The 185491-nt window shown below is 65.3% G+C and carries 179 protein-coding genes, 2 tRNA genes and 1 pseudogene (1 of these 182 running past the window's edge); 57 read left to right on the top strand and 125 right to left on the bottom strand.

The genetic code is table 11. From position 1 onward, the window contains the following. Nucleotides 1-441: 441 nt before the first annotated feature. The 12 genes from tyrS to argC form a co-directional block, all read right to left on the bottom strand. The gene (gene tyrS, locus IEW81_RS10075) at nt 442-1740 is read right to left on the bottom strand and encodes a tyrosine--tRNA ligase (protein ID WP_097059762.1); all 1299 of its coding nucleotides are present in this window, start codon (nt 1738-1740) and stop codon (nt 442-444) included. A gap of 161 nt (nt 1741-1901) precedes the next feature. Continuing rightward, a complete protein-coding gene (locus IEW81_RS10070) occupies nt 1902-2129 on the bottom strand; it encodes a DUF817 family protein (protein ID WP_097059761.1) in 228 nt (75 codons plus the stop codon). A gap of 27 nt (nt 2130-2156) precedes the next feature. Continuing rightward, nucleotides 2157-2300, bottom strand: a complete 144-nt coding sequence (locus IEW81_RS10065; protein WP_179691763.1) for a hypothetical protein — start codon at nt 2298-2300, stop codon at nt 2157-2159. A 44-nt stretch (nt 2301-2344) separates the two neighbouring features. Beyond that, the gene (locus tag IEW81_RS10060; RefSeq protein ID WP_097059760.1) at nt 2345-2929 is read right to left on the bottom strand and encodes a DNA-3-methyladenine glycosylase; all 585 of its coding nucleotides are present in this window, start codon (nt 2927-2929) and stop codon (nt 2345-2347) included. Beyond that, the gene (argH, locus tag IEW81_RS10055; RefSeq protein WP_097059759.1) at nt 2926-4362 is read right to left on the bottom strand and encodes an argininosuccinate lyase; all 1437 of its coding nucleotides are present in this window, start codon (nt 4360-4362) and stop codon (nt 2926-2928) included. The genes IEW81_RS10060 and argH overlap by 4 nt, the downstream gene beginning before the upstream one ends. A 5-nt stretch (nt 4363-4367) precedes the next feature. Further along, nucleotides 4368-5564 carry an argininosuccinate synthase gene (locus IEW81_RS10050; RefSeq protein WP_097059758.1) on the bottom strand — a complete coding sequence of 399 codons (1197 nt, stop codon included), beginning with the start codon at nt 5562-5564 and terminating at the stop codon, nt 4368-4370. Further along, complete coding sequence (locus IEW81_RS10045; protein ID WP_097059757.1) at nt 5561-6631, bottom strand: heparan-alpha-glucosaminide N-acetyltransferase domain-containing protein; 1071 nt, start codon at nt 6629-6631, stop codon at nt 5561-5563. Before IEW81_RS10045 ends, IEW81_RS10050 begins: the two co-directional genes overlap by 4 nt. Continuing rightward, nucleotides 6628-7554 (bottom strand): ornithine carbamoyltransferase, encoded by a 927-nt coding sequence (argF, locus tag IEW81_RS10040; RefSeq protein ID WP_097059756.1) that lies wholly within the window; start codon nt 7552-7554, stop codon nt 6628-6630. The genes IEW81_RS10045 and argF overlap by 4 nt, the downstream gene beginning before the upstream one ends. Continuing rightward, nucleotides 7551-8726 carry an acetylornithine transaminase gene (locus tag IEW81_RS10035; protein WP_097059755.1) on the bottom strand — a complete coding sequence of 392 codons (1176 nt, stop codon included), beginning with the start codon at nt 8724-8726 and terminating at the stop codon, nt 7551-7553. Before IEW81_RS10035 ends, argF begins: the two co-directional genes overlap by 4 nt. Then, on the bottom strand, nt 8723-9631 hold the full coding sequence (gene argB / locus IEW81_RS10030; protein ID WP_097059754.1) for an acetylglutamate kinase: 909 nt from the start codon (nt 9629-9631) through the stop codon (nt 8723-8725). The genes IEW81_RS10035 and argB overlap by 4 nt, the downstream gene beginning before the upstream one ends. Beyond that, nucleotides 9631-10779 carry a bifunctional glutamate N-acetyltransferase/amino-acid acetyltransferase ArgJ gene (argJ, locus tag IEW81_RS10025; protein WP_097059753.1) on the bottom strand — a complete coding sequence of 383 codons (1149 nt, stop codon included), beginning with the start codon at nt 10777-10779 and terminating at the stop codon, nt 9631-9633. The genes argB and argJ overlap by 1 nt, the downstream gene beginning before the upstream one ends. Continuing rightward, nucleotides 10776-11819 carry an N-acetyl-gamma-glutamyl-phosphate reductase gene (argC, locus tag IEW81_RS10020; protein WP_097059752.1) on the bottom strand — a complete coding sequence of 348 codons (1044 nt, stop codon included), beginning with the start codon at nt 11817-11819 and terminating at the stop codon, nt 10776-10778. Before argC ends, argJ begins: the two co-directional genes overlap by 4 nt. A gap of 33 nt (nt 11820-11852) precedes the next feature. On the opposite strand from argC, the gene IEW81_RS10015 reads away from it, so the two are divergent. After that, nucleotides 11853-12293, top strand: coding sequence for a hypothetical protein (locus IEW81_RS10015; RefSeq protein ID WP_097059751.1), 441 nt, complete (start codon nt 11853-11855; stop codon nt 12291-12293). 10 nt (nt 12294-12303) lie between these two features. On the opposite strand, the gene pheT is transcribed toward IEW81_RS10015, so the two are convergent. The 10 genes from pheT to infC form a co-directional block, all read right to left on the bottom strand. Then, the gene (gene pheT, locus IEW81_RS10010) at nt 12304-14796 is read right to left on the bottom strand and encodes a phenylalanine--tRNA ligase subunit beta (protein ID WP_097059750.1); all 2493 of its coding nucleotides are present in this window, start codon (nt 14794-14796) and stop codon (nt 12304-12306) included. Continuing rightward, nucleotides 14796-15836: a phenylalanine--tRNA ligase subunit alpha gene (gene pheS / locus IEW81_RS10005; RefSeq protein WP_097059749.1), complete on the bottom strand. Its 1041-nt coding sequence runs from the start codon at nt 15834-15836 to the stop codon at nt 14796-14798. Before pheS ends, pheT begins: the two co-directional genes overlap by 1 nt. A 20-nt stretch (nt 15837-15856) precedes the next feature. Continuing rightward, nucleotides 15857-16801, bottom strand: a complete 945-nt coding sequence (locus IEW81_RS10000) for an amino acid ABC transporter permease (RefSeq protein ID WP_097059748.1) — start codon at nt 16799-16801, stop codon at nt 15857-15859. Continuing rightward, a complete protein-coding gene (locus IEW81_RS09995; RefSeq protein WP_097059747.1) occupies nt 16798-17445 on the bottom strand; it encodes an amino acid ABC transporter permease in 648 nt (215 codons plus the stop codon). The genes IEW81_RS10000 and IEW81_RS09995 overlap by 4 nt, the downstream gene beginning before the upstream one ends. Before the next feature lie 114 nt (nt 17446-17559). Beyond that, nucleotides 17560-18435 carry a glutamate ABC transporter substrate-binding protein gene (locus IEW81_RS09990; RefSeq protein WP_097059746.1) on the bottom strand — a complete coding sequence of 292 codons (876 nt, stop codon included), beginning with the start codon at nt 18433-18435 and terminating at the stop codon, nt 17560-17562. A gap of 35 nt (nt 18436-18470) precedes the next feature. Further along, nucleotides 18471-19208: an amino acid ABC transporter ATP-binding protein gene (locus IEW81_RS09985; protein WP_097059745.1), complete on the bottom strand. Its 738-nt coding sequence runs from the start codon at nt 19206-19208 to the stop codon at nt 18471-18473. A gap of 90 nt (nt 19209-19298) precedes the next feature. Continuing rightward, nucleotides 19299-20102, bottom strand: coding sequence for a TrmH family RNA methyltransferase (locus IEW81_RS09980; RefSeq protein WP_097059744.1), 804 nt, complete (start codon nt 20100-20102; stop codon nt 19299-19301). Between the two features lie 132 nt (nt 20103-20234). Continuing rightward, a complete protein-coding gene (rplT, locus tag IEW81_RS09975; RefSeq protein ID WP_097059743.1) occupies nt 20235-20621 on the bottom strand; it encodes a 50S ribosomal protein L20 in 387 nt (128 codons plus the stop codon). A gap of 17 nt (nt 20622-20638) precedes the next feature. Next, nucleotides 20639-20833 (bottom strand): 50S ribosomal protein L35, encoded by a 195-nt coding sequence (gene rpmI / locus IEW81_RS09970; RefSeq protein WP_097059742.1) that lies wholly within the window; start codon nt 20831-20833, stop codon nt 20639-20641. Further along, nucleotides 20826-21503, bottom strand: coding sequence for a translation initiation factor IF-3 (infC, locus tag IEW81_RS09965; protein ID WP_097059741.1), 678 nt, complete (start codon nt 21501-21503; stop codon nt 20826-20828). The genes rpmI and infC overlap by 8 nt, the downstream gene beginning before the upstream one ends. Nucleotides 21504-21821: 318 nt before the next feature. Here infC and IEW81_RS09960 point away from each other — a divergent pair, with 318 nt between their 5' ends. After that, complete coding sequence (locus IEW81_RS09960; protein WP_097059740.1) at nt 21822-22172, top strand: DUF1844 domain-containing protein; 351 nt, start codon at nt 21822-21824, stop codon at nt 22170-22172. On the opposite strand, the gene IEW81_RS09955 is transcribed toward IEW81_RS09960, so the two are convergent. From IEW81_RS09955 to IEW81_RS14530, 7 genes are all read right to left on the bottom strand, one after another. Further along, complete coding sequence (locus IEW81_RS09955) at nt 22169-23260, bottom strand: D-alanine--D-alanine ligase family protein (RefSeq protein WP_097059739.1); 1092 nt, start codon at nt 23258-23260, stop codon at nt 22169-22171. The genes IEW81_RS09960 and IEW81_RS09955 overlap by 4 nt on opposite strands. After that, nucleotides 23261-24289 carry an NAD(P)H-dependent glycerol-3-phosphate dehydrogenase gene (locus IEW81_RS09950; protein ID WP_097059738.1) on the bottom strand — a complete coding sequence of 343 codons (1029 nt, stop codon included), beginning with the start codon at nt 24287-24289 and terminating at the stop codon, nt 23261-23263. Continuing rightward, a complete protein-coding gene (locus tag IEW81_RS09945) occupies nt 24276-25058 on the bottom strand; it encodes a lysophospholipid acyltransferase family protein (protein ID WP_229671343.1) in 783 nt (260 codons plus the stop codon). The genes IEW81_RS09950 and IEW81_RS09945 overlap by 14 nt, the downstream gene beginning before the upstream one ends. Nucleotides 25059-25113: 55 nt before the next feature. Further along, on the bottom strand, nt 25114-26481 hold the full coding sequence (murA, locus tag IEW81_RS09940; RefSeq protein ID WP_097059858.1) for a UDP-N-acetylglucosamine 1-carboxyvinyltransferase: 1368 nt from the start codon (nt 26479-26481) through the stop codon (nt 25114-25116). A gap of 51 nt (nt 26482-26532) precedes the next feature. Further along, nucleotides 26533-27129 carry a 3-isopropylmalate dehydratase small subunit gene (leuD, locus tag IEW81_RS09935; RefSeq protein WP_097059737.1) on the bottom strand — a complete coding sequence of 199 codons (597 nt, stop codon included), beginning with the start codon at nt 27127-27129 and terminating at the stop codon, nt 26533-26535. Then, complete coding sequence (gene leuC, locus IEW81_RS09930) at nt 27129-28598, bottom strand: 3-isopropylmalate dehydratase large subunit (RefSeq protein ID WP_097059736.1); 1470 nt, start codon at nt 28596-28598, stop codon at nt 27129-27131. The genes leuD and leuC overlap by 1 nt, the downstream gene beginning before the upstream one ends. A 163-nt stretch (nt 28599-28761) precedes the next feature. Further along, complete coding sequence (locus IEW81_RS14530) at nt 28762-28977, bottom strand: FHA domain-containing protein (RefSeq protein ID WP_229671342.1); 216 nt, start codon at nt 28975-28977, stop codon at nt 28762-28764. Nucleotides 28978-28998: 21 nt separating this feature from the next. Between IEW81_RS14530 and IEW81_RS14525 the strand changes: the two genes are divergently transcribed. After that, nucleotides 28999-29208: a hypothetical protein gene (locus IEW81_RS14525; protein ID WP_229671341.1), complete on the top strand. Its 210-nt coding sequence runs from the start codon at nt 28999-29001 to the stop codon at nt 29206-29208. On the opposite strand, the gene IEW81_RS09920 is transcribed toward IEW81_RS14525, so the two are convergent. The 23 genes from IEW81_RS09920 to IEW81_RS09810 form a co-directional block, all read right to left on the bottom strand. Next, a complete protein-coding gene (locus IEW81_RS09920; protein WP_179691761.1) occupies nt 29168-29497 on the bottom strand; it encodes a PP2C family protein-serine/threonine phosphatase in 330 nt (109 codons plus the stop codon). The genes IEW81_RS14525 and IEW81_RS09920 overlap by 41 nt on opposite strands. A 126-nt stretch (nt 29498-29623) precedes the next feature. After that, a complete protein-coding gene (locus IEW81_RS14520; protein WP_143544622.1) occupies nt 29624-30688 on the bottom strand; it encodes an aldehyde dehydrogenase family protein in 1065 nt (354 codons plus the stop codon). Between the two features lie 162 nt (nt 30689-30850). Next, nucleotides 30851-31915, bottom strand: coding sequence for a hypothetical protein (locus IEW81_RS09910; protein ID WP_097059734.1), 1065 nt, complete (start codon nt 31913-31915; stop codon nt 30851-30853). 5 nt (nt 31916-31920) lie between these two features. Further along, on the bottom strand, nt 31921-32709 hold the full coding sequence (locus IEW81_RS09905) for a hypothetical protein (RefSeq protein WP_097059733.1): 789 nt from the start codon (nt 32707-32709) through the stop codon (nt 31921-31923). Further along, entirely contained in the window at nt 32706-35003 is a 2298-nt protein-coding gene (locus IEW81_RS09900) for a phosphoribosyltransferase domain-containing protein (RefSeq protein WP_097059732.1), read from the bottom strand. The genes IEW81_RS09905 and IEW81_RS09900 overlap by 4 nt, the downstream gene beginning before the upstream one ends. Then, nucleotides 35000-36235: an HpcH/HpaI aldolase/citrate lyase family protein gene (locus tag IEW81_RS09895; RefSeq protein ID WP_179691760.1), complete on the bottom strand. Its 1236-nt coding sequence runs from the start codon at nt 36233-36235 to the stop codon at nt 35000-35002. The genes IEW81_RS09900 and IEW81_RS09895 overlap by 4 nt, the downstream gene beginning before the upstream one ends. Further along, nucleotides 36180-37271, bottom strand: a complete 1092-nt coding sequence (locus tag IEW81_RS09890) for a DUF475 domain-containing protein (protein WP_097059730.1) — start codon at nt 37269-37271, stop codon at nt 36180-36182. Before IEW81_RS09890 ends, IEW81_RS09895 begins: the two co-directional genes overlap by 56 nt. 6 nt (nt 37272-37277) lie before the next feature. After that, nucleotides 37278-37862, bottom strand: a complete 585-nt coding sequence (locus tag IEW81_RS09885) for a TerD family protein (protein ID WP_097059729.1) — start codon at nt 37860-37862, stop codon at nt 37278-37280. Between the two features lie 39 nt (nt 37863-37901). Further along, on the bottom strand, nt 37902-38480 hold the full coding sequence (locus tag IEW81_RS09880) for a TerD family protein (RefSeq protein ID WP_097059728.1): 579 nt from the start codon (nt 38478-38480) through the stop codon (nt 37902-37904). A 36-nt stretch (nt 38481-38516) separates the two neighbouring features. Next, nucleotides 38517-39095: a TerD family protein gene (locus IEW81_RS09875; RefSeq protein WP_097059727.1), complete on the bottom strand. Its 579-nt coding sequence runs from the start codon at nt 39093-39095 to the stop codon at nt 38517-38519. A gap of 29 nt (nt 39096-39124) precedes the next feature. Next, the gene (locus IEW81_RS09870) at nt 39125-40276 is read right to left on the bottom strand and encodes a TRAFAC clade GTPase domain-containing protein (protein WP_097059726.1); all 1152 of its coding nucleotides are present in this window, start codon (nt 40274-40276) and stop codon (nt 39125-39127) included. Continuing rightward, complete coding sequence (locus tag IEW81_RS09865; RefSeq protein ID WP_097059725.1) at nt 40273-41334, bottom strand: hypothetical protein; 1062 nt, start codon at nt 41332-41334, stop codon at nt 40273-40275. The genes IEW81_RS09870 and IEW81_RS09865 overlap by 4 nt, the downstream gene beginning before the upstream one ends. Further along, nucleotides 41334-44009 carry a GAP1-N2 domain-containing protein gene (locus IEW81_RS09860; protein ID WP_097059724.1) on the bottom strand — a complete coding sequence of 892 codons (2676 nt, stop codon included), beginning with the start codon at nt 44007-44009 and terminating at the stop codon, nt 41334-41336. The genes IEW81_RS09865 and IEW81_RS09860 overlap by 1 nt, the downstream gene beginning before the upstream one ends. Next, nucleotides 44002-46422, bottom strand: coding sequence for a SaeA-related protein (locus tag IEW81_RS09855; RefSeq protein ID WP_097059723.1), 2421 nt, complete (start codon nt 46420-46422; stop codon nt 44002-44004). The genes IEW81_RS09860 and IEW81_RS09855 overlap by 8 nt, the downstream gene beginning before the upstream one ends. Nucleotides 46423-46445: 23 nt before the next feature. Continuing rightward, nucleotides 46446-49070, bottom strand: a complete 2625-nt coding sequence (locus IEW81_RS09850; protein WP_097059722.1) for a 6TM ABC transporter family protein — start codon at nt 49068-49070, stop codon at nt 46446-46448. Between the two features lies 1 nt (nt 49071). Further along, nucleotides 49072-52647 carry a tubulin-like doman-containing protein gene (locus IEW81_RS09845; RefSeq protein ID WP_097059721.1) on the bottom strand — a complete coding sequence of 1192 codons (3576 nt, stop codon included), beginning with the start codon at nt 52645-52647 and terminating at the stop codon, nt 49072-49074. Nucleotides 52648-52696: 49 nt separating this feature from the next. Beyond that, nucleotides 52697-55435, bottom strand: a complete 2739-nt coding sequence (locus IEW81_RS09840; RefSeq protein ID WP_097059720.1) for a hypothetical protein — start codon at nt 55433-55435, stop codon at nt 52697-52699. Next, nucleotides 55432-55716, bottom strand: a complete 285-nt coding sequence (locus IEW81_RS09835) for a hypothetical protein (RefSeq protein ID WP_143544621.1) — start codon at nt 55714-55716, stop codon at nt 55432-55434. Before IEW81_RS09835 ends, IEW81_RS09840 begins: the two co-directional genes overlap by 4 nt. A 365-nt stretch (nt 55717-56081) precedes the next feature. Beyond that, nucleotides 56082-56489: a DUF4190 domain-containing protein gene (locus IEW81_RS09830; protein ID WP_143544620.1), complete on the bottom strand. Its 408-nt coding sequence runs from the start codon at nt 56487-56489 to the stop codon at nt 56082-56084. Nucleotides 56490-56579: 90 nt separating this feature from the next. After that, the gene (locus IEW81_RS09825) at nt 56580-56894 is read right to left on the bottom strand and encodes an FHA domain-containing protein (RefSeq protein ID WP_179691758.1); all 315 of its coding nucleotides are present in this window, start codon (nt 56892-56894) and stop codon (nt 56580-56582) included. After that, complete coding sequence (locus IEW81_RS09820; RefSeq protein WP_143544619.1) at nt 56891-57547, bottom strand: PP2C family protein-serine/threonine phosphatase; 657 nt, start codon at nt 57545-57547, stop codon at nt 56891-56893. Before IEW81_RS09820 ends, IEW81_RS09825 begins: the two co-directional genes overlap by 4 nt. Nucleotides 57548-57673: 126 nt before the next feature. Next, nucleotides 57674-58684, bottom strand: coding sequence for a TerC family protein (locus IEW81_RS09815; protein WP_097059716.1), 1011 nt, complete (start codon nt 58682-58684; stop codon nt 57674-57676). A 172-nt stretch (nt 58685-58856) separates the two neighbouring features. Further along, nucleotides 58857-59291, bottom strand: a complete 435-nt coding sequence (locus tag IEW81_RS09810; protein ID WP_097059857.1) for a pyridoxamine 5'-phosphate oxidase family protein — start codon at nt 59289-59291, stop codon at nt 58857-58859. Between the two features lie 151 nt (nt 59292-59442). Between IEW81_RS09810 and IEW81_RS09805 the strand changes: the two genes are divergently transcribed. Continuing rightward, a complete protein-coding gene (locus tag IEW81_RS09805; RefSeq protein WP_097059715.1) occupies nt 59443-60528 on the top strand; it encodes a Glu/Leu/Phe/Val dehydrogenase family protein in 1086 nt (361 codons plus the stop codon). Nucleotides 60529-61070: 542 nt separating this feature from the next. Here the strand turns inward: IEW81_RS09805 and IEW81_RS09800 are convergent. The 5 genes from IEW81_RS09800 to IEW81_RS09780 all read right to left on the bottom strand — a co-directional run bounded on the left by IEW81_RS09800 (nt 61071) and on the right by IEW81_RS09780 (nt 65294). Next, the gene (locus tag IEW81_RS09800; protein WP_097059714.1) at nt 61071-61325 is read right to left on the bottom strand and encodes a hypothetical protein; all 255 of its coding nucleotides are present in this window, start codon (nt 61323-61325) and stop codon (nt 61071-61073) included. Nucleotides 61326-61502: 177 nt separating this feature from the next. Beyond that, nucleotides 61503-61964, bottom strand: a complete 462-nt coding sequence (locus tag IEW81_RS09795) for a Fur family transcriptional regulator (protein WP_097059713.1) — start codon at nt 61962-61964, stop codon at nt 61503-61505. 703 nt (nt 61965-62667) lie between these two features. After that, the gene (locus IEW81_RS09790) at nt 62668-64050 is read right to left on the bottom strand and encodes an NAD-dependent succinate-semialdehyde dehydrogenase (RefSeq protein ID WP_097059711.1); all 1383 of its coding nucleotides are present in this window, start codon (nt 64048-64050) and stop codon (nt 62668-62670) included. A 196-nt stretch (nt 64051-64246) separates the two neighbouring features. Further along, a tRNA-Glu gene (locus IEW81_RS09785) sits at nt 64247-64322 on the bottom strand. 51 nt (nt 64323-64373) lie between these two features. After that, a complete protein-coding gene (locus tag IEW81_RS09780; RefSeq protein WP_097059856.1) occupies nt 64374-65294 on the bottom strand; it encodes a diacylglycerol/lipid kinase family protein in 921 nt (306 codons plus the stop codon). A 97-nt stretch (nt 65295-65391) separates the two neighbouring features. Here IEW81_RS09780 and IEW81_RS09775 point away from each other — a divergent pair, with 97 nt between their 5' ends. Further along, entirely contained in the window at nt 65392-66033 is a 642-nt protein-coding gene (locus tag IEW81_RS09775; protein WP_097059710.1) for an MBL fold metallo-hydrolase, read from the top strand. 123 nt (nt 66034-66156) lie between these two features. Here IEW81_RS09775 and IEW81_RS09770 read toward each other — a convergent pair whose 3' ends face one another. The 12 genes from IEW81_RS09770 to IEW81_RS09715 all read right to left on the bottom strand — a co-directional run bounded on the left by IEW81_RS09770 (nt 66157) and on the right by IEW81_RS09715 (nt 77553). Then, the gene (locus tag IEW81_RS09770; RefSeq protein ID WP_097059709.1) at nt 66157-66654 is read right to left on the bottom strand and encodes a GNAT family N-acetyltransferase; all 498 of its coding nucleotides are present in this window, start codon (nt 66652-66654) and stop codon (nt 66157-66159) included. Further along, entirely contained in the window at nt 66635-67570 is a 936-nt protein-coding gene (locus IEW81_RS09765) for a hypothetical protein (RefSeq protein WP_097059708.1), read from the bottom strand. The genes IEW81_RS09770 and IEW81_RS09765 overlap by 20 nt, the downstream gene beginning before the upstream one ends. Beyond that, nucleotides 67567-68193, bottom strand: coding sequence for a MerR family transcriptional regulator (locus tag IEW81_RS09760; RefSeq protein ID WP_097059707.1), 627 nt, complete (start codon nt 68191-68193; stop codon nt 67567-67569). Before IEW81_RS09760 ends, IEW81_RS09765 begins: the two co-directional genes overlap by 4 nt. A 362-nt stretch (nt 68194-68555) precedes the next feature. After that, a tRNA-Gln gene (locus IEW81_RS09755) sits at nt 68556-68630 on the bottom strand. Between the two features lie 34 nt (nt 68631-68664). Further along, nucleotides 68665-69354, bottom strand: coding sequence for a hypothetical protein (locus IEW81_RS09750; protein ID WP_097059706.1), 690 nt, complete (start codon nt 69352-69354; stop codon nt 68665-68667). Then, nucleotides 69351-70259, bottom strand: a complete 909-nt coding sequence (locus IEW81_RS09745) for a Brp/Blh family beta-carotene 15,15'-dioxygenase (RefSeq protein WP_097059705.1) — start codon at nt 70257-70259, stop codon at nt 69351-69353. The genes IEW81_RS09750 and IEW81_RS09745 overlap by 4 nt, the downstream gene beginning before the upstream one ends. After that, nucleotides 70256-71419, bottom strand: a complete 1164-nt coding sequence (locus IEW81_RS09740) for a lycopene cyclase family protein (RefSeq protein ID WP_097059704.1) — start codon at nt 71417-71419, stop codon at nt 70256-70258. The genes IEW81_RS09745 and IEW81_RS09740 overlap by 4 nt, the downstream gene beginning before the upstream one ends. Nucleotides 71420-71461: 42 nt before the next feature. Beyond that, a complete protein-coding gene (gene gltX, locus IEW81_RS09735; RefSeq protein WP_097059703.1) occupies nt 71462-72937 on the bottom strand; it encodes a glutamate--tRNA ligase in 1476 nt (491 codons plus the stop codon). An 81-nt stretch (nt 72938-73018) separates the two neighbouring features. Then, nucleotides 73019-73798 carry a fumarylacetoacetate hydrolase family protein gene (locus tag IEW81_RS09730; RefSeq protein ID WP_097059702.1) on the bottom strand — a complete coding sequence of 260 codons (780 nt, stop codon included), beginning with the start codon at nt 73796-73798 and terminating at the stop codon, nt 73019-73021. 3 nt (nt 73799-73801) lie between these two features. Next, nucleotides 73802-74914, bottom strand: coding sequence for a branched-chain amino acid aminotransferase (locus IEW81_RS09725; RefSeq protein WP_097059701.1), 1113 nt, complete (start codon nt 74912-74914; stop codon nt 73802-73804). A gap of 33 nt (nt 74915-74947) precedes the next feature. Next, a complete protein-coding gene (locus IEW81_RS09720; protein ID WP_097059700.1) occupies nt 74948-75991 on the bottom strand; it encodes a 3-isopropylmalate dehydrogenase in 1044 nt (347 codons plus the stop codon). Between the two features lie 50 nt (nt 75992-76041). Next, on the bottom strand, nt 76042-77553 hold the full coding sequence (locus IEW81_RS09715; RefSeq protein WP_229671340.1) for an MFS transporter: 1512 nt from the start codon (nt 77551-77553) through the stop codon (nt 76042-76044). Nucleotides 77554-77602: 49 nt separating this feature from the next. Here IEW81_RS09715 and IEW81_RS14650 point away from each other — a divergent pair, with 49 nt between their 5' ends. Beyond that, the gene (locus IEW81_RS14650) at nt 77603-78151 is read left to right on the top strand and encodes a TetR/AcrR family transcriptional regulator (protein WP_268236647.1); all 549 of its coding nucleotides are present in this window, start codon (nt 77603-77605) and stop codon (nt 78149-78151) included. Nucleotides 78152-78213: 62 nt separating this feature from the next. Next, nucleotides 78214-78468, top strand: a complete 255-nt coding sequence (locus IEW81_RS09705; protein WP_097059698.1) for a DUF6458 family protein — start codon at nt 78214-78216, stop codon at nt 78466-78468. Between the two features lie 34 nt (nt 78469-78502). On the opposite strand, the gene serA is transcribed toward IEW81_RS09705, so the two are convergent. Continuing rightward, nucleotides 78503-80095 (bottom strand): phosphoglycerate dehydrogenase, encoded by a 1593-nt coding sequence (gene serA / locus IEW81_RS09700; RefSeq protein WP_097059854.1) that lies wholly within the window; start codon nt 80093-80095, stop codon nt 78503-78505. A gap of 267 nt (nt 80096-80362) precedes the next feature. Here serA and IEW81_RS09695 point away from each other — a divergent pair, with 267 nt between their 5' ends. Then, the gene (locus IEW81_RS09695; RefSeq protein WP_229671339.1) at nt 80363-80761 is read left to right on the top strand and encodes a DoxX family protein; all 399 of its coding nucleotides are present in this window, start codon (nt 80363-80365) and stop codon (nt 80759-80761) included. A gap of 13 nt (nt 80762-80774) precedes the next feature. On the opposite strand, the gene IEW81_RS09690 is transcribed toward IEW81_RS09695, so the two are convergent. From IEW81_RS09690 to IEW81_RS09675, 4 genes are all read right to left on the bottom strand, one after another. Then, a complete protein-coding gene (locus IEW81_RS09690) occupies nt 80775-81110 on the bottom strand; it encodes a hypothetical protein (protein WP_143544617.1) in 336 nt (111 codons plus the stop codon). Continuing rightward, nucleotides 81107-81397 (bottom strand): hypothetical protein, encoded by a 291-nt coding sequence (locus IEW81_RS09685; protein ID WP_097059695.1) that lies wholly within the window; start codon nt 81395-81397, stop codon nt 81107-81109. Before IEW81_RS09685 ends, IEW81_RS09690 begins: the two co-directional genes overlap by 4 nt. Nucleotides 81398-81515: 118 nt before the next feature. Next, nucleotides 81516-81842 (bottom strand): mannitol-1-phosphate 5-dehydrogenase, encoded by a 327-nt coding sequence (locus IEW81_RS09680; RefSeq protein ID WP_097059694.1) that lies wholly within the window; start codon nt 81840-81842, stop codon nt 81516-81518. A 166-nt stretch (nt 81843-82008) separates the two neighbouring features. Continuing rightward, nucleotides 82009-82236 carry a hypothetical protein gene (locus IEW81_RS09675; RefSeq protein ID WP_097059693.1) on the bottom strand — a complete coding sequence of 76 codons (228 nt, stop codon included), beginning with the start codon at nt 82234-82236 and terminating at the stop codon, nt 82009-82011. A gap of 103 nt (nt 82237-82339) precedes the next feature. Between IEW81_RS09675 and IEW81_RS09670 the strand changes: the two genes are divergently transcribed. Both IEW81_RS09670 and IEW81_RS09665 read left to right on the top strand, forming a co-directional pair. Further along, a complete protein-coding gene (locus IEW81_RS09670; protein ID WP_097059692.1) occupies nt 82340-83116 on the top strand; it encodes an FAD binding domain-containing protein in 777 nt (258 codons plus the stop codon). Then, complete coding sequence (locus IEW81_RS09665; protein WP_097059691.1) at nt 83113-85737, top strand: molybdopterin-dependent oxidoreductase; 2625 nt, start codon at nt 83113-83115, stop codon at nt 85735-85737. The genes IEW81_RS09670 and IEW81_RS09665 overlap by 4 nt, the downstream gene beginning before the upstream one ends. Before the next feature lie 3 nt (nt 85738-85740). On the opposite strand, the gene IEW81_RS09660 is transcribed toward IEW81_RS09665, so the two are convergent. Together IEW81_RS09660 and IEW81_RS09655 are read right to left on the bottom strand one after the other, a co-directional pair. Next, nucleotides 85741-86670 (bottom strand): XdhC family protein, encoded by a 930-nt coding sequence (locus IEW81_RS09660; protein ID WP_097059690.1) that lies wholly within the window; start codon nt 86668-86670, stop codon nt 85741-85743. Between the two features lie 34 nt (nt 86671-86704). Then, nucleotides 86705-87529 carry an SDR family NAD(P)-dependent oxidoreductase gene (locus tag IEW81_RS09655; RefSeq protein WP_097059689.1) on the bottom strand — a complete coding sequence of 275 codons (825 nt, stop codon included), beginning with the start codon at nt 87527-87529 and terminating at the stop codon, nt 86705-86707. 103 nt (nt 87530-87632) lie between these two features. Here IEW81_RS09655 and IEW81_RS09650 point away from each other — a divergent pair, with 103 nt between their 5' ends. Beyond that, on the top strand, nt 87633-88931 hold the full coding sequence (locus tag IEW81_RS09650) for an amidohydrolase family protein (RefSeq protein ID WP_097059688.1): 1299 nt from the start codon (nt 87633-87635) through the stop codon (nt 88929-88931). Here IEW81_RS09650 and IEW81_RS09645 read toward each other — a convergent pair. After that, complete coding sequence (locus IEW81_RS09645; RefSeq protein WP_218839964.1) at nt 88928-89881, bottom strand: PDR/VanB family oxidoreductase; 954 nt, start codon at nt 89879-89881, stop codon at nt 88928-88930. The genes IEW81_RS09650 and IEW81_RS09645 overlap by 4 nt on opposite strands. 630 nt (nt 89882-90511) lie before the next feature. On the opposite strand from IEW81_RS09645, the gene IEW81_RS09640 reads away from it, so the two are divergent. The 10 genes from IEW81_RS09640 (at nt 90512) to mmuM (ending at nt 100805) form a co-directional block, all read left to right on the top strand. Continuing rightward, nucleotides 90512-91768: an amidohydrolase family protein gene (locus IEW81_RS09640; protein ID WP_229671338.1), complete on the top strand. Its 1257-nt coding sequence runs from the start codon at nt 90512-90514 to the stop codon at nt 91766-91768. Between the two features lie 13 nt (nt 91769-91781). Then, complete coding sequence (locus IEW81_RS09635; protein WP_097059851.1) at nt 91782-92564, top strand: ABC transporter ATP-binding protein; 783 nt, start codon at nt 91782-91784, stop codon at nt 92562-92564. Then, complete coding sequence (locus IEW81_RS09630; protein ID WP_229671337.1) at nt 92561-93385, top strand: ABC transporter permease; 825 nt, start codon at nt 92561-92563, stop codon at nt 93383-93385. The genes IEW81_RS09635 and IEW81_RS09630 overlap by 4 nt, the downstream gene beginning before the upstream one ends. A 99-nt stretch (nt 93386-93484) precedes the next feature. Continuing rightward, nucleotides 93485-94654 (top strand): nitrate ABC transporter substrate-binding protein, encoded by a 1170-nt coding sequence (locus IEW81_RS09625; protein WP_097059686.1) that lies wholly within the window; start codon nt 93485-93487, stop codon nt 94652-94654. 59 nt (nt 94655-94713) lie between these two features. Then, the gene (locus IEW81_RS09620) at nt 94714-95460 is read left to right on the top strand and encodes an SDR family NAD(P)-dependent oxidoreductase (RefSeq protein WP_097059685.1); all 747 of its coding nucleotides are present in this window, start codon (nt 94714-94716) and stop codon (nt 95458-95460) included. Between the two features lie 42 nt (nt 95461-95502). Next, nucleotides 95503-96819 carry an FAD-binding oxidoreductase gene (locus IEW81_RS09615; RefSeq protein WP_097059684.1) on the top strand — a complete coding sequence of 439 codons (1317 nt, stop codon included), beginning with the start codon at nt 95503-95505 and terminating at the stop codon, nt 96817-96819. Further along, nucleotides 96816-97586: a creatininase family protein gene (locus tag IEW81_RS09610; protein WP_097059683.1), complete on the top strand. Its 771-nt coding sequence runs from the start codon at nt 96816-96818 to the stop codon at nt 97584-97586. Before IEW81_RS09615 ends, IEW81_RS09610 begins: the two co-directional genes overlap by 4 nt. Beyond that, on the top strand, nt 97583-98128 hold the full coding sequence (locus IEW81_RS09605) for a pyridoxine/pyridoxamine 5'-phosphate oxidase (RefSeq protein WP_097059682.1): 546 nt from the start codon (nt 97583-97585) through the stop codon (nt 98126-98128). Before IEW81_RS09610 ends, IEW81_RS09605 begins: the two co-directional genes overlap by 4 nt. A gap of 122 nt (nt 98129-98250) precedes the next feature. After that, complete coding sequence (locus IEW81_RS09600; protein WP_097059681.1) at nt 98251-99882, top strand: ABC-F family ATP-binding cassette domain-containing protein; 1632 nt, start codon at nt 98251-98253, stop codon at nt 99880-99882. Nucleotides 99883-99899: 17 nt separating this feature from the next. Then, nucleotides 99900-100805, top strand: coding sequence for a homocysteine S-methyltransferase (gene mmuM / locus IEW81_RS09595; RefSeq protein ID WP_218839962.1), 906 nt, complete (start codon nt 99900-99902; stop codon nt 100803-100805). A 144-nt stretch (nt 100806-100949) separates the two neighbouring features. Here the strand turns inward: mmuM and IEW81_RS09590 are convergent. Continuing rightward, nucleotides 100950-101566 (bottom strand): annotated as a pseudogene (locus IEW81_RS09590) (alpha/beta fold hydrolase); the annotation flags it as partial. On the opposite strand from IEW81_RS09590, the gene IEW81_RS09585 reads away from it, so the two are divergent. From IEW81_RS09585 to IEW81_RS09570, 4 genes are all read left to right on the top strand, one after another. Further along, nucleotides 101547-101891 carry a hypothetical protein gene (locus tag IEW81_RS09585; protein WP_143544616.1) on the top strand — a complete coding sequence of 115 codons (345 nt, stop codon included), beginning with the start codon at nt 101547-101549 and terminating at the stop codon, nt 101889-101891. The pseudogene IEW81_RS09590 and the gene IEW81_RS09585 sit on opposite strands and share 20 nt — an antisense overlap. Before the next feature lie 26 nt (nt 101892-101917). Next, entirely contained in the window at nt 101918-103234 is a 1317-nt protein-coding gene (gene allB / locus IEW81_RS09580; protein WP_097059680.1) for an allantoinase AllB, read from the top strand. 40 nt (nt 103235-103274) lie between these two features. Continuing rightward, nucleotides 103275-104168 carry a factor-independent urate hydroxylase gene (gene pucL / locus IEW81_RS09575; RefSeq protein ID WP_097059679.1) on the top strand — a complete coding sequence of 298 codons (894 nt, stop codon included), beginning with the start codon at nt 103275-103277 and terminating at the stop codon, nt 104166-104168. A gap of 95 nt (nt 104169-104263) precedes the next feature. Further along, nucleotides 104264-104902, top strand: coding sequence for a DUF1294 domain-containing protein (locus IEW81_RS09570; RefSeq protein WP_097059678.1), 639 nt, complete (start codon nt 104264-104266; stop codon nt 104900-104902). A gap of 24 nt (nt 104903-104926) precedes the next feature. On the opposite strand, the gene uraH is transcribed toward IEW81_RS09570, so the two are convergent. Continuing rightward, entirely contained in the window at nt 104927-105250 is a 324-nt protein-coding gene (gene uraH / locus IEW81_RS09565) for a hydroxyisourate hydrolase (RefSeq protein ID WP_097059677.1), read from the bottom strand. Continuing rightward, on the bottom strand, nt 105247-105729 hold the full coding sequence (locus IEW81_RS09560) for a 2-oxo-4-hydroxy-4-carboxy-5-ureidoimidazoline decarboxylase (protein WP_179691756.1): 483 nt from the start codon (nt 105727-105729) through the stop codon (nt 105247-105249). Before IEW81_RS09560 ends, uraH begins: the two co-directional genes overlap by 4 nt. A gap of 19 nt (nt 105730-105748) precedes the next feature. On the opposite strand from IEW81_RS09560, the gene IEW81_RS09555 reads away from it, so the two are divergent. Beyond that, nucleotides 105749-106306 (top strand): nucleotidyltransferase family protein, encoded by a 558-nt coding sequence (locus tag IEW81_RS09555; RefSeq protein ID WP_097059675.1) that lies wholly within the window; start codon nt 105749-105751, stop codon nt 106304-106306. Here IEW81_RS09555 and IEW81_RS09550 read toward each other — a convergent pair. Both IEW81_RS09550 and IEW81_RS09545 read right to left on the bottom strand, forming a co-directional pair. Then, the gene (locus IEW81_RS09550) at nt 106303-107529 is read right to left on the bottom strand and encodes an allantoate amidohydrolase (RefSeq protein WP_097059674.1); all 1227 of its coding nucleotides are present in this window, start codon (nt 107527-107529) and stop codon (nt 106303-106305) included. The genes IEW81_RS09555 and IEW81_RS09550 overlap by 4 nt on opposite strands. 21 nt (nt 107530-107550) lie before the next feature. Beyond that, nucleotides 107551-108768, bottom strand: a complete 1218-nt coding sequence (locus IEW81_RS09545; RefSeq protein ID WP_097059849.1) for a pyridoxal-phosphate-dependent aminotransferase family protein — start codon at nt 108766-108768, stop codon at nt 107551-107553. A gap of 120 nt (nt 108769-108888) precedes the next feature. Here IEW81_RS09545 and IEW81_RS09540 point away from each other — a divergent pair, with 120 nt between their 5' ends. Then, nucleotides 108889-109578 carry a GNAT family N-acetyltransferase gene (locus IEW81_RS09540; protein WP_229671336.1) on the top strand — a complete coding sequence of 230 codons (690 nt, stop codon included), beginning with the start codon at nt 108889-108891 and terminating at the stop codon, nt 109576-109578. A gap of 20 nt (nt 109579-109598) precedes the next feature. On the opposite strand, the gene IEW81_RS09535 is transcribed toward IEW81_RS09540, so the two are convergent. Beyond that, nucleotides 109599-111173 (bottom strand): AtzH-like domain-containing protein, encoded by a 1575-nt coding sequence (locus tag IEW81_RS09535; protein WP_229671335.1) that lies wholly within the window; start codon nt 111171-111173, stop codon nt 109599-109601. After that, complete coding sequence (locus tag IEW81_RS09530; RefSeq protein WP_229671334.1) at nt 111166-112215, bottom strand: acetamidase/formamidase family protein; 1050 nt, start codon at nt 112213-112215, stop codon at nt 111166-111168. The genes IEW81_RS09535 and IEW81_RS09530 overlap by 8 nt, the downstream gene beginning before the upstream one ends. A gap of 92 nt (nt 112216-112307) precedes the next feature. Here IEW81_RS09530 and IEW81_RS09525 point away from each other — a divergent pair, with 92 nt between their 5' ends. Further along, complete coding sequence (locus IEW81_RS09525) at nt 112308-113006, top strand: YoaK family protein (RefSeq protein ID WP_229671333.1); 699 nt, start codon at nt 112308-112310, stop codon at nt 113004-113006. Nucleotides 113007-113215: 209 nt separating this feature from the next. Here the strand turns inward: IEW81_RS09525 and IEW81_RS09520 are convergent, their stop codons facing one another. The 4 genes from IEW81_RS09520 to IEW81_RS09505 are packed head-to-tail and all read right to left on the bottom strand — an operon-like array spanning nt 113216 to nt 115920. After that, complete coding sequence (locus IEW81_RS09520; protein WP_097059670.1) at nt 113216-113938, bottom strand: ABC transporter ATP-binding protein; 723 nt, start codon at nt 113936-113938, stop codon at nt 113216-113218. Beyond that, complete coding sequence (locus IEW81_RS09515; RefSeq protein WP_097059669.1) at nt 113935-114780, bottom strand: ABC transporter permease; 846 nt, start codon at nt 114778-114780, stop codon at nt 113935-113937. The genes IEW81_RS09520 and IEW81_RS09515 overlap by 4 nt, the downstream gene beginning before the upstream one ends. Next, on the bottom strand, nt 114722-115504 hold the full coding sequence (gene modA / locus IEW81_RS09510; protein WP_097059668.1) for a molybdate ABC transporter substrate-binding protein: 783 nt from the start codon (nt 115502-115504) through the stop codon (nt 114722-114724). The genes IEW81_RS09515 and modA overlap by 59 nt, the downstream gene beginning before the upstream one ends. Next, a complete protein-coding gene (locus IEW81_RS09505) occupies nt 115501-115920 on the bottom strand; it encodes a TOBE domain-containing protein (RefSeq protein WP_097059667.1) in 420 nt (139 codons plus the stop codon). The genes modA and IEW81_RS09505 overlap by 4 nt, the downstream gene beginning before the upstream one ends. Before the next feature lie 96 nt (nt 115921-116016). On the opposite strand from IEW81_RS09505, the gene IEW81_RS09500 reads away from it, so the two are divergent. From IEW81_RS09500 to IEW81_RS09485, 4 genes are read left to right on the top strand one after another with little or no spacing between them, the layout of a single operon-like run. After that, the gene (locus IEW81_RS09500) at nt 116017-117084 is read left to right on the top strand and encodes a ThiF family adenylyltransferase (protein WP_229671331.1); all 1068 of its coding nucleotides are present in this window, start codon (nt 116017-116019) and stop codon (nt 117082-117084) included. Continuing rightward, nucleotides 117084-118271, top strand: a complete 1188-nt coding sequence (locus tag IEW81_RS09495) for a molybdopterin molybdotransferase MoeA (RefSeq protein ID WP_097059665.1) — start codon at nt 117084-117086, stop codon at nt 118269-118271. The genes IEW81_RS09500 and IEW81_RS09495 overlap by 1 nt, the downstream gene beginning before the upstream one ends. Further along, complete coding sequence (gene moaCB, locus IEW81_RS09490) at nt 118268-119212, top strand: bifunctional molybdenum cofactor biosynthesis protein MoaC/MoaB (protein WP_097059664.1); 945 nt, start codon at nt 118268-118270, stop codon at nt 119210-119212. Before IEW81_RS09495 ends, moaCB begins: the two co-directional genes overlap by 4 nt. Beyond that, nucleotides 119205-119618 (top strand): molybdenum cofactor biosynthesis protein MoaE, encoded by a 414-nt coding sequence (locus tag IEW81_RS09485; protein WP_097059847.1) that lies wholly within the window; start codon nt 119205-119207, stop codon nt 119616-119618. The genes moaCB and IEW81_RS09485 overlap by 8 nt, the downstream gene beginning before the upstream one ends. Nucleotides 119619-119639: 21 nt before the next feature. Here IEW81_RS09485 and IEW81_RS09480 read toward each other — a convergent pair whose 3' ends face one another. Next, complete coding sequence (locus IEW81_RS09480; protein WP_097059663.1) at nt 119640-119876, bottom strand: MoaD/ThiS family protein; 237 nt, start codon at nt 119874-119876, stop codon at nt 119640-119642. Continuing rightward, nucleotides 119869-120948: a GTP 3',8-cyclase MoaA gene (gene moaA, locus IEW81_RS09475; protein WP_097059662.1), complete on the bottom strand. Its 1080-nt coding sequence runs from the start codon at nt 120946-120948 to the stop codon at nt 119869-119871. Before moaA ends, IEW81_RS09480 begins: the two co-directional genes overlap by 8 nt. 46 nt (nt 120949-120994) lie before the next feature. Here moaA and IEW81_RS09470 point away from each other — a divergent pair, with 46 nt between their 5' ends. Together IEW81_RS09470 and IEW81_RS09465 are read left to right on the top strand one after the other, a co-directional pair. Continuing rightward, a complete protein-coding gene (locus tag IEW81_RS09470; protein ID WP_097059661.1) occupies nt 120995-121588 on the top strand; it encodes a sulfite oxidase-like oxidoreductase in 594 nt (197 codons plus the stop codon). Between the two features lie 12 nt (nt 121589-121600). After that, a complete protein-coding gene (locus tag IEW81_RS09465) occupies nt 121601-122317 on the top strand; it encodes a ferredoxin reductase (protein WP_097059660.1) in 717 nt (238 codons plus the stop codon). A gap of 10 nt (nt 122318-122327) precedes the next feature. Here the strand turns inward: IEW81_RS09465 and IEW81_RS09460 are convergent, their stop codons facing one another. Then, on the bottom strand, nt 122328-123032 hold the full coding sequence (locus IEW81_RS09460; RefSeq protein WP_143544613.1) for a Pr6Pr family membrane protein: 705 nt from the start codon (nt 123030-123032) through the stop codon (nt 122328-122330). Between the two features lie 150 nt (nt 123033-123182). Between IEW81_RS09460 and IEW81_RS09455 the strand changes: the two genes are divergently transcribed. Genes IEW81_RS09455 through IEW81_RS09445 form a run of 3 tightly spaced genes read left to right on the top strand, consistent with a single transcriptional unit; the run spans nt 123183 to nt 126011 of the window. Next, nucleotides 123183-124247, top strand: coding sequence for a LolA family protein (locus IEW81_RS09455; RefSeq protein ID WP_097059658.1), 1065 nt, complete (start codon nt 123183-123185; stop codon nt 124245-124247). Further along, nucleotides 124244-125188, top strand: coding sequence for an ABC transporter ATP-binding protein (locus IEW81_RS09450; RefSeq protein ID WP_097059657.1), 945 nt, complete (start codon nt 124244-124246; stop codon nt 125186-125188). Before IEW81_RS09455 ends, IEW81_RS09450 begins: the two co-directional genes overlap by 4 nt. Further along, on the top strand, nt 125175-126011 hold the full coding sequence (locus tag IEW81_RS09445; RefSeq protein ID WP_097059656.1) for an ABC transporter permease: 837 nt from the start codon (nt 125175-125177) through the stop codon (nt 126009-126011). Before IEW81_RS09450 ends, IEW81_RS09445 begins: the two co-directional genes overlap by 14 nt. 3 nt (nt 126012-126014) lie before the next feature. Here the strand turns inward: IEW81_RS09445 and IEW81_RS09440 are convergent, their stop codons facing one another. Next, nucleotides 126015-126668 (bottom strand): Pr6Pr family membrane protein, encoded by a 654-nt coding sequence (locus IEW81_RS09440; protein WP_097059655.1) that lies wholly within the window; start codon nt 126666-126668, stop codon nt 126015-126017. Between the two features lie 99 nt (nt 126669-126767). On the opposite strand from IEW81_RS09440, the gene IEW81_RS09435 reads away from it, so the two are divergent. Next, on the top strand, nt 126768-128132 hold the full coding sequence (locus IEW81_RS09435) for an amidohydrolase family protein (protein ID WP_229671330.1): 1365 nt from the start codon (nt 126768-126770) through the stop codon (nt 128130-128132). Nucleotides 128133-128361: 229 nt separating this feature from the next. Here the strand turns inward: IEW81_RS09435 and ilvC are convergent, their stop codons facing one another. From ilvC to IEW81_RS09385, 10 genes are read right to left on the bottom strand one after another with little or no spacing between them, the layout of a single operon-like run. Then, complete coding sequence (gene ilvC / locus IEW81_RS09430) at nt 128362-129390, bottom strand: ketol-acid reductoisomerase (RefSeq protein ID WP_097059654.1); 1029 nt, start codon at nt 129388-129390, stop codon at nt 128362-128364. 32 nt (nt 129391-129422) lie between these two features. Beyond that, nucleotides 129423-129929 (bottom strand): acetolactate synthase small subunit, encoded by a 507-nt coding sequence (ilvN, locus tag IEW81_RS09425; RefSeq protein ID WP_097059653.1) that lies wholly within the window; start codon nt 129927-129929, stop codon nt 129423-129425. Between the two features lie 4 nt (nt 129930-129933). After that, nucleotides 129934-131733, bottom strand: a complete 1800-nt coding sequence (locus IEW81_RS09420; protein WP_097059652.1) for an acetolactate synthase large subunit — start codon at nt 131731-131733, stop codon at nt 129934-129936. A 40-nt stretch (nt 131734-131773) separates the two neighbouring features. Continuing rightward, complete coding sequence (gene ilvD, locus IEW81_RS09415) at nt 131774-133489, bottom strand: dihydroxy-acid dehydratase (RefSeq protein ID WP_097059651.1); 1716 nt, start codon at nt 133487-133489, stop codon at nt 131774-131776. A 1-nt stretch (nt 133490) separates the two neighbouring features. Further along, complete coding sequence (mnhG, locus tag IEW81_RS09410; RefSeq protein ID WP_097059650.1) at nt 133491-133922, bottom strand: monovalent cation/H(+) antiporter subunit G; 432 nt, start codon at nt 133920-133922, stop codon at nt 133491-133493. Next, a complete protein-coding gene (locus IEW81_RS09405; RefSeq protein WP_097059649.1) occupies nt 133919-134236 on the bottom strand; it encodes an MrpF/PhaF family protein in 318 nt (105 codons plus the stop codon). The genes mnhG and IEW81_RS09405 overlap by 4 nt, the downstream gene beginning before the upstream one ends. Further along, nucleotides 134233-134892: a Na+/H+ antiporter subunit E gene (locus IEW81_RS09400; protein WP_097059648.1), complete on the bottom strand. Its 660-nt coding sequence runs from the start codon at nt 134890-134892 to the stop codon at nt 134233-134235. The genes IEW81_RS09405 and IEW81_RS09400 overlap by 4 nt, the downstream gene beginning before the upstream one ends. After that, nucleotides 134885-136462, bottom strand: coding sequence for a Na+/H+ antiporter subunit D (locus tag IEW81_RS09395; RefSeq protein WP_097059647.1), 1578 nt, complete (start codon nt 136460-136462; stop codon nt 134885-134887). Before IEW81_RS09395 ends, IEW81_RS09400 begins: the two co-directional genes overlap by 8 nt. After that, entirely contained in the window at nt 136459-136968 is a 510-nt protein-coding gene (locus IEW81_RS09390; RefSeq protein ID WP_097059646.1) for a Na(+)/H(+) antiporter subunit C, read from the bottom strand. The genes IEW81_RS09395 and IEW81_RS09390 overlap by 4 nt, the downstream gene beginning before the upstream one ends. After that, nucleotides 136965-139877, bottom strand: coding sequence for a Na+/H+ antiporter subunit A (locus IEW81_RS09385; RefSeq protein ID WP_097059845.1), 2913 nt, complete (start codon nt 139875-139877; stop codon nt 136965-136967). The genes IEW81_RS09390 and IEW81_RS09385 overlap by 4 nt, the downstream gene beginning before the upstream one ends. 125 nt (nt 139878-140002) lie before the next feature. Between IEW81_RS09385 and pdxH the strand changes: the two genes are divergently transcribed. After that, entirely contained in the window at nt 140003-140644 is a 642-nt protein-coding gene (gene pdxH, locus IEW81_RS09380; RefSeq protein ID WP_097059645.1) for a pyridoxamine 5'-phosphate oxidase, read from the top strand. A gap of 149 nt (nt 140645-140793) precedes the next feature. Here pdxH and otsB read toward each other — a convergent pair whose 3' ends face one another. Continuing rightward, nucleotides 140794-141621 (bottom strand): trehalose-phosphatase, encoded by an 828-nt coding sequence (gene otsB, locus IEW81_RS09375; RefSeq protein WP_229671329.1) that lies wholly within the window; start codon nt 141619-141621, stop codon nt 140794-140796. After that, nucleotides 141609-143114, bottom strand: coding sequence for an alpha,alpha-trehalose-phosphate synthase (UDP-forming) (gene otsA / locus IEW81_RS09370; protein ID WP_097059644.1), 1506 nt, complete (start codon nt 143112-143114; stop codon nt 141609-141611). Before otsA ends, otsB begins: the two co-directional genes overlap by 13 nt. Before the next feature lie 57 nt (nt 143115-143171). Here otsA and IEW81_RS09365 point away from each other — a divergent pair, with 57 nt between their 5' ends. The 3 genes from IEW81_RS09365 to IEW81_RS09355 are packed head-to-tail and all read left to right on the top strand — an operon-like array spanning nt 143172 to nt 145360. Further along, a complete protein-coding gene (locus IEW81_RS09365) occupies nt 143172-144188 on the top strand; it encodes a magnesium and cobalt transport protein CorA (RefSeq protein WP_097059843.1) in 1017 nt (338 codons plus the stop codon). A 55-nt stretch (nt 144189-144243) separates the two neighbouring features. Beyond that, on the top strand, nt 144244-144618 hold the full coding sequence (locus IEW81_RS09360) for a hypothetical protein (protein WP_143544612.1): 375 nt from the start codon (nt 144244-144246) through the stop codon (nt 144616-144618). 40 nt (nt 144619-144658) lie between these two features. Beyond that, nucleotides 144659-145360 carry a hypothetical protein gene (locus IEW81_RS09355; RefSeq protein ID WP_097059642.1) on the top strand — a complete coding sequence of 234 codons (702 nt, stop codon included), beginning with the start codon at nt 144659-144661 and terminating at the stop codon, nt 145358-145360. On the opposite strand, the gene IEW81_RS09350 is transcribed toward IEW81_RS09355, so the two are convergent. Further along, the gene (locus IEW81_RS09350; protein ID WP_308421896.1) at nt 145315-146622 is read right to left on the bottom strand and encodes a glycosyltransferase; all 1308 of its coding nucleotides are present in this window, start codon (nt 146620-146622) and stop codon (nt 145315-145317) included. The genes IEW81_RS09355 and IEW81_RS09350 overlap by 46 nt on opposite strands. Continuing rightward, complete coding sequence (locus tag IEW81_RS09345; RefSeq protein ID WP_097059640.1) at nt 146601-148760, bottom strand: glycosyltransferase; 2160 nt, start codon at nt 148758-148760, stop codon at nt 146601-146603. The genes IEW81_RS09350 and IEW81_RS09345 overlap by 22 nt, the downstream gene beginning before the upstream one ends. Before the next feature lie 118 nt (nt 148761-148878). Between IEW81_RS09345 and IEW81_RS09340 the strand changes: the two genes are divergently transcribed. From IEW81_RS09340 to IEW81_RS09330, 3 genes are all read left to right on the top strand, one after another. Then, entirely contained in the window at nt 148879-150072 is a 1194-nt protein-coding gene (locus tag IEW81_RS09340) for a polysaccharide pyruvyl transferase family protein (protein ID WP_097059639.1), read from the top strand. Nucleotides 150073-150272: 200 nt separating this feature from the next. Then, on the top strand, nt 150273-151295 hold the full coding sequence (locus IEW81_RS09335) for a TerC family protein (protein WP_097059638.1): 1023 nt from the start codon (nt 150273-150275) through the stop codon (nt 151293-151295). Between the two features lie 2 nt (nt 151296-151297). Next, complete coding sequence (locus IEW81_RS09330; RefSeq protein WP_229671351.1) at nt 151298-152140, top strand: hypothetical protein; 843 nt, start codon at nt 151298-151300, stop codon at nt 152138-152140. A 455-nt stretch (nt 152141-152595) separates the two neighbouring features. Here the strand turns inward: IEW81_RS09330 and IEW81_RS09325 are convergent, their stop codons facing one another. From IEW81_RS09325 to IEW81_RS09310, 4 genes are read right to left on the bottom strand one after another with little or no spacing between them, the layout of a single operon-like run. Beyond that, entirely contained in the window at nt 152596-154299 is a 1704-nt protein-coding gene (locus IEW81_RS09325; RefSeq protein WP_097059636.1) for a YhgE/Pip family protein, read from the bottom strand. Then, on the bottom strand, nt 154296-157223 hold the full coding sequence (locus IEW81_RS09320; RefSeq protein ID WP_097059635.1) for an MMPL family transporter: 2928 nt from the start codon (nt 157221-157223) through the stop codon (nt 154296-154298). Before IEW81_RS09320 ends, IEW81_RS09325 begins: the two co-directional genes overlap by 4 nt. A gap of 43 nt (nt 157224-157266) precedes the next feature. Further along, on the bottom strand, nt 157267-157815 hold the full coding sequence (locus tag IEW81_RS09315; protein ID WP_097059842.1) for a TetR/AcrR family transcriptional regulator: 549 nt from the start codon (nt 157813-157815) through the stop codon (nt 157267-157269). 53 nt (nt 157816-157868) lie between these two features. Next, nucleotides 157869-158021 carry a hypothetical protein gene (locus IEW81_RS09310; protein ID WP_179691755.1) on the bottom strand — a complete coding sequence of 51 codons (153 nt, stop codon included), beginning with the start codon at nt 158019-158021 and terminating at the stop codon, nt 157869-157871. 56 nt (nt 158022-158077) lie between these two features. Here IEW81_RS09310 and IEW81_RS09305 point away from each other — a divergent pair, with 56 nt between their 5' ends. From IEW81_RS09305 to IEW81_RS09295, 3 genes are all read left to right on the top strand, one after another. Continuing rightward, nucleotides 158078-158269 carry a hypothetical protein gene (locus IEW81_RS09305; RefSeq protein ID WP_097059634.1) on the top strand — a complete coding sequence of 64 codons (192 nt, stop codon included), beginning with the start codon at nt 158078-158080 and terminating at the stop codon, nt 158267-158269. A gap of 2 nt (nt 158270-158271) precedes the next feature. Beyond that, nucleotides 158272-158850: a hypothetical protein gene (locus tag IEW81_RS09300; protein WP_097059633.1), complete on the top strand. Its 579-nt coding sequence runs from the start codon at nt 158272-158274 to the stop codon at nt 158848-158850. A gap of 168 nt (nt 158851-159018) precedes the next feature. Next, nucleotides 159019-159201, top strand: a complete 183-nt coding sequence (locus IEW81_RS09295; RefSeq protein WP_097059632.1) for a hypothetical protein — start codon at nt 159019-159021, stop codon at nt 159199-159201. Between the two features lie 11 nt (nt 159202-159212). Here the strand turns inward: IEW81_RS09295 and IEW81_RS09290 are convergent, their stop codons facing one another. Genes IEW81_RS09290 through IEW81_RS09270 form a run of 5 tightly spaced genes read right to left on the bottom strand, consistent with a single transcriptional unit; the run spans nt 159213 to nt 164244 of the window. Next, a complete protein-coding gene (locus IEW81_RS09290) occupies nt 159213-159938 on the bottom strand; it encodes a FadR/GntR family transcriptional regulator (protein ID WP_097059631.1) in 726 nt (241 codons plus the stop codon). Nucleotides 159939-159957: 19 nt separating this feature from the next. Next, a complete protein-coding gene (locus IEW81_RS09285) occupies nt 159958-160746 on the bottom strand; it encodes a 3-oxoacyl-ACP reductase (RefSeq protein WP_097059630.1) in 789 nt (262 codons plus the stop codon). A gap of 24 nt (nt 160747-160770) precedes the next feature. Continuing rightward, nucleotides 160771-162132: an aldehyde dehydrogenase family protein gene (locus tag IEW81_RS09280; protein WP_097059629.1), complete on the bottom strand. Its 1362-nt coding sequence runs from the start codon at nt 162130-162132 to the stop codon at nt 160771-160773. Further along, nucleotides 162129-162884 carry a gamma-glutamyl-gamma-aminobutyrate hydrolase family protein gene (locus tag IEW81_RS09275; RefSeq protein ID WP_229671328.1) on the bottom strand — a complete coding sequence of 252 codons (756 nt, stop codon included), beginning with the start codon at nt 162882-162884 and terminating at the stop codon, nt 162129-162131. Before IEW81_RS09275 ends, IEW81_RS09280 begins: the two co-directional genes overlap by 4 nt. Further along, nucleotides 162871-164244 carry a glutamine synthetase family protein gene (locus tag IEW81_RS09270; protein WP_097059627.1) on the bottom strand — a complete coding sequence of 458 codons (1374 nt, stop codon included), beginning with the start codon at nt 164242-164244 and terminating at the stop codon, nt 162871-162873. The genes IEW81_RS09275 and IEW81_RS09270 overlap by 14 nt, the downstream gene beginning before the upstream one ends. A gap of 202 nt (nt 164245-164446) precedes the next feature. On the opposite strand from IEW81_RS09270, the gene IEW81_RS09265 reads away from it, so the two are divergent. The 3 genes from IEW81_RS09265 to IEW81_RS09255 all read left to right on the top strand — a co-directional run bounded on the left by IEW81_RS09265 (nt 164447) and on the right by IEW81_RS09255 (nt 167441). Further along, on the top strand, nt 164447-165991 hold the full coding sequence (locus IEW81_RS09265) for an amino acid permease (RefSeq protein WP_097059626.1): 1545 nt from the start codon (nt 164447-164449) through the stop codon (nt 165989-165991). A gap of 126 nt (nt 165992-166117) precedes the next feature. Continuing rightward, complete coding sequence (locus tag IEW81_RS09260) at nt 166118-166555, top strand: DUF2269 family protein (RefSeq protein WP_097059625.1); 438 nt, start codon at nt 166118-166120, stop codon at nt 166553-166555. 229 nt (nt 166556-166784) lie between these two features. After that, a complete protein-coding gene (locus IEW81_RS09255) occupies nt 166785-167441 on the top strand; it encodes a M23 family metallopeptidase (protein WP_229671327.1) in 657 nt (218 codons plus the stop codon). Nucleotides 167442-167452: 11 nt separating this feature from the next. Here the strand turns inward: IEW81_RS09255 and IEW81_RS09250 are convergent, their stop codons facing one another. After that, on the bottom strand, nt 167453-168622 hold the full coding sequence (locus IEW81_RS09250) for an alanine racemase (protein WP_097059624.1): 1170 nt from the start codon (nt 168620-168622) through the stop codon (nt 167453-167455). A 62-nt stretch (nt 168623-168684) separates the two neighbouring features. Between IEW81_RS09250 and IEW81_RS09245 the strand changes: the two genes are divergently transcribed. Beyond that, nucleotides 168685-169734, top strand: coding sequence for an LLM class F420-dependent oxidoreductase (locus tag IEW81_RS09245; protein ID WP_097059623.1), 1050 nt, complete (start codon nt 168685-168687; stop codon nt 169732-169734). A gap of 21 nt (nt 169735-169755) precedes the next feature. On the opposite strand, the gene IEW81_RS09240 is transcribed toward IEW81_RS09245, so the two are convergent. Next, on the bottom strand, nt 169756-170370 hold the full coding sequence (locus tag IEW81_RS09240) for an alpha/beta hydrolase (protein WP_097059622.1): 615 nt from the start codon (nt 170368-170370) through the stop codon (nt 169756-169758). Beyond that, on the bottom strand, nt 170363-171331 hold the full coding sequence (locus IEW81_RS09235; RefSeq protein WP_097059621.1) for a ring-cleaving dioxygenase: 969 nt from the start codon (nt 171329-171331) through the stop codon (nt 170363-170365). Before IEW81_RS09235 ends, IEW81_RS09240 begins: the two co-directional genes overlap by 8 nt. A gap of 133 nt (nt 171332-171464) precedes the next feature. Here IEW81_RS09235 and IEW81_RS09230 point away from each other — a divergent pair, with 133 nt between their 5' ends. Together IEW81_RS09230 and IEW81_RS09225 are read left to right on the top strand one after the other, a co-directional pair. After that, complete coding sequence (locus tag IEW81_RS09230; RefSeq protein WP_097059620.1) at nt 171465-171728, top strand: hypothetical protein; 264 nt, start codon at nt 171465-171467, stop codon at nt 171726-171728. A 115-nt stretch (nt 171729-171843) separates the two neighbouring features. Next, nucleotides 171844-172992, top strand: a complete 1149-nt coding sequence (locus IEW81_RS09225) for a MalY/PatB family protein (protein ID WP_097059840.1) — start codon at nt 171844-171846, stop codon at nt 172990-172992. 150 nt (nt 172993-173142) lie between these two features. On the opposite strand, the gene IEW81_RS09220 is transcribed toward IEW81_RS09225, so the two are convergent. The 7 genes from IEW81_RS09220 to IEW81_RS09190 all read right to left on the bottom strand — a co-directional run bounded on the left by IEW81_RS09220 (nt 173143) and on the right by IEW81_RS09190 (nt 181587). Continuing rightward, nucleotides 173143-174216: an ABC transporter ATP-binding protein gene (locus IEW81_RS09220; RefSeq protein WP_097059619.1), complete on the bottom strand. Its 1074-nt coding sequence runs from the start codon at nt 174214-174216 to the stop codon at nt 173143-173145. Next, nucleotides 174213-175787 carry an ABC transporter permease gene (locus IEW81_RS09215; RefSeq protein WP_097059618.1) on the bottom strand — a complete coding sequence of 525 codons (1575 nt, stop codon included), beginning with the start codon at nt 175785-175787 and terminating at the stop codon, nt 174213-174215. Before IEW81_RS09215 ends, IEW81_RS09220 begins: the two co-directional genes overlap by 4 nt. A gap of 30 nt (nt 175788-175817) precedes the next feature. Next, nucleotides 175818-176861 carry an iron ABC transporter substrate-binding protein gene (locus tag IEW81_RS09210; RefSeq protein WP_097059617.1) on the bottom strand — a complete coding sequence of 348 codons (1044 nt, stop codon included), beginning with the start codon at nt 176859-176861 and terminating at the stop codon, nt 175818-175820. Between the two features lie 558 nt (nt 176862-177419). Next, complete coding sequence (locus IEW81_RS09205) at nt 177420-178187, bottom strand: SDR family oxidoreductase (protein WP_097059616.1); 768 nt, start codon at nt 178185-178187, stop codon at nt 177420-177422. A gap of 77 nt (nt 178188-178264) precedes the next feature. Continuing rightward, entirely contained in the window at nt 178265-179830 is a 1566-nt protein-coding gene (locus IEW81_RS09200; protein ID WP_097059615.1) for an FGGY-family carbohydrate kinase, read from the bottom strand. Between the two features lie 109 nt (nt 179831-179939). Beyond that, nucleotides 179940-180095, bottom strand: a complete 156-nt coding sequence (locus IEW81_RS09195) for a hypothetical protein (RefSeq protein WP_188732713.1) — start codon at nt 180093-180095, stop codon at nt 179940-179942. Nucleotides 180096-180285: 190 nt separating this feature from the next. Then, complete coding sequence (locus IEW81_RS09190) at nt 180286-181587, bottom strand: glycoside hydrolase family 26 protein (RefSeq protein ID WP_097059614.1); 1302 nt, start codon at nt 181585-181587, stop codon at nt 180286-180288. Between the two features lie 184 nt (nt 181588-181771). On the opposite strand from IEW81_RS09190, the gene opgC reads away from it, so the two are divergent. The 3 genes in view from opgC to IEW81_RS09175 are tightly spaced (at most 14 nt apart) and all read left to right on the top strand, a layout consistent with a single transcriptional unit that may run on beyond the window. Beyond that, complete coding sequence (opgC, locus tag IEW81_RS09185) at nt 181772-184288, top strand: OpgC domain-containing protein (protein ID WP_143544611.1); 2517 nt, start codon at nt 181772-181774, stop codon at nt 184286-184288. Beyond that, nucleotides 184198-185463, top strand: a complete 1266-nt coding sequence (locus IEW81_RS09180) for a PP2C family protein-serine/threonine phosphatase (RefSeq protein ID WP_097059612.1) — start codon at nt 184198-184200, stop codon at nt 185461-185463. The genes opgC and IEW81_RS09180 overlap by 91 nt, the downstream gene beginning before the upstream one ends. Before the next feature lie 14 nt (nt 185464-185477). Beyond that, nucleotides 185478-185491 carry the beginning of a glycosyltransferase family 2 protein gene (locus IEW81_RS09175; protein ID WP_229671326.1) on the top strand. It continues 1927 nt past the right edge of the window, so only the first 14 of its 1941 coding nucleotides appear in the window; its start codon is at nt 185478-185480; the stop codon falls past the right edge of the window.

The raw sequence follows: 185491 nt of genomic DNA, 5'->3' as shown, positions 1-185491 counted from the left end.
TTGTGCACGCTGTTGAGTTCTCAAGGATCGGACGCTCCTGACCTCCACCGAAACCGGCATCACTCAGGGCCACACAACCATCACAATCACCCCCGCAACCAGCGGAAAGCAACCTGTATAACTTACCATCCCGGCGGCGTTTGTCTAACCAATCGAAGCGAGCTAAAAGCGCGCACCAACCGGTCCGGACGAAACTGACGGAGTGGGTTTTCCATCCGAAGATCTGAAGACGAAACCCTGTGACAGGTGAATCGCTGTGTGACTTCGGAGTTTGTTCCTCTTGAGGCCGGGAAGCTGTGGGGAGTTGATCCGCACCGGGCTTTCCGCACCTTTGGGGTGACAAGAGATGACTTTACGTGCATGTTGGCCAACGGACGAAATTTGATCGCATCCCGGGCGTGTCGTGAATTCGCACCCGAGCCCAGCCCCCGCCCGCGACAGCTACCCGACGATGAAGATGCCGGCGAGAGTTTTCTTGCCGCGACGCAGCACTGCCACATTGCCCTGCAAGACTCCGCCTCCCACCACAGCCTGGTCATCGGCGACAGCAATGTTGTTGAGATACACCCCGCCCTGCGCGATCGCTCGTCTGGCTTCACTCGAACTGGAGACGAGTGCCGTGTCGACGAGGAGCTGCACGATCGTGGTGTCAGCAGTTGCGTCGACATGGGCGAGCTCGCGAAGAGCTGCGGCGAGGGTGGCCTCATCCAACGATCCAAACTCACCCTGGCCGAATAGAGCCGCAGATGCCGCGATGGCCGCCTCGGTCGCGTCCCTGCCGTGAACGAGCGTCGTCACGTCGAATGCCAGGACCTTTTGCGCCTCCCTCCGGAAGGGCGCCTCTGCAACCGCCGTCTCGAGCGCAGCGATCTGGTCGCGCGCGAGAAAGGTGAAGATCTTCAGCCGACGGACGACATCCGAATCATCGGTATTGAGCCAGAACTGGTAAAACGCGTAGGGACTGGTCATCGCGGGGTCGAGCCAGACGGCATTTCCCTCGCTCTTACCGAACTTGGTGCCGTCGGAGTTGGTGATCAGGGGTGTACCGATCGCGTGCACGCTCACACCCTCGGCCTTGTGGATGAGGTCGGTTCCGCTCGTGAGATTGCCCCACTGGTCGCTGCCTCCGGTTTGGAGCACGCAGTCGTAGCTGCGGTAGAGCTCGAGGAAATCCATCCCCTGCAGGATCTGGTAGCTGAATTCCGTGTAGCTGATTCCGGCGTCGGAATTCAAGCGCGCGCTCACCGCATCCTTCTTCAACATCGTGCCGACGCGAAAGTACCTGCCGACGTCACGCAGGAAGTCGATCGCGCTCAGCGGGGCCGTCCAGTCGAGATTGTTGACCAGTCGTGCCGCGTTGTCACCCTCGAAGCTCAGGAACTTCGACACCTGCCCCTGAAGGTAACCCACCCACTCGGTGACGGTCGCCTCATCGTTGAGGGTGCGTTCGGCAGTCGGCCGGGGATCCCCGATCAGACCGGTCGATCCTCCGACGAGCCCGAGCGGCTTATGGCCGGCCAACTGAAGGCGGCGCAGCAACAACAGTTGCACCAAATTTCCGAGATGAAGACTCGGCGCGGTCGGATCGAACCCGCAGTAATACGTGATCGGTGGCCCCGCCAGCAGTGTCTTCAGTTCATCGGCATTCGTGGAGACGTGCACGAGTTCACGCCACGTGATCTCCTCCCAGATGTCAGGGAAAGATGGGTCGTTCTGCTGGATCGTCTCGGCTGCTGGCACGCCATAACCGTAGCGGAGACTCGCCGGGCTAACCGGTGCGGGTCGAATCCGTCACTGGCTGCTCCGAGGACCGTGGCGGGTACACCCACGTGACCAGCACCACCGAGATGATCATGAGCAGGAACCACGGACCGCGTCTTGCCAGAGCCACCTGTCAGCCGTTAGACGCGCACCATCCACAGGTCGATCGCGGTGTAGATGGATCCGCCGCAGAATGGGACTCCCCCGATGTGCAGAACGCCGTCGCCCACCCGCAGCCACGATCCGATGCCGGTCTTGAAGCGTTCCATGCCCGTGCCCTCGATGTGGAACAGGATGATCACCCGAATCTCACGCCACCCCTCGAGTCTCGTGGCAACCATCGCCACCTCGATCGCCGCCCGGGCCATAACCGGGAAGTCGTTCAGGCTTCGGGCTCAGAAAAACGAGATTCCGTTGAGGGCCATGACGACGAGACCGCCCACGATCAACAGGAAACAGACGACGACAGTGATGGTGATGGCGCGGCGTGACATCCCGCGTCTCCACCAGCCGGGATCCTGGTCTCGGTGCAGCGTCATCGTGCCACCGTAGCGGAGGAATCACGGATAGCCGGTGTTGCCGGTCAGCGGTGCCGTGGCACGTGGGCCTTGTACGGCAAAACCGACGGTTCCCCGGGCATCCAGAATCGCCAGGGAAAGGATGCACGGCCACCGTCACCGGACACCCCGGTTCGTGGACCCTGCTCGAACGCCTGGGGTTCTTCGGCCAGCTCCAATCGGATGCGGGAAACGGCGAGGTCCGCTCCCCCATCGGTCAGGGTGATCCCGAGGGCGACGCACAACCGGCCCGGGCCGCGGGCGAGATCCCGGTCGGAGCGGCTGGTCGTGCGGCGGGACCTGGCGAGCTCGACTCCCTCGACGACCTCTCCGGCGCGCAGGAGCACTGCCGACGCGACTCCATCGGGCGAACACACGACATTTGCGCACACATGCATGCCGTAGGTGAAATAGGTGTATAGGTGACCGGGCGGCCCGAACATGACCATGGTGCGCGGGGTCGGTCCGCGAAACGCGTGGGACCCCGGATCATCCTCGCCGAGATAGGCCTCCACCTCGGTCAGTCGCACCGTCACCGCGCCGACCGTGATCGTTGCGCCGAGCAGTCGCGGAGCCACCTCGGTGGCGGGCAGCGAGAGTAGCTCGATCAGAGCAGTCGACCCGTCGCGAGGGCGCGAACCCGATTGGTCAGCTCGATGCGCTGCTCCGCGACCCGCTCCGGCGCAGTTCCGCCCACCCCGCTCCTGCTGGTCACTGAACCGCGGATGGTGAGCACGTCACGCACCTCGCCTGTCAGGTGAGCGGAGATGCTCGCATACTGCTCGTCCGTGGGCTCATGGAGTTCGAGGCCCTCCTGTTCACACAGCCTCACGAGGGCTCCGCTGATCTCGTGGGCCTCGCGGAAGGGAACGCGTTGTCGCACGAGCCAGTCTGCGACATCCGTCGCGAGGGAGAATCCCATGGGGGCAAGCTCAGCCATGCGATCGGTGTCGAAGCTGAGGGTTGCGACCATGCCGGTGAAGGCCGGTAACAGCACCTCGAGTGTCTCAACCGAGTCGAAAACCGGTTCTTTGTCTTCCTGCAGGTCCCGGTTGTAGGCGAGGGGCAGCCCTTTGAGGGTGGCCAGCAACCCGGTCAGGTTGCCGATCAGCCTGCCCGACTTTCCCCGGGCCAGTTCCGCAATGTCGGGGTTCTTCTTCTGCGGCATGATCGACGAGCCCGTCGAGTACGCATCGTGAAGCCGCACGAAACCGAATTCGCGGGTGTTCCAGATGATCAGCTCCTCGGCGAATCGCGACAGGTCGATTCCGACCTGGGCGGCGATCCACGCAAATTCGGCGACGACGTCGCGACTCGACGTCGCATCAATGGAGTTCTCGCCCGGGCGGCTCAGGCCGAGCTCCCGGGCGACCAGGGCAGGGTCGAGCCCCAGGCTGCTGCCGGCAAGCGCGCCGGCACCATATGGCGAGGTGGATGCCCGAACGCGCCAGTCACGCAGGCGCTCGAGGTCGCGCACGAGCGGCCACGCATGCGCGAGCAGCTGGTGCGCGAGCAGCACGGGCTGGGCGTGCTGGAGATGCGTGCGCCCGGGAAGGATCGCCTCGCCACTCTTCTCCGCCTGCGCGTTGATCGCATCGATCAGGTCGACTACGAGATCGCCGATGGCTGCCGCGTGGTCGAGCAGGTACATCCGCACGAGGGTGGCGATCTGGTCGTTGCGGCTGCGCCCCGCTCTCAATCGGCCGCCAAGCTCGGCGCCGACGACGCCGATGAGCGCCGACTCGAGGGCACCGTGAACATCTTCGTCATCGGGCTGGGGCTGCAGTTCACCGCTGTCGACGCGACGCAGCACCTCGACGAGCCCGGAGTGCATGGCCTGCTCCTGCTCGCTGTCGAGATACCCGGCCGCGGCGAGCGCTTTGGCGTGTGCGTGGGATCCGGCGATGTCATAGGCGGCAAGCTGCCAGTCGAAATGCGTCGAGCGACTCAGCCGGGCGAGCTCGGGCGACGGGCCGCTGGCAAACCGCGCACCCCACAGTGAACCCTCGCCTGTCTTACCCTCGGTGGAATTCGGCACAGGCATCCCGACTAGCCGCGAAGGTCGCGGCGCGCGCTGATCTTCGACGGCAGCGACCAGATCTCGATGAATCCCTTCGACAGCGACTGGTCGAAGGTATCGCCCGTGTCGTAGGTGGCGAGGCTGAAGTCGTACAGGCTCTGCTCGCTCTTTTGGCCGGTGACCGTCGCGCGGCCGCCCTGCAGCTTCAGGCGGATCTCGCCGCTCACGTACTTCTGCGTGTCGTCGATGAAGACGTCCAGCGAGCGCTTGAGGCCCGAGAACCACAGTCCGTCATAAACGAGGTTCGACCATTCAGCTTCGACACCGCGCTTGAAACGGCCGAGGTCGCGCTCCAGGGTGAGTGCCTCCAGTGCCTCGTGCGCTTCGATGAGGGCGATGGCCCCGGGCGCTTCGTAGACTTCGCGGCTCTTGATGCCCACGAGGCGGTCTTCGACGACGTCGATGCGACCGACACCGTGCTTGCCGGCGAGCGCGTTGAGCTCTTCGATAATGGCGAGAGCACTCAGCTGCACACCGTCGATGGCGACAGGGATGCCCGACGCGAACGTGATGATGACCTCGTCAGCGTCGCGAGGGATGGACGGGTCTTGGGTGTACTCGTACAGGTCTTCAATCGGGGCGTTCCACGGATCTTCGAGGAAGCCCGTCTCGACGGCTCGACCCCACACGTTCTTGTCGATCGAATAGGGGTTCGCCGCAGACTGGCGGATCGGGAGGTTGTGCTGCTCGGCGTAGATGATCGCCTTATCCCGAGTGAGAGCCAGGTCACGAACGGGGGCGATGCTCGTGAGCTCGGGCGCGAGAGCTGCCACCGCTGCCTCGAAGCGCACCTGGTCATTACCCTTGCCCGTGCATCCATGGGCGACGCTGTCAGCACCGAGCTTCTTGGCGGTGATCGCAAGGTGCTTCGCGATGACCGGCCGGCTGAGCGCCGAGACCAGCGGATAGCGCTTCTGGTACATCGCGTTGGCCTTGAGGGCCGGCATCAGGAAATCATCCGCGAACTCATCTTTCGCATCGACGACGATCGACTCCACTGCGCCGCAGTCGAGTGCACGCTGGCGAATGTCATCCATGTCTTCGCCACCCTGGCCCACGTCGACGGCGAGAGCCACGACCTCTTTGCCCGTGGCATCCTTCAACCACCCGATGCCTACCGAGGTATCGAGGCCACCGGAATAGGCGAGGACGACGCGTTCTGTCATGATTCTGGGTTCCTTTGCTGGGGGGTTGCTGGATCAAGCCTATCGGCGCGCGGTGGTCGGGTTGCGCTGCGGGATGCCACGGCCAGCAGCCACTCGAGCGGGCCTTTTCCGATGAAGATCTTCCAGAGTGAGGCCGCGGCGAGCGCCACGACGACGAAGATGATCCACAGCGAGTTGTCATCCTCACCGGGCACACTCGCGCCGATCATCGCGATGACGACGATGTGCACCGTGTATACCGTCAGGGCCATCGACCCGACGGCAGCGAGCGGAAACAGGGGCCGGTGGATGACCCGGCTCGCGTAGAGGCAGATCCCGAGTACTGCAAGCGCGAATCCGAGGGAGCCGACGACTTCGAAGGGGCTGCCGCTGTGGGGCTCCGTCGTGGCGATGGATGACGCGCCCAGCGTGGCGGCCGCGAACTCCCCCACGCTGTACCCGAGCGTGGCAAGCATCGCGCCGAGAATAAGCAGCCCTCCCTGAACAGAACGCGCTGCGAGATCGAGCCGACCGATACCGAGGCCGACGAGCACGAAAGCGATCCACAACAGCGCCGGATAGCTGCCATTGAGGAACAGGTCCGAGGCCAGGGCGATCCCCTCGTTAGGTGGATCACCGAGCAGCGGACCGACGGTGGCGAGAAACAGGGGCACGGCCACGGCGATGACGAGCGCGCTGCCGAATAGTGCCAGTGGTGGCATTCGCAGGAACGGGAGCGCCATCGCGAAGAGCATCGCGTACACCGGGAGGATCACGGCGACATTGGTGCCGAGCGCTATGAGCAGCCCCCCTATGACGAACACGAGGAACGCGCGAACGGCCAGGCGCAGCCTGACCCGGGAAAGGTCGACGCCCGACACCACCGTCGTGCGGCCCGACATGATCGCGATCGACACCCCGGCCAGCGTGGCGAACAGGATCGACGACCGACCACTGACCACGTCGGACCACGTGTCGGGCTCGAGCCAGTCGAACGGCATGATCACGCCGATGTGCGCACCGAACATCCCGAGCACGGCCAGCCCGCGCGCGACATCGATGCCGACAATCCGCGTGTCAGAGGTCAACCAGCGCGCTCCAGCAGCCAGACCATGAGCGCCTTCTGGGCGTGGAGGCGATTCTCGGCCTCATCCCAGATGACGCTCTGGGGGCCGTCGATGACCTCCGAGGTCACCTCGTACCCGCGGTCGGCGGGAAGGCAGTGCAGGAAGATCGCATCGCTCTTGGCCAGCGCCATGAGCTCGGCGTCGACCGTGAAGGAGCTGAGCGCGGCGACCCGTGCTGCCTTCTCGACCTCTTTCCCCATGGACACCCAGGTGTCTGTCACGACGACGTCTGCGCCGGCGACGGCCGCGAGCGGGTCGGTGTAAAGCGTCACCGATCCGCCGGTCTGCACGGCGATGGCGTCGGCATCCGCGACGATGCGGCTATCCGGCATGTAGTCGGCAGGGCACGCCACGCGTACATGCATTCCTGCCGTCGCTCCCGCGAGGAGGTAGGAGTGCACCATGTTGTCGGCTCCATCACCCAGGAAAGTGACGGTCAACCCTGTGAGCGCGCCCTTATGCTCCCTGATCGTCAGGAAGTCGGCGAGCAACTGGCACGGGTGGAATTCGTCGCTCAGGGCGTTGATGACGGGCACCGTAGTATTCGCCGCCATCTCGATCAGGCCGGACTGCCCGTAGGTGCGCCACACGATCGCGGCAACCTGGCGCTCGAGCACGCGCGCGGTGTCTGATGGGCTCTCTTTGCCGCCGAGCTGGCTATTCGCCGTGGAGATGATCAGGGGCACACCACCGAGATCGGCGATTCCCACAGCGAATGACACGCGCGTGCGCGTCGATGACTTGTCGAAGATGACGGCGACGGTCTGCGGGCCCGCGAGGGGCTTGAGAGCCCAGCGATCCGCCTTGATTTCTGCGGCCAGATCGAGGATCTCGGCCTGCTCGGCGGGGGTTAGGTCGTCATCACGCAGGAAGTGGCGGGTCACGATGTTCCTTTCGATGCGCTGGCGAGCAGCGCGCTGGCGAATTTCTCGATGAACTCCGCGACCTCGGCGTCACCGATGATCAGCGGTGGCGCGAGACGGATGCTCGAGTCATTGGGGGCGTTGATGATCAGGCCACGTGCCGCTGCCTCGGTGACGACGGCACTGGCGACAGGGGACGACAGCCCGACACCGATAAGTAGGCCCTTGCCACGCACCTCATCGACCAGTGGCAGCCCGGCGATGGCGGCGTTGAGCTCTTCCCCGCGCCTGGCGGCGTTCTCGACCAGTCCAGCTCGCTCGATCTCGCCCAGCACCGCGTTCGATGCCGCAGTGACGAGCGGGTTGCCCCCGAACGTGCTGCCGTGCTGGCCTGCGATCAGTAGATCGGATGCCTCACCGAAGGTCACGAGAGCACCGATCGGCACTCCACCGCCGATACCCTTCGCTGCCACTATGGCGTCAGGGACGATGCCGTCGTGCTGGAACCCGAACCACTCGCCGGTGCGTCCCGCACCCGTCTGGATCTCGTCGATGATCAGCAAAGCGCCGTGTGATGCGGTGATCTCCCTGGCTGCTGCGAGGTATCCGGCCGGCAGGTCGATGACTCCTGCCTCACCCTTGATCGGCTCGACGATGAGAGCCGCGACATCCGGACCCATGGCCTTCTCGAGCGCCTCGATCGTCGATTCGAGATGAGAGACATTGGGCAGCAGCGGCTCGAAGGCCTCACGCAGTGACGCTTTGCCCGTCAGCGAGAGCGCCCCCATGGTGCGACCGTGAAAACTATTCTGCAAACTCAGGATGCGCGGCCGCCCGGTGCGCCTCGCGAGCTTGATCGCGGCCTCGATGGCCTCGGCTCCTGAATTTGCGAAGTAGACCCGGCCGCGCTCACCGGCACCGGACAGCCGGCGCAGGCGTTCGGCGAGTTCGAGCTGCGGGGGCGTGGCGAAGTAGTTGGACACGTGGGCGAGTGTCGCGATCTGCCGGCTGACCGCCTCCACGAGCACGGGATGCGCGTGGCCGAGCGAGTTGACCGCGATGCCGGACAGGAAGTCGAGGTACTTCGTCCCCTCGGAATCCCAGACGTACGCACCCTCGCCGCGCACCAGCTCGGCACTGGGAAGTGCTGCGGATTTCATGATCCGCTCTGAATAGTCGTGCTGCCAGGTCATGCCGGTACCACCTCCGTGCCGATTCCGCTCTGGGTGAAGACCTCGAGCAGGATGGAATGCTTCTCACGACCATCGATGATGGCCGCCTTCGCTACTCCCCCGACGACCGCATCCCGGCAGGCCGACATCTTGGGGATCATGCCGGAGGTGAGGCTCGGTAGAAGAAGCTCCAGCTCGGTGGTCGTGATGACACTGACCAGGGAATCGCGGTTCGGCCAGTCGTTGTACAGGCCCGCCACATCGGTCAGGATCACGAGCTTGGCGGCGTTCAGTGCGATGGCCAGCGACGCTGCCGCCGAGTCGGCGTTGACGTTGAGGAGCCCATCCGGCCCCTGCGCCACGGTCGAGATGACCGGGATGAGTCCCTGGTCGAGAGCGGCGATCACACTCGCGGTGTCTACCTCGGTGACCTCACCGACGAGCCCGAGGTCGACGGTCTCACCATCGACGACTGCTCCCCGGGTCACACCGGTGAACAGCCCGTGGTCGTCACCGGAGATGCCGCGCGCCAGATCACCATGATCACTGATGCTGTGCTCGTTGACCAGGCGCACAAGTTCGCCGCCGACCTGCTCTGCGAGCACCTGCCTGATCACGCCGATGCTCTCCGCGGTCGTGACCCGGTAACCTCCGCGGAATTCACTCGGGATGCCACGGCGCGTGAGCTCGGCGGTGATCTGTGGCCCGCCACCGTGCACCACCACGGGCTTGACTCCGGCATAACGCAGGTAGACCATGTCTTCGGCAAACGCACGCTTGAGGTCATCGTCGATCATGGCGTTGCCGCCGAACTTGACGACGATGATCTCATCGTGAAATCGCTTCAGCCACGGGAGGGCTTCGATGAGCACGGCAGCTTTGGCAGCGGCCTGGTTCTGGGCCCGGTTGTCAGAGAGATGCGGCATCAGCTGGAGTACGCGCTGTTCTCATGCACGTAATCATGCGTGAGGTCGTTGGTCAGGATGGTCGCGGTAGCTGTTCCCGATTTGAGATCGACCAGCAGGTCCACCCTGCGGTTCGTGAGATCTACATCGGTGCGCGGCCGGTCGGGGGCGCCCTCGTGGCAGACCCGAACCCCGTTCATCGAGACGTCGACGTCGTACGGGTCAAACGCGGCATCCGTGGTTCCGATCGCGGCCAGCACCCTGCCCCAGTTGGGGTCGTTGCCGAAGATCGCAGCCTTGAAGAGGTTGTTGCGGGCGATGGAGCGACCCACCTCCACGGCGTCGTCTTCTGTCGCGGCGCCCGTCACTTCGATGCGGATGTCGTGGCTCGCGCCCTCGGCGTCGCCCTGCAGCTGTTCGGCCAGGTCGAGGCAGACCTCCGTCAGCACGGCGGTGAACGCATCGAGCGGGGGCTCCACTTCCGAGGCGCCCGACGCGAGAAGCGACACCTGGTCGTTAGTCGACATGCAGCCGTCGGAGTCGAGCCTGTCGAAGCTCACGCGGGTGGCGCTGCGCAGCGCGATGTCGAGCTCTGCCGACGAGAGCACGACATCGGTCGTGATGACCACGAGCATTGTCGCGAGCCCCGGCGCGAGCATGCCCGCACCCTTCGCCATGCCGCCAACGGTATAGCCGTTGCCCAGCCTGATCGACCGCTTCGGTTTCGAGTCCGTGGTCATGATGGCCCTGGATGCCTCGTCGCCGTGATCCCCCAGAGCCGCCGCCGCGACGGCGACTGCCGGCAGCAATTTGTCGAGCGGGAGTTGATCGCCGATGAGACCGGTGGAGCACACGAGCACGTCGCCCGAGCTCACGTCGAGCGCGGAGCCGACGGCTTCGGCTGTCGCGTGTGTCACCTGGAAGCCCTGCGCCCCGGTAAAGCAGTTGGCTCCACCCGAGTTCAGCACGATCGCCGACACCGTGCCGTCGGCGATCACCTGCTTCGACCAGATGATCGGATTCGCGAGTGCCCGGTTGCTCGTGAAAACGGCGGCCGCATTCATGAGCGGCCCCCGGTTGACAACCAGTGCGAGGTCGAGCCCGCCGCTCGACTTCAAGCCTGCCTCGACGCCCGAAGCCTCGAAGCCTTTCGCTGCTGTCACACTCACGGCGCTACCCCATCCACGGAAAGTCCTGTCGTCTCTGCAAAGCCCAGCGCGATGTTCGCCGACTGGATGGCGGCACCCGCGGTGCCCTTGACGAGATTGTCGATGGCCGAGATGACGACGACCCGACCGGCCGCCTCGTCGACGGCGAGGCCGATGAGTGCCGTGTTCGCGCCGAGAGTATCGGCCGTCCGCGGGAACTGGCCAGCGGGCAGAACGTGCACGAACGGCTCCGCGGCGTACGCCGTTTCCCAGGCTTCGCGAACCTGCGATTCGGTCGTTCCCGGCACGAGCTTCGCCGTGCTGGTCGCGAGGATGCCGCGACTCATGGGCACGAGCACGGGGGTGAACGAGATGCTGACGTCAACCCCTCCCGCCATCTGCAGATTCTGGCGAATCTCGGGGTTGTGACGGTGCACACCGCCCACCTGGTAGGCATTCGCCGAACCCATCAGCTCGCTGCCGAGAAGCTCGGTCTTGGGCACCCTGCCCGCCCCGGATGGTCCCACCGCCAGCACGGAGACGAGGTCGTCTCCGAAAATGACGCCGGAGTGGATGCCCGGGGCGAGGGCGAGCGTGATCGCCGTGACGTTGCATCCGGGAACCGCAATGCGGGTGGCACCCCTGAGAGCATCACGCTGCGTGCCGGTCTGAGTGAGCAGTTCCGGCAGTCCGTATGTCCAGGCGCCGAAGTACTCGCCGCCGTAGAACTCCGCCCAGTCGGCCTCGCTCTCGAGTCGGTGATCGGCCCCGCAATCGATGACGACGGTGCCCGCCGACAGTGCGGCGGTGACCTCCCCGGATTTGCCGTGCGGCAGGGCCAGGAAGACGACATCGTGGCCTGCGAGAGTCGCGGCATCCGTCGGCTGGAGCTGCAGGTGAGCGAGCGAACGAAGGTGAGGCTGCAGGGTGACCAGCGGCTGGCCGGCGTTCTGGAATGCGGTGACCGTGGTCACCTCGAACTCGGGGTGAGACGAGAGCAGCCGCAGAAGCTCACCACCCGCGTAGCCACTGGCACCAGCCACGGCGACGGAAAGAGACATGACACTACCTTAACGAGAGGAGGGACGAGGGGAGTGCTGCGGCGCCGTTCACGAGAGCCGACCCTGCTCGCGGGAGCAGGTGGCTGCGGAGGGGAACGTCGCCTATCGTCGCTCGTCGGGCTGGCGTCGCAGCCCGGGTGCACGACCCGCCGAGAGACGCAGCCTGAGGCGTGCGTCGGTGGCGGGAATCGTGATCACGCTCCGACAGTACTGCACTGTTGCTGGCTGGAGCGAATCGCTAGCCTTGCGGCGAAAGCCCAATCGAACCCCGGCGCCGGCGATGGCGACGGCAACATCACCCAGGACGTCATCGCGAAGGTCCTGTCGACTACGGCACCCATCGTGATCGGCTGGCTCGCCTCACAGTTCTTCGGCAAGAAGCAGGCCTTACCGGCAGAACCCGCTGCCGCACCAGCATCGCCCGGCGGAACAGGCGACCTGCTCGGCGACCTGCTCGGTGGCGGGAAAAGGTAGGCGATAAGCGCTACTCGCGCAGGACCGCTCCCATCATCGTCGTGGCGAGAGCAACCGCGGCGGTCTTCGCTTCGGTCGCCTCCGCTGCCGTCAGGGTGCGGTCGGTCGCCCGGAACCTGAGGGCGAACGTCAGTGACTTGCTGCCGTCGGGAATCCCCGCACCGCGGTAATCATCGACAAGCGCCACATTCTCGAGCAGTTCGCCGGCACCCTCGACCAGCACTGCCAGCAACTCGCCGGCACGCACCGCCTCGGGCACGACGAGGGTCAGGTCCTGCGTTGCGGCGGGATAGGACACGATCGGAGTCGGGGCGATCTGCTCGGCGCCGAGCTCGATGAGTGCGTCGAGGTCGAGTTCGAGCACGGCGACAACCCTCGGCAGGTCGAGTTCTGCCGCTAGTGATGGCAGCAGCTCTCCCGCGTAGCCGACCACACGGTCACCCGATCGCAGCTCGGCCGTTCGACCGGGGTGCATAGCCTGGTGGGTTCCCGTCACGACGGTGAGTGGTGAGGCGAGCACTGCTGCGAGATGCTGTGCGGTGCTGATCGCATCCGACAGCCCGCGCTGGATAGACGGTTGTCCAGGCTGCTTAGCGACGGCGTCACCGACAAAGAGGGCCGCGACATGCCAGGGCTGTGCGGGGATGCTGCCGCGCAGTTCGTCCAGTACCTCTGGCAATGGATACGCGTTACCTGCGGGAAGCGCGTCGCTGCCGTAGCTACGCCCCGACTCCGGCAGGAACACGGTGCCGACCTCGAAGATGGCGAGATCAGTGAGCCCACGCGACAGGTTGCGCCTCGCGACGGTCACCAGCCCGGGGAGCAGGGAAGTCCGGAGCCAGGCGGCTTCGGAGTCGATCGCGTTCGCGAGCTTCACGGCCGGAATCGTGCCCGCGATGGGCGAACCGAACAGGTCATTCGACGCCTGGTTGAGGAACGGGTACGCGAGCACCTCGGTAAGCCCGGCAGACGCGAGCGACGCAGACGCTGAGCGACGCAGTCGCTGCTCGCGCGTCAGTCCACGCCCGGGGGGCGCCACGGGGAGCACCGAGGGGATGCGGTCGTAGCCGACGATCCTGGCCACTTCCTCGGCGAGGGTGGCGCGGTCGGTGAGGTCGGGGCGCCAGGACGGCGGCGTCACAGAGAGACCGTCGGCTGCGGCATCCACGAGGCAGCCGATGTCGGTGAGGGCACCGGTGATCTCGTCGGCGCTGAACTGCGCACCGATGAGCCCGGCGATGTAGCCATCGGGCAGCGCGATCGGTGTGCGTGCGGTGGAGTCGTCGAACACGGAGCCGAGGGATTCAGCCGTTCCCGCCCCCAGTTCGACGAGCAACTCGACGACACGGGCGGCGGCGACTTCTGCCACCGCGGGATCGACTCCGCGCTCGAAGCGGCGAGATGCCTCGCTCGGAAGTTTGTGGCGTCGGGCCGTGCGCGCGATCGAGGTCGGATCGAAGTTCGCGGCCTCGACCAGCACGTTCGTCGAGGCCGGATCGATCTCGGTCGAGGCGCCCCCCATCACGCCAGCAAGGCCGATCGGGCCGGAACCGTCAGTGATCAGCAGGTCTTCGGTGCTGAGGTTTCGAGACCTGTCGTCGAGGGTCGTCAGGGTCTCCCCCGCGATCGCCCTGCGCACAACGATGCCGCCCGAGAGCTTGTCGAGGTCGTAGGCATGCGTGGGTTGGCCGAGCTCGAGCATCACGTAGTTCGTGATGTCGACGGTGAGCGAGATGCTCCGGATGCCGGCGAGCCCGAGCCTCGCGATCATCCAGGGCGGGGTGGGCCTTGACGCGTCGATGCCGCGCACGACGCGAGTCACGAAGACGGTGGCGCCTACCCTGCCGCGGATCGGCGCGACGTCGTCGACCGTGACCGCGAATCCGGTGCCAGCCACCGGCGTCGGCGCAAGGGCCGGGTCGCGGAACGTCGCGCCGGTGGAATGGGAGTATTCGCGGGCGATGCCGCGGATCGAGAACGCGTAGCCGCGGTCGGGCGTGACATTGATCTCGACGGCGAAGTCATCGAGACCCAGCAGCGGCACGGCTTCGGTGCCGACCACGGGGTCGAGACCGAGGCTCGAGAGCAACAGAATGCCGTCGTGCTCCTCGCCCATGCCGAGCTCGCGGGCCGACGCCATCATCCCGTCGGACACGTGGCCGTAGGTCTTTCGCGCGGCGATGGGGAACGGCCCCGGGAGCACCGCGCCAGGCAGCGAGACAACGACCTTGTCGCCCACGGAGAAGTTGTGCGCTCCGCAGACGATGCCGCGGGGTTCGGTGTCACCGACATCCACCTGGCACCAGTTGATGGTCTTGCCGTTCGACTGGGGCTCGGGAGTGAACTCGAGAACCTGGCCGACGACGATCGGCCCGGACAGTTCGAAGCCGTGGACGTCTTCTTCCTCGAAGCCGACCTTCACGAGGGCGGCATGGATCTGCTCGTGCGTGACATCCAGCGGGATGTCGACGAACTCGCGCAACCAACTGATGGGAACGCGCATCAGACCACCATCCCGAACTGCTGTGAGAAGCGGATATCGCCCTCGACCATGTCACGCATGTCATTCATGTCGTTGCGGAACTGCAGCGTGCGCTCGATACCCATGCCGAACGCGAAACCCTGATAGACGTCGGGATCGACACCAGCGGCGCGCAGCACATTGCTGTTCACCATGCCGCAACCACCCCACTCGACCCAGCGCGCACCGCCCTTGGCGTTCGGCTGCCACACGTCCATCTCGGCGCTCGGCTCGGTGAACGGGAAGTAGTTGGGGCGCAGGCGGATCTGCGCATCCTCGCCAAACATCGCGCGCGCCAGGTGCTCGAGGGTACCGCGAAGATTCGCCATCGTGAGCCCCTTATCAATCGCGATGCCCTCTATCTGGTGGAACACCGGCGTGTGTGTCGCATCGAGCTCGTCTTTGCGGAACACCTTGCCGGGCGAGACCACGTAGACCGGCAGCTCACGGGCCAGCAGCGAGCGGATCTGCACGGGACTCGTCTGCGTGCGCAACACGAGGTGGCTGTCGATCGGGTCGACGAAGAATGTGTCCTGTTCGCTGCGAGCCGGATGGTCTTCGTCCATATTCAGCGCATCGAAATTGAACCACTCATTCTCGAGCTCTGGCCCGTCGCCGATCTCCCACCCCATGGCGATGAAGACATCGCTCATGCGTTCCATGAGCAGGCTGAGCGGATGCCGCGCGCCGGCGTTCCAGCGTGACGCCACAGCCGTGACATCCATCGCCTCGTCGGCAAGTCGCTGGCTCTCCTCTGCGACGGCGAGCTCGGCCTCGCGCGGGGCGAACGCCTGGCCGACCCTGGCCCTGGCCTGGCCGACGAGCTTTCCTGCCGCCGCGCGATCGGCCGGATCGATCGACTTCAGGCTGCCATTGAGTCGTGCGAGTGGGGATGAGTCACCGGCGTGTTCGGCACGGGCGGCCCGCAGTTCTGACATGGAGGTCGCGGCGGCGACAGCAGCCAATGCCGCGTCGACGACCTCGGCTACTGCACTCGCGGTGATGGGGGTGGATTCTGGCACAACACCAAAGTTTAGTCAGGCTACGGCTGGTACCCCGTGTCGTGGTCGGATCTGGCACCGGGCACGCTCAGTGGATCACTCGCGCCCGCCATGCCTGCTCCGCCCAATTGGGCGATGATCTTCTCGGTGCGCCTGCTCTTGCCGCCGCCGCGACCTGCGGCCGTGCGGCGCGCAACGAATCGCGCGATCCAGGAGAGTGCCATGTTGACGGCGAGGTAAACCGCCCACACCACGAAGAAAAGCGTGAAGAGATAGGTCGGACCGAAGGTGGTCGGCCCCTGCTTGAGCACGACGTTGAGCAACTCCTGGTAACCGAGGATGTACGCCAGCGACGTGTCTTTCAGCAGGACGACGAGTTGGGCGATGATGATCGGCAGCATCTGGCGGAACGCCTGCGGGTATTCGATCGAGAATCGCGTCTGAAGTGGGGTGAGGCCCACCGCGAGCCCCGACTCACGCTGGCCCCGGGGAAGTGATGCGATTCCCGCACGGAGAGCCTCTCCGATCACCGCTCCGTTGTAGACGGCCAGGGCCCCGACACCGGCCCAGAACTGGCCGGTCGAGAACACCAGCAGGATGAAGAGCATCATGAGCAGCACGGGCATCCCGCGCAGGAACTCGATCAGCACGATCGCCGGAATGCGGATGGCGGCCGTTGTGGCCGTGCGCGCCATCGACAGCAGGATGCCGAACGTGATGGCGAACACAGCGGCTACGCCAGCCATCAGCAGCGTCGCAGAAAGACCCCTCCACACGGCGCGGTACAGGGCCCTGTCGCCCAGGAGGTCCCAGCGACTTCCATCGAAGACACCCGGCTGGGCGACCCCTCCAGCATTGATCCGGGGCTGGGAGAGGAAGACGAAAATCGCGATGAGCCCGGCGGCGATGAGCAGGCCGCCGACGATGGAGAAGATCAGGGAAAGACGGCGGGCCCTGGGCCCGGGAACGTCGTAGAGCACGCTCATCGTTGCACCATGACCCTTCGTTCGAGCAGGTTGGCAGCTTGCCCGAGCGGCACAGTGATCACGAGGTAGAAGACGGCAACCGCGACAAGGATGGTCACCGTCGCGTTGCCATTGAACTGGATGACCTGGCGCGACACTGCAACGAGTTCGAGCACGGCGAAACCCGCGGCAACCGAGGTGTTCTTGGTCAGTGCAATCAGCACGTTGATGAGGGGAGGAATGACCATCCGGATCGCCTGGGGCAGGATCACCATCGTCAAAGTCTGACCGAACCCGAGCCCGATCGCGCGAGCCGCCTCGGCCTGGCCCACGGAGACGCCATTGACCCCGGAGCGCACAGCCTCAGCCACGAAAGGCGAGGTGTAGACGGTGAGACCGATAGTTGCGGCGATCGCATAGTCGAACCGAACACCGAGCTGCGGCAGAACGAAGGCACAGAAGAAGAGCACGAGAGTGAGCGGAGTATTGCGGATGATCTCTGTATAGACGGTTGCAAAGCCACGGAAGGCGGGAACGGGTGAGATGCGCATGGCCGCGACCAGGGTGCCGATCATGAGGGCGCCGATGCCCGAGACGACAAGAAGGCGAAGTGTCATAAGGAAGGCGTCGACGAACCTGGGAAGGTTTTCGATGATGGCATCCATGGGTCTCCTCTCGGGTCAGGTGGTGATGTGGCTGGGTGCTGCTGGGGGGTTGGGTGCTGGTGGCTGGGAAGCGGCCCACCCGGTAATACCGGGTGGGCCGCCTGTCATGTTCGCCTAGTAGCGGTCGACTGCGGGCGGGTCTGGCAGCGGAAGCTCCGCTCCCGCGGTCTTGTTCCAGGCCGCGGCCCAGTCACCATCGTCATACGACTCTTCGAGCACGTCGTTGATGAACGAGCGGAACTCGGTGTCATCCTTCGCGAGGCCGATGCCATAGGGCTCCTCGGTGAACGGAGCGCCGACCACCTCGAACTCACCGGCGCTGTTTGCGGCAAGACCCGCAAGGATCACATTGTCTGTCGTCGCGGCAACGACCGCACCCGAACTCAGCAGGGGCAGGCATTCGGCGTACCCGCCAAGAGATGTGATCTGGTCCGTGTACTCAGCAATGTTCGCCTCTGATGTTGAACCCGCGACCGTGCAGACCGGCTTGCCCGCGAGGTCTTCGGGGCCCTTGATGCCCTCAGGATTGCCCGCGACAACGAGGATGTCCTGACCGGCGTTGTAGTACGGACCAGCGAAGGAAATGACTTCTTTTCGCTTGTCGTTGATCGTGTAGGTCGCAACGACGATGTCGACCTGACCCGACTGGATGAACGGTTCGCGGTTCGCGGACACCGTTTCGGTCCATGTGATGCCGCTCTCGGCAATGCCAAGCTTGGATGCGATGAGCTTGCCGATCTCGACGTCGAATCCCTGGGGATCGCCGCTGCCGTCGACCTGGCCGAAGAGCGGCTGGTCGAACTTCGTGCCGATGGTGATGGCGCCAGCCTCGTTGAGCGCCGCCATAGTCGACCCTGCTTCGAAAGTCACCTCCGCGACGGGAGCCTCCGACTCGCCGGCGGTCGGGGCACCTGAATCGGTGCACGCGCTCAGCGCAAGCACGCCGGTAAGCGCGATGGCTGAGACCATCAGACCTTTTTTGAGTCTCATGTTTCCTCCTGGTTGCTGTGGTTCTTGCCCACTGGTTAGTGGGTAAGCACTTTCGAGAGGAAGTCCTGCGCTCTCGGGCTCTGGGGGTTTGTGAAGAACTTCTCCGGGGTGGCTTCCTCGACGATCTCGCCATCGGCCATGAACAGCACGCGCTTGGCAGCTTTGCGAGCGAAGCCCATCTCATGGGTGACTACGACCATCGTCATGCCGTCTTTCGCCAGCCCGACCATGACATCCAGGACCTCATTGATCATCTCGGGGTCGAGCGCCGAGGTCGGCTCGTCGAACAACATGACCTTCGGGTCCATCGCAAGCGCCCTCGCGATCGCAACACGCTGCTGCTGGCCACCGGACAGTTGCGATGGCATCTTCGCGGCCTGGTCCGCGACACCGACGCGGTCGAGCAGCTCCATCGCGCGTTTGTCAGCGTCGGATTTGGAGCGTTTACGAACCTTCAACTGCCCGAGGGTGATGTTTTCGAGCACAGTCTTGTGCGAGAAGAGATTGAATGACTGGAACACCATGCCGACATCCGCTCGCAGCTTCGCGAGCGCGGCGCCCTCGGACGGCAGCGCCTGTCCGTCGATCGTGATGGTGCCATTGTCGATCGTCTCGAGACGGTTGATGGCACGGCAGAGCGTTGACTTTCCTGAACCGCTCGGCCCGATAACGACGACTACCTCGCCACGATGGATGGTCGTCGTGATGTCTTTCAATACGTGAAGTTCACCGAAATGTTTGTTGACATGATCGACGACAATCAGTGGCTCCATAATGCCACCCAACCACATCCCACGAACGGGGGTCAACCGAGCTGAGGATTCGTAACCCCAGCGTGACACCCCGCAAACATGCGATTCGTGCTACACCGAGCGCTGGGCGAACGCGCTTTCATAGAGGCACACCGACGCGGCGGTGGCCAGGTTCATCGACTCGGCGTGACCATAGATCGGCACGCTGATGGCCCGGTCAGCAAGGGCGAAATGCTCGTCAGAGAGCCCGCGAGCTTCATTGCCGAACAGCCATGCGGTCGGCCCGCTGAGGGTGCCAGCAGTGCGCTCCACAAGGAGGTCGACGCCCTTGATGTCGGCCGCAATGACCTGCAGCCCAGCGCCTTTCGTTTTCTCGAGCACGGCTTCGAGCTCGACGCCGACCGCAACCGGAATGTGGAAGAGGGAGCCGGTCGTCGCTCGGACGACTTTCGGGTTGTAGAGGTCGACGCTGCGCCCGGTGAGGATGACCGCGTCGGCACCTGCAGCATCCGCGGCCCGGATGATCGTGCCGGCGTTACCCGGATCGCGCACCTCTTCGAGCACCGCGATGAGCTTCGGCTCGCCCCCGAGAATGTCTTTGAGGGACGTCGGGAACTGGCGACAGACCGCGATGACTCCCTGTGGGGTGACAGTGTCTGCCATCGCATCGATGACATCCTCCGTCACGAATTCGACCTCGAGGCCCGCCTCGGCGGCCATGCGGGCGATCGCCCCGTGCCGCTCCGATGCGGTGGGAGTTGCGAACAGCTCAACCAGGAGTTCGGGCCTGAACTCCAGCGCCTCGGAAACAGCCTGGGGGCCCTCCAAGAGAAAAAGCCCGGTCTCGGACCGGGCATCCCTCTTCGCCAGCTTGGCGACAGCTCGGACCCTGGGAGAACGTGGATTATCGATCATGGGCTCAAGCTTATGTGCGCGCTGCAGCCTTGAAAATCGCACCAGCGATTCCGCGGCGCCATCGTGTGCCCGCGGGGTAATGACAGAAACCCCGGGCAGTTGCCCGGGGTTTCTGACGGTAATGGAGCCCGATCAGGCGCTGACGCGCGGTGCACTCGTGTCGGCCGGCAAAGCCGCCTTCGCCGTGGCAACGATCGCCGCGAACGTGGCAGGCTCGGTGACAGCGAGGTCGGCGAGGATGCGACGGTCGACCTCGATGCCAGCCAGGTTCAGGCCCTGGATGAGGCGGTTGTACGTGAGGCCGTTGGCGCGTGATGCCGCGTTGATGCGCTGGATCCACAGGCGACGGAAGTCACCCTTGCGGGCACGACGGTCACGGTACGCGTAGACGAGGGAGTGAGTGACCTGCTCCTTGGCCTTGCGGTAGAGGCGCGAACGCTGTCCACGGTAACCCTTGGCACGCTCAAGTATGACGCGACGCTTCTTGTGGGCGTTGACTGCCCTTTTTACTCTTGCCATTGTTCTGTTCCTGACCCTTACTTACCGAGAAGCTTCTTGATGACCTTGGCGTCCTGCGGAGCAAGGACCTGTTCCTGGTTCAGTGAGCGCTTGCGCTTGCCGCTCTTGACTTCCAGGTTGTGTCGCATGCCAGACTGCTGCTTCATGACCTTGCCGGTACCGGTCAGCTTGAAGCGCTTCTTGGCACCGGAGTGCGTCTTCTGCTTAGGCATCTTTTTCCTCTTCTTTGGTTGGTACTGCTGCTGCCACCGGGGCGGGAGCCGCCTCGGCTACGTCTGGGATGCTCGGTGCTGCGGCCGGAGCCGCGTCTTCCTGTGCACGTGCCGGCTTGTTGGCGACCTTGCGAGCGTCAGCCTCTGCCTTCGCCGCTGCTTTCGTCTTGTGCGGGCCGATCACCATGACCATGTTGCGGCCGTCGATCATCGGGGTCGATTCCACGGAACCGAACTCCGAAACATCTTCGGCAAATCTCTGGAGCAGGCGCACGCCCTGGTCGGGGCGGGACTGCTCGCGCCCGCGGAACAGGATCATGGCCTTGACCTTGTCGCCAGCTGCGAGAAACCCCTCGGCGCGCTTGCGCTTCGTCTCGTAGTCGTGGGTGTCGATCTTGAGGCGGAAGCGAACCTCCTTGAGGATCGTGTTCGCCTGGTTACGCCGGGCTTCCTTGGCCTTCTGTGCCTCTTCGTACTTGAACTTGCCGTAATCCATGATCTTGGCAACGGGAGGCTTGGAATTGGGAGCAACCTCAACCAGATCCAGGTCTGCCTCCACAGCCAGACGTAGAGCGTCTTCGATACGGACGACACCGACCTGCTCGCCGTTGGGGCCAACAAGACGGACCTCCGGAACGCGGATTCGGTCATTGGTACGGGGATCGCTGATGCGTGTTCTCCTTCTAGTACGTGTAGTCGCGACGGTTGTCGCACGGCACGAAAGAGGGAAACCCTTGATCCACCCTGCTATTCGATCATGCGACTAACTACTTCGTGCAGCTAGACATGTTGTGCGGCTATTCGCACAGCTACTGCACTGTTCATATGGCCGCTGCATCAATCAAACGGGGTGTAACAACCCGGTAACCTTGAGAAGCGGTTGACAGGTGGGAGAATCTCCACTTTCTTAGCCGGGGCAAGCCCCGAAGCCTGTAGAAGAATAGCAGCTACCGCGCCAAACGACCAAGCCCAATCAACAAAGGACTCCATGAGCGACGCACGATTCGACGCAGATGACGAGATCAGGGACATCTCCGAGGTTCCCGCTGTCGAGTTGATCAACACGGTTGCGGTGCACTTCATGAGCGCTGCAGCGGTGAAGCTCGGGCTGTCAGACAGCCCGAACGCGACGGCCGACATCGACCTCGACGAAGCGCGCAAGCTCATCACGGTGCTCGCTGGCCTGGTGGTTGCCGCCGCTCCCGAGATCGGCGACCAGCACGCGCGGCCCCTGCGCGACGGCCTTCGATCGCTTCAGCTGGCGTTTCGCGAAGCGTCATCCATTCCGGATGCCCCGGGCAAGGGCCCTGGCGAGAAGCTCACCGGCGCCGTCAACTAGCGGATCGCCTGCAGCCCCAGCTCGATAAGTTCGTCGATGAGCTGCGGATACGCGAGACCGCTCGCCGCCCAGCACTTGGGGAACATCGAGATCGGCGTGAACCCCGGCATCGTATTGAGTTCGTTGACCACGAATTCGGTGCCGGTGTAGAAGAAGTCGACCCGCGCGAGGCCCGATCCACCGATCGCCTCGAACGAGCGGGCCGCGACTCTCTGCATCTCGGCGAGTTCGCCCTCGGTCAATTCGGCCGGGCACACCAGTTGCGCAGCCGAGTCGTCGATGTACTTTGCCTCGAAGTCGTAAAAGCCATCACCCTGGACGATGATCTCCCCAGCGAGACTGACCCTGGTGGCCGAACCGTCGCGTCCGGACAGCACGGCACATTCGAGCTCACGTCCGACGATGGCTCGCTCGATGAGCGCCTTGCCGTCTTCTGCCCACGCGGTCTCGAGTGCAGCATCCAGCTTCTCGGCGACGGTGACCTTCGTCACGCCGACGGATGAGCCGGCTCGCGCGGGCTTCACGAACACCGGCAGGCCCAGAGACGCCGCACGACCACGCCAGAGCTCGTTGTCTGCCGCCCACTGCGCCGGCGATACGGTCACCCACGGCGCTACCGTCACCCCGACCGCTTCGAGTGCGGTCTTCGTGAAGTGCTTGTCCATGCCGAGCGCCGAGGCCAGTACACCGTTTCCGACGTACGGCAGGCCGAGCAGTTCGAGCATGCCCTGCACCGTGCCGTCCTCACCGAAGGGCCCGTGCAGGATCGGGAACACCACGTCTACGGTGCCGAGTGAGCGGCGCTGCCCTGAGGCAGCCGTCACCGATAGCTCACGGGTGGCAGCAGAATCCGGCCAGAGCACGCGGCTGCCGTTGTCGGTGACCGCCGGCATCGCTGTCGGGTTGAGCGCGAAGAGCGCGGCGTCATCGGGCTGGAGTGTGAACGCGCCGTCCCTGGTAATACCGATCGGAATCACGTCGTACTTGTCGCGGTCGATCGCAGACAGTACGCCTCCAGCGGTGGCGCAGCTGATCGTGTGCTCGGCGGAGCGCCCGCCGAAAAGCAGCGCGACTGTCAATTTGGGCAACTATTCCCCCTGCGGGATGTCGTCGGTCGTGAGATGCGGAGCGATATCGCGCGGAGCCAGCGTACCGGCCAGTACTTCGGCCACCTGGCTGACGATCGGCATTTCGACGTTCTTGGCCAGCGCCAGTTCGAGGATCGGTGCCACGGATGACAACCCCTCCGCAGTCTGGTTCATCTGCTTGATAACCTCGCTGAAGCTGTACCCCTGCCCGAGCAGCCTTCCCGCGGTGTTGTTGCGGGAGAGCGACGACTCGCACGTGGCGATGAGGTCGCCGAGCCCGGCAAGCCCCGCAAGCGTCTCGGCCTTCGCCCCGTACGCGACGGCGAAATCCGTCATCTCGGCAAGCCCCCTCGTGATGATGGATGCCTTGGTGTTCTCGCCGTAGCCGACCCCATCGACGATGCCGATCGCCACCGCGATCAGGTTTTTCAGCACGCCGCCGAACTCGGTGCCGATCACATCGGTGTTCACGTACGAGCGGAAATAGCGGTTGGTAGACGTCATGGCGACGAGGGTTGCCGTGTCGAGGCTGTCTGACGAGACGACGGCGGCGGTCGGCCACTCCTTCGCGATCTCCAGCGCCAGGTTCGGCCCGGATACCACGGCGACCCGGTCACTATCGATGCCGAGTTCCTGGCGAATCACCTCGCTCATCCGCGCGCGGGTGCCCTTCTCGACACCCTTCATCAGCGAGACGACCACAGCACCGTCCGGGATGAGTTCGCGCACGATCCGCAGGTTCTCGCGAAGAGACTGGGCGGGCACTGACAGGTAGACCTGCTCGGCGCCATCCAGCACCTCGGGCAGTCTCGACGAGGCCCAGAGCCCGCGAGGCAGGTTGATGCCTGGCAGGTAGTCGCTATTGCGCTTGGACTGGGAGATCTCGCGTGCAAGCTCCGGTCGACGCGCCCACATGGCGACGTCTGAGCCACCATCGGCGAGGACTTTGCCGAAAGTGGTGCCCCACGACCCTGCACCGAGCACAGCGACCCTGCGAGCCTGCAGGGCCAGTGGTTCAGCGTTTGTCATTGAAGCGTCCGATCTCGGTTTGGCCATGCTCGGTGGGGTTCCAGCGTTGCGTCGGCGCTGCCTCATTGCGCAGCCCCTCGACGAGGGCGGTGATCGCGGTCATCAGCTTGAGGGTCGCCTCGGCCAGCACGCGCGAGTCGCGCGGCCGGTTGGCGAACTCGCTGAGGTCGACGGGTTCGCCGAAGACGATGTCGACCGACTTGCGAGGGAAGAGGCTCAGGCGGTTCGTCGACTGCGGCATGATCAGGTGCGCGCCCCAGCTGGCCGCAGGAATGAGGGGGATCCCCGCATCAAGTGCCGTGCGCACGGCCCCGTACTTTCCGCGCATCGGCCAGCCGTCAGGATCTCGCGTCAGCGATCCCTCCGGGTAAATCACCACGGCGTGACCGGCCGCAGCGATCTGCTGGGCCTGTCGGAGCGGGCCAGCCCCATCACGCGGGTTGCCTGAGCGTTCGACCGGAATCTGCTCGGCCTTGCGCAGAATCGCCCCGACGATGGGGATGCGGAACAGGGAGGCCTTGGCGAAGTAGCGAGGCATCCTGCCGGACTTCCACAGGCCGATCCCGATCACGATCGGATCGACGTTGCTGTAATGGTTGGGAGCCACCACGAACGGGCCCGCCTCCGGCACGTTCTCGAGACCGCGCACGCGATACCGGCCGACGATGTTCATGAGCGGAATGAGAACCCCCGCGAGCAACCAGAAGATCGCGGTCTTCTCCGACGTCGAGCGTGTCGACCCCGCCGTCGCTGGAACGCCTTCGGTCACCGTCGAACAGCCTTCATGAACCCAGCTCTCATGCACACAACCTAACGAAGAAGAGCTAGCCTTCGTAGACGAAATCGGCACCGAGCAGTTCGAGCTTGTCGATGAAGTGCTCGTATCCCCTGCTGATGATGCCCACATTGGTGACAGTCGACTGCCCCTCGGCGGTCAGCGCGGCGATGAGGTGGCTGAAGCCACCACGAAGGTCGGGGATCTCGATCTCGGCACCATGCAGTTTGGTGGGGCCTGTAATGACGGCGGCCTGCTCGAGAGGTCGACGGGGAACCCTGCGACTGATCGATTCCAGACCATCCTTGTGCACGACGATGTCTGCACCCATCTTGATCAGCGCATCGGTGAAGCCGAAGCGATTCTCATAGACGGTCTCGTGAACGACAGAACGCCCTTCGGCCTTCGTCAGGGCCACGATGAGAGGCTGCTGCCAGTCGGTCATAAATCCAGGATGCACATCGGTCTCGACCATGACCGGCTTCAGTGGAGTGCCGGGGTGATAGAAACGGATGCCGTCCTCGTGGATGTCGAACGCTCCCCCGGCCTTACGGAAGATGTTCAGGAACGTCATCAGCTCCTGCTGCTTCGCCCCGCCGACGAAGATGTCGCCCTCGGTGGCCAGCGCAGCGGATGCCCAGCTCGCGGCTTCGTTGCGGTCGAAGAGCGCGCGATGCTCGTAGCCGTGGAGCTTCTCAACCCCCTCGATGAAGATGACGCGGTTCGGCTCGACCGTGATGATCGCTCCCATCTTCTGCAGGATGGCGATGAGATCCATGATCTCCGGCTCGATCGCCGCATTCTTGAGCTCAGTGACGCCCTCAGCCAGCACGGCCGTCAGCAGCACCTGCTCGGTCGCTCCGACGCTCGGGTATGGCAGCTCGATCGCTGCACCCTTGAGGCCGTTCGGTGCCGTGAGGCGGATGCCTTCGTAGCTCTTGTCGACGACAGCGCCGAACGCTCGCAAGGCATCCATATGGAAGTCGATGGGGCGGTCGCCGATGCGGCATCCACCCAGGTCGGGGATGAGCGCCTCGCCGAGCCTGTGCAGCAGCGGGCCGCAGAACAGGATCGGGATGCGACTCGAACCCGCGAGGGCATCGATCTCGGCGAAGTGCGCTTTCAGCACGTTGCTGGGGTCGAGATTGAGTGTTCCGTTGCCGTCGTTCGACACCGCGACACCGTACGCCTCGAGCATGCCCGTCACGATGACGACATCGCTGATCGCGGGGACGTCTTTCAACACACTCGGTGTGTCGGCCAGCAGCGCCGCGACCATCGCCTTGGTCGCCAGGTTCTTCGCTCCCCGCACCTCGATGCGGCCTACGAGCGGTTTACCGCCGTTGATCACAATCTTGTCTGACAGGAGTCCCACCCTTTTTGCTGCCTTTTGGGCGTCTTTGGTAAGAGAGTTCATGCTCACCTCTGTATTGCTATCACTTAAGCCGTTGAATTTCGAATGTCCAGCTCAGCGAGCGGGAAGAGTCTTCGGTCGCCAGCTTTCACGCTTCGCCTCGAACTCGGTTATTCGCGCTTCATCGCGCAGGGTCAGACCGATATCGTCCAAACCTTCGAGCAAACGCCACCTAGTGTATTCATCGATCTCGAAAGCGAAGCCAGACTTGCCAGCCGTCACGGTTTTGGCTATGAGGTCGACTGTCACCTCCACGCCCGGCTGCTCATCGATGATCAGCCAGATCGTCTCGATGTCTTTCTCGCTGAGCTGGGCGGCGAGAAGCCCCTGCTTTCCGCAGTTTCCTTTGAAAATGTCTCCGAACCTCGAGCTCAGCACGACCTGGAATCCGTAGTCCCTCAACGCCCAGACTGCGTGTTCGCGGCTCGATCCGGTGCCAAAATCCGGCCCGGCTACCAGCACCGTGCCCTGGGTGAACGGCTCACGGTTGAGCACGAACTCAGGATCCTGGCGCCAACCGTGGAACAGGGCATCCTCGAATCCGGTCTTGGTGACGCGCTTGAGGAAGACGGCCGGAATGATCTGGTCGGTGTCGATGTTCGAGCGCTGCAGCGGAACCGCAATGCCCGTGACGGAAGTGAACTTCTGCATCAGGCACCTACCTTTGCGGCGGCCTGCGTTGTCGGATCAGACTGCGGCACGGGGCTGTTCTCCAGGTCCCAGGGGCTCGACAGGGTACCCCTGATGGCTGTCGCCGCGGCGACCAGCGGTGATACGAGGTGGGTTCTGCCACCCTTGCCCTGCCTGCCCTCGAAGTTACGGTTGGAGGTGGAAGCGCAACGCTCCCCCGGCGCGAGCTGGTCGGGGTTCATCCCGAGGCACATCGAACACCCGGCGAAGCGCCACTCGGCACCGAACGCCAGGACGATCTTGTCGATCCCCTCGGCCTCGGCCTCGATCCGCACTCGTGCCGAGCCGGGCACGACCATGACGCGCACCCCGTCGGCTTTGGTACGGCCCTCGATGATGGATGCGAACGCGCGCAGGTCTTCGATGCGGGAATTGGTGCACGAACCCATGAACACCGCGTCTACCCTGATGTCTTTCATCGGGGTGCCGGCATCCAGGTCCATGTACTGCAGTGCGCGCTCGGCTGCTGCCCGGTCGTTCACGTCGTCGAATGCTGCAGGGTCAGGCACGCTCTCGCTCAACGAGACGCCCTGGCCGGGGTTGGTGCCCCAGGTGACGAACGGCTCCAGCGTGTTTGCGTCGAGGAAGACCTCGGCGTCGAACACGGCTCCATCGTCGGTGGGGAGGGTGTCCCAGTATGCGACAGCGTCGTCCCAGTCCCTGCCCTCCGGCGCGTGGGCCCGGCCTTTCAGGTAGGCGTAGGTCGTTTCATCCGGCGCGACCATACCCGCGCGCGCGCCAGCCTCGATCGACATATTGCAGATGGTCATGCGACCCTCCATCGAGAGGGCCCGGATGGCGCTTCCGCGGAACTCGAGCACATAACCCTGCCCGCCGCCCGTACCGATCTGCGCGATGACCGCGAGGATGATGTCTTTCGCCGTGACGCCCGGTCGCAGGGTGCCCTCGACCGTGATCGCCATCGTCTTGAACGCGTTCAGCGGGAGGGTCTGGGTGGCGAGCACGTGCTCGACCTCCGAGGTTCCGATGCCGAACGCCATCGCGCCGAACGCGCCATGCGTCGACGTGTGGCTGTCGCCGCAGACGACCGTGATGCCGGGCATCGTGAGCCCGAGCTGCGGTCCGACGACGTGCACGATGCCCTGCTCGATGTCGCCGAGCGAGTGCAGGCGCACTCCGAACTCGGCGGCGTTATTGCGCAGGGTCTGGATCTGGGTGCGGCTGGTGAGGTCGGCGATCGGCTTGTCGATGGCCAGCGTCGGGGTGTTGTGGTCTTCCGTGGCGATCGTGAGGTCGAGCCTGCGCACGGGACGACCGGCCTGGCGGAGGCCGTCGAACGCCTGCGGGCTCGTCACCTCATGCACGAGGTGCAGGTCGATGTAGATGAGGTCGGGCGTACCGTTCTCGCCCTTGACGACCAGGTGGTCTTCCCAGACCTTCTCGGCCAGAGTTTTAGGAGTGCTGTTCATGCTCGTGTCCTTCGTCGATCGAGGGCCCGGCCTTCGTTCGTGTTGCTGTGCAACACCGCTCCGCGACGAGGGAGGCAGGTGGCTAAGCCTCGTCGCGGCAAGGAAGAAGAAGCCGACCGAAATACATGACTCGAGAGTATCACCCGGGGTGGATGCGGGCTCCTCAGCCCCGTTCGACCTGGATGACGAGATCGCCTAGCTCGAGGTCGGCGCCAGCGGGCACCGCAACCCGCTGCCCGGGTTCGACCTCTATCGCGCCCTCCCCGGCCGGCACCACCCAGACACCGTTGGTCGAGTCGAGGTCGAGCACCCAGAGGCCGTCGGCATCGACCTCGAGCATGGCATGAGTCTTCGAGACCGACTTGGCCGGGTCATCCACGGCAAGAACTCGGGCTGATGGATGATCGGCAGGAGCGACCGGGTTGCGACCCAGGTAGAGCTGCCCCTCAACGACGACCGGCTCGCCGCCCAGGATCACGAGGTGCCACCGGGGTTCGGTGTGACGCGAGACGCTGATGCTGGTGGCGTCGTCGACGCCCGGTACGGCAATCTCGGCGAGCGCAGTGCCGTCAGCGTCGAGCTGAGCGACGGTCGGGGTGGCTACCGGTAGAAAGCTCGAGCACCGCAGCGTTGGCCCGCGTGACGGTCTGGAGAATGGCGGTGGCGCTCGCGGGGGCGTCATCCATGAGCGCATCGGTGAATACGGCGATGGCCGCCTGGCTGGCCCGGTCGCCGAAGGCGTGCCCACCCATGCCATCCGCGATCACGAACAGCGGGGCAGACATCAGGAAACTGTCTTCGTTGATGCGCCTGACGGCACCGCGATCGGTGTGCCCCGAGAAACGGAACCGCACCGTGACCCCGGGCAGCGCAAACTCGCGACTGATCTCGACCGACATCCGGCTCTCCCCCGCTTGCCCTGCGCAACCCTTGAGACGCAGGTGTCTACACGGTACCAATCGCCGGGAGAAACCCTGCACCAGCAGGCATGGGCAGTGCTGCCCATGCCTCGGTGCGGTGCGTCGTCAGCGGTCGACCGACTCCGTCGATTTGCTCGCGCGGTTCTTGTCGATGCGGATTTTGACCAGGCTCGCGACCACGGAGATCGTCATCGCCGACAGGATGACCGCCAGCGACGCCCACGTCGAGATCTCGGGAGCCCACTCCACGTGCTCCCCACCGTTGATGAACGGCAGTTCGTTCTCGGCCAGGGCGTGGAAGAACAGCTTCACACCGATGAAGGCCAGGATGAAGGCGATGCCGTAGTGCAGGTATTCGAGCTTGTCGATCAGGTCGCCGAGCAGGAAATACAGCTGGCGCAGGCCCATCAGCGCGAAGATGTTCGCGGTGAAGACGATGAACGGATCGGTCGTGATGCCGAAGATCGCGGGGATCGAGTCGAGCGCGAACACCAGGTCGGTGATGCCCAGGGCAACGAAGACGACCAGGATCGGCGTGAACACTCTCTTGCCGTCGATGGTGGTGCGCAGCTTCGCCCCGTTGCACGACTGCCCGTTGTTGTCGAGTCGTGCGTTGACCGCATCCTGCACTGCTGCGTCGAGGTCATCGGTCGAGAGCAGGATGAACGGGTCTGAGCCCCCGAGTTCGAGCACGACCTTCTTCAGGTGCCGGCCTGCCAGCTCGGCCACCGCTGCGCCGGCCCGCTCAGAGCCCGTGACCGATACACCCTGCAGCCGGGGGTCAGCGATGACCGTCGCGATCTGGTCGTTCGAGGCGTAGATGTTGACGTACACCCCGGCGTGCGCCCCGACCTCGGCGGTGGCGTCATCGAAGATGCGCGCGATCGCCGCGGCGGATTCCGGACACTGCTGGGCGTGCTTCAGCAGGATCGTGTTGCCGACGACGATGTTCGGGCCCGCGAACCTGGCGACCTGGTAGTACGGGAAGTTCCACGGCATGATGCCGAGCAGCACCCCCAGCCCGGCGCGTCGGATGAACGCGGATCCGCCGCCATCGGCGAGCGCGATCGGCTCATCCGCGAGGAACGCCTCACCGTTGTCTGCGTAGTACTGGTAGATCGCGGCCGCGAAATCCACCTCACCGAATGCCTGGTCGAGAGGCTTGCCCATCTCGCGCACGATAATGCCGGCGAGCTCGCTCCACGGGGGCGGTGCTCCCTCCGTCGAAGGCTTGCTCAGGTTGTGCCGGAGCGGTGTGGACTCCGCCTCCGGGCTGGCGCAAACACAGCGCCCAGAGATCGTCGCCGATGGCGGCGGCGCAATGCTCGCAAATCATAGGTTCTCCCCGAGGGGGGCATGTGCTGCATGGTCTGCCGCTCTCAGAATGACGAAGACTGCCGCGTTGGCGAGCACTGCGAAGGCGATGATCAGGTACACACCGGGCCCGATGGTCACGGACATGTCGGGGATAATTTGCCCGAGGTCAAGGCCGCTAAGGTCGACTGAGCTTCCGCTCACGCCCACGCTCGACAGGTCGACCCCCTGCGGCAGCTCGACGACCCCCGCAGACGTGTCGATGCCGACCGACTTGAGCAGGTCGCCCGTAGACAGGGTCAGCGCGCCGATTTCGTTGAGGAGGTAGGTGGCAGCCTCGCGGCTGCTGACGAGCAACGCCATGAGAACGAGCCACGTGTCGGCGACCCACGCCAGCAGCACGGCGAGGGAGCAGAATGGGCGCATCGCAACGCTGGCAACCACAGAGCCTACGATGACGGCCGTTACGAGCAGAGCGATGTCGAGCCCCGTGCCGATCGGGTAGACCCAGAAGCGCGGGACGATGGCGGCGTTGATTGAGAGCCAGCCCGTAAAAATGCTCACCACTACGAGCACGCCGGCGACGGAGCCCAGACCAGCGGCAATGCGGCCGAGCGGCGTGCGCCCCCAGGCCGTCGAGAACCGGTCTGTGATGGTGCGGCGCGCAGCCGACGAGCTCGCAGCGTTGGGTGTGGCAAGGATCGGAGGCTGCACGGTGTCCCACGAATCGAAGCCCCAACTGTTGTCGGTTTTCATCGTCTCGGCGCCGACCAGGGCATCGGACGACGCCGCGCTCGACCAGTCGTCGAATCCTTCGTAGCCTGTCAGTGTTTCGCTCGCGGGCGCCATGTCAGCACGTTCACCCACGGGATGCTCAGAGTGTCGGCCGAAGCGCCGAACGAGCACCACGATGCTGAGGATCACGACCCCGAATATTGAGAAGACCGCGCCGACGGCGATCGCCACGCTCCGTGGTAGCCGACCATAGGTCGCCAGCGCATAACCGGCGGTGGCTCCAAACAACGCACCGGAGAGCACGATGAAGAGGATGCTCCGCCCACCAAGATCCCACAATGCCTGCATCGCTCCTACTTCCCTTTGCGTTGTGCGGCCAGTGCGAGCAGGATGCGCGCGCAAATCTCCTCCGCAGCCCTCGGGCCCTGTTGGCGCGTTACGTCGATTCCGGGGCGTCCAACGGATGCCGCCCACGACCCCGCGGGCGCTATCGCGTAGTCCGCCCACTCAAGCAGGCCGAGGTCAAGCGCCGAGTCGCCGGCGGCCGCCGTGGTCGTGGCGGACCAGAGTCGCGCCACATACTCAGCCGCCGCGGCCTTCGAGAGCGCGTCGGGGTGTAGATAGGTCCGCCGCCCGTCCGTGCGCGCCGTCCACCGTTGCTCGCGCGCAGACTCCGCGAGTTGCACCGCGTCATGGGCAGCAGTCTGCGCCGCGTCGTAGGTGAGAACGATGAGCAGGCCCTCTCGCACCGACACCGAGCGCGCGCGAACGTTGAGCCCTGTGACGACGTCATGGACGGGGGCGCTCAGCGCGATGCTCGCACTGAGGATGCGCCGCCACTCGATATCGGCGACGCCGTCGACGAGCACGGTGGCGCCTGCAGCGATGATCGCCACGGACGGCATTGTGCTGAACAGGGTCATACGCGCAAGCTGCTCAGCACTGCGCGCGGTAGTCGGCACGACAGCATCACCAAGTTGAACGAGCAGCTTGAGAGTCTGGTCAGTCGCAAACGCGACCCGGCGCTCTGCGGTGCTGTCAACGCACGTGCGCGGGCCCGTGCCCTGGCCGAACTCGCGCTCGGCGAAGACGAGAGTGTTGTCGATGTCGAGGAAGGCGACACCGCCGCCGGGTGTGCTCACTTCGTCCGTAACGAGCGGATGATGCCCACGGCGGAGAACAGCGAGTCGGGGTCGACGACTACGGGGGTGCCACGCATGGCAGCGAGAAGTTCGAGATGGACGGCATCCGGCAGCCCCGCCTCGCGCACGACCAGAAGCTCGGGCACGCGCCGCAGCAACACGCGCGTTGCCTCGCACACACCGGGTTTGATGAGTGCGTCTCGGTCCACCGAATAGCGCTCCCGGAGGCGTGTGAGTTCTGCCATCACGAGATCCCGTGATCCGGCGATGCGCGCGGGCACCACAAGTTCCTCGGGCGCAATGTCGCTGAACCATGCGGTGACCGAGTCGAGGAAGTCACGCGACCGATCTTCGCGCGCCCTCTCCGCGTAGAACCTGGCACCGTGGAAGCACCCCTCCGGGATGAACTTCGAACTGTGAGCAGTGCGAGAGATGAGGCCGGAGACTGTCGAGTTGAGGCATGCCGAGGGGATGAGGACATCGGCGTGCGTGCCCGCCCATGTCGCCGTCGACGCTGGGTCAGCGAGCACTCCGAGGTCAGGCCCGAACCCCTGCGCGCGCGCACCAAGGCCGGCGAGCGACCGCCGCAGTTCGGAACTGATCGAGCCCTTGCCCGTCCAGCCGTCCACGAACGCGATACCCGCAGGCTCGTGGTGGGCGCGCAGGTAGTCGAGGGCGACGGGGTCGAGACCCCGGTCGAGAATGATTGACATCGTGTAGTGCGCGACATCGAGGCCGTGCGCTGCCGCAAGCCAGCGGCGCACAAGCACGCCCGCAGGGGTGCCAGCCCGCGCGAGGGAGATCAGCACGAGTGATTCGCCACGCGCCACCAGCAACTGCTCGCCGAGGCGGGCCACGGCGACCGCGACTGTGCGCGACCGGGTCTCAAGCGCCGCGTCGAAAAGTGCGAGGTACTCGGCGTCGGGTGTGTACTCGATGGGCAGCGACTCAGAGTAATGATGCGTGGACTGGATCGCGAGCTCGCGCTCCACGCCCGACGACTCCGGCACCGAATCGGTCACATCGGTGAGCAGCCACCGTACGTCGCGGGCTGGGTAACTAGAGAAGTGTGGGCCTTCGAGCGGGACGGGCGACGTGATCTGCACCGACAGCACACGGCTCCCCTCAGCGAGGGATTTGAGCAGTGCCCGCGACGCCGCGAACGGCCCCCGCCTCGGAGCAACCACGACGATGACGTCATACTCGGCCGCCCGCACGTTATAGAGGAAGCGCGGGTAGTCGCCCTGGTCGGCATCGCCCGCGAACTCGATCACAGAGCGGATAGCGTAGCCGTCCTCATCGATCGCGGCAGCGGGCGAGCGTGTCGTCGAGCTCACGCGCGCGTTGAGGCCAGAAACAGCGAGAGCACTAGCGACTGCATGCGGTACGGCCATGAACTCCTCGATACCGATGACGAGCACGCTCGGCGAACCCTCAAGGAGCGTGTGAATACCCGCAGCGATGCCGCGTGCGGCCTTCGTCGCGCGGTCGCGGTCTGCTCGCGAGAATCCATCCTGTCCGTCGAGCACCGCGCCCGCCGGCCACACCACCGGAACCGTCTCGAGCGAGCCGCCTGCGGCTAGCTCGGCAGCGAAGCTGTGCTCCAGCCATGGCTTGAGCGCCCCCGCAGCGCTGCCCGGTATCTCAAGCGCGACCTCGCCAAGCGCCAGGAGGGTGAGGTCGACTCTAAGCTCAGCGGCCTCGCGCTTCATGGTGCCACGCTCCCGTGCGGGTCGGGAGTCAAGAAGACACGCAATCACGAACCTGCGGCAGTCGGCCACACCCATGAGGCTGCGGATGATGTTCATCGACGTGCGCCCCGTCGAGATCTCGTCGTCGACAAGCACGATCGAGCGCGCTGCCCGCACGATGGAAGGGTCAGTGGGGGCGAGGTGGTGGACGGTCGCGTGCGAGTGCTCCTCAACGAACGAGACGAGTGGGGCACGCGACGGGGCGCGCGTGCTGTGAGCATAGTGCGCGTCACCAAGCATCTCCGAGACACCATAGCCCAGCGCAGTGGCGGTCTCCGCGAACCCGATCACGAGCACGGGGCTGGGTAAGCCGAGGGCCTCGACGGCGGCGCCGAGCCGGTGGGCAGCGCCGGTCACATCAACGGGAGCCGCGGGGATGTGCTTGCCGAGCACCGTCGATACGATGAGCAGAAGCCGCTTTTGGTTGCGTCGTAGTGCAAGTCCAGCGAGAGACCGCACGTCGACCGCGTCGACCGCCGTCGACACTCCCGAGTAGCGAACTTCGGCGCGCTCCGCTATCCACGCTCCCGGCCACGTAGTCATAGCTGTGCCACGGTCAGCTCGTCGGCCTCCATGAGGAGGTCAACAAAATCGACCGCCGGCCGCAGCACCCCGAATACTCGCGCGCGCTGCAGAATGCCACGCGCCCACGCCATGTGTGGCCGCACCTCGTTCATCTTGTTGCCGGCAGGAGAGGCGAGCACCCCCCCATCGCTCTCACGCTCGATAATCGACATGGCGTCTTGGTGCTCTTCGTGGCTGACAACCGAGAACGCGTGTACGACACCGACGTGGCTTGGGTGGATCACGGTCTTGCCCCACAGGCCGTTCAGGCGGTCCATCGCGATCTCGGAGAGCAGGGCATCGAGACCCGACCGCATCATCGACTCACGGATACCCGTGGCGTGGTGATCGAGGAAGGGTGTGACTCTCAGGCGCGGTTTGAGCACGCGCTCCGCCTTCGCAAAATACTCCCACACTGGGCCCGAGACCGGGATAGCCCCAGACGCCGGACGCGCGAAGGTATTGACCACGTCACCGATGACGTCAGCCACGACCTTTATGTCGTAGATCGTGGTGTCCGGTGACCGACGCAGCCCAAACACTCCCGCAATATCAGCAACCCCAACACGGATGCACGCGATCGAGTCGCGCTCGCGGGCGAGCATCCGCGCTATCGACAGCAGAAACTCGCGCCGCGTCTCGATGTGAGCGAGCGCCGTCGACTCAAGGATCGGCATGCCGACTAATCGGCGCCCAGCGATAGCGGAGGCATTTGAGAGCTCCCCAAGCCACGCGGCGCCGTTGGTCGCCGGATCGAACTTGGGGAATGCGAAACCCGCGAGCTGCTGTGGCACCGCGTCGGCGAGCCCGAGCGCGCCCGCGATGTCGGACGGATTGCGCAGGCGCAGGAAGACTAGCGGAAGTTCGTGCTTGCTCGCGGCGAGATCTGCGAGCAACCGCGCCGCACGCGGGCGGGCGTAGAGGGCGTCGGAGTCAGTCATCGAGTCCTCGAAGTCAATGACCGCTGCGAATACGCCCCGCGCGCGCTGGCGCGCGAGGTCGTCAACTACCGCTGGTCGCGCAGCGGGGAGATATAACGTGGCGCCCAGCCACGATCCCAGTTCGACGGCCGTTACATCGCTCGCGATGTGCTGCGGCTGGTGGCCGAAGAGGACATCGCGAGCGGTGTCGGCCAGGTGATTGAAATGACGCACCTCAGCCCACGAGCTCGGCTTCGCCGCGAACTTGCTTCGTGCGAGTGTGCACGACACTCGAGATCCACCCGGCGGCGATGAAGCCCACACCGAAGAGGCCCGTGACGAGTTCGGGTACCTCCCAGCGGATCGTGATGAGCAGAATCACCGCAAGCGCACCCACCGCCCACAGCGCACCATGTTCGAGGTAGACGAATTCGCGCAGCGTCCCTTTCCGTACCAGGAAGATCGTGAACGACCTGATGTAGAACGCGCCGACGCCGAGGCCGATCGCGATAATGACCGGGTCTGACGTGATCGCAAACGCCCCAATAACCCCGTCGAACGAGAACGACGCGTCGAGCACCTCAAGGTAAAGGAAAAGAAAGAACGCAGCACGACCGGCGACCTTAGCCACTTGGTTGTTGCCGGACGGCACCGGCGAGTCACCGTCAGCCTCACCGTCCCCTTGTGACTTCTCGAAAATGCTGCCAAGCGCGCTGATGAGCAGGTAGGAGCCCAGCCCGATGACTCCCGCGAAGAGCACGGTCCCCCGGTTTTCCTCAGACGCGAGGAACTGCGCGGAGAGTGCGAGGACGAGAAGCGCCACGACGACCGCCGCATAGTCCAGGCGCCCGATGCGCTCGAGAGGCCTTTCGATCCACCGCAGCCAGCGCACGTCACGCTCCTCGAACACGAAGTTCAGGAAGAGCATGAGCAGGAAAATACCACCGAAGGCCGCGATCGCCGGGTGCGCCTCGTGCAGCACGTACGCATAACTGCCGGGCTCCTTGATGTCGCCCTTGTTGAGCGCGAGCGAGACCGCGTCCCATGGTGACAAGCTCGCGCTGACCCCGACGACGACGAGCGGGAACACGAGCCGCATGCCAAACACGGCGATGACGACGCCGACCGTCAGGAAGAGGCGCTGCCAGTATGCATTCATTCGCTCGAGAACCGTGGCGTTTACCACAGCGTTGTCGAACGAGAGCGAGATCTCGAGGACTATGAGAATTAGAACGAGGCTAAGCCCTATAGGTCCTCCGTAGAGGAACCCAAGGACTGCGCCAAGCGCGGTGATCCCGAAAGACCAGCCGAAGGTGCGAAGGATCACTGAGTGTCAACCGACGTTGATGCCGTAGCTGTGCAGCGCCGCTGCGAAGCCCTCCGGGAACCCGTCGCCAATGGCACGGAATTTCCATTCCACGCCGTCACGGTAAAGCTCTCCGAAGGTGAGCGCCGTGTCGGACGTGGCACCCTCGCTCAGATCGAAGCGGGCAAGTTCACGGCCGTCGGCATTGTTGACGACGCGGATAAACGCGTTGTCGACGACACCGAACGACTGGCCGCGCGAGCGGGCGTCGTGGATGCTCACGATGAAGACGATCGCGTGGCCGGCCTCCGGCACGAGGTCGAGTTCAACGATGAGCGACTCGTCGTCGCCGGGAAGCCGGCCGTCGCGGCTGTCACCGGTGTGTGTAACGGCGCCCGTTGGGCTCTTGAGCGCGTTGTAAAACACGAGGTCGTCGTCGGAGAGCGCCATGGCGTTCTTCCCGAGAATGATGGCAGAGGCATCGAGGTCGAAGTCGGCGCCGAAGCCCTCGCGCGGGTCCCATCCGAGGCCGACCGTGATCGAGGTGAGCCGCGAGGCGCCGGCCTCCTTGGTGAGGGAGACGCTTCCGCCTTTGTTGAGGCTGACAGACATATATTTTCCTTTTCTCTATGAATTCTTTATGAATTGGTGCTACGCAGCGTCGATGCCATAGGCGCCAAGCACACCAGCGAGACCGGTGGAGTAGCCGTCGCCGATGGCCTGGAACTTCCAGTCGCCGCCGTCGCGGTACACCTCGCCGAAGCTCAATGCGATATCGGATGAGGCGCCGTCGGTGAGGTCGAAGCGCGCGAGCTCGCGGTTGTCGGCATTATTGACCACGCGGATGTAGGCCGCGGTGACCGATCCGAACGACTGCCCGCGCTCGATGGCCTTATCGATTGAAGCGATGAATACGATCGAGTGCACGGAGGCGGGAACCGTTGTGAGATCGACGACAATCCGCTCGTCGTCACCGTCCCCTTCGCCCGTGCGATTGTCGCCACCGTGGCGCACTGATCCGCTCACGTGCGTAACGGCGCCGTAAAACACCAAATCGGTCTCGGACGCGACTTTACCGCTCGACCCGGCAAGCACTGCCGATAGGTCGAGATCATGGGCGAAGCCCTGCGACTTATCCCACCCGAGACCCACGGTGAGGGAAGAGAGCGTCGAGGCACCCGCCTCCTTTGTGAGCGAAACGCTTCCGCCCTTGCTGAGACTCACGGTCATGATGATGCCTTCCTTTTCGTGTGGAGCGTGTGCTGTCTAGAGTGCTGCGGCGGCGGCGGAAACAAGGTCGCGGATGCTCCGGCCGTCGGTCTTGGTGCCGATGGCAGTCATCTCCCACGAATCGCCGCTGCGGGCGAGCTTGGCCATAACCTGAGCGGTGTGCGGGCCCGAACCAGAAAGGTCGAAGCGCGCAAGCTCCGCCTCGTTGCTGCTGTTCACGAGACGGCAGAACGCATTCTCGATCTGGCTGAAGGACTGGCCGGAGTAGCTGCTGACCACAAAAACGAGGGTATGGGCGGCCAGCTGTAGCGACTCAAGCGCCACAACTATGGACTCGTCGTCACCATCTCCCGCACCCGTGGTGTTGTCGCCCATGTGTTTAATCGCGTCGTCAGCACTTGCGAGCTGTTTGAACCACACCTGATCGATGAGATTTCCGGCTGCGTCGAACACTAAGCACGAGGCGTCAAGGTCGATCGCCTGCTCCTTGTAGCCGCCGAAAAATCCACGGACTTTCATGGCATCCCATCCGAGCCCCATGCGCACGCTGGAGAGCTTTGTGGGGGAGGTCTTAGCCAGAGAGACGCTCTGGCCTTTGTTCAGGGTGACTGACATATTTATAGTGCCTTTCGGGTTGGGTAAATCTAGATGATTTTTTTCAGGTCGAGAACCCACTTGATCGGGTCGAGGATGCGGAACGGCGAGATGCCGAGGCGGCTGATCGACTCGCCGTCGGTCGACTCGCCGAGCACCGAGACCGCGAAGTAGCGGTGCGGGATAGGCTTTCCGCCCTCAAGGGCGTACACAAAGTCCTGAGCGCCGAGCTTGTGCAGCAGGCTCTCTACCTCGAGCGAGAGCAGCTCCCCGTCGACCTTGTCGTAGGTGCCCGAGTCGAGACTCGGGTCGCGGAGAAAGGCCGCGCCCGGGTTCGACATGATCGGCTTCCACTCCATGTCATCGACGTTGCGCAGCGCCTGGAGGGCGTCGAACTTTGACACGATTATAGCGAGCGCGGGAGATGCGTTGCCCATGAGGCGACGGATGTTGCCGAGCACGAGCCTCGGGTCACCGCCCGTGTTGAGCTGGTCGGGCACGAGGCCGCGCAGGTGCTCGCGGATCGCGGGGATTGCCAGAGGGTCGAACATGAAGAACACGCTGTCAGCGTGCCTGAGAAACGAGAGGCTCGTCATATCCTCGGAAGTGGCCTCCAGGTCCTCCCCTGCCACATCGCGGATGACGAGCATCCGCTGCGCACCCTTCAGGCTGCCCAAACGGAAGATGAGCGGGTAGCGCTGGGGCGGGGCCTCGGTGTTTGACCGGGGTGTGGCTTGGATAATCTTGAGCTTGCCAAACAGCGGATCCTGAAAATACATGCGATAGACGTCGCGCGACCGTGAGTCGGCGAAGTCAAGGCTCGTGTGAAGGTGCGTGAGCACATTGCGCAGTTGTTGCACGGCGACGGCAATGTAAAAACTCTTGCCCGACCAGCGCGCACCGCTCATAGCGATGGTCGTCACGTCGAACGAGCGCCAGTTCTCGGGAAGTGGAAAGTGGCAGTTGGCGCACGCTTCCTGCGCGATCGCGGCGCACTGCCGGCAGTGGATTCTCGCGGGGGGGGCCCAGTTCTGTGCGGCGTCGGCGGGCCGGGACAACAAAATTATGGGGCCGGAGTGCACCTCGGAACCGACGAAGCCTGATGCGACGGGGTCGAGCGCCTGTGTGCATCCGGACGCCTGGCAGATCCACGCGAATTCGCTCGCGCGCAGCTGCTCGAAGCAGCTGGGGCACGCGGTCATTCCGCTACCCGCTTTGCGTACGGGGTCCCGGGCACGAAGCACCCGGCAAGTAACGATTTGATGGTGCGGCGCAAGTTGGCAGGATCATACTCAAGGCGACCGGCGATGCCTTCCTCCGACCCAACGGGCTGCACCAATGTTGTCGGGATACCCGCCTCTCCCTGCAGGCGAACGGCTTGGACGTCGGCGAACAGCACAAGGTGGCGTGCCTCTCCCTCAATGCCGTCGGCTAGCCTCAGCTCGGGCAGGTCCGACGGTAGCCCGTCCGTGAGCACCCACGTCACGGTGTTCTCGTCTGGACGGTGCCCGATGAGGCCCGGGTCTGCCGATCGGAAGCCCGTACTGAGCGTGGCGGAGATCTGAGCACGCCTAACATCGGCGGCGAGGGTCGCCCGGGAGTCGGAGATGATCCACTCAACGGCGTTGCCTACGAGCGCCGCGCGTACCGTCCGGTTCGGTGCGACGACCGAGGAAAGGCCCGCGAGAACCTCAACGAGAGCCCCCACCCCGCCGTCGTTCGTGGGAGCGAGCATGGACGCGGAGCCATCGATAACCACTGCCATGTTGATGGCCGCGGTGGGATCGACGGCACTCACACCGAGGATCTCACGCGTGGCGAGCTGCGCGAGCAGCGCGAGACCGGTGAGTGGGGGTCGCTCGCCGTTGCTCTCGTCCTCGTAGACCACCGAGACGACGCCGTCGGCGACGCGCAGCGCGGCAAGCTGACGGCTCGGGATACCCGAAACCTCGATCTTCGCGACAAGCGTCACAGCGTCGGCATGCAGCGCACCCTCGTAAGCGATGGTGAGGTCGAGCACGGTATTGGCCGGGAACACACCGCCGCTGAGACGAGAAACCGTGACCGACGTGTAGTCGGCGAGCTTGGGGATCACGAGGGTGCCCCGTCGCGTGACCGTTCTGCCAAGGGGCGCACCCGTGACGTCGGTGGCGGCGAACAAAACCTCGCCGGTCAGGGCGCCAGCGTGCACCTGGAAGCGCAGCGGTCGGTTCGCCTCCAGCTTCGCGGGCGTGTTCGGTTCGAGCACGTAGGTGGGCATCAGATGTTCTCCTTGTCAGAGGCTGTGATTCCGAAAAGTCTGCGACGACTGGCACGCGTTTTGCCCGGCGCTGGACCGAACGACTTGAAGTACTTCCACCAGTCGCGCGCGAAACGGTCGAACTCAACGACCCTCTTATCGCCGAGACGACCGGTGGGGATCATGGCGAGAATAAGGTTTTCGGCAACGCCGAGATCCCACTCAAGCTTGCCGACGCCCTCCTCGGCGAGGCTCGTCGCGACAACGACGATGAGGCGCCCGTCGCTGTCATCGTCGCACGCGCCCGCAAGCCTCGCGATGCCTCGTTGACCGTCGAGAGGAGGCACGGGGCAATCGGGCGCCCCGAGTAGCGCTAATTGCACGGCCCGCGGGAAATCGAGGGGAGAGAAGGCCCCGGCGGCGGCGTGCAGTTTTATGGTCACTTCGAACGCATCGAGGGTTACTCTGCCGAGCGCCGAGCGCAGGAAATCGAAGCGCTCCCGCGTGAAGTCGTACTCTGGTCTGCCCGAGATGCCCATGATATAGGAGGAGATAAGTGTAACGCCGTCCATCCAGTTCGGCGCGACCTTGAAGAGCTCCGCCGACGTCTCGAAGGTCTCCCATGCTTCGGCCCTGGACATGGTTCCACCCGCCGCGACGCGCACGGCGAGCATCCGTGCTTGACTCACAGCTAGCAAGGGTGCGGCGCCCACACGGTCGGAGGTAAGCGCGATGAGGTTGACGAACTCGGTCAAGTCGGGGCCAGGGGCGACGTCGATGAGCGCGCGCATCACGAGGTGAGCAGGAACTCCCCCCGGGTGGTGTGCTTCGACGGACAGCACCTCGCGCGCACTCCACGGTAAAGCGGCATCGACAAGGAACAGGGAACGTGGATTGTCCTCACCCGCGGCGCCGCGCTGCAGGAGGGCAAGCCACGACGCCGCCCGCACCGAGCGTAGCTCGGAGCGACCTGTGGCGCATCCCTCGATCACGTACTCGAGATCGAGGTCGGAGAGCGGGCGGCCAGTGTCGAGTGCCGGCGGCACAGGGAACAGCCACTGCACGACGGAAGGCGCAACGCGGGACCCCGCCAGACCCACCCCGGTTGCGAGCGCTGCTTCCACGAGCGGGCGCACCCAGTCGCCCGCGAAAGCCTCGGAGACCGGCCCGACCGAGCCCACGAAAGTGGGACCGGTCAGCGGGTCGAGCAACACGGGCAGCACGCGCTCGCGCACGAGCGTTTCGAGCGGCGCCTGCAGCGCGACATCGCCGGGAGCCACGAGGCCGGACGCGATGATCCAGTCGGCCAGGCGCAGGACCTCACGCGGCAGAGTCGACGAGACCTCGCCGGCGCCGAGACGGCGCACGGCGGCCAGGGCGCGCTGCGAGACGGAGTCGCCGCTGCCGGTCGACGCCCGATACACGGGGGCCAGGCGGGCGTCCGACAGGAACTCGGGGCTCTCGAGCACGCGCTCCTGATAGACAGCGACAGCGAGGTCGTGCATGATCGGGCTTGACTCGGCGGAGGTCGCCTCGACTTGGTCGAGCGCCTGCTGCACGGTCGAGCCGAACAGTCCCTGGGTTGCGGCAGATATCGCAGCCCACATCGCGGGATGGGTGCGCAGGCCGGCCGGAGACGTATCGCGCAGCACGCGCGCGGCCTCCCGCGTGCCGTCGGCGAGGTCGTCTGGCATGAGAGCAACGACCATGGCCAGCGGCCATGCCGGGGCGAGGTCGGTGTCGGCGAGCTCGGTGCACACGGCGTCGAGCCGGTCGAGCACGGCGCTCGCGAGGTCAGGTTCCTGCAGGGCCACCTCGGCGATGACCGACCACTCCGTGACGACGATCACGGCATCGCCGACGCGGTGGGGCTCGCCGTCTAGATCGCCGAGCGAGGGGGTTGTGCGGTCGTCGATAACGACGACGTTGTCGATCTTCACCGCGGCCTCGGCGTCGGCGTGCGGCACTCCGACAATCAGGGCGCCACGACGCAGCACCGAGCCGAGGCCAGCCGTACGTTCGAAGACGGAGAACGGCAGGCCGCGGCTCGTGCGCGGCGCCATGAGCTGCGAGACTGCGCCGATCCAAAGGGCTGCGACATCCGGGGTCTCGGTCACGATGATGACGCGCGGTCCGCCCGCTACGGCGGCCGCCACCGCGTCGAGGAGCACGGTGAGGGTGGCACCGCGGAAAACAACTGGGTCGAGGAGGAAATCGATGATGCTCGCTCGCGCGACCGCAGAACCCACCGACGGTGCACCCGGTTGCACGGCGGCCGCGAGGATCTCCTGCTGGCCGAAGGGTGTGAGCCAACTCGGCGAACGCCACAGCGTGATCGGCCGCAGCGACGGCAACTGCTCATCCGGGCGTCGATCGAGCAGCACGTGGCTGAACACGTTGCCGGGCCGGCCCGTTCCGTCGAGGCCGCTCGGCACGGAGTGCCAGTACCCATAGCCCTTCGACTCACTCACCGGCGCGTAAGTGAGGCGGCGCGGAAGGTTCGCGATCTCGTCGTGGCTGGGGAACTGCGGGATGTCATCGATCGCCCCGAAAAGTGTCACAACGCGCGAGCGCAGGCCCTCGGTCTCGGCAGTGGTCAGCACGCCGGAAACATCCTTGACGCCCCATCCGCCGGCAGCGCCGGTGCCTGCGTCGAACGACGCATAGGTCAGTTGTGGCCAGCGCTCGTCAGCCACCGATCAGGCCGCCGATCCTGCCCATGAGCGACTCGAGCCGCAATGTCGACGGGGCCGGGTCGACGAGGGCGAGGAGGACGTTACCGTCGGGCGGGAGGTCGGCGAAGACGCGGACATAGCCACGCGGCTTGCCGACCTCTAGCTTCCAGGTATCCGCCGGGGTCCTCCACGCCTTGCTCACGACGTTGCCGAGCTGGGAGAACCCCATGCGCTTCGCGCGCGGGCTTCCCTCGACGGCCTCGGGCGCTACGGTTAGTACCCGGCCGTCGGCCTTGCTGAGCGGCATCCGATCGGGGTTGTGCACGAGCACGAATCCAGGAGGCCCGCTCATTTCCTCCTCGGACCGAAGCGTGACGGAAACAGCCGTGATGGTGCCCGTGAGACCGCGCAACTGCCTGACATCGTAGCGCAGGCGGAAGAGGCGGTCGTAGCGCACAGTGGCCGGCGGACCCACCACGCGCTGCCCGGCGAGGAACGCCACGGCGACGAGGTGGATGTCGCAGCCCTTGGGGGACAGCGGACGCGGGAAGGTGAGACCGCCCTGCTGCACGTACTGCTCCTGAGTGATCTCGTGGGCCTGATTGCTCTGCGTCGCTACCTCAGCGGCCTGATCAGTCACGCCCTCGTAGACAAAAACGGATGCAGCGCCCTGAGGCCACTCGAAGGTGAGGATCTGCTTGTTGACCCGCTCGACGATCTTCGCAATCTTGATGCGGGGCGGGTCGACTGCCGCGACCGACGTTCCCACGAAGGCCTGCCCGTTGAGCAGCGTAACCGGCGTGAAGTACGCGAACTTCCACTCACGTGGCCACGGCACGTCTAGCATCTCGGCGGTGCCATCGATGGAGCGTGAGATCGGGTGCGCGAGCCGGGCCTGCGTGACAAGGCCCGCCTGCTCGAGGGCGGATTCGCTCAAGGCCCTTCGGTCGACTCCCGCTTGAGGCGACTGCTCCGTGCGGTAGATCGCGACCTGGCCGCTTTTGGGCGTGGTCCAGGTGAGGTCGAACTGGGGCTCCTCATCACCGTGCCGCTTAATCACGAGATCGAGCACCGGCTCGAGCACGTCGGGCACGTCGACGATCTGCACCACGGGCACCGAGCGCTGGCGAGTGCCGTCGACAGGCGCCTCGGCAACGGTCTGGTACAGAAAGCACTTGCCCCGGATATCCGGATCCGAGTCAACGAAGCCGCCCAGGTTATCCGACCCGGAGAGGATCTGGTGCTGCGGCGCCATCGACTCCTGCGCCGCACGCTCGCGCGGAACGCGGAAAATGAGCACGCGAGTCGTCTCCGGCCACGTCTCCCACTGGCCGATGACCTTTTTCTCGTCGACACGGATCTCAACCCGGCGTGGCGGCGCCACGAAGGAGGCATGCGCGTGCAGCACGGGCTGCGACGCCTTGGACTCCTCGACGCTCGTGCCCGAGTTCGCCCAAACCTGCAAATGGCGCACGGCCGAGCCGAACGGACGGGAGTCTTTCACGGAGGTTTTGGCAGTCGAAATCACGAGGTCGGCCGTGTCAGGGTTGAACGGTGCGTACTGGTCGCCCGACACGACTCGGTATAGGACCACGGGATCGGCAGTTGAGAGCGCGTCCCATGCCAGCAAGAGCCCAGTCTGCTCGGTACCACTGCCGCGCAGCGCAAGCACTTCCTCGCTAGCACGCGAGAAGTCGAAGCCCTCGTAGCCCTCGGGCGCCACATCGTGCACAGGCGCCGTGGTCGACGATGCTGAAAACGTCGGCTCCATTTCGGGCCCGGCTGCGGCCTGTGCGTCGGTGCTCGGCAGCGCAGGGGGTGGAGGTGCGATCGCGGCTCTTGGCGCGGCCGCGACTGCCGCGACGCTCGTCGACTTCGAGGCTATTCCCCCGAGCACCCCCGCGATATCTCCGGCGAAGCCCGAGAGCGAGGCGGGAATGAATGGCGCGACTTCCGGCTCGGTGACGACTTCCGAACCGGAGATCCGGCGTAGGGTCGATTCTCTGATATTACCTACGCTTTCCGCTCCCGACTCAATGGCCGCCGTGCGCCAAGCCTTGAGTGCCTCGAAGCGCGCGTCGGCGAGGCTCGGGGCAGCAATGTCACCTGCATTCGGCGGTGGCGAGGTGGCGACCACCGCCGCTGGTTTCACCGGAGTGGGAGCTGCTGCGGAGTCGGCCGGTGCCTTGAGGTGATTCGGCAGGTCTGGCAGAATCACGCTCATTTTCCACTGTTTCACGAAGAAGTTAAGGGTGGGCGCCCATGCCGCTACTGCGCTATCGTTCGTCGACTCGAGGAAGGATTTGGCGTGGGAACCCGCCTCGGAGAGCTCTCTAGCGAAGTCGTCCGACGGCACGGGGTGTCCGGCGGCAGCGGCCTCGGTACGCCACCGCGTGAGGACTTCTAACCTCTGGTGGGGAGTGGCCTGTGGCATATGATTCCTTCGGACTCGGTCGGCTAGAAGGTCAGGCCGTTGTCGACAACGGTCGGACCGATGTCCTCAACAGCATTCGCCACGAAGATGTACGGAGGCGCGCCCTGCGACAGCTGGGTGAGCACGGCGATGCGCGAGAGGCCCACGCGCTGCTGCAGACCCCACGAGCGATCCACGCCCGAGGGTGCTGCCGCACGAGACTCGAGCGTGAACACCGCGCCATCAAACTGTCCCGTAGCGCCGACCAAGTCGGGCGAGTCGACACGCGCCATGAACGTGTCGTAGGGCACGCGGGTTGTCCCGGGCTGACCGAGTTCGACGATCGAGCCGAGGAGCGCATCCGACAGCTCCTTCTTGTCGCCATCGAGTTGTGCCTGTACCGAACCCCAAAGGCGGTCAGCAACCTTGGAGTCGACGCCCTTCTCGGCCACGATCGACACCCACTTCACCAGCAGTGAGGTGTCACCGGTGCCGGGCTGGCTGAAGATCCGGGTCGGGTCGTCCTTGAGTTCGTACCCTTCGGCGCCGATGGTTGCCGGCGCTGACGCGATGAGCGCCTCCCAGGGCTCAGTGAGCCAGCCGGTGCGGAAGATGTCACGGCGCAGGGCGACGACAGCGTTGGCGAGGGCCTCGTCGTTGACCGCGGCCGAACCGAGCCGTACTGAGAGCGGAAGGCCGGGACTCAGGCGCGCGCCGTCCTCATGGGCCTCGGGGGCGCGGCCGAGCGGCGCGGCGAGCATCGCGCCGAGCAGGCGCGACCACGTCAGGTACTGCGAGTACGCGTCCGTAAGGCGGCGCAGATCACGCACGGCTTGGCGGAGGTTGCGCTTCATCACCTCGGTGTTAGCGATGAGCTCGGTGCGCGAGGTGATGAGCCGAAACAAGTCTCGCTGGCCGCGCATGAACGTCACGATGCTCGCCACGAACCACGCCACGAGCATACCCACCCCGAGGATGATCGCGAGGGTCGCCTCGAGGTACCCGAGCCCCAAGGCCGCACCCACCGCGATACCGAGCACGATGGCGATGACGCCCAGCACGCGCAGCGTACGCGATAGACGTTTCTGACGCGAGGTCGTATTGCTCGCGAGATCCTCAGCGGCCCCAGCGGCGCGCAGGCGCTCGATCAGTTCCTTGATCTCGGCGCCGGTGTTGACTACCGCCTCACCCAGCACCGAGCCGACGCGACCGGCATAGCTGCCGCGGTGTGCGGTGTTCCAGACGCCGAGCTCCTCAAGGGCCCCACCGACCTCGAGACCGAGCGCGGGCTCGGATTGCAGGTGCAGGAGTCGCTGGTGCAGGTTGTTGATGGCGAGCACGTCGAACGCGTCGACTCCCTCCACCTCGATGCGCGCGGCAATGTGGCCGGGCAGTGTTGTGAAGCGCGACGACGGCGTCGGCACCACGAGGTCCACTGTGCGCAGCACGGCGCGCTGGGTGCCGATCTGCACGGGGGACAGACCGGGCACGCGGTCACCCCCGTCGGCGAGGGTGAAGGCGCCGGCGCAAAAATCCTTCCACAGGGCGGAGTGGTCGCTGACGGCATGGTGCTCTCGCGCCTCGCCGGCATCCTCGAGTACGTCCTCGAGGGCATCCGCGGCGTCGGCCAGGTCGAGCCACGACGCGGGAAGGCCGTTCGCGGTCACGCCGCCCACGACCACTGCGTACGCCGACGGGCTGTCTCCGAAGACCGCGGCGTGCACGCGTTCTGCCACACCCGACTTGACCTTGGTCAGCACGCCGTCGACCCACCGACCCGGCGCGCCCTTGACCGACGCCCACAGGAAGCCGAAGAACATCTTCAATGCGCCCCAGAAGCCGATAGCCGTAGCAGCGTTTCGCGGGGGGGTGTCGCGAGGGCCCCGCAGCACGTCTTGGTGGCGGGCCCACAGGGCCTTCGCCATTGTGCTCGTGGCCAGCGAGTTGTCATCCACATAAACCGACGTGCTGCCACCCTCGACGGGAAGCGGAAGCGACTCGGACGTCGCAGTGACACGTCGTCGCAGCTGCGTCTCGAGCGCGCTGCTCTGCAGTCGACGGAAGAACGAGCGGGCGAGGCGCACGCTCTCGCCGGGGTCGACGGTCTCGGAATCGAGGGGGCTGCCCGCGACACCCGCCCACAGGCCCGCGACGCCGGCGACGGCGGTAGCCGCTTGCGTGCCGATGTCGAAGCTGTCGGTTGTAGTCTGCAGCAGGGAGTGCCCGAGGCCCGGGCCGGAGGCCTGCTCGGGCGCGAGCAGCACGTTGTGCCACCCGACGCGACCCAGGTGCGGCGTGGTCGTGGTGTCGCCGGCGCGCGTGATGATCGCGCGGATCCTCGTGAGCGGCACGCCGCCCATGGTGTTGCCGAGGAGCTCGGCCACCTTCTGCTCGAGGCGCGACTTGATCTGCGTAGCACCCTCAACGACTGGTACGAGAACGACGAGGCGCACTCGGTCGACGCCGGCTCCCATCGCGATCGCCTGCAGGGTCGTCCCGGAAGAGCGCCCCCCGGACACCGAGAGCGCAACGATCGGCGAGTGCTCCACAGCATCCGCCGCCACCCACACGAATGGTTCGACGAGGCCGACCGCCGATAGGTCAGTAAGCACCTCGCGCACCACCGAGACGGGGCCGGTGGGTGCGAGCAGGACGACGAGAGACGCCACCCTAGAACACCCCACCCTCGGGCAACGTGAAGTCCTCGGGGCGTTCCGGGGGGGACTGTGCCGCTACTGGCAAGGGCCCCACCCCCGAGCCGACCGCGAGCGCCTCTTCCAGCATCCCCAAGATCTTTCGGACCTCCACAAATACGTCTCCGGCAACATCGTGGAAGATCGGGGTCGAAGATGCTTGAGCGCGCGAGGTGATGGCGCTGAACGCACCCCCTCCCGTAGCCCCAGACTCACCCGCCGCGAGGAATTGCTCCCCAGCAAGCTTCTCGATTCCCTGAAGCCACACGCGAGTGAGCTCAAGGCGCTCTTGGCCGGTCTGCGCGGATGCGATGTTGGGAACTCTGGACGGCAAGCCGCCCGCTGTGACACCAGTCGCGAGCCAAGCGCCGATCGTGTTCTTGGCCGAGCCTTCGAGTAATCCACCCGCAGGCTCTTGGCTGCCCGCGTCAGAGAGCTCTCGCAGGAGTCGGTATGCCCGCAGCGAGCCCATGACCGGGGCCTCGTGAGCACGCGAGATAGCAAGGAGAATCGACTCCAGAACCGCCGGTAGCCAGTCGTAGTTTGCAAACCCCTTGCTGGTCGGGGGAGTCAGAAGAGGGTTGGGGAACCCGACCCACCTCGTCGTCTCGGGATCCCAAATCTGCACCCCAGTGGTGTAGGGAGCCTCTGGAATACGGATGTGACCGACGATCTGGCCGATGAACCATCCGCCAACCATCGCCCGCCGCTCCTCAGCGCCCATGGGCAAAGCCGCCGTGAGCGGGCGCGATCGCCGCCACTTCCAGAAATCACTCCTGCCCATTGTGGGCATCATTGCCCACTCCTTCGCTACCGGTTCCAGGATGGAATCGAAAACTATTGGAGAGTAGTTCGGATACGAACCGAAGATGTCGATCTTTGTCACGCCTTCAGTGTCGGAAAGAGCCTCCCTTAGGTTGTCGAAACTGGACGAATCGATAGCTGGCGTTGACTCCAACGCTGCAGTTAGCTCGTTGACCACGACCTGGATTTTGTCGAAAGGGATGTCGGAGAACTTGTACCGGTAGGCCATCTCGGTTCCATGCATCGTGAGGACAGCGGTGGTGTTCACGCTGACGAACGGTCGCGCGAGGGTCAATGCATCGCGGAATTTCGAGGAGATGTCCCGTCGTCGGCCAGCGATCTCCGACTCCGTTGCGCCGATGCCCTTGACGAACTCCCCGAGCGAGACATTACAGAACCTGTCGAACGACTCCATCGGGCGACCCACGAACTGGCGGGCGCGCGCCAACACCTCTGCTGGGCGCACGTGAACGTCGAACTGCGCGTTGGTCGGCACCTGGACGGCGTTCGTGATTGGGTTAACGGCGAACACTGCCGTACGCCACGGCGCCGACTGGGTGATGAGGCCGAGCGGTGGACGCGCGGCACCCGTTGTGCGCCACGTTCCGCCAATGATCTGGCCGATCGCCGTCGCACGAGCGCCCACGAAGTTGAGCGCCTCATCGCCGGGTGTCTGGACTGCGAGCATGACGTCACCTTGGTACTGGGCGGGGAAATCGCTCGATCGAGTGAGAAGCACCTCGTTGTTAGCGACATCGAAGCGATTCGGGACCTTTGCATCGTGATCGGAGGGCCACGCGCCGTAGATTTCGGTGGCAAGATTCGCTATGCCCGTGTGCTGGTCATTCGATGCCTTGGCGTTCGCGAGCAGCGTGTGGCCCTCGTTGAGCGACGCTTTGAGCGGGCCCGTGAGGCCCGAGGCGGAGGTCGCAAGAATCTGCCCAGCGAGCCCCGCCGACTGCGCGGCGAGACCGTCGCGGAACACTTTGCGGTAGCTCCCGCTGAGCTGGTCGACGACATCCTGTCCGTTGGAGATCGCACCGCGAATGGCACCAATCTTCGCCTCGAAGTCCTGGGGGACGCTCGCGATATCCTGCGGCCCGCGCTTGGAGAGCTCCTCGAGGCCCTTGATGACGGTGTTAGAGAGGTGTTCCTCGACGCGGTCGAGCATCGCGGTAGCGAACGGCACGCCGAAGGTCGCCACGGCGCCCTCGGTCACGGCGATGAGGTGCTCGACGAAGCTCTGCTGCCAGCCGTACGCCCACTGGTGAGCGGCCTGGCTCACCCCCGCGGCCATAGCCGACCTACGCTCACGCAGCTTGGTCTTCAGCACGGGGAGCCACTGGGCTGCCGCGACGCCGCCAGGCGACGGTATGAACGACGAGAGCTGGCTCTCGACGAGGGTGCGGGCGGTGCCCTCTACCTGCTCGCGCGGGTAGGCGGTGCCGAGGAACCAATCGAGCATAGGTCCGGTGTCGGGTTTGCCGGTGTCGGGTTTGCCGGTGTCGGCTGGCAGGCTGAGGTCGGCGCAGATGCGCGCCCACTGGCTGCCGAGCAGTACGTCGATCTGCTGGCTCGGCGACGCGGTGCTCCCCTTCTGCATGTGGCCGGCGATGAGGCGGTCGACCGCCGTGCGGGCTAGCCGCTGCGCCGCGTACTCCCGGTATCGCTCGCGGCCCATGCTGAGGCTCGCAAAACCGAACGAGCCCCACGGCAAAGAGTTTCCTGTGACTCCCCATCCGAAGTGATCGCGATCCATGGGCAATGCTCCTGTGTTACCCAGGTCGTAGGCCACGAACTGCTTGGTCGCCGATCCACTCGACATCATCGCGGCAAGACCACGACCGAGACCGCGATAGACCGCTTGTGCAGAACCATCGCCGAACTGCGTTCCCTGTGCTCCGATATACCGTCCCACCGGGAACACCCGCGCGAACGGCACTCGTTCACCATCGCCGTTCTGGTGCCCCAGCGCCTCCAGCAGCGCGACATCGTGTTCGCGAGCCGCGCCGGATTGCGCCGCAACTATCTCTCCCAACATCGCAAGCGAGTTGGCCCTCACTCCAGTCCTCGCTGCCTGCGGCAAGCCGTCGAAGAGGTCAGCCGACACCATAAAAACGCCCATGAGTGTCGACGAGAGGCCGGGAATGAGGGTGAGGAGCCGGCACACATCGATAGCCATCGAGGCGCCCGCACCGCCCGCCATGGAGGAGACGACTATTACGATGGGCGGATCCTCTGGGTTGAACGATCCCAAGGCTGGCATCTTGAAGAGGAGATCAGCCATTTCGCCGTCGGTCTCCACCTTGAACAGGCGCTTCCATGCTTCTTCGAGGGACTGTCGCACCATGGCTGCTTTGTTGAGCGTGATCATCCGTCCGATGGATCGGTATTGACCCGCACCAGCGCTGATGGGTACGTCGACCTCTTCGGGAGTTCTCGGTGACCATGTGGCGATTGAACCGAGGCTATTCGTCTGGCGAAGCAATTGGCTGACTCTGTGGTCCAGTTCTGCGTAGCTCACTCCGGAGGCTCCGGTCCCGTAATAGGTACCGCCAAGATCGCGCACGGATCCGAGGCCCGGTGCCTCGCTCTCTGGGCTCACGGGAACGTCGATGTGGATGAACTGCCAGCCGTCCGGGATGCGGTCGACACCTTTGGCCGCGACCTCCGAGCGAAGCTGGTCCATCATGTACGCGAGCGTTGCTCCGCCCGAACCGCCGCAACCTACGACAAGGAACTTTCTCACGTCATCCAGCCAATCTTTCGGGGTGAAACGGGATATGCAGGGTCAGCACTTAGTCGTCGAAGCCAAAGCCCGAGGACGAACCGCTGGACGGCGAGTTGCCGCCCGGGGCGGGACCCGAAGGCCCGCTTGGGTACCCCGGATCAATATCGAAGCCGGCGCCCACGTTGGAGGTCGCCCTCTCACCCGAGCCCCACTCGTCGACGGGCCCTTCGGAAGGGGTGTCTCCCCCGGCCTCGACAAGGCGCTCGAGCACGACGGGCAGGTGGTCATTCAGGTGCTCGACGAGCGATTGCTTGCGATCACTGTCGGCGTCGCCGCTAACGAACAGGATGACCTCGGCTTGGTCCGCCGGGCCGCCCGGACTGCGCAGCACGATCCAGTGGTTGTGCACGGCGAGTGGCAGGCGTGCGCGCGGAGCCTTCCGCGAGACCCAGGCCGGAGTCTGGTCAGAGGCCGACACGAATCCCGGGGCGTCGACGACCACGTAGCCGGCTCTCGACGGCCACAGGCCGATTCGCGTGGAGAGCGAGACGCCCGCGAGGTCGAGCGAACGTGCCCCGCCGGGCTTGATGCCCGTGAGATCGGTGAGGTCGGTATCGCGCAGCGCAAAGGTCGCACCCTCACGCAGCACGCGTTCGCCCGAAACAGTCACCGAGATGCGCTGCGAGAGCAGCGCGCGCGATGGGATCTTCGCGATCACGAACTTGAGCAAGTACACGAGGCCGAGCGGGATGCCGATACCGAGGACTAGCGCGACGAGGAACGCTCCAGTGCCGATGGCCTCGTTGAACGGCTTGCGCAGGTCTGCGGTGAACGTGACCGTCGCCGGGATCGCCCGCTCACTCTCCCCCGAGGGTGACAGCATGACGTCGAACGAGCCGTTGACCGTGCCGTTGGCACTCGAGTCGAGGGTCAGCACGACGGGCAGCGACACGCCCGTACGGCAGTCGGCCGCGCTTGAGGCGGTGGGGCTCGTGACCGTCACCGCGCCGGCCTCAGCCGGCGATGCGAGCAACTCGACGGTCGTCGAGTCCAGCCAAATGCAGCCCTCGCCTTCGAGCCGGATAGTGGTCTCGACGGTCGTCCCGCCCTCGAGCGTGCCGAAGTTCACGGTCGACTGCGTGGACGGGAAGTCGAGCGGGGGCTCCACCGGGATCCGGATTTCGATGTTTTGCGGTTGCAACTCCGTACCCGGCTCCACGACGGCGCCGTCAGCACCCGTCACCGCGGCCGTCGTGTGCACGAGGTCGAGCTCAAGGGTGGCCTCGCCGATCGCCACATCCTTCAGATCGATGTCGAGCGGCTCGCTGATGGTCGTCTTGTCCAATCCGCTCGCGATCTCGGTGCGCTTACCCTTCGCGTCGACGAACGTCGCATCGAGCGCGAGCTCGCCGAGCAGCGTCGACACGTCCACGCTCCGGCCGGAGGCATCCGCGATCCCCAGCTGGAGCTCGAGAGTGTCATCACGGAACCACTTGTCGGTGGCCGGCCCAACGACCACCGGCACAAAGTCAGAGGAGATGCGCACGTTGGAGAACGACTTCTTGTCGGCGGAGCTACCCGTCGGGTCGACGAAGGCGAGCTGCCACAAGCCAGACCAGCCGCCGGGCGCGACCTCGGAGAGATCGATCGACACGGTCTTGTCGGAGTGCCAGGAGTAGGCGGTCGCCGCTGAGGCGTTCTGCGCCGTCGAAGTCTCGTCGACGGTCTTCGGCTCAAGCGAGATCGTTTCACCCGTCGGAGCGATGAGCGAGATGTTCAGGCCACCGACCTCCGCCGATGCCAGAATGTGCACGGTCGGGGTCGACTCGTCGAGCACGAAGCGGTGGGTCTCCTCGGAGCACGTCGAGATCTGGCAGATGCCGGACTCGGTGTGGATCGCCGCCTCGCCAGGGCGGCCGAGTGCGTCGAAGGCGAAGAGCAGCCCGTCGATGTCGGAGGCCATGGTGAACAGCCCGGGCACCGGATCGACAATGGCGCCACATCCGGGGCCTGTGGCGATCGAATTAACGAGCCCGAAGTCGAGCCCACCCGATTGCAGACCTATGGCGAACATCTCAACGTCGGAAGACCTCAGCTGGTCGGCGAGGCCGCCGGGCGTGCAGATGAGCTCACGTGCGATGCCAACGACCTGCACGGCCTTCGCCTCGCTGTCGATCGTGATGTCGGGCGCGTACTGTTTATTGGGGAAGTTGTCGCGCTGGTAGCCGTTTGTGCGGATTCCGAAGTCGAGGAGGCCATCGGTGAACCACGCGATGGCCTGGCATGTCGGGGCGCCCGCGCGCGCGGCTTTCCGGTCGGCGAGTTCTCGGCGGGAGTTCTCCAGCGCGGTCCAGTAGTCGGTGTCGAAGCCCGAATTGCGGTCGGCGAGGGTTGCGGCGACCGACTGAAGGCCGGGAAGGTTCGCCGAACCGAGGGCCGTCCAGCCGTTGAGCGGCGTGTACGCATCACCGAAGACGGCGAAGCGTACGTCGAGTGTGACGGATGACGTGTCAACGAACGACGACAACTGGTCGAGGAGGTAGTGCACGGCGCTCACGCGGGTGCTCTGGGCGTCGGTGGTCTTCAGGCTCTCCGACTCGTCGATGAGCATGAGCAGGTCCCCCTGACCGCCAGCGATGAGGCATGCGCCAAAGCGGGAGACGGGATCGGTGTCACGACTCTCGACTTGATTGACCCGGGGCAAGACTGGGGCAATAGGCGCCGCCGTCGCGGGAACTCCAACGAGCAAGGAGGCAACGACGTAGCCGACGAGGGCTACGCGGCCTGCGACCCCGCGCGCGCTCACAGCCGACCCGCCCAATCCGCAAGGCGCAGCGCGGCAAGTACAACGCCGACGAACGCGAGGACCCATCCGATGCGCAGGGTCCAGGTCACGGCGGCGCGCTCACCGTACAGGGGCATCGCTCGCTGCTTGGTGTCGCGTAACGAGAAGATCGAGAACAGCCCAATCGCGATGGGGCCCGCTAGCGCCCACGCCAACCAAGCGAGCGGCGGGGCATGTCCGAGCACGATCGCGACAACCGCACCGGTGACAGCTGCGGCGATACCGATTGAAACCCAACGCACTGGGGGCCCCGCGCTTTCGAATGAAGCAGCGCTAGAGAAGCCTGATTCGTCAACGAATGCGGCGGCCGAATAATCGTTCTGATCGTACTTCGTTCCATTGACATCTCCGGCCGGAGACGACGAAGGTCTGTTATATACGCCGAAGTCGAAGTCATCCGGCGCCATCAGTGATGGTCACAGAATCGGTCGAAGATGCACAAGGTACTTGCGCGAGCGGCGAGAAACGGCAAGAGAAAACCTCACGGTGCAGGGTCGGAATACGCTTGGGCCTGCTCCCGGTATATTGACAGTTGAGAGCCCCTCACGGTAGCGGATAAATTACTCCTTCGCTACAAGTCGGTTTACGAATTTACCGATTGTTCGCGTCAGCCGGCTCCTCCGGTGGCAGCTATGACGATTGAGGTGATGAACAGAGTCATCACGAGAGCAAAGAGTGGGTAGGCCAATACGAGAGTGACAATCGCCAGTGGTCTCCCACGTTCGCCCGTCGTCTTCAACTTGGCCAACGCGACATGCGCAAAAGGGATTGCGGCAACAGTTATCCCCACAAGTAGAAATACGAAACCGAGGATGGCCTGAGTATTCCAGCGCACCTGCACGGCGGAATTTGCCAGAGGTTTAGAGGCAAGCACTTGAGGATGGGGCTGCGGCGCGACCGGCGCCGTTGATGGCGCCACCAACTGAAGCTGGACTCCACAAATTTGACAGAATCGATCTGTTTCCTGATACGTCCGCTCACACTGCGGGCATTGCGCGATTTGCTCTTGCGTCATGTACCTTCACCTTTTTAGCTGCCAGTAGGCACAGTTCCGGCCCACGAGAGTTGCGCGCCGATCGATGCGCCACTATGTCAATTAGACCAGCTAGCCCTGTTCCACCTGGATGACAAGGTCTCCCAGTTCGAGGTCGGCGCCCGCAGGCACGGACATCCGCTGCCCGGGTGTAACCTCGGTCGCGTCCTCCCCGGCCGGCACCACCCAGACGCCGTTGGTCGAGTCGAGGTCGTGCACCCAGAGGCCGTCGGCGTCGAGTTCGAGCATTGCGTGCGTCTTCGAGATCGACTTGGACGCGTCATCCACGACCAGCACAGGTGCTTCAGGATGATCGGCAGCAGCGACAGGATTACGCCCGAGGTAGAGCGGACCTTCAATGGCAACCGGTTCGCGGCCCTCGATCACGAGGCACCAAGCTGGAGCGGTGTGACGGGAGACGCTGATACTCGTCGCGTCGTCGACGGCGGCCGGAACCTCAGCCGAGACGGTTTCGGTCGCAACAGGCGCGTGCAGGTCGTCGTCGACCCGCGGTGCGACGGGTGAAGCCACGGGTGCCGCTCAGCCTCCGCCTTCGACAGCACACCGGAATCGATGAGCTCCTGCACGGCAGAGTGATCGACGCTGAGCTGGGTGAGCGTGCGGCCGTCCCAGCTGTACGAACGAGAGTCCCCGACGTTGAAGGCCATCCAGTGGTAGTTGCCAGCCGAGTCGAGATCGACGAACGCCACACCGGTCAGCGTGGTACCCGACAGGGCGTCGCTACCGACGGAGAGTTCGAGCACCGCAGCGTTGGCCCGCGTGACGGTCTGGAGAATGGCGGTGGCGCTCGCGGGGGCGCCATCCATGAGCGCATCGGCGAATACGGCGATGGCCGCCCGGCTGGCCCGGTCACCGAAGGCGTGCCCACCCATGCCATCCGCGATCACGAACAGCGGGGCAGACATCAGGAAACTGTCTTCGTTGATGCGCCTGACGGCACCGCGATCGGTGTGCCCCGAGAAACGGAACCGCACCGTGACCCCGGGCAGCGCAAACTCGCGACTGATCTCGACCGACATCCGGCTCTCCCCCGCTTGCCCTGCGCAACCCTTGAGACGCAGGTGTCTACACGGTACCAATCGCCGGGAGAAACCCTGCACCAGCAGGCATGGGCAGTGCTGCCCATGCCTCGGTGCGGTGCGTCGTCAGCGGTCGACCGACTCCGTCGATTTGCTCGCGCGGTTCTTGTCGATGCGGATTTTGACCAGGCTCGCGACCACGGAGATCGTCATCGCCGACAGGATGACCGCCAGCGACGCCCACGTCGAGATCTCGGGAGCCCACTCCACGTGCTCCCCACCGTTGATGAACGGCAGTTCGTTCTCGGCCAGGGCGTGGAAGAACAGCTTCACACCGATGAAGGCCAGGATGAAGGCGATGCCGTAGTGAAGGTATTCGAGCTTGTCGATCAGGTCGCCGAGCAGGAAATACAGCTGGCGCAGACCCATCAGCGCGAAGATGTTCGCGGTGAAGACGATGAACGGATCGGTCGTGATGCCGAAGATCGCGGGGATCGAGTCGAGCGCGAACACCAGGTCGGTGATGCCCAGGGCGACGAAGACGACCAGGATCGGCGTGAAAACTCTCTTACCGTCGATGGTGGTGCGCAGCTTCGCCCCGTTGTAGGTGTCTGAGATCGCGATCCGCTTGCGCAGCAGCTGGATGATGGCGTTCTCCTGCTGCTCCATGTCGTCGTGGTGCTGTCGGGCCTGCTGGATCGCGGTGTAGACGAGGAACAGCCCGAAGATGTAGAAGACGAAACTGAAGTTCTCGATGAGCGCCGCGCCCGCCAGGATGAACAACCCGCGCAGCACGAGCGCGATCAGGATGCCGACCATCAGCACTTCCTGCTGATACTTCCGCGGCACGGAGAACCGCGCCATGATGATGACAAACACGAACAGATTGTCGATGCTGAGGCTGTATTCCGTCACCCAGCCGGCAATGAATTCGGCGGCGTGGTCGACAGATCCCTGCCAGAGCATGAGCAGCGCGAACACGAGCGCGAGCCCGACGTAGATGCTCACCCAGATCGCCGATTCTTTCGTCGACGGTACGTGTGGCCGGCGATAGGCGAGGATCAGGTCGAACGCGAGGATCGAGAGCAGCACCACGTAGGAGGTGATCTCGAACCAGACGGGAAGGGAGGCTTCCATGTACTTCCGTTCAGGGGAGGGTTGGTTAGGGGACAGGTGAAAGTCTCTCCCGCAGCCGTCAGCACCGTGATGGTGGGATGGATGCCGCTGGCCCGGGCGAGCGACGACGCGCACCGTGACGGACCCAGCGAGGCGGGATACTTCCCTTCGCTAGAACCAGCCTACTGCGCCTTCAGGGTCGCTGCGGTTGGTTGCTCGCAAGCATCCCGGCCGAGCCCATCGCGCGGTTCACCTCGACGAGCATGGCTACGCGTAAGGGATTGACCCTGGGTTGTCGATAGCGCGCGGCGTAGCGCTCGACCGCATCGGCGACGGTGTCCGCATCCTCGTGGATGCTCACGGTGCCGCTCACCGTCAGCCACCTCGCACGATCCACCGAGCTGATGGTCGCGATTCCCCCGCGCGCCGCGTTCAGCACCTTCTGGGTGCCCCCGCCCGTGATCACCCTGGCGATGCCGTCGGCATAGGTGAACCCCACCGGCACAGAGTGGATGGTGCCATCGTCGGCGAGCGTCGACAGGGTGGCGAGGTGGTAGTCCGTGACGAACTGCAGCCCCTCGGAACTGAGAAAGCGGTCGGCAGCGGCATCCTGCGCATCATGGCTCATCTTCCGACCATAACCCGCCGCGAGCCTCACCGGTGCGAGGGGTGACGCGGGAGTTCCATGGCGATACGCTGACCTCGGGTGCACACCCTCGCGCCCTGCTCCACCCCATTATTACTGATGCGCCCACGAGGCCCAGACTCAGGAGAATGTCATGACACTGCACCCACCGACGACGCTGGATGCCGCACCTTCCTTCATCGCGAATGCCGAGTTCGGCCACGAAAACGTGCTCATCTCGACCGGCAGGCGATCCGGGCTCGTCATCAGTGTCGCCGTTCATTCGACCGCCCTCGGCCAGGCGCTCGGTGGCGCGCGGATGTGGAACTATCCGCACTGGACCGACGCTGTTGCCGACGCGCTTCGACTCTCGGCGGCCATGACACTGAAGAATTCTGCCGCGGGCCTTAATCGCGGAGGAGGCAAATCGGTCATCCACCTGCCCATGGGCGTCACTCTGACCGACGCCGAGAAGCGCGATGCGATGCTCGACCTCGGCGACGCCATAGAGAGCCTCAACGGCGCGTACATGACGGCAGAGGATGTCGGTACAAGCGCAGAACTGATGGCGATCGTGGCCGAGCGCACCGAGCACGTGTGCGGGCTGCCCACCGACCTGGGCGGAGTCGGGGAACCGGCAGACGCGACCTCGGCCGGCGTGTATGCCAGCATTCTCGCCACCTGCGAGGCCCTGTTCGGCTCCCGTGATGTTCGTGGCCGCCACATCGTGATCTCGGGACTCGGCCAGGTGGGCGGTCGGCTTGCTCGAGCCCTTGCCTCGGCCGGCGCCGTGTTGACCGTCAGCGACATCAATCTCGACCGGAAGTTGCTGGCCGCCGAACTCGGAGCGACGTGGGTCGACGCCGATGAGGCGCACCGGGTCGATGCCGACCTCTTTGTGCCGTGCGGACTGGGTGGCGCTCTCAGCCCCCAGGTGATCGCCGAGTTGCAGGTCGATGGTGTGGTCGGGGCCGCGAACAACCAGCTCGCCTATCGTCATGGTGCCGCAGAGCTCGCCGGCCGGGGCATCCTGTGGGCGCCAGACTTCGTCGTCAACGGCGGTGGCGTGATCTACCTCGACATGGCGACGCGACCCGACGCTGACGCTGAGGCGATCACCCTGCGGGTGGAAGCCATCGGCGAGACCGTCGCAACCATCTTTCGAGAGTCTGTGGCCGAGGGGATCACGACGCTGGATGCGGCCGAGCGGCTGGCCGAAGCCCGCCTGGTCGCTGCCTAGGCGTTCTTCCCGCGGAGGTTGTGTGGGTGGCGGAACGCGAAAGGGTGAGGACCTCTGTCATCCACACCGTCATGACGACGTCGTCCCCCGAGGGAGAAAGGCGATCGAGCATCGCGATGTCGGGTACCGCGACGGTGATGGTCATAGGAATGACCCGCTATCGAACTTCTACAGAAGCTGGTTGCGGGCGCCCTCAGTGGGCTCGCGGACCAGTCGAGCGCGAGCGGAACATCCCCGGCCGCTGATGCGCCGAGGATGCCCTGGTGCTGATAGGCGATATGGGCTGGCCGGACGATCTGGTGCGACTGCACTTGGCCAATTGACGACCTGATCTCCCCACCAGAGAGCCGTGCCGCCAAAACACGCTGCGCGAGAGTTTGTTGCGGTGGTTTGTTGCGGTGGTTTGTTGCGGTGGTTTGTTGCCAGTTTCACCGGTGCGGGGCCCGGCGCACGCCAGCACGCGATCGAACTGCTCGCTCCCGGGCTTTCGCCCTGTGCGGTAGCTTGCGCGGTAGCGTGCGCCGGGTAAAAGCGCTACGAGATCAGCGGAGTTGGCTGGTCACATAAGAACCGTCGGCAGTTGCGACGGGGCTGGCATTGCTCACGTAGCGACCGTGCACCTGATCGCGGGGCGCCGCACCGTGTGACGCTGTCACGTAGGTTCCCACGACCGACACGAACGGAGCGTACGTTGTGACGAAGGTACCCGCCTGCGGGGCGAGGGTCGGAGTGACAGAGTCGCTTTTCGTGATGAGGTCGAAGATGGTGGAGATGTCGATTTCATGGGTCATCGTCATGGTGTATTCCTTTGTTTGGGCGTTAGTCGGACGTTGATGAAGTATTAATGGCGCGATGGACGGGTGGATGTCGGGTCCTGACCGGTCGACGATAAACGCGACCGGTAGGGCGAGAAACGCAGCTGTTCGACGCAATGAACGCCGACTACCGCGGGGAGCGCTATTGCTCCTGATTTTTTACTCTGCAGAATCCTCGAGTGCGAGCTGCTTGTTGCATGGTTCGCACAGTCCGGTGAATGTAACTTCGGCCGCGTATACCGTGAAGCCCGAGGTGTCAGATGGAGCTAAGCACGGGGCAGCGCCGATGACGCAGTCGACATCTTTCAGTTCTCCGCAACTGACGCAGAGGATGTGATGGTGATTGTCTCCCACACGACACTCGAACAGCGCGGGTGAGTTTGCCGGATCGATGCGACGCACGAGGCCCGCAGCCGTAAACGCAGCCAGAACTCCGTACACGGCTTGCACCGAGGTTCCTGGCAATTCGTTCCGCACACCGGCGAAGACATCTTCGGCACTGGAGTGCGGAGCATTTTGCAGCATTGTCAGAACTGCCAGCCGTGGAGAAGTGACCTTCAGGCCGGCAGCACGAACTGAATCGGCCAAGGTGGCCGATGCGGGGAGATCAAGCTGCGTCATAACAAGAACATTACCAGTTGTTTTGAATAAGTCAAATCTAGACCGAAGTCTTCTTTGCGGGCCGCCACAGATGCTGCTCTCCCGCCGACCGGTCGTCACGACCCCACAGCTCACCGAACCAGTCGAGTCGGCGGACAGGGCGACAAATTATCGCGTTGCGGTCCATTCGCGGGTGGGGTCCGCACCACATCGGCTACCACCTGCATCTGCCACCGTCGACGGAGTCGGAGGTCATCGCCCGCTACCGGATGCCGCTGGTGGGACATATCGATCTGAATACCGGGCTCACGATTCGTATGCCGAGACTGGTCCGCTACGAGCATGCCAACCCGGGCGAGCTGGTCCATATCGACGCGAAGAAACTTGGCCGGATTCCTGACGGTGGGCTGGAGAACCCTGGGCGAAACAGCCAGCAGGACGAACCGGCGAGCCTCTGTCCCGACCGGATACGCCTACCTTCACTCCACCATCGATGACCACCCTCGGGTCGTGTACTCCAAGGTCCTCAGCGACAACAAACAGAGCACGGCAAACGAAACTCCGACGCCGCCCTAGCCGCCACCTGCGACGACTGGGTCCACAGCTACAATCACCGCAAACCCGCTATCGGCACCGGCATCGGCATCGGCATCGGCGGCAAATCGCCCATCGACCGCGTACGTAACGTCAATGGGAGGAACAGCCGGCCCCGGCCGCTCGGGGGTCAGCCAGCGATGCGGATGAGCTTCTTGTTGACGAACTCCTCCAGCGCGAAGCGCCCCATCTCGCGGCCGGAGCCCGACCGCTTCACACCACCGAAGGGAAGCTCGGCCGAGTCGCCCAGCACGAGGTTGATCCAGACCATTCCGGCGTCCATCGCGTCAGCCATCCGCAGCGCCTGCTCCTGGTCTGTCGTGTAGACATACGAGCCCAGCCCATAGGGAGTGTCGTTGGCGAGCGTCACGGCCTCCTCCTCGCTCGACACCCGGTACAGGGCTGCGACGGGGCCGAAGAACTCCTCGTGATAGGCGTCCATGTCGGGCGTGACGTCGGCCAGCACAGCGGGCGGGAAAAAGTTGCCGCTCGTCGTTCCGCTGGCGAGCACCGTCGCGCCCTGCTCCACGGCCCGTGCGAGCTGCTCGTCGAGTCGTTCGGTCGCTGCCGCCGACGAGAGCGGGCCGAGGAGAGTGCCATCCATCATCGGATCTGCGGGTTGTGCTGCCGTGAAGAGCTCGATGAACTTCGCCGCGAACTGGTCGTAGAGCGAGTCGATCACGATGAAGCGCTTCGCGCCGTTGCACGACTGCCCGTTGTTGTCGAGTCGTGCGTTGACCGCATCCTGCACTGCTGCATCGAGATCATCGGTCGAGAGCAGGATGAACGGGTCTGAGCCCCCGAGTTCGAGCACCACCTTCTTCAGGTGCCTGCCAGCGAGCTCGGCCACCGCTGCGCCGGCACGCTCAGAGCCGGTGACCGATACGCCCTGCAGCCGGGGGTCGGCGATGACCGTCGCGATCTGGTCGTTCGAGGCGTAGATGTTGACGTAAACCCCGGCGTGGGCCCCAACCTCGGCGGTGGCGTCATCGAAGATGCGTGCTATGGCCGCGGCGGATTCCGGACACTGCTGAGCGTGCTTCAGGAGGATCGTATTGCCGACCACGATGTTCGGGCCCGCGAACCTGGCGACCTGGTAGTACGGGAAGTTCCACGGCATTATGCCGAGCAGCACACCCAGCCCCGCGCGTCGGATGAACGCGGATCCGCCGCCATCAGCGAGCGCGATCGGCTCGTCCGCGAGGAACGCCTCGCCGTTGTCTGCGTAGTACTGGTAGATCGCGGCCGCGAAATCCACCTCACCGAATGCCTGGTCGAGTGGCTTGCCCATCTCGCGCACGATGATGTCGGCGAGCTCGTCGCGACGCTCGGTGTGCAGCTCGGCAACCCGGGCGATCAACGCAGCACGCGAGGCGACGGGAGCATTTCGCAACCATTCCGTGTAGGCAGCATGAGCCGATCCGACCGCATCATGCAGACCTGCATCCGTGATCTCCGGGTACTCACTCAACGTCTCGCCCGTGGCGGGATTGATGACGGCGTAGTGGCTCATGCGATAGCTCCTTCGATATGTGCGATCCGACGATTATCGCCGCTGCAAAGCTGCGGGCGACAATGTCAAGATCGAAGCTAGCGGCGTATGCGCGCCGAGTCCACTTCACGCTGCCGGTTGCTTTCCGGAAAACAAGTCGATTGCTTTCCGGAAAACAAAATGCCCGGCTCTCTCGACAAACGAGAGAGCCGGGCGGTGGTGACCCCAACGGGATTCGAACCCGTGTTACCGCCGTGAGAGGGCAGCGTACTAGGCCGCTATACGATGGGGCCGTCGCGACAACTACACGAGTATGCCACACCTTGGGCACCACTCCCAAAACGTCAGGCGGGCGCGAAGATCCTGAGCGCGCCCGGCACTACCGTGATGTCGACGGGGGCTGGGCCGATCCGCTCTCCGTCCGCATAGACGACCGCGACCATCGACTCGATGCGGATGGTCCTGACCCGGTGTACGGCGACCCTCGGGTCGCTGAGATGCGTTCCCTTGAACACCCTGGGGAAGATGCGCAGGAACTGGATGCGCGACAGCGGCTGCACCACCAGCACGTCGAGCGCACCGTCGTCGACCTTCGCGTCGGGGGTGACCTTCATCCCGCCCCCGAGGGACACGTTGTTGCCGACGCTCACGAGCATCGCCGACGTCTCGAGCGGCTGGCCGTCGAGCACGAGTCGGTACGGGATGGGTTTGAGCCTCAGCAGCTCCAGTCCGATGGCGATCGTGTACCGGCTCGGACCGGTCGGGCGCCGCATCCGGTTGGCTCGTTCATTGACGACGGCGTCGAATCCGGCAGACAGGCAGCCGGCGAACCAGCGGGTGGATGCGCGCCCCGTCTCGTCGTCGACGTATTCGACGCGACCGGCGTCGATAGTGCGGGGTGGCCCCTGCAGGAGGTCGGTGAGCATCCTGATCGCAGCTTCGGTGTTCTCGTGCGGGATGCCGAGGCCACGGGCCATGTCGTTGCCAGTGCCGGACGGCACGATCCCGAGCGGAACCTTCGTGCCAGCCAGCAGGTTCGCGGCCAGGCTCACCATCCCGTCGCCGCCGACCACGATGAACGCGTCCGGACGGGTCGACACGGCCTTGCGACCGGACTCCATCAGCTGCTCGAAGTCTGGCTCCTGCAGGCTCGTCACATCGTGGCCCATCGCCCGCAGGGTCTGCACGACGGCGGGGCCGACACTGCTGCTCTTGCCGAATGACGCTGTCGGGTTGATCGCCACTACGAGGCGGAGCGGCTTCATCGTCACACCGTCATTATGCAGCAGCGGGTGCATACCCCACGGCAGCCCCGCAGTACAGGGAGGCCGATCTGCGGGCAGGTCGCAATAGTGTCGAATAATGAAGATTACGAAGTACGAGCACGCCTGCATGGCCGTGCAGAAGAGCGGTTCGACGATCATCATCGATCCGGGAGCATTCACCACTCCCCTGAACGATGTCACCGGGGTCATCGCCATCGTGGTCACCCATGAGCACGCCGATCACTGGACCCCGGAGCAGCTGAGGCGCATCCTCGAGCGGAACCCCGACGCACGCATCTTCGGCCCCGGCGGAGTAGCTGCCGCCGTCACAGACCACGACCTCACCGTCGAGACGGTCAAGAATGGGGATGAACTCCAGGTTGGGCCGTTCTCACTGAAGTTCATCGGGGAGAAGCACGCTGTCATCCACGAATCGATCCCGGTCATCGACAATGTCGCGGTGCTCATCGACGACAGCTTCTACTACGCCGGCGACTCGCTCACCCTGCCGAACGTGCCTGTCGACACTCTCGCCGCACCCATCGGGGCACCCTGGCTGAAGGTCGGCGAAGCTATCGACTACGTTCTCGCTGTCGCTCCCCGCCGCGCGTTCCCGGTTCACGAGGCGGTGCTGTCACAGATCGGTATCTCGATCAACGGCGAGCGCCTCGAAGCCGCAACCCAGCAGGGTGGAGGCGAGTACGTGAAGCTTGCCGCAGGGCAGTCACTCGACCTGTAGTGCGGGCTCGGCAGCTCGTGCATTTGCGAAGGCGACCGCATCCCGTCGCACCATCGCATCGTCGCACCATCGGGCCCGCCCGGGACGTCGTCGGGGAGCTGCGCTGGCCGATCGGGCTCAGTCTCAGTCGCCTGACAGCTGCAGGCGCATGAAGGCGAGATCGAGCCATCGGTCGAACTTCAGCCCGACCTCGGTGACCACCATTGGCTCACCGAATCCGAGCCGCCGGTGCAGCGCGATCGACCCGGCATTCTGCGCATCGATCGCCGCGATCATGACGTGGATGCCCCGCTCCTTCGCCAGGCGGATCAACTCCACCATCAGCACCATCGCCACGCCCTGTCGCTGGAAGTTCCCCGCGACGTACACGGAGTTCTCGACGGTCAAGCGATACCCCGACTTCTCCCGCCACGGGCCATACGCCGCGTAGCCCGCGAGCACCCCATCAACCTCAGCGATGATGACAGGATGCCCGGCAGCCTGCCGTGCGGCCAGCCACCGTTCGCGGTCGCCGCGTTCGACCTCGATCTCGGTCCAGATCGCGGTCGTCTCGCGGATGGCGTGGTTGTGGATCTCGAGGATGGCATCGAGGTCGGAGTCGTCAGCGGGCCGAATCTGCATCCATCAATGATCGCGCATCCCGATCGGGAACCAGCACGGAGGCCAGCGCTGAGACGACGGTGGCTGCCGCCACTGTCAGCCCTGCGGCGAGGATAGCCCCGGCAGGACTCACGATCGATTGGCCTGCCAGCGCCTGCCAGGTCAACACCAGCACGGTGGCAGCGTAAGCGACGACAGCCACACGCACCAGCCGCAGGCGAACCAGCGGTGAGGTGAGCCGCGGGATCCTGCGCGACAGCAGTTCGAGCGTGATCACGACGATCGGCAGCACCTGGAGGGCGTGCATGCCCACGAAGTGCGGGATGCGGAGGTCACCGGCCACGGTGCTCCAGCCGAGCAGGAAGAGGCCGGGGCCACCGTCGGCGACACCGACGGCGTGAGCGCCAGCGACGCCCTGGAAGTCGTCAAGCTGCTGCGCGGTGGGTCCCGTCATGAGGAACGCGAGGCCCATGCCCACGAGCGCGATGATCACGCCCGCCCTGATGGCGAGGGTTCTCGCGCGGTCCCCCAGCGGGTTGCGGAACAGCGCGATCCCCACGACAAGGGTCATCAGCCAGACCACCACGATCGACAAGGCCATCACCGACCAGAGAACCGAGTGCAACGGCGTCGATACGTTGAAGTGGCTGGTGTCGCCGAGCGCTGCCGCCCCCGCGATGATGACCACCTCGATGACCAGGCCGATGACGCTGACAGTGCCAGCGATGCGGGCGAGCCGGCGCATCCTGTGCAACTGCCCGATCAGCCACGAGAGCGTCAGCGCATAGATGCCGATGGATAGCGCAAACTTCAGCGGCTTGGCCCAGAGGGGCGCGCCGAGCACCTCGCGCGGGTCGATGACCATCCCGACGATCGCGACACCGGCGAGGGCAGCCATCCCCACCGCGAGCCACAGCAGGGGCCGGTGGCCGGTCATGACTGCACCTGGGCGTAACGTCGGCGCGCTTCGTCTTCCTGCGCCATCCGGCGAAGCCCCGCGAAGAGGGAATCGCCGAGCACAGTTCCGACGACGACGGTCTCAGACATCCGCATCCTGCTGGGTTGCAGTCCCACGGAGGCCAGGTCTGCTGCGGCAACGATCATCGCCGCGCGCGAGTACTCCGGCAGCACGCTCAGGATCTCTTCGTGGTCGAGTTGGACGTACGAGTCGATGACCCGCGCCGCCATCCCTCGCCCGGGATTGTCCGGAGATACCTTCCAGCCCAACGTTTCGGTGATGGTGTCGATCTCTGACACCCCACGCGTGGTTGTCGCCGGTAGTTCGACCGATCCGGGAATGGCGCGCTGGGCGACTCCCATCGCCCAGTCCATCGGAATGTCGGATTCGGCGGCGGCGAGCACGGTGCGCACCGTAGCGACTGACAACCCTCCGACATCGACGAGTGCGCGGATGAGTCGCAGCCGATCGACGTGCTGTGTGTCGTACTGGGCCTGATTCGGGCTGGTCCGTTCTGGCTCGGGGAGCAGTTCTTCGCGCTGGTAGAACTTGATGGACGCGATGCTCACGCCGCTGCATTCGCTCAGTTCCGATATCTTCATGGTCGATAGTGTAACTATCGGTAGTGGCACTGTCCATAGTGGCACTGTCCATAGCGGCACTGTCCATAGTGGCACTGTCCATGTGTTGACGTGCTGATCGACGTCTCGACATACGGCGAATGGAACAATTTCTGCTCCGTCAGGGGCTGCACGAGGTCGGGCAACCCGCCATGAAAATACCTGGCTTGTCTTTCGCGTTGACGGTTGCCATCGCCACTCCGAGACCGAGCTGTGTCAGACGGCGACGGCCGCAACGAGCGCGTGGGCCTGCGTGAGGGAAGCGGCTCCGGGAGGGAAGCGGCTCCGTGAGGGAAGCGGCTCCGGGAGTGCTGCCTGACACGAGCAGCCCTATGCAAATTATCTGGCTGGGGTACCTGGACTCGAACCAAGAACAAAAGAATCAGAATCTTCCGTGTTGCCAATTACACCATACCCCACAGGGCCCCACCGAGGTCGGGCCGACTGCCAACTTTAGCGTACCGCAGGAGTGATGTCGTACTCGACGGTGCAGGACCCCGACTGGCCGCAGTTGGCGCTGGCCGCTACACCCATCCCAAGCCGCTGCCCTGGCGCCACAGTGAACCCGAAGGGCTCCCCCGCCGCCACCGACCTGTTGACGTCGGCGAAGATCGCATCGGTATCCAGGGGTTGCCAGCCGAATTCAGCGGCCTCAGCCCCGAGGGTGTTGACCGCAAGCCTGAACGGGAGGATCTCGCTCGACTGCGCGACGATGTGCGAGATCTCCCCTCCGCTCGTGGTGATGTCGAGCTGGCTCACCGTGAACCGTTTTCCGCCGAAACCTTCACCACCGCCGTTGACGATCAGGTAATAGTCGTTGTCGGTGTCGAAGTTCTCGCTCGGGCCGATGGTGGTCGTGCCGTCCGCCGCGAGGGCGAGGGACGCCGCATCCGTCGGCAATCGTGACAGGTCGATGCGCACATCGCGCGACCTCTCGATGTAGGCGAGTCCGTCGTCAGTGAAGGATGACCAGTTGAGCTCGGTCACCTCCCCCACGGTCGGCGCTGGCGCCGGCCCGCCCAGCCCGTTGCCGACGAGCACGGCGGAGGTGATGCCCACCCCGGCGACGATCAGCACCAGCACGGCAGCAGGAATCCATCCCACCCAGCGTGGACGATTTCGCTTCACGTCGAACGGCGTCATGCGTCCACCATTGCTCGGGCGCCTCGCCTCGACTCGAGCCCGACGAGGATCATGTGCGGCACCGTGAGGCCGGCGAGGCCGATGAAGACGATCTGCAGCAGCCGGTCATCCACGGCGACGACCGGGCCTGCAGACAACGACACGAGCAGGACGGCTACCGCAGCCAGGATCGGCACGGCCGTGTACAGCACGACGATGAGGGCCGTCAGCCGACCGCGGCTCTCGGCACGGAAACCGGACCGCAGGTGCCGCACGCTGTGAAGTGCGCAGAAGTAGATGGCGAAGAACACCAGCGGCGGCGCGACGACGGCGAGGAGAGCAGCGAGAACAAGCTCCACCGACTCGTTCGGTCGTCGACGGCGGAACGCGAGCACTGCCCCGACGAGCATTCCGATCAGGGCGACCGGCGCTATCCAGAATTGCACTGTCGAGATCGCCTCCCCGCCGCCCGGGGCCAGCGTCTCGTAGAGTCCGGCGACCTCGACCCTATGGCCCAGGGAGGGCAGAGAGAGCAGCCCCACGCCTGCAGTGATGCGAAGCCAGATCGGTCGGTCGCCATTCCAATCTGCCCCGAAATGCACGGCAGACACGGCCAGGAACACCACGAGGCTGGCGATGGGGTTCAGCAGCCACAGCAGCACGACCGCAACCACGGCACCGAGATAGCCGAGGTTGAAGACCGCGAACCCGGCTGGCCCCTTCCACAGCCCCAGCCGACGGGCGATGAGCGGATCCAGTGCCCCATGTGGTAAGCCGAGTACCGCGGCGAGCACGCCCAGCACGACCACCTGAGCCTGGAGGGGCGGTGCCACAGCCGGGGTGAGGAACACCACCACGGCAACCAGGGAGAATCCGCAAAACAGGTACGTCTCCAGCGGGGGACGCCGTACGGCGATGGTCGTCATCCTGCAACCTCCTCGGTATGTTGAAAAAGCTCGGGCCTGCGAGGCAACTCGGCGAGGAACGGCAACAGCGGGAGGCTGGCGATGATGCGTGCGTAGTCGCCGATCGTCGCATGGTCGCTGAGAAAACGCACGAGCCGTTTCGGGGGAACCCTGCTGGCAAGCGACAGGAAGTAGTCACCGGTCTTTGCGGGCCGCGCGCGAACGGCCTGCAGGAAGATCCTGTCCATCTCCCTGCGATCCCACGGCTCTGGTGGATGCCCGACCGGCGCCCGACCGCGTATCAACTCCCTGGCGCAGTGCTCGGCCCAGCCCTGGATGCGCAGGAACGCGTAGCCCGACGCGGCCCTCAGCGCGCCACCCCCCATCCCGGCCTGCACCACCCCGGGCAGAGTGCCTGGCACCCCAGGGGGCCGTCCCATCGACAGCACACCCCCTTCGCGCCGGATCACTCGCGCAGACGCGAGGCCCTGCCCGGCGAGCACGGTGTCGAGCCCGGCCACCAGGTCGGCTTCGGGCAGCGGCGTGACGCTGAACCTGGTCCACTCGATCACGGCACTCGTGGGAGTCAACGGCAGAATGTAGGTGAATCCGAGACCGGTATCGTCGGAGCGCATCCCGGTCATGAGTCCAACTTCGTCGATGTCGAACGGAAGCGGTGCATCAGACTCGATCTCGACGCCCGCAAAGCACTGATAGAGCATCGCCGGAAGTCGCCGAGGTCGGGTATCGACCACCCAGCGGGTCATGAGGTCGCCCGAATCGGTCTGCACTCGCAGGCCATCGCCCGCCTGTTCGACGGCGGACACCTGCACCCCGGTGCGGATCGAGATGGATGTGGATGACGCCACCCGGCGCAGCGCGTCGGCATAGAAGTCAGACCCGCGAACATACTGGTAGCGCAGTCCGGGGACCGAACGGGTCGAGGTGCGCCCGTCGGTGCCCGCGAAGGTCCACGACGACCATGACTTCGACACGAGATGGCTGAGGTCGTGGTGCTCTGGCCTCCAGAAGCACCAGCTGCGATCATCCACGTAACCGGTCCTGGCCTCGAGCACGACCACCCTCAGCGTCGTGCGAGCGTCGGCCAGCCGCGATGCCAGCGAGAGGCCGGCACAGCCACCGCCGAGAATGACAAGGTCGACGTCATGATCGGATGGCACCGTACCACTCTAGGCTTTCCCGGCGCGTGCTCTGCCCCGTGACTAGAGGCTCGCTCGAAGCCTCTCGATGCGCCGCAGGGTGGATTCGCGACCGAGCAGTTCCATCGACTCGAAGAGCGGCGGGCTGATGCGACGGCCCGAGACTGCCGTGCGCAGCGGGCCGAAGGCCAGGCGCGGCTTCATGCCCCTCGACTCGATCAGTTCGGCGCGAAGTGCCGCTTCGATATTCTCCGTGTTCCACGGCGCGACGGCAGGCAGTACGGCGGACGCCGCATCCAGAACATCGACACCGTCGGTGCCGGGCATAGCGTCGGCGGCGAACGTCAGGTCGTCGTCTGCGGTGAACAGGAAGGCCAGCAGTTCGCGGGACTCGCCGAGCAGTTGCATCCGCTCCTGCACGAAAGGTGCGGCCGCGAGCAGCATGGCGCGGTCGCCGTCATCCTTCAGCATGTCGGCGACGTAGGGCTCGAGTCGTTTGGCGAATTCGTGCACCTCGAGGAGGCGGATCTGGTCGCCGTTGATCGACTCGGCCTTTTTCACGTCGAACCTGGCGGGATTCGGGTTCACATCGACGACGTCGAATGCGGCGACCATGTCCTCGATCGAGAACACGTCACGGTCTGCCGCGATCGACCAACCGAGCAGCGCGAGGTAGTTGATGAGCCCCTCGGGGATGAACCCGCGATCGCGGTGGTGGAACAGGCTCGACTCGGGGTCGCGCTTTGACAGCTTCTTGTTCCCCTCGCCCATGACGTAGGGCAGGTGGCCAAAACGAGGGATCGCGGTGGCGACTCCGATCTCGATGAGCGCGATGTAGAGCGCGATCTGGCGCGGGGTCGATGACAGCAGGTCTTCGCCGCGCAACACGTGCGTGATTCCCATGAGCGCGTCATCCACAGGATTGACGAAGGTGTAGAGGGGCGCACCGTTGGGCCTGACCACGACGAAGTCGGTGAATGATCCGGCCGGAAAGGTGATCTCGCCACGCACGAGGTCGTCGAAGCTCAGGTCGGTATCAGGGACGCGGAGGCGAAGGGCCGGCTGGCGCCCTGCGGCTGTGAACGCAGCCTTCTGCTCGGCGGTGAGGTCGCGCTCGAAGTTGTCGTAACCCTGCTTGGGGTCACGGCCGGCGGCCACGTTGCGGGCCTCGATCTCTTCCGCGGTCGCGAATGACTCGTAAAGGTGGCCGGTGGCCTTCAGCTTCTCGATGACCTCGAGATAGATGCTGGTGCGCTGCGACTGCCGGTACGGCTCGTGTGGCCCACCGACGTCGATGCCCTCATCCCAATCGATGTGCAGCCAACGCAGCGCGTCGAGCAACTGCAGGTAGCTTTCTTCGCTGTCACGCTCTGCATCGGTGTCTTCGACGCGGAAGACCATCGTGCCACCGGTGTGCCGGGCGTACGCCCAGTTGAACAGGGCCGTGCGGATCAGTCCGACATGCGGAGTCCCGGTGGGCGACGGACAGAACCTGACGCGCACGTCGGTTCCTGCGGCTGTGGAGAATAAGGCGGTCATCGCCGTCAAGTCTACGAGGAGGTGAGCACGGCAACAGATACCTCAGCACAACTGCCAGCCCGGCAGGTCAGCCGCGCCAGGTCAGCCGCGAACCGGGTTGCTCAGGATGCCGATGCCGGAGATCTCAATCTCGATAACGTCACCGTCGACCATCCTGCCCACGCCAGCGGGCGTGCCCGTCAGGATCACATCGCCGGGCAGGAGGGTGAACGCCGCGGACACATAAGCGACGATCGATGCGACGGAGTGCACCATGTCGGTGAACGGGGCGCTCTGACGGGACTCACCGTTGAGCCGCGACTGGACGGTGTTGGCCGCGACCTCGAACTCGGTTTCGATCACGGGGCCGAGCGGGCAAAAGGTGTCGAAACCCTTCGCCCGTGCCCACTGGCCGTCGGACTTCTGCAGGTCGCGCGCCGTCACGTCGTTCGCAATCGTGTAGCCGAAGATCACCGAATCGACGTCTGCCTCAGCAACGTTGCGGGCAATACTTCCGATGACGATGGCGAGCTCGCCCTCAAAATCGACACGCTTACTCTGGCGGGGAACCACGATGGCGTCACCGGGGCCGATCACCGAGGTGTTCGGCTTCAGGAAAAGCAGGGGCTCCTTCGGAACCTCTCCCCCGAACTCGGCGACATGATCCACGAAGTTTTTACCGACGGCGACGACCTTCGATCGCGGGATGACAGGGGCCAGCAGCTTCGCCTCCGACAGCGGCACCCGCTCATCGGTCGTCTCGAAGCCGGCGAACATCGGGTCGCCCTTCAGCACGACGAGCTCGTCGCCGTCGACGATACCGAACCGGGGGTCCCCGGCTGCGCCAGAACCCGAGCGCATGCTGAAGCGTGCGATCTTCACGAACTAAACCTCGCTGTCGAGCCTCGTCAGCCAGCCGTGCGTGTCAGGGCGGCGGCCGTACTGGATGTCGGTCAGCTCCTCGCGCAGGGACATAGTGAGCTCACCGGCGGGCGCATCCGCATCGCCGATGGTGAACCCCTCGGCCTTGAACTGCGCGATCGGGGTGACGACCGCTGCGGTGCCGCAAGCGAACATCTCCACGATGTCGCCGGATGCCACACCCTCACGGATTTCGTCGATACCGACCCTGCGGCGCTCCACCGTCAGCCCGCGGTCGACACCGAGCTGCAGGATCGAGTCGAGCGTGATGCCCTCGAGGATGCTCGGTGAATCCGGAGTCACGAGGCGGCCGTCCTTATAGACGAACACGACGTTCATGCCGCCGAGCTCCTCAAGGTACGTGCCCTGCTCGGCATCGAGGAACAGCACCTGCGCGCAACCGTGGTCGTACGCCTCCTGCTGCGCCACGAGCGACGACGCGTAGTTACCGCCGGTCTTGGCTGCACCCATCCCGCCCCTGCCCGCGCGGGCGTAGCTGGTAGACACCCAGATCGACAGTGGATTGACGCCGCCGGTGAAGTAGGCGCCGGCGGGGCTCGCAATCACGTAGTAATTGACCTTCGCGGCCGGGCGCACGCCGAGGAAGGCCTCCTTCGCGAACATGAACGGCCGAAGGTACAGGCTGGTCTCGGGGGCGGAGGGCACCCAGCGCGAGTCGACCGCGATGAGCTGCCTCAGCGATTCGATGAAGTCTTCGGTGGGCAGCTCGGGAAGCGCAAGACGGCGGGCCGAACGCTGCATGCGTGCGGCATTCGCCTCGGGCCGGAATGACCAGATCGACCCGTCGGCGTGCCGATAGGCCTTCAACCCCTCGAACACCTCCTGGGCGTAATGGAGCACGGCGGCTGCCGGATCGAGGGCGATGGGGCCGTAGGGCTGCACGCGTGCCCGGTGCCATCCACCCTTCTCGCTCCAGCAGATGTCAACCATGTGATCGGTGAAATGCTTGCCGAAACCGGGCTCGGCCAGAATGTCGGCATGCTCCTGCTCAGAGCGGGCGTCCTGGTTTTTCTTCACCAGGAATTGGAGTGATACGGGCGCGAGCAGGTTCTTCATGGGGATCCTTCATGGATTTGATTGGACGTACTACTAATTCTGCGCTACCGCAGCCGCAATCGCAGAACCAACCTCCGCCGTCGATCGTGCTGTCGCGCCCCGCGACGCGAGGTCGGCTTCCACGGCCGCCGTGACCTTCGCCGCCGCATTCTGCTCGCCGAGGTGCGACAGGAGTAACGCGACAGAGAGGATCGCCGCGGTGGGGTCAGCCCGCTGCTGGCCTGCGATGTCCGGTGCCGAACCGTGAACGGGTTCGAACATCGAGGGGAATGTTCCGTCAGGGTTGATGTTCCCCGAGGCCGCCAGCCCGATACCACCGCTGATTGCGGCCGCGAGATCGGTCAGGATATCGCCGAAGAGATTGTCGGTGACGATGACGTCGAATCGACCCGGGTTGGTCACCAGATGGATCGTCGCGGCATCGATGTGCTGGTACCCCACCTCCACCGCGGGGAATTCGAGAGCCACACGGTCTACCGTGCGCTGCCACAGGCTGCCGGCGTGGGTGAGCACGTTCGTCTTGTGCACGAGCGTGAGCTGGTTGCGGCGCGCCACCGCCTGGGCGAAGGCGAAGCGCACGACCCGCTCCGCACCAAACGCCGTATTGATCGACACCTCTGTCGCGATCTCGTGCTCGGTTCCGACCCGGATGCCACCACCATTGCCGACGTACGGCCCCTCTGTACCCTCACGAACGACCACGAAGTCGATGGTGCCGGGGTCGGCGAGCGGCGACGCCACACCGGGGAACAGTGCCGTCGGACGGAGGTTCACGTAGTGGTCGAATGCGAACCTGAGCTTCAGCAGCAACCCACGCTCGATGATCCCGCCGGCCAGCCGTGGATCACGCGGATCTCCGCCGATCGCCCCCAGCAGGATCGCGTCGAACGGCGCCAACGATTCGAGATCGGCATCGCCGAGGATGTCACCGGTGGCCAGGAAATGCCCGGCGCCGAACGGGAACTCGGTGGTCGCGGCATCCACCCCCGTCGCCTCGAGCACCTTGAGCGCTTCTGCGATGACCTCAGGGCCGATGCCATCACCGGGAATGACTGCGAGATTCAGGGTTGGTGCCATGGATTCACAGTACCGTTGCGTGGCAACCCGCCCGGCCCGGCGCAAAGCGACTAGCCGCGGGCCTTCCGCAGGGTGAGCAGGGTGACGGTGATGGCCACGATCATCATGGCCGCTGCGAACCACGAGGTCACCGTCACTCCGGAATCGAAAGCGCTGCGGGCCGACTCGAGCAGGGCCTCGCCCACGCCGCCGGGGAGGGCGGATGAGACCTCGACAGCGCCACCGAGGGTGTCGCGAGCGGCCTGCGCATCCACCGCACTCACACCGTTCGGAATCACGATCGAGCTGCGGTAGAACGCGGCCAGGATGCTCCCCAGCACGGCCGTTCCCAGCACTGCGCCGAGTTCGTAGGCGGTCTCTGAGACACCGGATGCGGCACCGGCCTTCTCCGGGGGCACACTGGCGATCACCATGTCGTTCGCCAGGGTCTCCGCGGCCCCGATTCCCGCTCCGAGCAGGCAGAAGGCGACGATCAGCGTGGTGACCGTGGAACTGCTGCCGATGATCGCCGTCATCGCGTATGCGGTGAAACACAGGCCGAGCCCAGCGGCCATCACGAAACCGGGACGCACGATCCGCACCAGGGGAACGGCGAGCAGTCCCGTCACGATGATGATAACCACGCCGGGGATGAGCACGAGCGCCGCATTCAGTGGCGACAGCCCGATCACCAACTGGAGATGCTGCGTCAGGAAGTAGAGGAACCCGACGAGCGAAAACACGCTCACCAGGTTCACGATGACCGCCCCGCTGAACGTCGGCACCCTGAACAACCGCATATCGAGCATCGGGTTGGGCTGCGCGAGGAGACGGCGCACGAAGAACACCCCCGAGAGCAGCCCGATGGCGACAAGCGCGATGGGCAGCACACCGATGCCGTCGGTGGCGACACTCTTGATCGCGTAGACGATCGGTGTGAGGGCGGCCATGGAGAGCAGGATGCTCACGAGATCGAACGGGCCGGGTGACGGGTCGCTGGATTCCGGCACCAGCAACGGCACGAGCACCAGCAGTGGCAGCAATACCGGCACGGCTATCAGAAACACCGATCCCCACCAGAAGTGCTCGAGCAGCACCCCGCCCACGACCGGGCCGATTGCTGAGCCGGCCGAAAAACCAGCCGCCCAGATGGCGATGGCCAGCCTGCGCTGCCGACGGTCAGTGAAGAGGTTCCGCAGCAGCGACAGGGTCGACGGCATGAGCATCGCCCCGAAGAATCCGAGCAGCACGCGAGCGGCGATCAGCAGGTCTGCGGATGGCGCGAAAGCCGCCAGCGCGGACACCGCACCGAATCCCACGGTGCCGATCATGAGCATCCTGCGACGGCCGAAACGATCGCCGAGGTTGCCCATAGCCACGAGCAGGCCAGCGAGCACGAGTGGATACGCGTCGACGATCCACAACTGGCCGGCAGCACTAGGACGCAGATTTCTTGAGATCTCGGGAAGCGCGAAGCTCAGCACGGTGTTATCGATCGAAATGAGCAGAACGGGCAGCATCAACACCGCAAGCCCGGCCCACTGGCGCGGACCCGCTTTCACGGTTACTTCGTCAACAATCACTGGATTACTATACCGTCCAGACGGTACAGTATCCAGTTATAGTGTCGGTATGACCTCCACAACCTCGACCAGGGACCTGATCCTCGACGCGTTCGAGTCGATCGTCATCGACAACGGGGAACGAACAGCCACCCTCGACGCGGTGGCTAAGCAGGCCGGCGTCTCCAAGGGCGGCCTGCTCTATCACTTCGCATCGAAGAACGAACTCGTCGACGGCGAGATCCAGAGGCTCACGAAGCTGGCCGAAGAAGAGGTGGCCGAGTTGATGGCCGCACCAGATGGGATGGTCTCGCGATTCATGCGCCTCTCGATTGCCGAAGACACCCCGCTCGATCGCGCATTTACGATCGCCAGCCGGCTCGCACAGTCTGGCCGGTATCCCAACGTCATCGTCGCCCTCGAGAAGGTGGAGAACACCTGGCTCCGGATGCTCACCGACGCACTCGGGGATCCGGTCGTGGCGCGGATGGTGCTCCTGATGAGCGACGGCCTGTACTACCGCTCAGCGCTGTTTCCCAGCGGAGAAAACGTCACACCAGACACCGATGAGCTGCTGGGCGCCGTCGACCAGCTGATCGCCGCGAGATCGCACCGCTAGCGCACTTTCGACGAAGGACACAACCCCCTGTTGCCGCGCCACCGTCGGCCTAGGCTTCTCCCATGAGTATCGGAACCGGAATCGTCCTTTTCGTCATCGGCGCAATCCTTGCCTTCGCACTGAACCTGCAGGTCGACTTCATCGACCTCCAGCTGGTCGGCTATCTCCTGATGGGAGCTGGCGCGCTCGTCTTCATCATCGGGCTTATCCTGATGCTGCGTAAGCGCCAGTCGGTCACCACGGTGCACTCCGGTGTCGACGATAACGGCCGTTCCGTTCGGGAGCATCGCACCAGCACCACCCCCGACGACATCTAAACCCACAGCCTGCACGCTTCAGGCCTGCTGTGGTTCACGCCTCCAGGATGTCGATCTCCTTGAGCAATGTCGCGTCGATCGCCGAGCGCACCTTGTCGAGTAACTCGACCGGCACCGGCGAATCGACGGTCAGCACGCTGAGAGCCTCGCCGCCAGCCTTCCGACGGGCAATCTGCATGCCCGCGATATTGATATCGGCGTCACCGAACTCCTTGCCGTAGACGGCCACAATGCCGGGGCGGTCGACGTAGGTCATGACGATCAGATGCTCCGCGAACGGCACCTCCACGTCGTACCCGTTGATCTCCACGATCTTCTGCGCCTGTTTGGTGCCCGTGAGCGTGCCCGAGACGGAGACCTGTGTTCCGTCGGCCAGGGCACCGCGGATCGTCAGGACATTGCGGTACTCCTCGCTGACGGCATCCGTCAGCAGTCGTACGGTGATGCCGCGCTGCTCCGCGAGAAGGGGCGCATTGACGTAGCTGACCGACTCGCTGACGATATTCGAGAAGATGCCCTTGAGGGCGGCGAGCTTGAGCACGTTGACGTCGAATTCGACGATCTCACCGCGGACCTCGATATCGATGTTGGTGATCGGGTCGTCGGCGAGCGCCGAGAACACCTGACCCAGCTTCTCCATGAGCGGGATGCCGGGACGCACGCTCGGGTCGATGACCCCTCCCGCGACGTTGACGGCGTCAGGCACGAGTTCACCGTCGAGGGCGAGTCGCACCGACCGGGCGACTGAGACGCCGGCTTTCTCCTGTGCTTCATCGGTGGACGCACCGAGGTGCGGGGTCACGACGACGTTCTCGAGAGCAAGCAGGGGCGAGTCGGTGGGCGGCTCGTTGACGAAGACATCAAGACCGGCTCCGGCGATGCGACCAGACTTGAGCGCCGTGTACAGCGCATCCTCATCAATCAGGCCGCCCCGGGCCACGTTGATGATGAATGCCGTCGATTTCATCAGCGCAAGCTGGTCAGTCGAGATCATGCCGGTCGTCTCCGGCGTCTTCGGCATGTGGATGGTGATGAAGTCAGACTGGGCGAGCAGTTCATCCAGTCGAAGCAGTGTCACGCCGAGCTGCTGGGCACGTGCCGAGGTCACGTACGGGTCGTACGCCACGACGTTGGTGCCGAAGGCCTGCATCCTCGCGGTGATGAGCGCACCGATGCGCCCGAGCCCGATGATGCCGATGGTCTTCTCGTAGAGCTCGACGCCGGTGTATTTCGAGCGCTTCCACAGGCCCTGGGCCAGCGCACCGTGGGCCGCGGGGATGTGGCGGGCGAGGCTCAGGATGTGACCTACGGTCAACTCGGCGGCCGAGATGATGTTCGAGGTCGGAGCGTTCACGACCATCACACCGGCGGTCGTCGCCGCCTTGATGTCGACGTTGTCGAGACCTACGCCGGCACGGGCGATCACCTTGAGGATGGCGCTTGCCGCGATCGCCTCTTCGTCCATCTTCGTGGCGGAGCGGATCAGCACTGCGCTGGCTTCCGCGAGCGCCGCGAGCAGCGCCGGCCTGTCGGTGCCGTCGACGTATCTCACGTCGAAGTCGGGGCCAAGGGCCTCGACGGTAGCTGGGGAGAGTTCTTCGGCGATCAGCACGATCGGCTTGGCCACGGGATCGAGTCCTTCGATTAGGTGGAAGTTGAATGGCGCGTTGACCGCGACCCCAGCAAACTTTACTGCAGGCGGAGCGCATATCTCGGCGCATGACGGCTCGCGACCGCTGTGGGCACGAGACAGTTCCGTCGACTCGATGAGCGACTGCCTCTGAGCGTCCAACTTTCTGTGCCCACTCCGAGCTCGCCAGCCCGAGCGGCTTGGAGACGCTCGTCATACGGCTCGCCCATAAAAACTCCAGGGCCGATGCAGAGAGAATGGATCGTGCCTCCCGCAGTCGTCGACGTTATCCGGTTCATCGTGCTCGCCGCCATCGTCGTCGTGTTCGTCGTAATGGGACTGAATCACTTCAGGCCGAAACCGGCCAGGATCATGGCGAAGATGATCCCGCCGTTCCTCAGGTTCGAAAGGCCCTTCAGGCCTATCGTCCTCGTCTACTTCACGGGAGCGTGCGAAGTGCTCGGTGGCATCGGGCTGGCCGTGCCGGTCACGCGACCGGCTGCCGCGATCGCCCTCTCACTGTTCCTCGTGGCGGTGTTCCCTGCAAACATCTACGCGAGCCAGCATCCTGAGACCTTCAGGTCACTGTCGATCCCGTTCTGGCCGCGACTGGCGGCACAGGTGGCCCTGATCGGCCTGATTCTCTGGGTCGGCCTCTTGTGATGTCTCGAAAGATTCAGCGCGGCACAAGCAGGATGGTCGGGCGCAGCACGTCTTCGAGTGCGATCACGCCGAGGCCGAGACCCGAGGTCACCGCGAGACCCACCACCAGCACCACCGCCTTCACCAGCAGCGGTCGCCCTCTTCCCAGCAACAGCGCGATCACAAACACGAACACCGGGACCGCCACGCCGATGATGAGCAGCCACCACGGCACATTCTCGCTGCCGAATCCCGCGTAGTCGTAGAACCCCGGCAGGGCGACGAGGTTGGAGACGGCCTCCCAGGTGTCCCACGCGAAGAAGAGCCCAAACACCACGGCGAGCACCACAGTCGAGATCACGCGCCTCATGCCGTCCACGCTCCCAGCACGAACGGCCACGGGGCGACCACAACGAGCCCCGCCAGCAGCCACAACAGCCTCACGATCGGTCGGCGACCCTTCGTCAGCATGAACGCCGCAACGAACCACGCCACCGGGCTGACGATCGCAAGCGCCTCCCCCAGCTGCAACATGATTTCGGTCAGCGCGTCGGCCGACGGCACGCTCAGGGCGTTGAGTCGCTGCAGGGCGATCACCCACCCCGCCAGGTAGATCAGGTGAACTCCGCCCAGGATGCCGTAGGTGACGAGAAGCACAGCGGGCAACTGTGGCGCGGTCTCGACGTCCCTCCGAACGCGAGCCGGGGTCGGCTCGGGCCGCTCATCGCCGGCCCAGGCGAACGCATCCTCTTCGGGCTCGGGCAGCCCTGAGCCGCTAATGGGCCAGCCTCAGTTCGATGACCTCGACGACATGAGGGAACAGTGGATGCGTCGGCTCGAGCCCCGTGACCGACTCGGCCAGGGCATCCGCCGCCGCTCGACTGCGCAGCATGACCTGCAACTCGACGCTCCCCGCATCCTCCTCCACGTCGAAACGGGGCGCGGCTCCGACCGCGTTGGGCAGGCTCCAGGCCTCGAGGCCGTGCTCGGCGAGTTCCACAGCCGGCCCGATGACACGGTCCCCGCGGCTGAGCTTGCGCAGCGGGCCTCGCCCCACGCGCTCGCTGGTGCGTGCCCCGAAACGTACAGCCGTCTTCGCCATGCCACCGACCCTATCCCCGTGCGCTGCCCGTTGGCTGGCTTCGCGCTGGCGCTGCTTTCGGAAATTCAGGAACGCCCGGCGATGACAGGTACTCGGGCGATGTGTCACGGCGGATTCCGTGCTGGCTTCCTGAATTTCCACTGTGCACGTCGGTTGCGCGGGTCGGTTACGCGGATCGGTTGTGCGGGTCGGTTATGCGGATCGGCTGTGCGGATCGGTTATGCGGGTCGGCTTGCGGATCGGCGGGAGCTTTGCCGGGCACACCGTAATCGCGACACCCACGCTGGCCGCCGCCCGGCCAGATGAAGGAGATATCGCGGATGCCGCGGTCATTGCCCCTGAATTCCGGGCCGTCGAAGCGCGCCGGCCGTCCTTCGGCACGAATGTCCTTCATGTGGGGCGGTGCAGGGCTGCATGCCGCTCCGCGCGGATTCCCCGGCTGACACACATCGTGGCGTTACACCAGCGACACATTCATGCTGTTGACTCGGAGGCATATGGATTTGATCGACGTTCGCGAAGTTCGGGTGGCCCATTCCCGCGCCGACATGGTGCTGCGCCCGGGCGAACGCGCCATGGGCGGCGGCACCTGGCTGTATTCCGAGCCACAGCCGGGGCTGACCGGAATCCTCGACCTCACCAGCATGGGCTGGGAGCCGGTCACGCGCACCTCCGAGACCATCACGGTTGCCGCGACCTGCACGATCGAGACGCTGCGAGCGCTGCCGGAGCCGCTGTTCGAGCAGTGCGCAGACTCCCTACTCGCATCGTGGAAAATCCAGCGCACGGCAACGGTCGGCGGCAATATCGCGCTCGCTCTGCCTGCCGGCCCGATGACATCCCTCGCCTCAGCGCTCGACGGTATCGCCGTGATCTGGACCGCGGATGGCGGCGAACGCCGCGTGCCCGTCACCGAGTTCGTGACCGGGGTCGTCACGACGGTGCTGGCCCCTGGCGAGATCCTGCGCGCCATCGAGATTCCGGCGGCATCGCTACACCGGACGGCATTCAGGCGCATCGCCCGGTCTCCGATGGGACGCACCGGTACGCTCGTGATCGGTCGGATGGACACCTCGGGCGAGACGGTCATCACCGTGACGGGTGGCACGACCCGACCCCGCCAACTCAGGTTCGACGCCGCGCCCGGGGCGGAGGATGTCGCATCCGCCGTGGATGCGATCGACGACTGGTACGACGACCCGCACGGCGCCCCCGACTGGCGACGCGCCATGAGCATGCTCTTCGCCGAGCAGATCCGGCAGGAGCTGTCATGAAGTTCACCATCAACGACGAGACCGTCGAGGCTGAGGCGCAGCCCGGCCAGGTGCTGCGCAGCCTCCTTCGTGAGCTCGACCATTTCGACGTCAAGAAGGGTTGCGACGCTGGCGACTGCGGCGCGTGCACCGTCCTGCTCGACGGAGGCGCGGTGCACTCCTGCCTCGTCCCCGTGCACAGGCTCGAGGGCTCGAGCGTCACCACGGTGTCCGGGCTCGGGACAGCTGATGCCCCGCATCCGATGCAGCAGTCGTTCGTGGCGGCCGGTGGGTTCCAGTGCGGATTCTGCACGGCGGGGCTCGTGGTCACGGCGTCCACGTTCACCGAGGATGACCACGACGACCTCCCGCGACTACTGAAGGGCAACCTCTGCCGCTGCACGGGTTACCGCTCCATCCACGACGCGATCATCGGCGTCTCGAACACCGCGACGGCGAGCGCGGGTGAAGCCGCCGGAGCCTCGATCGCTCCCCCGGCGGCCATGCGCGTGGTCACCGGCACCGAGCCGTTCACGCTCGACGTGAAGACGACGGGGCTCGTGCACCTCGCGGTGCTCGGCAGCCCCCATCCGCATGCCAGGATCGTCTCGATCGACCCGAGCGCGGCCGAATCCATCGACGGCGTGCATGCCGTGCTTACCCACCACGACTCCCCCGGTGTGCACTTTTCGACGGGTCGGCATGAGGATCGCAACGATGATCCGGATGATTCGCTCGTCTTCGACCGGATCCTGCGGTTCCGCGGCCAACGCGTCGCAGCCGTGGTCGCCGATACCGTCCGCATCGCCGAGCTCGCGCTGGCGGCCATCGCGGTCGAATACGAGCTGTTGCCCGCCGTGTTCGATCCCCAGCGCGCGCGCGAGCCCGGAGCCCCGCTCGTGCACGGCGACAAGGGACCGGAGTCACGCATCGCCGCCCCTGAGCGCAACACCGTGGCCGAGTTCCACGGTGAACTCGGTGACGTCGACGCCGCGGTCGCGAGCGCGGCGGCCTCGGTCAGCGGCACCTGGACCACCCCGCGCGTCAACCACGTCGCGCTCGAGGCCCACGCCACGAGAGGCTGGATCGACGCCGACGGCCGGCTCGTATTGCGCACCTCCAGCCAGGTTCCTTTCCTCGTCCGCGACGAGCTGTGCCACATCTTCGGCCTCGAACCGGAGCGCGTGCGTGTGTTCACTGCGAGGGTCGGCGGCGGATTCGGCGGCAAGCAGGAGTTGCTCACTGAAGACCTCGTCACGCTCGCGGTCATGAAGACCGGCAGGGCCGTGCAGTACGAGTTCACGCGTGAGGATGAGTTCACGCTGGCTCCGACGCGGCATCCGATGCAGGTTTCCGTGACCGTCGCGGCGAGCGCCGATGGCACGCTGACCGCCCTTGCCGTAGACCAGCTCATGGACACCGGTGCCTACGGAAACCACGGCATCGGCGTGATGTTCCACTCGATCCACGAGTCCGTCGAGGTCTATCGGTGCGCGAATAAACGGGTGGATGCGCAGTCGGTCTATACGAACAACCTGCCCTCCGGCGCGTTCCGCGGATACGGGCTCGGGCAGGTCATCTATGCGATCGAATCGGCGCTGGATGAACTGGCTCGCGAACTCGACATCGATCCGTTCGAGCTCCGCCGCCGCAACGTGATCGTCCCCGGCGACAACTTCGTCGTCACGGATGCCGAAGCCCAGAGCGACCTCTCGATGGCCAGTTACGGCCTGGACCAGTGCCTGGATCTCGCCGAGGCCGCGCTCGACCACAGCCTCACGGGGCCCGTCGGCTGGCCGGTCGGCACAGGCATGGCCCTCGCCATGATCGCGACCATCGCCCCGCGTGGGCACTTCGCGACCGCGACGGTCTCGGTGCTGGATGACGGCGGCGGGGTCGTGACAGACGCCGTCTTCGAGATCGCGGTCGGTACCGCCGAGTTCGGCAACGGCACCACCACGGTGCATACCCAGCTCGTCGCGACGGCGCTCGGAACCACGGTCGACCGCATCCGGATCAGGCAATCAGACACCGATGCGACCAGCTACGACTCGGGCGCGTTCGGCTCGGCCGGGGTCGTCGTCGCTGGCAAGGCGTTGCTGGTGGCCGCAGAGCGGCTGCACGAGACGATCGATCGGGACGGGCTCTCGGTCGGGCTATCGGCCACCGCCGACCACGACGGAACCCCCCGCAGCGTCTCGTTCAACGTGCACGCCTTCAGGGTCGCCGTGAATCCGGCGACCGGCGAGGTGCAGATCCTGCAGTCGATCCAGGCTGCGGATGCCGGAGTGGTGCTCAACCCCGAGCAACTCCGGGGGCAGATCGAGGGCGGAACGGCACAGGCCATCGGCAGCGCCCTGTTCGAGGAGGTGCTGCTCGACGGCGAAGGCCGGGTCACGACGACCGCCCTGCGCAACTATTACGTGCCCCGCTTCGTCGACCTGCCTGTCACCGAGGTGCTGTTCGCCGACACCTTCGACCCGCTGGGGCCGCTCGGTGCGAAGTCGATGAGTGAAGCTCCGTACAACCCGGTAGCCCCGGCGCTCGCCAACGCGATCAGGGATGCGATGGGGGTGCGCAGCTTCGAGCTGCCCATGTCGCGCGATCGACTGTGGCGGCTGGCATCCGCGCAGGAAAGCTAGCCCTCAGGCGCTGACCTCGCTCGACTCGGTGTGGATCGACCCAGTGGTGACCGCCAGCGGCAGCGCAGTGCTGTCGGTGCGCGCGGCGAGCACCTCAGCGAGAATCGACACAGCCGTCTCCTCGGGCGTGCTGGCGCCGAGGTCGAGCCCGATGGGCGAGTGCAGGCGCAGCATCGCCGACTCGCTGACGCCGCGTTCACGAAGCGAGGCCACGCGGCGGTCGTGCGTATTGCGGGATCCCATCGCGCCGACATAGGCAACCGGCAGTTCGAGCGCGAGCGCGACGAGTTCGGCGTCGAACCGGGCGTCGTGGCTGAGAATGCAGATCGCGGTGTGCTCGTCGACCTCGGTCGTTGCCAGGTATTCCGTGGGCCAGGACACCACGACCTCGGCCGTGGGGAACCTGGTGGATGTCGCGAACAGCGGCCGGGGGTCGCACACCGTCACGCGGTAGCCCAGTGCGGTCGCGGCGGGGGCCAGGGCCACCGAGAACTCCATGGCTCCGAAGATGATCATCCGGGGCCTCCTCGGAGGACGCACCACGAACACCTCGGCGGCATCGCCCTCGCTGTCGCACACGATGGTGGTGATGCTCGTGCGCTCGCGAAGCGCCGTCACTATGGCCGGAGTCACGAGCTGTACATGGATGCGCAATTGCCCCCCGCAGGTGAGGCCGACGCTGAACGCTGTCTCGTCGCTGACCCCGAAGTCGATGGTGCGAGCCACGCCATCGTCGAGCACGAGCTCGCACGAGTCGACCACTGAGCCCTCGACGCAGCCTCCCGCGATGCTTCCGATCACCGCTTCACCGTCGTACGCCATCGAGGTGCCGACGGTGCGCGGAGCGCTGCCATCGATCGCAACGGCGGTCGCGACGACGAGGGTGCGCCCGGCGTCCACTGCGGCGAGGAGACGATCAGCGATGTCGAACATGGGCCAAGCGTTGCACATTCGCGTTTCGTTAGCGTTACGAGAGCCCGACCATTTTCGCGCTCTCCTCCCACAGCCTGTTTGCGAGCCCTGTCTCGTAGGCCTGCGGATTGGCCTTCGTGACGCGGCGCTTGCTGAAATAGACCCCCAGCGGCCAGTCCACGCCCGGGCGGGAGGTGGCAAGCCAGACGAGGGTGTCAGCCCCGGTTTCGGCCGATCCGAGGAAGCGGCTCAGCACCGAGCGGTAGACGATGCGCAGCGGGCTCGAGCTGTCTGCGGCGAAATTGGTGGCGATGACGCCGGGATGGAAAGACGCGGAGTGGATGCCCTGCTCGCGAAAGCGGAAATCCAGTTCTCTCGCGAACAGGATGTTGGCGAGCTTCGCGTCGCCGTATGCCTTGTTCGGCGAATACTTCCTGGCGTTCTGCAGGTCGTCGATGTCGAGCTTCGCGTAGAGCTGGTTCGCCACGCTCGCCGTGCCGATCACGGTCGCGCTGCTCGCAACGAGGGTCGGCATCAGCAGGTTGGTGAGCAGGAACGGGGCGAGGTGGTTGACCTGCAACGTCTTCTCGAAGCCGTCTGCCGTGATCTCGCGCGCGCCCATGATGCCACCGGCGTTGTTCGCGAGCACGTTGATATGGGGATAGGCGGATTCCAGCGTGGCCGCGAGCTGACGTACGTCATCCAGCTTCGAGAAATCGGCGACGTGGAACGGTGCGTCGAGTTCTTTCGCGATCGCTTCGGTCTTCTGGGGTGAGCGACCCACGAGCACGATCGTGTCGCCCTTGCCGGACAGCTCCCTGGCGGCCGCTGCCCCGATACCGTCGCTGGCCCCGGTGAGGAGGATGGTCCTGCCTGGCATTCTCGTGCTCCTGTCGTAGCGAGCTTTCAGCGTAAACGTTTGCAACCGGCTCGCCGGACGGCCCGTCATACGCCGGACACATCACGGTGCTACAAACGATTCCATGCTGATCATCACGAACGCGACAGCGATCGTCATCGACGTCGCCACGGAGTCGAGCGGCGACCTGCACTTCGCCGACGCTCCGGATGATGCCATCGACGCGACAGGCTGCGTCATCACCCCGGGCCTCGTCAACGCGCACCACCACCTGATGCAGAGCGCATTCCGTACCATGCCCGGTACGCGCGGGGTTGCCATGTCGCACTGGTTGCCGACGATGGCGGCCGCGTATGCGCGGGCGGGAGTGGACGCGGAACTGGCCGCCGCCGCCGCATCCGTCGGTATCGCGGAGGGGCTGTTGTGCGGCGTGACCACGGTCGCCGATCATCACCTCACCTGGCCGAGTGGTGCGGATTCTGTGGCCATCGCGACAGCGGTCGCAGCAACGGCGCGCCTGCTCGGCGGTCGACTCGTGTTCGTGCGCGGCGCCGCTCGGGATGATCCCCAGGAGGCTGCGGCATCGGTCGAAGCCATCGTGCAGGCGCTGCTGCCCGGCCCCACTGGCGTCGGTCGTGGTGGTGTCGGTCCTGGCGGCGTCAGTGACGACGGGATGCTGCAGCTCGCGGTCGGCCCGGCCGGCGTGCACAGCGACCCTCGCGAGACCTTCGAACTGCTGGGCGAGGTGGCGCTCAGGCACGGGCTGCGCCGACGCACCCAGGCCAATGAGCAGGTGGATGTCGCCATCGCCCTGGAAAAGTACGGCAGGCGGCCGATCGAGCTTCTCGAGGAGTGGGGCTGGCTGGCCGACGATGTCACACTCGCGCACCTGTGCGACGTGACGACCGACGAGATCCGGCGGCTGGCGGCATCCGGAATCACCGCAACCCACGCCCCAGGCTGCGACCTGCCAATGGGATGGGGAATCGCACCCGTCGCCGCACTCCAGGCCGCCGGTGTCGTCGTCGGTCTCGGCACGAGCGGCGGCGGCAGCAACGACGCGGGCCAGCTGCTCGCCGACGCGAGGCTGGCCATGCAGGTGGCTCCGCTCGTGGGGCCGCCGATACCGGCGCGCGCCGTGCTCGGGATGGCGACCGCCGGTTCCGCTGCGGGACTCGGCCGCGCAGAGCTCGGGCACCTGCGCGAGGGTTCGGCCGCCGACCTGTGCGTCTGGGACGTATCGGGAGTAGCCGATGCCGGAGTCGCCGACCCGGTGGCCGGGCTGCTCTGGGCCAACCCGGGGAGACGCCCGAAGCATGTCGTGGTCGCCGGTCGTGTCGTCGTGCGCGACTACCGGCTGGTCACCGCAGACGAACGTGACCTGGTTGACGCCCTGAACCGGCGCCTCGCCCGCACAACCTAAAGTTCGAGCGTCAGCTTCGGTCCGGCCGAACGGGAGACGCAGACGTACATCACGTCGTTGGCCGCCTGTTCGTCTGACGTGAGGATCGAATCGCGGTGGTCGATCTCACCATCCATCACCCGCACCTCACAGGTACCGCACGTGCCCTCGCGACAACTCGACAACACGAGCACGCCAGCCTCCTCCACGACCTCGAGGATGCTGCGCCCGGGTGGCACCGTCAATTCCAGGCCCGAGAACGCGAGCTCCACCTCGAACGGCTCGGCCAGCACCGGCGCCTCCAATTCCTTCGGCGCGAAACGCTCCACCTTGAGCTGCCTGCCGGTCGCGGCGACCTCGACGGCTTCGATGAGTCGAGCGGGACCACAGCAATACGTTGTGGTGAACGGGGGCAGATCCGCGAACAGGGCAGCGAGATCCATCCGCTGGCCCTCGTCGCCTGCGTACAGTGTCACCCGGCCGGGATACGCATCCTGCAACTCGCTGACCAGGGCCATGGTCTCGCGCGAGCGCCCGGCATATTCGAGCCTGAAGTCGACGCCGACGGCTGCGGCGGATGCCAGCATCGTCGAGATCGGTGTGATGCCGATGCCCCCGGCGATGAACAGGTATCTCGTGCCGCGCTCTGGGATGAATTCGAAGTGGTTTCGCGGGCCCGACACGCGGATGGATGCTCCGATCTGCAACGAATCGTGCACCCAGAGGGAACCACCCCGACCGCCTGGCTCCCGGAGCACGCCGATACGCCAGGTGTCAGACCCTGGTATTCCGCACAGGGAATACTGGCGTGAATCGCCATCCGGAAGCAGCAGATCAATATGCGCTCCGGGTTGCCAACGTGGCAGCGGGCCGCCATGAGGGAGTTGCAGGTCGATGAATTCAACCTCGGCCGCACCCCTCGTGCGGCCGGTCACGACCATGCCGAATGCTGAATCGTCGAGAGCGTTCATAATTGGGGTTTCTCCTTGGTAACGAACAGCCGATACGACAGACAGCCAGATAACGAACAGCCGGTATGACGAACAGCCGTTATCCGGTGGAGTCCAGTGCAGGTGATCGATATGGTGTGCCGCCAACGTAATAGAGCGCATCACCCGCGCGCAAAACGGCGAGCTGCCGGCGATGAGATCCATCCGGGAACGCCGTCAATCACGGTGATTAATTCGTCTTCGTCGTTGACGAAAAAGTCGCCGCCCACGAGGGTGTTTCTGGTGAACCCCCCGCGGTGGAAGCGCCGATCCCAGTGCACGAATATGCGAGCCGGGCTGTTCGCGTACTGTCAGAGCGTGACATCGTCAGCCCCGACGAGTGCGTCGCCGGCGGATGCTCGCCCCGAGCGGCACGGCCTGCCGGTCGACAGCGTATCGTTGGGGTGGGCGGCTTTCTCCCTGGCCCGGTAATTTTGTACCACGGCGCAGGGTGGCGATAGCCGGAATTTAATACGTGGAAATCACCATGTCACACGCTAGAAACGTCGCGTCCGTAGATTCGCTCCTGCTGAACACATCAACCATTTCTGCGCAGTCAACCTTATGGTGAGGGGGCTGCGCTTCCACCCGCTCCTCCAGAGACGATGTATCGTGACCTCACTTCCTCGCCAGCTATCCCTGCTGAGGAATGCCACGCTCCCCGATGGCTCGCTCGTCGACGTCGAGCTGAACGGCGAGATCGTCACGGCAGTACGACCGGCTTCGGGCCTCCCGGTCCCCGGCAGGGAGCTTGACCTGGCCGGCTTCATGCTCCTCACCGCGCCGGCAGAGCCGCACGCCCACCTCGACAAAGCCCTCTCGTGGGACCTGATCAACCCACCGGCCGGTGACCTGGGGCTGGCCATCGAATCGTGGCGGGCGTACTCGAGCGTGATGACGGTCGGAAACATCGCCGACCGGGCACGCGAGCAGGCCATGGCGATGCTTCGCAACGGGACGACCGCCATCCGTTGCCACGTCGACACCCTCATCGGCCCAGAGCCCCTGCGAGGCGTGCAGGCACTGGTGCAGGTGCGACGGGAGCTTGCCGAACTGATGGATATCGAGCTCGTCGCGCTCGCCGGATCCGATATCCCGGATGCCACGGTCGAAGCCGCACTCGACCTCGGGGTCGACCTCGTGGGCGGGGCACCGCACCTCGCACCATCGCCGGGTGATGACCTCCGGCGCCTGCTGGCCATCGCGAAGCGGCGCGGTGTCGGCGTAGACCTGCACACCGACGAAGGCCTCGGCGGAACGCCGACCATAGTGGAGCTCGCGCGGATCGTGCGGGAATGGACGGTCCCGGTGAGCGCGGGGCACTGCGTGCGCCTCGGCACCCTCGAACCCGAACAACTCGCCGAGGTGATCGTCGAGATCCTGGCGAGCGACATCGGGATCATCAGCCTGCCGATCACCAATCTTTACCTGCAGGGTTGGGACCATCCGGTCTCGACACCGCGCGGGATCACCGCGATGCGCAGCCTCATCGACGCCGGCGTGCGCGTGGGCGCCGGCGCGGACAACGTTCGCGATCCCTTCAATCCGGTCGGCCGCAGCGACGCGCTGGAGACGGCATCACTGCTGGTCACCGCCGCGCATCTCTCGCTCGACGAGGCGTATGACGCGGTGTCGACGGGAGCGCGATCCGTCATGTCGCTACCGGTCGCTGGAGTCGCGGTCGGCGCCAGGGCGGAGCTACTCGCGGTGCGCGGGTCGAGCCTGTCCGAGGTGATCGGCGCGGCATCCGCAGACCGGTTCGTCATCCATGGTGGCCGGCTCGTCTCGCAATCGCGGGTGCTGCACGACGTCGCAGCCCCGCAGCTGATCGGCACCCACGAACTCGAACTATCCCGCACAACGAATTGAGGTGACAGCGCACATGTCTTCAACAACCACCACCGGCAGTGACACGACCCTGGCTACAGATCCAGCGATACTGCTCGACTTCCGTGACGTGGCCATGACCTTCCCGGATGGCACCGTGGCGCTTTCGGGCGTCGACCTGACCGTCAAACGGGGAGAGTTCGTGACCGTCGTCGGGCCATCCGGCTGCGGAAAGTCGACGCTGCTGCGCATCGCCTCCGGTCTCGAAACGGCGTCCCACGGCTCGGTCGACCTCAACACCGACCGCATCGGCTATGTGTTCCAGGATGCGACGCTGCTGCCGTGGCGACCCGTGCAGGCTAACGTCGAACTCCTCGCGGAGCTGCACGGCATCCCGAAGGCTGCTCGCGCAGCCAAGGCGAAAGAAGCCATCGACCTCGTGGGGCTCTCGGGTTTCGAGAAGTTCCTTCCCAGGGCACTCTCCGGCGGGATGCGCATGCGCACCTCGCTCGCTCGCTCGTTGACACTCGACCCCGAGATCTTCCTGTTCGACGAGCCGTTCGGTGCCCTCGACGAGATCACCCGCGAACGACTGAACGACGAGCTGCTTCGGTTGTTCTCCGAGAAGCAATTCGCTGGGCTGTTCATCACCCACTCTGTCTCGGAGGCGGTGTACCTGTCGACGAAGGTCATCGTCATGTCGGGTCGCCCCGGCAAGATCGTCGGCACGTTCGATGTGCCGTTCGATATGCCCCGGGATCCGGAGATTCGATTCACTCCAGAATTCGCCGCGCTCGTCGGCGAAGTTTCGCACGCACTGAGGGAGGCGCACTCGTGAGCACCGACACCGCGACCACCCCGCGACTGCGCGGCCGTGGCAGCAACTTTGGCCCCCTGAAGGTACGACTCTGGGCCCCACCTCTCGCCCTGCTGGCCGCTCTCATCGGAGCGGCCTATCTGGGCAACGCGCTGCTCGGCCAGCGCGCGTTCCTGCTTCCGCAACCGCACGTCGTGCTCGGCAAGCTCATCGAGCCCAGGACCGCGCCTGATATCTTCGAGGCGCTCGGTAACACGGCGCTCGTCGCTCTCACGGGCCTTGCGCTCGCATCGGTGATCGGCATCGTGTGGGCGATCGCGATGAGTCAGGCGCGCTGGGTGGAACGTACGCTCTTCCCTTATGCGGTCGTGCTGCAGGCCATCCCGATCATCGCGATCACGCCGCTGATCGGTTTCTCCCTCGGCTACGACTTCCCGTCGCGCGTCGTCGTGGCCGTGATGATCTCGCTTTTCCCGATGGTGGGAAACACGCTCTTCGGCCTGCAGGGGGTCGATCAAGCCCATCGTGAACTGTTCAAGCTGCAGGGGTCGTCTCGCTGGACCATCCTGACCAAGCTTGAGTTGCGCGCGGCCACTCCGGCGATCTTTGCGGGACTGCGCATTTCGGCGGGCCTCAGTGTCGTCGGCGCGATCGTCGGAGACTTCTTCTTCCAGCGTGGCACGCCCGGCATCGGAGCCCTCATCGCCAAGTACAGCGCGCGCCTCAACTCGGCCGAGCTATACGCATCGGTTCTCGTCGCCGCACTCTTCGGCGTCGTGATCTTTCTCTTCTTCGGATGGCTCGGTCGACGCGCCGTCGGCAAATGGTACGACTTCGGCTGATCGACTCGATCGGCTACACAGCCTGACCCAACGACGCGTCGGATCCCTGCACCACCAATCACATCCACAGCACCAATCACAACCACAAAAGGATATTCCATGCGCATCACCCGTACGCGTGCGATCATCGTGACCGGCCTCGTCGCCGGCTCGCTGGCGCTCACCGCTTGCAGTTCCCCCGCCGCCGAGGAACCCGCCAGCCCCTCCGCCGCTGGGGCGATCGACCTGGCCGCCGCGGGCTGCCCCGCCGACATCAAGATCCAGACGGACTGGAACCCCGAGGCCGAGCACGGTCATCTGTACGGCCTGTTGGGCTCCGACTACACCGTGGACACCACCAACAAGACCGTCACGGGCCCACTCGTGGTCGGCGGCGAGCCCACTGGCGTCAACGTGACCATTCTCGCGGGTGGCCCCGCCGTCGGTTTCTCGCAGCCGAACGCGCAGCTCTACAGCGACGACTCGATCTTCATGGCATACGTCGGAACCGACGAAGCGATCGCGCACTCGGTCGACCTGCCGACCGTGGGTGTCTTCCAGCCCCTCGAGAAAGACCCGCAGATGATCATGTGGGACCCGGCGACCTACCCAGACGTGGAGTCGATTGCCGACCTCGGCAAGACGGATGCGCCCATCCGCGTCTTCCCTGGTGGTGTCTACATCGACTACTTCATCGGTACGGGCGTCCTCTCGGCCGACCAGATCGACGCGACCTACGACGGCTCACCCGCCGTGTTCGTGTCCGAGGGCGGCAAGACGGCGCAGCAGGGCTTCGCCTCCGCCGAGCCGTACATCTACAAGAACGAGGTCGCGGAGTGGGGCAAGGACGTCAAGTACCAGCTGGTCAACGACGCGGGCTTCCCCAAGTATGCGGCGATGGTCTCGGTACGTCCCGACGATGTCACCGCGTATGCCGACTGCCTCACCGCCCTCGTGCCGGTCATGCAGCAGGCTGAGATCGACTACTACGACGGCACCACGCTCGACGCCACTAACGCACTGATCCTCGACCTTGTCGACCAGTACGACACCGGATGGGTCTACAGCCAGGGCGTCGCCGACTACTCCGTCAAGACCCAGCTCGCAGACGAGATCGTCTCGAATGGCCCGGACGCAACGCTCGGCAACTTCGACGACGCCCGTGTCGCCGAACTGTTCGACATCGTGTCGCCCATCTTCAACAAGCAGGACATCACGATCGCTGACGGCCTCGCCCCGACCGACCTGTACACGAATGAATTCGTGGACATGTCCCTCGGCCTGAAGTAACGCTGCCAGCTTTCACAGCACTCAGCAGCATCACGCAATAGCAGCAGGGAGCCCCGCCAGTGACACAGACCGAACGCCTCCTCGGCAAACGCGTCATCGTCACGGGCGGGGCTCGCGGCATCGGCGGCGAAATTGCCTCCCGATTCGCGAGCGAAGGGGCGGCAGTCGCCATCCTGGACCTGCTCGTCGACGAGGGAACGGCTCGAGCCTCCTCGATCGGCGGAACCTTTCACCCCGTCGACCTGCTCGATCCCGTCGCAACCGCGACCGTCACGCAGTCGGCGGTGGAGGCGATGGGCGGAGTCGACGTGCTCGTCAACAGCGCCGGCATCCTCCGGTTCACTCCGCTGCTCGAACTCACCGTGCAGGACTGGAACGAGACCTTTTCCATCAACACCAGGGCGATGCTCACCACCATGCAGGTGTGTGTTCGCTCGATGATCGCCGCTGGCCACGGCGGAAAGATCGTCAATCTCGCCAGCATGGCCGCCAAGAAGGGCGGCGCCGGCGAGGGAGCATATCCGCCGTCGAAGGCCGCGGTCGTCGCCCTCACCAGGGTTGCGGCACTGGAATGGGGATGCCACGGCATCACCGTGAACAGCCTGTGCCCCGGCTACATCCTCACCGAGATGGGCGCGGCCACGCGCACACAGGCTGACATCGACACCTGGTCGGCCCTTTCACCGCTCGGCCGCCTCGGGTCCACCGAGGACGTCGCCGCCGTCGCCCTCTTTCTCGCGTCATCCGACGCCGACTATCTCACCGGCCAGGCGGTCAACGTCACCGGTGGGATGCTCATGCACTAGCGACCCGCACTGAATCGCAACCCGGCACCGAAGGATCCCACCATGACTTCTCCCGTTGAAGCGCTGCACGCCGAACTGCTCGACCTGCTCGGAGCCAAGGGAGTGAGCGTCGAACTCGCCGCCCGCGAGCGCGCCTCCGTCGACGGCTCTCGCATGTCGCCGGTGATCAGCGAACTGCTTCCCCTCGGGCTCGCCGACCTCGTGGCCTATCCCACGAACGCCGAGGAGATCGCCGCGACGATCGCCGCATCCGTGCGCCACGGCGTGCCTGTCACCCCTCGCGGCAAGGGCACCGGAAATTACGGGCAGGCCATCCCGATGTCGGGAGGGCTCGTGCTCGACATGAGCCGGGCCAGGGCCATCACCGAGGTCGGCGATGGCTTCATCACGGCTGAGGCAGGCGCCACCATGGTGTCGGTCGAACTCGCCGCGAACAAGACCGGGCAGCAGATCCTGATGTACCCGTCTACCGCGCAGTCCTCTCTCGGCGGCTTCATCTCCGGCGGCTCTGGCGGCACCGGGTCGATCAAACACGGGATGCTCCACCAGGGGTTCGTGCTGGCGCTCGACGTCGTGCACGCCATGCCGGATGCCGAGCTGCTGCACGTCGACGGCGAGGCCGCTGAGCCGTACATCCACAACTACGGCACCGCCGGAATCATCGCGCGAGCGACGGTTGCGCTCGAGCCGCTGCAGGAGTGGCACGGATTCTTCGCGAGCTTCGACACCTTCGAACAGGCCCTCTCGGTGATCCGCCCGTTCGCCGCCCTCGAACCGACCCCACGCCTGGTCTCGGCCGATCTTGCGACCCTCGCGAATGCGCTGCCGGCCGACCCGGGCATTCCTGCAGACCGGGCGTCGCTGCGGGCGATCCTGGATGTCGCATCCCTCGATGCGGCACAGGCCCTCGTCGAGGCGGCCGGGGGTCGCGTGGACGCCGTCCGCGAGGGCGCACAGACTTCGATGAAGATCAGCATGATGAGCTACAACCACCCCATCGAGTGGCTGCAGAAGGCCTACCCGAACACGTATTTCCATGTGGAGGTCGCCGGCGACGCGCTCATCGACCGCATCGATGAGGTGCACGCGGTCTACCGTGGGGGCATGTTGCACATCGAGGCCCAGAAAAGCCGCCCGATCGGCATGCTGGCTGGCGTCTACGAATCGGCAGACCAGGTCGTTGCCGGATTCGAGAAGCTCACCGCGCTCGGTGTCGGGTATCACAATCCTCACCAGTGGAACGTCGACTTCGAACCCGAGCGTACGGCCGCACACGCCGCCGTCACAGACCCTCGCAAGCTCCTCAACCCAGGCAAGCTGCTCGCCAGGCCCACCGTCGCGACGGGGAGCCAGGTGTGAGCACGCGCGAGCTCGCCGAACTCTCGGGGCCGGCCGCGGCATCCGCCCTCACCGCCGACTCGATCATCGTGCTGCCGACCGGCGCCATCGAGCATCACGGGCCTCACCTGCCGCTCGCGACCGACCTGATCATCGCCGACCTGCTGTCGTCACAGGTGGTGGATGCCGCTGCCGCCACCGGTCTCGATATCTGGCGACTCGCTCCCCTCGCGTATACGAAGTCGAACGAACACCACTGGGCGGTCGGCACGATGTGGATCGGCTGGGACACGCTGATGCGCACGCTCATGGACATCGGCCGGTCGGTCGCGTCGACGCCCGCGAAGACCCTCGTGTTCTACAACGGGCACGGAGGCAACACCGCGCTATTGATGGTGGCGCTGAGGGAACTGCGGATCGCGTACGGCCTGCGCACGTTTCTCATGAACGCGGGTGTGCCTGCGGGCGACGGCACAGACGGGCCCGATGAACGCGGATTCGGTATCCACGGTGGGCATGCCGAGACCTCGATCGTGATGGCGCTCAGGCCGGAGCTCGTCGACCTGTCGCTGGCCGAACGCTCGGTGCCCGACCAGATTGCAGACTTCGAGCACATCAAGTTCAACGGTGGTGCTGTCGCGTTCGGCTGGACCTCGGACGACTTCGGGCCGTCCGGCGTGATCGGCGACCCCACGGCGTCAACGGTGCAGTGGGGGGCGGAGTTGGTCGAACGATCGATCGCGAAAGGTGTTGCCGAGCTGGGCGAGATCGCGCGGTTCAATAAATGAGCTTCCCGCTTCTCGACGAGTGGCTGCCCGCCAATCACGACCAGGAGCGGCCGCAGATGATCCTCTCCACGGTGTCCGGCAACGGTGTTCCCGATGCCCGTACCGTGCTGCTGACCGAGTTCGACAGCGAAGGGCTTTACTTCCATACCGATTCGCGCTCACGGAAGGTGGCTGACATCACGGGAAATCCTGCCGTGGCGCTTACGTTCCTCTGGCCCGGATTCACCCGCCAACTCGTCGTGCAGGGGCGGGCCGAGGTCGCTTCGGTGCCCGAACTCGCTGCCGCCTTCGAGACGAGATCGCCCTACCTCCAGCAGCTCGCCTGGCAGAACTCGAGTGAATTCGCGCAGCTCGACCTCGACGAGCGACGGTCACAATGGGCAGCGTTCCAGCCTCCGGCAGGGGCGCCGAGCACGTGGACCGGCTTTCTCGTGCGACCCACGCGCCTCACCTTCTGGGGCAGCAACCAGGATGCGGCATCCCGCCGCGAGGAGTTCAACCTCGACGGCGGCGACTGGGTGTCGAGCTACCTCCCCGGCTGACCCGGGCCGCCCGAGTCGACAGACCGCGGAGAGCCGCGTAAACTGGGAGAACGAACTGACCCCTGCCATTCCCGCGTCCGTGGCTGTGCCCGGCGGGATTCGTTCACACGAACAGGACTCCCGTGCTATCTAAGACTGTCATCGCGCTGCGCGCCCGTGAACTCTCCCACGCCTACGGCGACCATACGGTGCTCTCCGACATCAGCCTGACCGCGAGCGCCGGCCAGCGCATCGGCCTGCTCGGCGAGAATGGCGCAGGCAAGTCCACCCTGCTGCGCATCCTCGCCGGCGTCGAGCGCGCGGATCGGGGCAGCCTCGTGCGCCCCCGGCGCACCGGCCTGCTCGAGCAGGAAGTCCGGATCGACCCGGCCAAACCCCTCTCGGCCATCATCGAAGCCGGCATCAGCTACTACCGGGGTATCGAGACGAGGCTGCAGGATGCTGCGGCCGCCATGACCACGGACCCCACGGCAGGCGCGCGCTACACCGAGACGCTCGAGCTCGCGGACGCAGCGGATATCTGGGCCATCGACAGGCGCCGCGACGAGTTGCTCACCGGTCTCGGGGTCGCCGGCATCCCCCTCGACACCCCGATCGGCGACGTCTCCGGCGGGCAGCGCTCCCGGTTCGCCCTCGCCGCCCTGCTGCTCGGCAAGCCGACCGCCGTGCTGCTCGACGAACCGACGAACCACCTCGACGATGCTTCCGTCACATTCCTGGAGCAGATCCTGCTCGAGTGGAAGGGTGTCGTCATCTTCGCCTGCCACGACCGTGCGTTCCTCGACGAGGTGGCCACCGACCTCATCGACATCGATTCGTCGAGCAAGGGTGCCACACGGTTCGGGGGCAACTCCCGCGGAGGCACGTTCACGGCATATCTGGCCCAGAAGGCGGCGGATCGGCGACGCTGGGAGGCGCAGTTCTCCTCAGACGAAGCCGAGCTCACGGCGCTCGAGGAGGTCGTCGCGGTCAGCGGTATGGCCGTCTCGCATAATCGTGGCGCGAGGGACAACGACAAGTTCATCTCCAAGTTCAAGGGCGGCAAGGTCGAGAAGCAGATCGCGCACCGGGTGCGTGACGCGCGCGGCCGCATCCATGACCTGGAGGAATCGCGTGTAGAACAGCCCCCTGAGCTGCTGACGTTCGCCGGCATCCCCGTCGATTCGCTGTCGCCCGACGATACAGAGCCCCTGCTAGAACTCCACGACATCCGCGTGGGCACCCGGCTCGCGATCGACTCGCTGTCGATCCACCCGCAGGAGCGACTGCTCGTGCTCGGGCCTAACGGCGCAGGAAAATCGACCCTGCTGGGCGTGCTCGCCGGTCGCATCAAGGCCGACTCCGGGTCGCTCTCCCGTCGCGAGGGCACGAGGTTCGCGCTGCTCGAACAGGATGTGCGCTGGAGTGACCCTCGCGTGACTCCCCGGGCGCTGTACACGCGGTACCTCGGTGACGAGCGGGCGGAATCCACCCCACTGTCGGCGCTGGGCCTGCTGAGCGAACGGGAACTCGACCGCCCGGTCGGCGTGCTCTCTATCGGCCAGCAGCGACGCACAGCGCTGGCTCTCATCATCGCGCGGCCGCCACATCTGCTGCTGCTGGATGAGCCGACCAACCACCTCTCGCTGACCCTGGCCACCGAGCTGGAGGACGCGCTCGGAACCTACCCGGGTGCCGTGGTGGTCGCGAGCCACGACCGCTGGCTGCGTCGCCGGTGGTCGGCGCCGGTCCTGCACGTACGCGCACCCGGATAACCCGGAAGAATGATGCAGTGATCCCGGGTTCTCCCTTCACCGTCGTCGACGGCGGGCTGTCGACGGTGCTGGATGCGCATGGCTTCGACCTGCGGCATCCACTCTGGACGGGCCGGCTGATCACAGAATCGCCCGAGGCCCTGGTCAAGGCGCATCTCGCCTACCTGCGCTGCGGCGCAGAGGTGCTCATCACCGCGAGCTACCAGGCGAGCGTGGCCGGTCTCGAACACCTGGGGCTCAGTCGGCAGGCGGCGGAGGCCGCGCTGGCGTCGACCACCGCTCTCGCCCGCGAAGCGGCGCTCCGGCACGGCTCAGCCGCGCTCGTCGCGGCGTCGGTGGGGCCATATGGTGCGACCCGAGCCGACGGCTCCGAGTATCACGGCGACTACGGCATCGATGAAGCGGAGTTGCTCGACTTCCACCGGCAACGTCTCGAGGTGCTGGTCGCCTCCGGCCCGGACCTGCTCGCAATCGAGACGATCCCGAGCGTGGCTGAGGCACGCGCCGTCGCCGGCGCTATGTTGTCAATCGCGCCCACCCCGTCCTGGTTCGCGTTCGTGTGCCGCGACGCCCAGCACACGGCCGGCGGCGACCGCATCGAAGACGCGATAGAGGTCGCTGCGAGCATCCCGGGTATCGTCGCGGTCGGCGTCAACTGCACGGATCCGCGGCTGATCGGACCACTACTCAACCGCGCCGCGGCCGTCACCGACCTGCCGCTGGTTGCGTACGCCAACAGCGGCCAGTCATGGAATGCGGCAGGCGCGCACTGGCAGGGCGAACCGGTCCCCGCCGACGATCCTGCGCTCGTGGCACGGTGGATCGACGCTGGTGCAAGGCTTATCGGCGGATGCTGCGGCGCGGGCCCGACGCAGATCGCCAGCCTTCGCGCCCAACGTGACGCTATTGCGCTGCAGGGCTGATCCCGCCCGGAACCAGTGCAGCTGCCGCGAGATATCCGCGAGCGCCTCCGCGAACCACGCCGAACGGCCAGTGGCAGCCCTGGCTGACGTCCGGCCTGCGCCAACGGCCGGCCCCGGTCGGGACCCGGCCGCGTACGGGTGGAGCTACCTCGCGAGGAACTCCAGCAGCGCAGCATTCACCTCTGCGTAGTGGGTTTCGAGCATCCCGTGGGGGGCGCCGTCGATCTCGACGTACTCGGCCTCGGGAAACTGTTTCGTGAACTCACGACCGGTCGAGTCGATCGGCAGGATGTTGTCTGCCGTGCCGTGCAGGATGAGGCTCGGGATGCCGAACTCGCGCACCTTCGCCACGTCACCGCGGAAGTCTTCGAGCCGCGACGGCACGACGGCGTATGCGGCGATCGCTGCACTCGAGGCGGCGATGTTCCAGCTGTTGGTGACGTTCTCCTGGCTGATGCGGCTGCCGAGGTTCTCGTCGAGGTTGTAGAAGTCCCGGTAGAAGTTCGTGAACTACGTGTAGCGGTCGGCTTTCGCGTTCTCCACGATTCCGTCGAAGACCTCACGCGGCACACCTGTGGGGTTGGCGTCGGTCTGCAGCAGGAAGGGCTCGAGCGAGGCGAGGAACGCGAGCTTCGTTACCCGATCCGCCCCGAACTTCGAGACGTAGCGGGCGAGCTCGCCGGTTCCCATCGAGAAGCCGACGAGCACGACGTCAGCAGGCCGAGTTCGGTCAGCACGGCGTTGAGGTCATCGGCGAAGCTGCTCTCGATCTTCGACTTCCTGGCCGACTGGTTCGCCCAGGACGACTTCCGTGGCTGCGCCTTCATCAACTCCTTCGGGGAGCTGGGCACCACGGCACCCACTGTCGCCACGGCAGCGCGCGACCACAAGTCGTCGTTCCAGGCCTATGTCGCCGACCTGGCGCTGCAGGCGGCTGCGCCCCCCTACCTCGCTCCACAGCTCGTGCTGCTGGCCGAGGGCGCGCAGACCACCGCGGCTATTCTCGGCACGGCGGATGTCGCAGCGCAGGCCCGCGCCGCGGCATCCACTCTCATCGACGCCAGCCTCGCGGTCGCGTCTGACTGAGGATTCACTGCCCGGATAATGGGCGTATGGCGAAGTCATACGATTTGGTGGTCAGGGCAGAATCGGCTCTCATCGATGGGACGTTTCGCCCGGCCGAGCTGGGCATCGACGCCGGCGTCATCGTCGCGATCTCCGAGGGGCCGCTCGACGGAGTAGAGACACTCACCCTGGCCGACGACGAGGTCCTGATCCCCGGCATCGTCGACACGCACGTGCACGTCAACGAGCCCGGCCGCACCGAGTGGGAAGGATTCGCGAGCGCCACCCGCGCCGCCGCTGCGGGCGGGGTGACGACCATCATCGACATGCCGCTGAACAGCATTCCTGCGACCACGACGGTCGCCGCCCTCGATGCGAAGCGCGCCGTCGCCATGGTCAGCGTTGACACCGGATTCTGGGGCGGAGCCGTGCCCGAGAACCTCGGGTCGCTTAGGCCCCTGCACGATGCCGGGGTTTTCGGATTCAAGGCGTTCCTCGCCCCATCCGGAGTCGATGAATTCGGCCATCTCGACGACGCGCAACTCTCGACCGCTCTCGACGAGATCGCGGCGATCGGCAGCATGCTCATCGTGCACGCCGAAGACCCTGGAGTGCTCGACGCCCACGAGAACCACGGTGGCACGGACTATCACGCCTTCGTGCAGTCGCGCCCCGACGAGGCAGAGATCACCGCGATCGAGCGGGTGATCGCCGGAGTGCGCCGCTCGGGAGCGAGGGCGCACATCCTGCACCTCTCCTCGGCCGCCGCCCTTCCCGCCCTGCGTGCCGCTCGCGCCGAAGGCCTGCCCATTACCGTCGAGACCTGCCCGCACTACCTCACCATCGCCGAAGAGTCGATTCCCGACGGCGCCACCCAGTTCAAATGCTGCCCTCCGATTCGCGACGAGGCCAACCGTGACGCGCTCTGGCAGGCGCTCCTCGACGGCGAGATCGACATCGTGGTCACCGACCACTCTCCCAGCACCGCAGAACTGAAGTTCGCGGGCGCCGGGGACTTCGGCCAGGCCTGGGGCGGTATCGCGGGGTTGCAGCTCGGCCTCGCAGTTGTCTGGACCGAGGCGTCGCGCCGCGGCATCCCGCTCCAAACGGTCGTGAGGTGGATGTCTCGAGGCCCGGCAGATTTCGTCGGCCTCAGCCGCAAGGGCCGCCTCGAGGTCGGGGCACAGGCTGACCTCGTCGTCTTCGCCCCGAAGGCCACCTTCACCGTCGACGTTCGGCAGCTGTTGCACAGGAATCCGGTAAGCGCCTACGACGGTCGAACGCTGCGCGGAATAGTGCGAAGCACATGGCTGCGCGGCAAACGAGTCGGTGTTGCACCCCAGGGTCACCTGCTTGAGCGCTGACCGAAACCTACCAGCAACACCACAGTGCGAGAATCCGCGTATGGCAATCATCCTGGGTGAACAGCAGTACGGCAAAGCTGAGTCTCGAGTCGTGCGGATCTACCGCGATGGCCCGCGTCACGAGATCCGCGACCTCAACGTGTCGACCGCGATGCGTGGTCCCTTCGACCCCGCGCACCTCATCGGCGACCAGTCCAACGTGCTGCCGACCGACACCCAGAAGAACACGGCATTCGCCTTCGCTAAGTCGCACGGCATCGACTCGATCGAGCACTACGGTCTCGAGCTCGCCCGCCATTTCGTGCGCGATATCGAGCCGGTGGACGGCGCCCGCATCGAGATCGAGGAGTTCGCATGGGAACGCGCTGTCGTTGACGGGGTGCCCCACGACCACACCTGGATGCGTGCCGGACGGGAGATCCGCACCGCCGCCGTCACCGTGGATGCCACGGGAGAATACGTGATCGGCGGCTTCAAGGACCTCGTTATCCTGAAGTCGACGGGCAGCGAGTTCGCCGGATTCCTGAAAGACGAATACACGACTCTTCAGGAGACGAAAGACCGGGTGATGGCGACGTCCCTCGTGGCGAAATGGCGTTTCGCTTCAAGCGACGTCGACTGGAATGCGGTCTACCCCGAAGTGAAGGCGATCATGGTCCGCGAATTCGCGACCGTGCAATCGCTCGCGCTCCAGCAGACCCTCTGGCACATGGGAAAGGCCGTCATCGAACAGATCCCCTCCATCGTGGAGGTTCGACTGACGGCGCCCAATAAGCACCACTTCGTCGTGGACCTGGCGCCGTTCGGCCTCGAAAATCACGGGGAGGTATTCATCGCGGCAGATCGCCCGTACGGTCTCATCGAAGCGCAGGTGCTCCGGGATGACGCGCCTGCAGCGCACGACGCGTGGCGTGCATCGGCAGGACTAGCGTGAGGGGTGACGGTGCGCCTGCCCGACGCCTGGCTGGACCATTCGCACCATACCGGCTGCTGAACACAGACCCCGGAAATAAAAGCTAGGGTCGAGCCATGACCGTCGATGCCCAGTTCCGCGACGGCGTCATCACGATCTGGAAAGACGACCGCGGGTTCGGCTTCATCCAGCCGGCCGCAGGCGGGGCGAGGATCTTCGTCAACGTCAACGACTTCGCCTCCGGTCTTCCACGCCCCGTGGAGGGCGATCCCGTGAGGTTCAATACCGTCATCGACCCCAACGGCAAGCCGAGGGCCGTGAGCGTGTCACCACCGGGCATGACTGCCCTGACCGCGCCCATCCCCCGCGTGAGGCTGCGCGCCCCGGAACTGCTGGGATGGATCGCGGTCGTCGTGTTCATCCTGCTCATCGTGGCTCTCACCGTGTTCTTCGCGCTGCCGATCTGGGTCAGCGTCGCCTACTTCGTGCTGAGCGTCGGCTGCTTCACGGCCTACGCCGTCGACAAGTTCGCCGCGGTGACGGGTGGATGGCGTGTATCGGAAGCCCGGCTGCTGGCGTTGGGGCTCATCGGCGGCTGGCCGGGAGGCGTCATCGCCCAGCGGGTGCTGAGGCACAAGACCCGCAAGCCCGCCTTCATCTCGATCTTCTGGGTGACGGCAGCCGTCAATCTGATCGTCCTGGTGATTTTCGGTTGGCCGCCCCTGGTGGAGGCGCTCGTTGACCTCGCGACGTAGGAGACCGCAACCGCACGGGCCGCGTCAGCTGCCGCGGTAGGTGGAGTACGCGAACGGGCTCAGCAGCAACGGCACGTGGTAGTGCGCGGCATCGCTCACCACGAAGTCCACGGTGACCCTCGGGTAGAACGATTCACGACCGGTGCGGGCGAAGTATGTTCTCGTGTCGAATTCGAGCCGGTAGTCACCGGCCGCAAGCCGATCGTCACCGAGCTCGGGAATGCGACCGTCGGTATCGGTGATCCCCGTCGCGATGACCTCTCCCGTCGGGCCGCTCAACGCCACCGAAACTCCGGCGGCGGGCATGCCCAGCGCCGCATCCAGGATGTGCGTGGTGACGTGACTCATGCGGTGGCCTCCCCGCCGAACAGCTTCTCGAGGCGCAGCAACGCGATGTCGCGCAACTGCTCGCCGACGACCTGCAGCTCGGTCGCGTCATCCAGGGTCATGCGGCGGTTCAGTTCGTCGACGATCTCAGATCGCGTGCGACCGGCCGCCCGAATGATGAACACTCGGCCGAACTTCTCCTCATACCCCGCGTTGCCCGCGGCGAGTTCTTCGGCCAGCTCGGTCGCGTCACCCTGCTCTGCCCGGCTGAAGTTATGGGAAGTGCCAGAGCCGACAGGCTGCTCGCCAATGCGCGGGTGATGCTTGATGGCCTCGTCGATCTCGGTCGCCGCGAGCGGGGTCGCTTCGGCGTAGGCGACGAGCAACAGTTCGCTGAGGTCATCGAAGGGCGCGCGTGAGGCAACATCCTCCACCCAGCGGGGCACGGCGAGGCTCGCCGCCAGTGCGGCACGCAGGTCTGCATCTGTCACATCGATCATGGTGTGTATAACTGTAGCGATGGCAACCGAGACGAACAGCGAGGTGACGGGCATCGTGCTCGCCGCGGGTGCAGGCACCCGCGCCGGCGGGCCGAAGGCTCTGCGATTGCTCGCGTCCGGCGAATCCTGGCTCAGCGTCGCCTGCACCGCACTGCTCGACGGTGGCTGCTCCCGGGTAGTGGTGGTGCTCGGCGCGCAGGAGCATATGGCCCGGCCACTGGTTCCGGAGGGCGTCGAGATCGTCGTCGCTCCGAACTGGGAGCGGGGCATGTCTGAATCACTGCGGGTGGGGCTCGCGGCTGCCAGCGGCGATGCCGCACTCGTGACCCTCGTCGACCTCCCCTCGCTTCCCGCATCCGTCGTGCGTCGGGTGCTGAAGGGCAGCGGCGAGCTACGACAGGCCGTATTCGACGGCACACCCGGTCATCCCGTCTACCTCTCGGCTGCGCACTGGATACCCGCTGCCGACTCCCTCGACGGCGACACCGGAGCCCGCCGGTACCTGGCGTCGCATGGTGTGCACGACATCGAGTGCGGCGACCTGTGGAACGGCGCGGACGTCGACGGGCCAGGTTAGGCCGCGGCGAGAGCCCGTACGGCCGCCTCGAAGGCGGTGAGTGCCGCCGCGACATCGTGTACCGTCACGGCCTCGTCCGGATGATGGCTCACGCCACCCCTGCAGCGCAGGAACAACATGGCGATCGGCGTGATCGCGACGATCGCGACACCGTCGTGGCCGGCCCGGCTCCACAACGCCATCGGCTCGCCGTCGCCGGTCGCGCGGATTCCCGCCTCGAACGCCGCGCGCAGGTCGAGGTCGCAGACCACGGCATCGGCACGGTAGAACTCCCGGGAGTGGAAGTCGAGCCTTCGGCGTTCGGCGATCGACTTTCCGGCATCGGCGATGATCCTGAACGCCTCGTCACGGTCGTCGTCGAATTCTGCGCGCAGGTCGAGGCTGAAATCGACCCGTCCCGGAATCACGTTCACGCCGCCGGGGAACACCTCGAGCCTGCCGACGGTGCCGATGACCCCGCGCGCGCGCGACAGCCGCTCGATCTCGACAATGAGCTCGCTGGCTCCCACGAGCGCATCCTGCCTGCGCTCGAACGGTGTGCCACCGGCGTGCCCCGCCTTCCCGAGCATGCTGAGTTCGAACCGCCTGGCGGCGGCGATGGATGTCACGACGCCGAGCTCGCGACCGGCATCCTCGAGCGCCGGCCCCTGTTCTATGTGCACCTCGAGATACCCGATGAGCTCCTCCGGGCGGCGAACAGCGCCGGGGAGTCTCGCCGGATCCAGCCCGAAGTCCTGGAAGGCCTCGAAGAGCGTGATGCCGTCGTCGTCGATGAGGTTCCACCACTCGTCGTCCCAGCTACCGGCAACCGCACGACTCCCCAGCAGCGCCGTCCCGAACCTCGTGCCCTCCTCGTCGCTGAACGCGACGACCTCGAGGGCGAACGGCAGCGTGCCGGGCTCGATACGACCGGCGACGGCGATTGCGAGCAGCACCCCGAGCATCCCGTCGTATCGACCGGCATTCGGCACCGTATCGATGTGCGACCCGAGCAGCAGCGCTGGCAGTCCTGGTTCGCGACCCTCGATGCGACCGCACTGGTTGCCCGCGGCATCCTGCCACGTCGACAGCCCGGACTCGGTCATCCATCGACCGACGAGCTCGTTGGCCGCGGCATGTTCTGGGCTCAGGTGCACACGCCTCAGGAATCCCGGCTCGCTCGACAGCGCCGCGAGTTCATCGCAGCGATCCAGGATCACGCGGGCGAGAGCGTCAGTCTTCATAGCCGTCAGTCTTCATGGCCGTCAGTTCCCATAAGAATCGAGGGCTGCACCGACACCGCTGCCCGCGGTGATCGTCATGCCGCCGCGGCGCAGCATCTGCTCAAGGGCGGCGAGGGTCGTGAGCACCGTGTCGCGGCGTGCGTTGTAGCCCATGGTGCCGATGCGCCAGACCTTGCCAGCGAGCGGGCCGAACGAGGTGCCGATCTCGATGCCGTAATCGGTGAGCATCGTGCTGCGGCCTCCATCGGGATCGATGCCGCTCGGCACGAACACCCCGACGACGTTGTTCATGCGCACCGACTGGTCGCCGAAGAGTTCGAGACCGAGACCGGAGAGGCCCGCCGCCATGGCCGTGCCGTGCAGCCGGTGACGCTCGACAGACTGCGGAATGCCCTCCTCGATGAGGATCCGCGCACACTCCCTCGCCCCGTACAGCATGCTCGTGGCCTCGGTGTGATGGTTGAGCCGCTTGGGGCCCCAGTAGTCGAGAATCTGGCTGAGGTCGAAATAATTGCTCCGGATGGGGTGCTCGCTGACCGCGTCCCCGACAGAACGGATTCCCGCCTCGATGCTCTTGCGGCTGTTGACGACCTCGACAGCGCGGGGCGACAGCGTGATGGGGGCACTGCCCGACGGGCCGGCCAGGCACTTCTGCAGGCCGGAGGTGACGGCATCCAGCCCCCAGCCGTCTGTCTCGAAGGTGTTGCCAGCGAGCGAGGCGGTGACGTCACTGTAGAAGAGCACGCCATGCTTCTCGCAGATCAGCCCGATCTCGTCGAGCGGCTGGGCGAGCGTCGTCGAGGTGTCACCGTGCACGACCCCGAGCAGCACCGGCTTGTGCTCGATGATCGCCGCCTCGATCTCGGCGGTGGTGAAGACCGTGCCCCACTCCCGTTCTATCACGCGGACGTCGGCCTGGCAACGCTCGGCGATTTCGCGCAGGAGATGGCCGAACCGGCCGAAGATCGGGATCAGCACGACATCGCCGGGCCTGATCAGGCTGACGAAGGCCGCCTCGATGCCAGCGCGCGAGGTTCCATCCACCACGAGGGTCGCCTCGTTCGCGGTCGCGAAGACTCCGCGATACAGCTCCATCGTCTCGTTCATATAGCCCGTCATAGCCGGGTCGTACTGGCCGACGAGCTGGGCAGACATCGCCCTGAGTACGCGTGGATCAGCGTTGATCGGGCCCGGGCCCATGAGCAGTCGTGCTGGCGGGTTGATCGGCTCTATTGGCATGAGTCCATGGTACGGATCTCGTGCTTCCAGCATCTTTCAGATCGAACCGAATTGCGCAAGCCCCTCCCGAGTTCACCTGTTCCGGGGAAATTCATAGATTACGTATCTACGATGGGAGATGTGATCACACTCACGAAACACCCCATTGTTGACTCCAGGAGAAGCTCCATCCCACTGACACGCCGCCTTCGTCGACGTCTTTCGTCGCTCGGTTTCAGCACTCCCCGTCTGCTTCGCGGCTCGCGCCTGGACGAGCCGCTCGATTCGCCGATCGTTCGCACCGAGCGGCTCGTGATTCGTCCGCACCGGCTCTCCGACGCCGATGCGTGGCACCAGATGCAGTCGGATGAGGGCGTGACCCGCTTCCTGTCATGGCCCCTGCGTAATCGCGCGGAATCACTCCAACACCTCAAAGATCGCACCCAGCACACCGTGCTCGCTCAGGCTGACGATCTTCTGGCCCTGGCGATCGAGCGCGACGGCACACTTGTTGGCGACCTGTCGGTGCACCTGCGGACGGTGCATCCCGACTTCCGTTCGGCCGAGATCGGCTGGATTCTTGGTTCGGCCCATGGCGGAGCCGGACTGGCCACCGAGGCCGTATGCGCCGTTATCGACATGCTGTTCGACCGCATCGATGCACGGTGGGTGTTCGCGGTGGTCGATGAGCGCAACGCGAAATCGATGGCGCTGGCGACAAGGCTCGGGTTCACCGTCGTCAACCGCGACGGCCCACTGGTCACCATGATGGTGACACCTGACACCAGCGTCGCCTGCACCCACCGGGTTGATCGGCGCCTCAGCGCCTGATCTACGACTCACAGCGGCCGTCAGCCGGCTGTGGTGAGGTCTTCTGCGAGGCCGATCAGCGCGAGGTCACCGAATCGCGGCCCGACCAGGCATAGACCGGCGGGCGCCGGCAGAAGCGCCCCGGGCTGCGGCACGCCCAACAGCGGAACGCTCAACGCGGGGCGACCTGTCAGCCCCGCGATGCAGGTCAATCGAAGTGTGTCCTGCCTCGTGCGCTCGATGAGTTCTGCGTCCGCCCCCACCGATGGAGCAGTGGATGACGCTGATGGCACCAGAAGCACCCTGTGGCCGAGCACGGCCTCGAGTCTGGCCCGCGCATCCTGAAGCGCACGCCGCCCCGCGGACTCCTGCTGCGCGGTGATCGTGGATGCGAAGGCGAACCGCGCGGCAACATCGGCGCCCAGCGCACCAGGATGAGCGCGGATCCAGGTTCCGTGCGTGCGCCAGGCCTCCGCGGCCTGAACAGTGCGGAAAATCAGGAACAGTTCGTCAATGTCTCCGAGGTCGACCTCGGAAGCATCCAGCCGATCGACGGCAGCGGTAAATGCGTCGCCCACCGCCGGCTCGACGTGGACCGCAAGCGCCGGAGCGATCGCGAATCGCGGCTCCACAGCGCGTTGCACGGCAGCGTCGAGACTCGATTGGGATGCCGCTCGTAGGGTTGCGGGGTCCCGCGTGATCCACCCGACAGTGTCGAAGGTCGGAGCGAGCGCGACGAGCCGATCCATGCTGATCGCGCCGTGGGTCGACCGAAGACCCCACAGCCCTTGGTAGGAGGCAGGAATACGGATGGATCCCGCAGTATCGGTGCCGAGGCCTATCGAAGCCTGCCCGGTGGCGACCGCCGACGCCGGTCCGCTCGATGAACCCCCGGGAAGCGCTCCCAGCACCGCCGGATTCGGCGGCGTGCCGTAGTGCGGGTTCCGTCCGGCGATCGAATACGCGAACTCGTCAGTCTGGGCTATCCCGGTGATCGATGCGCCCGCCGCAAGCAGCGACGCCACGGCCGGGGACGTTCCCGAGGCTGGCGCAGATTCCGCGAGGTATGCCGGGATTCCGGCACCCACCGCGAACCCTTCTATGTCGTACAGGTCCTTCACCGCGACCGTCTCACCCGCGAGAGCCCCCGTCGCCGCCCCGACGACGAGCGGGGTGCCGACCGTGCGCCAGATCGACGGGTTCACGGCGGGCGCGGGCAGCGACACGTGCGCGGCGGCGACCACCCATGATCCGGCCTCGCGCCTCCACAACTGCGACTGCTGGCCGCGACCGCCCGTGAGCGGCGCCGTGACCGCGATGACGAGAGCCGCATCATCCGCAATATCGATGACCTGCACGTGCAGGATGTCGCGGGCCGCAACTCCCCCGCGCCCCCTGCGAAAGCCAGAAATCGCGTCGTGCCCGACCAGAATTCCCGCAGCATCGCCGCGAATCGTGCCGGCTCCGGGTGCGAACAACAGGTCGAGGGTGTCGAGATCGTTGGTTGCCAACGCCTTCTCGTAGCGCCAGAACGCGCCAAGAAGCTGCACATCCCCGGGCTGCTGGTCGCGCTCAGGCTGCCCGTCGCGCTCAGGCTGCCCGTCGCGCTCAGGCAAAGTCGGCCTTCCTGATTCTGGCGTGCACACCCTTGACGAGGTCGACCACCTGGGAGATGTTGAAGTCTGTCGCGGCGCTGAGGTAGGCGTACGCGTGGGCGGCATCCATTCCGTAGCGAGCCCTCAGTAGGGCGATCGCCGCACGCACACAGTCCTGCATGGCGACGTCGAGGTCGGTATCCATTCCCGTCGGAACAAGAAACTCGTGCGTCTCGGCCAGGGGCCCGACCAACTCGCCGAACTCCGTCACCGCGACCTCGTGTGCCACCACTTCGAACCGGATGGTCGCCCGCAGCGACGCCTCCATCGCCGTCAGCGCGACCTCGCCGTCACCCTGCGCGAAGTGCGGATCGCCGATGTAAGCCAGGGCGCCGTCGACCTGCACCGGGAGGTACAGCGAAGCGCCGACGGTCAGCAGGTTCACGTCGATATTGCCGCCGTGACTGCCGGGCGGCACCGAATGCGGGCGCTGGTTTCCGGCGACGGCGACCCCCATGACACCGAGGAATGGATGCAGCGGAAACCGCACATCGTGCACACCGCCGAGCACCCGCGGCATCGTCCCATGGTCACCGTCGACCCCGGCAAACACGCTCACGATGTCGCCGCGCTCCGGATATTCGCCGGGCAGCGCCCCGCGACCATGGCGGTTCGAGATGATGCCGTACGGCACCCGCGGGAGGGTCTCGAGCACGGTCATCCTGAGCAGGTCGCCGACGCGAGCGCCAGTGACACGGATCGGGCCGGAGATCACGTGGGGGCCACCATCCGCCCGGTCGTAATTGGAGGCGGCGAGCGCCACCGCATCGTCGAGCACCTCGACGACTCCGAAGCCGCCGAAGAAGGCGCGGGGATCCCTGCCCTGGTCTTCGAGAACGCCCTCATGGCTGATCGTGTCGATCGTGACCTCGGTGCCAGGGTCGATCGTGAGCACCGCAGAATCCGTGGCGCACGGGAGCCGGCCCCACAGCACCGTGGCGGGATCGACGGGGAGGTAGGTCGCCGACCGGATGGGGCCGAGGCCGGGTTGCAGGGCATCCATGGTGACAAAGTCCCTTATCGGTTCCATTAGTGTCTAGAACACTAGCGACTGAAGCCAGCGGCCGGGGGTCGCGCACACCCCAGGGAGAAACCGTGATCGACACGCTGCGCCGCAATCCTGACCGCCTGCACCTCTCGCTCATGCTCGCGCTCACCTTCTCGACCGGTGTGATTGACGCTGTCGGGTACCTCGGCCTCGACCGCGTCTTCACCGGCAACATGACCGGCAACGTCGTGATTCTCGGGATGGCGCTGACCGGAGCAGACGGTTTGCCGATCATCGGCCCGATCATCGCACTCGTGCTGTTCATGCTCGGCGCTGCGGTCTCGGGCAGGACCCTCAGGCCTGTCGCCGGCGGCTGGTCGGGCCGCTCCACCGTGCTGTTTGCGATCGTCGGGCTCGTGCTCGCCGCCGCCGCGGTGCCCATGCTCGTGATCGCCGACCCGATCGAACCCGTCAAGCTCGCCGTCACCGGAGCCCTCGGTCTCGCGATGGGGATGCAGGCCGGTGCCGCCAGGCATATCGGTGTGAAGGATGTCACCACCGTCGTCGTCACCTCGACAATCGTCGGGCTGGCCTACGACTCGGTGTTCGCCGCCAGGAGCAAGGGTCACCCGTGGCCGCGCCGCGTGCTCGCGATCGCCCTGATCGGCGCCGGAGCCGCGGTCGGCGCGCTCCTGTTGCAGATTTCCCTCCCTGCCGGAATCCTCGTGGCCGCCGGCATCACCCTGCTGACCACGCTCGTCGGCCATCTCGGGCGACCACACGCCACCGGCACCCCCGCCGAGTAACCGCTGCCGGGCGAAGCACCCCCGCCGCGGCATCCGGTCCCCGCTGCCGCCGCTCCTTCCGCCCGCTTCCGAAATGACGGAGTTGCGGCATCCTGCCCGTTCACTGAACGCACTATCACGCGGCAAACCCTGCCCGTCCCGTCATCTCGGAACGAGAACTCCGTCATTTCGGAAGGCCGGGGTGGGGCGAGTCGCGGATGGATGCCGCGTCAGTCGTCTGACCAGCTGGCGACGAGTCGCGAGACGTAGGAAGTCGCCGGCGCCTGCACGAGCTCACGAACCGTGGCGCGCTGCGTGACGCGCCCGCGCTCGATGACGACCACATCGTCTGCGAGGGCGACCACATCATCGAAGAGATGTGTGACGAGAATCGTCGGTCCGCCCCACTCCCGGATGTGCCGGCCGAGCTCTGCGCGCACCTCCTCGCGGATCTCGACGTCGAGGGCCGCCAGAGGCTCGTCGAGCAGCAGCAGTTTAGGATCGCTGGCGAGCGCCCTGCCGAGTGCGACACGCTGGGCCTGCCCACCGGAGAGCTGTGGTGGGCGGCTCGAGGCAAGGTCGGCGATACCGAGCCGGTCGAGCCATTCGAGCGCTGCACCACGCGCCGCGGCCCGCGGCACTCCGGTGGAGCGCGCGCCGAAGGCGACGTTCTCCAGCACGCTCAGGTGCGGGAAGAGCAGGTAATCCTGGAACATCACCCCGACGCGACGATGCTCGGTCTCGACATGCGTCGAGTCGTCGTCGAGCACACGGCCGCCCACGACGATCGAACCGGAATCGAGGTCGATCATGCCCGCGAGCATGCCCAATGCCGTCGACTTTCCCGCGCCATTCGGTCCGAGCAGGGCGAGCGTGCGGCCAACGGTGACCACGAGCTCCAGGTCGAGGGTGAAGGCTCCACGCGCGAGCCTGAGCCGGGCCGCAACGCTCATGCCGTTACCCCCGGCACCCAGCGGTCGCGCAGGCTGACAAGGGCGGCGGCAGAGATGATCATCAGTACGAGCGAGAGGGCGATGGCGGCATCCGGATCCGTCTGCAACTGCAGGTAGGTCGCGATCGGCAGGGTCTGGGTGACACCGGGGAAGCTGCCGGCGAAGGTGATCGTGGCACCGAACTCGCCCAGCGCGCGGCAGAAGCACAGCAGCGCACCGGCGGCGACTCCGGGAAACACGAGCGGCAGTGTGATGCGACGGAAGATCGTGAACCTCGACGCCCCGAGGGTGGCTGCTGCCGTCTCGAACCGTCGATCGGAAGCTCGAAGGGCACCCTCGACGGCGAGCACGAGGAAAGGCATCGCGACGAAGACCTGCGCGATGACCACAGCCGCCGTCGTGAACGGAAGCTGGAACGGAAGGAACTGCCCGAGTAACCCCCTGCGGCCCAGCAACAACAACAGTGCGACACCGCCGACCACGGGAGGCAGCACGAGCGGCACTGTGACGAGCGCACGGAGGAGTCGTCGCGGCACGGCGGCCCACTGTGCCGACCTGGCGAGCACGAGGGCGAGCGGAATGCCCAGCACCAACGAGATGGCCGTCGACATCAGGCCCGTGGCGAGCGACAGTGCGAGAGCCGAACCGACGCTCGGCTGGGCGAGAAGTTCGGGCAACTGCGACCAGGGAGCCCGGACGACCAGGGCGACCAATGGCAGCCCCAGCAATGCCAGTGCGAGCCCCGCGGGAACCCACAGGGCAGGCGACAGGAAGCCCTGCCGCTTACGGCGTGCCGAACGCTGCACGGTCAAGGATCTTCTTTCCGGCCGGAGAGAGCACATAGGCGACGAAGGCCGCGGCCGCATTCTTATTGGTGGATGCCGCAAGCTGGACGATCGGATACTTTCCGACGGCGGTTGACGCCTCGGAGAACTCGATGCCTTCGACCTTATCCCCGGCAGCGAGCACGTCGGTCTTGTAGACCAGCCCAGCATCGACCTCGCCGAGTTCGACCTTGGTCAGGACTGCCTTGACATCCTGCTCCAGCGTGTCCGGGGCTGCCACGATTCCGGCACCATCGAACACCGTCTTCGAGGCCGCACCGCACGGCACCTCCACCGCGCAGATAGCGATGCTGAGGTCGGGGTTGGCGAAGTCTGCCAGCCCGCTGACACCGCCGGGGTTTCCCGCAGGAACCGCGATCTCGAGAGTGTTCGTCACAAAGACGGTCGGCTCACCGTCGGTGAGCGCGGCGTCAGTGACCGTTTTCATGGTCGTGCCGCTGGCCGCAGCGAAGACGTCGACGGGTGCTCCCTCGACGATCTGGGTCGCAAGCGCCGAGCTGCCGCCGAAGTTGAAGGCAATATTCACATCGGGGTGCTCCTTCGTGAACGCGTCCGCGATAGCGCCGAATGTTTCGGTGAGGGATGCTGCGGCGAAGACATTCACGGTTCCGGTGAGGGTGTCTTCTGCGGTGGGCTCCGGGGTGGGCTGGGTCGCGGGGGCAGCCGAGCATCCGGCCAGAAGCAGCCCTGCGGCGACCAGGGTTACGAGCGCGCGTTTCATTTATGTGCCTCCGGTAGTTCGATGACAACGGTCGTAGCCTTCACGCTCGCGGTTGCGAGGGTGCCAGGTTCGAGTTGGAGCTCGTCTGCGGCTTCTCGGCTCATCAACGAGACGATTCGGAACGGCCCAGCCTGCAACTCGACCTGCGCCATGACGCCGTCTTTGACGACCCTGGTGACGATGCCGGTGATCCGGTTGCGCGCCGAGGCCTTCGATGTGGGGAAGGCCGCCGCGAGCGCAGACTCGGTCGCAAGCTCCTGCGCCAGGCCCGCGAGCTCGAGGCCGTCGACCAGCGATCGTCCGTTCGCACCGGAAACGAGCGTGAGCCTGCGTGCCTCTGCCCATCGGCGCACGGTGTCATCGCTGACTCCGAGCAGGGCCGCCGCTTCGATCACGGTGAATCGCGTTGCTGCCATCCCGTCCTTCTTCCGTATTCGCGTGCACTTTATTCTATTAGATCCGCGAATGCGGTCAGATGCGGGATGAAGCACGGCAGGCACGAGAATAGGATTATGGATCTCCGCTACTCGCGCCAACTCGCGCTGCCCGGCTTCGGAGCCGACGAGCAAGCCCGGCTCGCGGCATCCAGAGTGCTCGTGATCGGCGCTGGCGGCCTCGGCAGCAGCGTAATCCCCTCCCTCGCGGCGGCCGGAGTCGGAACCATCGGCATCGTCGATGATGACACGGTCGAGCTGAGCAACCTTCACCGCCAGCTCATCCACGGCATGGCCGATGTGGGTCGCAGCAAGGTCGCCTCCGCTGTTGCGGCCGTCGCGGCCCTCAATCCAGAGACGACGGTCATCGCCGTGCCGGAACGACTCACGGCGGCCACGGCCCTCGAACTGTTCGCCGACTTCGACCTCGTGCTCGACGGCAGCGACAACTTCGTGACCCGATACCTCGCGAGTGACGCTGCCACCCTCACCGGCATCCCGCTGGTCTGGGGTTCCGTTTCGCAATACGGCGGGCAGGCGAGCGTCGCAGTTCCCGGCGGGCCCGGATACCGGGACCTCTTCCCCTCGCCTCCCCCACCCGGTTCCGTGCTCTCGTGTGAGGCCGGCGGCGTGATGCCCACCGTCGTCGCGCTGGTCGGTTCGATCATGTCGACGGAGGCCATCAAACTCATCACCGGCATCGGCGCTCCGCTCACCGGTCGCGTCACGATCGTGGACGCGCTCACGGGTTCATTCCGCGAACTATCGTTCGCGAAAGACCCGACGGCGGCCCCGATTACGAGCCTCATCGACTACGAGACGTTCTGCGGGGCATCCACCGCCGACGGCATAACCCCGGCCACACTGGCCGAGCGAACCGACGAGTTCACGCTGCTCGATGTGCGCGAACCATGGGAGGCGGTGCTCGTCTCGCTTCCCGGCTCGACACTCATCCCGCTCGGCAGCCTCTCGCAGCGCCTCGCCGAGATCGACAGCTCGAAACCGGTCATGGCCTACTGCCACCACGGCGTGCGATCAGCGGGAGCCCGCGCCATCCTGGCCGCCGCCGGCTTCGACGCCAGCCACCTCACCGGCGGAATCGACGCCTGGGCCGTCGACCTCGACCCGGCGATGACGCGGTACTGATGGCCCACGCGACCGTCGCCGAACACGCAGCCCACGTCGCGGCACTGCTCAGCCCCGCGCTCGAACCCCGCACCGAGAGTGTTGCCATCGACGACGCGCTCGGCAGGGTGACCGCAACGTCTGTGCCATGCCCCGTCGACCTCCCCCTGTTCGATAATTCCCAGATGGATGGATTTGCCGTGCGGTCCGCCGATCTGGCGACACTGCCCGCGACCCTCCCGATCGTCGGCGAGATCGCGGCGAGACCGAGTGATCCGCTGCCGCTGCTGCCGGGATCCGCGGTGCGCATCATGACCGGCGGCGTCATGCCCGCGGGGGCGGATGCCGTGGTTCCGGTCGAGGACAGCACCGATGACGGCGCTTCCGTCACGATCACGCGCGCACGATCGGCGGGTGAGTATGTTCGCTACCGGGGCAGCGACATCCGCCAGGGCGACCGGCTGCTGCCGCATGGGCTCAGGCTCGGCTCGCGACACCTTGCGGTGCTGGCCGCGGCCGGGCTGACCTCGGTTCCCGTGCTCGCGCGGGTGCGGGTGGCGATCATTACGACCGGTTCCGAACTCATCCAGCCCGGTGCTGTGCCCTCGCTGGGGCAGGTCTTCGACTCCAATGCGACGGCGCTGGCCGCGGCGGTGCGTGCGACGGGAGCGGTCGTCGCCTTTCGCTCGCACGTGCTCGACGACCGCGCCGCGATGTTAGCCGCGCTGGAGCAGGCCGCGGCATCCGCGGACCTGATCTTCACCTCGGGCGGCATCTCTATGGGCGAGTACGAGGTGGTGCGCGAGACCCTCGAACCGCTCGGCGCGAAGGTCGGTCACGTCGCCATGCAGCCCGGCGGCCCACAGGCGACTGCGGTGTTCGAGGGCGTGCCCGTGATCTGCTTTCCGGGCAACCCGGTCAGCACGCAGATCTCGTTCGAGGTGTTCGCTGCCCCGCTGCTGCGCGACGTCGGCGGGGTTGCGGCCCCAGCACGACGGAGGCGCACGCTCACGGCGGGCACCGCGTCCATCGCCGGGAAGCGGCAGTTTCTGCGAGGAACGGCCGTGGGTGAGTCTGCCGTGACCCTGGCGGGTGGGCCCAGCTCGCACCTCGTCGCCGGGCTCGCGGCATCCGACCTCCTGGTCATCGTGCCTGAGGATGTGACGGAACTCGTCGCGGGCGATTCCGTGGAAACATGGGAACTATGACCGACGCGACCCTCAGCCATCTCGACGGCGATGGGCGTGCACGCATGGTCGACGTCAGCGATAAAGCTGTCACGAAACGCACAGCGATCGCCACAGGCAGATTTTCGAGCACCGCCGAGGTGATAGCCCTGGTGCGCGCCGACGACCTGCCCAAAGCCGACGTGCTGTCTACGGCCCGCATCGCCGGAATCCAGGGCGCCAAACGCACGAGCGACCTGATCCCGCTGTGCCACCAGCTCGCGCTGAGTTCGGTGACCGTCGACTTCTCCCTCGACGACACCTCGATCGAGATCACCGCCACCGCGACGACGACCGGCAAGACCGGCGTCGAGATGGAGGCACTCACGGCCGTCGCTATTGCGGGGCTGACCCTGCACGACATGACGAAGGCCGTGGATCCGTTCTCCGTACTCGGCGACATCAGGCTGGAGTCCAAGACCGGCGGCAAGAGCCGCAGTGCCGTGCGCGCCTCCGCGGCCGCGGTCGTCGTCGCCTCCACGGGTGGGGCCGCCGGCACCCGTGACGACACGACCGGCCCGCACATCGCCGACTGGCTCACCCAGCGCGGGTGGACTGTGGATGCCGTCACGGTCGTCGCCGATGCGGATGTCGCTGCCGAGCTCGCTCGTGTCGTCGCCACCACCCCCGCGCTGGTCATCACCACGGGCGGCACCGGCATGAGCCCGACGGACCAGACTCCCGAGGCCACTCGTGCGGTGCTCACGCGCGAGCTGCCCGGAGTCGCCGAGGCGATCAGGGCTCGCGGAATCGCGAAGACCCCCACCGCCGCTCTCAGCCGCGGGCTCGCCGGCACCGCAGGCAATACCGTGATCGTCAACCTCCCGGGCTCGACCGGTGGCGTCAGGGACGGGCTCGCCGTGCTCGATGAGCTGCTCGACCATCTCATCGCACAGGTGGCCGGTGGTGGCGCGCATGAGTGATGTGCTGGCGCAGATCACTGGCGAACCGCTCGACCAGGACAGGTTCGAAGCCTTTGTGCTCGACAGCGCGAATGGTGCCGTCGTCACGTTCCGCGGGGTCGTGCGAGATCATGACCACGGGCAGCCCGTGTCAGCGCTCGACTACCAATCGCATCCCGAAGCGCAGCGCTTCCTCGAGGAGTGCTGCGCCGCCGTGGCAGCCGAGTCTGGACTGCGGGTGGCAGCCGGCCATCGCACGGGATCGCTGGCCATCGGGGATGTTGCGCTCGTGGCATCCGTCGCCGCACCGCATCGCGCCGAGGCCTTCGCTGCCTGCGAGAAGCTCGTCGAGTCGATCAAGCATTCCGTGCCGATCTGGAAGCGCCAGCATCTCGCGGGCGGCGCGACCGAGTGGGTCGGGCTGTAGCCGGCACTCAGCTGCCGGGGCTCAGCCGCCGGCGAACGGCGGCAGCACGTCGACGCGCAATCCCAGCGCTCGTGAGTCGTCGCGGCTCACGACGCCGTCGACGAGAAACGATCCAGAGGCGAGCACCCTCGCCATCGCGTCGCCATAGCGGTCGATGAGCACCGACCGCAGTGCCCCGACCGTCGCGACACTGGGCAGCGACTCCTCGACGACACCCGCCGCGTCCGCGGCCGCGGCGAAGTAGCGCACCTCAACCACCGATCGCCCCCATGCTGCGCACCGGGCGCTGGAAGTCTGAACGCTCCATGCCGTGACCTTCCTGCTTGCCCCACATCGCGGCCCGCCACCACTCGGCGATCGTGGCATCCGTCGATCCGTTGCGAAGCAGCGCGCGCAGGTCGGTCTCATCGTCGCCGAACAGGCAGGAGCGCACGGTGCCCTCCGCCGTCACACGGGTGCGATCGCAGGCCGCGCAGAAGCTGCGCGTCACCGAGGCGATGATCCCCACGGTGGCGGGGCCGCCGTTGTAGGTGTGCCCCTCGACGAGCCACTCTTCGGCCGGGTCTGACGGATCGTCGCGGTGAGGCTGCGTGAGCGTGAATTTCGCGCTGAGCACGTCGAGCAGCTCGGCGGCGTCGACCATGTTGTCGCGGGCCCAGGCTTCGTCGGCGTCGAGCGGCATCTGTTCGATGAAGCGCAGCCGTGCGCCATTCGCGAGCGCCCACTCGAGGAGGTCTGCCGCCCCACCGAGGGTGTCGCGCATGAGCACGGCATTGATCTTCAGCGGAGCGATTCCCGCCCGCTTCGCTGCATCAATCCCGGCGAACACGGACGGCAGCCTGTCCCGGCGAGTGAGCCTCGCGAAGTGATCGCGGTCGACAGTATCGAGGGAGATGTTGAGCCTCGTCAGGCCGGCCCCCACGAGCTCGTCGACTCGCTTGTCGAGACCGATGCCGTTGGTGGTCATGGAGATGGATGCCCCACCGGCGACCGCGGAGCTCAGCCCGATGATCTCCACCAGGTCTGCACGCATCAGCGGCTCACCGCCCGTGAAACGGACGTCGTGTACGCCCAGGTCCCGGACGGCGATGCCGACGAGCCGCGCGATCTCCGTCGGGGTGAGCAGGTCATTGCGGGCGATCGCGGGAAGCCCAGCCTCGGGCATGCAATACGTGCATCGCAGCGAACATTTCTCCGTGACCGAGATACGGAGGTCCCGGGCCGTGCGCCCATGGCTGTCGATGAGCCCCGCGACATCCGGTCGCCCGGCAATCGACGGCATCCGGGCGGGGTCGCGCCGGATCATGGGCAGGCCGAGCGACAAAGTCATTACGTAAGCCTACGTCTGTGGGCCTGAGGGTTCGGTACCCTGAAGCATGGCCATCTTCTCCCGCGGTTTTACGGGTCGCCCCCGCGAGGCGCAGCCCGACCTTCCCCCCGGTCAGTTCCTCACCGAAGACTTCCCCGTGCTCTCCGCCGGCCCCACCCCGACGATCGCTGAAGCTGACTGGTCGTTCACGATCAAGACCGAGCTGGGTGCCACGCACTCGTGGTCGTGGGATGAGCTGCAGGCGCTGCCCTTCGAAGACGTGCACACCGACATCCACTGCGTCACCCGCTGGTCGAAGCTGGCCACGAACTGGCGCGGCGTCTCGATGGACACCCTGTTCGCCGACGTCGAGTCGAGCTACGACTACGTCATGGTGCACTCCACGGGTGGCTACACCACGAACCTGCCGCTGGAAGACATACTCGACGGCCAGGCCTGGATCACGACCGAGTTCGACGGCGAACCGCTTGAGCCAGACCATGGTGGTCCCGCCCGCATGATCGTGCCGCACCTCTACTTCTGGAAGAGCGCCAAGTGGGTGCGTGGAATCACCATGCAGCGCAGCGACGCCCCCGGTTTCTGGGAACAGAACGGTTATCACACCTACGGCAACCCGTGGCGTGAAGAGCGGTACAGCTAGGTGACTCGTTAGATGAGTCCACGCGACTGGCTGGTGGGCACCGTGGTGTCTGCGACACAGCAGACCCCGAACGCGAAGAGCATTGTGCTGGATGTGCCGGGCTGGCATGGCAGCACCGCTGGCCAGCACGTCGACGTACGGCTCACCGCACCCGACGGCTACACGGCGGTTCGTGCGTACTCCCTCGCCTCCACGGGGCCGGGCCAGCAGGTGGAACTCGCGGTCGACCTGATCGACGACGGCGAAGTCTCGCCCTACCTCGTCGAGGAGTTGCGTGCCGGCGACCAGCTCGAGTTCCGCGGACCCCTGGGCCGCTGGTTCGTCTGGAAGCCAGAGCAAACGGCTCCCGTGCAACTCATTGCCGGTGGATCCGGTGTGGTCCCCCTGCTCGCGATGATCCGTGCGCATACCGCCGCAGGCAGCTCCGTGCCCATGCGGCTGCTGTACTCCGTGCGGTCGCCCTCCGACCGCTTCTTCGCCGACGAACTCGTCGCGGCATCCGGTGTCGACCTCACCCTCGTCTACACACGCGAAGTTCCCGACGGATGGCCCATGGCGCCCGGTCGCGTCACGAAGGAGCTCATCGCCTCGACGACGACCCCCGCGACCGCAAACCCCGCGGTGTTCGTCTGTGGCCCCACGGGATTCGTGGAGGCCGTGGCATCCGCCCTCGTCGACCTCGGACACGATCCGGTCTCGATAAAGACCGAACGCTTCGGCGGCAGCTAGAGCAACCCGGCTATCGGCTGGCCCGCCCGCCGCGCCTGCTGTACGCGATACACAGGGCAGCGATCGCGAGGATGAACATGGTCAGCGCGACGATATACGTGACCACGCTGCCCCAGCCCGCGGTCGCCGGGTCGATGAACGGATACGGATAGGTGTCGGTGAACACGCCACGCACCAGCGTGAATCCGAGCCAGAGCACCGGGTAGCCGATCGGGATGAGAAGGGTGCGCCACGGGAGAGGGGGTCGCCCGGGCGCGAAGAGCCAGTCGAGCGCGATGAAGATCGGCACCCAGACATGCAGCACCTCGTTGGGCCACTGCAGGCCCTGGAATCCCTCATAAGGGACGCTGCGCAACAGCAGGTTGTAGACGCCCGCAGTGACGACGGCATAGGCGACGATCGACATCCTGATCGAGGTGTACAGCACGGTGTCGCGCCGGTGGCGCAGCGCCATCACGCCACCCACGAGCAGCACGACGATGTTGATGAGACACGACTGAATCGTGAAGTAGCTGAAGTATTCCCTGGGATCGAACGCGTTGTTGAGCAGGCGGTCTGTAATCTGAATGACCACCGTGACCAGCACGAACATCCCGACGGCGATCCGGATGGCACCGAGAAGCCGGCGACGCCGCGTGACTGGTTCGGTGTCCCCTGTGTTCTTTGCGTTCTCGACATACTCTGCGCGGGTTCGCGCCTGCTGGAATGTGTTCACGGCCGTTGTTCGGAGCCGCAGGCGGACACGATAGTCACCTCTTCGGGGCACTCCCCGGTCGTCGACCCTGCGCTGCTTTCCCAGCCGCCACACGGCGACTCGGGAGTACCGTTGGAACAACAGGAAATCGTTTGTTCAGGAGGAGCCGTCATGCCATCGAAGTGGACTCGCTGGATTCCCGCAGCCCTTGTTCCGATCGTCGCCGTCGCGGGGGTTGTGCTGATCCCGATCGCTGCAGATGCCACGCCAGCGCTGCCCGAGAAATCGCCGCAACAGTTGCTCGAGTTCATCGCCGGCAGCGCAGACGCCCAGTACTCCGGGACCGTAGAGCAGAGTTCCCATCTCGGATTGCCGGACCTGTCGTCGCTCGGATCGAGCTACCGAGGTGGAGCCGGGTCAGATTCCCCCGTGTCGGCGGCAGTGGAGCTTCTCACCGGAACCAACTCCGCTCGCGTCTTCGTCGGCGGGCCCGACACCGCGCGCATCCAGGTCACAGACACCCTCGCCGAGCGTGACGTGATCCGCAATGGCGCCGAGGCGTGGACGTACGATTCGAAGACCAACGCCGTGCAGCACGTGACGGCAACACCCGGCACCAGGCCAGACACCGGCGCCACCAGGACTCCAGCCGAGCTCGCGACCCAGTTCATCGACGGCCTCGAGCCGTCCACCACGATCAGTGTGACCGAGACCGCGAGGGTTGCCGGACGCGCCGTCTACCAGCTCGTGCTGACCCCGGATGATGACGCCACCCTTGTCGGCTCGGTGATCCTCTCCGTCGACTCCGAGACCGGCCTGCCGCTCGACGTGCGGATCTTCGCCGACGGCCAGAGCGACGCCGCCTTCGCAGTGGGCTTCAGTTCGATCGACTTCTCCGCGCAGGATGCCAGCCTCTTCAACTTCACACCCCCGGCTGGCGCGACCGTCGAAGAGCACCAGGTTGACGGAAACAGCGACACGGCCCCGGACAAGGGCGAGTTCACGAAGCCCGAGGTCACCGGTGCCGGCTGGAGCAGCATCGCCGAACTTCCCGCGGGTACCGCGAGTGACCTCGGTGACTCCGAGGCATCCGCCCTTCTCGACCAGGTGCTTGTGCCGGTCACTGGCGGCCGCGCACTCGAGACCTCGCTCGTATCCGTGTTCCTGGCCAACGACGGTCGTGTGCTCGTCGGCGCTGTCGCAATCGACCAACTCCAGGCTGCAGCAGCGCAGTGACGGATGGCGCGCTCGCCATCGAGACGCACGGGCTGACCAAACGGTTCGGTTCGCAGCTCGCGGTGAACCAGCTCGACATCGCGGTTCCCAGCGGATCGGTCTTCGGATTTCTCGGCCCCAACGGCTCAGGAAAGACCACGACGATACGCATGCTGCTCGGGCTCGCCTCCGCAACATCCGGTGAGATCAGGATGCTCGGCTCGGCGATGCCGCAATCGCTGCAGTCCGTGCTCCCCCGCGTCGGAGCTCTCGTCGAGGGGCCTGCGATCTACCCATTCCTCTCCGGCCGCGCAAATCTGGCCAGACTGGACTCGGCCGACCGCTTCGCGTCATCCCGCACGAGGACGGCGAGGGTAGATGCGGCGCTCGACCGCGTCGGACTTACCCATGCCGCGCGCAAGAAGGCGCATGCGTACTCGCTCGGAATGAAGCAGCGCCTTGGCATCGCTAATGCGCTCCTCACGCCTCGCGACCTGCTGATCCTCGACGAGCCGACTAATGGTCTCGACCCGCAGGGCACCCGCGAGATGCGTAACCTCATCCGTTCGCTCGCAGCCGAGGGCACGACGGTGTTTGTGTCGAGCCACCTGCTCGCCGAGATCGAACAGACCTGCAGCCATGTCGCCGTGATGAGCGCGGGGCGGCTCGTCGCCCAGGGCACACTGGATGACCTGCGCGCGGAGGGCGTGACCCGTGTCGAGGTGCGCACTCCGGATCTCGACCTCGCGCGCGAGGTGCTCGCTCGCTGGGGGCTCCAGAGCCAGCCCGGCCCCATCGACTCATCCCTGACGGCGGCGCTGACGACGAGCGTCCCCGTCGAACAGCTCTCCGAGGCACTCGTTATCGCGGGTGTTCGCCTGCGCGGCTTCACCGCAGAGGGCGCCAGCCTCGAGGACCGCTTCGTGGCGCTCACCGGGGAGGGGTTCGATGTCGCAGAGTGACACCCGCCGCAACCTGGGTTTGGCGCTGCTCGGGTCTGAGATCACCATCGTGTTCCGCCGCAGACGCAACCAGGCCATGCTGCTCGCGCTAGCCGCGGTCCCCATCCTGATCGCCGTGGCCGTGCGGCTGTCAAGCAACACCTCGGGCCGTGGGCCTGCGTTTCTTGCGAGCATCAGCGAGAACGGGCTGTTCGTGGCGCTCACCGCGCTCACGGTATCGATTCCCCTCTTCCTGCCATTGACCGTCGGAGTTGTCGCCGGGGACACGATCGCCGGTGAAGCGAATCTGGGCACCCTGCGCTACCTCCTCATTTCGCCTGCCGGTCGCCTGCGGCTCTTGCTGGTGAAGTATGCGGGCGCCGCCGCCTTCTGTCTCGCGGCCACCGCCATCGTGGTCATCGCCGGTGTCGCGATCGGGGCAGCACTATTCCCCGTGCGACCCGTGACCCTGCTGTCCGGCGACACGATCGACGGGGCAGAATACGCCGTCCGTTGCCTGCTGCTTATCGCCTACGTCTCGATGTCTATGCTCGGGCTGAGCGCGATCGGGCTGTTCCTGTCGACCCTCACCACGGTGCCCGTCGGGGCGATGGCGGCGACGATCGTGCTCTCCGCGGCATCCCAGATCCTGGATGTCCTTCCGCAGCTCGCCTGGCTGCATCCCTGGCTGTTCAGCCACTACTGGCTGGGGATCGCCGACCTGCTCACGAGCCCGATCTCGTTCGACTCATTCCAGAGCAACGCGCTGCTGCAGCTGGGCTACATTGCTGTCTTTGGCACGCTTGCTTACGGGCGCTTCGCCACCAAAGACGTGCTGAGCTGACCCTCAGGCCGCCAACGTCGCTCGTTCACGCTCACGCGCCCGCACACGGCTCCAGGCGATCGCGATGGAGGCGAGTCCGACGATGAACACGGAGATCCCGATCACGTAGACCGCGATGCTCAGCACCCCGGTCGATGGCTCCAGGAATGGATACGGGAACCAGCCTGTGGCCGCTCCGCGCAGCATGGTGAACGCCAGCCACGCGAGCGGGTAAATGACGACGAACCTGAGCCCTGTCCAGCGCAGGGCGGGACGGCCTGGCGAGACGAACCAGTCGAGCGCGATGAATAGCGGAATCCAGACATGCATGAGTTCGCCCGGCCACCGCGATTCGATGAAGCCCTCTTCGGGGATTCCCCGGAGCAGCACGTTGTACACGACCGCGGTGACGACCGCGTAGGAGAACACCGACATCTGCACCATCGTGTACAGCACGGTGTCGATGGGCAGGCGCAGCGCCACGATACCGCCGAAGACCAGCGCGACGACAGCGATCATCGACGACTGGACGGTGAAGTAGCTGAAGTACTCATGAGCCACCATGTCGTTATTGGCCACCTTCTCGATGATCTGAAAGGCCAAAGCCACGGCGAGCGTGAGGCCTGCTGCGAGGCGCAGGATTCCGACGATGCGGCGGGCGGGCGGCGTCTCTGGCACGCGCCCAGATTACCGGGTCACCCGCCTGTCGTGCGCTGCAACGCGATGCAGGAAACAGCCGGTAACGCGCACGACATCTGGCTGGTGCAGAATCGAGTCATGCTGCTCGTGACCAATGCCAGGCTCATCACTATCGCCCCTGTCGGACCCGACGTGATCGACGAGGGGTGGATGCTCGTCGCCGACGATGGGCGCATCGACTCTGTCGGCTCCGGTACCCCGCCACGGGTCGAGGCGGCCGAGGTGCTCGATGTGGGCGGCTCGTTCGTGGCGCCCGGGTTCGTGTCATCCCACAGCCATCTCTTCACGAGTGGATTGCGCGGCCTCGGCGTCGATGCGACGCTGTATGGCTGGTGCGACTCGATGCTGGGGTTTACCGCGAACGCGAGCGCCGAGAACATTTACTGGTCGAGCCTTCACGGTTCTCTCGACTTTCTCTCCAACGGCGTGACGACCGCGTTTGACTTCACCGATCCGCGCCTGAGCTGGGTGCCGATGATCGACGGCGTGCGCAGCGGCAACGGCGTCCTGCGCGACATCGACTATGTGCTGCGCCAGGCCGATGCGAAGGCCGACAGTGGCATCCGATACATCAATGCCGTCGGAATGGATGTCACGGTCGGCAGTGACGACGAGATCTTCGAGCGTTTCGCCGCCGTCGTCGCCCACGACGCCCGGGCCGATCCGTCACAGATGCTCGGCTCTGCCGTGTTCGGGGCCGTGCAGTGGTCACCCCGTCGGGATGCCGCCGAGCTCGAGGTGGAGGCGATGCGCCGGTTCGGCGTGATCAACCAGGCGCACTTCCTGGAGACCCGGGAGGAGGTGGAGCTTCAACGGTCAAAGTTCGAGTGGTACGCGGAGGCCGACGCACTCGGGCCATCGCTGGTCTTCGGTCACTTCATCCAGACCACCGCGGAGATCATCGATCGCGCTGCGTCCGCGGGAAGCGGGATGTCGTGGCAGCCGGCCTCGAACGGTCGCCTGGCTTCCGGCATCGCCGATCTTCCCCGGATGCGCGAGAAGGGCATGACGATCGGTGTCGGCCTCGACGACCAGGCCTGCACCGACATCTCAGATCCCTGGCAGAACATGCGGATCGGCATCTACCAGCAGCGCGCCGCGACGGGCGATCCGAACGCGATGTCCCCGGCCGACATGCTCAGGATGCACACCCTCGGTTCAGCGCAGGTGCTCGGCATCGCCGACCGCGTGGGCAGTCTCGAACCGGGCAAGTTCGCCGACTTCGTCGTGGTCGACCCCCGCTCCCCCGATATGGGACCGCTGTGGCATCCGATCGACAACTACGTGCTGTCGTCGAGCCTGCGCAACCTGAAACAGGTATACGTGGGTGGCCGCCTCGTCAACGAGAACGGCATATCGACGAGCCCTCTCGCGGCCGAGGCCACGGCGAAGGTGCACGAGCAGCTACCCGCCATCGCCGCCCAGCACGGCTGGCCAGCCTGACGGCTTCCACTTTCACAACGTATGGCATCCCGCCATACCCCGCACCCCGCACCCCGCACCCCGCACCCGTCCTTCCGAAATGACGGAGATCCGGCGTCAAACGCGCCGATGGCCACGCCAACGGTGGCCTGCAGTGCGCAGCTTCCGTCATTTCGGAAGACGAGGCTCAGGGGCGGGCAACGCAGGAACGGCCCGATCCGAAGACCGGGCCGTTCGACGAAACGTGAGCCTAGCGCGCGGCCGATCCCTCCGTGTAGTCCTCGTCGGTCTGCTTCCACGCGAAGAGCGAGCGCAGCTTCTGGCCGGTCGCCTCGATCGGGTGGGCGGCGCCCTTGGCGCGCAGGTCGAGGAACTCGACCGCTCCGGCATCCTGGTCCGCGATGAAGCGCGCGGCGAAAGCGCCTGACTGGATGTCGGCCAGCACGGCCTTCATGTTCTCCTTGACGGAGGGGTCGATGACGCGCGGGCCGGAGACGTAGTCGCCGTATTCGGCGGTGTCTGAAACGCTCCAGCGCTGCTTCGCGATGCCACCCTCCCACATGAGGTCGACGATGAGCTTGAGCTCGTGCAACACCTCGAAGTATGCGATCTCGGGCTGGTAACCGGCCTCGATCAGCGTCTCGAAGCCGTACATGACGAGCTGCGAAGTTCCGCCACAGAGCACGGCCTGCTCACCGAACAGGTCGGTCTCGGTCTCTTCGGTGAAGGTGGTCTTGATGACGCCGGCGCGGGTGCCACCGATCGCCTTCGCGTAGGCGAGGGCCACATCCCACGCCTGGCCCGACGCGTCGCGCTCGACAGCGATGATGTCGGGGATGCCACGGCCGGCAACGAACTCGCGACGAACCGTGTGCCCGGGAGCCTTGGGCGCGATCAGGATGACGTCCACTCCTTCGGGTGCATCGATGTACCCGAAGCGGATGTTGAATCCGTGCGCGAACGCGAGAGTCTTGCCCTCAGCGAGCTTGCCTTTGATGCTGTCGTTGTAGATACCGCGCTGGTGCTGGTCGGGCGCGAGGATCATGATCAGGTCTGCCCACTCGGTGGCATCCGCGACGCTGAGAACCTCGAAGCCGTCTTCCTGCGCCTTGGTGGTCGACTTCGAGCCGTCCTTCAGGGCGATCTTCACCTCGACGCCCGAATCTCGCAGGTTTTGCGCGTGCGCGTGACCCTGCGAGCCGTAGCCGACGATGGCGACCTTCTTGGCCTGGATGAGGGAGAGGTCGGCGTCCTGGTCGTAGAGAAGTTCTGCAGCCACTTTGTTTTCTTTCTGTTCGGTGAATTGATCGTCTAGTTTTTGAAGACGCGCTCGGTGATGCTCTTGCCACCACGGCCGATGGCCAGAAGACCGCTCTGCGCGATCTCCTTGATGCCGTAGGGCTCGAGCACACGCAAAAACGCCTGGATCTTGCCGGAGTCGCCGGTCGTCTCGATCACGAGGGCGTCTGTTGCGACATCCACCACTCGAGCCCTGAACAGGTTGACGGCTTCGAGCACCTGCGAACGGGTGGTGTTGTCGACACGCACCTTGATGAGCAGATGCTCCCTCGTGACGGATGTGTCGGGATCGAGTTCGACGATCTTGATGACGTTGATCAGCTTGTTGAGCTGCTTGGTGACCTGCTCGAGCGGCAGCTCCTCGACGTCGACGACGACAGTGATGCGTGACAGCCCATCGATCTCGCTCTTGCCGACGGCAAGCGACTCGATGTTGAAGCCGCGTCGCGCAAACAGTCCAGCGACGCGGGTCAGCAGACCCGGCTTGTCTTCGACAAGCAGTGACAGCACGTGGCTCATGCGCTTAGTCCTCTTCCCACTCGGGAGCATGATCCCTGGCATATTGCACACTGGAGTTGCTGAGGCCCTGCGGGACCATCGGCCACACCATCGCGTCACGGCTGACGATGAAGTCGATCACCACGGGCCTGTCGTTGGTCTCGAGAGCGAGCTGGATCGCGGCATCCACCTCCTCCTGCTTCGTGACACGGATCGCGAGGCACCCGTAAGCGTCGGCGAGCTTCACGAAGTCGGGGATCATCGCCGTGCCGTGGCCGGTGTTCAGGTCGGTGAACGAGTGGCGACCGTCGTAGAACAGGGTCTGCCACTGGCGCACCATCCCCAGCGACGAGTTGTTGATGATCGCGACCTTGATCGGGATGTTGTTGATCGTGCAGGTCGCGAGCTCCTGGTTGGTCATCTGGAAGCAACCGTCACCGTCGATCGCCCAGACGACACGCTCGGGATTGGCGACCTTCGCGCCCATGGCGGCGGGGACGCCGTAGCCCATGGTGCCGGCGCCACCGGAGTTCAGCCACGCGTTCGGCCGCTCGTACTTGATGAACTGCGCTGCCCACATCTGGTGCTGGCCGACGCCGGACGCGTAAATCGCCTCCGGACCCGACAGCTGGCCAATGCGCTCGATGATCTGCTGCGGTGACAGCAGCCCGTCGTCAGGCATGGTGTAGCCCAGCGGATACTGCTCCTTCAGGGCGTCGAGTCGAACCCACCAGTCCGAGTAGTCCGGGGTCGTCGATGTGGATGCCTCGGCGAAGGCCGCGCTCAGGTCAACGATCACGGCTTTCGCGTCGCCGACGATCGGCACATCCGCCGCGCGGATCTTGCCGATCTCGGCCGGGTCGATGTCGACGTGCACGATTTTGGCGAGCGGAGCGAATTCGCTCGGCTTGCCCGTGACCCGGTCGTCGAATCTCGCACCGAGCGAGATGACGAGGTCCGCCTCCTGCAGCGCGAGCACCGCGGGAACCGTGCCGTGCATTCCGGGCATCCCCAGGTTCAGCTTGTTCGAGTCGGGGAACGCGCCCCGCGCCATCAGGGTCGTGACCAACGGCGCTCCGACCCGCTCGGCGAGTTCGAAGAGCTCCTCTGACGCATTGGCACGGATCACTCCGCCGCCGACATAGAAGACGGGGCGCTCCGCCTCGACCAGCAGCTGCGCTGCGGCCTGCACCTGCTTGCCGTGGGCCTTCACCACCGGGCGGTACCCGGGCAGGTCGACCTTCGGTGGCCAGATGAACGGCGCGCTCTTCTGCTGGCAGTCTTTCGTGACATCCACCAGCACCGGTCCTGGTCGGCCGGTGGTCGCGATGTGGTACGCGGCCGCGAGGGTCGCCGGCACGTCTTCGGGCCTCGTCACGAGGAACGAATGCTTCGTGATCGGCATAGTGATGCCGGAGATGTCGACCTCCTGGAACGCGTCGGTTCCCATGGAGGTCGAGAAGACCTGGCCGGTGATAGCCAGCAGCGGCACCGAGTCCATGTATGCGTCGGCGATCGCCGTTACGAGGTTCGTGGCACCCGGGCCGGACGTTGCGATAGCCACGCCGATCTTGCCCGAGGACGACGCGTAGCCTTCGGCAGCGTGCCCGGCGCCCTGCTCGTGGCGCACCAGGATGTGGCGAACCGCAGTGGAGGCCATCAGCTCGTCATAGAAGGGCATGATCGCGCCACCCGGGAGACCGAAGACATCCTTGATCCCGAGATTTTCGAGCGAGCGCAGGATTGCGCCTGAGCCCGTCAGGATCTCGGGTGCTGGGGACTCTGACGTCGAACTCTTCGGCCGCGGCATTGAATCCGTGGACATAGTGAATTCCTTTGAATCGGACGGGGTGTGATCGCGGGTACTACCCGGTCACCGCACCCTCGGCTGCTGAGTGCACTAGACGCGAGTACTTCGCGAGAACGCCACGCGTGTAGCGGGGAGGAAGGGGAGCCCAGCCATTTCGGCGAGCTTCCAGCTCAGCCGTATCGACAAGTAGGTCGAGCGAGCGAGCTGCGATATCGACCCTTATTAGATCACCATCGCGCACGAAGGCAATGGGACCTGCGTCCACCGCTTCGGGAGCTATGTGGCCGATACACAGTCCGGTTGTGCCGCCTGAGAACCTGCCGTCTGTTAAGAGTAATACATCCTTGCCGAGGCCGGCGCCCTTGATGGCTGCCGTGATGGCCAGCATCTCGCGCATGCCCGGACCGCCCTTCGGGCCCTCGTAGCGGATGACGACGACACTTCCCGCCTCGATCGTGCCCTCGGTGAGCGCATCCAGGGCCGCGCGTTCGCGCTCGAAGACACGAGCCGGCCCCTCGAAGATGTCCGCGTCGAAACCCGCAGTCTTCACGACGGCACCCTCCGGTGCCATCGAACCGCTCAGGATTGTGATCCCGCCGGTGGCGTGAATGGGGTTGTCGAGCGTACGGAGCACCTCGCCGTCCAGCGGCTCGGGGTTCAGTTCGGCGAGGTTTTCGGCCATCGTCCTGCCCGTGACCGTCATCACGTCGCCATGCATGAGTCCGGCATCCAGCAACGCCTTCATCAGCACGGGAAGCCCGCCGTGACGATCGACATCGTTCATGACGTACTTACCGAATGGCTTGAGGTCACCCACGTGCGGGATCTTCGCGCCGATCCGGTTGAAGTCGTCGAGGGTCAGCGCGACCTCGGCCTCATAGGCGATGGCAAGCAGGTGCAGCACGACGTTGGTCGAACCGCCTAGCGCCATCGTGACGGCGATCGCGTTCTCGAAAGCCTTCAGGGTCAGGATGTCGCGGCTCGTGTGCCCGCGCTCCAGCATGCCCACGACCGCCTCACCCGAGCGGTGCGCGTAGTAGTCGCGGCGACGGTCGGCGGATGCCGGGCTCGCGGATCCCGGCAGCGACATTCCGAGGGCCTCAGCGACGCTCGCCATCGTGTTTGCCGTGTACATGCCGCCGCACGCACCTTCGCCCGGTGCGAAGGCACACTCGATGCGCTTAGCGTCTTCGAGGCTCATCTTGCCGGCCTTGACCGCGCCGACGGCCTCGAAGCTGTCGATGATCGTGATGTCTTTCTCTGTGCCGTCCGAGAGCTTCACCCAGCCGGGCGCAATGGAACCGGCGTAGAGAAACACAGACGCGAGGTCGAGTCGGGCGGCAGCCATGAGCATGCCCGGAATCGACTTGTCGCAGCCGGCGAGCAGCACTGATCCGTCGAGGCGCTCGGCCTGCATGACGACCTCGACGGAGTCTGCGATGACCTCGCGGCTGACGAGCGAGAAGTGCATCCCCTCGTGTCCCATCGAGATTCCGTCGGAGACGGAGATCGTGCCGAATTGAAGCGGGTATCCGCCGCCGCCGTGCACGCCCTCCTTGGCGGCCTGCGCGAGCCTGTCGAGGGAGAGGTTGCAGGGCGTGATCTCGTTCCACGAGCTCGCAATGCCGATCTGGGGTTTGTCCCAGTCCGCATCGCCCATGCCGACGGCGCGCAGCATTCCGCGTGAGGTGGTGGCTTCGATCCCATCGGTGACCGTGCGTGAGCGCGGCTTGAGATCAGGCGTCTGTGGTGATTGTGGACCCTGGGGCATACTACAAGGGTACAGCGCCGGAAGGGTCGGTGCGCTCGCCAGAAGCCCCGCCAGAAGGCGCTGCTGCTCCGTCAGCGGAATCCCGGGTAGCGCGCTCGATGACCTCATCGAGTTCATCCACGTGCAAAATGTCCGCATTGAAGTTGCCGGTGCGATATCCCGCCCGGCCGACCATATGAGCCGAGATCGGCGCGGTGAGCATCTGGAAGACGAGGATCGGCGCGAGTGCGAGAAGTGTCGACCAGCTGCGCGACATCAGCGCGATGGCTGCGACGATGAAGATCAGCCCGAGGATCTGCGGCTTCGTCGCGGCATGAAGGCGGCTGAGGGCATCCGGAAATCTCACCAGCCCCACCCCCGCCGCAAGCGAGAGGAAGGCTCCGAGCAGCAGGCCCACGGCCGCGAGCAGGTCGAGTACGTCGTCGAAGGTCATGAGTCGCCTTTCGCCAGCGGATCTTGTGGCTGCCGCTCCACGCCGGTGATCGCCCTGTCCTGTTTTGACACATATCGCGTAACCGAGACCGTGGCGAAGGTGGCAATGGCCGACAGCACCAGCATGACCGGGATGCTGCGGGTATGGCCATTGATCGCCATGTCGGCACCGATCACGAGCATCAGCGTCGTCAGCATCACGTCTGAGGCGATCAGCCTGTCAAGGATCGACGGACCGCGAACGATCCTGTACAGCGCAAGCAACCCCGCCCCGACGAACAGGATCGTGGCCGCGATATAGAGGATGCTCGTCATGACCCTGCTCCCTCCCGAGGGTGAACCGCCGGTATTCCCGCGGCTGGGCCGCTTCTCGCGAGCACGCCGGTGTCTCGCACGTCGGCCATAGAGCCCAGGGCCCGAACGAGGCTTCGCTCCACCGACAACACCTTGAGCCGTGTCCGGGTCACGGCGTTGTCATCCCCGACGTTGAGAAGGTGGAGGTACAGGATCGACTGGCGGCGATCCACCTCCACCACGATCGAACCGGGGATCAGGGAGATGGCGACAGCGGTCAGGGTCATGATGAAGTCTGAGCGCGTCACGAGATCGACAGCGATGACGCTGTTGCGCCGGATGCCTCTCGGGCCGATCGCCTGGAAGGCGACCTGGAAGGCGACGACGACGAGGTCGAAGGCGAACCTGCCGAGAAAGACTGCGAACCAGAACGGGTTGAACCTGCCCGAGAGCTCGACGGGGGGCAGGTAGAAGACCCTCGTCACCGCGAACGCCACGACGACTCCGGTGACGAAACTGAACAAGCTGAACGTTCCCCACAGCAGCATCCAGAGCAGCACGATCAGCACGATCAGCGGCAGCTGCACCCAGATGCGCCAGTGGAGTTCCCTGTGGACGACGGGCTCGGGCTCACCTATTTCGGCGGTGCCGCTGCCGTCTGTTGCGAGGTCACTCATCGTCGCCTCCTGACTCTGACGTTCCCGGGAACACGATGTTGACGTAGGTGGACGGCCCCTCGAGGTTCTCGCCAGCGCGGGTACTGAGGGCGAACAGCGGCCCGGCGAACACCGTGAGTGCGACACTCACCACGACCATTCCCGCCGTGGCGCCGATCATCAGCCTGGGGAGTCGTCTCGTCGCCTGCACAGTCCGGCCGCCCGGCGCCTCGGTCACGTTGTCGAGCAGCGGGGACTCGTAACCCTCGACATCGCGGGCAGGCCTCCAGAACACCATGTTCCACACCCTGATGAGCGCGTACAGCGTGAGCAGCGAGACCATTGCGCCAGCGCCGATAAGCACATACGCGAGCACCGAGCCCTGCTCAGCACTCGCCTGGAACAGGGCGAGCTTGCCGATGAAACCGGAGAACGGCGGAATGCCGCCAAGATTCAGAGCGGGAATGAAGAACAGCACGGCCACGATCGGCGCCGACTTCAGCAACCCGCCGAGTTTGGTGATGGAGGTGCTGCCGCCGGCTCGCTCGATCAGCCCCGCCCCCAGGAACAGGGTCGTCTGGACGACGATGTGGTGCACGATGTAGTAGATCGCTGCGGAGGTGCCCAGGGCAGAACCGAGCGATACCCCGAGGATCATGTATCCGATGTGGCTGACGAGGGTGAACGACAGCAGTCGCTTGATGTCGGCCTGGGCCACCGCTCCGAGCACGCCGACGACCATCGTGAGCAAGGCCACGACCATGAGCACGATGTTCAGCTCGGGGCCGGGGAAGATGATCGTCTCCGTGCGGATGATCGCGTACACGCCGACCTTCGTCAGCAAACCGGCGAAGACGGCGGTCACAGGAGCCGGGGCCGTCGGGTAGGAGTCGGGCAACCAGAACGACAGCGGGAACATGGCCGCCTTGATGCCGAAGGCCACGAGCAGCATGATGTGCAGGATCACCTGGACGTCGATCGGGATGTCGGCCATCCTGATCGAGATCTGCGCGATGTTGACCGTGCCGACCGCCGCGTAGATCATCGCGATCGACGCGAGAAAAAGCATCGACGAGACGATGCTGACCACGATGTAGGTGGTGCCCGCCCTGATGCGCGCTTCGGTTCCTCCGAGGGTGATGAGCACGAAGCTCGCCACCAGGAGGATCTCGAAGCCGACGTACAGGTTGAACAGGTCGCCCGCGATAAAAGCGTTGAATACCCCGGTGGCAAGGATCAGGTAGGTCGGATAGTAGATCGACACAGGGGTTTCGTTGTCGCCGTCCGCGAGACCCTGGCCGACGGAGAACACGAGTACTGCCAACAGCACCAGGGCCGAGACGATGACCATCAGGGCCGCGAGCCTGTCGACCACGAGCACGATGCCGAAGGGCGCGGCCCAACCGCCGACCTCCATCGCGAGCGGACCCTGGGTGTCGACGAGATGGAGCAGGGTCCCACCGATGCCCAGCACGATCAGGAGGGAGACGATCGCAACGATCCGCTGGGCTGACGGGTTCTTGCCGAGGATGAGCGCTGCGGCCGCACCGATCAGCGGAACCAGCACGACGAGCGGAACCAGCCAGTTCATCGTGGTCCCCCATCGTCGGAAGGCGCATCAGATACTGCGGCATCATCCCGCGGTCGGGACTCTCGAGCGGTCGAGATCACGGCCTCACCACGAGTGCCGAACTCGGTGTCTGACGAATCCTGTTCGTTGCCGTCGCTCGGCACCATCGACGTGCCGGCGCGAAGCGCGATGTCGTCTGCGTCATCCTCGACGCTGTCTTCGTGGGCGAGTCGCCACGAACGGTAGATCAGGGCCATTAGAAACGCCGAGACCCCGAAGGTGATCACGATAGCGGTGAGAATGAGCGTCTCGGGCAGTGGGTCGGTCATGTCCTCCGGGGCCACACCATCGGCGACGATCGGCGCAGAACCGACCTTGCCCGCGGTGATCAGGATGAGGAGGTTCGTGGCGTTGCCGACGAGCAGGAATCCGAGCAACACCCTCGTCATGCTGCGCTCGAGCAGCAGATAGACACCGCAGGCGTACAGCGTCGCCATGACGGCGAGCATCACGATGGACACGCTCACGATGTCGACTCCCGTTCGCCGCTGGCGACCTTTTCCGCTGGCTTCTCGTGCACGCCGTCTTCCTCATATTGCCGATCGACTTCGGCGCCCAGGCTGCGGAGCACGTCGAGCACCAGCCCGATCACGACGAGGTAAACACCGATATCGAAGATGGTGGATGTCACGAACTCCAGCCGTCCGAAGAGGCCGAGATCCCATTCGAAGAAGGTCGACGTGAGCGCGTCAACGCCGAAGAACAGCGGTACCAGTGCGGTCCCTACGGCGAGCACGAGTCCCGCGCCCAGCAGCTTGCCCGCGTCGACCGGTGCTGCTGCACCCAACTCGTGGCGACCGCCAGCGAGGTAGCGTGCGACCAGCGCCATCCCGGCGACCAGCCCGCCGGCGAATCCGCCGCCCGGGGCATTGTGGCCGACGAGGAGCAGGTACAGCGACACGACGATCACCGGGTGGAAGATCAGCCGCACGACCACTTCGAGCAGGATGGATCGGTTGCGGTCCGCCAAAGTGCGACCGGCCAGCAGCCACGACCCGCGGTCGGAGTTTGCCGGGTCCCTCGACTTCAGCAGCTGGTCTCGCGCGGTCTTCCGCGCGACGCCCCGCGCAACCGTGGGCAGGTTGTCGACACCCCGACCGCTGATGAAGATGAGGCTGGCGACACCGGTCGCCGCAGCAATGATCACCGACAGTTCGCCCATCGTGTCCCAGCCCCTGAGATCGACGAGGGCGACGTTCACGATGTTGCGGCCGTGCGCTTGCTCATAGGCGAGAGTTGCCCACTCGAGCGAGATCGGGAGTTCGGTGCGTGCACCGAGCGCGACAGCTGCGACGACCGCCATCAGGATTCCGACGCTCGCCCCGATCAGGGCACGGATGCCACCGTGGGCGGTGCCGTGCTTTTGGCCGAGGCGAGCCGGCAGCCTGCGCAGCACCAGCACGAAGGCAACAAGCGTCACGATCTCGACCAGGATCTGGGTCAGCGCGAGGTCTGGCGCCCCTTGCAGCGCGAACAGTGCAGACATCCCGAACCCCGTGACACCGACGAGAACGACGGCCTGGAATCGCTTTCCGGCACGCGTCGCGGCGATCGCGGCCACCATCATGATCACACCGATCGCGACCTGCGCCGGGTAGTCCCACGGCCTGAACTCCACAGGCCAGGTGCGGTTCAGGATGAGCGCCGAGCTGATGGATACCGCGAATACCGTAAGGATCACCCCGAGGTAGAACGGCAGCGATCCGCGCTGGGTCAGGCTGGTGATGCGGGCCGCGGTGCGGTCGACGGCCTGCATCGTCGCGCCATAGGCGTCTGCGGCCGAGATCCCGGTGCCGAGGCTCTTCTGCAGCTTCGACACCCGTTGGCGCGCGAGGAAGAGCACGGTCCCTGCGGCGAGGGTCGCGAGCGAGATACCGAGGGCAGGCTCGACACCGTGCCACAGCGCAAGGTGGTACGCCTCCCCGGGTGACGGGAACTCCGCGGGATATCCGCTCAACCAGCCATCGACGAGGTTGGCCAGCGTCCCGAGAACGAGTCCGCCGGCCGCCAGCACCGCAGGAGCGAGGAAGAAGTCGGTGTGCTCGTGAACCAAGCGGCGCGACTCGACCCCTGGCTTACGCGAGAACGCTCCCCACAGGAAGCGGGCGCTGTACGCCACGGTGAGAACCGATCCCAGGGCGACCCCGACAAGTGCGATCCAGCCGAAGGGCTCACCTGCCGTGGCATCCTCCAGCAGGGAGGTGAACACCGCCTCCTTGGCGACGAACCCGAGAGTGGGCGGCAGCCCGACCATCGACGCGACGGCAAGCGCCGTGATGATCGCGAGAACCGGCGCGTCCCGGCCGAGGCCGGAGAGCTTGCGCAGGTCACGGGTGCCCGTACGGTGGTCGATGATTCCGACGGCCAGGAACAACGTCGACTTGAACATGGCGTGCGCGAGGAGAAGCGCGATACCCGCGAGGGCCGCATCCCGCGTGCCGTAACCCACCACGATGACCAGGAATCCGAGCTGGCTGACGGTGCCGTAGGCCAGGATCAGCTTGAGATCGTGCTGCTTGAGCGCGTTCCATCCACCGAGCAGCATGGTGAACACCCCGAGCCCGATGATGACCTCGTGCCAGCCCGGGATCTCCGAGAATCCGGGGGCGAGCCGAGCAACCAGGTAAATGCCGGCCTTCACCATCGCCGCAGCATGCAAATAGGCGCTCACCGGTGTGGGCGCCGCCATGGCCGCCGGCAACCAGAAGTGAAAGGGGAAGATGGCCGACTTGGAGAGCGCTCCGACGAGCACGAGCATGATCGCAACGACGGCGAGGGTACTGGATGGCGCGGCCTCGATGATCCCGGAAAGACTCGAGGTACCGGTCTCCACGGCGAGCAGCACGAGCCCGACGAGCATGACGAGCCCGCCGAAGGTCGTAACCAGCAGGGCCTGCAGAGCCGCAGCCCTACTTGCCTTCTTGCGGCTGTAGTGCCCGATCAGCAGGTAGGAGAGCACACTCGTGGCTTCCCAGAAGACGAAGAGCAGATAGACGTCGTCAGCCACGACGAGCCCGTACATCGCTCCAGCGAACGCGAGCAGGACCGCGGCGAACCTGCCGAGTGAGTCTTCGTCGCTGCGAAAATACCGCGCGCAGTAGACCAGCACAAGAGTGCCGACACCACTGACGACGAGTGCCAGCAACCACGAGAGCGTATCCATCCTGACCGAGATCGTCATCGCGAGCTCTGTGACCCAGTCGACGCTCTGGGCGATCGGCTCGCCTGCCATCACCCGCGGACCAGCGACAAGAGCGTCGACGAACGCGGCCAGCGGAACCAGGGCAGCGATGAAGAAAGCGTTGCGACCGAAGCGTCCCACAACGAAGGGCATGACGAGGGAGCCAACGCCGAAGGCCAGCAGGATTGCGAGCATCTGTCCTTCCAGGGCGCTGATCGATCGAAGGGCGGCGGCATATGCGCGTCGCAGCATCTGTAAGGCACTGGAGAGCATCGGAGTCAACCGTTGCCGCAGGCCAATTCTACCGGTTGGATGGAGTCATGGACTCGCTCGAACGGCACACGGATTATGGATCGACACCGCTTGACGAGAGCGAGGTGTCGTCCGATCCGTTCGAGCAGTTTGCCCTGTGGCTCGACACCGCGGAGCGCGCGGAGGTCTACGAACCCAACGCGATGGTGGTCGGCACTGTCGACGCCGAAGCCCGACCGTCGAGTCGAACGGTGTTACTCAAAGGGCTCGGGGGTGGGGCCTTCGAGTTCGTTACCAACTACCGCTCGGCGAAAGGCCTTCAACTCGACGGCAACCCAGCGGTCTCGCTGCTGTTCCCGTGGTACGCGCTGCACAGGCAGGTGATCGTGCTCGGCTCTGCGTCGCGAGGCACTCCGGAGTCGAGCGACGCACTCTGGGCATCACGGCCGCGCGAATCACAACTGGCGTCGATCGCGAGCGAGCAATCCCAACCGGTCGGCTCGCGAGCCGCCCTGGAGCACCGCATCGCCGAGATGGACCGGGAGTTCGTTGCAACCGATACTGTCCCACGGCCGTCGTGGTGGGGAGCCATGCGGGTCGTGCCGCGGTCTATCGAATTCTGGCAGGGTCGTACGTCGCGCATCCACGATCGGCTGCGCTACACCCCCACCGCTGATGGCGGCTGGGGCATCGAGCGACTGCAGCCGTAGTCCCGCCGCAAACGGTCGCCGCTACTTTCCGAAATGACGGAAGCCGAGGCATCCTGTCCCGGATTTTCCAGGCAGTGGATGCCACCATCGCCGGGATCTCCGTCATTTCGGAAGGGTTCGGGGTGCGCGACGAGCGGCGGATGGGACGGCTACTGCTCGTGCACGTCGCCTTCGCGGAGGTCGGCCAGCAGTGCGAGGGTGCGGGCTACCTGCTCTGGACCCTGCACCCGGAAGTTGGCGAGAGTGGATCCCTCCCCGCTCTTGAGCCCCAGGTCGTCTGCGCCCAGCGCGGCAAAGGCGTCTTCATCCGTGACATCGTCGCCCGCGAAGAACACGGCGTCCGCCCCGGTGTACTGGCGCAGGTGCTCAACGGCCTCGCCTTTGGTGGTCGAGCGCACAGAGAACTCGAGCACATTCTTGCCCTCGCGCACCGTGACACCCGACAATTCGGCCGCGACCTCAGATCGCGCGACGAGGTGCGCGACCCTGCTGTTGTGCTCTGTGGCAAGCCTCGTGTGCAGGGCGAAGCCGGCAGGCTTCTCTTCGAGCCAGACCTGATCCATCGAGTCAGCCACCTCGCCGAGCACGAGGTTCAGCACGTCGACCCTGGCCTGCTCGGCCGAGTCGAGCGCGGAATGGTCGTCGTCGGGATCGAGCCGGATCTCGATGCCGTGCGAACCCACCAGCAGCGCCGAATCAGGCAGGTCGGCGACCTGCTCGAGACTCTTCATCGCACGGCCGGAGACGAGCGCGACCCTCGTATACGGCATCGCGAGAAGCCGGAGCACGGCCGCTCTCGCCTCGGGAAGCGCGCGTGCCTTCTCTGGGTCGTCCACTTCCGGTGCCAGGGTGCCGTCGAAGTCGAGCGCGACGAGCAGTCGCTTGGTACGAGCCAATTCGCGGAGTGCCCCGATGAGAGGTTCAGGCAGTTTCGACCACGGAGGGTCGGTGTCGACGTCGACCATCAGTCCGTCCACCGCTTGTCTACAGTCCACTCGAGCTCGTCTGGCAGCTGCACAGGCACCAGTCGGTCGTAGCGACTGGCGCGGGCCTGCTCCAGGGTCTTCAGGAAATTGTTCGACCAGCGGGCGACATCGTTCTCGAGCACGCGCTTGCGAAGGGATCGCATCCGGGAGCTGCGCTCTTTCTCCGGCATTGCAATGGCCTGAAGAATCGTGTCCTTCAGCCCGTCGATGTCGTGGGGGTTGACCAGCAGCGCCTTCTTGAGCTCGTCCGACGCGCCGGTGAACTCGCTGAGCACGAGCACTCCGCCTTCGTCGAACCTGCTCGCCACGTACTCCTTGGCCACGAGGTTCATGCCGTCCCGAAGGGCTGTCACCAAAAGCACATCGGCCGCGAGGTACAGCGCCACCATCTCATCGCGGGGATAGCCGTGATGGTGGTAGCTGATCGCGGTGTGGCTCATCGTGGCGAAATCACCGTTGATGCGGCCCACCGTCAGCGCGATCTCATCCCTGAGCTGCATGTATGCGGCGACACGCTCACGGCTCGGGCTTGCCACCTGCACGAGCGTGACGTCCTGCACGTCGACCCTGCCCTCTGCCAGCAGCTCGCCGAATGCCTGCAGCCTGTGGCCGATACCTTTCGTGTAGTCGAGCCTGTCGACACCGAGCATGACGGTCTTCGGGTTACCGAGGCCCTCGCGGATCTTCCTCGCGCGTTCCTGGATGTGCGGCTGTCGCGCCAGTTTCTCAAAGCTGGAGGCATCGATCGAGATCGGGAAGGCCCGGGCAACCACCCGCCGGGGCCGCTCGGAACTCGAGGTGACTTCGATGACAGGATTCTTCGTCTGGTAGCCGGTGAGCCTGCGCACTGCCCGGAGGAAATTGCCAGCATCCGCAACCCGCTGGAATCCGATGACGTCGGCCCCCAGCAGTCCTTCGATGATCTGGGTGCGCCAGGGAAGCTGCGAGTAGATACCGTATGGCGGAAACGGAATGTGGTTGAAGAAGCCGATGGTGAGGTCTGGTCTCTTCTCACGCAGCATCTTCGGCACGAGCTGCAGCTGGTAATCCTGCACCCAAACGGCCGCGCCCTGGGCGCTCACCGCCGCCGCCGCGTCGGCGAAGCGCTGGTTGACCTTCACATAACACTCCCACCACTCACGGTGGTAGGCGGGAGACGAGATCACGTCGTGGTAAAGCGGCCAGAGGGTGTCGTTGCTGAACCCCTCGTAGAACTCCTCGATCTCCACCGCGCTGAGCGCAACGGGGATGATGTGAATGCCGTCATTCTCGAACCGCTCGATCTCGAGATCGGGTTGGCCACCCCAGCCCACCCAGGCGCCTTCGGCGTCACGCATCACCGGTTCGAGCGCGGTAACGAGACCCCCGGGAGATCGGGTCCAGCTGGCCACGCCGTCCGAGTCTGTGACACGGTCGACGGGTAAACGGTTCGAGACGATGACGAAATCGTATTCGGCTGCAGTGAGAGGCGTCGAGTCAGACATGTGCTTCCACGCTACCAGCGCGATCCACCGGCCGACGGCGCGGCCTATCATGGCGAAATGCCCATCATCGACAATGCGATCTATCGCGATGGTGTGCGCGACGCACACCCGGTCACCCTCGATCTCACGTTCGAAGCCCTGCGGGATCACGGCGGCTTCGCCTGGATCGGCATGTACCGGCCAACCGAGGAGGAGTTGCGAGCGGTCGCCGTCGAGTTCGGCCTCCATCGCCTCGCCGTAGAAGACGCCCTCAAGGGCCACCAGCGCCCCAAGCTCGAGCGATTCGGCGACACCCTGTTCGTCGTCCTGCGATCAGCGCGATACCTGGACGCGCCGGAAGAGGTGGAGTTCGGCGAAGTGCACCTGTTCATCGGACCGAACTTTGCGGTGACGATCCGTCACGCCGAATCTCCCGACCTCGGGCGAGTTCGTAAGCGGCTCGAGAAGGCACCGGCGCTGCTCACCCTCGGCCCGCAATCCGTGCTGTACGCGGTGCTCGACGAGGTCGTCGACGAGTACCTTCCGGTGATCCGGGGTCTTGAGAACGACGTCGACGAGATCGAGGACCAGCTGTTCGACCGCGATCCCTCGGTTCTCCGGCGCATCTACGAACTGGCCGGCGAGACCATGGCCTTCCAGCGTGCAACCCATCCGCTCATCGACATGTTGCGCTCGCTCGAAGCCGGATTCGCAAAATACAACGTCGACATCGAGTTGCAACGAAACCTGCGGGATGTGCTCGACCACAGCCTCAAGGTCGTCGAGCGTGCGGACTCGTTCAGGGCGGTTCTCGAGAATGCCCTGACCGTGCAGTCCACGCTCGTGATGCAGCGCCAGAACGAGGAGATGCGAAACCTCTCAGAGACCAGCATCCGCCAGGGCGACCAGGTCAAGAAGATCTCCGGATGGGCCGCCATCCTGTTCGTGCCGACCCTCGTCGCCGCCATCTACGGCATGAATTTCAGATACATGCCCGAACTCGAATGGACCTTCGGCTACCCGCTCGCCCTGCTGCTGATGCTCGGGTCGGCCGTGAGCCTGTATTTCGTATTCAAAAGGCGCGACTGGTTGTAGCGGCGTGTCGCTTCCGGCCACCTGCGGTAGCGTCCCTCACACTGGGGGTATGTCCGTGCGACACACTGCAGCCACCGAGGTCGAACAACAACTTGTGTTCGACCTGATGCGCGAGCGCCTGATCGATATGTTCGGTCCGGGTGGAAGCTTCCGCATCACAATGGGTCGCCCGGCCGCAGACGACGCATTTTTCGTCGCCACCGTCGCTGACACCATCGCCCACGAGGTCGCCACGGCATTCAACCCGGTCCGTCTCACCGAGGGTCGCCGGGTCGCAGAACCCACCCCCATGGCCGAGCACGAAAAGCTGTGGAAGCACATCGAGGGTGAGCTGGGAATCAAGACCACCGGCCCCGCTACCATCACGGCAGACGTCGATCGTCAGATCGCGATGGCGCAGCATCGTACCCTGCTCCACCACGCCGCCTAGTCCTGCACGGCAGCGGCATCCGCTCGTTTAGGCTGGTCTGATGCTGACAGTGGTTATCCCGTGGCGCGCGCAACCGACACGAATCCCCGCCCTCGACTCCGTGCGCACCTGGTATCTCGACGAGATCGGCGACGTCGATTTCGTGTTCGTCGACTCCCGCGACGAGATCTTCAATCTCTCGCAGGCTCGTAACACCGGAATCGCCTCGATCACCGACCCTGACCGGGTCGTCGTGGTCAACGACGCAGACACCATCCCCCAGCGGGAATCCCTACTGGAGGCGATCGCTGCGGCAGCGGACTCGGGGCGCGTGCACCTGCCGTATACCCGGTATCACTGGCTCGGGGCATCCGGTTCGGCCCAGCAGGCGGCGGGAACCGCCCTCGACGACTGCGAGTTCGAGCTGGTGCGTGGGGCTTGCTCCGGCGTGTACGTCACAACCCGGCGCACCTGGGAGAGCCATGGTGCTCAGGATGAGCGCTTCCGGGGCTGGGGTTTCGAGGATGCAGCCTGGTACCTCGCGCACTCGACCCTGCTCGGCGAACCTCCGCGTCGCTCGGAAGGCACGGTCTTCGCCCTCCACCACAAAGCCGAGGCCCGCGAAGGCGAGCACTATGACGCGAACGCCGCGCTGATGGAGCGCTACAGGGCCGCAGCGGGGGATGTCGATGCGATGCGAGTGCTGGTCGGGGAATCCTATTCAGACATGGCGTTGAACGCGCGAGCACTGCCCGGCGCCTGACGCAGGTTCAGCGCCAGCTCGTCCAGGCGTAACCGCGGAAGCGCGAGCGCACTCGCGATCGCTGCTTGGAGCTCGGCGACAGTCGCCTCGTTGGGCGCCAGCGCCACCCCGAAACCCTCTCGCTCGATCGCCTCAGCGCCTGCGAACTGGTCGGTCGAGAATGGCAGCACGACGAGGGGCACACCGAACGTCACAGCCTCCGTCACGCTGTTGTTGCCTCCGTGGGTGACAGCTGCCGCTGCGCTGCCGAGCAGCCTCACCTGGGGCAGGAACTCGCGCACCAGCCACCCGTCCGGCAGGTCGCCGAGGTCGCGCCGGTCGCCGGAGCCGAGCGCGAGAGCGACCCGGACCCCGACCGACTCCAGGGCGCGCACGACCTTCTCCGTGACGTCCGTCCGCACCGAAAGGAAGCTGCCGAAACTCACGTAAACGAACGGCTCGTCACTCGACGCCAGCCAGGCGTCGACCTCTGCGTCGGGGTTTTCCTCACGCACAGACGACCCGAGAAACACGTGTTTCGGCAGCGCCTGCTTTCTCGCGTCGTCGGCGAGCTCTTCCGGATAGTTCAGCATCAGCAGTTCCCCGTGCTCCGCAAAAGCATTCGCCGACGGTGTGGCAGAAGGATTCAGTTCGGCAAGGGCGGCATTCCATTCGGCGGTGAACGATTCGCTCACGCGGTCGCAAAGCTCGCGCAGAGCGCGGAGGTCGCCAGAACCCGGTTGGAAGGCGGCAGGCCAGGCCGGCGGGAATCCGTACACCTCGCCGGCGAGCGGCAGCGCGGATGGATGCCCCACCAGCACATCCGCGTACGAGATGCCCGCGGCATCCAGTGCAAGTCTCGAACTGAAGGCGAGGTGATCGACGATGATCGCGTCGGGCGCGACGGATTCGACGACCGCCTGTACCGCGCGCGCCACCCGTACCGGCTCCCACATGAAGTCGCTGAGCCGGGCCTCGGCCTGAAATGCGAGGGTGTCGACCATTCCGCGCCTGGTCGCATCGAAGAAGCCGCGCAGGGCGTCGTCTTCGCCCTGCGGCTGGTCTTCAGCCCTGATCACACCGGGGTTTGACCCTTTGCCGAGCTGGAGGTGCACCCTCTCGAAACCGAAGGATTCAACGATGGGGGCTATCGCCGGGCCCGTGGCCACGACGACACGCTCGCCGGAGTCTCGCCAGGCGGTGCCCAGAGTCGCCAGCGGAAGCAGGTGCGACGCGTAGTCGGGGCAAATGATGAGCAGCGTCACGATGTGGGCACGATCCACTCCCGGAGTCCGGCCTGGGCCGTGGACACGTCGCTGTAGACCTCGGCCAGCGATCGGGCCATCGCCTGGATCGTGAAGCTCTCCTCGACCGTGGCTCGCGAGAGGGCCGGGCGCTCGTCATCGGTCTCGGCAGAGGCGAAGTCGAGCGCGTCGACCATCGCCGCGCGCAGCAACTCGAGATCCCAGGTGGGCACGAGCAGTCCCGTGACGTTCTGCTGGACGTAGGTCGCGGGCCCGCCACCAGCAGGCGCGACCACGAAGAGCCCGGTCGCCATCGCTTCCAGCAGCGCGATGCCGAACTCCTCCTTCAGGCTTCCACAGACGTAGACACCTCGCGGTGCCGCGAGCCCTGGAACACCGAACCGGGCGGCGGCAACCCATCGCGCCGCTGTGTCGTTGGGCTGGTGGCCCGCGAGCAGCAGGCCGTGCTGCACACGGTTGTCGGCGGGGATGACCGCGTCCATCGCCGCGAGTTGCTGCAGTTCATCCGCTGACGGCGACTGCAGGTTTCCCCCGATCAACAGCAGGTTGGCGCGGTCGGCCAGCGGCCCGTTCGCCCAGGCCTCGACGATCGTCGCCATGCCCTTGACCCGGTGGAACCGGCCGACGCTGACCAGCAGCGGAAGGCCCCTGCGCCATTCCGGCAGGGCCTCGAGCAGGTCGCGCAGTTGCTCCAGCGGCTTCGAGCCCGGGAGGCCCGCCGCCAGGTCTGCGGCTTCGTCCACGGCGCGATCCACCACACCCATGTCGATGCCCTCCGGCACGATCGAATGCCGCTCCGGATGCGCGTTGATATCGATGCCGACGAGCTCGCGCATGTCGCTCTCGAGATTCGGCCTCGGAAACAGCACCGTGTGGTCGGCGTTCGCCGCCATCCGCTGCACGAGCCTGACCCTGAACCAGAAATGCTCGCGTTCGTCGACGTCGCCGAAGTTCTGCTGGGTGAGGGCGCCCGAGTTGTCGAGCGAATCGATGACGGCATGGGGGTCTGGAGCGACGGTGAACACGACGGGGATGTCGAGCTCCCGGGCGACATCGGCCGCGGCGAGGCTACCGACATCGGCCATCCTGAGGTGGAGCACATCGACGCCACCCGCGGCTCGCAGCAGCCTCCGGATGCCCCGCCGCACTGCGACACGCAGCGGCCAGGCGCTTGCGGACTGGATCGGCTCACTCAGGGTCGGGACGCGACCGTACACGTGTCCCGATGCCGTGGTCGCGATCTCGGACACGCTCGCCACGGCGTCTGTGGCGGTTCCCCGAGACAGGGTGATCACCCGCTCGACCCTGGTCGAGTCATCCGGTGCCGCAATGAGGGCGTCGCCCAGGCGCACGAGCAGTGTCGCGATTCCGCCGTTGTCGCCGCTACCCACCTGCAACAGATTGGCGTCGATATCGGCGTGCAGGAAAAGTTGCGCGACGGTCAGGACACCGGGATTCGCCTGGGCAGGCAATTCGGAGATATCGAACCGCGAGAGCTTCGCGACATCGGCGAGGTAGCTATCTGCTACTGCTGCCACACCATCGAGATAACTGACGATACGTGGATCGGGTCCGCGTTGCCCGAGGGCCGACACGGCGGCCACGCGCACGACCTCGAACTCGTTCTCGTCTGCCGCCATTCGCAGCAGTGGCGCGATAGTCATACCGCTGCGAACCAGCCCCAGGGTCTCGACGAGCCGGTACCGTGCATCTTCGTCGCGCACACCGAGGAGGGCGCCTTCGAGCCCGACGGCGATGATCTGCGGGGTCGAATGCGACCACTGCTCGAGGGTGCGCTGGGCGACCATCCCGCCGAATCCCCCGACGATCACGAGCCCGATCAGCCGGCTGACGGCGTCGACCTGGGGAAGTCGCGAGCAGAGCGCCCAGGCGGCATGCTCGCGCAGGAAGCCTTTCCGGCTCGACAGGAGCTTCGATATCGCCCGGTCTGCGTCTTCGTCGAAAATACCGGACAGGGCGTGCGTGGCGGCTATGGCGACGAGCTGGTTATCGTCGGCGATGGCTGCCTTCAAGACACGGATAGTCCTGACGCCGCCCTCGCGGCTGGCCTCGAAGGCGAGCTCATCGGCGAGCCGCATGGCATCCACGAGCCTGGTTGCGTGTCGAACAGAGTCGAGCGCGGTGAGAATACCCACGGTTCACTCCCCTCCCGGATGTCGGCCGTGCGGCCTGAATTGACAATGCATCTCGATGATATGCGTCCGAGACAGGGGAAAGGATGAGCTAACGTAAACGCGACCAAAAGGAGAATGGGTGCCACAGCGAATTGTCGTCATCGGGGATATCGGTGTCGTCGACGGAATGATCCACATCGGTGACGAAGCGATGTTCGAAGCGGCCGTCAACGCATTGCGGGAACGCGGAATCACCGATATCACGGGCATCTCGACGACACCCGCCGAGAGCGCGGAGCGGTATAACATCTCGGCCATCCGCACTATCGGGTGGCCAGGCTCCCGCGCCGATCGCGAGGAACGACTGGCCCGAGTCGTCGCGGCGGTGTCTACCCCGTCGACGCTGGATGCCGACGACCCCGCACACGAGGTCATCGCGGCAATCCGGGACTCGGATGGACTGGCCATCGCCGGAGGCGGCAACATGTCGACCCTCTGGCCGCACCACATTTTCGAGCGCACAGCGCTGGGTCGCATCGCCGTCGCCCTCGACAAGCCCGTCGTCGTCAGCGGCCAGACGATCGGGCCCGAGCTGGATGACGCCGACTCCGCCCTTGTGCGTAACCTGCTGGGCAGCGCCGAAGTGGTCGGGTTGCGCGAACCGAGTTCGTTTGCGCTGTGCGGGCGGCTGGGACTGACCGACCTCACCCAGACGATCGACGACGCCAGCTTCCTCGTCAGCGATGACGTGCCGGCCTCGTCGACCTACTGTCTCGTCAGCGTTGCCAGCCATGTCGGCGATGCCTCCCGGGCGGAGGTCGTGGTGGCACTCGCTGCACTGCTCGACACCGTTGCGACAGAGACTGGCCTCGAGATCGTCTTCTTCGCCCATTTCGGACCGCTGGATGGCCCCTCTCGCGGCGACGCCGTCATGCACGATGCCGTGATCGCCGCGATGGCCAGCCCGGCCAGGATCGTGCCGCCCGTCGATTCGGTGACGGGCGCCAGCCTGGCGAGGAAAGCCGCCATGGTCGTCAGTAGCCGGTACCATCCCGTGGTGTTCGCCGTTCCCGCCGGCGTTCCGACGATCGGGATCCCCGTCGACGGGTACACCGGCGTCAAACTGAGCGGAGCGCTCGGCAACTTCGGCCAGGACGGCCTGCTGGGCGTCGACGAACTGCTGGCGGGCAGGGGCGCGGCCCTGGTCGCGCGATTGTGGGCCGATCGTGACGTCATCCGCTCCGGAGCTGCCGCGCTGGCACCCAGCGCCCACGCCGCGTCATCTGCCTGGTGGGATCGCATCGCGGCGATTTTCGGTGCGACCCGCCCCTAGCGGCCCCTCAACTGGCGATCCATCAGATCTCTTGTAGACTGATGGGCAACAAGGGGAGTACTCCCGACTGCGGTCGGTCCGTCAATACGAATGCATCGTCGCGTTCCGGGCCGCCGGTTCTGAACTGATCTCTATCGATCGGTTCGGGCGGAGGAGACCTTGGCGCCACATTCACGCCAACCCTCCCTTGGAGTTATTTCATGCAGATCACACCCCTGACCTGGATTCTCACCATCGCGGTGACGATTCTCTTCTTCGTGTACGAATTCTTCGTCCACGTGCGCAAACCGCACGAACCCACCATTGGCGAATCGGCCCGCTGGTCGGTGTTCTACATCAGTCTCGCCCTGCTGTTCGGTGTCGGTATCGGCGTGGTTTCAGGGTGGACGTTCGGCGGTGAGTACTTCGCCGGCTACCTCACCGAGAAGGCACTCTCGATCGACAACCTCTTCGTGTTCCTGCTGGTGATGAGCGCGTTCGCTGTGCCGAAGGCCTACCAGCAGAAGGTGCTGATGATCGGCATCGTGATCGCGCTGATCCTGCGTGGTGGCTTCATCGCGATCGGCGCGACCCTGATCGAGAATCTGTCGTGGATCTTCTACCTGTTCGGTGCACTGCTGCTCTTCCTGGCCTACCGCCAGGCGTTCTCGAGCCATGAGACCGATCCGGCGAACAACCGGTTCATGCGGTTCGTGCGCCGCCACCTCTCGGTGACCGACGAGTATCACGGAGACCGGCTCACCGTGAAGAAGAACGGCAAGCGGTTCGTCACCCCGATGCTTCTCACGATCGTTGCGATCGGTTTCATCGACCTGATCTTCGCGGTCGACTCCATTCCCGCCATCTACGGGCTCACGAACGAGGCGTACATCGTGTTCACAGCGAACGCCTTCGCCCTGATGGGCCTGCGCCAGCTGTTCTTCCTCATCGGCGGACTGCTGCAGCGTCTCGTCTACCTGTCCCAGGGCCTCGCGGTCATCCTGGCCTTCATCGGTGTGAAGCTCGTCTTCCACGCGTTGCACGTAAACGAACTGACGTTCATCAACGGTGGAGAGCCGCTGCTGTGGGTGCCCGAGATTCCGATCTCGTTCTCCCTGCTGTTCATCGGCGCCACGATTGCCGTTGCGACCGTCGCGAGCCTGTTGAAGACTCGCAAAGACCGTCCAGACGCAGACACGCCTCCCGCCATCGATCCGTCCATCAAAAAGGAGTACTCGAATTGAGCATGTTCTCGAAGCTGACCGGCCTCGCACAGAAGGCACTCGACAAGTCCGGCTCGTCGAACCAGGGTGGCAACTCTGGCCAGACCGACTGGCGGGCAATCGTTCGCACGGCGGCAGGGGCGCTGACCGGCGACGGCCGCAATCCTGAGCCCGGCCGTCAGGCTGAGCCGTCCAACAGCTCCCCCGCCGCCCAGCCGGTCCAGGGCCGTAGCACCGTGCCCCCCGTGCCGGTCAGCGACGCGGATCGGGCCGCGATCGCCCGGTACGACTACCTGCTGCAGACTGCAGACCCGCACCAGGTAGAACTCGTGCACCGTGAGGCATTCGAACGGCTGACACCTGCGCAGCGAGATCAGATCCAGCAGCGGATGCACGCAGAACTGCCCGCACACGAACGACCGCGCACTTCTACCGCCGACGACCTCGCTCGAACCGCTGCGCGCACCGAGGCAAGCCGCCCCGGGCTCCTTCGGGGCCTCCTGGCGCGCGCTGGCGGTGGGGCCGGCCATGGCGCTGGTCGTGGCGCGCTTATCGGTGGAGCCGCAGCGGGAGCGGGCCTCGCAGCTGGCGGCGTTCTCACCGCGGTCGCCGGCGGAGCCATCATCAGTTCCGTCGCTGGCCCCCTTCTGGAGCAGGCGGCGAATATCGGAGTCGACTTCGAGTCCCTCGCGAGCGGCATCAACCTGGAGTCCATCGCCGGAGGCGTGGATCTTGGGGGCCTCAGCGGGGGCGTGGACGAGCTTGCGACCAGCGCCGGCGATACGGTCTCGGGGCTCGGTGACCAGGTGAGCGAGCTCGGATCCGGCTTCACCCTTCCCGGGCTGGACGACCTCTTCGGGCGATGAGCAGCCGGCAGGTTTCCGCTGATACGCAGCTGGATGCGAGGTCGAAACCGGGCGCGCTCTAGACCGAGACGTGCCCGGGACGTCGGCACACAACAGCCGCGACGGTCACTGCGGGACATGCGGGATATGCGGGATATGCGGGACATGCAATCATTGCTGTCCCGGCAGTGACGTATGTACCGTTGACATCGTAGGGACGATGGAAGAGCAAAACCGTCCGGACTGACGCTGCCACCGCTGAAGAACCCCCACGATGAGCGCCCAGCGCCAAACGGGGAGCATTCCTCCTGGCCGGGTGCCCAGGGTGCCGAACGCGACACAGGTCATGTCAACAGTGCCCGGATGACCACCATGGCAGGCCCCATGAGATGCGCTGTGCCCATGGCCGAACCTTTCAATGAAAATATTTCGGTTCAGACCAGTTGAACGAAAACGCGGTGTCTATCGTCGCACTCTCAGGCGGTGACCGGTGTCAACCCGAGCGCTCTGGCCCGACGGGAACGCCGCATGGCGACCACCGCCAGCAGTGTGCTTGCCGCGCCGAATATGAACAGGATCACGGCAGCGGAGACCACCGTCACTGCGCTCCCACCCGCGACGATGCCCTGTATGCCGCTCACGGCATAGGTGAGGGGCAGCAACGGACTGACCGCCTGGTACGGCGCTGCCAGGGCCTGGATCGGGTAGATTCCGCCCGTCGAGGTCAGCTGCAGGGCCAGCAGGAACAGCGAGATCACAAGCCCTCCGCGACCGAATGCCGTCGTCAGCAGGTAGTGGAACGCGGTGAAAGCGAGGGCGATGAGCAGCGAGAATCCGAGTGTCGCCGGAAGTAGGCTCCAGCCAACCCCGAGTGCACCGTGCAGCAGGCCGACGAGAAGCACAGCCTGCGCCGCGGTGACGATGGCGGCTCGACCGAGCGTTGCTGAGACGAGGCGGCCACTGCGAGCGGTCGACGCGAGAGCTCGGGTTGTGACCGGGCGCATCACCAGGAACACCGCGAGAGCTCCGACCCACAGGCCCAGCGGAATGAAGAACGTCGCCACCACCTGGCTGAGGTTCGACACCGGGTTGGCGGTCGATACCGAGAGGGTAACGGGGTCGGCCACAATTTCGGCCATGGATGCCGCGGTGCCAGGGTCAGCGGCAGGCACAGCATCGGCACCGGACTGCAGCCCCGTGGCGAGGTCTGTGGCACCGGTGGCGAGTCCAGTCGCCCCGCTCACCAGCGCGGGCCCGCCTGCACTCAACTGTGCGGCCCCGTCTGCGCTCTGGGAGATGCCGTATTGCACACCCTCGATGCCCGAGGTCGCCTGGGAACTCAGTGTCGAGCCGCCGGCCGCGGCTCCAGCGAGCTTGTCGGCGATCGCCCGCAGCCCGCCCGAGATGGCGGGGTCGACGGTCGGGTTGGCCTCGATGGCCGGGGTGAGCTGCGACAATGCGCCCGAGAGCTGGGACACCCCTCCCGTGTAGCTCGCGATACCGTCGGTGAGATCGATGAGCCCGTATGCACCATCCCGGAGATCGTCCAGGCCACCGGCCAGCGACCCGACTCCTGCGGTGTATTCGCCGAGCCCACTGGAGAGGGACGTCGCGCCCATCGATAGCTGGGTGGCGCCCTCGGCCGCGGTTCCGAGCGAGGTTCCAAGGTCACCCAGACTCGCGTAGATGCCGCCGATGTACTGGGCGGTGATGGTCTTGCCGAACGTGTCTGTCATCGTCTGGCCCACGACCTGCGCAACCGATCCGGTCAGGTAGCTGTGGGAGTCGTCGGTGCGGATCGAGATGTCCGCCTGCTGCGGTGTGGCACTGGAGAGCGACAGGATCGACGTCGAGAAGTTGGACGGCACAGTGAGCACGGCATACACCTCGCCCGCGTCGAGAGCTGCCGCGGCATCCTCAGCATTGGTAATCGTCCAGTCGAAACCATCGGCGCCGGTGAGTTCGGTGACCAGGAGTCGACCGGCGAACACCGGTGTCTCTGTGCCATCGGGTGCCGTGGTGTTCTGCAGGGTGTCATCGTTCACGATGGCCACCGGGATGCTGTCGAGCGACTTCTCCCCCTGGCCGAGCGCCCCGACGAACAGTCCGGTGAAGGCGAGGGGGATCAGGACAACGGCGGCGAGGCCGACGCGGCGCCACGCTCGAGTAGTGGTCGTCATCGGACGACTCCTTCCGTGCTGAGGTGGCGGGATTCAGGGAGGTCGAGTGGCTCCGAGAGATCGATGTCGACGTGCTTCCTGCCGCCCGTCGCGTTCGCGAACGATGCGGTGCGACCGAGTCGCGAGGCCGGTGGTGTGCCGATGACGATCACTGTCGTCGCGCTCGCCAGGGAACACACGGCAGCGACGAACGCGGCTTCATCGCGGGGGTCGGCAAACGCGTCGAGCTGGTCGAGCATGACCACCGTCGGTCGCTCGGCGATGGCCACAGTCGCGAGTGCGACAGCGCGCTCGAGCTGCGGCAGGCCGACCAGCGTGCTGTCCCGCTGGACTTCCCTGCGACCCTCGCCCAGCACGGCATTCATCCTGTCGAGCCAGCGCTGTGACTGCCTGGTGATCGTGAACATGCGGTACCAGGGCTGGGTCAGTTCCAGACGTTCGTCGAGGAGCTCCCCGACCGTGACACCCGACTCGGAACTCTGGCTTCCGCCGATGTCGGCCAGCGCCACGATCGCGCGCACCGCTGCAGCTTCCGACGGAAGTGGATGCCCGCCCACCTGTGCCTGTCCCGACAGTGGCTCGAGCCTCCCGGCCAGGGTCGCGGCCAGCCGTCGACGATCCATGGCGTCACCGCTGGCGGTCACCACGGAACCTTCGGCCACCGAGATCGTGAAGGGTCCGACGCTGTCGTCCGCTGAACCGACGACGAGGTTGTCAGCACTCAGCACCGCCGTGGTTCGTGCAGCCCAATCGAGGGAGTGCTTGTGTTCGCGCAACTGCTCACCCTCGATGTCGAGCATCGGCAGTACGCGACCGAGCCAGCGGGGCATCCACCATGCAGCATTGCCGAAGAGGGTCATGAGCGCGGGCACGAGCGTCATACGTACCAGGAACGCGTCGAGCGCGATGCCGACCGCGAGGCCCAGGGCGATGCCCTTGATGGTCCCGCTGCCTTCGGGCACGAAGGCGAAGAACACGAAGAACATGATGAGGGCCGCGGCCGTGACGACCCGGGCACCGTTGGCGAACCCGGTACTGACCGAGTGTCTTGCGTCGCCCGTCTTGACGTACTCCTCCCTCATCCCTGAGACGAGGAACACCTCGTAGTCCATGGCCAGGCCGAACAGTACGGCCATCAGGATGATCGGCATGAAGCTCAGGATCGGGCCGGGGTTCTCGACGTGCAGCAGTTCGGAGAACCAGCCCCACTGGAAGATGGCGACCACGATTCCAAACGACGCGACGACGGAGAGCAGGAACCCGAGGGCCGCCTTGATCGGCACGAGCACCGACCTGAATACGGCGATGAGCAGGATGATCGACAGCCCGACCACGATGAGTCCGAATGGCACGAGAGCGTTTGTCAGTCGGTTCGAGATGTCGATGCCGATGGCGGTGGCACCGGTCACGAAGATCGGGGTGTCGTACTGCGATTCGATGATCGGGCCGAGTTCCCTGATCGCCTCGACGAGTTCCTTGGTCTCGACCGCGTCGGGGGCGCTGGAGGGGGTCACCTGCAGGATCGCGGTGTCGAGGCCCTCATCCGGGATGCCCTGCGAGACGAACGCGACATCCGGCAGGGTCCGCAGGTCATCAGCAATCGAGCCGAGATCGCCCAGGATGTCCGTGGTCTGGGTGATGTCGACAGCGACGATGAGCGGTCCGTTGTAGCCGGCGCCGAAGCCGTCGCTTACGAGATCGTACGCCTCGCGCTGGGTGGAGCCCGCGGGCTCTGACCCGCCATCCGGCAGGTTCAGGTCGAGGCTCAACGCGGGGATGGCGAGCGTTCCGAGAATGCCGATCACCGCGATGGTGGCGAGGATCGGATGCTTCATCACACCCTTGACCCAGCGCATGCCCATGGTCTTCTGCTGGCCGGGCTCTGCATTGGCGCGCTTCCACGACCGGGAGCCGGTCTTCGGCGCGAGGCGGCCCTTAGCAAGCCCCAGGAACGCTGGCAGCAGGGTGGTGGCTACCCCGATCGCAATGAGCACCGCGACGGCGGCGCCCACCCCCATGACGCTGAGGAACGGGATGCCGACGACAAGCAACCCGAGCAGTGCGATGATGACGGTAATCCCTGCGAAGACCACGGCACTGCCCGCAGTACCGACGGACATCGCCGCCGACTCCTCGGGGTCTTCGCCCCTGGCCAGCTGGGTTCGATGCCGGGACAGGATGAAGAGCGCGTAGTCGATCCCGACCGCGAGGCCGATCATGAGCGCCAACAGTGGAGCCGAGCTCGACACTGTCGTGAACGCCGAGAGCGAGATGATCGCGCCCATGACGATCCCGACGCCGATGAGGGCGCTGATCAGGGGCATTCCTGCTGCGAGCAGCGAACCGAAGGTGATGAACAGCACGACCCCGGCAAAGAGCACGCCGAACACCTCGGTGACGGTGATGCCGACCGTGTTGTCCTGGAAGACCTGGCCGCCGAATTCGACCCTGAGCCCATCACCCTGGGCAACACCGGCGGTCGCTTTGAGGTCGGCAATCGTCTGCTCTGAGACCTCGGCTGAGGAGCCGACCAGTTGCACCCTGATGATCGCCATGTTGCCGTCATTGCTGATGGCGTCTCCTGCGTATTCGCTGAACGGGCTGAGGGCGGAGTCGACTCCTTCGACGTTTCCGATGGTGGTGACGAGGTTCTCGATGCCAGCCTTTTCATCGTCGATGGATGCCCCGGCCGGGGCCACGACGACGGCTGTCGCGCTAGCCCCGGCGACGGAGGGGAACACGGCTTCGAGGCGGTCGAGCGCATCCTGCGATTCGGTGCCGGGAATGACGAAGGATTCCTGCGTCTGGCCGCCGAGGGCGATGCCACCGCCCAGCACTCCGACGATGAGCAACAGCCACACCCCGAGAATGCGCCAGGGACGCCGGTACGCGAAGCGGCCGAGCCGGTAGAGGAGAGTTGCCATTGGTGACCCCAGGGTGGTTTCGAGAGTGACTATCGGGTGAGGATCAGCGGGTGCTGATCGGTGCGAGCAGTTCGCTCATGATGGAGATGAGAGCAGCCCTGGTCTCATCGGCGGGAAATTCGAGGCCATAGGTGGATGCGGTGCACAACATGTACGCAGCCCCACCGAGGGCAATACCGAAGCGCATGTTCTCTTCGACGGATTGCGAATTCTGGGAGAAGAATTGCGCGAGCCGAACCACCAAGGCGCTCCCGCGCTCGATCACAGGGACATCGACCAGGGAGGGCCCCTGGTTGATGAACATGTTGACCTCGAGCCGGTACATCAGCAGGAAATCGACGAAATCCTCGAGGAACCGCTGGCGGTCTCCGAGGCTCCCGATGGTCTCCAACGGCGCGAGCACGGTCTCCATCTGGTCGATCGCGGGGCTGATCGCGGCCTCGAGCAATTGCTCCTTGGATGTGAAGTGGTACAGCACGCTCGATTTCGAGACTCCGGCAAGCTCAGCGATGCGCTGGAGCGAGGTCGCCGAGTAGCCCGCAGAGGTGAATTCCGCGAGCGCGATGACGCGCAGTTCATCTTGGGTAGACATGGATTCGAGAATAGCTGACCGATCGGTCAGCACTTTCAGAATCGTTTATCCTGTCAGCTAATTTCCAGTTCACCGCGCCTCCCCTGGGCCAGCATCACTGCCGCGACCGGGACCAGCAGCACGACACCGGCATCGAGGGACAGGAAGACGGCGACGACGATCAGTCCCCCACCGAGAATCGATGTCTTCCCAGTGGCCGGAATCACCCGAAGCGCGCACCGGGGTGAACCGAGTACCGTTGAAGAAAAGCTTCGGAGGCACAGTGCGAAAGTTCCTGTTCAACACGACCCTTCTCAGCGCCGTCGTCGGCGGCTGGGGCACATTGCAGTCGACTCGCAAAGGTCCCCGTGACTGGCGGCTCATCCTGATGTGGATCAGCTGGGGCGCGACCGTCGCGATCGCGATCGGCACCATCGTCAAACAGGCTAACGGCGACGACGAACTGGAAGACTAACCGTGTTCGATAACTTGTATGGCTGGGATGCACTCAACTTCGTCACGACGCTCGTCGGCGGCCTCATCTGCTTCTTCCTGATCCTCGTCGCCGCAGCCCTGGTGTTCCTGCTCGTTAGATTCCTGCTCGTAGCGACCGTCGCAGCGAAGATCTACGTGGTCAAGAACTCCCCCGTGACACTGGCACCAGCAGCCGCTGCGCCTGCGCCAGCAGCGCCTGCGGGGCCCGCTCCCGCCACCCCCACATTCAAAACCCCGGAGACCACCGCCACTGTGACCTCGACCACCGCCCCCGTCACGTCACCCGGGAATACGGCGCCCACGCAGAAGTACCCCGTCACGAAATCGGCGGCAGTCGTCCCTCCCGCCTCGGCACCTGAGGACACGGCGCCCACGGCGAAGTACCCGGTCACGAAACCGGCGACAGTCGTGCCCCCCGTGACCACGTCTGAGGACACGGCGCCCACGGAGAAACTCCCTGTCAGGAAACCGGCGGCAGCCGTCCCTCCCGTCATGAAATCAGCCACCAAGCCGCGCGTTCCGCGCACCCCGCGTAATCCTCCGGCTCCTCCGGCGGACTGACGGGATAGTCTCGTCCACCAGCGTGCTGGCCTAGCGTCGTGCGGACGCGTCGTGCGGCAGCTCTCGGGCTCGTGAAGCGATATCCGGTGGGATCTCCGGGCATGACAAGATCGACCTCCCGCTCGAGATCGACGATGCGACAGTCACGATGCACCGAGGGTCACGGGGATGCCGAGTGCCCTGAAAATCGATCCGCCCGGGGCTGGCGTGCTGCTGACGTTCGAGTCATTGTCCGCCTCGCAGCAGAAGGCGCTCCTCGCCCCGCGGGAGGCCGCGAAGACGGATGCCACGCGGGGCAAGAATCTCGCGGCGGCAGCAGAAGCGGAACACTCGGCGGCTCCTGCCGGGTGATCCAGAAGATGTCAGCCGAGGAACGCCCTCAACAGCGCGGCCGAACCTGCCAGGTGCTCGCTCATGGCGTCGCCAGCGCGGTCGGGGCTGCCGGTCAGGATAGCCACCACGATCGCCTCGTGCTGCTCGTTCGAGTGCGCGATATTGCGCGCGAGTAGCGGAATCCCGTCGAGCAGCTCATTGACGTGGGTGCGGTTGTCGGCCAGCAGCGGCACGAGCGAGGGGCTCCCCGTGAGCTCGGCAATAGTCAGGTGAAGCCGCGAATCGAGCCTGCGGTAGTCGTCGACCGCGGCCGTGCTCACCTCTCCGAGGCGCGTCCAGAGTAGTTCACGATCGACCGCCCCCAGCTCGCGGGCGGCAGCCGCACGAGCAGCTCCGACCTCGAGGATGTCACGCAGGCCGAGCACGTCGTCGATCTCGGCCTGCGTCGGCGGCGCTGCATCCGGAACCTCGCGCTCCGGGAGGGGGTCGTTGACGAACGTGCCACCATACCGACCACGCCGGGAGACGAGATATCCGGCCTCGGACAGGGACTTGATCGCTTCACGAACCGTGTCACGACTGACCGAGAATCGGGTGGCCAACTCGCGCTCGGGCGGCAGCGCTCCCCCGGGTTCGACGATGCCGAGCCGGATGGTCTGCAGCAGTCTCGCGACGGTGTCCTCGAACGCGTTGCCCCCGCGAACGGGCCGGAACAGCACGCCGTCCGCGAGCCCGGCTGGCGCGAGATCACTCATTCGAGGCCACCATGGTGGATCACAGCGGCGTGACGTATGCCGAGCTGATGCCACCGTCGACGAGGAACGTCGAGGCGGTGATGAAGCTCGCGTCGTCGCTGGCCAGGAACGCGACAGCGGCCGCAAGCTCCTCGGGCTCGGCGAACCGGCCCTTCGGGATGTGCACGAGTCGCCTCTGTGCGCGTTCGGGGTCGCTCGCGAACAGCTCCTGCAGCAGGGGCGTGTTCACCGGTCCGGGGCAGAGCGCGTTGACGCGGATGCCCTGCCGAGCGAACTGCACACCGAGCTCCTTCGTCATCGCGAGCACGCCGCCCTTCGAGGCCGTGTACGAGATCTGCGAGGTGGCCGAGCCCATCACCGCGACGAACGAGGCGGTGTTGATGATGGATCCGCTCTGCTGCGCCACCATGTGCCTCAGCGCGGCCCTCGAGCACAGGTACACGCTCTTCAGGTTCACGTCCTGCACGCGATCCCACGCCGGCAGCTCCGTGGTCTCGATGGAGTCGTCGTCCGGCGGCGAGATGCCCGCGTTGTTGAACGCGATATCCACTGAGCCGTAGGTGGCGGCGGTGGTGTCGAACAGGTTGTTCACCTGGGCTTCGTCGGTGACATCCACCTGGATGAACAGGCCACCGATCTCCGCCGCTGCGGCCGTGCCGGCCTCGGTATTGAAGTCCCCGATGACGACGATCGCGCCCTCAGCGGCAAAACGGCGCGCTGTCGCGAATCCGATGCCTCCGGCGCCGCCGGTGATGACGGCGACTTTTCCTTTGAGCCGCTGGGTGAGGTCGATGGGAGTGATGGCCATGGGAATCCTTCGCTAGACGCTGTGTTAGTCGGTGCTGATGAAGACGTTTTTGGTTTCGGTGAACGCCGCTGCGGCATCAGGGCCGAGCTCCCGGCCGAGGCCGCTCTGCTTGAACCCACCGAATGGAGTGGAGTAGCGCACCGAGGAATGCGAATTGACCGAGAGGTTGCCACTCTCGATGCCCCTGGAGACCCGGATCGCGCGGCCGACATCCCTCGTCCAGATCGAGCCGCTCAGGCCGTAGACGCTGTCGTTGGCGAGTGCGATCGCGTCGGCTTCGTCGTCGAATGGCAGCACCGTCACGACCGGGCCGAAGATCTCGTCGGTGACCGTGCGGTCCCTGCGTGATTCGGGCAGCAGCACCGTCGGCGCGAACCAGAAGCCCGGTCCGGTCGGCGCGCTTCCGCGGAACGCCACCTGCGAGTCATCCGGAATGTAGGAACTCACCGAATCGAAGTGCGTCTTCGACACGAGCGGGCCCATCTCCGTCGCCTCGGCAGTGGGGTCGCCGACGACGACGCCTTTGACCGCGGGCTCGAGCAGTTCGAGAAACCTGTCATAGACGCTGCGCTCGACGAGGATTCGCGACCGGGCGCAGCAGTCCTGTCCGGCGTTCTCGAACACGGAATACGGCGCGGTCGCTGCGGCCTTCTCGAGATCGGAATCGGCGAAGATCACGTTCGCACTCTTGCCACCGAGTTCGAGCGTGACCGCCTTGACCTGCTCCGCGCATCCGGCCATGACCTGCTTTCCGACAGCGGTCGAACCGGTGAACACGATCTTCCGCACGCTCTCGTGGGTGACGAAGCGCTCGCCCACCACCGATCCCCGGCCCGGCAGCACCTGGAACAGCCCGTCGGGAAGCCCGGCCTCGAGCGCGAGCTCGCCGAGACGGATCGCCGTCAGCGGCGTCCAATCTGCCGGCTTCAGCACGACGGCGTTACCGGCCGCGAGCGCCGGCGCGAAGCCCCAGCTGGCGATGGTCATGGGAAAGTTCCACGGCACGATGACGCCGACGACGCCGAGCGGCTCGAGGAAGGTCACGTCGAGCCCGCCAGCGACGGGAATCTGCTTGCCGAGCATCCTCTCTGGCGCCGCCGAATAATAGGTGAGCACATCGCGGACATGCCCGGCCTCCCAGCGAGCCTGCGTGACGGGATGCCCTGAATTGGCGACCTCGAGCGCTGCGAGCTCCTCCACGGCACCGCCCACGGCGCTCGCGAAGTCGCGCAGTGCTCCGGCGCGGGCCGCAGGAGCCAGCGCTGCCCACAGTTTCTGCGCGGCCACGGCACGGGCGACGGCGTCATCCACGCCCTCGACCGTCGTGTGTTCGACCTCCCGGATCTGGGCCTCGGTTGCGGGATTGACGAGAATGGAGCTGCTCACATCGAGCCTTCCTGTCGGGCGATGCTGTACTCGCGAGCCGCCAAGACGAGCCCCTCGAACAGCCTGATATCGTCGGAATCCTGCTCAGGATGCCACTGCACAGCCACTCCGAAACGGAGGTTCGGCAGCTCGACAGCCTGCACGGTTCCGTCGTCTGTGCGCGCGGTGACGACCAGCCCGTCCGCCACGCGATCGATCGACTGGTGGTGGTAGGACTTGCCGATGACCGCCCCGCCGATAAGGCCGGCGATGTGGCTGTCGGCATCCACCAGCACATGGTTGTCGACGAACACCCCACCGCCGGCGTTGTAGCGCTCAGAGCCGATCACGTCCGGCAGGTGCTGGTGCAGGGTGCCACCGAGAGTCACATTCAGCATCTGTGCACCGCGGCAGATCCCGAGAAAAGGGAGGTCCCGGGCGATAGCGGCCGTCAGCAGGCCGTCTTCCCACGCGTCACGGTCACGGCGCGGTTCGTCAGTCTCAGCATGAGCCGCCTGCCCGTAGCGCGCCGGGTCGACGTCTTTGCCGCCGCTGATGATGAGTCCGTCGAGTCCGTCAAGCACTCGGCCCGCGATGGCGGCATCGACGGCCTGGGGCGGTAGCAGCACGGCGATGCCACCGGCGCGATTGACCGCATCGAAGTAGACCTTCGGGAGGAAGGCAGCGGGCACATTCCAGACCCCTGTCTGCGACTGCTCGAGATAGGTGGTGAGGCCGATGACCGGCGCGGTCGGTCGACTAGAAGCGTTCAAAGCCGCGCACCCTCTCCCAGTCGGTGATGGCGGCATCGAATGCGGCCTGCTCGACTCTCGCGTTGTTCAGGTAGTGCTCGACGACATCGTCGCCGAACGCTTCGCGTGCGACGGCGGACTGGGAGAACAGCTGGGCGGCGTCCCGCAGGGTGGTCGGAACCCGGGGAGCATCGGATTCGTAGGCGTTCCCCTCGAAGATCGGCTCGAGTTCGAGTTCATGCTCGATGCCGTAGAGCCCGCCAGCGATAAGCGCCGCAGTGGCGAGGTATTGGTTGACGTCCCCTCCGGGAACGCGGTTCTCCACCCTCAGCGACCGGCCGTGGCCGACCACGCGCAGGGCACAGGTGCGATTGTCGAGCCCCCAGGCGACGGCGGTCGGGGCGAAGCTCCCGGCGACGTAGCGCTTGTACGAGTTGATGTTGGGGGCGAAGAACAACGTGAGTTCCCGCATGGTCTTCAGCTGGCCGGCAATCCAGTGCTCCATCAGTTTCGAGAAGCCGTGGGGGCCGTTCTCATCAGCCATGACGGCCTCGCCATCCTTGCCGACGACGGAGAGATGGATGTGACAGGAATTACCCTCACGCTCATTGAACTTCGCCATGAAGGTCAGGGACTTGCCGTGCTTATCCGCGATCTCCTTCGCGCCGTTCTTGTAGACGGAGTGGTTGTCGCAGGTGCCGAGCGCATCGGTGAACCTGAAGCCGATCTCCTGCTGGCCGAGATTGCACTCGCCCTTTACGCCCTCGCAGTACATGCCGGCGCCGTTCATCGAATTGCGGATGTCGCGGAGCAGGGGTTCCATGCGCGTGGATGCCATGAGCGCGTAGTCGATGTTGTAGTCGCTGGCAGGCGTCAGAGCCTCGTACTTCTTCTTCCACGCATCCCGGTATGTGTCGTCGAACACGATGAACTCCAGCTCGGTCGCCGCGAATGGCGTGAGCCCCTTCTCGGCGAGCCTGGCGATCTGGCGCTTCAGCACCTGGCGCGGATCGGGCGGCACGGGTGTGCCATCGAGCCAGGTCAGGTCGGCGGTCACGATCACCGTTCCCTCGAGCCAGGGGGCGCGGCGCAGGGTGTCCATATCGGGCATCATCGCCATGTCGCCGTATCCACGCGCCCAGGACGAGATTTCGTAGCCGTCAACGGTGTTGTTCTCGACATCGACAGCGAGCAGGTAGTTGCAGCACTCTGCTCCGTGCTCGGCGAACTCTTCCAGGAACAGGCGCGCAGACACGCGTTTGCCGACGAGTCGACCCTGCATGTCGGTGAACGCGATGATCACGGTATCGACCTCATGTGCCGAGACCGAGGCCCCGAGTTCTTCTATCGAAAGGTTGCCCGTATGTGGCGTCGACGTCATCGATTGCTCCTCTGAACTTGCCGGCGGGCGCCTAACCCGACCATTACACCACAGCCGATCCGACGAGTGCTCGCCTAATGTAACGCGTATTTAACATCCAAAGGTAGACACCCGGTACCAATAGAGGCCAAGCTCTCGGATAAGCGCAGACGCCGTCGTCTGGTTGGCGTTGCGCACCCGATCCAGCTCTGGAAGGACAGTAATGGCAGACAGCAGGAGTGTCTCAGGCGTCAGCTACACCACGGCCGGCGATGGCTACTTTGAGAAACGCCGACTCAAGCGAAGCGCCGGGATCTGGGGCCTGTGGGGCCTGGCAGTTGCTGCCGTCATCTCCGGCGACTTCTCGGGCTGGAATTTCGGTGTCGCGTACGCCGGTTTCGGCGGGATGCTCATCGCTTTCGCCATCCTCGTGGTCATGTACTACGGCATGATCTTCAGCATCGGGGAGATGGCGGCAGCCCAGCCTCATACTGGCGGTGCGTACTCGTTCGCTCGCTCAGCGATGGGGCCATGGGGAGGCTTCGTCACCGGGCTCGCTGAAACCATCGAGTATGTGGCAACGACCGCGGTAATCGTGTACTTCTCAGCGTCATACGCTGACGGCATCACCTCGGTACTCCTGGGCGTTTCCCTGCCAACCTGGGTCTGGTGGCTCGTCCTCTATGCCGTGTTCATCGGCCTCAACACCGCTGGTGCCGCTATCTCCTTCAAGTTCGCCATCGTGGTGTCGATCATCTCCATCGTCATCCTCCTAGTCTTTTCCGCGATGGCCGCTTTCTCGGGCCAGTTCAGCTGGGACAAGGTCTTCGACATCGTCCCCGATCCCGGGCAGTCAGCTTTCCTGCCACACGGAATCGTCCCGATCCTCTTCGCGCTGCCGTTCGCGATGTGGTTTTTCCTGGGCATCGAAGAACTGCCGCTGGCGGCCGAAGAGTCGCATGACCCTGTGCGCGACATTCCGCGCGCCGGCATCATCGCTCGCGGAACGCTCATCGTCACCGGCCTTCTCGTGCTGTTCCTGAACACGGGCGTTGTCGGATCGCAAGCGATCGGCTCCGCTGGCGAGCCGCTCCTGGACGGGTTCAGGGCGATCGTCGGCGACCAACTCGCGGCGGTGCTCGCCCTGTTTGCCCTCATCGGGCTGCTCGCCTCGCTGCAGGGAATCATGTTTGCGTACGGTCGAAACATGTACTCACTCTCTCGCGCCGGCTACTACCCGAAGTTCCTGTCGCTTACCGGCAAGCGCCAGACGCCCGGGATCGCGCTGCTCGTCGGTGCGGTGATCGGCTTCATAGCGCTGGTGCTCGTCGACTCGCTCGGTGGCGCTGCCGGAGTCGCTGGAGCGATCGTGCTCAATATCGCCATCTGGGGCGCGGTGATCGCCTACGCGCTACAAATGGTCTCGTTCGTGATCCTGCGAAAGAAGTACCCGAACGCGAAACGCCCGTACAAGAGTCCGTGGGGAATCCCGGGTGCTGTCATTGCGGGCGTGCTCTCGATCGCGATCTTCTTCGGCTTCTTCATCAACGAGCCCGCTCGACCGGCGATCGTTGCGATCGCGGTCGTGTACGCAGTGATGCTCGCCCTCTTCGCGCTCATCGGGCGGCACCGTCTCGTGCTCTCCCCCGAGGAGGAGTACGCCCTGAGTGGTGGCCTTCACGGCGACCCGCAGGCCGAGGGATACGACGCCATGGAGTCAGAGATGTTCGACCCTGCCGCGAAGACGGGACCGGGCACAACCACCTAGTCGCTGCACTACAGGACTAATCGCTGCTCAACAGAATGGCCCCGGATGCGGAATCCGGGGCCATCCTCGTTGCCGGGGGGACTTTCGGCCCTGCCGGCGGTCACGGGTCAGCGACAGGCTTCGGCTATGGAAACTCTCTTGACCATCCTCCACGTCACCGCTGGCGTCTTCATCGTCGGGCCGATGGCGATCCTCCCGATGATCGGTCTTCGTGCCATTCGCTCGGGTAGCGCCGATCAGGTCGCGAGCATCGCAAGGTCGACGAGATTCTTCTCATGGCTATCCCTCGTCGTTGTAGTGACCGGCTTCCTGCTCGTGTCGTTCGTCGATCCGGAGGACCAGCTCACGATCGGCACGCCCTGGCTGCTGGCCTCGATCATCCTCAACGCTGTGGCGGTGGTGGTGAGCCTCTCACTGGTTGCGCCGCTGCTCAGCCGGGCTGGCTTTCACCTCGCGGACGGGACCACTGCAGATGCCAGGGTGTACGGCCGGATTGCCGGATTGTCGGGTCTGGTCACCCTGCTTCTCGTGGCCGTCGTCGTGCTCATGGTGTGGCGTCCATGACGCCGTCGAGGCCGGAATTACGCACGACTTCGTCCTCACAGTTGTGTCTTTTGTGATGGGAATGTAACTTTAAGGGTCCCGTTTAGACGCTTCGGCCCCGGTCGCAGCAAAACGGTCGTCAGTGCCACCGGTTACCGAGCCCGCCACAAGCGGTCGCAACCAGGGTGGCGAAACATGGTTTCAACTGACGGTGTCCATCCCGGGCGCACGCAAACCCGAAACGAGATTCGTGAAACGAACACTGACAATCTGCGCCGTCGCTGCGCTGGTCATGGGTGCAAGTATCCCCACCTCAGCTCTCCCCGGATCCCCGCAGGTGGCCTTCGCCGAGGCTGGAGCCGCGTCGAACGCGAGTGCTCGCACGGCAGACCCGCAGGCCCTCGTCGCATCGGCGGCAATATCCGCGCCGGCCGCCCGCGACGGCTTCAGCATCACAGACCCGCCGCCACCTCCACCACCGCCTGAGCCCATCGCTGTTCCGCAGTTCACCGTCGCCTACTCCAACGTGACAGGCAAGCTCGCCGTGTGGCCAGCCTCCGGCGGCGTCAACGACGGCTTCGGCTACCGCGGTTCGGAGTTCCACGGTGGAATTGACATCATGGCTGGCTACGGCCAGCCGATCGTCGCAGCATCACCCGGTGTCGTCAGCGCTGTCTCACAGGATGGCGGCTGGGGCCAGTACGTGCAGATCGACCATGGCGGCGGCGTCACCACGCTGTACTCCCACATGATCACCGGTTCCCAGCTCGTGTCTGCGGGCCAGGCCGTCGAAGCAGGCCAGATGATCGGATCAGTCGGAGACACCGGGTACGTGACTGTCGCCCACCTCCACTTCGAGGTCTGGGTGAATGGCTCGAAGACCGACCCGGCGCCGTGGCTGCCGTAGCCTGCTCTGACTCAGAAGTAGGTCGTGACGATGTCGACCACCGTCGGATCGTCGACTCCTGAATCGTCGATCACCGGGATGGCGCGCCACTTGTCGAACGCTGTGCACGGGTGTGACAGTCTCATTTTGAGCACGTCCCCGATGGAAAGACCTTCACCAGTCACGGGGAGGTAGGCATGCTGGTCGTTGACCCTGTCGACGCGGCCGAAGCTGGTGGCGGGCAGGCCGAGGTCATAGGGAAAGTCCCGCTTGCCACCATCGAGAATTGCCAGCGTCGGCTCTGGCCGAGAAAGCACGCGCGCCCAGCCGTGCACGGCCGATCGCAGTTGCGGTAGAGGCGTGAGCGCGCCATAGAAGCCCTCATCCTGAAGTTGGTACGCACCCGATCGCAGGATGACCGTGGCCCTGTCGCTCAACGGCGCGAGTGCGTCGCCGACCAGGTCGAAGAACGCGCTGCCGCCCGCGGTGACGATGGGTTTGGCCTCCCACCGGATCGCGTCGTGCAGCGAGACGAGCTCGTCGAGATATCGACGGACGGCCGCGACCGAGCTTTCGCTCCTGTCGTTTGCGTATGAGCCCTCGTACCCGGCAACGCCGCCGAGTCTCAGTTCGGGGGCTGCTTCGATGGCGGCGGCCACGGCGAGAGCCTCCTGGGTAGAGCGCGCTCCCGTACGTCCGCCCGCCGCACCGAGCTCGATCGCGACGTTCACGGGGCGAGCGGCGCCCGCGAGCCCGCGCCGCATCAGCTCCACGGCATCCACGCTGTCGACCCAGCAGACGAACTCGAAGCCAGGGTCGACCAGCTCGGCCTTCAGCCAGGCCAGGCCAACCGGATCGATCAACTGGTTCGCCATGATGATGCGCGAGAAGCCGAAGGATCGCGCGAGCTGCACCTGCCAGGCCGTCGCGAGCGTGATACCCCATGCGCCACCGTCGAGAAGCTGCTGCCACAGTTGCGGCGCCATGGTCGTTTTACCATGGGGAGCGATCTGGAGGCCGCGCTCGGCCAGCCAGGCCGCCATCACTCCGACGTTGTGCCTGGTGGCGCTGTGATCGATCGTGAGTAACGGGGTGGCGAAGTGCGAGAGCCGAGCCTGGGACTGCACGAACTGGCGGATCGACTGTCCCCAGCTCGACGGCGGGAATGACTTGGCCCACGGCCCCAGCACTGTCTCAACCACCCGATCAGGCTAGCGTTGGCTCATGACGATGACGCCCCAACAGCGATGAGGCTCGGACAGCGATGAGCGCACGACTCGGCGTGATCGTCGACTACTCGGATGACTTCATCGAAGCCAGCCTCGACGTCATCGAATTCGAACGGGCCGGTGCCGATATCGTCTCGGTCGCGGAGGCGTACTCCTTCGACGCGGTGAGCCGGCTCGGTTACCTGGCGGCAGTGACATCCACCATCGGGTTGTCGTCGGGAGTCATTCCGATCTACTCCCGCACCCCCACGCTGATCGCCATGACCGCCGCGAGTCTCGACTCGATGTCGGACGGGCGGTTCGAGCTGGGGCTCGGATCATCGGGCGGGCAGGTGATCGAGGGATTCCACGGTGTTCCGTTCACCGCCCCGCTCGGCCGCCTGCGCGAGACCGTCGAGATCTGCCGGGCCGTCTGGCGTCGAGAGAAACTTATCCACTCCGGCAAGCACTACACGATCCCCCTCACCGCAGTCGAAGGAACCGGGCTCGGCAAGCCTCTCAAACTGATCAACACGCCTGTGCGCAGCAGCATCCCGATCGCGCTCGCCGCCCTGACTCCCAGGGCGGTGGCGCAGGCCGCTGAGATTGCGGATGGCTGGCTACCGCTGCTCTATCACCCGCAGAAGGCCCACTTGGCCTGGGGAGAAGCGCTGGCCGAGGGCACCGCAAAACGCAGCCCGCAACTGGCAGCGCTCGATGTGATGGTCTCCACGCCCTTCTTCATCGGCGACGACGAGCAGGTGCTCGAGGCCCATCGCCAGCGGGTCGCGCTGTATGTCGGAGGCATGGGAGCAATCGGGGCGAACTTCTACAACGACCTGGCGACGCGCTACGGCTACGGCGATGAGGCCGCGCGGGTGCAGGAGCTCTACCTTGCCGGTGAGAAGCAGGCGGCAGCGGATGCCCTCCCAGACGACCTCGTGCGCGAGACGTGCCTCATCGGAACAGCCGCCGAGGTCGCGCGGCGCCTGTCAGCCCTGGTCGCATCCGGGGTGACGACCGTGATGATCGCGCCCGTGGCATCCACTCGGCAGGGCCGGGTAGAGGCCGTCGAGGCGGCACGGGACCTGCTTCGGAAAGCCTGACTACAGCATCGGAAGGCCTGACTACAGCCCGCGCAGCCACTCCCGTGCCGCGTCCACGTCCCCCGAATCGATCCCATGGCCGCCGGGCCGCTCGTGGCGGGTGACCTTGGCCCCCTGCTCACCGAGCTCGGTCGCGAGCTTTGCCACACTCGGGCTCGGGGCCATCGGATCTGCCGTGCCGTTGGCCAGCAGCATCCTGCTTCGGTCGAGGCTGGTCGTCAACGGCCGGTCCCCGAACGGGTACATGCCCGAGAATGCGATGGCTTCCGGGAGCACCTGCGGGTGCAGGGCTGCCGTCGCAAGGCCCACGTTCGCGCCGTTGGAGAATCCGACAGCGACGATGCGACGACCTTCCAGCCCGTAATGCTCGACGGCCCACTCCACGAACTCCGCGAGGTCGCTCGCGCGAGTGACCACGTCATCCACGTCGAAGACTCCTTCGGCGAGGCGCCGGAACCAGCGCAGCGCACCGCCCTCCGTCACCTGCCCGCGGGGCGCGAGCACGGCTGCCGTCTCGTCGATGGCTCGCGCCAGCGGCAGGATGTCACGCTCGTTGCCGCCCGTGCCGTGCAGTGCGAGCAGCACAGGCCCATCTCCCGCCTCGAACAGGTGCGGCCAACTCTCAAGGTCAGCCATGGTCGGCCGGGTTGTTCTCCCCGGGCACCACGATTGGGATGACCGCGTGCTCGATGTCGTCGCGCGACGGTTCCAGCCACGGCGGAAGCTTCAGGCTGCGGCCGAGTTCGAGCAGCGGCTCGTCGATGTCGAATCCGGGTGTATCTGTAGCGATCTCGAACAGCACCCCACCCGGCTCCCTGAAGTAGATCGAGGTGAAGTACTGCCGGTCGAGGATTGCCGTGACCTGGTGCCCACGGCTGACCAGGTCCTGGCGCCAGAGCTCCTGGGTCTCGTGGTCCGGCACACGGAACGCAATGTGGTGCACGGTGCCTCCGGCCGTCAGCCCGACGGGAGCGGAGGGGTCGGAGATCACGTCGACGATGTTGCCGGGCAGCGCATCCCCGGCGGCGAGCCGGGTGCGATCCCCGACCTCAGACACGACCTTGAGCCCGAGGTCGTCGGTGAGAAGCGCGACGGTGCCTGCGGCATCCTGAACCGTCAGCACAGAGGAGTGCTGGCCGCGAACGGCGTATTCGGCAGGCACGGATGCCGAATCCCACGGATTGCGGGGATCGGCGATGGAGCTTGCAATGAGGTCGAGCTGCAGGCCGTCGGGGTCGCGCAGCGAGAGGCGTTCCTCTTCTGAACCTTCCGTGGTGATCTCGCTCGAGACGCCGAGCGCAGCGAAGTGCTCGCTCCACCAGCCGAGGCTTCCGGCAGGTACCGAGAATGCGGTCGAGGTCGACTGCCCTGCACCGATGCGGCCCTTGGGCACACCCTTCCACGGGAAGAACGTCATGAGCGAACCGGGCTGGCCAGCCTCGTCGCCGTAGTAGAGGTGGTACGTGCTCGGATCGTCGAAGTTGACGGTGCGCTTGACGAGCCGCAGCCCCAGCCCGGTGATGTAGAAGTCGATGTTCTTCTGCGGATCCCCACCAATCGCGGTGACGTGATGAAGACCGGAGGTAGCGGCGACCATGATTTCTCCCTGAGTGGTGTGTACGGCTGAGTGTTGTGTACGGCTAGTCAATACAAACGCATAGAGTGCTGGAGTATTCCCGCCGCCCGGAATTTAACCGGTGCGCAGATCTTCCGGGCCGCAATCTGACTGGATGTGCCATACCATTCGAGCAGCGTCGCTGGGGCTGTCGCCGATCGGCGGCGCGGAGATCCCGGACAAACGCTACATCGATCTTTACCCCGACCGCGTCCGAATGGAATGGATCTCCCTATCCGGAGCAGCATTCCTCACGGCGCTTGCCGCGATCTTCACCGTGCTTCGATTTCGGGTCGTCAACCTGTGGATCGCTGCAGCCCTGAGGGTAGCCGTGACGATCTACTGGTGGACGCGATTCCTCTGCTATCCGGTGCCATGAAATGACGATAGGCCCGGGACTGGCGTCGAGCAAACACTCGGTCTGGCTTGCCCCGTGCGACTCCGGATGACGCGCCGCAGTGGCGCGGATCGCCGATGTGGCGCAGGCTTGGGTCATGTCCATCGCCTCATCCGGCCCGGCGGATCTTCTCAGGTCGTCGCGCTCGTCCCTCAAGTGGACCCGCTATCCGGAGGGCGTGTTGCCACTGTTCGTCGCCGAGATGGACTATCCGGTATCTGAACGCATCCGCGAGGCGATCATCGAGCGGGTGAGAACCTCCGACCTGGGCTACATCGACTCGGCGGGGCCACTCGCCGACGCGTTCTCCCGGTTCGCCCAGCGGCGCTGGGGGTGGACAGTGGATCCGGCCTGGGTGCGCGTGGCGACGGATGTGAGCGTCGGCATCGTCGAGAGCCTGCGGTTCGGCGTAGCATCCGGCTCCCCCGTCGTCGTGTGCTCGCCCGTCTACCCGCCGTTCTTCGAGCTGGTGGAGGAGGCGGGACTGCCGCTCGTCGATGTGCCCATGCTCGAACGCGTCGAAGGCTGGCAGCTGGATCTCGCGCGCATCGAGGAGGCCTTTATCGCTGGTGCTCGCGCTGTGCTGCTCTGCAATCCGCACAATCCGCTCGGGGTTCCGCACGACCGCGAGGCGCTCGTAGACCTCGCGATGCTCGCAGCCAGGCATGACGTGCTCGTCATCGCCGACGAGGTGCACGCGCCGCTCACCCATCACGGCGCGGTATTCACGCCGTTCGCAACCGTCGCCGCCGAGGTCGGTGCGCGCTCCGTCACCGTCACCTCCGCCAGCAAAGGCTGGAACATGGCGGGGATGAAGTGCGCCCTGATGGTGCCGTCGGATGCCCGCACGCTCGCCATGCTCGACAGGTTCCCCCAGGAGGTCGCGTCACGCACGAGCATCCTGGGCCTGCATGCCAATGTTGCGGCCTATGGCGACGAGGAATGGCTCGACGCCACGATCTCCCGGATTATGCGCAACGACGCACTGCTCGCTCACCTGCTGCACCGCAAGCTGCCGGTCGTGCACTACCGCCGCCCAACCGCAACCTACCTCGGGTGGCTCGACTTCAGAGACCTGGGCTTCGGAATGGATCCGGCGGAGCGGGTGCTGCAGGATGCCAGGGTCGCCCTCAACTCCGGGCCCGCATTCGGCGCGGCGGGCCGCGGCCACGCTCGCATCAACTTCGCCTGCGACCCGACTGTGCTCGAGGAAGCCGTGGAGCGCATGGCTTCTGCGTTCGCGTGAGAGCTGGGTTCTGGCGGTGCACCCCGGAACCTGCCAGCGGGCTGTCGAGATCGCGCTTGTTGGAGTGAGACTCTTCCGATAAGCCGGCGCACCGCCATCGTGCCGGTAGCCGGGGTGGCGTGGTGCGGAGGTTACGGCCCTCGACGCGTATTACTGCGGTGAGAACGCCAGCGCTGGCCCTGAGACTGACGCCGTCACCGGCGCACCCGCAGAGAGGGCGCCTGCCGACACGACCCGAGAGATCATGCGAGTGCCATCGGCGAGCATGAGGCCCACAAGCACATCGTGGCCGCCATAGCTCATCGTGGTGACCGTTGCCGAGAACGCCGCGGGCATGGTCGGCGCCGGGCCGAGCACAAGCTGCTCAGGTCTCAGGAGAAGCGTCACCGGTTGCCCATCAACCGGAACGGCGGTGCTCGCACCACCCCACTGCGCGACCACACGGCCTAGCACGCACTCGACGAATCCATCGCTCCACATTCCGCGTACAAGGTTCGACTCGCCGACGAAGCCCGCTACCCACGGATCTCGCGGCCGTTCGTAGATCTCGCGCGGAGTGCCGAATTGAAGAAGCTGACCGTCGTTCATGACAGCGACGAAGTCCGCGGTCGACAGGGCTTCAGCCTGGTCATGGGTGACAAGGATTCCTGTCACACCCTCGGCTGCGAGCAGGGCGCGAACCTCGGCGCGCAGCTCGGCCCGCAGCACGGGGTCAAGTGCCGCGAAGGGTTCGTCGAGCAGCACAATCTCCGGACTGACGGCCAGTGCCCGCGCGAGGGCGACGCGCTGCGCCTGCCCGCCGGAAAGCTGCGAAGGCAGTCGGTCTGCCAGTGCGCTGAGGCTCACCAGCCCCAATAATCGCGCGACTTCAGCGCCCCGCGCCGCGCGACGGGCCGCGCGCGTCCCGATGCCGAGCCCGAAGGCCACATTCTCTGCGACGGTCAGGTGAGGGAACAGCGCGGCATCCTGCGGAACCCACCCGACCCTGCGCTTCTCGGGTGCCAGATGGATGCCATGGGTAGCCATCATCCGCTGCCCAATCCTGATCTCCCCCGACCTGGCTCGGACGAGCCCGGCGATGGTACGCAGCAGGGTGGTCTTGCCGCACCCGCTCGGACCGACCACGGCCGCCAGCGCGCCACTCGGCACGTCGAGTGTGATGCCACGCAACACCGGTTCGGCGTCGAAACCCACCACCACGTCGGTCAGGCTGAGCTGGCTCATGACGGGACCTCATCAGTGCGGCCACGCCGGGCACCCGACAGCAGGAACGCCGGCACTGACGCCACCAGCACGAGCGCAGCGGCGTAGGGAGCTGCGGCACCATATGCCGAGACATCGGTGCGCGCCCACAGTTCCGTGGCCAGCGTATTGGTGCCGGTCGGCCGCAGCAGTAGGGTCGCGGGCAGCTCCTTCATGGCGGTGACCGCGACGAGCATGGCCCCCGCCATGATCCCGGGGCGTGCGAGTCTCACCGTGACATGTCGCCATGTCTGCCACCGGCTATAGCCGAGGGTGCGGGCGACATCGGAGAGAGACTCCGGCACCTGCGCCACGGAGCTTCGGATTGCCCCGATTGCCTTGGGCATGAACAGCACGCCATAGGCGAAGGTCAGCACGATCGCCGTCTGGTAGAGCGCAGGTATCACCGCGAGTGAGAAGAACACGAGTGAGAGCCCTACGACGATTCCCGGCAGGCCGAGCGCGAGGTATCCGGTCGATTCGATGGCCCTCACGACGCGCCCGCGATACCGCGCAGCAAGAGCCGCGATGGGTATGGCGAGAAGCACGGCAGTCACAGCACCACCGAGCGCCAGCCCCAGCGTGTTCGCGATGGCCTGTCCCAGCGAGAGCACGTCCAGTTCGCGCAGCGTTTCCGCCTGCAACAGTCGACCTACGAGCACGGAGACCGGAATCCCGACTGCACACGTCGGAACGACCGCCAACAACAGGTAGCTCGGGATACGAGCGGCACGCAGCGACACCATACGAACTCGCGACACCCCGGTGACCGCTCCGAACTGGCGCCGCACACGACCTCTCGCACGCTGCTCGCCAAAGACGAGAATCATGGCGATCGCCACGAGAATAATGGCCAGGATCGCCGCATAATTGCGATTGAAGCTCGCCCCGTACGCCTGCTGGATGGCAGTCGTGAGCACGGGGTAGCGCATGAGCGCGACCGCTCCGAACTCCGAGAGCACATACAGTGCTACCAGCAGTGAGCCAGCGAGAGCAGCAGGCCTGATCTGGGGCCATGTGCCCAGCCAGAAAGCCCGCCATGGCCCGTGCCCGAGGGTGCGGGCGACGTCATCCAGCCCAGTCGTTCCACCACGGATCGCGGCTGCGACCGGCAGAGTCACGTACGGGGTGGAGACAATTGTCAGGAGGAAGAAGGAGCCCCAGAACCCCTGCATTCCGGGAATAAGGGCCAGCCATCCGAACGCCGCGAGGTATGAGGGCACCGCGAGCGGCAGTGCCGCGAGCACGATCCACACCCGCTGGGCGCGAAGCCGCACCCGCACCAGCAGGAAGGCCGTGAGCATGCCCAGCACGAGCGAGGAGAGCGTGACGGTGACGACGAGCGACACCGTGTTGAGCAACAGCGCCGGCATCCGGGGCCGGGCAAGAATCGAGGCGATCTCGTCCGGCGCGCCACCGGAAACCCGCACGAGGAGGTAGACGAGCGGAATCGCCGACACAGCGCACGCGAGGATCGCCAGCGCCAGCAGCGCAGGCGGAGGCCGCCGCGATCCCACAGGGGGTGCGGCGACCTCGATGACATGCTCGGTCATTCGACTCTCGGTTCGGGGAGGGAAGCGCTCCTACAGAAGACCGTACTTGGCGAGCAACTCCTGTGTCTGGGAGAGCGACTCAAGATCGCTCAGGTCGAGCTTGGGGTTCACCAGGCTGTCGAGTGCTGGCAGCCCCTCGGGCGCGGCGACTCCGGGAAGCAGCGGGTACTCGTAGGTCTGCTCGACGAAATATTGCTGGCCGGCTTCCGATACGAGGTACTCAAGGAACGCGAGCGCATCCGGGTCATCTTTCGAACCCTTCAGGATGCCGGCACCGGTGACGTTCACCATGCCGCCGGCGTCGCCCGGGAGGAACGCGAGTTGCGCACGCATGGCATCCTCACCGAGCTCAGCCGCATCTTCAAACCAGTAATAGTGATTGATGAGGCCGAACGACACCTCACCCGAATTCACGAGGTCGAGGGTCTCACCGTTCTTTTCGGTGAGCACGGGTGAATTCTCACTCATCCCTTTCACCCACGCCTCTGCCGCATCCTCGCCGTCGAGAACCCGCAGGGCGGTGACGAACGACTGCATGCTCGCATTACCGGGCGCGAAGGCGACCTCACCCGCGTACTTGGGGTCGGTGAGCGCTGCGATGGCCTTGGGAACATCGGCCGCGTCGACCGTCTCAGAGTCGTAGGCAATGACGCGCGCACGACCGGTGATTCCCAGCCACGTGCCATTCGCGGAGGTGAATCCGGCGGGGATGATGGAGGTGAGATCGGCGGGCAACTTGCTGAGCAGGCCGGCGTTCGACAGCGAGCCGAGCGCTCCGGCATCCTGCGACAGGAATGCCTCGGCGGGAGTGTTGTCTCCCTCTTCGAACAGGAGGGCGTTCAACTCAGAACTCGACGCGTACCGGGCTGTGACCTCGATACCGGTGGCTTCCGTGAATTTTTCGATCAGCGGGGCGACGAGCGCCTCGTCGCGGCCGACATAGAGCGTGAGCTCGCCGTCGCCCTCGGGCGCTCCGGAAGCACCATCGGCGGGGCTCGACTGCGGGGCGGAACAGCCTGTGAGCACGAGGGCGAGGGCGGTCGCAGTGGCAGCAATGGCGAGGGAAACGCGCATGGTGGTGGAGCTCCGATCATTGGGTGGTTTAGGCAAGGCTACCCTAATTACTTCCGGTCTCCCACCTCACCCGTCATACCGGCGAGACACCTTTGCCACCGGATGCGTCGTCGCCCGGCCCCCGTCGGTGTCGTCGAATCCCGGTGAGGCGGAGTCACCACCGCCGCGGGGCACCTGCCCGCTGATGCAGGGCTCGCGATTCAGGTGGCGCCGTTGGTCTGTCGAAATTGCCCAGGCCGCCAGAGCAACCCAGGGTGTCCTCTTTGAGAACGGGGTCTCCTCTTCGAGAACGGACGTAACGCGTGACCATGGACTCACGTACTCCTGCGAAGTGTGCTCGACGCGCAAATTCGTGCAACTCGACAGTTCCCCTTGTGTCACGACTAGCTGCGGCACGACCAGGGTTCGCGCCGAACTGATTCGCGCGGCACATGGTCGAGTCCACCGACACTTCACCATTCGATCAACTCGCCCGCATCGGCATGCGCGAGCAACCCCGTGAGGATGTTGTCCCCGGTGCCGGCAAGCAGGGCGAAGCGTCGCGTCAAGAACGGTCGGTCACCAGATGACGAACCCGCCGTCGACGAGAAGATCGACTCCGGTCACAAATGACGCGGCTTCGCTGAGAAGAAACACAACGGGGCCGACTATGTCTTCGGGCTGGGCGTTCCTGCCCAGAGGCGTATCCGCCGCGTAGCCGGTCATTGCATTCGCCTGTTCCGGTCTTTTGGTCATGGGTGTGTAGGTATAACCGGGGCTGATGCTGTTGACTCGGATGCCTCCCTCAGCCCACTCCCACGCCAGGCTCTTCCCCAAATGCACGACGCCGGCTTTCGCTGCGTTGTAGTGAGCCTGGTGGAGCCCGCGATTCGCGATCGTGGCCGACATCGAGGCGATGTTGACGATCGCTCCTCCGCCGTTTCGCAGCATGGCTTGAGCCTCCGCCTGGCATGACACGAACACACCGGTCAGATCGACATCGATGACCCCTTGCCATTGTGCGAGCGACATGACGGCTGCTGGTGCTGCGTTGGCGATTCCCGCCGCGTTGACGGCGAGGGTCAGCGGGCCCAGGGCGTCTTCGACCAGAGCGATGCTTGCCGCCATCCCGTCCGGGTCCGTGACGTTCGTCGGTGCCGCGTGCGCCTTGCCGCCAGCATCTTCTATCTCAGCAACGACGCCGTCAAGATCGCTGCCCTCAAGGTCGATGCAGCCAACCGATGCCCCGGAGCTTGCAATCCCTCGCGCGATCGCGCGCCCAATCCCGCTACTTGCGCCGGTCACCACAGCTACGCGGTTGTGAAGACTGAATACGGGTGCGGTCATGGTGCGACTCCTTGTGATCAGGACGGGATTGCGGGGTGGAATTCGTTCACTTGTGCATTGTGCTGCGGCTGAATTGTTCAGTTGTTGTTTCGTCGCGCGATCGCCTGGAGGTCCTTGAAATTGCCCTCCAGGTTGGAATAGACACTCTTGTACAGCTGGAAGTACTCCATATACAGCTCGTGGTTCTGCGTGTCGGGCTCGAGGTGCTCCCCGTAGCGAGACCATTCCTTCGCCACCGCGAAGTCTTTGAAGACTCCTACGCCGACTCCCGCCAGGATGGCGTCGCCGAGCGGAGCCCCGGTGCGCCCCTTGAGAAGGGCCGTGGGCACGCCGAAGACGTCGGTGATAATTCGACGCCACACCTCACTTTTGGCCCCGCCCTCATTGAATATGAGCGGATATGTGATTTTCAAGCCGGTGCGCTGGAGCACTGAGTAGGAGTCGTAGAGCGCATAGGCGACGCCCTCGAGGAACGCCCTGAAGATGTGGCCGCGATGGTGATGCAGCGAAAGGCCGAAGATGACGGCCCGAGCTGAGGTATCCCAGATCGGGGACCGCTCACCCATGAGATACGGCAGAACCAACAAACCATCGCTGCCGGGTGGTACGTCGCGCGCTTGAAGGGTGATGAGATCATATGCGCTGACGTGCAGCAGGCGTTCGACGTCGACCTCTCCAGCCCCGAACGTGTCCCTCAGATACCTGAGCGCCTGACCACCCGTGGTTGTGACGGCCACGGCCGCGAATGTATCCCTCGGTGAGGTGGTGTACGGAATGTTGACCATTCGGAGCCCATCCTGCGATTCCAGGAAGTCCATGTTCTGATGTACCACTCCCAGAACGCCGCTGGTTCCCAGGTTCAACTGCATGTCCCCCGGCTGGATTGCACCTCCCGCTATCCACCCGGCATTACAGTCCACTTGCCCGGCAACGACAGGAGTTCCCGCGTTGAGCCCGGTGATCCGAGCGGCATCGGCCGTTATTTCCCCGACGAGATCGGTCGGGTCGAACAATGTCGGGAGGATCGCTGGGTCTATTTCCAGCTTGTCGAGGATGTCTTCCCGAAAGACGCCCGTGCGGATGTCGAATGCCACTCCATAGAAGACGGCAGAACTGCTGTTGAGGCTGAAACGCCCGGTGAGTCGGGAGACGATGAACCCGTCGACCGTGAGGGCCTTGTGTATCCGTCGGTAGATCTGAGGTCTGTTTCGCTTGTACCAATAGAGGTTGACCAGGTTTGGATGGTCCTCGATGCGATTCGCGGTCACCTGCTCGATCGTGGACTCTCCGACGATGTTCCGGATGATGTTGACCTCGTCGAGGGCGCGTCGGTCCATGAGATTGGTGGCGGCCGCGACGGGGTTGCCCTCGCCGTCGACCAGGACCATGGACGGCTGCGCACTGGAGACGGCGATTCCGGCAATCTCGTGGGGAAGACACTGTGATTCACGGAGCACCTGCGTGACGATCTCACAGGTGACACGCCAGTAGGTCTCGGGGTCGTGTTCGGACCAGCCCGGCCGTGGATGAAGGATGGGGTACTCACGAAATGCATACGCGAGCACACGGCCCTGGTCATCGATGACACAGGCTTTTGCGCCTCCGGTCCCGAAGTCGATGCCGAGCAAATGCGTGACGGCCATTAATTTCTCCTGGATTGAGTACCAAGCACACCTCACGCCCGCGATCGGGTCGCGGAGGTACGTCTCGCGGCCATTCTATTGACGCGTGCGTCATCGCGCCGGTCGCGCGTCAGCAGCACCGCCAGATGACGACGAGTCCCTGGGCGATCTGCTGGGCCGCCGGCGGAAGGCCGACCTTTCCGCGTCGCGATCGGGACGCGTGATCGACGGCCAGCCGTCTGACATACCGGTCGAGAACGCCGACGGTGAGCTCGATCAGACGCATGTTGCCGAGATCCGGAAAAGGACGGCGTGGAGGGTGCGGCGTCGGCGACCGGCGCTGTGCCGTGCAGCAGACTCGCCATGATCGCGCACGGGGCACGCATCCAAGGCTGTGGCCGGTGAGCTTAACAGCGCCACGCGAATCCTGTATTGATATCTACCTGCCGGGCGCACCCGTGCACCAACCTGGTGGCTCAATTCACCGAGCGTGCCGCTAGTGCCCTGGCGAGGGCGCTGGCGGAGGTTGTCGAGCTGTTGATGCGCCAGTCGGCCTCCTTGAGGAAGTGGAACCAGACAAAACCGGTGACGTCGGGTTGCTTTGCCAGGTAGGCCACTAAGGCAGTGTTCCACTTCGCCTTCGATCCGCCGGCCTCAGACGACGAGGTTTCGGCGATAATGATCTGCTTACCCGGCGCCAGTGCGCGCAGCTGCGCGAGCCCGGTGTCGAAGAGAGCTGCCGGTGCCTGCCAGGTGCTCCAGCCCGCCGAGGTTCCCCAGTTGTACCCGTCGAGCGCAACGGCGTCGACGTAAGCGGCGCCTGGGTATAAGCCAGCCAACGGCGTCGAACCGGTGTACGGGATGTTCGGGCTCCAGACCCAGGACACGTTGGTAGCTCCGGCTGCGGTGACGACGTCGTGCACGTGACGCCAGGCCGCAGCGAAGTCGCCCGGGGCATTGCCGTTGACGCCATCCGCCCAGGGATACCAGCTGCCGTTCATCTCGTGGCCGTAGCGCAGCATCACTGGCTGCCCCCAGGCCGCCAGGGCCCGGCCCCACTGGGTGAGGTAGGCGTCATAAGTGCCATTAGTAACGCGAGCAGAGGAGTAGGCCGGCTGGCTGAGCCCGCCGCCCCAGGCCCAGGGCTCCCAGGTGATGAGGCTCGTGGCTCCGCGCGCCCGCACGGAGTCGAGCTCGGCGATCGACAAGGCCTGGTTGAAGTCCTTGTACGACATCACGATCGAGGGGCTCTCGTTTACGAGAGTGGCGACGGCGTCCAGTTCGGAATGTGCCAGGGCGCCACCCGGGGTGGCCACCCCGAAACGTAGCCGGGACCTGCTGATCGGGGCACTTGTCGTCGTGGCTTGCGGGGTGAGGGTGGCGGCGGCTGTCGGGTCCGCCGCGGTGGAGACGGGGGCGACGCTGACGGTGAAAGACGCGCTCGCCGTCACGGTACCTGCTGTTGCGGTCACCGCCAGCATGCTGGTTGTGGTGGCGGGAACCGTCAGATCGGCACTGAAGGTTCCGTTGGCCCGGGTTTGAATCACAAGATGAGTAGTCGCTATGGTCACCGTGCCCGCGGTATTTTTGGGGAATCCGCGTCCGCTGGCGGAGAGTGTGGAGCCGGCCGGTCCGGTGTTCGGGCTCAACGAGAGGGTGGTGTTACTTGACGCGGCCGACGCGTTGCCCCCGGCAGCCAACCCGGTGGACCCGGCCAGGACGGTCAAAAACACCACCAAACCCGCGACTGCGGATCGGATGTGAGGGTGTGCGCGCATGGAAGCTCCCGTTGGGGAGATTCACTCGGGTACCACGGCACAGTGCCACAGTGAAAATCTCTTCTGTCGTCAGAGTAGGGCATCGAGGGGACTAGCGAAATCCGCGGGGCCTGCTGGCCACTAGGATGATTATGCGTCTGCATGTACTTTGTGCGGGCACACGGGGCAACAAGGGGGTGGTACCGTGCGGGGAGGGTCTTGCCTCGCGGCCGGCTGGATGGTGCTGGCTGCCCTTGTGTTTGCGCTGGTCTTCGGGCCTGCTGTCCCTCCTGCCGCGGCACTTCCCTTCACGACGCTTCCCTCCACGGTCTCGGCCGCTGTCGACGGCGATGCCGCAGACGTGCTCGAGCCCCAGGACGGGCCTTACTTCGGCTCCATCCTTAATTGGGCCGACGATAGCGCCCAGAGCCAGGCTGATCGGCTTGGCGCGCCAAGCGCGGTGTATGAGCACGAAGCAACCGTGCCCATGTCAGAGTCCAGCAAGTTGTACCTCGACCAGTTCCTCGACCAGGTGCAGCGGCAGGGCGCGCTTCCCGTGATCACGCTCACGCCCACCGTGGCGTTGGCGGATATCGACCAGGGCGTCGCGGACGCCCTCGTCGACGCCTTAGTCGAGGTGATCGGCGACAGAGAGCTACCGGCCTATCTGCGATTCGCGCCGAACATGAACGGTACCTGGACGGCCTGGGGGCAGCAGCCGTCGGCGTATCGGCAGGCCTTCACCGTCGTTGCCGAGGCCGTGCACGCTCGCCTCAACGACGCGGTAATGGTGTGGTCGCCCGCCGCTGGCGACGCCTACCCGTTCACTCGGGCGCGCCCGGTGGACACTGATCTGCTTCGTGAGCTCGATACCGACGGAAGCGGTGTGGTGGACACGGCCGACGACGCCTACGCCCCCTACTTTCCGGGCGCGAACGTCGTGGACTGGGTGGGGCTCTCCCTCTACCACGGCGATACCGACGGGGGTGAGGTCGTGAATGTGGTGCCGGCGGGTGGCGAGTTCGCCAGCCGGCTTGGTCCAGTCAGTGCCAGGGTACCGACTGATGATGACTTCTATGCGCGGTATTCCGGAAACACGGACACGCCGCTGATGCTGGAAACCGCAGCGTTCTACAGCGCGTCCGCGGCAGGGGGTGCTGAGCTGGCGGTCAAACAGACGTGGTGGCGTCAGGTTTTCGCCGGGTCAGAGGACGGCATGTACGACAATCTTGGGGTCGTCCTGTGGCGGGACACCACCTCGACCAGGGCCGTCGTGGGAGAGGTTTCGATCGACTGGAGCGGCACCCTCAGGACCCACATCGTCGACGCTCTTTCGGACGACCTTGCCAGTAGCAGCCTGGTGCTCGGCCCGGTGCTCGAACCGGTGGGTACCGCCACCCCGGGGGCAGCCGCGTTCACCGGAGCCTCGGTCACGGGGTGGCCTGCCTGGCTGGTGGTAGCCGGCGTCGCCCTGGCCGCGTCCGGTCTCTTCGCCTGGGCGCTGTTGGCCCGCAATCGAGTCAGGGTGCTGTACCGGGAGCAGCAGAACCGGGATCTGCGCATTGATATGTTCCGGGGCATCGCCATCGTCTTCGTCGTGATCAACCACGTGGGCCTGGTCTCCCTGTTCCAGAACGGCACCCAGGAGGCCGTCGGAATGGTTTCCGGCGCAGAACTCTTCGTACTGCTTTCCGGTGTGGTGCTTGGCATGGTTTACCGGCCCCGACTGGAGGCGGGCAAGCTGGGTGAGGTGATCATCCGTACTGGTGAGCGAGCCTGGAAGCTATATCGCACGGCACTGGCGGTGGTCCTGCTGATCTTCCTGCTCAGCCTGGTGCCGTTCGTGAACGACGTCGCCGTCACCACTTACACCGACCAGGGTGCTGGCGCCTCCGGAAGCTCGGCCACCGGGCGGGTCTATGACTTGTATACCAATGCGGACCAGCTGCTGGCCTATCCGGTCAACCCGCAAATCTTTCTCGATCTGGCCATGATGCGCCTGGGCCCATGGCAGTTCAACGTGATGGGCCTTTATGTTGTCTTGCTGGCGGTGTCCCCGCTTATCCTCTGGGCATTGTCCCGCCGCTGGGCCGTCGGAATCCTTGCGTGCAGCTGGAGTCTGTATGCCGTCGGCGCCCTGACGCATTGGCGCCTGCTGCCTTCGCAGTCTGAGGACTCTTTCCCCGTCCTCATCTGGCAGGTGTTGTTCGTCACGGGCATAGTCGCCGGCTACCACCGCCGTGAGATATTTGCCTGGTTCAGCACCCGGGCCGGCACCATCATCCTCGGCCTGATCGTTCTGGCCTTCGTGGCGCTGATGCTGTTTTCGTGGAACAACCCGTACCTCTCCAGCGCTGTCGATGTGCGTCTGGGCCTCATTCCCGACAACACGTTTCGCCTGGTCTACGACAGCCTCTTCGAACGCACCTCCCTCGGGATAGGCCGGCTGGTGAACGTGCTCCTGCTCGTGGTGACCGGTTTCGCGGTGATGAGCGCTTTCTGGCGCCCGATACATGCTGCCCTGGGCTGGTTCTTCGTTCCGCTCGGCCAGGCCACCCTGTACGTCTTCATCATGCACGTGTTCTTCGCGCTGCTGGTTGCGAACATCACGGCGCTCGCCACCGGCAACACATGGCTGAACACCGCCGCTTACATCGCCATCCTGGGGCTGCTCTGGGTAATGGTCAAGACCCGATTCCTGTTCAAGGTGGTACCAAGATGACGACAAGCCAGCGCAACGAGACCACAATCGCCGGTGACCGCCGAGACGCCGTGCTCAGCCCACCCGACCTACCGGACGACAAGCGGGAGAACAGATTCGACCGTGTGATGGCGATGGCGGCAAGTTTTTTCCGTATGGACCAAGCCGCGATTGTGCTCGCTGGCCGGGACTCTCCTCTGGTGAAGGGCCAGTTCGGTGATGATCTGGTTCGACCGGCGTTCTCCGGGAGCTTCACCGAAACCCAGACCCTACTCGTGATCGAAGATGCCAGCACCGATCCCCGGTTCGCCGGCAACTCGATCGTCGATGACCCCAACAGCGTGCGCTTGTATGTGAGCATCCCCCTGCGATCTCCTGGCGGCGAGCCAATCGGCACGTTCACCATGTCGAGCACGCGAACCCGTCTGTTTAGCGAAGCGGAGCGCACCCATGTGCAACGCATCGCAACCTGGCTCGAAGAAGAACTCGCTTACCAAAGCGAGATGACCAGGGCCGCGGAGGTGCAGTACGCGCTGCGGCCGAAAATAGAGGTGAAACTGTCCGGGTACGAGGTTGTTGGCACTTCCACGCCCTCCCGTGCTGTGGGCGGCGACTTCTTCGACTGGTACCCCGTGCCGGGTGGCCTCGGTCTTACCCTCGCCGATGTGATGGGCAAGGGCGTCGGGGCCGCGATCCTCGCGGCCACCGTGCGCGCGGTCATCCGTACCGCTGCCGGCAACTGGGGCGTCGCCGGCACGGTGCGCCGCGCGGCCCGACTGCTTGAGCTTGACCTTGATGGTACCGAGTCGTTCGTCACCCTCTTTCATGCGCATCTGCGTCCGGACGACGGTCGGCTCCGTTATGTCGACGCTGGGCACGGCCTTACCCTCATCGTGCGCGCTGATGGGAAGAGCGAACGGCTTGCTCAAACGGACCTGCCGCTGGGCACCGGCTTAGAACTTGATTGGCGGCGTCACACCGTATGGCTCAACGAGGGCGATACTTTGATCAGTTTCAGCGATGGGGTACTCGACCTCTTCGACGGGACCCTCGCGTCCCTCGAAGACGTGGCCGACATCGTGCGGCAGACGAAGACAGCGGCCCACGCTGTGTCTGTCCTGACCATGATGGCCGAGCACGCGGAAAGCTCGGACGACGTGGTTGTGGTCGCTGTGCGCAGGAAAAGCGCGCCCTGATGCGGATGTTAGTCATGCGAATCGTGAT

Origin of the sequence: Salinibacterium xinjiangense (genome assembly GCF_014645015.1) — a bacterium.
GTDB classification, from domain to species: domain Bacteria; phylum Actinomycetota; class Actinomycetes; order Actinomycetales; family Microbacteriaceae; genus Rhodoglobus; species Rhodoglobus xinjiangensis.
The sequence above is the reverse complement of the archived record's forward strand: the minus strand, read 5'-3'. Positions and strand labels throughout refer to the sequence as shown.

What these genes read in the sequence shown, in the direction of transcription:
- IEW81_RS10070 (WP_097059761.1), bottom strand. Translation starts at nt 2,129, where the DNA reads ATGGCCCGGGCGGCGATCGAGGTGGCGATGGTTGCCACGAGACTCGAG.
- IEW81_RS10065 (WP_179691763.1), bottom strand. Translation starts at nt 2,300, where the DNA reads ATGACGCTGCACCGAGACCAGGATCCCGGCTGGTGGAGACGCGGGATG.
- argH (WP_097059759.1), bottom strand. Translation starts at nt 4,362, where the DNA reads ATGCCTGTGCCGAATTCCACCGAGGGTAAGACAGGCGAGGGTTCACTG.
- IEW81_RS10050 (WP_097059758.1), bottom strand. Translation starts at nt 5,564, where the DNA reads ATGACAGAACGCGTCGTCCTCGCCTATTCCGGTGGCCTCGATACCTCG.
- IEW81_RS10035 (WP_097059755.1), bottom strand. Translation starts at nt 8,726, where the DNA reads ATGACCTGGCAGCACGACTATTCAGAGCGGATCATGAAATCCGCAGCA.
- argB (WP_097059754.1), bottom strand. Translation starts at nt 9,631, where the DNA reads ATGCCGCATCTCTCTGACAACCGGGCCCAGAACCAGGCCGCTGCCAAA.
- argC (WP_097059752.1), bottom strand. Translation starts at nt 11,819, where the DNA reads ATGTCTCTTTCCGTCGCCGTGGCTGGTGCCAGTGGCTACGCGGGTGGT.
- pheT (WP_097059750.1), bottom strand. Translation starts at nt 14,796, where the DNA reads ATGCGCGTTCCCATCAGTTGGTTGCGCGAGTTCGTCGACATCCCGCTG.
- IEW81_RS10000 (WP_097059748.1), bottom strand. Translation starts at nt 16,801, where the DNA reads ATGAGCGTGCTCTACGACGTTCCCGGGCCCAGGGCCCGCCGTCTTTCC.
- IEW81_RS09995 (WP_097059747.1), bottom strand. Translation starts at nt 17,445, where the DNA reads ATGGATGCCATCATCGAAAACCTTCCCAGGTTCGTCGACGCCTTCCTT.
- IEW81_RS09990 (WP_097059746.1), bottom strand. Translation starts at nt 18,435, where the DNA reads ATGAGACTCAAAAAAGGTCTGATGGTCTCAGCCATCGCGCTTACCGGC.
- IEW81_RS09985 (WP_097059745.1), bottom strand. Translation starts at nt 19,208, where the DNA reads ATGGAGCCACTGATTGTCGTCGATCATGTCAACAAACATTTCGGTGAA.
- IEW81_RS09980 (WP_097059744.1), bottom strand. Translation starts at nt 20,102, where the DNA reads ATGATCGATAATCCACGTTCTCCCAGGGTCCGAGCTGTCGCCAAGCTG.
- rplT (WP_097059743.1), bottom strand. Translation starts at nt 20,621, where the DNA reads ATGGCAAGAGTAAAAAGGGCAGTCAACGCCCACAAGAAGCGTCGCGTC.
- rpmI (WP_097059742.1), bottom strand. Translation starts at nt 20,833, where the DNA reads ATGCCTAAGCAGAAGACGCACTCCGGTGCCAAGAAGCGCTTCAAGCTG.
- IEW81_RS09960 (WP_097059740.1), top strand. Translation starts at nt 21,822, where the DNA reads ATGAGCGACGCACGATTCGACGCAGATGACGAGATCAGGGACATCTCC.
- IEW81_RS09950 (WP_097059738.1), bottom strand. Translation starts at nt 24,289, where the DNA reads ATGACAAACGCTGAACCACTGGCCCTGCAGGCTCGCAGGGTCGCTGTG.
- murA (WP_097059858.1), bottom strand. Translation starts at nt 26,481, where the DNA reads ATGAACTCTCTTACCAAAGACGCCCAAAAGGCAGCAAAAAGGGTGGGA.
- leuD (WP_097059737.1), bottom strand. Translation starts at nt 27,129, where the DNA reads ATGCAGAAGTTCACTTCCGTCACGGGCATTGCGGTTCCGCTGCAGCGC.
- leuC (WP_097059736.1), bottom strand. Translation starts at nt 28,598, where the DNA reads ATGAACAGCACTCCTAAAACTCTGGCCGAGAAGGTCTGGGAAGACCAC.
- IEW81_RS14525 (WP_229671341.1), top strand. Translation starts at nt 28,999, where the DNA reads ATGATCGGCAGGAGCGACCGGGTTGCGACCCAGGTAGAGCTGCCCCTC.
- IEW81_RS09920 (WP_179691761.1), bottom strand. Translation starts at nt 29,497, where the DNA reads ATGTCGGTCGAGATCAGTCGCGAGTTTGCGCTGCCCGGGGTCACGGTG.
- IEW81_RS14520 (WP_143544622.1), bottom strand. Translation starts at nt 30,688, where the DNA reads ATGGGCAAGCCTCTCGACCAGGCATTCGGTGAGGTGGATTTCGCGGCC.
- IEW81_RS09910 (WP_097059734.1), bottom strand. Translation starts at nt 31,915, where the DNA reads ATGCAGGCATTGTGGGATCTTGGTGGGCGGAGCATCCTCTTCATCGTG.
- IEW81_RS09900 (WP_097059732.1), bottom strand. Translation starts at nt 35,003, where the DNA reads ATGACTACGTGGCCGGGAGCGTGGATAGCGGAGCGCGCCGAAGTTCGC.
- IEW81_RS09885 (WP_097059729.1), bottom strand. Translation starts at nt 37,862, where the DNA reads ATGTCTGTCAGCCTCAACAAAGGCGGAAGCGTCTCCCTCACCAAGGAG.
- IEW81_RS09880 (WP_097059728.1), bottom strand. Translation starts at nt 38,480, where the DNA reads ATGACCGTGAGTCTCAGCAAGGGCGGAAGCGTTTCGCTCACAAAGGAG.
- IEW81_RS09875 (WP_097059727.1), bottom strand. Translation starts at nt 39,095, where the DNA reads ATGTCAGTCACCCTGAACAAAGGCCAGAGCGTCTCTCTGGCTAAGACC.
- IEW81_RS09870 (WP_097059726.1), bottom strand. Translation starts at nt 40,276, where the DNA reads ATGACCGCGTGCCCCAGCTGCTTCGAGCAGCTGCGCGCGAGCGAATTC.
- IEW81_RS09865 (WP_097059725.1), bottom strand. Translation starts at nt 41,334, where the DNA reads ATGCCCACCTACGTGCTCGAACCGAACACGCCCGCGAAGCTGGAGGCG.
- IEW81_RS09855 (WP_097059723.1), bottom strand. Translation starts at nt 46,422, where the DNA reads ATGCCACAGGCCACTCCCCACCAGAGGTTAGAAGTCCTCACGCGGTGG.
- IEW81_RS09830 (WP_143544620.1), bottom strand. Translation starts at nt 56,489, where the DNA reads ATGACGCAAGAGCAAATCGCGCAATGCCCGCAGTGTGAGCGGACGTAT.
- IEW81_RS09820 (WP_143544619.1), bottom strand. Translation starts at nt 57,547, where the DNA reads ATGTCGGTCGAGATCAGTCGCGAGTTTGCGCTGCCCGGGGTCACGGTG.
- IEW81_RS09815 (WP_097059716.1), bottom strand. Translation starts at nt 58,684, where the DNA reads ATGGAAGCCTCCCTTCCCGTCTGGTTCGAGATCACCTCCTACGTGGTG.
- IEW81_RS09810 (WP_097059857.1), bottom strand. Translation starts at nt 59,291, where the DNA reads ATGAGCCATGATGCGCAGGATGCCGCTGCCGACCGCTTTCTCAGTTCC.
- IEW81_RS09805 (WP_097059715.1), top strand. Translation starts at nt 59,443, where the DNA reads ATGACACTGCACCCACCGACGACGCTGGATGCCGCACCTTCCTTCATC.
- IEW81_RS09800 (WP_097059714.1), bottom strand. Translation starts at nt 61,325, where the DNA reads ATGACGATGACCCATGAAATCGACATCTCCACCATCTTCGACCTCATC.
- IEW81_RS09795 (WP_097059713.1), bottom strand. Translation starts at nt 61,964, where the DNA reads ATGACGCAGCTTGATCTCCCCGCATCGGCCACCTTGGCCGATTCAGTT.
- IEW81_RS09790 (WP_097059711.1), bottom strand. Translation starts at nt 64,050, where the DNA reads ATGAGCCACTACGCCGTCATCAATCCCGCCACGGGCGAGACGTTGAGT.
- IEW81_RS09780 (WP_097059856.1), bottom strand. Translation starts at nt 65,294, where the DNA reads ATGAAGCCGCTCCGCCTCGTAGTGGCGATCAACCCGACAGCGTCATTC.
- IEW81_RS09775 (WP_097059710.1), top strand. Translation starts at nt 65,392, where the DNA reads ATGAAGATTACGAAGTACGAGCACGCCTGCATGGCCGTGCAGAAGAGC.
- IEW81_RS09770 (WP_097059709.1), bottom strand. Translation starts at nt 66,654, where the DNA reads ATGCAGATTCGGCCCGCTGACGACTCCGACCTCGATGCCATCCTCGAG.
- IEW81_RS09765 (WP_097059708.1), bottom strand. Translation starts at nt 67,570, where the DNA reads ATGACCGGCCACCGGCCCCTGCTGTGGCTCGCGGTGGGGATGGCTGCC.
- IEW81_RS09760 (WP_097059707.1), bottom strand. Translation starts at nt 68,193, where the DNA reads ATGAAGATATCGGAACTGAGCGAATGCAGCGGCGTGAGCATCGCGTCC.
- IEW81_RS09750 (WP_097059706.1), bottom strand. Translation starts at nt 69,354, where the DNA reads ATGACGCCGTTCGACGTGAAGCGAAATCGTCCACGCTGGGTGGGATGG.
- IEW81_RS09745 (WP_097059705.1), bottom strand. Translation starts at nt 70,259, where the DNA reads ATGACGACCATCGCCGTACGGCGTCCCCCGCTGGAGACGTACCTGTTT.
- gltX (WP_097059703.1), bottom strand. Translation starts at nt 72,937, where the DNA reads ATGACCGCCTTATTCTCCACAGCCGCAGGAACCGACGTGCGCGTCAGG.
- IEW81_RS09725 (WP_097059701.1), bottom strand. Translation starts at nt 74,914, where the DNA reads ATGAAGAACCTGCTCGCGCCCGTATCACTCCAATTCCTGGTGAAGAAA.
- IEW81_RS09720 (WP_097059700.1), bottom strand. Translation starts at nt 75,991, where the DNA reads ATGGCACCAACCCTGAATCTCGCAGTCATTCCCGGTGATGGCATCGGC.
- IEW81_RS14650 (WP_268236647.1), top strand. Translation starts at nt 77,603, where the DNA reads ATGACCTCCACAACCTCGACCAGGGACCTGATCCTCGACGCGTTCGAG.
- IEW81_RS09705 (WP_097059698.1), top strand. Translation starts at nt 78,214, where the DNA reads ATGAGTATCGGAACCGGAATCGTCCTTTTCGTCATCGGCGCAATCCTT.
- IEW81_RS09690 (WP_143544617.1), bottom strand. Translation starts at nt 81,110, where the DNA reads ATGAGGCGCGTGATCTCGACTGTGGTGCTCGCCGTGGTGTTTGGGCTC.
- IEW81_RS09680 (WP_097059694.1), bottom strand. Translation starts at nt 81,842, where the DNA reads ATGGCGAAGACGGCTGTACGTTTCGGGGCACGCACCAGCGAGCGCGTG.
- IEW81_RS09675 (WP_097059693.1), bottom strand. Translation starts at nt 82,236, where the DNA reads ATGAAGGACATTCGTGCCGAAGGACGGCCGGCGCGCTTCGACGGCCCG.
- IEW81_RS09670 (WP_097059692.1), top strand. Translation starts at nt 82,340, where the DNA reads ATGGATTTGATCGACGTTCGCGAAGTTCGGGTGGCCCATTCCCGCGCC.
- IEW81_RS09665 (WP_097059691.1), top strand. Translation starts at nt 83,113, where the DNA reads ATGAAGTTCACCATCAACGACGAGACCGTCGAGGCTGAGGCGCAGCCC.
- IEW81_RS09660 (WP_097059690.1), bottom strand. Translation starts at nt 86,670, where the DNA reads ATGTTCGACATCGCTGATCGTCTCCTCGCCGCAGTGGACGCCGGGCGC.
- IEW81_RS09655 (WP_097059689.1), bottom strand. Translation starts at nt 87,529, where the DNA reads ATGCCAGGCAGGACCATCCTCCTCACCGGGGCCAGCGACGGTATCGGG.
- IEW81_RS09650 (WP_097059688.1), top strand. Translation starts at nt 87,633, where the DNA reads ATGCTGATCATCACGAACGCGACAGCGATCGTCATCGACGTCGCCACG.
- IEW81_RS09645 (WP_218839964.1), bottom strand. Translation starts at nt 89,881, where the DNA reads ATGAACGCTCTCGACGATTCAGCATTCGGCATGGTCGTGACCGGCCGC.
- IEW81_RS09635 (WP_097059851.1), top strand. Translation starts at nt 91,782, where the DNA reads ATGTCTTCAACAACCACCACCGGCAGTGACACGACCCTGGCTACAGAT.
- IEW81_RS09625 (WP_097059686.1), top strand. Translation starts at nt 93,485, where the DNA reads ATGCGCATCACCCGTACGCGTGCGATCATCGTGACCGGCCTCGTCGCC.
- IEW81_RS09615 (WP_097059684.1), top strand. Translation starts at nt 95,503, where the DNA reads ATGACTTCTCCCGTTGAAGCGCTGCACGCCGAACTGCTCGACCTGCTC.
- IEW81_RS09605 (WP_097059682.1), top strand. Translation starts at nt 97,583, where the DNA reads ATGAGCTTCCCGCTTCTCGACGAGTGGCTGCCCGCCAATCACGACCAG.
- allB (WP_097059680.1), top strand. Translation starts at nt 101,918, where the DNA reads ATGGCGAAGTCATACGATTTGGTGGTCAGGGCAGAATCGGCTCTCATC.
- pucL (WP_097059679.1), top strand. Translation starts at nt 103,275, where the DNA reads ATGGCAATCATCCTGGGTGAACAGCAGTACGGCAAAGCTGAGTCTCGA.
- IEW81_RS09570 (WP_097059678.1), top strand. Translation starts at nt 104,264, where the DNA reads ATGACCGTCGATGCCCAGTTCCGCGACGGCGTCATCACGATCTGGAAA.
- uraH (WP_097059677.1), bottom strand. Translation starts at nt 105,250, where the DNA reads ATGAGTCACGTCACCACGCACATCCTGGATGCGGCGCTGGGCATGCCC.
- IEW81_RS09560 (WP_179691756.1), bottom strand. Translation starts at nt 105,729, where the DNA reads ATGATCGATGTGACAGATGCAGACCTGCGTGCCGCACTGGCGGCGAGC.
- IEW81_RS09555 (WP_097059675.1), top strand. Translation starts at nt 105,749, where the DNA reads ATGGCAACCGAGACGAACAGCGAGGTGACGGGCATCGTGCTCGCCGCG.
- IEW81_RS09550 (WP_097059674.1), bottom strand. Translation starts at nt 107,529, where the DNA reads ATGAAGACTGACGCTCTCGCCCGCGTGATCCTGGATCGCTGCGATGAA.
- IEW81_RS09545 (WP_097059849.1), bottom strand. Translation starts at nt 108,768, where the DNA reads ATGCCAATAGAGCCGATCAACCCGCCAGCACGACTGCTCATGGGCCCG.
- IEW81_RS09530 (WP_229671334.1), bottom strand. Translation starts at nt 112,215, where the DNA reads ATGGATGCCCTGCAACCCGGCCTCGGCCCCATCCGGTCGGCGACCTAC.
- IEW81_RS09520 (WP_097059670.1), bottom strand. Translation starts at nt 113,938, where the DNA reads ATGAGCGTTGCGGCCCGGCTCAGGCTCGCGCGTGGAGCCTTCACCCTC.
- IEW81_RS09515 (WP_097059669.1), bottom strand. Translation starts at nt 114,780, where the DNA reads ATGTGCTCTCTCCGGCCGGAAAGAAGATCCTTGACCGTGCAGCGTTCG.
- modA (WP_097059668.1), bottom strand. Translation starts at nt 115,504, where the DNA reads ATGAAACGCGCGCTCGTAACCCTGGTCGCCGCAGGGCTGCTTCTGGCC.
- IEW81_RS09505 (WP_097059667.1), bottom strand. Translation starts at nt 115,920, where the DNA reads ATGGCAGCAACGCGATTCACCGTGATCGAAGCGGCGGCCCTGCTCGGA.
- IEW81_RS09500 (WP_229671331.1), top strand. Translation starts at nt 116,017, where the DNA reads ATGGATCTCCGCTACTCGCGCCAACTCGCGCTGCCCGGCTTCGGAGCC.
- IEW81_RS09495 (WP_097059665.1), top strand. Translation starts at nt 117,084, where the DNA reads ATGGCCCACGCGACCGTCGCCGAACACGCAGCCCACGTCGCGGCACTG.
- moaCB (WP_097059664.1), top strand. Translation starts at nt 118,268, where the DNA reads ATGACCGACGCGACCCTCAGCCATCTCGACGGCGATGGGCGTGCACGC.
- IEW81_RS09485 (WP_097059847.1), top strand. Translation starts at nt 119,205, where the DNA reads ATGAGTGATGTGCTGGCGCAGATCACTGGCGAACCGCTCGACCAGGAC.
- moaA (WP_097059662.1), bottom strand. Translation starts at nt 120,948, where the DNA reads ATGACTTTGTCGCTCGGCCTGCCCATGATCCGGCGCGACCCCGCCCGG.
- IEW81_RS09470 (WP_097059661.1), top strand. Translation starts at nt 120,995, where the DNA reads ATGGCCATCTTCTCCCGCGGTTTTACGGGTCGCCCCCGCGAGGCGCAG.
- IEW81_RS09465 (WP_097059660.1), top strand. Translation starts at nt 121,601, where the DNA reads ATGAGTCCACGCGACTGGCTGGTGGGCACCGTGGTGTCTGCGACACAG.
- IEW81_RS09455 (WP_097059658.1), top strand. Translation starts at nt 123,183, where the DNA reads ATGCCATCGAAGTGGACTCGCTGGATTCCCGCAGCCCTTGTTCCGATC.
- IEW81_RS09445 (WP_097059656.1), top strand. Translation starts at nt 125,175, where the DNA reads ATGTCGCAGAGTGACACCCGCCGCAACCTGGGTTTGGCGCTGCTCGGG.
- IEW81_RS09435 (WP_229671330.1), top strand. Translation starts at nt 126,768, where the DNA reads ATGCTGCTCGTGACCAATGCCAGGCTCATCACTATCGCCCCTGTCGGA.
- ilvN (WP_097059653.1), bottom strand. Translation starts at nt 129,929, where the DNA reads ATGAGCCACGTGCTGTCACTGCTTGTCGAAGACAAGCCGGGTCTGCTG.
- IEW81_RS09420 (WP_097059652.1), bottom strand. Translation starts at nt 131,733, where the DNA reads ATGTCCACGGATTCAATGCCGCGGCCGAAGAGTTCGACGTCAGAGTCC.
- ilvD (WP_097059651.1), bottom strand. Translation starts at nt 133,489, where the DNA reads ATGCCCCAGGGTCCACAATCACCACAGACGCCTGATCTCAAGCCGCGC.
- mnhG (WP_097059650.1), bottom strand. Translation starts at nt 133,922, where the DNA reads ATGACCTTCGACGACGTACTCGACCTGCTCGCGGCCGTGGGCCTGCTG.
- IEW81_RS09405 (WP_097059649.1), bottom strand. Translation starts at nt 134,236, where the DNA reads ATGACGAGCATCCTCTATATCGCGGCCACGATCCTGTTCGTCGGGGCG.
- IEW81_RS09400 (WP_097059648.1), bottom strand. Translation starts at nt 134,892, where the DNA reads ATGAGTGACCTCGCAACAGACGGCAGCGGCACCGCCGAAATAGGTGAG.
- IEW81_RS09395 (WP_097059647.1), bottom strand. Translation starts at nt 136,462, where the DNA reads ATGAACTGGCTGGTTCCGCTCGTCGTGCTGGTTCCGCTGATCGGTGCG.
- IEW81_RS09385 (WP_097059845.1), bottom strand. Translation starts at nt 139,877, where the DNA reads ATGCTCGCAATCCTGCTGGCCTTCGGCGTTGGCTCCCTCGTCATGCCC.
- pdxH (WP_097059645.1), top strand. Translation starts at nt 140,003, where the DNA reads ATGGACTCGCTCGAACGGCACACGGATTATGGATCGACACCGCTTGAC.
- otsA (WP_097059644.1), bottom strand. Translation starts at nt 143,114, where the DNA reads ATGTCTGACTCGACGCCTCTCACTGCAGCCGAATACGATTTCGTCATC.
- IEW81_RS09365 (WP_097059843.1), top strand. Translation starts at nt 143,172, where the DNA reads ATGCCCATCATCGACAATGCGATCTATCGCGATGGTGTGCGCGACGCA.
- IEW81_RS09355 (WP_097059642.1), top strand. Translation starts at nt 144,659, where the DNA reads ATGCTGACAGTGGTTATCCCGTGGCGCGCGCAACCGACACGAATCCCC.
- IEW81_RS09335 (WP_097059638.1), top strand. Translation starts at nt 150,273, where the DNA reads ATGCAGATCACACCCCTGACCTGGATTCTCACCATCGCGGTGACGATT.
- IEW81_RS09330 (WP_229671351.1), top strand. Translation starts at nt 151,298, where the DNA reads ATGTTCTCGAAGCTGACCGGCCTCGCACAGAAGGCACTCGACAAGTCC.
- IEW81_RS09325 (WP_097059636.1), bottom strand. Translation starts at nt 154,299, where the DNA reads ATGACGACCACTACTCGAGCGTGGCGCCGCGTCGGCCTCGCCGCCGTT.
- IEW81_RS09320 (WP_097059635.1), bottom strand. Translation starts at nt 157,223, where the DNA reads ATGGCAACTCTCCTCTACCGGCTCGGCCGCTTCGCGTACCGGCGTCCC.
- IEW81_RS09315 (WP_097059842.1), bottom strand. Translation starts at nt 157,815, where the DNA reads ATGTCTACCCAAGATGAACTGCGCGTCATCGCGCTCGCGGAATTCACC.
- IEW81_RS09295 (WP_097059632.1), top strand. Translation starts at nt 159,019, where the DNA reads ATGCCGAGTGCCCTGAAAATCGATCCGCCCGGGGCTGGCGTGCTGCTG.
- IEW81_RS09290 (WP_097059631.1), bottom strand. Translation starts at nt 159,938, where the DNA reads ATGAGTGATCTCGCGCCAGCCGGGCTCGCGGACGGCGTGCTGTTCCGG.
- IEW81_RS09285 (WP_097059630.1), bottom strand. Translation starts at nt 160,746, where the DNA reads ATGGCCATCACTCCCATCGACCTCACCCAGCGGCTCAAAGGAAAAGTC.
- IEW81_RS09270 (WP_097059627.1), bottom strand. Translation starts at nt 164,244, where the DNA reads ATGACGTCGACGCCACATACGGGCAACCTTTCGATAGAAGAACTCGGG.
- IEW81_RS09265 (WP_097059626.1), top strand. Translation starts at nt 164,447, where the DNA reads ATGGCAGACAGCAGGAGTGTCTCAGGCGTCAGCTACACCACGGCCGGC.
- IEW81_RS09260 (WP_097059625.1), top strand. Translation starts at nt 166,118, where the DNA reads ATGGAAACTCTCTTGACCATCCTCCACGTCACCGCTGGCGTCTTCATC.
- IEW81_RS09245 (WP_097059623.1), top strand. Translation starts at nt 168,685, where the DNA reads ATGAGCGCACGACTCGGCGTGATCGTCGACTACTCGGATGACTTCATC.
- IEW81_RS09240 (WP_097059622.1), bottom strand. Translation starts at nt 170,370, where the DNA reads ATGGCTGACCTTGAGAGTTGGCCGCACCTGTTCGAGGCGGGAGATGGG.
- IEW81_RS09235 (WP_097059621.1), bottom strand. Translation starts at nt 171,331, where the DNA reads ATGGTCGCCGCTACCTCCGGTCTTCATCACGTCACCGCGATTGGTGGG.
- IEW81_RS09230 (WP_097059620.1), top strand. Translation starts at nt 171,465, where the DNA reads ATGTGCCATACCATTCGAGCAGCGTCGCTGGGGCTGTCGCCGATCGGC.
- IEW81_RS09225 (WP_097059840.1), top strand. Translation starts at nt 171,844, where the DNA reads ATGTCCATCGCCTCATCCGGCCCGGCGGATCTTCTCAGGTCGTCGCGC.
- IEW81_RS09220 (WP_097059619.1), bottom strand. Translation starts at nt 174,216, where the DNA reads ATGAGCCAGCTCAGCCTGACCGACGTGGTGGTGGGTTTCGACGCCGAA.
- IEW81_RS09215 (WP_097059618.1), bottom strand. Translation starts at nt 175,787, where the DNA reads ATGACCGAGCATGTCATCGAGGTCGCCGCACCCCCTGTGGGATCGCGG.
- IEW81_RS09210 (WP_097059617.1), bottom strand. Translation starts at nt 176,861, where the DNA reads ATGCGCGTTTCCCTCGCCATTGCTGCCACTGCGACCGCCCTCGCCCTC.
- IEW81_RS09205 (WP_097059616.1), bottom strand. Translation starts at nt 178,187, where the DNA reads ATGACCGCACCCGTATTCAGTCTTCACAACCGCGTAGCTGTGGTGACC.
- IEW81_RS09200 (WP_097059615.1), bottom strand. Translation starts at nt 179,830, where the DNA reads ATGGCCGTCACGCATTTGCTCGGCATCGACTTCGGGACCGGAGGCGCA.
- IEW81_RS09195 (WP_188732713.1), bottom strand. Translation starts at nt 180,095, where the DNA reads ATGCGTCTGATCGAGCTCACCGTCGGCGTTCTCGACCGGTATGTCAGA.
- IEW81_RS09190 (WP_097059614.1), bottom strand. Translation starts at nt 181,587, where the DNA reads ATGCGCGCACACCCTCACATCCGATCCGCAGTCGCGGGTTTGGTGGTG.
- IEW81_RS09180 (WP_097059612.1), top strand. Translation starts at nt 184,198, where the DNA reads ATGGCTGAACACCGCCGCTTACATCGCCATCCTGGGGCTGCTCTGGGT.